Genomic DNA, 226,052 nt, shown 5'->3' with positions numbered 1-226,052 from the left:
GCTGTCGGTCCCGTCCTGCTGCCGTCGTCGATGAAGATGCGGGGCGGAGTATGCAGGCTGGCGATGTGGCCTTCGGATGATAAGGACGGGGCGGATTTCGGACGTGGTGCCCCTTATGCGACGGCGCATAGGGGTGGGGGTGGCCCCTGCCCGCAGGCATCCCACCTGTTGGGGACGATCAAGCAAGCTGGAGCTGTATGGTGCGAGGGGTTTGGATGAGGGTGCCGGTCCATTACTGCTGGGGGCTCGCCGCCCTGGCCTTGCTGCCGTCCGCGGCCTTCGCCGATTCTCCCGCCGCCGCTCCCGCCGGGGCGCCGGCGCTGGAGGTGCCGGTGCGCTGCCGGATCGGGGCGGACTGCTTCGTCCAGAATTACGTCGATGCCGACCCGGGGCCGGGGATGCGGGATTTCGCCTGCGGGCGCCTGACCTATGACGGGCACAAGGGGACCGATTTCCGGCTGCCCGACCTGGAGGCGATGCGGCGCGGGGTGGCGGTGGTGGCTGCCGCTCCCGGAACGGTGGCGCGCGTGCGCGACGGGATGGACGACGTCAGCATCCGCCAGAGCGGCGGCGCGCCCGCCGGGCGCGAGGCCGGCAATGCGGTGGTGGTCGACCATGGCAATGGCTGGGAGACCCAGTACAGCCACCTGAAACGCGGCAGCATCGAGGTCAAGCCGGGCGACCGGGTGGAGGCCGGCACGCCGCTGGCCCAGGTCGGGCTGTCCGGCAACACCGAATTCCCCCATGTCGATTTCGGCATCCGCCACGACGGCCGCACCCTCGACCCCTATACCGGCAAGGAGGTCGGGACCGGGGAGGCGCCGGCCTGCACCGCCGATCAAGGCGCCGCCCCGGTGCCGTCGGGCACGTTGTGGAGCGCCGAGGCGCGCCGGACGCTCGCCTACCGGCCGAGCGCCGTTCTCGGCGCCGGTCTGGCGCCCGAGGCGCCGAAGGCGGAGGTGGCCCGGAACGGCGGTTATGGCGGAAAGCCTGTGTCGGCGGACACGCCGGTGCTGGGGGTGTGGACGGAGTTGATGGGCGGGCGCCAGGGCGACCGGGTGACGCTGGAGGTGACCGGCCCCGACGGCCGCCGTCTGTTCCGCAACGAGGGCGCGGTGCCGCGTCCGCTGGCCGTGCTGTTCTTCGGCGCGGAGGTGAAGAAGCCCGCCGGGGGCCCCTGGGCGTCCGGCCCCTACCGGGTGACGGTGACGCTGCGCCATGGCGATGAAACGGTGGTGAGGGAGGAGCGGAGGATCGACCTGCGCTGACGGGGTTGAGTCGGAGCGTGTCGAAACAACGCGAAGGACAGGGCAAGTGACAACTGCGGCGGCAGGGTCACTTGTCACGAAATGAACACCGGATTTCCGTACGAAAGAGTATCTCCGAAAGGATAGGACTACCTCCTTATTAAGTGTTTCCGTCGTGAGATTGCCCGGTATCGGCAAGGCAATCCGGCAATGACAGACACTCAGCAGGCGTTCTACGTCGCGACCAACGGCAACGATTCCTGGTCGGGGCGTTTGGCGGCCCCCAACGCCGACGGCACCGACGGTCCCTTCGCCACGCTGGAACGCGCGCAGAGCGCGATGCGGGCGACCGGCATCCGCGACACCTATGTGCGCGGCGGCAGCTATGCCATGGCGCGCACGGTGACGCTGACCGCGGCCGACAACGGCGTGCGGATCATGGCCTTTCCGGGCGAGACGCCGGTGTTCAGTGGTGGCGAACGGGTCGGCGGCTTCACCGCCATCGGCGGCGGGCTCTATGCCGCGGCGACCTCTGCGACCGGCCTCGACCTTTCCATCGGCGGGGTGCGGCAGAAGGTGGCGCAGACCGGCGACTGGACGGCCGGCGACGCCAAGTCCGGCTGGTCGGTGCTGGAGGCGGCGGCCGGCGGCGCCAGCAAGACCAGCCTGCGCATCGGTGCCGGCGACGGGGCGATGGCGGCGGTGCTGGCCGCCGGGGTGCAGCCCGGCACGATGGTCCAGACCTTCGACACCGAGCGGCTGTCCGACAACATCGTCGGCGTCGCCTCCATCGATGCCGGCAGCCGGACCGTCAACTTCACGCAAGCGGCGAAATACGCCCTGCGCAGCGGCGGCACCTACCGCCTGCTGAACGACGACGCCTTCATCCGCGATGCCGGCGAATTCGCCTGGAGCGCCGAGACAGGCCGGCTGGTGGTGAAGCCGCAGGATCCCGGTGCCCTGCTGAGCCAGGGTGCCGTGGTGGCGCGGCTGGGCACGCTCGTGGCGCTGAACGGGGCGAGCGGCGTCACCCTCCAGGGGTTGACCTTCGCCGACACCAGTTGGGACGGCTCGGCCCTGACGCTGACCAATGCGTCGGGCAACAGCATTGCCGGCAATCGCTTCGTCAATGTCGGCACCGCGATGACGCTGACCGGATCGTCGGCCAACGCCATCGAAGCCAACCGGATGGAGCATCTGGGGGCCGGCGGCATCAAGGTCACCTACGGCAGCAACGGCAACCGCATCAGCGCCAACAGCATGGACGGCATCGGCGAGGTGCTGAAGGACGTCGCCGGCATCCAGCTCTACGGCACCAGCGGCACGCTGATCTCCGGCAACGACATCCGCAACAGCGCGCGCTACGGCATCTCGATCAAGAACTGGGACGGCGCCACCGTCAACACCGACACGGTGGTGGAGTACAACTGCCTCTACAACACGATGACCGAGACCGCCGACGGCGGCGCCATCGAGATGCTGGGCCGGTCCAACGTCGACACCCGCACGATCATCCGCGGCAACGACATCCGCAACGTCGGCGGGCTGGCGACCGACGGGTCGGGCTGGCTCGACCGCCAGAAGAGCTTCGGCATCTATCTGGACGACATGGCCAACGGCGTCACCGTCCAGGACAACTTCATCCAGAACACCGGCTGGGCCAGCGTCTTCATCCATGGCGGCGATTCCAACACCGTCACCAACAACTTCGCCACCCTGTCCAACCCGCGCGAACGCTTCATCCGGCTGGAATGGGTGCCGAGCGCCGGCACCATCGGGCTGCTCAGCAACAACCGGGTAACCGGCAACGTCATCTCCTCCTCCACCGGAGCCGATTATTGGGAGTTCTGGACCCCCGGCTCCTACAGCGTCAGCGGCAACCTGCTGCAGGGCATCCGCGGGCTGAACGGCGGCGACACGGTGTCGTCCGGCCTGTTCGCCAACCCGGCGGCCGGCGATTTCCGGCTGGGCAGCGGTGCCGCGACGGCCCTCGGCATCCATGACCTGGATTGGGGGCGGATGGGCTTCGCGCCGCTGACGGTGCCGGGGATTCCCAGCCCCGGTGCCGGCGGGGGTGCCGGGAGCGGGACCGCTCCGGCGACCGGCACGGGCGGCGCCCCCGCCGCCGCGGCCGGGCTGGCCTTCTCGCCGCTGGCCTACATCGCCTCCTACGCCGACCTGTCGGCCGCCTTCGGCGCCAACGCCGCCGCCGGTGCGGCGCATTACGCCGCCAGCGGCCGGGCGGAAGGCCGGACGGTGAGCTTCGACCCGCTGGCCTACATCGCCTCCTACGGCGACCTGTCGGCGGTCTTCGGCACCAACGGCGATGCCGCGGCGGCCCATTACATCGGCAGCGGCCGGGCCGAGGGCCGGGCGGTGAGTTTTGACCCGCTGGCCTACATCGCCTCCTATGGCGACCTGTCGGCCGCGCTCGGCACCGACCGGACGGCGGCGGCGATGCATTACATCGCCAGCGGCCGGGCGGAGGGGCGGACGGTCAGCTTCAACCCGCTCTCCTATCTGGCGGCCAACCCCGATCTCGCCGCCGCCTTCGGCACCGACACCGTCCGGGCCGATCTGCATTACCTGGGCAGCGGCAGGACCGAGGGGCGGAGCACCGGCTTCAACGCCTCGGCCTATCTGGCGGCCAACGCCGACGTGGCGGCGGCCACCGGCGGCGACCTGACGGCGGCGATGCGGCACTACATCCTGAACGGCCGGCTGGAAGGCCGGGCGCTGAGCCCCGCTGCTACCCCGGCCCCGGCCCGTGCCGCTGCGGCATTGATGCCGGACAGCGCCATGCTCGCCGCCGCCGGTGTGGGGTGAGCATGAACGACATCATGGAGGCGGGGCGCCTCTCGACCGGGAGGCGCATTACCTGAGATTGCAGAAATTAATAAACTTTTAGCTCGCAACGACGTTATCCTTCCTCCGATACATCCTGTCGGGGGGATAGCATGGTTGCGAAGGCTGTACAGGAAGGCGCCATGTCGCCGCTCTCGTTGCTGACGAAGCTGAAGTCGGCACCGCCTTCCGCGCCTCCTCCTGCCCCATCCTCCTCTCCCGCATCCCCCAAGATCGTGTCGCCGACCGCGCCCCAGGCCAAGACTGCGACCGATACGGTGTCGCTGTCGGCACAGGCGGTCTCGAAGATGACCGGGGCGGCCGACGCTCCGGGAGGTCCGTCCGCACAGCCGGTCCAGCTGAAGATCCCAGGCGATCTCAGTTTCGCGGATTTCAAGGCGATGAGTGCGCGCATGGAGAAGGTCATGGAGTATCATCTGGCGAGAGGAAACTTCATCCGACAGAGCATGGAGTCGCTGCGCAGCCAGTTCGGCTTCGAGGGGGAAGGCGAAGCCGCCGGCAACGTCTCGCTGGGTGGCGAGATCGGCAAGGTCGTCGAGCGGCAGGCGGTGTCGAGGGGCATCGCCATGCCTGAGAAATCCCAGGAGGTGAAGGACTGGGAAGCCGAGCGCCAGTCGGGAGCGTCGGTCCCGCCGGACGGCTGGGACAAGTCGTCCCTGATCACGCTGTTCCTGCCGGGATCCCAGGGGAGCGACGACAAGCAGGTGGAAATCTGGCTGGACAACCGGGCCTTCGACAAACTGGGCAAGATGTCGGCCGACGAGGTCAAGGCCGGTCTGGTCGACATGCTGAACGGTCCCGATGCCGCGGCGTCGCAGGCGGCGGTGGACGATGGAGCGTTCGGTGCCGCGATGCGGGCGGACAGCGAGCACCATCCGGAATTCCAGCAATCCAAGGCTCGGCTCGGCTTCTTCGATCCCGAGCAGGGGACGAGCGCCCAGCCCTGGCTGATGATCCAGTCGAGAACCGAGCCGGGCTATGTCCAGGAGAATGCCGGCAAGCTGGTCGATACGGTCATGTCGATCCTCAAGGAAGGGGCGGCCGCACGCACGGCCGGCTGACGCCCTCCCCCACCTGCCCCTCTCCCGCCTGATCGGGTGACAAGCCGGGCGTGAGCCGTTACAACGGCCCGTTCGGCGCCGCTGTCCCGCGGCACCCGGATTTCCACGCGGGGATGATGGCCCAGGCTCTTCTCGACACCCCCTTCGCCCAATCGGCGAAGCCCGGTTCCGGCCCTGCCTCTGGCCCTGGGCAGCCCAGCCCAGGCCTGCCCAGTCCGGGGAAGCCGGCCGGACGGCGGTGGCCGGTGCTGGTCAAGCTGGCGGTGACGGTCGCGGTGCTGGGGGCGCTCGCCGCCGGGGCCGATTGGACCGGCATCGCCGCGCGCCTGTCGGCCGCCGATCCCCTGCTGTTCGCCGCCGGCTTCGCCGTGAAGGCGATGACCCTGCCCTTCGCCTCGCAGCGGTGGCGGGCGGTCGGCCGCGCCGCCGGATTCTCGCTGACCCGCTGGACCGCCTTCCGCCTGCAGATGGCCAGCGGATTCCTCGGCCAGATCCTGCCCGGATCGGTCGGGGCCGACCTGCTGCGCGGCTGGTTCACCTGGCGGCTCGGCCATCCCGCCGGTCCGGTGATGCTGGCCCTGCTGGTCGACCGGCTGATGGCTCTGCTGGGGGTGGTGCTGATCGGGCTGCTCGGGCTGCCGCATCTGGCCGCTGTGGCGCCGCCCGCCGTCGCCGCCACCGTGCTGGCCGGGGCGCTGGTGCTGGCCGTCGCCATGGGGCTGCTGCTGCTGGCCGGGCGCATCCCACGCGACCGGCTGCCGGTTCCCAAGCGGCTGCGCGACGGGGCGCTGGGGCGGACGGTGTGGACCGCCGTGGCGCAGCTACGCGCCATGGGCGGCAACCCGGCCGCCTGGGCGGCGCTGGGCCACAGCATCGGCGTCCACCTCGCCACCATCGGCGCCACCATCCTGTTCGCCCGTTCCGTCGGCCTGCCGGTCGGCTGGCTCGACGGGCTGGCCATCGTGCCGGCCGCCATCGTCGCCGCGGCATTGCCCGTTTCGCTCGGTGGCTGGGGCGTGCGCGAGGGCGCGATGGTCGCCGGTTTCGCGCTGCTCGGCTTCAATGCCGACGCGGCCCTCCTGGTCTCGCTGCTGATCGGACTGTCGATTGCCGTCCTGTCGCTGCCCGGCGGCGTCTTCTGGCTGCTGCTGCGCAACGAGACCGCCGTCCAGACAGCTGCCCAGCCAGACCATCAGACGCCCCTTCAGACCGCTCCCGGCGGGGCTGACGCCTTTCCCACGGATTTTTCGCGATGACCGACCAGCCGACCTCGACGCTTTCCCAGCCCGTCACCGTGACGGCCGTCATGCCGGACACTGCTGCCGGGACGCGCGGCCTCTCCCCGCGCCAGCAGCGCATCCGCTCGCTGTTCGACGCCATGGCCCCTCTGCGCGACCGCTGGGCCGAGCGCAACCGCGCCTTCCATGACGCCGACCGCGCCTATCTGCGCTTCCTGATCCCGGAAGGGGCGACGGTGCTGGAGATCGGCTGCGGCGTCGGCGACACGCTGGCGGCGCTGAAGCCGGCGCGCGGCGTCGGCATCGATCTCAGCCCGGCGACCATCGCCGAGGCCAAGGTCCGCCATCCGCAGCTGGAGCTGATCGCCGCCGACGCCGAGGATCCGGCGACCATCGACAGCATCGAGGGGCCGTTCAGCCACATTCTGCTGTCGGGCACCATCGGCTTCCTGGACGACATCGAGGAGACGCTGCGCCTGCTGCGCCGGGTCGCGACGCCGAAGACCCGCATCATCGTCAGCTACCATTCGCGCGTCTGGGAGCCGATCCTGTGGGCGGCGGAGAAGCTCGGGATGCGCATGCCGCAGGGCAAGCAGAACTGGCTGTCGACCAGCGACATCGTCAACCTGCTGGATCTGGCCGGCTGGGAGCCGGTGCGCCGCGAATGGCGCCAGCTGATCCCGAAGCGGCTGCTCGGGCTGGGCACGCTGGTCAACCGCTACATCGCACCCCTGCCCGGCATCCGCCGGCTGTGCGTGCGCAACTATGTCGTCGCCCGGCCGCAGCCCACCGTCGAGGCGGTGACGGTCGACGGCAAGCCGGCCTCGGTCACCGTGCTGATCCCCTGCCGCAACGAGCGCGGCAACATCGAGAACGCCATCCGCCGGCTGCCCCGCTTCGCTCCTGACGTCGAGGTGATCTATGTCGAGGGCAATAGCCAGGACAACACCTACGAGGAATGCCTGCGCGTCCGCGACGCCTATCCCGACTGGGACATCAAGGTCATGAAGCAGCCCGGCAAGGGCAAGGGCGACGCGGTGCGCGCCGGATTCAATGTGGCGCGCGGCGACATCCTGATCATCCTCGACGCCGACCTGACGGTGCCGCCGGAGACGATGGGGAAATTCTACCAGGCCATGGTGTCGGGGCGCGGCGAATTCGTGAACGGCACGCGGCTCGTCTACCCGATGGCGCCGGAGGCGATGCGCTTCCTGAACTTCCTGGCCAACCGGGCCTTCGCGCGCATCTTCTCCTTCCTGCTGAACCAGCGCTTCACCGACACGCTGTGCGGCACCAAGGTGCTGTGGCGCAAGGATTACGAGACCATCGTCGACAACCGTCACTACTTCGGCGATTTCGATCCGTTCGGCGATTTCGACCTGATCTTCGGTGCCGCCAAGCAGAACCTGAAGATCGTCGAGGTGCCGGTGCGCTACGCCGACCGCAGCTATGGCGAAACCCAGATCTCCCGCTTCACCCACGGCTGGCTGCTCGCCCGCATGGTGGTGTTCGCCTGGAAGAAGCTGAAGGCCTTCTGAGCCCTCACACCGGTTCGGCGGCGGCGAGCGGCAGGAAGGCCTGATAGCCGTCGCGCTGTTCGGTCAGGTTCAGCAGCAGGTCGGTCAGGCTGTCGCGGGCGAAGGTGTCGGTGGTCGAAGCCAGCCGGCGGCGGACGACGGCGATGAACTCCTCCAGCACGTCCAGGTGCAGGGTGGCGGAAGCGAGAACGTCCTGAGCGATCGGGGCGGTCATGATGGCGGTCTTTCGCGGAAGGAAGAGGGTGGCGGCAGGAGCGGCCGGATCAGGCGGCGAGCGCGGTGATGGCGGGTTCGGCGGCGGCCAGGACGGAGCGGTAGGTCTCGCGCTGCTCGGTCAGGCCGGCGAGCAGGTCGGCCAGGCTGTCGCGGGTGAATTCGCTGCTGCTGCCGTCCAGCTTCGACTGGGTGATCGCGATGAACTCATCGACCACATCCAGGTGCAGGGAAGCAGAAGCGAAGATGCTGGCGGCGCATTCGATCTTGGACATGGTGGCGATCCCTGTATTCGAGGTGGAGGCTCTTGCCCGTTCTGATGAGCTTATTGAGCCATTCCGCCAGTTAACGAGGTGTTAAGATCGCCGATTGGTCCTAGGTCGATTGGTGATTACCTCTTCCAAGAAAAACGCCGCTGCACGATTTGGCGGTAGTGTTACTTCTTTCGATGCGGGCATGAAAAAAACGCGGCCGGTCGCCCGGCCGCGTTCTTCCCTGTCCGTCCAGCCCCCGGAGGGACCCTGTCGGGCCGTGTTCCTCAGACCGCCTGGGGCAGCCCGTGGATGTAGCCGACGCCGCCGCTGCGGCGGTTGCGATAGGCGTCGTCGATCAGGGCGGCGACGCTGTCCTTGACCTTGTCGTGCAGGCCCTTCTCCCAGTCGCCGGGGTGCTGGAAGTTGCTCATGATGTAGGAGAAGCCGTTGACGTCGTCGACCGCCTGCAGGCCGGTCGACTCGGCGCCCGCCGGGCAGGACAGCAGGCGCGACAGCTGTTTGGTGTCGACGTTGTAGGCCCACAGGAAGTTGTTGACGTGGGCGCCGCTGTCCTCGCCGATCAGCAGCGTGCGCAGCTTTTCGGAGAATTTGAGGTTGTCCGGGTTGGCGATGCGGTCGGCGTCGGCGGTGTTGCCGATGGCGTCCGGGGTGGCGAGGTCACGGCCGACCAGGGCCGGGACGGCGCTGAAATGCACCGGCACCCACTCGCTGTCGATGGCCGTACCGGCCAGATCGGTCTGGCCGCCCTTCATCGGCAGCTGATAGACGGCGCCGGCATTGATGGTGTCGACCTTGATGCCGCTCTTGCCGTCGCTCATCGACTTGTACATGTAGGACACCGCCATGTAGGCGGTCTTGTCCTTGGCGTTGACGGTGACGCCCTCCAGCTTGGTCAGCGCCAGCGTGGCGCCGACGGTGGGGGCGTAGCGGTGGGTCTCCAGGAAGGCGGCGGCCTTCTCCATGCCCGGCTTGAACTTGACCCACTGGGTCTTGCCGCTGAAGGGGATGAGGGTGAAGGACGGGTCCTTCGGATCCTCCTTCTTCACCTCGACGATGTCGGCGGCCTTCAGGCTGTCGGCCAGCTTTTCGATCTCGGCGCTGGTGGCGTGGCCCAGCTTGACCCACTTCAGGCCGAAGGCGCCGCCCTTGTCGAGATCCTTGCCGGCCTCCTGCTCCATCTTCGCGGCATAGAGGGTGCCGGCGGAGAGGTCCTTGGCCTTGTCGGCGATGAACATGAACAGGCCGCCGTTGGTGGCGTCGTCACCCATCAGCACGGTGCGCTCGTCCGGCATCACCTGCACCAGCTCGTGCGAGATGCGGCCCAGGCAATAGTGCTTCCTGATGCTGCCGGTGCCGTCGGCGTTCACCGTCACTTCCGGCAGGTGGCCGTAGTGGTACGGGTTGGCCTTGGTCTCGTCGCCGAACAGGTTCTTGCTGTAGGCGCGGAACTGGTCGTCGAGCGCCGCCGCGTCCGGCTCGTACTCCTCGCTCGACAGGTGGGTGTTCCAGGGCGACAGGCTGGCGCCGCAGGTGATCCACAGGCCGTGCACGCCGCTGGTGTCGACATTGTGGTACTGCACCAGCTTCAGCGCGCCGGTCTCCTTGTTCTGGTCCAGCGTCAGGACGGCGATCGGCGACGGCAGCTTGCCGTACATCGAGGCGTCCTTGGAATCGCGGGTGGTGTATTCGAACTGGACGACGGCGAACAGCGTGTTGCCGGTGACGCCGGCCACCTTGGCGCCGGGGATCGGGGCCAGCAGGTTGCAGCCGTCCGGGCAGTCGGAGAAGAACTGCGCCGGGGTCGCCAGCGAGGCGTCCACGATCGGCTTGCCGTTGATGTCGACATAGCCGCCGGCCAGGATCGTGCCGCCCTTGCCGTCCGGAACCATGTCGCCGGTGATGAACAGCGGCTGGTAGCCGAGCGCGAAGCTCTGCTTGGAGCCGTCGGCCCAGGTCACGACCATGCTGGATTCGACCGTGGTCTTCGCCTGCGCCGCGGCGGCGGTGGGGGCGGCCATGCCGACGAACTCGACGGCGACCGGCGCGCCCTTGGCGGATGCTGCCTCGGCGCCCGAGGCGAACAGCAGCTCGCCGGCGCCGATGCCGGCGACCGGCAGCAGCGGCAGCCCGGCGAGGGCGCGGAGCACCGAACGGCGCGACGTTTCAGGCAGATGGACGGACAGATCGGTCATGGCGGATGTCTCCCGAACCCTCATCAGGGCAAGCGGCTGGCGTGGGCCGCGCCGCCGGGCCATGGGAGCCCGTTCGGCGCAGCCTTGTTCTTGGCGAGCGTCGGGAAGCTACCGCGGGGATGTTACAGTTTGACGGTCAGCGGGCGCTGAGCATGCAGGTGCGGTCCGACGGCATCGGCAGCGCCACCGGCTTGCCGTCCGCCCCGGTGCCGCGCACCACGCGGCCGCCGGCTTTTCCGTCAGAGGCGGGCTGTTCCGCGATCTCCGGGTCGGTCACCTGGCCGGCGACCGTCCATTGCCGGGTCTGCGGGTCCTGGCAGCGCAGCTCGTAGCGGCCCTTCATCGGCTCGGCGGCGGCGGGCGAGGCGGTCGGGAGGGCGGCGGCCAGGAACAGGGCGGCCATCAGGGGCATCGGGGCGGGACGGATCATCCGGCTTTTCCTCGGCTGGTTGTGTCCGGTGGGCAGGGACGGGACACCGCCCGGGCGATGTCGGCCTGCCAGATCATGCTGACCAGGGCGATCTGGGTCAGCAGATGCATCTCGCCGCGGCCGATGGCTTCCTGCAACTCCGTCCGCGTCAGGAACAGGATCTCGGTGTCTTCCAGATCGTCGGAAATTGGATCGGCGACCCGGCGGCAGCCGGTGGCGTGGAACATGTGCGACCAGGCCCCGCCCTGGTTGGCGTTGACGATGTAGGCGCCGAGGTCGGTCCAGCTTTCCGCCTCCATCCCCGTCTCCTCCATCAGTTCGCGTCTGGCGGCGGCCAGCGGGTCCTCGCCGGGCGACAGATGCCCGCCGGGAAACACCAGCCCGACCTTGCGCGGGCCGTGGCGGTACTGGCGGTAGGTGACGATCCGCCCGTCCGCCGTCTCGGCGAAGATGCAGGCGAAGGACGGCTGGTCGAACTGGTAGTAATCGTCGATCTGCCGCCCATCCGGCAACTCCACCGTCTCGACCCGCACCTTCAGGAACGGATCGGCGTCCAGCAGCTCGCGGCTGCCCAGCACGGTCCAGGGTCGGTGCAGGCGGTAGGGGCGATGTCCGGGCATAGGCTGGGCTGTTCTCTGGCGGGTGCGTGCCGCTATCGCCTATCAGTCCCCGCCCACCGGCGTCCAGCCCCCCTCATGGGGAAGGACCGGGATGGAGCTTCAGGGAGCCACGGAAACTCCCGCCTCCTCCAGCACCTGCGGGCCGTCGGGCCGGAACCATCGGCCTTCGCCTTTCCGCTCTGCTGCCGAGGCACGGCGTCGCGGGTTATAAGCCTTGCGGTCTTGTGAGGACTGAAGAAGGCAGGGGAACCCGATGGCCATGGCCGGTGTCGAACATCGCGTGCTGTACCGCGACCCGCGTTTCTATGCGTCCTTCCCGTCGCTGACCCCGACCGTGACAAGCCAGCAGGGGGCAGGACAGCAGGGGGCGGTCCTGCTGGCTTTCCGGCGGGCCCGCGACCATCGCTGGCTGCGCGGGGCGGAATACCGGGCTGGAGAGACCGGGTTCAACCATGTCGACCATCTCGATTCGCGGTCGCAGACCGTCCTGCTGCGGCTCGGCCCCGATGCGGAGCCGCTGGGAGAGGAAACGGCCCTGCCCCCCGACCCGCAGGCGGCCGACCAGGACGCCAGCCTGCTCACCCTTCGCGACGGCCGCATCCTGCTGACCGGCTTCCGCTGGTATCCGGTGCCGTCGTCCCAGGGGGACGCGCTGCGCGCACTGGGGATCGGGCTGACCGGCAACCCGCAAAAAACCGGCGACCTCTACATCTTCTGGGGCGGCTACAGCCGGCACAGCGACGATGGCGGGCGGAGCTGGACCGCTCACCGCGACCTGCCGCCCCTGCCCGGCCATTCCGACATCGTGCCGGGCCGGCGGCCCTTCCATGGCGGGGCGGTGCGCGGCCGGGCGGTGGAGGCGCCGGACGGCACGATCCTGCAGACCGGCTACACCCACCACCCCTCCACCGGCACCTATGCCAGCCATCTCTTCGCCTCCACCGACCGGGGGGAAAGCTGGGGGCACCGGGCGGTCATCGCCATCGATGCCGAGGCCAGGGCCGGCTTCTGCGAGACGGCGCTGCATCTGGACGCCGATGGGGTGCTGCACGCCTTTCACCGCACCACCGGGCTGGACGATCATCTGGCGACCTCGCGCTCCACCGACATGGGCCACAGCTGGGAGCCGTGGCGGCGCCATGCGGTGGTCGGCCATCCCTATGACGCCTGCCCGCTGCCGGATGGCCGGCTGCTGCTCGTCGGCGGCTACCGCCATGCGCCCTACGGCGTGCGCGCCCGCCTCTACGACCCGCGCCGCCAACAGCCGGACGAGGGGACGGAGCTGGTGCTGCGCGACGACGGGCCGGCGCCGGACCTTGGCTATCCCTGGGCGGCGGTGCTGCCGGACGGCCGCGCCATGGTCGCCTATTACATCTGCGACGCCACCGGCCTGCGCGGGATCGAGGCGACGCTGTTCCGGCCGTGAGGCCGGCGCGGTCTCCCGCCCCTCGCCCGCTTTTTGTCGCTGTCCGGGTGCTTGAGAGTCTGCCACCATCGGGCGGGGGGCTTGGTCGTCGGAGGTTCATCCACCATGGGCGGCACCATGACGATTCCCCCTGCCGTTGTTTTCGGCCGGCTTGCCTTCGGTCCGCGAGCTGCGGAGCCTGACGCCGACAGTGGCCGGCCCGACTGGCTGGCCCGCTGGCTCGACCGGCAGCTGTCTCCCGATCTTTCCTCCGATGGCCATGACGACCCCGAGGTCGAGCGCCATCTCGTCGCGACGAAGCTGCGCATCCGTTATCCCGCCGGGGACGGCTGGGAGGCGGTGGACGAGGACCGGCCGCTGACCTGCCTGGGCCAGCCGATCGAGGCGCTGTGGCCGCTGGCCGCCAACCGTCCGGCGGTCGCCGGGCCGGAGCGGCAGAGGCCGCGGCTGGAGACCGCAGCCGCCACCCTGATCCGTGCCGTCTACAGCCGCTGGCAGCTGCGCGAGGTGCTGGTCGATTTCTGGCACAATCATTTCAACGTCAACGCGGCGGGCGAACCGGCGGTGGCCGCTGCCCTCCCCGTTTATGACCGTGACGTCATCCGCCGCCATGCGCTGGGCAATTTCCGCGCCTTCCTGGAGGCGGTGGCGACCAGCAGCGCCATGCAGGTCTATCTGAACAACCGCTCGTCCCGCGCCGGCGCCGCCAACGAGAATTACGCCCGCGAGCTGTTCGAACTGCATGGACTGGGGCGCGACGCCTATCTGAACGCGCTGTACAACCGCTGGCGCGATGTGCCGGGGGCGCTGCGCGGTGCGCCCGACGGCTACATCGACCAGGATGTCTACGAGGCCGCCCGCGCCTTCACCGGCTGGACGCTGGAGGACGGCGCCGGGCTGGGCGGCGACGCCAGGCTGCCGGTGACCGGCCGCTTCACTTATGTCGAGGGCTGGCACGACGGCTATCAGAAGCGGGTTCTGGGGCGGGAGTTCGACCCCTTCCAGTCGCCGATGGCCGACGGCCATCGCGTGCTCGACCTCATCGCCGACCATCCGGCGACCGCCCGCAACCTCTGCACCGCGCTGTGCCGCCGGCTGGTCGCCGACGATCCGCCGGCCGGGCTGGTCGCCCTGGCGGCGCGGGTGTGGACGGAGAGCCGGAGCAGGCCGGACCAGATCGCCCGTGTCGTCCGCGCCATCGCCCTTTCCCCCGAATTCGCCCGCATCCGCGATGCCAAGGTGAAGCGCCCGCTGGAGCTGGTGGCGTCCTTCGCCCGCGGCGCTGGCATCGACCTCGTCCCCACCAACGCCCTGCTGGGCGAGCTGGACGGCAGCGGCCAGCGGCTGTTCGGCTGGCCTGCCCCGGTCGGCCATCCCGACCGGATGGAGGCATGGCTGGGAGCCGCCGCCATGCGCCGGCGCTGGGGGCTGCTGCTCGGGCTGGCGGAGAACCGTTGGGAGACCGGAGCCATCGACCTCGCCACCCGCTTCCCGGCTCCGCTGCCGGCGGCGGCGGCGGTGGACCGCTGGCAGGGGATGCTGCATGGCGGCGAGCCGGAGCCGGCCACCACCGCCGCCATCCTGACCGGCATGGGGCTGGCGGCCGACGCGATGCTGACGCCCGGCACGAAGGCCAGTGATGACCGGTTGCGGCGGGTCGCCGCCTTCGTGGCGATGGCGCCGCGCTTCAACCAGCGTTGAGGGAGGCTTGAGCCATGACGATTTCACGCCGCGGTGTGATGCAGGGCGGACTGGCGGCCGGCCTCGGGCTGGCCGGGGGCGGTCTGACCGGGCTGCCCGGCGTCCGCAGCCTCGCCTTTGCCGCCGATTCTTCCGCTGAGGCGCCGGCCGGCACGCTGGTGGTGGTGTTCCTGCGCGGCGGGGCGGACATGCTGGCGCTGGTGGCGCCGGCCGACGACCCCGACTATCGCGCCGCGCGGACGCCGGAGTTGCGGGTGATGGCGGAGGGGGCGAAGGCCGGCATCCGGCTGGAGCAGACGCTGGCCCCTTCCCTCGACTTCCGCCTGCATCCGGACGCCGCTCCGCTGGCGGAGCTTTATGCCGCCCGCCGGCTCGCCATCGTCCATGCGGTGGGGCTGACCGACGGCACCCGCAGCCATTTCGTCGCCCAGGACCTGATGGAGCGCGGCATCGCCCGCGAGGAGGATCTCGCCCGCACCGGCAGCGGCTGGGTCGCCCGCTGGCTTGGCGAGGGCGGGCATGGCGAGGGGGAGGGCGGCCGGGTTCCGGCCATCGGCACCGCCGCTGCTCCGGCCGCCGCCCTGGCAGGGCTGGGCGGCGCGCTCGCCGTGCCCGACCTGCGCGGCGGGCTGGCCCCTCCCGGCGGGCCGCAGGCGGCGGCGGTGCTGGCGGCGCTCTACCGGCAGGGCGACGGCGCCTATGAGCGGGCGGCGCGGGCGGCGCTCGACGGGCTGTCGGCGGTCGACGGCCGGCTGCCGCGCGGGACCGACGGCAAGGTCGCCGCCTACGACGCGGAGGGCGGGGCCGTCTATGAGGAGACCGAGGCCGGGCGGGCGTTGCAGACGGTCGCCCGCATGTTGAAGATGGACATCGGCCTGCGGGCGGCCTGCGTCGATGTCGGCGGCTGGGACACCCACGAGAACCAGCAGGGGCGTTTCGCCACCGCCGTCGGCCAGCTGTCGCGCGCCCTCGCCGCCTTCCATGCCGACACCCTGCGCTATGAGCGCGACCTGACGGTGGTGGTGATGAGCGAGTTCGGCCGGCGCCTGCGCGGCAACCGCAGCCAGGGCACCGACCACGGCCATGGCGGCGCCATGCTGGTGCTGGGCGGCCGGGTGGCGGGCGGGCGCATGCTGGGCCGCTGGCCGGGTTTGGCCAGCCACCAGCTTGACCGCGGCGTCGATCTGGCGGTCACCACCGACTACCGGACGGTGCTGTCGGAACTGATCGGCCCGCCGGCGGCACGCGGCTTTCCGGGCTTCCAGGGCGCGCCGCTGGGGGTGCTGCGGGGGTGAGGAACAGGGCGGCGGGGCGGCAAGGGTTCCGGAGCGGCTCTCTCCCTTCTACTGCCACTCCCGCCCGTCCATGTCCTGATAGACCCCGAACCGGCCGCGCACCGCCAGCCAGTCCTCTGCCAGCATTTCGAAAATGTGCAGGTCGATCTCCTGCCTGTCCTTCACCACTTGGCGCTTCAGCACGCCGACCGGGCGGTAGCCGATCAGCGGCTGGCCTTTCAGCAGGCGGGGGCTGTTGGTGCCCAGGATGTGGTTCACCACCTTGCGCAGCCCCATGGCGAAGAAGACGTGGTTCAGCATGTAGGCGAAGTTCAGCGGGGCCGCCCCCATCCGCCCTGCTCGCTCGCCCATCAGCACGCCGATGGTGGCGATCCGCCATTCGGGCTCGGTCACGGTGATGGAGACGTGGCCGGCCGGCACGCCGTCGACGCAGAGGATGCGGTGGACATAGTCGTCGCGCTCTTTGCTGCGCCGCAGCCATGCCTTCTGGCGCTCCACGTCATAGGGGACGACGCTCAGCATCTGGCCGGCGATGTCGGGCCGCGTGCGCCAGTCGAGCATAAGTTCGGCGTGGTCCTCCGTCGGCTCGATGAAGGTGAGCGTTCCGCTCATGCAGCCTCTCCCAGCTGGCGCAGCATCGCCTGATGGAAGTCGAGGATGCGGCGTTCGCGCCGGCCATAGATGCCGGTGATGTGGGGAAGATCGGCGATGCCCGGCCGGCCCTGCTGCACCGCCTCGCAGACCGGGCAGTCCTCGGCGATCACGGTGCTGGCGGACTGGATCAGGTAGGTGGCGGTGGAGCGGTGCAAGGCCTGTTCGCGCGTTGTCTCCAGCCGGGTGGTGGGAAGGAACAGCTGCCACCGCAGGACCGTGGCGTCGGGAGCCACGGGATCGATCCGGTGCGGGATCACCGTGGCGCCGTAGAAGGTCGCCAGATAGAAATTCGGGAAGATGAAGATGTGGCGGTAGACGGGTTCCTCGGCGAAGCGGCGCAGGCGCAGCTTGGCGTCCAGCTTCGCCCACCAGCCGGCGGTGCCGTCGGCCAGCAGCCAGCGGGAATCGCTGTTGGCGCCGTGGCGTTCGGTGACGAGTCCGGTCTGCCAGTCGGAGTGGACGGCGGGATGGATCGTGTCGGGATGCACGGTGGAACCGTGGAAATCGTCCATCGTGTTCTCGACCAGCGCTTTCCAGTTGGCCCGGAACGCGATGCCGACCGGGGCCTGCGGGTTCAGGCAGTTGGCCGACATCGTCGCCAGCCGCTCGCCATAGGGCGCCAGATGCTCGGCCAGGGTGGGACCGCCCTCCTCACCGTCCCTTGGCGCCACGCGGGCGAAGACCAGGGCGCCGCAGCGGTCGATTTGCAAGGGCCGCACCCGGTCCCCGTCGCGGCAACTCCCCTCCATCGACTCGCCGCGGCGGTGCAGCTCGAAGCGCAGGCCGGCCATCTCGGCGGTCAGGAGGTTCGTATCGTCGAACACGCCCATGTAGAGCCAGCAGCGGCTGAAGACCCGCTCACGCTCCTGCGTGAAGGCTTCCTCCGTCCAGAAATGGCTGTGGGGGAGGAAGGCGCCGTCTTCGGGGACGATGCTGTGGACGGGATGCGCGCTCATGCCGGCTGCTCCGCATCGGCGGTTATGGGGGCGGTGGCGGGATAAAGGGTGACGGTGCGGGAGAAGCGGCTGTCTGCTCCGGCTGGCGCGGCGCTGTGCAGCACCAGAGCGCCGTCCGGCGCCTGATGGATGCGCAGGTTGGCGGCGTCGATGCGCTCCCAATCGTCCTCCGGCTCCAGCGCCGCGCCGCGCCGGGGGAAGGCGTCGGACAGGGCCGCCAGCCGGGCGAACAGGGCCGCTCCCAGCTCTTCCTCCAGCGACGGGCCGTCCGCCGCCATCCGGACGAAGACCAGCCGGCCGCAGCGGGCCAGAGCGGCCGGGTGCAGGGCCAGCCGCCGGCGTCCCTCGGCCTCCAGCTGGAAGTCGGTCGGGTTGAAGGGCAGCCCCACCGGCACGCCGTCGGCGTCGAAGCTCCAGCCGTGATAGGGGCAGCGCAGCGGGCCGCAGCCCGCCGGCTCGCTATGGATCACGGCGAAGCGGTGGGTGCAGACGTTGCGGAAGGCGACCACCCGTCCCTTGATGTTCTGCGCCACCAGCGGCACCGCTCCCACCCGCGTGGTGACGAAGGCGTTCAGGGTGGCGAGGTCGTCCGCCATGCAGAGATGGAACCAGCGGTTTTCAGGCCGGCGGCTTTCGGGAGCGTCGTTCTGCATCGCGGGGCCTCAGGCGGTGCGGCCGCCGTCCACCGTGACGATGGACCCGGTCATCCAGCGGCTGGTGTCGGCGAGCAGGTAGGCGATCATGTGGGCGATGTCGTCGGGATGGCCAAAGCCGAGAGGCTGCAGCGTGCGCAGATGCTCGTACTGTTCGGCGGTCAGCTTCTGCTTGCCGCGCTCGATCAGCTCGGTCTCGACGATGGAGGGAACGACGCAGTTGACGCGGATGCCGTCGCTCAGCAGTTCCACCGCCATCCCCCTGGTGGCGGCGATGATGCCGCCCTTGCTGGCGGCATAGACGACGTTGCCGGGCGAGGCCGCCGTGGCGGCAGTGGAGGAGATCAGCGCCATCGCTGCCCGCTCTGCATGGCAACCCTTCTGCCGCAGCCCGCGGGCGAGCGCCAACGCGCTGCCCAGATTGGCCCGCATCACCTCGTCGAAGAAGGCGGCGGAGAAGATGCGGATCGGCCGCAAGGTCTGGATACCGGCGCAGTGCGCGATGCCGTCGAAGGGCGCATCGTCGGCGCACAGCCCCTTCACCCAGCCCGGCACGGCTTCGAGGTCCGACAGGTCGAAGGGGGCGATGGCGTGATCCTCCCCCTCCAGCCGGTCCGCCGTTTCGGCCAGCCGCTCCTCGTCGCGGCCGTTCAGCACCAGCCTTGCCCCCAGCCTCGCCAGCACCACCGCCGTCGCCCGGCCGATCCCGGCCGACGCCCCGGTCACGAGGATGCGGCGGCCGGTCAGGTCCATGGGGTTGTAGGCGGCTGTCATGGCGGGGAAATCCAGGTCGGTGGCGTATCGGGATGCGGACCATAGCACGACGGCCGCCCGACATCAGCGCGTCCGGGGCTGCGGCCTTTTGGTGCGGGCCGCCCACGCTCGTCTCCAAATCGGCGGCAGTGGTGACGGCGGAGCCATGCGGCGCAATCAATCTTTCGGAAACCAATCCGGCGTCACTGTGCGCTATGGTGCCGGACACCGACTGAGACAAGCGCCCTGCCGGGCTGCGAAGACGCGAAGGACAGGACAGCCATGAAAGCCATCATCGACGGCATCCGGATCGCCGGCCTGCGCGCGGTGGTGCCCTCCCAGCGCCATTCCTTTGTCGAGGAGCCGGGCATGTTCACGGTGGAGGAGGCGAAAAAACTGGCCGCCACCATCGGTGTCCAGGAGCGCCGCGTGCTGCCGCCGCCCTATTGCGCGTCGGATCTCTGCCTGGCCGCGGCCGAAGGGCTGATGGAGCAGCTGGGCTGGGATCCGGCGACGGTGGAGGTGCTGGTCTTCGTCTCGCAGGAAGCCGACTACGTACTGCCGGCGACCGCCTGCATCATGCAGCACCGGCTCGGCCTGCCGACCAGCGCGGCGGCCTTCGACGTGCCGCTGGGCTGCTCCGGCTATGTCTACGGCCTGTGGATCGCAGCGAAGCTGCTGGGCGGATCGACGGCGCGCCGTGCGCTGGTGTTGTGCGGCGACAACGCCACCCGTTACCTGCACCCTGAGGACCGCGCCACCCTGCCCCTGTTCGGCGATGCCGGATCGGCCACCGCGCTGGAGGTGGACCTGGCAGCGTCTCCCATCCCGGTGGTGATCGGCACCGACGGCGCCGGCGCGCCGCACATCTTCGTCAAGGCCGGCGGCAAACGCCATAGCCTGATCCCACCGATCGGCACCGCCGGGCGGATCGCCGACGAGGAATCCGCCGCCCAGCTGGAGCGCGACTCCCGCCTGACGCTGAACGGGGCGGAGGTGTTCTCCTTCACGCTGCGCGCCGTGCCGCCGCTGCTGCGCGAGGCGATGGAGCATGCGGGCACCGACGTGGATGGCATCGACCGCTTCGTCCTGCACCAGGCCAACGCCTTCATGCTGGAGCATCTGCGCAAGCGCATGAAGGTGCCGGCGGAGAAGTTCATCATCGACATGCAGGGCTTCGGCAACACCAGTTCCGCCTCCATCCCGCTGGCGATCTGCCACACCATGGGCGCGCCGCTGGCGGCCGGGCCGGTGAAGACACTGATGGCCGGCTTCGGGGTGGGCTGGTCCTGGGGGGCGATGGTGGCGGATCTGGGGCCGATGCCGGAGCCGCAGGTGGTGGATTTGCCGGAGGGCTATCCGGTGCTGGCGGTGTGATGCCGGGCTCGGGGAGATTCGACTTTCCGAACCCGGCATAATAGCTGCGCAGCTCTGGGATCGTTCCGGGAGCGGAGCCTTTATGCTTCTCCATCCATCTTGACCACACAGCGTCCGGCAATGCTGCCGTCACGTATGCCGGCTATGGCGTCGTTGATTTGAGGCAAATCGACTTCGTGGGTGATCAACTGGTCGAGCGGATTCGTCGTTGCGCCAAATAGCTTGAGATAGCGGGGGATGTCCTCGTTCGGCACGGCGTCGCCGCCATGGGAGCCGACCAGGGTCTTGCCGAAGTGGATTGGCAGCGTGAACAGCGTGGATGACTGCCCTGCCTTTGGCACGCCGACCAGCACCACCCGTCCTTGCGGCTTCGTGATGGCATACCCAAGCTCGATGATCCTGGGCAGGCCCGTGTTGTCGACGAATACGTCGGGACCCGCTGTGCCAAGGATCCGCTTGATTTCGGTCTCGGGGTCCGTCTTGGCAGCGTTGATCAAATGTGTCGCGCCCATTTTCTGGGCGAGCGCCAGCTTCTCGTCGTAGAGATCGACGGCGATGATCGGCCATGCCGAAGTCAGACTGGCTGCCTGGACGATGTTCAGGCCTATGCCGCCTGCGCCATAGACCACGAGCGATTCGCCTATTTTGAGCTTGGCATTGTTGACTACGACGCCGAAGCCGGTGGTGATGGCGCAGCCGAACAGGCAGGCAATCCGCATGTTGATGTCCGGAGCAATCCGGGTCACCCGGTTTTCCGCGACGATCGCGTATTGGTTGAATGTGGTGACCCAGCCGGCATTCAGCTGTTTGTTGCGCCATGTATAGCGGGGGGGCACGGACTCGATACCCATCCCTTTACGCCAGTGCAGCACCACCTTGTCGCCGGCGGCGACATGGCGAACGCCCGGACCAATTGCGACCACCGTGCCGGAGCCCTCATGCCCCAACAGATGCGGCAGGAATTTGTCTTCGCCTTTGGCGCCATCGATCTCACCAAGCTGCGATCCGCAGATGCCGCTGTAAGCGATGCGCACGAGCACCTGGCCTGCTTCGAGGGATTGTGGCAGTTCAACCGTGTCGATGACCAGCGGCTTCTTCAATTCCACAAGAATGGCCGCTTGCATGGTGCTAGGAATTGTCATGGTTGATTTACTCAAAATAGATGAAGGAGTGATCTCCGGTATACCCTGTCATTTTGAACCACCAATCCCATTCCTGTGGTGTGCAAAATGCTTCACAGGTTACTTGCCAGTAAAGAAGATTGGCTTTCTCTTGTTCGTTTCTGTATGACTCAACGCAGATGTATTTTTCTTTTCCAACGCGCTCCACTTCACGCAATGCTTTATCCAGATCGTAACTGTGAAGATTGTGCAGCGTCGTCAGGGAAATGACCAAGTCGAACGACTTGTCCGCAAACGGCAGTGCAGTAGCGTTGCCGTGCTGCAGCCGGTCCTTGACTTCTTCTTTGGCATTCGCGAGAGCATAGTCGGATACGTCGATCCCGTAGACTTCAATCCCGGGAACGACTTTGGTGAAGTCATATAGCAGATATCCTTTGCCGCAACCGACATCGAGTACCTTGCTCCCCGGCTTCAAGCCGTAATGTTCGGCCATCGCACGTGCGACTTTTTCCCAACGACCTTCCATGTAGCGATAGCCGCCATAGCAGATGCGGCGATCACCGTCCCAATAGTCATAATCCCATTTTTTAGCCAGCTCAGCCGCCTTCGGCTTGGGAAACTCAGCGTCATTGACCCGTGCCAAGTAATCCCGCTTGGTGCTCTTATGCACCGCCGACATGAAGTCAATGTAGCTCATGTGATACCTTTCTTAATGCCTCATGCAATGACGCCGCAATGGCGATTTGTTTCTTCTTGATTTTTGCTTCGTCTAGGGCCGGGTTAGCGAACTTTCGTCGTTCAAGCGTGAGCGGAACGAAGACGCCAAGCGCGATGCAGCACCATTTGGCAAGATAGATGGGACGCATCAGCGCCGCTCTCTGGTCAAGCAGGGCGGCGGCAGGGAATAGGGCGACGCAGCGCCGCAGGAATTCGGCGAAGCCGTCCGAAGGGACCGGAACAGCCGGCTGGGCGAAAAAATCGCCAAGCATGCGTGTGGGATCGTCCCATCCCGCATATTCGAAGTCGTGGAAGACGATGCCTCCCCCCCGACGCTGCAAGGCGTTGTGGAAGCCGAAATCCGATGGCGAAACGCATCGGTGATCCGTCTTCAGCGCGTCGTCGACCGACAGACCCCGGTCTTCCGCCAATCGAAGGATACGGTCGACGAGGGAGCGCCAATCGTCGACCAGCCGACGGATGAGGGCGGCGGCATCGCCAAGCCCCTCTGGATTGACGGTGAAGAGAACTGACAGTCGGCGGTCGACAAGTTGAATGTGTTCCACCAGGGAGAAGACCGCTTCCGATGCCATCGGCAGACCATCGGCGCGCCGGCGGGCATCCGGAGTGTTGAGCGCTGCAAAGAAGTCGATGGCGGCATCGACGTCTTTAGCCGTCACCTCTCCGGGACAAAAAGGCGCTCCGTCAATGAACTCATAGGCGGCAAGCTGTTCAGCGTCATGACGGGCGATGGGCCGCGGCACTGAACCGGGTGCTGCCGCGTCTGCATAGATGGTGAAACGGAACTCGGTATCGAGCCGATTGCGCGGATCGGACGGATGCGTGAAATAGCGTTTGACCAGGATGACGCGCGATTGCGTTTCCACCCGGAATGCCCGGTTGTTGCCGCTTGCAGGAAGCGGCTCGACCGATGCCACGGTACCAAGGTCCGTAGAGGCGACCAGCGCCGTGATCGCCTCGGCGATTGGACTGGTGACGGCTTCAGGCATCGAGAGCGCCAAGCAGGTCGCTCCATCCTGCGATCTTCGTCAGACCCGGATAGGTGTCGATGTAGTGGCTTTCGGGATCGAACAGCAGCTTGCGAACAGTGGCGGGCATTGCAGGATCAAGCAGGATCTCAGGCAGGTCGTCGACGAAGACGTCGCAACCGATTGCATCGATGCGGGCAATCTTGGCCGGCTTGGTGGTTTCGAAGAAGATGCGGTCCGTCGGCAGGGCAGGCAGGCCATTGCGCATGATGTGAGTGGCAATCCAACGGCGGGCACTGGCATGCAGGTCGTAGGGCGGCCCGGCGAAGGGATGGATCGTCTTGTGGCTGACGATGCTCACAACATGGCCGGCAGAAAGCGCAGCACCGACGAAATCAAGGAAGCCGGGAAAGGCCGTCGCATCTTCCATGCGGGGGCCATAGATCGTTCCCTGAAGCTCGATCCAGGTCTGCTCCAGCCCTTTTGCGCGCAAATGGTCCCTGACCGCCACCTTGTTCCGGGCGACCGGACCGGTCAGCAGTCCTTGCTCCTCCGCCACACGATGGACCAGGCTATCGTAGGAGACGATTGTGTTGTCGAAATCGAGACCGATATGCACGGTATTGCTATCCTAGTTTCTCAAGGATTGTTGCCGCGATCTTATCTGCGCTCAGCATGTACAATGAGCGGGCATAGTCCTGATCGCCGATAACATGAAGAAATTCATCGCGGGTGCCACAGAGCAGCACTGGCGGTACATTCCGTATTCCAGCACGCCACTCGGAAACCGCGCCGCCGAGACCGCCGATGCGGCCATGCTCTTCAATCGTCACCAGCAGCCGGAATCCAGACGCCGTCTGCTCCAGATAGTCGGTGTCGAGCGGTTTGACCGTTGGAAAGCTGGTGACCGCGACCGACAGTCCCTGCTCTTTCAAGATTGCCGACACAGCCAGGGCAACCGGCATGATTGTGCCGGAAACCAGAAGCGCGACATCGTGCCCCTCCTGGACTTCGATCGCCCTGCCAATGACGAGATCGACCTTGCCCGGGTGAATGTCGGGTTCGCCCTTCTTGCCGATCCGGATATAGGATGGGCCGTTGTGCGCCAAGGCCGCCCTCATGCAGCCGACCATTTCCCAAATATCGCAGGGGGCGAAGACGGTCATGTTCGGCAGCGTGCGCAGGATGGCAAGATCTTCAAGAGAATGATGGGTAGGACCGAGCTCGGCATAGGAGAGGCCCGCTCCGGTGCCGACAATGATGACAGGTGCCTCGTGATAGCAGAGGTCGACGCGGATCTGTTCGAAGCAACGGGTGGTGGTGAAAGGGGCGATGGTATAGACAATCGGGCGCAGCCCGGACATTGCCATCCCGGCTGCCACCCCGATCATATTGGCTTCGGCGATGCCGCAGTTGAGGAAATGCCGGCTGCCGACTTTCTTGACGCCTTCGAACAAGTTGTTGCCGATGTCTCCGGACAATAAAACGACCCGCTCATCGGCGCTTGCAAGACGGGTGACTTCCTTGGCAAAAGCGTTTCTCATGCTTCGATCCTAAGCTCTGCGCGCGCCCGACGCACTTCCTCTTCGCTGGGAATCCGGTAGTGCCAGTTGTTGTCGTCCTGCATAAAGGATACGCCGCTTCCCTTGACGGTATGGGCGACGATCGCCGTCGGCCGGTCGGTGGTCCCCACGAAACAGTTCAGTGCGTTCCTGATCGCGGCATGATCATGGCCATCGACTTCCATGGCGTTCCAGCCGAAGGCTGCCCATTTGTCAACGAGGGGGTCTATTGCCATGATCGTCTGGCTGCGACCAGTCGCCTGCCATTTGTTGAAATCGACAATGACGCAGAGGTTGGAAGTTCGCTGGGCCGCTGCCAGCAATGCCGCTTCCCAGACCGATCCTTCATTGCATTCGCCATCGCCGACCAGGACCACCACCCTGTACGGGAGTGTCTGGATCCGTGCGGCGAGCGCCATGCCGAGTCCGATAGGCAGGCCGTGGCCGAGTGAGCCGGTCGCTGCTTCAATTCCCGGCAGACAGGCTGGTGAGGGCGGATGCTCAGCGAAGATGCTGCCGTTCTGGCCATAGTCCGAGAGCTGCGAGTCGTCGTAGAAGCCGCGCATGGCCAGCACTTGGAACAAGGCCGGGGCTGCGTGCCCCTTGCTCAGTATGAAGCGGTCCCGACCAGAGGCCGCCGGCTGCGACGGGTCAAGACGCAGGAAATCGAAGTAGAGTACACTCAGCAAGTCGGTACAGGACAGGCATGACCCAAGATGCGGCGTGCCTGTCCTGTGTGAGGTTTCGATGATCCGGTAGCGCAGCTGGCGGGCTCGGATGTTGAGAGTGTTCAAATCGATCATCGCGAACCTAGCTCGGAACCGGTGAAGAATGAAATCACGGAGCGTGCAACGTGGTCGACTTCCGCGTCGGTGAGTTCCGGGTAGATCGGCAAGCTTATCATATGCCGGGCATTGGCTTCGGTGTTTGGGAAGGAGCCCTCCGTGTAGCCCAGATCCCGCGCAGCCTCCTGCAGATGGAGGGGTATCGGATAATGGATGCGGGTGTCGACGCCGTTGGCGGCAAGATGTGCCATCAGCGCATCCCGCCGATCGGTGCGGATGATGAAGTTATGATAAACACACTCTTCTTGAGGCTGATCTTCCGGCACAGTTGCCAGTCCTCTCAGGCGATCCCGGTAAATTCCGGCAATCTCACGGCAGCGTGCATTCCAGATATCGAGATGAGCGAGCTTGATCTCGGCAAAAGCAGCCTGCATCGGATCGAGCCGCGAATTGTAGCCCCAGAATGCGCAACGCTCGCGATTCTCGAGGCCATGATTGCGCAGCTTGATGATCTTCTCGGCCAATGCATCGTCATCGGTCGTTATAAGGCCACCGTCACCATAGACGCCGAGATTCTTGAGCGGGTGCAGGCTGAAGCCGGCAGCAATGCCGAGCCCGCCGACCCGCCGACCCTGATATCGCGCGCCGATCGCCTGCGCGGCATCTTCGACGACGAACAGGCCGTGGCGGCGGGCGATCTCGTTGATCGGTTCCATGGCGGCGGGCCTGCCGGTGAGATGCACAGGCAGGATCGCCCGGGTCCGTGGGGTCAGCGCCTCCTCGATGAGGGCGGGGTCAATGTTCATGTCCTCGGCGACATCAACAAACACCACCTTCGCATCGGTCGCAGCGATCATCGATGCCGAGGCGATGAAGGAGTTGGGCGCGGTGATCACTTCATCGCCCGGTCCGATCCCCAGTGCCTTGAGAATAAGGAAGAGGGCGCTGGAGCCATCCGCCACACCCACGGCATGCCTGACTCCGCAGAAGGCGGCGACCGCCCGCTCGAACGATGCCAACCGGTCACCGAGAATGTATATCCCGCTGCGGCCAACCTCGCGGAAGGCATCGGTCAGGTCGGATTCTAGTGCCCGAAACTGGCGGGCAAGATCGACGAACGGTACGGAGATTTGGTCAGGCATAGAAGCCTCTGATCAGGTCGATCACCCGGTCCTGCTGGGCCGATGTGATGAATTCATGCACTGGCAGCGACAAGGTCGAAGCGGCAATCCGCTCCGCCATGGGGAAATCGCCGCAGCTATAGCCGAAATCAGCCGCCGCTGGTTGCAAATGCATCGGCGTGGGGTAATGGACCTTTGCATCGATGCCGTGGGCGACCAGATGGCTCTGGAGTTCGTCACGCCGTTCGCAGAGAACCATATAGAGGTGGTAGACCTGCTCGATGTCGGGCTCGCGATGCGGCACCGTCACACCGTCGATCCCCCGTAGATGCGCATCGAAATAGGCTGCATTGGCGATCCGAGAACGGGTGATGTGCTCGATCTTGCCAAGCATGTGGCGTGCGACAACGGCTTGCACCGTATCGAGCCGTGAATTGTAGGCGAAGATCCGGCATTCGTCACGTCCGGCCAGCCCGTGGTTGCGCAGCAATCGCAGCCGATCCGCGTGTTCCGCGACATTGGTCGTGATGATCCCGCCGTCACCCCAGACATTGAGATTCTTCAGTGGGTGAAAGCTGTAGCAGGCGATGGCGCCGAGGCCGCCGACCTTGTGCCCTTTGTAGGTGGCCCTGATGGCGTGGCAGGCATCGGCGATGACCGGGATGCCGTGCCGATCGGCGATGGCCTGAATGCGTGCCATGTCGCAGGGTTTGCCCGACCAGTGCACGGGCATGATGGCCTTGGTCCTCGGTGTGATGCGGGCCTCGATCTGATCGGGATCGATATTGTAGTCGGCCCCGACGTCGGCGAAGATGGGCCGTGCGCCGGCGGTGACGATGGCGCCGACGGTGGCATAGAAGGTGAACGGTGTGGTGATGACCTCGTCACCCTTGTCGACGCCGATCGCTTTGAGGCTGAGGAAAAGAGCGTCGGTGCCGCTGCCGACGCCGATCGCATGAGCGGCCCCGCACAGTTCGGCGAACTCCTGTTCGAGCTTGTCGACTTCGGCGCCCAGCGTGAAGTCGCCGCGCACGACGACCTCCCGGATCTTGTCGAGGATCACATCATGGTCGGCGAATTGATGCGGCAGATAGTTATGGTTGACTTCGAGCGCTCCGGTCTGCCGGTATTGTTCGGGAAGGAAGTTCTGAATCGTCGTTGTCGCCATGTTGGTCCTCTTACGCCTTATGCAGGTAATCTTGCGGCAAGCGCTCGATTTCCGCCAGATTGTCGCGGACCCAGTCGATGGTGGCGTCGACGCCGCGTTCAAAGGCCACGCTGTCCTGCCACCCCAGTTCGGCCCGCGCTCGCGTAGAATCCATCAGATAGGCCTGATCCTTGGCCGGGCGGTCAGGCGCGACCTCGGCCACCGACTCGAAGGCGATGCCTATACGCTGGCAGATGATTTCCACCACCTCGCGGATGGTGAAGAAACGTTCCGGAGAGAAGTGGTAAATCTCTCCGATCCGGCCGTGGTCGATCGTGCGGACAATCGCATCGGCGACATCGTCGCAGTGAATGAAAGCGCGAACTGACACCCCGCCGCCATGCAGCTTCAGTTTACGGCCGGTGAGGGCACAGATGATTGTGCGAGGCACGATGCGGTAGAGCTGCTGGCCCGGACCGTAAAAATTCGCAAAGCGCGTCACGATGGCCGGAAAGCCATAGTGCTGCTGGAAAGCCCGAAGGCTGAGGTCGGTAGAGGTGTGGGACACCGCGTAAGGTGTGCTCGGGGCATAAGCCCAGGTTTCCTTCAGCAATCCATCGGTGCTGCCGTAGACCTCAGGGGTCGAGATCCGGATGTAACTTTCCAGCCAGGGGCACCGGCGCAGGAAATCATGAAGCTTGACCTTGGCAACTATATTGGTCGTGTACCACTGTTCAGGCTGCTGCCAGCTTTCGGCGACCATGCCCTGACCGGCGAAATCGACGACGACGTGAGGCTGGAATTCGCCTATCCGTTCGATGATTTCCGGCAGGTGATTGTTGATGTCGGCTTGCATGAAGCTGTAGCGGGAAGCGTTGTCGTCCCGGCGATAAGGCAGGAAGATCGGCGATCCTTCCGCCGAGCGGTTGATGCCGAGCAGCTGATGGCCGTCGCGCAGGGCGCGCGCCACGAATGCCGCTCCCGCGAACGAATTCGAACCCAGCACTACATATCGCCTACCCACCATCCCCACCCTTCTTACATTCCGTCTGTGACGCTGTCCCGCTTCGAGCACAGCCACTGCATAAGCATGTGGCCGATAATCAGCTGGGTATCCTCGGCGATCTGCATGTCGTCAATGGCGAAATGAATCGGAACATCGGCCAGCTGCTTCGCTTTGCCGCCCGAGTAAGCCACGACTGCATAGCTTTTGACTTCGATGCGGCGGGCCTCTTCAAGGAGCCGCAGGATATTCGGAGAGTTGCCGCTTCCTGACAGGGCCAGCACGATGTCGCCCGGACGGGCGAGCGTGGCCAACTGGTAGGCGAACACATTTTCGTAGCCTTCATCGTTGGCCAGGCAGGTGAGCACGGCCGGGTTCGCCGTCAGCGCGTGAACACGGATGCCGGACCCCTTGCGCTTGGACAAGGGATAGAGCAAGTCGTTGGCGATATGGTTGGCGTTGCCGGCGCTGCCCCCATTTCCCGCAAGGAAGACTTGCGCACCCGATCTCCAGCACTGGAGAAGATCGCCGGCAAGTTGTTCCACGGGTGTCCAATCGAAGTTTTCAAGTACGATCGACAGCCGTCGTGAATAATCCCTGAAGTGCTCCAGCGACGGTACGGCAGCCGAGGTAAAATTCATTTCGCAGCTCCCGACTGCATCCACTTGAGATTATACCACTGATCACTATCCGTGAGCTGGCCCCGGCGATACAGGTCGATCATTTCCTGGATGGCGTCCTCAACCGATTTCCGTGGGCGGAAGCCCGTTGCAAGCAGCCGGTCGGAGTTGATCCGGTATGAGCGAGGATCATTGGAGGGCGAAACGACGACTTCGGCCGGTACATGGCGCGTCACCATTTCGGCGATCTCCATGATCGCCAGATTCTCGAAGCCGGCGTTGAAAATTCCGGTGTGCTGCGGCGTCTCGAGAAGGAACAGATAAAGGTCGGTGATATCGTCGATATGGATGTTGGGGCGGGTCTGCTGGCCGCCGAACACAGTGATGCGGCCGTTGCGCAGCGCCTGCATCGTCAGCATGTTAACCGAAACGTCCAGCCGCATGCGCGGTGAGTAACCACAAACCGTTGCCGGGCGGACGATCTGCACGGTCATGTCGTCGCTGTACGACAACAGAATGCGTTCTGCGCACATCTTGGTCTTATTGTATTCGGAAATCGGCAGCAGAGGGAGATCCTCCGTCACATGCTCCTCTTCCTTGACGCCATAGACGCTGCCCGACGACGCGTAAATGAAACGCTTGATGCCTTGCCGCTTGGCGCGATCCGCCAACTGCATGGTGGCAAGGCAACTGATCTCCCAGGTCAGTTTGGGATCGAGATCGCCGCAGGGGTCGTTGGCAATGCTCGACAGGTGAATGATGGCATCGATGCCGGTCAGATCGATGCCATCGGTATCGCGCACGTCGCCCTGGACAACCTCAAGCTGCGGATGCGGCTCCAGGAAATTACCGAACCATTGGATATCGAATGCCACAACCGAGTAACCGCGGCGCAGCAGCTTGGGAACCAGAACGCTTCCCTTGTAGCCACAAGCTCCGGTAACGAGGACTTTCATTGCTGAGATCTCCAGGCTTTACATCGGTTGCAGACGTTGACCGATCACAACAACACCGTCAACTTGCCGCTCTTGGAATGAAGGGGCCAGTTCCTGGCAAAGGCCAGGGAGGAGAGTGACCATGCGGCCGGCAGGGCAGCGGTTGATGCGGACCGTCATGACCTTTCCGCTCTCCCTTGCCTTGTTCAGGGTAAACCCATGTCAACGGCTTGACGACGCGTGATCGCCTTGTATGGCGGCGCTTCCTTCGAGCGGGAGAACGCTATCATCGAGATGGTGAATAATTAATTGATTCCACGGAGAGATAAATGCTCCGCTTCCGCTATTCCCCGACGTTTGGAATGCCAAGCGTATGATGAAGCATCTGCAGATATGCAAAGGCGTCTTTGCTCCCGGGGGGGGGCGCCCAGTCGGCAAAGCGGGTTGCCGTATGAGGTCCCGGAACATGTTCGATATAAACCACGGGATCAGAGACATAGAGGCACATGTGCCAGACCGGGCGCTCGAATCGCGCCATGAACGGCACCGAAGGTCGGTTGCCGGCCAACCATTGGTGGTCGCGCACGGTGCCGTCGTCGTCGAATCGTACAAGGACGAGAGCGCCCTCCAGCAGGGTGTATGACTTGGCCCCGGACTCGTTGCGATGGGGCGGGAGATACTGCCCAAGGCCCATCGCAATCAGCATCTCGTGCCGTGATGCCGCCGGATCGCCATGCAGCAATATCCTGGCCCGACGACGCGGCGCGGCAGCGGCCCGGCCTTTCAGACTCTCCAAATCTGCCGGGGTGACCGTGGACAAGTCTTCGGTTGCCGCGAGTACTTCTTCCGTCAAAGACTTGAACGTCGTCATCATTCCGCTGCCATGATCCTGCCGATGGTATGCTTCCCCACGCGGGAAGGCCGGATGTCCATCATACGGGCCTTCACCCGCCATGTGTGAAAATCCGCAGGCTTGCCAAGGTGTTCGCGTTTGCCGAGGCGAGATGGGCATGCAGCCGCCGGACCCCGGAGGACAGCGCAGCCGGGTCGGCCGCCTGCAGCCGCCGGGCGACATCCCCTGCATCCAACGGTCCAGCCGGCAGAACAAGTCCGGCACCGAAACGCTCTACCAGTTCAGCCATAGCATCCAGCTGGTCGTCGATCACGATGGGCAGGCTCGCTGCCGCATAGGCCGTGAAGCGTTTGTTGAGCACCAGCACGTCGTTCCCGGCCCCAGCCTCTCCTGGCTGCCGCCGCGGGATGTCGCCGCGATGAAGCCAGCCGAAATCATAGTGCGAGGCCTGGAGGATCTCCGAGAAAGGCCGCGCCCGGAAATAGCCCAACCGCCCTCCTGCAAGAGCCATCAAATCCGCGTAGCACGCGTCATGGGCCGGCTGCGTGTGATAGGCGTTGAAGATGTCGACGGCAATGCCGTCCCGCAGTGCCAGAGCGGCCAGCAGCGGCAGGAAGCGGTAATCGGTCTCCCATGCCGCTCGCAGATAATTCTGTGGAATGCCGCCTGCGTAAAGGATGCGGAGCGGTGCCCGGCCCGGTGCGGAAGGAGGATCGGAATCGGCGAACTCGGGACCGGAAAAAAACGGATGCGCCCTGCCGTGGACAGCAGTCAGCAAAGTGTCCCAGTGCGGTCCCTGGCAATTGGTGACGGTCATGTCGGCATGGCGCAGAGCCCAGGTTTCCGCAAGGCGGCAGCGATCGAGGTGGCGCGGCGATATCGGAACAAGCTCCCTCAGCGTATCGCCATACACCAGCGTCATGTCGTTGGGTTCGAAAACGAACCGCCAGGTCCGGTCTGGCGGACACAACGGCAGTACCCAGTCGTTAAAGTGCGGCATGGTCGCCAGGACCACGGTCTGTGGTTGCAGACGATGGATCAGTCGCAGAACGCGGGTGACGCTGAGGGCCGCATCATGACTGCGATACCACGGGCTCGGCGTCTCGGCCGGATGGGACGACGTGTAGACGACGAGGGCCTCGTCGGTTGGGAAGACATGCCGCAGCGTCGCCTCCGGGATCAGGCTGACCTGGGAGGTGTCCCGGATGATCAGTGTACGGATGCTCTGCAAGTCCGGCAGGTCGACAGGATCGGACGGCGCCAGGGCATCGAAGGCGGCAGCCGTATAGGTGGGAACCAACCGGTCCTCAGTGATGCCGGAACCGATCATGTCGTCGAGGATGTCCTGTTCCCAGACACGGTTGGCGACAATGATCCGGCCGCCGGCGGCTTTGTCCGCCGGCACCACCGGCAATCCGCAATAGCCGTCGTATAGATGGGCTTTGCGGTCGACGAACCCGAGAATTCCGATATCGGTCCGGACTTCCAGGGCACGCACGAGATCGATTCCCTGCAAGCCGGCGCCAGCGATCCAGTAACGGCCGGAGGGAAGCGTGTCGCGGTGGTAGCGGAACGCCACCGCAGCATCACGCGGGTGCCGCCAGATTCCCGTCACCAAATCCCTTGCAGCGGCGATCTCCACGCTGTTTTCGGTGCGGCGGTGAAAAGCGGCGAAGCGTTCAAGAAGACGGTCGTTTTCCATACCGATCCCATTCATGCGGCATCCCTCTGCCGGTGCCGGCGGGAAGGGATCCGATATCCGGTCAAACAACCGGGAGGCCTTGGGCATGCCTGAAACGGGTGGCAGCCGACGGCCTTCCCGGCCCCTCTGCCGTGCATCAGGGCTGGCGAAAGCGGCATCAGCGTCCGGGAAAGAAGAGCGGCCGGGTTCGTTCCGCAAATCCTCGGGCAGGTCGTGCTCCTCCGAAATAGCAGGACGATGCGGCCGCGTCGTCCCACAACCGGACGGCCGGCGAGTCCTCGGCCCTGCCGTGCCCTGCCAGGATATCGAGCCGTTCCTCCAATGCCGAGCGTATGTCCTCGGCATCGTTGTCCCGCGGGATCAGCCCTTCAGCGGCCAGCAGGTTGCCGCTGAAGGTCAGGCCGCGGACCGGTTCCGCCAGGATTTCTTCCAGCGACAGATAGCGCCCTTCACGATCCGACCAGTAGGGACGCCAGGTGAAGGTGACGTTGGAAGGCCACAATTGGGCATAGTTGGAAACGCAGTTGACCAGCACCGACGGGGTGTTGAAGCTGATGGCGACATTGGCCAACCCCGAGGTGGTGCCGAGATAGCATCGGGCGGCGGCGCAGAGGAAGACGTCCATCCAGTCCGATTTCAGCGGGCTGCGGGCATAGTCGATGACCCGCGCCTGCTCGGGAAGCGGCGGCATCGAATGGTCGCCCAAGCGGATCACCCACCCTCCCCGCGCGGTGACCATGTCGATGGCCGGCTGATAGGCGGCGAGGTCGGCGTTGCGGTGGTCCTGGCTCGACCCCACGCCCTCGGCATGGAAGCCGGAGTTGCGGATGTGCATGGCGACGAACCACGCATCGGGTTCCATTCCCGCCGAAACGAGGGCGGCACGGCCGCGGGCGGCGAGGTCGGGGGACAGGCGCAGCAGCGGCGCACGGCCTTCCCGGCTCCAGGCGTCATAGGCGCGGGCGCCGACGTCGGTGAAGGCCTCCACCTGCCCGCCGTCTCCGATCCAGCCGTTGAAGTTCTCCCCGGCATAGCGCTGCAGCGGGATGAGCCGCTCGATCAGCACCGGGTCCTCCACGACGGTGAGGAACGGCCGCCAGCAATCGAGATAGGCCCGGTTCGCCACCAGGTTCGCCGGAGCCAGCAGAATGCCGGGAGCGGATGGGCGCCAGCCGAGTGCCCCGATCTTGAGCCAGGTGTCGAGCATCGCCAGATGGCCGATCTGGGTCACCCATTCCTGCGGCAGGATCCGGACCTTGCCGGTCGGCAGGCCAAGCGCCTCCACCAGATCGTCGCTGAGGCGGAAATCCTGCCCCAAACGCCGGTTCGCCATGATGGCTCCGCCATACAGACGGTTCGCCGCCGCGGTATCGCCGACATGGAGGCGCTTTTCGCCGCTCCTGTTGAAGCCGTCGGCCAGCAGGACGTCGTCCGGCAGGTCCGCCTCCAGCCCCGTTCTGGCATAGAGCGTGTGGTCGTAGCGCGCGGCGTAGTTCTGGTGGGCCATGACGAAGGACGGCATCCGGCGGGTTGCCTCCCGGTAGGCGGCGACGGCACCGGAGACATCGCCCTGCTGCAACCTCAGATCTCCCAGATTTCCGGCGAAGTCCGCCAGATGCGCGACCATTGCGGTCGCGGTCGCCAGGCCGGCCTCGGCAGCCGCCGCATCGCCGGAGGCGTTGGCGCAGATCGCCCGGAGATAATGGACAGGCCCGATCGCATATCCCTGCGCGGCGAGGGAGTCGAGGATGGTCACCGCTTCGGTATAGCGCTCGGAGTTGACCAGGCAGCTGGCGCTCAGCAGTCGCAGCGCCGGATGGTCCGGAGAGCGTTCCAGGGCGGTGCGGGCAAAGCGCTCGGCCAGCGTTCGCTGGCTCGCCGCCGTTGCCGACGACGTCACCAGCTGGGCGGCCTCGGCGACGATGTCCACGGGATCCACGATGGCGGCGTTGCCGGCCATCCTCAGCGCGGTCGCGCACCCCTCGACCAGATGGTCGAAATCGAGAGGGTCCTTGCAGGGCGGAAGCGGTTCCGTCAAGGCCCGTTGCAGATCCGCGGCCTCCCCGATCCCCTCGGCGCCGATGGCGTCGCCGGCCTGGCGGCCGGCTTCGAACGCTGCCATGGCGCGGTCGGGCCAGCCGAGGTCGAGCAGGGTCCAGCCGAGATCGACGGCGGCGCCGCCCAGATCGGGAGCGGCAGCCAAGGCCTGTTCGAAGAGGACCGCGGCCTCGCGCGGACGATCCTGGGAGCGGAAGCGTTTGCCGCGCGCCCACAGGGCCATCGCCCGCTCGGCGGCCGTCGCCGGGGGCACCGCCGGCGCCATGTCGACGCTGCCATGGTCGAACGCGAGTTCGACGCCGTAAAGCGCATCCTGGTCGTCCGGCTCGATGTCCAGCAGATGAAGGAAGGCATCGATGCTGCTGCCGGTGGCGCCGCTCCGGTTCAGCGCATGGGCAAGGCAGCGCAGCGCCGGCCGGTGATCCGGGACGATGCGCAAGGCGCGCCGGGCCATGGATGCGGCCTCGCGGTCGTCGCCGCATTCCCGGAGCGCATCGCCGAGTTCGGCGAACAGGTCGGCATCGCCGGGGCCGGCCCCGAGAATTTCGCTGAGGATGGCCGCCGCCCGCCGTGAATCCCCGTGCAGGCGGGCGATCCGTGCCCGGCAGATCGCCGTTTCGATGGCCGCCGCCCCGTCGGGTGCGCTCCGGTGCGCTTCGCCGGCCTGATGCATGGCCTCGTCGATGCTGCCGACCCGCGCCAGCAGCCGGGCCCGCACCAGCCTCTCGTCCGGCGTCGGCGGAGCCGGGCCGTCGGACAGCAGGGCGGCCAGCCGGGCATCCGCCATTCGAGCCGTCGCGATGTCTTCGGTCTCCAGGGCCACCGCCGTCAGCATGTGCCAGGCCGGGCGTGCCGACGGGAAACGCCGCACCAGATCCTCGGCCATCCGCCGTGCGCCGGCATGGTCGCCGCTGTCGAGCCGGATCCGGCAGGCCCGGGCCGGCGCGCCGGCATGCCCGGCACTGTGCAGGGTGAGGCTCTCCGCCAGCGACAGGGCGATGGAGTGGCGGTCCCGGCGCCGAAAGCCGCGAATGCGCCGGACGATCTCGCCATTGGTGCCGAGCGCGCGACGCAGGATGACCCCGGCCCGTTCCGGCTGCTCCGCGGCAACCATGAAGGCCAGGGCCGTCATGGCTGTCTGCGGGCGGGCGGCCAGTGCGTCGCGAATGGCCCGATCGGCCTGATCGGCACGACCCGAAAACCAAAGGCCGAGGGCCTTGGTGGCCATCCGGTAGGCGGCGTGACGATGACGTTCAGGAGGGCGGAACGCCGTGAAGGAAGCTGATGTCATGCCGTCACCGTCGTCGCAATGCAATCTGTGCAGGGATTTACCGTGAAGCAGGCGCGAATGGTATCGTCAAGTTACTGATGCGGCTTGAAGTCCATCCTGACAGCCCGTGTCGGCGGCTGGACGGGGGCGGGAGCTTGCCTGGCAGGTCCGCCCACCGACGCGGCGACTTTCTCAGCCGCCTTGGGAAAGTTTAACGAATAAGCTGCGCAGCAAAATAGGTTTGATGAACTAGGCCGTTCACAAGCGCCGCCGCCCCATTGCTTTGGTATGCACAAAGATCCACGTAATCTGTCTGGCCATCGAGATAAGCAATATCTGAAACATTGGATGCTTGCAACGCGGCAGCCGAAGAAGTCGAATGGACAAGAGAGATAAGGATACCATTCTTACGGATTCCAGTACCATATCGCGTTCCTGGGCTCGGAATCTCGATGGCTACATTGCCTGTAATCATATAATATCCGGCTATGTTAGGCCGATAGCGATTGTTGGCAGCATCGAAGCCGCCGTCCGTATCAAAGCTTGCGGACGACAGTTGGACTTTCGTCCAGACGGAACTGGGAACGCTCTGGTTCACGCCGTTGAGGTTGGCGCGAAACACGACCGGAGCGGGAGGTCCCGCCAGATCGGACAATGCACGCTCGTCGACGATGACATCGTTGGTGATGGCGGTCATCCCGCTGGTCAGCATCACCCGCGCGATCGGCAGTGTTCCCACTGGAATCGCTGGCGGCGTGAGGCTGTTGACTGTGCCAGCCGCCACGGAGGCCGCACCGGTCGTCCGGTTCACCACGACGCGGTCGATGCGGAAACCGGATGCGGGCGTAGCAAATGGTCCCACAAGTTGAGTGGCGACCTCTGTGAGCGTGGTGCCGAGCAGAAGATGGCCCTGATCGAGCACCAAGGAAAGGTCCGGTGCATTTTGCGCGTGCGGTGCGAAAGCGGCCACGCTGCGCTGGGCCACAGTCCAATTGGTTGCGCTTTGCGGCAGAGCTGTCGGATTAAACGATTGAACAGTCATCGAGAAATCCTTAATGGAAACATTCAATTCCGATCATAGCAAATTTAGTTGTTTATGAAATGGATAATTGCAACTTTATCTGTTCGTTCATACCTGTTTCAACTGCTTCCGGACTGCTCCATCCCCAAAAGCATGGACAAACCCACTGGTAATGGCACGTACCGTGTCCTCCGAAACACGGTGCGTGGTGCCATCCTCGGTACCGAAGGAGCCGCTTCGGTAGACACCAGCCCAGCGAACAGCCTCAAACGCTGGCTAATGATCTGGTCAGTTTGCAAGGCTTGCGCTTGGATACCTCGATAGACCACTTGTGAACTTGGCATAAAGACAGCGATATTATTCAATTATCAAGAGAGAGAATTTTCTATGGCTGAAAAGGCCTCTTGAGCAGTTCGTCGATCATGCAAGAAAAATGCTGCGCAATTCATGCCATAGCTAAAAAATTCACTGGACTCGAAAATCTCCTGATTCTCAAGAAATTCTCGGAATGCGCGGCGCTCTCCATAATAAGGATTGGCTTTGTTGCAGTTCCAGTCATCGAACATCAGGACACAGCCATCCTGTAGAATGTTGTTTTTGAACAGGCTGTCCAGAACCTCTTTCGTAGACTGGTAAAGATCACAGTCGATGTGCACCACCGCGGCCTTGATCTCGGGAGGGGATTGCAGGGTTTGAGCGTAGAATCCACGATGCATGTGAATCCTTTCAGGGCGGATCACCGTCGATAGGCGACGATAAATGTGCTGGTCGATCGACTCTCCCAACTCTGCGACGAAATCATCACTGAAGCGCATGCGCTTGCGCCAGATGTTGCGGCCGGCGATCTCAAAGCTGTCACGGTCTACAGACGAGGTGTATTCCGGAAGGCCATCGAACGAATCAAAGAGATGGATATCAGAGAGCATTCCCAAGTCGCGCATCGTCTCAGAGAAGAGACGCGATGTCCATCCGCCAAGAACACCAAATTCGAGAATTTCCCCCACCACTCCAGAAAGCATCACATATTCAAGCACCCGGAGTATGGCTTCGGAATATACAGCGCGCGCGCGACCCGGATTATAGAAGGTCATGCATTGCGTTGTCAGATCGCGCGCTCCTTCGGCTCGGATCAATGCCTGCAAACGCTGTCGCCCTTCACCGTCCTCTGTGTCGAGTTCCACTGCCCGTACCAGCCAATCCCGTGTCGCGGTGACATCGCCGGCTTCATGGGCTTGTGCAGCGGCAGCCTTGTATTGCGTTGCAAGAGCCAAGCAACGCTGGCGAGCTGGATCGAATCGATAGATCAGACGCGTAGCATGACCGTAATGGCGCAGTGCCAGTTCGTTGTCACCGGCGGCTTCTGCCTCCATTCCGCGCTCATACCAATACTCGGCCCTGAGTTCTTCCGGGTTGCTCGTATTTTCTTTGATCGATGGAGGCATATTCTTTTCTTTCTGGACCGATGTTTATTTTGATCTATGGGAAATCTTTAGTGTCTGGCCGCTCACATCCCTTCCAATTTCTCCCGAACGGCGTCGTCCCCAAAAGCATGAACGAACCCACTGGTAATGGCGCGCACCGTGTCCTCCGAAACATGGTGCGTGGTGCCATCCTCGGCACCGAAGGAGCCACTTCGGTAGACACCAGCCCAGCGAACAGCCTCGAACGCCGGCCAATAGTGAATTGGCTTACGATCTCTCCGTTTGATGACCTGATCGACAGCGACGCGCAAAGTACTCTTTGAAATGCAATCGGCAACGATTGCAGATGAGTATTCAAATGATGCTTTCATCGGTACTGGAGAAACACTAAATACGATATTGATCGTATTTTTCATGTCCCATATTATATCACATATTCTCTCGATATTTTTTATATTTTCCTCAACGGTCGTTGTTCTGAAATCCGCGTGATTCAGCATATGGAATGTATTCGCCTCTGGTTCTGACAATGTAAATCGACCATCTTCTTTACTGAAGAAGCAAGGCGCTACACCAAGTGTAAAGATAACAATGTCCGTATTGGCAATCATATGGCGGATATCGGCTGGATTTTTCTTGTATCTATTTTCAAGGTTTGAAAATACATCCGGGGAAAAAACATCAGATATGTCGTCGATCGCCCATTCCAACAGAGCCCGATTGGCATAGGTGGAATTGATCCGCTCTCCACCTCCAAGGTTCTGGGCTTCGATGCCCAACTTGCCGAGGCGAATGGCAATATTGGCGGCGAAGCAGGAACCGAGTGTTGTCACCCGGCTGTCCATTCGCAACACCCTCGGAAAATCGGAGTCCAGATAGAGGTGTTTCCGGATGACTGTATCGAGGTCCTGAAACTGTGAGATTTTTATCGGGTAACGCAGCAGACGGCGCGCGTTCCCGGACTTCAGGGTCGCCTTTACATCCTCATAGACCCTTTCGTAAATGCCTTCCAACGGGCTCGTGCGTTGCGCAGTTTCAAATTCCTGCGCGGCATTTTCCAGCTTGTCAGTATAGACATACCCTTCACCCAACCGGGTATGCAGCGCCCCTAGCCGGGTCGGATGAATGCGTCGGCCATGATCGGCGGCGTTCTCCTTTGCCGCCCGCTGGAAGAAGGGCAGGGCCTCTATGTTGCGTCCCTGGTAGCACATGGTCTCGCCGAGCCAATACCATGCGTTGGGGTCATCCGGATTGCGTTCGGTCGCCGCCCTCGCCAATCGTTCGGCCTGGACAATGATCGAGAATTGCGGGCCGGCTGACCACAGGACCCTCATCGCACATTCCGTCAGCACGGCGGCGAAGCGCTGGGCGAGCAGCGGGGCGATGCGATGGAACTCGGTGGGGAAATGCGCATGGGCGGCCAGCAGCCTGTCGGTCGCCATCCCGAACCGCTCCAGGGCCATATCGACCCATCCCATTCCGAACAGCCCGCGCGGGTTGTCGGGCCGTTCTTCGAGATACCGGCCGAGAAGGTCCGCGGCCGCATCGAAGCGCTCGCGGTCCTCCCGGGTTTGGCGCGAATATGTCTTGTCGATGATCCACAAGGCCCGATCGACGTCATCCGACACCCTGAGCGTCGAATGGGCCGGCTCGACAACCACATCCGATATGGCGACGCTGGCGGCCAGGGGTTCCAGACCGTTCGGTCCGGGATAATCGATGATCGCGGCCCGGGCCGTCCGGAACACCAGTTCGAGACCCGCGCCGGAGCGGCGCGCGACATCCGCCGGGATAAGCCAGACGGCGGTGATGTGGGGCCTCCGGTCGTCGGCGGACCGCTCGGCAAAGCGGGAAAACCCGATGCGGCGGCAGGTTTCCCCGGCTACGGTCAGTTCGATGCTGTCCGCCGTCTCATCGTCGATCCATCCGACCAGGGTCGCCCGGACCTGCAGTTCGCTGTCGGTCCGGACCGCCAGCTCGAGCGATGCCTGGCAGGACGGGCCGATCCAGGAATAGGCCGGACCGCCGTCCTCGACCCGCGGCTGCCATCCTTCGCCGACGATCGCCTGGTTGAAGGCCAGCCAAAGCCGCTCGGGCAGCTTGCGGCCCTTCTGCTCCGGCGCTGCCGGTCTCGTGTCCCCCTCCTCTGCCGCGTCCTCCCGCGCCAGGGTCCGCGCCATGGCCACCATGCGCCGCAGCTCGTTTCGCACGGTACGTTCGAAAGCCACGCGGGCCCGGTCGTACAATTCCATGTCGTAGGCGTTGCGGTCCTCCAGCACCGTCCGCACCGAACGGGGCAGTTCCGGCCGCTTTTCGACGGGCACCGAAACGTTCAGGCGCCGCTCGCTCGGCCACGGCAGCCAGCCGAACCTGGAGCACAGGATCTGCAGCGCGTTGTCGTACTGCTCATAGACCCCGATCAGGTCGAAGGCTTCCAACCTTTCCACCGCCTTGGTGAAGAGCGCGTCGTCGGCGGGGACGGGATGGCGCCAGTCGCCGCCGAAATGGCGGGTCTGGTAGTTCTCGACGATCCGGACGATCTGCTCGTGATCGCAGTGGATCCACTCTTCCAGGGAGAGGGTCCTTGCCTTCTCCATGACCACGTCGTTGGTCGAATCGATGGTGCTGGTCCAGGACCGGCAGAACCAATAGGCGGAGAGAACCCGGGAGACGGGCTCGCGCAGCATCGAGAACAGGAAGCGCTTCGCAGGCAGCTTCTCTACTTGCCAGCCGGTCCAGTGACCGTTGATCAGATCATAATTGACCAATTCCTCGTCCGGGATTTCATCCATTTCCCATGGAGAAACATTCAATACGCGCTTTCGGTCGAAACGGTTGAACAACTCGCGACTGATCGCATGACCGCCGACCTTGCCGAGGTGCATGAAGCAGAGCGGAAACGGCGACAAAGTCATTCGGATACTCCTCATCCAACCATAGTCTCGAAAGCGCGCCGAACAAGTCCGGGACCGGACGGATGCTACTGTGGGATTAAGGCATTTTGCATAATCCCCGATGCCATCCGCGCTATGCTCTAAAGGGAGACGCTACCACTGTTGGCGGTGGGCTTCAATCGGAGCAGGTTCTCGAGGTCTGCCCCCGGCGCGTGACTGCGGGCGATGGCGCGGCGCTGGAACTGTTAATATTCGCGTTAGCATCTATGAGAAAACAGTAGATATTATCCATATCATAGCCGAATAATTTAGTAATTTCGTTCTCAATTCATCGAATTTTATTGAAGAACAACAACATAATGGATAATCACGCGGCACGGTTTTGTGAATTTTATTCCATAATTAGCCTCATGCGCCGGCCGATGCTGCCGCTCCATGTTGTGCATGCCCGTTGGCATGTTCCCATTCTGGTTACCTGTGGCTATAGTCAGGATTGAACATCTCTTTGCGTGAAAGTGGCTCATGCGGGCTGAAACGGACATGCTGGCGATCGGAATGATCGGCGCCGGCTTCATGGCGCAAGTTGCCCACCTGCCGGCCTTCGCCCGGGTTGCGTCCTGCCGGGTCACGGCCCTGGCCGACGACCGCTGCGATCTGCTCGAGACGGTCGGCAACCGGTTCGGAATTGTCGAACGGCACGAGGATTTCCATGCCCTTCTGGCATCACGATCCGTGGATGCGGTCATGGTGACGATGCCGCGGCGCTGTCAATCGGTCATCGTGCGCGAGGTCATCGCCCATCGGATCCCGGTTCTCAGCGAGAAGCCGCTGGCCCTGACCGCCGCCGTCGCCGAGGATCTTGCGGCAGCGGCCCGTGCGAACGGCACGCTTGCGGCCGCGCTCTACCAACGCCGTTTCGATGCCGGCGTGCGTCTGTTCGCCGAACGGTTCCATTCGTTGCTGGAGAGCGGCGAACTCGGGACGCTGATGCATCTGCGAATGAACAATTTCTGCGCAGCCTATTCCGTGCCCATTCCCGAGCATGTCCGCTCGTCCGGGCCGCGCGCCCACCGCTATCCCGAGGATCCGGATCTTCCCGCCGGCTTACCGGCCGAACTCAGGCGGGACTACGAGTACACCGCCAACGTCGCCATCCATGACATCAACCTGCTGCACATGCTGTTCGGCGGGCGCGGCTTGACGCCGCTGTCATTCCATGTCCGCCGTGGCGGGTGCCAGACCATGGTGGTCGGGGTGCCGGGGGCGGATGCCTGTCTTTCCGTCGGCCCGGCCGATATCGGGACCTGGGATCAGCGACTCGATGCCTATTTCAAGACTGGATGCTTGAGCCTAGTTCAGGATTCCACTCTGGCGCCGCAACCGCGCACCCTCGTCATCGAGCGCAGCGCAAAGGGGGAAGAGTGTTTTCGCCCGCCCGTGGCCCAGCGGATCTCCCCCTTCCATGGCCAGGCATCCGCTTTCGTGGATGCGGTGCGCGGCGTGCCCGTCGCGATTGCAACGGTTGAGGATGCGGTCCGTGACCTGAGCTTGATCGAGGGGCTGTGGCGTATGGCCGCTGTCACGGGGTGACTGAGGCTTCCGCATCGGACTGTCTCGTTTTTAAGCTTTGTGCAATAAATTGATTGTCTCCTGCTTTGGGCCTTACGAGAGAGACCAGGGCTGTCATACTGTAAACAACCGGCTTTCAACCTTTTACTCACCAGAGGATAGTAGGTGGAGACATTGCTTATGGACGTAACGGTCGAAGAGATTGTTGCGCAAGCCGGCAACACAACTCGGGTCGTATTTGTGTCCGGAAACTTCAATGTTCTCCATGCGGGACACCTGCGACTGTTGCGCTTTGCTGCCGAGGCAGGCGACTGCATCGTGGTCGGCGTGACCCCCGACGGAACCCCCGGGGTCAGCGTGCCCGCCGAGATGCGGATCGAAGCACTGCGTTCCATCGCACTGAATCTTTATCCTGTCCTGCTCCGTGAACCTGTGACCGACTTCATTCGCCGATTGCGGCCGGCGGTGGTCGTCAAGGGAAAGGAACATGAAGGCCGCCTGAATCCAGAGCAGGCTGTTGTCGACGAATATGGCGGCAGGCTGCTGTTTTCCTCGGGTGAGGCGACGTTCTCGTCGGTCTCGCTTTTGCGGCGCAACAGCGACGACCATCCGGGCCTCATCCTCAAGCCGGTCGATTATCGACAGCGCCACGGCTTCAGCCTGTCCGGGCTGGGGGAGATCGTCCGCCGGTTCGCGGGGCTGCGGGTGTTGGTCGTCGGTGACCTGATCGTCGATGAGTATATCGCCTGCGATCCGCTCGGGATGTCTCAGGAGGATCCGACCATTGTGGTGACGCCGGTGGACACCCAGTCGTTCATCGGCGGGGCCGGCATCGTGGCAGCGCATGCCGGCGGACTGGGAGCGGATGTTTCATTCGTAACCGTCGTCGGTGGCGACCCGACCGCCGACTTCGCATTGGCGGAATTGTCGGCGGCGGGAGTGACTGCGGTGTTCTTTACCGACAGTACCCGGCCGACGACACGCAAGCAGCGGTTCCGGGCTGCCGGGAAAACGTTGCTCAGGGTCAACCACCTGCGCCAACATGCCGTCGATCATGATATCGCGGATGCCATCAAGCGCGCTGTGCTGGACCGTCTCGATGGTGTTGACCTGCTGCTTTTCGCCGACTTCAACTATGGCTGCCTGCCCCAGCCCGTGGTCGACGCCATAACCGCCGCCGCCGTCGCCCGTGGCATCGTCATCGCTGCCGACAGCCAGGCATCCTCCCAACTGTCCGATATTTCCCGCTTCAAGAACACGAACCTCGTGACGCCGACCGAACGGGAGGCCCGCCTGGCATTGCGGGACTTCGAGTCAGGTCTGCCGATCATCAGCGAACGGCTGCAGCAGCAAGCAAATGCTCAGAATGTCCTGATCACATTGGGGGGCGAAGGGGTTCTGGTCTGGGCCCGGAAGAACGGCGAAGCCGGCACGGAGCGGCTGCCGGCATTCAATACCAACCCGCGCGATGTCGCGGGGGCCGGAGACAGCCTGTTCACATGCACGGCCCTTGCCCTGTGTGCCGGAGCGGACATCTGGACCAGCAGCTATCTCGGCTCCATCGCAGCGGCCTTGCAGGTTGGACGCATCGGCAATACACCTCTGACTTCGGCCGAACTGCTGGCCGAATTTGGCACGACCGGCGCCTGATGATGATCCAAGCCTGACGGAGGCACAGCCATGGATATGCGCGCACTCCTGCTGGCAGCCGGATTCGGGACCCGTCTCAGGCCGCTGACCGACACGGTGCCGAAGTGCCTTGTTCCAATCGGAGACCGGTCGTTGCTCGATCTCTGGCTCGATCTGCTGTTTACCTCCGGCATCGAGCGGGTTCTGGTCAACACGCATCACCATGCGGAGACGGTTTGCCGGCATCTCGCTGCGTCGTGCTGGTCGAACCGTATCGACTGGGTCCATGAGCCGGCGCTGCTCGGCACCGGCGGCACCGTGCTGGCCAACCGGAACTTTTTCAGCGACCGTCCCTTCCTGGTCGCCCACGCCGACAACCTGACGGATTTCGACGTGGCGAACCTGATTGCTCGCCATGCCGCGCGCCCATCCGGCGTCGAGATCACGATGTTGGCTTTCCATACCGACAGGCCCCAGCATTCCGGCATCCTGGAACTTGCGCCCGATGACCGGGTGATTGGCTTTCATGAAAAGGTGGCCGACCCGCCAGGCACTCTCGCCAACGGTGCTGTCTATGTTTTCGAACCTGCGGTGGTCGACGCCATTGCGGCGATGGGAAAACCGACTGTCGATCTCTCCACGGAGATCATACCGTCCTTTCTCGGTCGCATTCTGGCCGTCCGGCACCATGGATACCATCGTGACATCGGAACTCCCGAAAGCCTGCAGCGGGCGAGGGACGATGTCGCGGCGGGTGCGGTCATTCCATCCACGAACGTCACGGCTGACCGGCGGCGTTCTTCCTCCCTGCTTGCGACGGACGCCTTGCCTTGATGACACATCGCTCGCTGACCAAGACCCGGGAGACTTGCCGTCTGTGCGGTTCCGGCAGGCTCGATCTGGCCATTCCCCTGAAGCCGCTTCCCATCGTTTCGCCCAACGTCGGCGACGCCGGCGGGGTCGATCTGACCGCTCCGGCCGATGTGTACCGGTGTGCCGATTGCAGCTTCCTGCAGCTCAACACCATGGTCGATCCGGAATTCCAGTATCGCAATTTCCGATACGTCACCGGGATTTCGGTCGGGCTACGTGAGCACTTCGCGGCGTTGCTGGACCAACTGGCGGATGCCGGTGAATTGGCGCCGCATCATCTGGTGTTCGACATCGGCAGCAATGACGGCACCGTCCTGGCATTGGCAAGGGCCCATGGGGCACGCATTCTCGGCATCGATCCAGCCGAGCAGACCGCCCGTGCCGCCAGTGCCGCCGGTATTCCGACCGTTGCCGATTTCTTCACCGCCTCGGTTGCCGACCGGTTGTCGGCAGAACACGGGCGGGCCCACCTGATCATCTGCAACAACACGCTCGCGAACATCGACGGCCTGGACGACGTCTTTGCCGGGATCGGGGCGATGCTCGATCCTGGCGGCTTGGTCGTGATCGAGACGCAGTACGCGGCGGATATGATCGCGAAGACGCTGCTCGATGTGATCTATCACGAGCACATCTCCTATTTTGCCGTGGTGCCGATGTTGAATTTCGTCGCACGGCACGGATTGGAGGTTTTCGATGCGGAAAGGATCGCGCCGAAGGGCGGCTCGATCCGGTTCCTGCTCCAGGTCCGGGGCGGTCCGCGGCCGATATCGCCACGGGTTGCCGAACTGCTCGCTGAAGAGAATGCTGCCGGCGGCATCGGCGATCCCGCCGTCCTGACGGCGTTCAACGCACGTATTGCGCAGCTCGGGCATACGGTGCGGGAGCGGCTGGCCCAATCCCGTGCCAAGACTGGTCGTGGTCTGGTCTACGGCAGCTCCGTCGGCTGTGCCGCCCTGATCCACTACTTCGAACTCGCGCCGCTGATCGATGCAGTGTTCGACGATACGCCGCTGCAGGACACCATGCGCTCTCCCGTCGGTCCTCTGCCGGTGCTCCCAGGCTCCCGTCTCCTTGATGAGGCGGCGACGGACATCGCGGTTCTGGCTTGGCGCTACGCCGACCTGATCGCTGCAGGTCAAGCCGCCTATCGCGCCAAGGGGGGCAGGTTCTACCGGGTCCTTCCCGATCCGACCTTTGTCGTGCCCTGACCGGCATGGACCGGAATCTGACCAATCGGGTCCATCCCAGTCGTAAGGAAATGGCGAAATGCAGCAGTTGACCCCGGAGCAGATCGAAGCATGGCGTTCCGCCATCCGGCAGGAGACTTTCGCCAATTACCATTACGAGATGGGGGTTGCTCTCGAACGAAACGGCTATTCGACAGAGGCCGCAGCCAGTTACCGGCGGGCGATCGAATGCATGCCTCGCAATGCCCTGGCCCATGCCCGGCTGATCGAGGTTTTGGAACAGGCTGGCTTGGCACAGCAGGCGGCTGCCGTCCGGGATGAGGCTGCGCGTCGCTGCCCCGATTATGCTGAACGCTGGATGGAGGAGCAGGCCGTCACCCGGGCCCAGCAGGCTCTCAGGGCTGAAGACCTGGACGAAGCTGCGATGATCATGCGCGGCTTGTCGGATCTGTCGGCTCGTGGTGCCCTGTTCCTTGCGGAGCTTTCGAGGGCTTTTCGTCATAAGGGACGGTCTGAAGAGGCGGCATTTTGCGTTGATGCCGCACTGAATGCGGCCCCTGCCCTGCTGGAAGCTCAACGGGAACAAGCCTTTCTGGCTTGGCCCAAGCAGCAGATAGAGCTTGTCGAAAAGCTTTTGCAGCCGGTTCTGGCAGCCATGCCCAACGATCAGGAGGTGGCGACGCATTTGGCGTTCTGCCATCTGGTCCGCCTCGACTTTGAAGCCGCCCTTGCTCTAACCACACCGTTTTGCAGGAATCAGACGTCCGACATCTTCCTTGCGATAGCACATGGCAGCGCATTGCAGATCACAGGACGGTATGAGGAGGCCCTTTCCTTCTTTTTCTCCATTCCTCAAGTACAGGATGTCGGGCACGGAGATCGCTGGGGTGTTTTGTGCCGGATCGGATTGGTGCTGCAGGCTTCCGGACGGGATCAGGAGGCTGTTGCCTGCTACGAGGAAGCTTTGGCAACCGCCGGAACGCCAGCGGCAACTTGTGTCGCGCGCAACCATTTAGGACTGGGATTGCTGGGGGTCGGGAATTTGAGCGAGGCGCTGCAGCAGCATGAGGCTGTGGTGGCGGCAGGTGTGGAGCAGAATGCCTGGATGCTCAGTAACCACGCCTTGTCCCTGCTGGCTGTGGGGCGTGAGGAAGAGGCCGATGGGCTTTTGCTGCGGTCACTGTCTTGTCCGGATGCGCCGCAAATCCCATTCCGGAACCATTTGAGACCCCGGTTCCACGATTTACTCGAACAACGCTATGCGCGTCTGAAACGATGACGTGGTGCCTTCATGATGCCGGGTTCCTGGGAACCCGGTCATTGATGGCGGTGTCCAAGAGACATGTTGCGAAATACCCGCTCGGAAAAGCGGGCTGCAATATGAAGAAACCAGGGTGATTTGATGAGGGGACGGATGCCGAGTTCGCTGCGGCGATCTTCGGCATCCCCCTGCAGAATTGTTCATCCATTTCTGGTCATGACTGCCCGGAAGCCGGGAACAGCGATCACCCCACGATCTTCCACGACCCGTCGGGCTGGCGGCAGGCGGTGCCGAAGGCCTGTTCGGTGCGGCCGCCGACGACGATGGTCTGCTGGAACTCGCGGCAGTAGGAGCCGGAGCCGTCATAGCCGTCGCGGACCGGCACGACGGTGCCCTGGTTGCCGGACTGCGGGTTGTTCCAGCTGATCCGCTGGCCGATGGGCGCGCTGTAGGCCTGATAGGCGGCGCGGTCGGCATATTGCTGGTCGGCGCGGTCGAGCGAGGCGCCGATCTCGCGGCCGGCGAAGGCGCCCAGCAGCGTGCCGATGCCGACCGCCACCAGCTTGCCCGAACCGCCGCCGAACCGCGAACCGATCAGGCCGCCGGCGACGGCGCCGCCGACGGTGCCGACCCCCTCCTTGCTGCCCATCGAGCCGGTCTGGCAGCCGGCCAGCGTGGTGGACAGCGCAAGCACGGCGACGGCAGCGATACGGGTGGGGCGGATGTGGGCACGCATCGGAGTGGGCTTTCTTTTTTCCAAAGGGCGCTGTCTCCGTTTATAGCGCAAGCGCTGCCGTTTGTGCAGCCGGTCCATCCCGTTTTTCCCGTCACATTTCCGTGCGGACCGCTCCTGCCGGACCATCAACGGGTGTCTTGCCATCCACCCGCTCCTGCGGCTATCTAGACGGAATGTTTTCACCACCATGAAGAGTGATCGTATGGCGGCCTATCAGGGAAGCCTGCCATTGATGGGCGGCCTGTCGATGCGTCATCCCCGGCCGTCGGACGATGATTTCCTGCTGGGGCTGTTCATGAATGCCCGCCCCTGGCTGGCCCAGGCCCACCAGGACCGCGACTTCATCCGCACGCTCTACGAACAGCAGTACAGCGCCAGGCGGACCGGCCAGGAAACACGCTACCCGCAGCATCTGGATTTCGTCGTGGAGAAGGCCGGACAGCCGGTCGGCCGGATCGTCATGGATCTGGGGCGCTGGGACTGGCGCGTGGCGGAGGTCGAGATCCACAAGCTGGCCCGCGGCAAGGGCATCGGCACCAACCTGCTGCGCAGCCTGCAAGGCTCGGCTATGCAGGTTCGCCTGCCCATGACCCTGTCGGTGAACGAGACGGAAACGCGGGTCCATTGGTTCTATCACCGGCTGGGCTTCGACCTGCTGGTGCATTCCCCGCCAATCATCGAGCTGATCTGGCTGCCGCCGGGCCATCCGGGCATCCAGCATCTGCCGCCGCAGATCCTTCCGCTCGCCTTGCAAGGGGGTGGGGTGGCCTGACGGGTTCCCCTGCCCCGTCCCCGGCCCGGCAGAACCGGCGGTGTCCCCGTCAGTTCAGGACGATTTCGAAACAGGGCCGCTCCGGATTGAGCGGGATCGTCCGGACGATGAAGAAGGGGCCGGACGTGCCGTCGGTCGGATGATCGAGCAGGAAATTGCCGTTCCACAGGTCGCTCTGCCCGAACGCTTCGAAGGTCAGCGAGAAGGACGTGCGCTTCGCCCAGCGGGGCGTGAAATCCGGCCGTTCCTTGACCAGGGTGAGTTCGACCTCGGCGAGCGTGGAGCGGTCCTCCGCTGACAGGAAGCGGAATGTCTGGCCGACATGCGGGGTGAACTGCGAAGCGGTCAGCGTGCTGAAATCGACGGTCATGACAGGGGTTCCGGTAACGGGGCGGTGGTTCGGGGGCCGGGAGACGGCCCGGCCCCGCTGCAAGCGGGACCGGGCCGTCCAGCTTGCGTCAATCGCGGGTCGGGTAAATGCCGAAGGTGAAGATGAACATGGTCACCGCCAGGTAGGGCTGCAGATTGTTGATCGCCACCGGGCTCGCTTGGCCGCCGCCCGGCGAGACAGACACGATGCCGCCGCCGCCCGCAACCGAGACGGTGCCGGTGGCCGAACCCTGCAGATAGCTGCCGGTGCCGGGAGCGGTGGTGCTGTAGGGGCCGGCAAGCGAGGCGCCGGAGCTCGCATCGTCGAACGCAAGGCCATTCAGATAGTTCGGGCCGCTCACCGGGGCGGTGGCGCTGCCGTTGCCGGTGCCGACCGGGATCTGCACGCTGGCGTTGATGGTGGATGCGCCGCCGCTGCTGCCGCTCGGCGTGAAGCTTGCGGCGTGGGTGTGCAACGGCAGGTTGACCAAGCCGAGCGTGGTGGCCGCGGCGCCGCCGGAGCTGGCCGGGTTCAGCGTCTGGTTCAGATAGGGGCTGGCGCCCGAACCGACCATGACGCGGCCACGAAGGTCGGGCAGCTTGAAGTTCGGATTGCCGGTTCCGCCATAGAGGGTGCTGATGAGCGAAAACAACGCCTGATTCTGCTGCACGGGCATTTCCTGCCCCCAGCATTGGGCGGTGCCCTGAGGAGCGAAGACGCCGGCAAACGGGAAGATCAGGGCGACATAGGCATCCATGACGGAACCTCCGGATTCGTTGAAATCGATTGTGACGGACGGCAGCGCCATCGCCGCTGGGGCGAGACACCATACGCGGTGGTAGTAATGTCAGAATATTCCCGCAAATCGCCATCTAAGTCCCAAACATACTATTATAATATGTTTTTTTCCCGATCTGACGAAGCGCTGATGGCTGAGTCGAAGCCCAGACATACTGGAGTATGGGATTTCCAGAGACGATCTGTCTGATTGTGAGGTGTCATATGACGAAAATGAAACATTAAAGAGGAAATTCATCGAAAAAACAAAAATCAAAGCGGGATTTTACAATGCACACCCCCGAATCGGCTCGAAAAAGAGGCGGATCCCGCATCTCTCGGTTACCCGAATGTTTCACTCCATCGCAACCAAGTGGTACCTTCCTTAAAGCTCCACACTTCTTGGTAACCACTTTTGGCCTAGGATCGGGGCGCTATGGCGATCGTCGGCGGAGAGGAAACATGACGCGGTCTCGGGATGCGAAGGGCTTCGGCGGAAACCAACTGCCCGGCAAGACGCGCAAACCATCCTCCTTCGCCATGGCCCTGGAGCCGCGCTTCATGTTCGACGCGGCCGGCGCCGCGACGGCCGCGGAAACCAACCAGCACAGCGAGGCCGCACCGATACCGGACACTTCGGCGGATCACGCGGCCGCCGCGGCATCGGCATCGGCGGATGCCGTTCCTCAAGCCGTCTTCGCGCAACCGGACGGCGGCCGTGCCGCCGCGCAAGCCGCCGCGGCCGTGCCGGCCGTCCACTCCGTCGTGTTCGTAGATACCGCCGTTGCCGACTATGCGACATTGATCAAAGACATCGCGCCCGATGCCAAGGTCATCCTGCTCGATCCCAACCGGGAAGCATTCCAGCAAATGGCGGAAGCCGTGGCAGGAATGTCCGATCTGGATTCGATCCAGATCGTCAGCCATGGCGGCGAAGGCCATCTTTACATGGCAGGCCGCGCTTATTGGACCGAAGGCCTGGAGAGTCGTGCGACCGAATTGCATGCGATCGGAAGCGCCCTGAAGTCCGGTGGCGACATCCTGTTTTACGCCTGCGATGTCGGCGCCGGCGAGCGCGGCCAGTCCTTCATAAACACGATTCACACGCTGACCGGAGCGGATGTCGCGGCATCGACCGACGACACCGGCCAGCGGGAGGGAGAAAACTGGGTTCTTGAGGCTCAGGTTGGAAATATTGAAGCGTCATTGCCGTTTTCTTCGGAATCCCTGCATGAGTTTTCCGGGCGGCTTGCCACCCAGGTGGTGAAAAGCGCAACCGACAGCACGACAGACTCTCTGCGCAATGTCCTCAGCGCGGCCACGGCCGGAGATATCGTTTTGTTTGACCCGACCCTGAAGGGTCAAACACTTCTAATGAATAGCGCAACGGCTCTTTCAGTCACCAAGTCGATCACCATCAACGGCGATATCAACGGCGATGGGATTTACGACATAACCTTGAGCGGTGACAAGGATGCCTCCGGCGCGAACACTCTTGCCAGCACGTCGGATTCATTAGGATTTACCTTCAACGCGGCATCTTCCACTTTTGTCATCAAGAATCTTCGCTTCGACAGCTTCTATACAAGCGCTCCACAATTCGGGACTGTCGCGGTTTCGGCCGGCAGCCTGGAGATCGACCAATGTGTTTTCACCTATAATCGTGGAACGGTGATTGGCCAAGCCAGCTCTTCCGGCAACTCCCTGACCGTTCGAGACACCATCTTAACCAACAATGGCGGATCGAGCACCGTAGACAAACAAGTTCTCTCTCCGATCCGTATCGTCCAAGCCGCGTCTTCTTCAACGCTCGTTGAAAATGTTGTCATAGCGAATAATTCATATTCCTTGAATTTTGCGACCGGCGGAGTTTTTGGCGGAATTACAGTAAACAACAATGCGGTTGCCTTCAGTCTTACCGTCAGAAACACAACAATCGCCAATAATACATTCATAAATACGGCTTCCGGCTATACTGCTGGCGGCGGTGGTATTGGAATTGCTACCGCTGGAACGGGAAGCACCCTGAATGTCTACAACACCATCATTGCCGATAACACGATCACCAACAACTCCGTCTCCAGCAGCTCCCCGAACAGCATTATAGATGCATCGGGCAACAGCGTTACGATAACGGAGAAAAGCAATTACAAAGGAACCACCAATGGGACGACCGTTGCGTTCGTGAATGCGGCGACCAACGACTTCAGGCCGAAGGAGAATGCGACATCGCTCATAAATGCGGGCGACAGTTCCAGCGCCAGCTATTATTCCGCGTCCGGTGACCTCCGCGGCCTGGAGCGCATCCGTGGCGGAGCTCTGGATATCGGAGCTTATGAGGTCCAGTGGGGAACCGGCAACGAGGCCGTGCTGGATCTCGACAGCAACAGTGCGGGCAACAACGCGACGACAAGCACCACGTCGCCCAGCGGCGGGGTTCTGGTCATCCCCTCGCTTGCGATCACCGAACCGGGCGACAGCGACAACCGCCTGCTTTCCGCATCCGTGATACTTTCCAGCGCGCTTGACGGAAGCAGCGAAAGCATTTCCTTGACGGCTGCCGAAATCAGCGCAGCGGCCAGTCTTGGAATTGCGGTGACATACACAAACAGCAACCAGACCATTCTTCTGACCGGCGCGTCCAGCGTGGCGAATTACACGACCGTACTCGGGCAGATCAAATACTACAACTCCGCGGGATCCTATACGGTGGGAACCCGGACCGTTACGGTCGTTGCAAACGACGGTGAACTGAACAGCACCGGGCGGACCAGCAGCATCACGCTCAATGCCTACGTCCCCGTACCGTCCATCACCTCGGCCACCTACAACGCCAGCACCAACCAGCTGGTGGTGACGGGCAGCAACATCACCAACGGCGACAGCATCGACGTCACCAAGCTCACCCTGACCGGCGAAGGCAGCAACAGCTACACGCTGACCGGCAATTCCACCGTCACCTCCGCCCCGGCCTCCAACGTCTTCACCATCACGCTGGGAGCGACCGACCAGGCATTCGTCGAAGGGCTGCTGAACAAGGATGGGACCAGCTCCCAGGGGGCGACCACCTACAATCTGGAGGCGGCGGCCAACTGGGACAGCACGCAATCGGCGCCGGCCGACACGACGGGCAACGGCGTCACCGTCTCCAGCAGCCAGAAGCCAACCATCACGGCGGTCACCTACGATCAGACCAGCGGCGTGCTGACCGTGACCGGCACCAACCTGGTGCATCAGTCGGGGTCGGTGAACGACATCGACCTGACGAAGCTGACCATCACCGGCCAGGGCAGCGGCACCGCCTCGCTGACCGGGGCGGTGGAGATCACCAGCGCCACCAGCTTCACCGTGACGCTGAGCGGATCGACCAAGACCAGTGTGGATGCCCTGCTGAACAAGAGCGGCACCAGCTCGACCGGCGGCACCACCTACAAGTTCACCGCGGCCGACGACTGGAACGGCCCGATCTTCGGCGACATCTCGGATTCGACCGGCACCGGCATCACCGTCACCGCCAACAGCAACCCGGTGATCGGCAACCTGAACGGCGACAGCGTCCTCTGGGCCGGCGAAGGCCAGACGGTGCTGCTGGATGCCGGCACCGCCGTCACCGCATCCGACACGGAGAACGGTGCAAGCAGCTGGACCGGCAGCGTCCTGACGATCCACCGCTCGGTCTCGGGCACGGCGACGCCGCTGACGTCGGATCTGTTCTCGTTCAACAGCAACGCCGCCTTCTCGGAAAGCGGCGGCACGCTGCTGGACACGGCGAACGCCAACGCCGCCTTCGCCACCGTCACCAACACGAACGGCACGCTGACCGTCACCTTCAACGGCAACGCCACCGCGACGCTGATCCAGACGGTGATGCACAACATCCTGTACCGGAACGACACGCCGACCGGCGACACCGTGATCCGCTACAGCCTGACCGACGGCAACGGCGGCAGCACCACCGCCGACGTGACGGTGGCCAGCGACACCATCTATGTCACCAACACTGCCGATACCGGGAGCATCGATGTCTCGGACGGCGTCAGCCTGCGCGAGGCGGTGGCGATTGCCCTGGCCGACACCACCGGAACCCAGACCATCAAATTCGCCGGCGGGCTGGCCAACGGCACCGTCACGCTGGGCTCGGACCTGGCGGTGACGGAGAACCTGACCTTCGACGCCGACGCCGCCAGCGGCCTGACCATCGCCGGCAGCACCATCACCGTGTCGACCGGAACGGTGCTGACCCTCAGCAACGGCAGCAGCGACACGCTGACCGTCACCAGCAAGATTTCCGGCAGCGGCGCGGTGACCAAGAGCGGCGCCGGCACGGCGACGCTGAGCGGCGGCAACGACTACAGCGGCGCCACCACCGTCGGCGCCGGCACCCTGACGGTCAATGACGGCATCGGCGACAGCAGCGCGGTGACGGTGGCGAGCGGCGCCACGCTGAACCTGTCCGGCAGCGAGACCATCGGGTCGCTGACCGGCAGCGGCGCCGTCACGCTGGGCGGCAACACGCTGACCACCGGCGGCGACAACAGCAGCACCAGCTTCGACGGCATCGTCAGCGGCACCGGCGGCCTGTCCAAGGCCGGCAGCGGCACCCTGACCCTGACCGGGGCCAACAGCTACACCGGCACCACCACCGTCGGCGCCGGCACGCTGGAGCTGAACAGCAGCGCCGGCACCGCGCTCGCCGACGGCAGCGCCGTGACGGTGGCGAGCGGCGCCACGCTGAAGCTGTCGGCGGCGACCGAGACCATCGGCACGCTGACCGGGGTCAGCGGCGCCACGCTGGCGCTGGGCGGCAATGCCCTGACGGTCAAGCAGTCGGCCAACGGGACCTTCAGCGGCGCCATCACCGGCACCTCGTCGGGCAGCCTGATTCTGAACGCCGATGCCGACAGCAGGAGCCTGACGCTGGACGGCACCGCCAACAGCACCGGCTTCGCCGGCGGCATCACCGTCACCAGGGGCTGGCTGGTCGCGACCTCCGACAGCAATCTCGGCGCCGGCACCCTGACGCTGAACGGCGGCACCCTGCGGCTGAGCGGCGCCGTCGGCACCATCGACAACGCCATCGCCATCGGCAGCAGCGGCGGCAGCATCAACGTCGCGCCCAGCGGCAGCGTCACCCTGTCCGGCGCCATCGGCGGATCGGGCACCCTGACCAAGACCGCCTCCGGCAATCTGACCCTGTCCGGCAACAACAGCAGCTTCAGCGGCGCCTTCGCCATCAATTCCGGCACGGTCACCGTCAGCAACGCCAACGCGCTGGGCAGCACCGCCGGCGGCACCACGGTGGCGGACGGCGCAGCACTCTCCCTGTCGGGCGGCATAACCATCGCCGAGAACCTGACCCTGTCGGGCAGCGGCGTGTCGTCGGGCGGCGCGCTGGTCAGCGCCAGCGGCACCAACACCGTCAGCGGCACCGTCACGCTGAACGCCGACACCACCGTCACCACCACCAGCGACCTCACCCTGTCTGGCGTGATCGACGGCAGCAACGCCCTGACCAAGGCGGGTACCGGCACGCTGACCCTGTCGGGCGACAACACCTACACCGGCGCCACCACCGTGTCGGCCGGCACGCTGGTCGCCGGGCACAACAACGCGCTCGGCACCAGCGCCGGCGGCACCAGCGTCTCCAGCGGCGCCACCCTGGCCGTCGCCGGCGGCATCACGCTGGCGGAGAACCTCACCGTCTCCGGCACCGGCGTGTCGTCGGGCGGCGCCCTGCAGGTCACCAGCGGCAGCGCCACGGTCAACGGCACCGTCGCCATGGGCGCCAACACCACCATCGGCGTGTCGGGTACCGGCCTGACCCTGTCGGGCGTGGTCAGCGGCACCGGCTTCAACCTGACCAAGACCGGCGGTGGAATGTTGACCCTGTCGGGCGACAATACCTATACGGGCGCCACCACCGTCAGCGCCGGCGTCCTGTACATCACCCACGCCAACGCGTTGGGCACCGCCGCCGCCGGCACCACCGTCGCCAGCGGCGCCACCCTGCGCATCGACAACGGTCTGACCATCGCCGAAAACCTGACGATCAGCGGCATCGGCGTGTCGTCCGGGATCGGTGCGGTAAAGGTCGACGGCGGAACGGCCACCATCACCGGCACCGTCACCCTGGGGGCGGACGCCAGCATCGGCTCCTACAACAGCGGCGATACGCTGACAATCAGCGGCACGGTGTCCGGCGCCTACAACCTGACCAAGGTCGGCGCCGGCACGGTGGTGCTGAGCGGAACCAACGGCTACACCGGCACCACCACCGTCAGCAACGGCACCCTGTCGATCGCAGGGGCCGGCAACATCAGCAGCGCCGGCATCACGCTGGACGGCGGCACGCTGGCCACCACCGGCAGCGCCGTCACGCTGGCCAACGCCATTGCTCTGGGCAGCGGCCACGGCACTGTCAGCGTCGGCACCGGCAACGCGCTCACCTTGTCGGGCGTCATCAGCGGAGCCAACAACCTGACCAAGGTCGGCGCCGGCACGCTGACCCTGTCCGGCACCGGCACCTACACCGGCACCACCACGGTCGGCGCCGGCACGCTGGTCGTCACCGGCACCCTGAACGGCGCTTCTGCCGGCGCGGTCACAGTGGGCAATGGCGGCACATTGGCAGGCACGGGCACCGTCAATGGCAGCCTGACCGTGCAGTCGGGGGGCACGCTGTCGCCGGGCATCGCCGGCACCAACAACGGCGTCGGCACCCTGACTGTCAACGGCGGCCTGACCATCCAGTCCGGCGGTACCCTGGCGGTCGATCTGGCCAGCACCAGCAGCTACGATCAGGTGAACGTCACCGGGGCGGTGAACGTCGGCAGCGCCACCCTGACCGCTGGCGGCAGCTACACGCCGGTGAAGACGGTCAGCGGCGACAGCTTCGTCATCATCTCCAACGACGGCAGCGACGCCGTCACCGGCAGCTTCAACGGGCTGTCGTCGGGGGCGTCGATCACGCTGAACAGCGGGACGATCACGATCAGCTATGCCGCCGGCAGCAACAGCAACGACGTCGTGCTGACCGGGCCGTCCGACCAGGTGCCGGTGCTGGGCGGCACCTTCACCACCGCCGGCACGGTCGACGACAACGCCACCACCACGCCCTTCGCCAGCGTGACGGTGACGGATGCCGACGACAGCACCGGCACCTTCACCGTCACCATCACCTACACCGCGGCCAACGGCACGCTGTCGAGCGCCGGCGGCGGGCTGACCGGCACGGCCGGCAACTACACCCTGACCGCCACCACGCCGGGCGGGCTGCAGACCCTGCTGCAGGCGCTGGTCTTCACCCCCACCAACAACCAAGTGGTGCCCGGCAGCACGGTGCAGACCACCTTCAGCCTGACCGCCAGCGACGGCATCGGCAGCAGCAGCGCCAACACCAGCACGGTGGTCACCGCCAGTTCGATCAACGACGCGCCGGGCAATCTCGCCCTGTCGAACAGCTCGATCAGCATCTTCGAGGGCACCAACGGCGTGGTCGGCACCCTGTCGGCCACCGATGCCGACACCGGCCAGACCCTCACCTACACGCTGGTCAGCGGCAGCGGCGACACCAACAACGCGCTGTTCAACATCTCCGGCACCTCGCTGCGGGCGAACGACGCCGCCACCCTGACCGGCGGGCAGAGCTATTCGATCCGCGTCCAGGTCAGCGACGGCACCGCCACCTACGAGAAGACCTTCAGCATCGGCGTGACCAACGACCTCGTGGTCGACGTCACCGCCGTCGACGGCAGCGCGCCGGCCGGCACCTATGCGGCCGACAAGGCCGACGGCGGCGGCCTGGATTTGCGGGAAGCGATCGCGCTTGCCAACAACATTTCGGGCAACGTCACCATCCGCTTCGCCAGCACGCTGAGCGGCACCATCACGCTGCCCAGTACGCTGGTGGTGCGCAGCGGCGTGACGCTGGCGATGGACAGCGACACCGACAGCCGGTCGATCACCATCACCGGCAACGGCTTCACGCTGGGCAGCAGCTTCGACGTCAGCGTCGGCGAAGGCGACACGCTGACGATCAACTCGACCCTGGCCGACAACGGCACCGACACCGCGGCCCTGACCAAGAGCGGCACCGGCACGCTGGCCCTGGGCGGCACCAACAACACCGCCAGCAGCAACACCGGCATCAACACCATCACCGTCAGCGCCGGCACCCTGTCGGTGGCGGGCGACGCCAACCTGGGCACCGATGCGGTGACGATGGCCGGCGGCACTCTGGCCGTCACCGGCGCCACCACCATCGACAACGCCATCGCCCTGTCGTCCGACAGCAGCATCACCAACGCCAACGCCGTTACCCTGTCCGGCGCCATCACCGGGACCGGTGGCCTGACCAAGCTCGACAGCGGCAAGCTGACCTTGAGCAATGCCGGCAACAGCTGGTCCGGCGGCATCACGCTGCGCGGCGAGGTGGAGCTGGGCGCCACCGGCACCATCGGCAGCGGCACCATCACGCTGAACGGCGGCACGCTGACCACCACGGCGTCCAGCCAGACGCTGACCAACGCCATCGCCATCGGCAGCAACGACGGCACGGTGAAGACCGCCAACGCCCTGACCCTGTCCGGCATCGTCAGCGGCAGCGGCGCCCTGACCAAGACCGGCACCGGCACGGTGACCCTGTCGGGGAGCAACACCTACACCGGCGCCACCACCGTTAGCGCCGGCACCCTGAGGGCGTCGGGCGGCAGCGCCATCGGCGACAGCAACGCCGTCACAGTGTCCAGCGGCGCCACCCTGTCGCTCGGCGCTGCCGAGACTATCGGCTCGCTGGCAGGATCTGGCAATGTGACGCTGGGGGTCTATACACTCACCACCGGCGGCGCCAACAGCAGCACGACCTTCTCCGGCGTGCTGTCCGGCACCGGCGGCCTGACCAAGACCGGCAGCGGCACGCTGACCCTGTCGGGCGCCAACAGCTACACCGGTTCGACCACCGTTTCCGCCGGCACGCTGGCGGCGAGCGGCAGCGGCACCGTCGGCAACGACAGCGCGGTGACGGTGGCCTCCGGCGCGACCCTGAGTTCGGCGGTGGCCAGCCTGTCGCTGGGGTCGCTGGCGGGTGACGGCAGCGTCTTGATCGGCGCCAACACGCTGGAGGCCGGCAGCAACAACGCCAGCACCAGCTTCTCCGGCACCCTCAGCGGTTCCGGCGACTTCTACAAGCGGGGCACCGGCACCCTTACCCTGTCGGGCACCAACAGCAGCAGCCTCACCGGCACCATGACGGTGCGGGACGGCGGCACGCTGAGCGTGGCCGGCGACGCCAACCTGGGTGCCGGCACGGTGACGCTGAACGGCGGCACGCTGACGGTGACCGGGGCGGGCACCATCGACAACGCCTTCGACACCGGGGTCAACGGCGCCACCATCGACACCGCCGTCGCCGTGACGCTGTCGGGCGCCATCGGTGGCAGCGACGGCCTGACCAAGACCGGCAGCGGCACCCTGACCCTGTCGGGCACCAACACCTACACCGGGCAGACCACGGTTTCCGCCGGCACGATCAGCATCGCCGCCGACGGCAATCTGGGAACCGGCGCGGTCAACCTGGCGGCCGGAAGCAAGCTGCAGGTCACGGGCGCGACCACCATCGACAACGCGGTCGCCCTGACCGGCGACGCCACGGTCCAGACCGACGCGGCCGTCACGATCAGCGGCAACGTCACCGGCAACACCCGCACGCTGACCAAGTCGGGCAGCGGCACGCTGACGCTGTCCGGGACCAACAACACCTCCGGCTCCGGGGTCAGCGGGATCACGGTGACCGCGGGAACCCTGGCGGTGGGGGCGTCCGCCAGCCTGGGCCAGACGACGCTGACGCTGGACGGCGGCACGCTGGCCTCGACGGCGGTCCTCAGCAGCGGAATCGCCGTCGCGCTCGGCGGCGGCGGCGGCACCGTCGACGTCTCGGCCGGTTCGGTCACGCTGAGCGGCACCGTCTCCGGCAGCGGCGGGCTGAGCATCGCCAGCACCAACGCCGGCAATGTCCTGGGGCTTTCGGGGACCAACACCTACACGGGCGGCACGACGCTGGGCAGCGGCATCCTGCAGTTCGGCAGCGACACCGCGGTGGGAACCGGGACGCTGACGATCAACGGCGGCAAGGTGCGCGGGTCGGGGTCCACCGCGCGGACGCTCGCCAACAACCTCGTGCTGGGCGGCACGATGACGATGTCCGGTTCGGCGGCGCTGACCTTCACCGGCACCGTGGATCTGGGCGGCACGACCCGGACGGTCAACAACACCATCACCGAGGCCCTGACCTTGGACGGCGCGGTGTCGAACGGCTCGCTGACGGTGGCGAGCACCAGCACCGGCGCGCTGGTGCTGGGCGGGACCAACAGCATGACCGGCATCACGGTGTCGTCCGGCACGCTGTCGGTCGCCAACGCCGCCAGCCTGGGATCCGGCACGACGACCCTGTCGGGCGGCACCCTGTCGATCACCGGCGCCACCACCATCACCAACGCCATCGCGGTGTCGTCGGGGTCGACGATCAGCAACTCGGCCGCCGCGACGCTGTCGGGCGTGCTGTCGGGGTCGGGGGCGCTGACCAAGTCGGGCAGCGGCACCCTGACCCTGTCCGGGACCAACACCCACACGGGCGCCGTCACGGTGTCGGCGGGCACGCTGGCGGCGACGGGCGGCAGCGCCATCGGCGACAGCAGCGCCGTCACAGTGTCCAGCGGCGCCACCCTGTCGCTCGGCGCTGCCGAGACTATCGGCTCGCTGGCAGGATCTGGCAATGTGACGCTGGGGGTCTATACACTCACCACCGGCGGCGCCAGCAGCAACACGACTTTCTCCGGCGTGCTGTCCGGCACCGGTGGCCTGACCAAGACCGGCAGCGGCACGCTGACCCTGTCGGGCACGAACACCTACAGCGGTGCCACCACCCTGTCGGCCGGCGGTCTGACGGTGTCGGGCGGTTCGGCGATCGGCGACACCAGCGCGGTGTCCGTCGCCGCCGGCACCACCCTGACCCTGTCGAGCGACGAGACCATCGGCTCGCTGAGCGGAGCCGGCACGGTGGCGATCGGCGCCAACACCCTGACCACCGGGGTGAACAACAGCTCGACCACCTTCTCCGGCACCCTGACCGGCAGCGGCGCCTTCAGTCTCGACGGTAGCGGCACGATGACGCTGTCGGGCTCCAACAGCGGCGGCTTCAGCGGAGAGATGAGGGTGCGCGGCGGCGGCACGCTGAGCGTGGCCGGCGACGCCAACCTGGGTGCCGGCACGGTGACGCTGAACGGCGGCACGCTGACGGTGACCGGGGCGGGCACCATCGACAACGTCTTCGACACCGGGGTCAACGGCGCCACCATCGACACCGCCGTCGCCGTGACGCTGTCGGGCGCCATCGGCGGCAGCGACGACCTGACCAAGACGGGCAGCGGCACGCTGACCCTGTCGGGCACCAGCACCTACACCGGGCAGACCACCGTGTCGGTGGGCACCCTGCTGGTGACCGGGGCGCTCGGCGGCACCAGCGCCGTCTCGGTGGCGTCGGGGGCGACGCTGGGAGGCACCGGCTCGATCTTCGCCGCCAGCTCGTCCAACACGCTGACGGTCGCGTCCGGCGCCACCCTGGCGCCCGGCATCGCCGGGACCAACAACGGCATCGGCAGCCTGACCGTCAACGGCAACCTGTCGCTGAGCGGCACCCTGGCGGTCGAGATCGCCGGCACCACCGCCGGCACCGACTACGACCAGGTGATCGTCAGCGGCGGCGTCACGCTGTCCAGCGGCTCCAGCGCCGTCACTGTCGTCCGGGTCAACGGTTTCTCCGCCGTCAACGCCGCCACCTACAAGGTGATCGACCAGACCGGCGTCGGGGCGGTGTCCAGCACCCTGTCGGGGTTGGCGCAGGGCGCCACGCTGAACAGCAACAACGACCTCTACACGGTCGATTACGCTGGCGGCACCGGCAACGACCTCGTCCTGACCTCGCTGGTCAACCCGACCGTCTCGTCGGTCAGCGCCAGCACCGCCGACGGCAGCTACAAGGCCGGAGACACCATCACGATCACCGTCACCTTCAACCGGGCGGTGACGGTGACCGGCACGCCGACGCTGGCGCTGGGCAACAACAGCCGGATCGCGACCTACGCCGGCGGGTCGGGCACCACCACGCTGAGCTTCACCTACACCGTGCAGGCCGGCGATACCTCCGCCGACCTCGACTACGCCTCCACCACGGCACTGGCGCTGAGCGGCGGCACCATCATCGACAGCTCCACCAGCCTCGCCGCGATCCTGACGCTGGCGACGCCGGGGGCGGCCAACTCGCTGGGGGCCAACAAGGCAATCGTCATCGACACCACGGCGCCCGGCGCGCCGAGCGCGGCCGACATGACCGCCGGTACCGACACCGGCACCTCCAACACCGACGACATCACCGGCAACGCCACCCCGACCTTCACCGGCACGGCGGAGCCGAACAGCACGGTCCGGCTGTACGACACCGACGGCACCACGCTGATCGGCACCGGCACGGCGGACGGCAGCGGCAACTGGTCGATCACGGTCTCCACCCTGACATCGGGCAGCCACACCATCACCGCCAAGGCGACCGACGCCGCCGGCAACACCTCGACCGCCTCGACCGGCCTGCCGATCGTCATCGACACCACGGCGCCGGTCGCGCCGGGGACGCCGGTCCTGGCGACGGCCAGCGACACCGGCACGTCGAGCAGCGACGGCATCACCCGGACCGCCACCCCGACCGTCACCGGCACGGCGGAGGCGGGATCCACGGTGACGCTGTACGACACCGACGGCACCACCGTGCTGGGCACGACGACCGCCGACGGCTCGGGCAACTGGACCATCACCAGCTCCACCCTGGCGGCGGGCACGCACAGCCTCAGCGTCAAGGCGACCGACACCGCCGGCAACACCTCCCCCGCTTCGTCGGGCCTGTCGGTGACGGTCGACACCACGGCACCGACGGTGTCGTCGGTGACCGCCTCGACCGCCAACGGCACCTACAAGGCCGGCGACACCGTGTCGATCCAGGTCGTCTTCTCCGAAGCGGTGACGGTGACCGGCACGCCGACCCTGGCGCTGAGCACCGGCCGGACCGCGACCTACGCCAGCGGGTCGGGCGGCACGACGCTGACCTTCACCTACGTCGTGCAGGCCGGCGATACCGCGTCGGACCTCGACTACGCCTCCACCGCTGCGCTGTCGGGCACCATCGCCGACATCGCCGGCAACAGCGCGACGCTGACCCTGCCGGCGACCGGCAGCGGGTCGTCGCTGGCCGGGACCAGGGACATCGCCATCGACACCACGGCCCCGACGGTCACCGCGGTCTCGGCGGTGAACGGCACCTACCGGGCCGGCGAGACCATCGACGTCACCGTCACCTTCTCCGAAGCGGTCGCCGTCACCGGCACGCCCAGCGTCGGCATCACGCTGGACGACGGCACGGTGGTGCAGGCGACCTACCTGTCGGGCTCGGGCGGCACGGCGCTGACCTTCCGCTACACCGTCGGCAGCAATCTGGTCGATGCCGACGGCATCGGCATCGGCGGCTCGATCAGCGGCGGCGGCATCGCCGATCTGGTCGGCAACAGCGCCATCCGCACGCTGAGCGGCATCGCCAGCATGGCGGGCGTGCGCATCGACAGCCTCCCGCCCAGCGTCACCAACGTCACCTCCAGCACCGGCAACGGCACCTACACCACCGGCCAGACCATCTCGATCCAGGTGAGCTTCAGCGAGGCGGTGGCGGTCAACGGCACGCCGACCCTGGCGCTGAACACCGGCCGCACCGCCACCTACAGCAGCGGGGCCGGAACCAGCACGCTGACCTTCACCTACACGGTGCAGGCCGGCGACACCGCCGCCGACCTGGACGCCATCGGCACCTCGGCCCTGGCGGGATCGATCACCGACATCGCCGGCAACGCCGGCAACCTGACCCTGACGATGCCGGGCGACGTGCGGTCGCTGGGGCTGAACAAGGACATCGCCATCGACACCACACCGCCGGCGATCCGCAGCATCGTCGTGCCCGCCGACGGCATGTACGGCGTCGGCAAGACGCTGAGCTTCTACATCCAGGCCAGCGAGGTGGTGATCGTCAACGGCACCCCGACGATCACGCTGGACATCGGCGGCCAGACCCGCCAGGCGGTCTACACCCCCGCGGGCAGCAGCGGGACGGTCCTGCGCTTCGACTATGTGGTGCAGGCGGGCGACAGCGACGGCGACGGCATCGCCGTCACCGGGTTGAACCTCAACGGCGGCGGCATCGCCGACAAGGCCGGGCTCCCGCTGCCCACGGTGCTGACCGGCCTGCCGGGCCTGCAGAACGTCCTGGTCGACACCGTGGCGCCGGACACCCCCCCGGCCCCGGTGCTGGCGGCCGGGCAGGACACCGGCACCTCCGCCACCGACGGGGTGACCAACCTCAACCGCCCGACCCTGGGCGGCACGGCGGAAGCCGGCTCCACCGTCACCGTCCTGGTCGACGGCGTGGCGGTTGGCACCACCATCGCCGGCTCCGACGGCAGCTGGAGCTTCACGCCGACCACCCCGCTGGCCGACGGCACCCATGCCGTCACCAGCCGGGCGACCGACCGCGCCGGCAACAGCAGCGGCACCTCTGCGGCGCTGGCGCTGACCATCGACAGCACGGCGCCGGTGCTGTCGACCCCGGCGATCTCCGGTGTCGACAATTCGGCCAACGTCATCGCCACCGGCCGTCCGACCCTGACCGGCAGCGCCGATCCGAACAGCACGGTCACGGTCATCGTCGACGGCATCGCCGTCGGCACGGCCACGACTGGCAGCGACGGCCGCTGGAGCTTCGCCGTCACCACCCCGCTGGCCGACGGCAGCCACAGCGTGGTCACCACCGCCACCGACCGGGCCGGCAACATCGGCCGCTCGGGCACGCTGAGCCTGACGGTCGACACCCAGGCCCCGACGGTGTCCGGCGGCTCTGCCCCGACGCTGACCGCCGGCGGCACGGCGACGCTGGGATCCGCGGTGTCGCTGTCGGACGCCAGCTCACTGAACCGGGTGACGGTCACCCTGACCGATGCCCGCAGCGGCGACGAGCTGGTGATCGGCGCCCTGCCGGCCGGCATCACCGCGACCCGCGACGGCGCCGGCATCGTGCTGACCGGCGTGGCGTCGGCCGCCGACTATCAGGCGGCGGTGCGGGCGATCGGGCTGCGGTCGAGCGCCAGCGACCCGAGCTTCGCCGGCACGGCGACCAGCCGGTCGATCAGCATCCAGGCCCGCGACCTCGTCGGCAACAGCTCCACCGCAACCACGGTGACGGTTGCGGTGGCCCGCGTCACGACAACGACGACCACCACCACGACCACGACAGCCACCGTCAACACGACCAACAGCCCGGCGATCACCACGCCGGTCACCGGCAGCGGCAACGGTCCGTCACAGTCCGGCGGCTCGGCGCTCGGTTCCTCGTCGAACGGCCCGACCTCCAACAGCTCGTCCTCGGGCAGTGTGTTGGGCGGCAATGTGCTGGGCGGCGGATCGGGTCCGAGCCTGCCGGGCGGCGGCAGCGGCAGCAGCGCCGGCATGCCCGGCAGTTCGTCCAGCACGGATGCCGGACGGTCGGTGACACTGGGCAGTGTCGGCGGCAGCTCGGCCAGCACGGATGCCGGTCGCTCGGTGACGCTGGGCAGCGTCGGCGGCAGCTCGGCCAGCACCGATGCCGGCCGCTCGGTGACGCTCACCAGCATCGGCGGCAGTTCCTCCGGTTCCAGCAGCGGACTGGGGGGAAGCAGCCTCGGTGGCGGTTTGGGCGGCGGGCTGGGCGGTGCCCTCGGCGGCGGTCTTGGTGGCGGTCTGGGCAGCGGCAGCCTGGGCGGCACGGGCCTCGGCGGCAGCGTCGGCACGCCTGGAGGGACCGGCACGGCTACCGGAAGCAACACGGGAACTGCCACCGGCACCAACGGCCAGGGCACGCCCGGCCAGACCGGCACCCAGGGCACCGGCCAGAACAACGGTCAGGGCCAGCTTCAGGGCCAAGGTCAGGGCCAGGACCGGGGCACCGGGCAGGGCCGCGGCCCGACGGCCGGACAGCCGGGGAACCAGGGTCAGGGTCAGGGCCGAGCCCAACAGGGTCAGCAAGGCCAGAATCAGCAAGGTCAGGGTCAGCAAAGCCAGGGCCAGGGCCAGGGACAAGGCCAGGGCGAGCAGCAGGGCCAGCCGCAGAACCAGGGCGCTCCCCAGGATGGCGGCGGCACCCCGGCGGACGGCAGCGGCCGGCCAGCCGAGCGCGGAGCGGACACCCGCGCCGAGATCATGCCGGCCTCCCCCGGTTTCGCCCGCCAGGTCGCCCATGCCCATGGCGGTCCGGCCGGCGCCGCCGACCTGCTGGCCGCGCTTGCCAGCCACGTCCTGCCCGACAGCTGGGCCGCCTGACGGCGGCCCGGCTCATCGCCCTCATTCAAGGTTCCACCCGTCCTCCGTCTCCTTCCCGTGCCGCTTTTTCCTCGTCCAATCCTTTTCCGCCGAACGGAATTGCTCCCACCATGAAGACTTCGACCGCTCACCTCCGCCGCCGCTTGCTTTCTTCGGTGGTTCCCGTCGCCGTCCTGACGGCATCCCTGCTGGCCGCGGGCTGCGCGGTCAAACCCGAGCCGCTGACGGCCGACGAGAATCTGGCGCGCGTCCGCACGGATCTGGGCGTCGTGCTGACCCCGCAGGAGCCGCTGACCAAGGCGGTCTCGATGGACGAGGCGATGGCGCGGGCCATCAAGTACAACCTCGACGAACGCGTGAAGCTGATGGAGGTGGCGGTCGCCACCGACCAGCTTGACCTGTCGCGCTACGACATGCTGCCGCGCGTGGTGGCGGCGGCCGGCTATGTCGGGCGCAACAACGACGCCGGGTCGGAGAGCCTGAACCTCGCCACCGGCCGGCGGACGGGCGAGAGCACCACCGCCACCGACAGGCACCGCCGCACCGGCGACCTCGCCTTCACCTGGAACGTGCTGGACTTCGGCGTCAGCTATCTGCGGGCGCGGCAGAACGCCAATCTGGTGCTGATCGCCGACGAGCGCCGCCGCCGCGTCGTCCAGGGCATCATGCAGGACGTGCGCACCGCCTATTGGCGCGCCGTCGCCGCCGAGCGGCTGCTGACGCGTCTGGCGCCGCTGGAGAAGCGGGTCGAAGGAGCGCGCCGCGACGCCCGCACGCTGGAGGCGCTGCGCGTCCAGGCGCCGCTGCAGGCGCTGAATTACACCCGCACCCTGGTCGAGACGCTGCGCCAGCTGCAGTCGCTGCGCCGCGAGCTGGTGGCGTCGAAGTCGCAGCTGGGCGCGCTGATGGGACTGCCGCCGGGTGAGCCGTTCGAGATCGAGATGCCGGCGGCCAGCGTCATGCAGTCGCCGCCCAAGCTGGATGTCGGCGCCGAAGCGCTGGAGACCTACGCCCTGCTGAACCGGCCGGAGCTGCTGGAGGAGAGTTACAACCAGCGCATCTCCGCCGACGAGACCTGGCGGTCACTGCTGAAGCTTCTGCCGGGCATCGACGTCAACGCCGCCCTGCGCTACGACAGCAACAGCTTCCTGCTGAACCAGCGCTGGGCCGATTATGGCGCGCGGATCAGCTGGAACCTGATCAATCTGGTGTCGGCCCCCGCCACCAAATCCTATGCCGAGGCGCAGGAGGAGCTGATCGCCTTCCGCCGTCAGGCGCTGAGCATGGCGGTGCTGAGCCAGGTGCATGTGGCTGTGCTGCAGTACCGCGAGCTGAAGCAGGAGTTCGCCCTGACCGCTGAGCAGGCCGACCTCGACACCCGCATCCGCTCGCAATACATCAACGTCGGCGAGGCCGGGCAGGTCGGCGAGCTTGGCGTGATCCAATCGGAGGTGACGGCACTGCTGTCCGACCTGCGCCGCGATCTGGTGCTGGCCGACCTGCACAACGCCTATGCCCGCGTGATGGTGTCGGCCGGCGTCGACCCGCTGCCCGAGACGATGGCCGCCAATGACCTGCCCACCCTGACCCAGGCGGTGAGCCGGGGCCTGTCCTCCTGGCAGGAGCGCGCCAACGGCGTGATCCGCGTCAAGGACCTGATGGCCGCGCCCAAGACCGCTGCCAAGGATGCCCCCAAGCCGGAGCCGGTCAAGCAGGACGCGGTGAAGCAGGAGCCGGTCAACAAGCCGGTTCCGGTCGCGGCCGCCCCGGTTGCCGTTCCCACCCCGGCCCCCGCCCCGGCCCCCGCCCCGGCCTCCGTTGCAGCCGAACCGGCTCCGGCCGCCACGCCCTTCGTGCTGGCATCCTCCGCATCGCCGGTGCCTGCATCCTCTCCCGCTCCTGCCCCGGCACCGGCTCCCGCTCCGGTTCAGGCCGCCGCTCCGGCTCCCGCTCCGACGGCACAACCGGCCGCCGCTCCCGCCACCCCGGTTGCGACGGCATCCTTCTCTCCCGTTATCCAGGCTGATCTCGGGGCTTACGCAAGCCACAGGCTTGCCGAGCAGGAATGGGGTATCATCGCCAAACGCCTGGGAACGGAGAGCAACGGGGTTGGCGCCCTGTATGCCGCCACCCGGCGCAGCCAGGACGGCAAGACCATCGTCCAGCTGCGCGCAGGCGGCTTTGCCGACCGCACCGCGGCCGAACGGTTCTGCCATCGTGTGAAGGATAGTCAGCGGGAATGCACTGTTCGTACCCTTTCGGCCCAAGAGCAGCAGTCCGACAGCCAGACCGCCGATCGGCTCGCGTCGCTGTGATTTGTTCCGGTGCCCGGCCCGGCATTGCCGCCGGCGCCGCTCTCCTGATCGCGCTGCTGGGTGGGGGCCTCGCCCCCACCCCGGCGGTGGCCCAGGACGCTTCGCAGGGGCAGGTGCGCGCCCTGATCGAGGCCCGGCGGCACGCCGTCCTCTCCTCCGAGATCCCCGGCCGCATCGCCCGCATGAGCGTCGATGCCGGCCAGAGCTTCAAGGCCGGCGAGCTGCTGGTCGGTTTCGACTGCTCCAGCTATCAGGCGGAGCTGGACGGCGCCCGCGCCCAGCTGAACGCGGCCGAGGTGACGGCGCGGGTCAACCGGCGCCTCAACAGCCTGCGCTCCATCGGCGAGGCGGAGGTGCAGCTGGCCGAGGCCAAGGCCCAGGTCGCCCGCGCCGACGTCCGCAAGGCGGAGGTGCAGGCCCGGCGCTGCGACGTCAAGGCGCCCTTCGACGGCCGGGTGGTCGAACGCCGCATCCAGGAGCATGAGTCGGTCGCCGCCGGCGCGCCGCTGCTGGAGATCCTGTCCGACCGCGACCTGAAGGTGGAGCTGATCGTCCCCTCCTCCTGGCTGGTCTGGCTGAAACCGGGACAGCGCTTCGACCTGCGCGTCGACGAGACCGGCGCCACCCTGCCTGGCGAGGTGGTTCTGCCCGGCGCCAAGGTCGATCCGGCCAGCCAGTCGGTGAAGGTCACAGCTAAGCTGACCGGCGAGGGCGTTCCGTCCGGCATGATCGCCGGCATGAGCGGCACCGCCATCTTCCCCGAACCGGCGGTGTCTTCGCTGCCAACCGGAAGTCAGGGGGCTGGAAACCAGGGAAGCGCCTCCAAGGCCGGAACCGCGAAGCCATGAGCGCCGCCATGGCCCAGACTTCACCTCAGACCCCGCCCCAGCAGCCCGCCCTGCCCCAGGGGGCGCCGCAAGGGGCGGTGCAGGGAAGTGCGCAACCCGTCAACAGCCTGCTGATGCTGCTGGAATTGCAGCGGCAGGCCTGGCGGCAGGCAACGGCGCCGGAGCTGCGCTATCACATCGTCAACCAGACCCGCCGGCTGATCGCCTATCGTCAGGCGGCCTTCCTGGCGGTGGGCGAGCGCGGACGGGCGACGCTGGAGGCGGTGTCCAACATCGCGGTGCTGGAACCGAACGCCCCCTTCGCCCAATGGCTGGAGGAGGCGGTGCGCGCCGTCGCCACCAGGGATGACGCCAACAGCGTCCATGTCGTCGACCCCGCCACCCTGCCCGCCTCCGTGCGCAGCGCCTGGGGTGAATGGGGACCGGCGCAGGTGCTGTGGTGCCCGCTGCGCAAGCCGGAAACCCCGCGGGAGGCGCCCCGGGGCGCCTCCGAGGGAGCAGCGCCCGGCGCCGCGGCGGAAAGCCGGACCAAGGCCGCGCTGCCGCTGGCCGGCCTGTGGCTCGGCCGCGACGAGCCCTGGACCGACGGCGAAATCCTGCTGCTGAGCCATCTGGCCGAAGGCTACGGCCATGCCTGGTGGGCGCTGTCGGGCAAGCGGGCGAAACGGCACGGGCTGCGCCGGGCCCTGCTGCCGCTGCTGGTGCTGCTGGCCGTCGGCGGCGCGCTCGCCATCCCGGTGCCGATGTCGACCCTGGCCCCGGCCGAGATCCAGACCAGCAACCCGGTGATCGTCGCCGCTCCGCTGGACGGCGTGATCGACCGCTTCCATGTGCAGCCGAACCAGCCGGTCGCGGCCGGCCAGCCCCTGTTCAGCTTCGAGTCCACCGTCCTGCGCAGCCGCTTCGAGGTGGCGCGCAAGGGACTGACCCAGGCGGAGGCCGAGCTGCTGACCGCCTCGCAGGCCGCCTTCGCCGACCCGCAGACTAAGGCGCGAGTCGCCCAGCTCCGCGCCCAGGTGGAGTTGCGCCGCGCCGAGATGGCGCTTGCCCGCGACCTGCTGGACCGGGTGACGGTGAAGGCCGAGCGTGCCGGCATCGCCGTCTTCACCGACGTCAACGACTGGCTGGGCAAACCGGTTTCGGTGGGCGAGCGCGTGCTGACCCTGGCCGACCCGCAGGCGCCGGAGATCGACATCATGGTGCCGGTCGGCGACGCCCTGGTGCTGGAGCCGGGTTCCCCGGTGGAGCTGTTCCTCAACGTCGATCCGCTCCACCCGCTGCGGGCGCGGCTGACCCATGCCAGCTACGAAGCCGGCCTGTCGGCCGCCGGCGTGCTGTCCTACCGGGTCAAGGCGGCGCTGGACGCGGGAGAGGCCCCGCCCCGCATCGGCCTGCGCGGCACCGCCAAGATCCTGGGCGACCGCGTGCCGCTGGCGCTTTACCTGTTCCGCCGCCCGCTGGCCCTGCTGCGCCAGTCGCTGGGCATCTGAGGCGCTGCTCCAGAAGCAGCCCCGAAGGCAACCCCGAGGACTTCCGTGTCCATCGCCCTCACTCCGACCGGCACTCCGACCGGCACTCCGACCGGCACTCCCGCCGCTTCCCCCACCGTCGACACCGCCCCGGCCGATCCGCTGGCGTCGCTGCGGCTGCCGGGGTTGCGCGACGATCTGGCCCTGCTGCCGGCGCCGGCGGGACAGGACGGGGCGCCGGGCTGGACCGTCCACGACCCGGTGCGCAACCGCTATTTCCGCATCGGGCCGGAAGGCTTCGCGCTGATCGCCCACTGGCACCATGCCAACCCGCGGGCCATCGCCGCGGCGGTGGCGGAGCAGAGCCTGTTCGAGCCGACGGTCGAGGACGTCATCGGATTCTACCAATTCCTGGCGGCCAACAACCTGACCGTCGCTGCCGACACCGCCTTTCTGGCGCGTCAGGCGGCGGCGCGGCACACCGGCTGGTTCTGGTGGCTGATCCACAATTACCTGTTCTTCCGCATCCCGCTGGTGCGGCCGGACCGCTTCCTGTCGGCGACGGTGGGGCTGGTGGCGCCGCTCTACAGCCGGGCCTGGATGGCCGTGGTGCTGCTGACCGCGCTCCTGGCCGGGCTGCTGGTGGCGCGGCAGTGGGATGCCTTCCTGCACACCTTCCAGCATTTCTTCTCGCCCGAAGGGCTGGCGCTCTACGGCGTCACCCTGCTGGGCACCAAGATCTGCCACGAGCTTGGCCATGCCTACACCGCCAAGCGCTTCGGCTGCAGGGTGCCGACCATGGGGGTGGCCTTCCTGGTGATGTGGCCGGTGCTCTACACCGACACCACCGACGCCTGGAGGCTGGTGTCGCGCCGGCAGCGGTTGGCGGTGGGGGCCGCCGGCATGGCCACCGAGCTGACGATCGCCGTCTTCGCCACGCTGGCCTGGAGCTTCCTGCCGGACGGGCCGCTGCGCAGCGCCGCCTATTTCCTGGCGACGGTCAGCTGGGTCACCACGCTGGCGATCAATCTCAGCCCCTTCATGCGCTTCGACGGCTATTACCTGCTGTCCGACGCGCTGGATGTGCCCAACCTGCAGGAGCGCGCCTTCGCCATGGCGCGCTGGAAGCTGCGGGAATGGCTGTTCGGCCTCGGCATGGCTCCGCCGGAGGAGATGCCGGCGGGACGGCGGCGCATCCTGCTGGCCTATTCCTACGTCACCTGGGTTTATCGGCTGGTGCTGTTCCTCGGCATCGCTCTGCTGGTCTACCACGTCGCCATCAAGGTTCTGGGGATCCTGTTGTTCGCCATCGAGATCGGCTGGTTCGTCGCGCGCCCCTTCCTGACCGAGGCCAAGGCCTGGTGGTCTCTGCGCGACCGTTTCCATGTGAACCTGCGCACCGGGCTGACGCTGGCCGGGCTGGCGGCGGCGGCCGGGCTGACCCTGCTGCCGGTGACCGCCACCGTGTCGGTGCCGGTGGTCTGGCGGGCGTCGGGATTCGCCACCGTCTACGCCCCCTTCCCCGCCCGGCTGGAGGAGACGCTGGTCGCCCGCGGCCAGAGCGTGGTGGAGGGCGAACCGCTGTTCCGCCTGACCGCCCCCGACCTGGAGGGCAAGCTGCGGCAGGCCGAGCTGCGCATCGACTGGATGCAGGAGCAGATCGCCCGCATGACCGCCAGCCGCGAGCAGCTCGACCGCGTGCGGGCGATGGAGGAGGATCTGGCCGCCGCCCTGGCCGAGCGGCAAGGCATTCTCGACAGCCGCGACCGGCTGGTGGTGCGCTCCCCCCTGTCGGGCGTCGTGCGCGACATGGAGGATGCGCTGATCCCCGGCCGCTGGATCGGCCCGAAGCTGCCGCTGGCGACGGTGGTGGCGCCGGGCAGCGGCGAGCTGGTCGGCTATGTCGGCGAAGGCGATTTCGACCGGCTGAGCCCGGGAGCGGAGGCGCAGTTCCACCCCGACGATCCGCTGGCCCCCCGGCGCGCGGCGACGGTGCGCGCGGTCGATCCGGTCGCCGTGTCGGTTCTGGACGTGCCGGCACTCGCCTCGGTCAATGGCGGGCCGGTGGCGGTCGAGGGACAGGCGGGCCCCCAGCCGGGCCAGCAGCCCCATGGCGGCTCCACCCGCAGCGCGCTCGCCCCGGTGGAGGCGGTCTACCGCATCACCCTGGACGTTGAGCCGGTAAAGGCCGGGCCGGCGAATGGCGGGCCGGGCGCAGCCGTCGCACAGGACGGGCCGGAGCGCGTCACCCGCGGCATCGTCCGCGTGGCGGGCGAGGCCCGCAGCATCGCCGAACGCTTCTGGCGCATGGCCGCGTCGGTGCTGATCCGCGAGACGGGATTCTGACCGGGCCAAAGGAGATTCGCCGTCTCGGGGCTGCCCGGATCACCCCAGCCCCGCCGCCAGCATCCCGTCGTCCGACGCGGCGAAGCCGGCCGCGGCCGGGCGGACATAGCCGATCGGGTTGGGGCGCGTCTCGTTGCGGCCATACTGGATGAAGTGGACCAGCGCCTGCTGCTGGTCGCTGCCGAAGGCGCGCTGGAGGTCGGGGTTGGCCATCAGATAGGCAAGCGCGTTGAACCGGGTCGGGCGCCCGGCCGCCTGGCCGATGGACTGGTAATGGGCGGTGGCGGCGGCGGTGTCGGTGCCGAAGGTTGCTGCCAGATCCGGGTTGGCGGCCAGATAGCTCAGCGCGTCGAAGCCGGCGGCGTCGCGCCGCGGTGTGTTGCCGTAGAGCACGACATAGAGCTTCACCTGCTGTTCGCTGCCCGAAAAGACGCTCAACAGGTCCGGATTGGCCAGCAGATAGTCATGGGCGTTGAAGCTGGTGCTGCGGTTCTCCAGCCGGCCATAGCGGATGTAATGCTCCTCCGCCCGCACCGGATCGTTGCCGATTGCGGCGGCGATGTCGCGGTTGGCCGCCAGATAGGAAAGCGCGTCGAAACTTGTGCTGCGCCCCTCCCGCCGACCGCTGGACAGGTAATGGCCCGCCGCCCGCGCGGTGTCGGTGCCGAACGCGGCGGCGAGGTCGGGATTGGCCGCCAGATAGGCCAGGCTGTCGAAGGTGATGCCGCGCCCCTCGGCCCGGCCGGAGGTCACGTAATGGCGGGCCGCCGCCGCCGGGTCCAGCCCGAAGGCCGTCGCCAGATCCGGGTTCGACACCAGATAGCCGTAGCCGTCGAACCGGGTGCTGCGCTCCTCCCGCTGGCCGCTGGACAGGTAATGGCGGGTGGCCGCCGTCGCGTCGGTGCCGAAGGCGGCGGCGAGGTCGGGATTGGCCGCCAGATAGGCCAGCGGGTCGAAGCTGCCGGCCGACCGCCCTTCGCGGCGGCCCAGGGTCAGATAATGCCGGCTCGCCGCAGCGAGGTCGTAGCCGAAGGCTGCCACCAGATCGGGATTGGCGGCGAGGTAGGAGAGCGGATCGAAGGACCGGGTCGCCCGCCCCTCCGCCCGGCCGGCGGACAGGTAATGCGCACGCGCCGCCGCGGTGTCGGTGCCGAAGACGGCGGCAAGGTCGGGGTTGGAGGCGAGATAAACCAGCGGGTCGAAGCCGGCCATCGTCTCGGCCAGCGTGGTCACCCGCAGGGTCACGGTCTGGCCGCTGACGGCCCCCTGGCTGTCGGTGACGGTGTAGGCGAAGGTCCCCGGCGATGCCGGGGTGCCGGTTGGCGCCTGATAGGTCAGGCCGGCCAGATCGGCCGTGCCCAGCGTCATACCGCCGGTGACGGCGGTGCCGTTGGCGAGCCGGAGCGTGCCGGCGGACGGCAGGCGGACCAGCGTCACCGTCATGCTGTCGCCTTCGTCCGGGTCGCTCGGCCGGTCGATGCCGAGCGCGATGGCCGGCCCGGCCTCCAGGGCGGTCAGGGTCTTGTCGCCCTGGACGGCCGGCGGCCGGTTGGCCGGGCGCGAGGCGATGGTGAAGCCGATCCAGCGGCTCCACGCCACGCCGTTGTAGGCGCGCACCGACAGCTCGTCGACGCCGGTCAGGGTGGAGGCGGCGAAGGTGACGCCGGAGAAGGCCGCCGCGGTCAGCGGCACCACCGTGCCGGTCGCCTGGGCCACCCCGCCGACCATGATGGAGCCGGCACCGTTGGTGTTGTCGACCAGCTCATACTGGGTGACGAGGCCGCCGGCCGGATCGGTCGCCGTGATCAGGCTGGCGATGCCGACGGAGGAGCCGATGGAAACCCGGCCGGCCCTGGCGGTGACCGCCGGAGGCAGCAGGCTGATGCGGGTGTCGGCGAACAGGGCGAATTCGACGTCGGTCAGCGTGTCGGTGCCCTCGCCGCCGCCGGAAATGGTGGCCCCGTCGGAGGTGACGGTGATGGTGTAGGAGGAGCGGCTGCCGTTGTAGACCGCGGTGTCGGTTCCGCCGCCGCCCTGCAGCGTGTCGTCGCCGGTCCCGCCGGTCAGCGTGTCGTCGCCGGCCCCGCCAACCAGCAGGTTGTTGGCGCTGTTGCCGATCAGGATGTCGTTGCCGCTGCCGCCGATGGCGTTCTCGATGGTGACGCCGGTGGCGATCGACACATTGCCCACCGCCAGCCCGCCCGAGCCGTTGGGGCCGATGGAGCTGAAGGCGCCGGGGGTCAGGTCGATGCTGACCGCCGAGGCCTGGCCGCTGGCATCGATGGTGTCGGTGCCGCCGGCATCCCAGATGGACTGGCTGACCGCGGCCGTGTTGCTGCCGAAGGCATAGCGGTCGTCGCCGATGCGGGTGTTGGCGTTGGCGCCGTAGAGATACTGGGCCGCCGCAATGTCGTACAGCGCGGGCCCCGTCGCCAGCCCGTTCAGTCCCAGGCTGGGGTGCCTGTTGTAGGACATGATGGTGTAGCGGTAATTGTCCTCGCTCGAGGACAGGTAGGGCGGCTCGCCCCCGCCGCCGGTGGCGTTGTAGTTGCCGGGATGCTTCAGTCCGATGGCATGCCCGATCTCGTGCAGGATGGTCAGGTAGCCGTAGGTTCCCGGCGTCGGGCTGGTGTTGGTGGCGCTGCTGTTGGACAGGTAGACGTCGCCGCCGCCGTCATAGAGCGAGCCGGTCGGATAATAGGCATAGGCGGCGCTGGAGCTTTGCCGGTTGGTGCCGAGGCGGATCGACCCGCCCTGCCCGCTGTTGGCGCTGTCGGAGGTCTCGACGAAGAAGATGTTGGCGACGGCGCTCCAGGCGGCGAAGGCCTGGCGCACCGCGTCGCGCTGCGTGGCGGACATCGGCGCGAAGCCTGTCCCGTCCGAGACGGTGGCGTAGGACGGCAGCTGCTCCATGAAGCTGTAGGTGACGGTTGCCCCGCTGCCGACGCCGCCGCTGCCCCAGCGCGGCGTCCCCGACGCCAGCAGGGCCGAGACGGTGGATGAGGCGGCAGCCTGCGGGAGCATGCCCTGCGACGCTCCCTGCAAATCCGGCGCTGCGGCGATGGCGGGAGCGCTCCAACCGGCAGCGCTGCACAACAGGCAGGAGCAGGCGGGCATCGTGCCGCCTGGGGCGTCGGGCAGGTCGGAGAGGGTGAGTGTCATGACCGGGAGGAAAACCGCACCGCGGACTGCGGCACGGCCACTCTACAGCCTTTCATTCTCCTATCGAAAGGGGCGGTTATCCCGGACCTTTTTTCTCACCGCCGGGCCTCGGGAGTGAGCCGACAGATCATTCCCGACTCTTCGCCTTGATCTGAATTTTGGAAACCGGGAAAGCGCGTCTGTGGACATAGATGGCCTGATCGGGCCTTAGAATGCCTTGCAACTCGCCGTAGATGCCTATGTCCTCGGAGTCTATGCCGTAACGGCTGGCCAGGACGGAATAGATGCTCTGGTCATGGCGATGGTTCTTGTGATCGCCAAAAATCGCACTCTTGATGCAGGCGTAAAGAAACCCCTCATCCACGTAACGCTGGAACCGGCCATTGGATTTGTAACCCTGGATTCCTGCGGATATCTGAGTGGCATCCTTTTCCTTCTCGGATGCCCCCATGATCTTCAAGCAGAGATCATGGGTCCAGGTCTTGTTTTGCCCCCAACCGCCGACGACGAAAATGTGATTATTTTCGATCTTCTCGTAGATGTCCTTGATGTCCCTTAGCAACATCGCCCCGGAATCCAGATAAAAGATGTTATGCCCGTAAGATGCCGCATCCTTGATGACGAAGGTCTTCCAGGCATACTGCTTGGGGGTGAGGAATCCGGGGTATATGTCGGACACCCAGGCCGGGAATTCCACGACCTGGACCTTATGGCACTTTTCCAGGAAAGCGACCTCTTCGCCCGAAAGACCGAGATTATAGACAAGAATCTTGTCAACGGTCGAATCGCTCACTCCATGGACAGTACTGATCAACAGAAGACACGATGAGTAATATTCGGAGTTGCAGCAAGTGACTAGAACATTCGTCATCTTCACTCCATCCGAAAACAAATAGATCTCTTGGCAATAATCGCACCGATATTATCAGAAATATTCCTTATCAACAACCTTATAGATCGCTTTTCATTCCGATCAGCTCATCGAACACCGCTTCGATGCGGTCGACGGACCGGGCGACGGTGAAGTCGCGGGCGCGGTCGCGGCCGGACAGGGCCATGCGCTGCCAGGCCGCGCGATCCTTGACCAGGCTGCGCAGGCGGCCGGCAAGCGCCTCATGGTCCTCGGCGGGAAACAGCAGGCCGTCCACGCCGTCGCGCAGCACCTCGCCGCTGCCGCCGGTGCCGCTGCCGACCACGGTCAGGCCGGCGGCCATCGCCTCCACCTGCGAGATGCCGAAGGGCTCCTGGAAGACGCTTGGGAAGACCAGGACGTTGCAGCGGGCGAACAGGCCGGACAGGCCGCGGCGGTCGAGGAAGCCGGTGAAGCGCACCTTGCCGGTCATGCCGTGGCGCTCCACGAAGTCGCGGCAGCGGGCGGCGAGGTCGGCGTCCGGCGCCTCCCCGGCGAAGGTGCAGTCGAAGTCGATGCCCTCGCGATGCAGGATCGCAAGCGCGTTGATCAGCGTCTGCGGTCCCTTGTAGTTGACGAACAGGCTGGCGAAGGCGATGCACAGCCGGTCGATCGAGGGCATCGCCGCGCGGTGGAAGTAATCGACGCGGGCGCCGGGGTGGATCACCGTGGCGGACAGGCCGTAGCCGCCGGCGGCCAGCCGCTCCGCCACCCAGCCGCTGGCGGGCCCGGCGCGGTAGAGGGGGGAGCGGGGTGCCGCCTCCGGCGCGTAGCCGGGATGCTGGTTGCCCAGGCAATGCAGCACCGGAACCCCCATCTCCCGGGTCAGCGGGTCGAGAAACTCGGTCGCCAGCATGTCGAGGTTGCCGACCAGACAGGCGTCGGCGCCGAAGTCGCGGGCGGTCTCCAGCACGCGGCGGATGTTGGCGCGGATCAGGGCCGAACAGTGGGCCGGGTCGTCGTGGATGAAGGCCCGTCCGGACTTCCAAGTGCCGTAGAGGGTCAGCGACCGGTCGACCTGCGCCTCGATGTCCTCGGTGCCGGCGATGCCCGGCCGGGCAAGCTCGGGGATATCGGCGGTCAGCACCTTCACCGCATGGCCGCGGCGGATCAGCTCGGCCGAGAATTCCCAAAGCTTGCGGCCATAGCCGCCGAACTCCTGCGGCGGGAACAGGTTGGTGACCACCAGGATGCGGCGCGGACGCCCGGTGGAGGGGGCCGTCGCCTGCCGGAACAGCGCGCCATAGCGCTCCAGCCCCGGATGGCCGCCGGCCGCGGCGGCAAGCGCGCCGGCGTCCAGGTCGGGGGCGGGGTCGGCCGTCCCGGCAAGGCCGGCGGCGCGCCGGGCCTCGGCCAGATAGATCGACGCCTCCACCGGGCGTCCGCCCGCCACGCACAGGCGGGCCAGCCCGGCGAGCGCATCCGTCTGCCCGCGGTCCAGCCCGACGGCTTTCAGCAGGAAGCGCTCGGCCAGATCGTTGTCGCGGAAGCGGGCGGCCAGTTGGGCGACGCCGACCATCTGGTCGGGGGTCTGCAACATCGGCTCCAGCGCCGCGAGGCGCGCGCGCCTCACCTCCGGCACCAGTTCCGCCGCCAGATCCGGATCGGACAGCGAGCGTCCGGCATAGCGCAGCACGTCGGCGCACTGGAACAGGATGCCGCCCGCTCCGCCGGAACCGGCGTCGGCCGGCGCGAAGCCCCAGCCGGCCAGATAGGCGGAGGCCTCGGCATGGTCCCGCGCCGAGGCGGTGGGACAGAGGATGGAGGCGCCGGGCAGCCGGACCATCCGGCGGTCGGTCTCGGTCCTGTCGGTTTGGGCCCTGTCGGTCTGGCGGCCTGGCCAGGGCAGCAGCGCCACCGCCTCATCCCGCACGCGGGCGGCGGAGGGGGGCAGCGGCAGGGCAACCGGGCGGGCCGGATCGGGATTGGCCGCGTCGGCCGGCGCGGCGAAGGCCACCCGCGGCAGGTCGCGGACCATGAGGCGCAGGTCGGCGGCGAAGCCGTCCCCTTCGGCGGCATGGACGGTCAGCCGCGACGCGGTCAGCTGCAACCGCTGCAACGCCTCGTAGGCGGCGAGGCGGCAGCGGAAGCCGGCGCCCCGGACCGGCAGGGCGGACAGCCCGCGCCGCTCCCCGCGGACCTCCAGCGCCGGATCGACGCGGTCGTCGAACACTGCGGCGTGGAACTGGGCGCGCTTGACCTGCGGGCTGTGGAATTCCAACAGATGCGCCTGCCCGGCCCGGCGGATCGCCATCGCCTGATCCGGATGGTCGAGGTAATGGCGCACCAGCTCCACCAGCTCGTCCGGCGAGCGGTATGTCGCGAGATGGCGGCCGGGAGCGAAGCAGCGCTCCAGCCCGGCATCGTCCGACAGGGCGTCGGTGATGAGGAAGCCGCCGGCGCCCAGCGCCTCGAAGACGCGCAGGTTGAGGTCGCCGTTCAGCGAGACGTTCAGCGTGATCTGCGAACCGGCATAGATGTCGGCTGCCATCTCCGGCGCCGCCTGCATGCCCACCAGCGGCAGCCCGGCCTCCACCAGCCGGTCCAGCACATGACGCCGCCAGGGATGGAAGGCGCCGATCTGGCCGACGAAGGTGAGCGGACGGTCGGGGACCGCGGGAATGTCGCGCCGGCGCAGCGCATAGTCCACCGCCGGGATCCAATAGACGCGGTCGAACCCCGCCTCCAGGAAGGCATGGGCATGCTGGCGGGTGTGGTCGAGCACCACCGCGTCGAAATTCTCCATCGCGCCATAGGCCAGCAGCGTGCGCAGCGGGCTGGTGAAATGGTGGCTGTCGCCGACCAGCAGCACCTTGGTCCCCGGCAGCCGGTCCAGCCCGCGGGGAAGGTTGCGCCGGGTGGCGTCGGCCTTCACCACGATCAGCTCCGGACGCTGGTGCGCCGGCAGGCAGGCGACGATGGCCGGCAGATCGAACTCGCCGGGCGGGGTGTTCAGCGAGGCGAAGCCGTCGCCCGTCTCCACCGTCGGGCAGTCGGGCCCGCAGAACACCTCGCGCTCCGAGAACAGCGGCCGGCGGTAATAGTCGGGCGGAGCCAGGCAGCAGAACAGCGTGACCGGGTTCGGCAGGCGGGGAGCGGCGAGGCTGGTCACAGCGCGTCCAGCTCCCGCAGAAGGGCGATCAGCCGGCGGGTCGCGGCCTGCCAGCTGAAATGCTCCAGCAGATGGGCCTGCGCCGACCGGCGGGTGCCGGCGGGGTCGTCGATGACCGCGCGCAGCAGCCGGGCGGCTTCGCCCTCGTCGGGGCTCCACCAGCTCTGGCTGGCATAGGCGCCGATGCCGGGGGTGACGGCGCTGGGGATCATGTGCGCCACCTGCGCGTCGAGATAGGCGTGGTAGGCGCTGTGGTCGGGGGCCAGCAGGGTCAGCCCCATCGCTCCGGCCTGGGCCATCGGCAGATCCCAGCCCTCGCCGTGCGACATGCTCCAGTAATGGGTGGAGGCGGCGTGGAGCGACGTCATCTCCGTATCCGACAGCTTGCCTTCCACCAGGAACACCGGCGCCGCCTGGTCCGGCGTCCGGCCGGTCTGCGCCGACACCTTGGCCAGAAGAGCGCGAATGCCGCCGGAGACCCCGGCGGCCTTGCCGGGCTTCAGCAGCAGGGCGGCCGGATCCTCCTTCCGCGTCGTGCGCAGCCAGACCCGCAGGATCCCGTCCAGATTCTTGCGGTCGTTGAAATCGGAGACATTGAGGATGCGCACCGGATAGTCGGCCAGCCGGCGGCCCAGATTGTCGGCGATGACGGCGGGGGAGACGTCCCCTGGGGCGGCGTTCGTCTCCACCCCGGCGGGGCAGATGTGGATGCGGTCCTGCGGATGGCCGGCGCGCAGCCAAGCCGTCCGCGAGGATTCGGTGGCGACGACGACATGGTCGTGGCGCCGGCTGTGGCCCGCCCACAGCGGCGGGATGTCGACCGCCTCGAACATGCTGAAATTGATGGTCTTCAGCCCCGGAACACTCTCCACCGCCGGCGGGGTGGTGACGGTGACGACCGCCTTGGCCCGCACCGGCCGGTCGAGCGAGAGCAGAAGCGGGTCGATCTGGCTGTCCGGCAGATTGTCGGCGCCGCCATAATTCAGATCGACCAGCCGGACCCGGATCCCGGCCGCCACCAGTTCCTGGACGAAGCGGCGGACGACGTAGGCATAGCCGCTGCTGTCGCGGAAGACCCCGCGCACCACCAGCCCGGGCGGCAGGGACGGGTCGGCGGCATCGTCACGGATCGTGCGGGCGGTGACGCAGCGCTGGAGGGCATGGCGCAGCCGCTCGGCGGCATGGTCCCCGGTCTCCAGCGCGGCGGCACGGCGCAGCAGCCGTTCGGCCTCATCGATCCGCCCGCGGGCAAGCGCATCCCGTCCCAGGTGCGACAGCGTCATAACGCAGTCCGGCTCCACCTCCAGCTTGCGGCGGAAATGCGCCATGGCCGCGTCCAGCCGGCCCATCTGCACCAGGGAGTTGGCCTGGTTGAACAGGGCGCCGGAATGGACCGGCACCAGCCGCAGGGCGCGGGCCACCAGCATCGCCCCGTGCAGGGGGGCGGTGTGACGGTCCAGCAGTCCAAGCAGATGGAGCGCATCCGCCTGGGCCGGATCGACCGCCAGGATGCTGCGGTAGAGCGTGATCGCCCGGTCGGTTTCACCGGCCTGGTGCAGGCCGACGGCCCTGGTCAGGAGGTCATGGAGCGTGGTCATGGCACGGGCGCTGTTCTGGAACCGGGGCAGGGAAGATCGGGCATCCGGATCGATGGAGCCGGAAAGCGCAGGAAGATCGGTGAAATTCCTGAGCCTTGCAACAAGGCAGCTTGACCCTCCGGCCGGCGCAGGTGCAATTCAACGCGACTCCGCCCCATCCTTTCTGGGTACCCTTTCATGGTTGCCGCCAGCGAAACCGCCGTTTCCATCGAAATCGAAACCCTGCCGGGGCAGCGGAAGACTGTCCCCGATGCCGTCAAGCAGGCGCTCGACTATTGCAATTCGGGCTGGCTCGACATCAGCATGGACATCTGCGGCCGCATCCTGGCCGCCGATCCCGGCAACGCCCATGCCCTGCTGGTCCAGGGCATAGCCGCCCACAAGAACCGGGAGCCGGCCCGCGCGGTGGCAATCCTGGTGGAGGCGTTGCGCCGCAATCAGGGGTCGGTCGACATCCTCCATCACCTGGGGCTTGCGCTGTTGCAGTGCGGGCATCTCGACCGGGCGGAAGTGGCGTTCGACTGTGTCCTCCAGGGAGCCTCCGACCATGCCGAGGCGATGGCCGGGCTGGCCGACGTGCGCCGGGCCAGGGGCGATGCCGATGGCGCCTACGAGCTGCTGAAGCGCTCGGTCGCGTTGAAGGGCAATTATTCGCCCTCATACATCGCCTATTCGCTGATGCGCTTCGACCGCTCGCTGCCGCCGGGGGAGGAGGGGGGATGGAACCGGCGGCGGGAGGTGCGGCGCGACCGCCCCCGGCTGACCATGGCCTCGCTCGGCTCCTACGGGCGCTTCGCCCAGACGGTGAACGAGTATGTCGCCGTCCGCCTCTATGCCGAGAAATACGGGATGGAGTTCCTGACCCCCGACTGGGTCGGGCATGCCTTCTTCTCCCTCGACGATCCGCGGCTGGACCCGTCGGTGCTGCCGGAATTCCAGGGCTGGCTGCAACAGCGCAAGGACTTCGCCCGCGGTTTCGACGACCGGGTGGCCGACCCCTTCCGCGACCGCGACCTGTTCCTGGGCGGCTCGCCGGTCAACCCGATGCTGACGGAGCGGCGGGCCGACATCCTGTCCTGGCTGACCCCGCGCCCCTGCTGGGACCGCTTCCTGGAGCCGCCGGTGGAGGCGCTGCGCCGCCGCGGACGGACGCTGGTCGCCGTGCACATCCGCCAGACCGACTGGTGGAACCGGGACTACACGCCGCTGTCGCTCTATCTGGACTGGCTGGACGGGCTGTGGCCGACGCTGGAGGATCCGGTGCTGTTCGTCGCCACCGACGAGCCGAGCGTCGTGCCCGAGTTCGCCCGCTTCGACCCGGTGACCCCGGCCGACTTCCCCGTCCGCTGGGAGGGGCTGGAGTATCTGCAGGATTTCCACGTGATGACGCGGGCCGACATCCTGGCGATCAGCACGGGAGCCTTCGCCGCCACCGCCGCCGCCCTGAACCCCTCCCCCCGCCTGCTGGTCCATCCCGAGGAAGGCAACCGCGGGCTGGTGCCGTTCAAGGTGTGGCTGTAGGAGGCCGCAAGGGGGGCGGCGCGCTGCCCCCGCTCCTCCCCCATCCCCTCTTCAGTCCGCCGCTTCCGGCGGCTTGGCCGTCTCGGTTGCGGAGCCGCGCGCCGGGTTCCGCATCGGGTTCCTGGGGTCGAACAGGCCAAGACGCTGGAGGGTCTGGGCGAAGCCTTCGGTCAGCATGGTGATGCGGTCGCTGATCTCGGCGATCTCACGGGCGGAGATGACCGGGGCATCGGCCGAGATGCGGCCGTGGGCGCGGTAGTTCAGGCGGATGGCGACGTCGTCCGTCTCGCCCTGGATCCAGGAACCGTGCAGGATCTTGTTGCGCTCGCGCCCAAGCTCCAGCGCCTCGTCGCAACGGGACACCAGGGCCTTGGCTTCGTCGGCGGGCAGGCGCAGGCCGGCGATGGCCTTCAGCGAGTCGAAACGGGCCTTGACCTGCATGTTGGAGGCGATGGGAAGGAATTCGGTGTGATCGGCGCCGAGCAGCCGGGAGATGCACAGCGACACCATGTCCTCGAGCTGGGCCCAGGACACGGCGATCATGCCGATTGCGCAATACATCTTCACGCTGAGGGGGCCCAGCCGGACCGTCCGCGTCGTCATTGGCCACCCTTGCCATTTTCGTCCCGCCGCCGGGACACAGGACCGAAAATAAGCGTTCCGGACGGTATGGGAAAGCCGTCATTGCGCGGCTTGCAGTTGACAGCCCCCCGCGTTCCATAGGATGCACTGCCCGCTGCACAGGGCGCGGGCATGGACCATGCCCCGGTTCCGTGCCGATACCGTCCCACCGCCCCCCTCGCTGCCGAAGCGCACCATCGGTCACGCAAAGGTATCCAACCCATGGACTCACAGGACATCTCCGCCCCCTCGCTGCACGGCTGCCTCACCGCCGCCATCGACGTCCTGCGGCGCACCATGGACAGCCTGGACCCGGCGAGGGTCGAGGCGGCGGTCGCGGCGGTCACGGCGGCGCTCGGCGCCAACAAGGCGCTGCTGGTCTGCGGCAACGGCGGCTCGGCATCCGACGCGCAGCACATCACCGGCGAACTGGTCGGCCGCTTCCTGAAGGAGCGGCGCGGGCTGAAGGCGATCTGCCTCAGCTCCAACGCGGCCGTCCTGACCGCCTGGAGCAACGATTATTCCTACGACAGCGTCTTCGCCCGCCAGACCGAAGCCTATGGCGAGCCGGGCGGCGTCCTGCTGGGCATCTCCACCAGCGGCAATTCGCGCAACGTCATCGCCGCCTTCGAGGTGGCGAAGCGCCTGGGCATGACCACCATCGCCATGACCGGCGAAGGCGGCGGCAAGATGGCGGCCCTGAGCGACATCCTGCTGGACGTGCCGTCGCGCTCCACCCCGCTGATCCAGCAGGTCCATATCTGCCTCTACCATTACCTGTGCGAGCAGGTCGAAGCCCGTCTGGCCTGATCCCCTCCATGACCTCGTCCACCCTGGACACGCTGAAACGCCAAGCACTGGACGCTTTGGGCGCAGGGCGGCTGGAGGAGGCGGCGGATCTCTACCGCCGCCTGCTGGCGCAGGACGGCGGCGCCGCCGACCTGTGGAACAATCTGGGCGTCATCCTGTCCGAGCTGAAGCGCCCCGCCGAGGCGGCGGCGGCCTTGCGCACCGCCCTGATCCTGCGGCCGGACTACGACAAGCCCTGGGTCGGGCTGGGGAGCGAGGCCTATGGCGCCGACCGGCTGGGCGAGGCGGTGCGCTGCTGGACCCGGGCGATCCGGCTGGATCCGCAACAGGGTGCCGGGCTGTGGTTCAACCTGGGCGTGACCCGGCAGATGCGCGGCGAGGCGGCGGAGGCCGCCCTGGCCTTCGACAGGGCCGAGGCGCTGATGCCGGACGACCCGCGCGTCGCCAGCCAGCGGCTTCTGTGCCTCAACTATCTCGACCTGCCGGGCGAGCGCCTGCTGGCCGAACACCGGCGCTTCGACGAGCGGTTCGGCAAAAGATTGAGCGGGCGGCCGGAGGGCGGAGCTGGCAGCCAGCCCGCGGTCCCTCACGCCAACCGCCCCGATCCGGAGAAGCGGCTGCGCATCGGCTATTTGTCGGTCGAGTTCCGCGAGCATCTCGGCGCCTATTTCCTGACGCCCCTGTTCGAGACGGCCAGCCGCAGCCGGTTCGAGATCGTCTGCTATTCGATCCTGCCGGTCGCCCATGGCGATTCCCACACCGCCCGCTTCAAGGCACAGGCCGACGGCTGGCGCGATGTGGGCCATCTGGACGACGAGGCGTTGGCCGCGCAGATCCGTGCCGACGGCATCGACATCCTGGTCGACCTTGCCGGCCATTCCGGGCTGAACCGGCTGCCGATGCTGGCGTTGCGCCCGGCGCCGGTGCAGGTGACGTGGTTGGGCTATCCCAACAGCACCGGCATGACGTCGGTCGACTACCGCATCGTCGATCCGGTCAGCGATCCGGTCGGCCCGACCGACACCCATGCGGCGGAAACGCTGGTCCGGCTGCCGGCGCCCTTCCTGTGCTTCCGCCCCCCGGCCTCCGCCCCGCCCGTGGTGCCGCTGCCGGCCGGTGCGACCGGGGCGGTCACCTTCGGGTCCTTCAACAAGCTGTCCAAGATCACGGACGCCACCATCGCGCTGTGGGCCGACGTGCTTCGCCGGGCGCCGGACGCGCGCCTGCTGCTGAAGGACCGGCCGCTGTCCGATCCCGGCACCGCCGCCGCGATGAAGGCGCGCTTCGCCGCCGCCGGAATCGACCCGGACCGGCTCGACCTCGTCGGCTTCATCAAGGACGCGGCCGGGCATCTGGCCGCCTACAACCGCATCGACATCGCGCTGGATCCGCATCCCTACAACGGCACCATCACCACCTGCGACACGCTGTGGATGGGGGCGCCGCTGGTGACGCTGGCCGGCTCGCGCCACGCCGCCCGTGTCGGCGCCAGCCTGATGACCGCCATCGGCCTGCCCGAACTGGTCGCCGCCACCCCCGACCGCTATGCCGCCATCGCCGCCGATCTGGCCGGCGACCTGACCCGGCTGATGCGGCTGCGCATGGGCATGCGCGAGCGGGTGAGGGCATCGGCGCTGTGCGACGAGACGCGCTTCATGCGCAACCTGGAAACCGCCTACCGGCTGATATGGCGGCGCTGGTGCGACGATGCCGCAACCGGGCGCCCGGCTTGACAAGCCCGCCCCCCGGCTTCTACCGATAGCCCCGTCTCCCGATCCACCACACCGGACCGCCGCGATGAGCGAAGCGCCGCCCTCTTCCCCCGCCCCCGACACCGCGTCCGCGGTGCACAGCGGGTCGGCCGACCGCTTCGGTTACGAATGGGGCCGCTATGCCGAGCTGAAGGGCATCTACGAGGAGCAGTTCCGCCGCTGGACGCCCTTCATGGCGCCGGAGGACTGGCGCGGCCTGACCTTCGTCGACGTCGGCTGCGGCATGGGGCGCAACAGCCATTGGCCGATGAGCTATGGCGCCGCCGGCGGCCTGGCCATCGACATCGACGAGCGCAGCCTCGCCTCGGCGCGGTCCACGCTGGCGCCGCATCCGGCGATGGAGGTGCGCCGCCAGAGCGCCTATGAGCTGAACGAGGTGGAGCGCTTCGACCTCGCCTTCTCGATCGGCGTCATCCACCATCTGGCCCATCCCGAAACCGCGCTCGCCAACATGGTGCGCGCGGTGAAGCCGGGCGGCCGGGTGATGATCTGGGTCTATGGCCGCGAGAACAACGGCTGGATCGTCCGGTTCGCCGACCCGCTGCGCAAGGCGCTGTTCAGCCGCCTGCCGATCGGGCTGGTGCATGCGCTGTCCCTGCCGCCGACCGCCCTGCTGTGGCTGGCCTTGCGGCTGGGGCTGGACCGGCTGGAATATTTCCGCCTGATCCGGCGCTTCGACTTCGCCCATCTGCGCTCCATCGTCTTCGACCAGATGCTGCCGAAGATCGCCAACTACTGGCGCCGCGACGAGGTCGAGGCGCTGATGACGGGCGCCGGGCTGGAGGATGTCCGGCTTTCCTGGGTGAACGAAATCTCCTGGACGGCCATCGGCCGGAAGCCGCAGGGGTAAGGCGGGACAAAACCGGGAAGGGAACCGGCGGCGCCAGCCCTTTATTGCCGCCGGCAACGCTGTTGGGGTAAGACACCGCAGGTCTGTGCAGCGGGACCGAAGCGTTGGGGTCCGAAGCGTTGGGGGTTGCCATTACCGAGTTCTCACCGGCCTTCATCGAGGCCTTCAACGGTGCCGCCGCCCTGTTCCGGGACGGCCGTTTCGACGAGGCCGCCGCGACCTTCAGCCGACTGGCCGACGAGCATCCCGACATCGCCAACCTGCACGGCAATCTCGGCCTGTCGCTGCGGGCCGCCGGCCGGCCGGACGAGGCGATGGAGCCGCTGCGCCAGGCACTGCGCCTGCGCCCCGCCTATCCGGACGTTCTGAATGCGCTGGGCAGCATCCTGCTCGACCGGCGCAACCTCGATCATGCGCTCATCGCCTTCCGCGAGCTGGCGCGGCTGCGGCCGGACTATCCGGGCGCGCTGCTGACGCTCGGCAACCTGTTCATGTTCACCGGCGACGGGGAACGGGCGCGCGCCGTCTACCGGCTGTCGCTCGCCGTCGAGCCGGACGTCGCGGTCAATTACAACAATCTGGGCGCGGTCAGCCTCAGCCTGGGGTCTCCGCACGACGCGGCGCTGAGCTACCGGCGCTCGCTCGCCATCGCCGTCGACAAGCCGGAATACCGCAAGAATCTCGGCACCTGCCTGCTGATGGCCGGCGACTACGTCAACGGCACCGTCGCCTATGAGGGCCGGCTGGAACAGCCGGTCTGGCGCAAGCGCAACATGCCGGGCACGCTCTGGCAGGGCCAGCCGCTGGAGGGCCGGACCCTGCTGGTGCATTACGAGCAGGGGCTGGGCGATTCCTTCCAGTACATCCGCTATGCCGGCGTGCTGAAGCGCATGGGCGCGCGGGTGCTCTACGAATGCCAGCCGGCGCTGAAGCGGGTGCTGTCGACCGCCCCGGACCTGGACGGGCTGTTCGCCTTCGGCGAACCGTTGCCGCCCTATGATTATTACATCTCGCTGATGAGCCTGATGCACCGGCTGGGCACCACGCCGGACAATGTTCCGGGCGGCGTGCCCTATCTGCGGGCGGAACCGCCGCTGGCGGCCCGCTGGGCGGAGCGGCTGGACGGGCTGGAGGGCGGCAGCCGCCCGGCCTTGCGCGTCGGCATCAACTGGCACGGCAACGAGACTGGCAAGTCGATCCCGCTGGAGTGTTTCGAGGCGATGGCGCGGCTGCCGGGCGTCCGGCTCTACAGCCTGCAGAAGGTGTCGGGCCTGGACCATCTGGCGCGGCTGCGCGACCGCGTGGCGGTGACGGAGCTGGGGGCGGATTTCGACGCCGGTCCGGATGCCTTCCTCGACACCGCCGCGGTGATGGCCAACCTGGATTTGATCGTCTCCTGCGACACCTCGGTCTGCCATCTTGCCGGCGCCATGGGGCGGCCGACCTGGGTGGTGCTGAAATGGTTCGCCGACTGGCGGTGGATGCGCGACCGGCTCGACAGCCCCTGGTATCCGACCATGCGCCTGTTCCGTCAGGCGAGATCCAACGACTGGGCCGAGGTGATGGGCAGGGTAACGGCGGACGTGGCGGCGGAAGCCGCCGCGCGGGTCGCCGGAGGGGCCGGGCGATGACGCTGAACGAAGCGCTGCAGGCGGCGCTGACGCATTTCCGCGCAGGCCGGATGGCGGAGGCCGAGGAAGTGTGCCGCGCCATTCTGCAGGCCGCCCCCGGAACGGGCGAGGTCGCCCAGCTTCTCGGTGTGACGGTGATGATGCAGAACCGTGCGCAGGAGGCGGAGACGATCCTGCGCCAGGCGATCGCCATGCGCCCGGACCTGCCCGACAGCCACGGCAATCTCGGCACCGTGCTCCAAGCGCTGGGCCGCATGGCCGAGGCGTTGGCGGCCCACGACCGCTGCGTCCAGCTCTCGCCCTCCACGCCGGAAGCCTATGTGAATCGCGGCTCGGCCCGGCTGTCGCTGGGCGACCGCAACGGGGCGTCGATCGATTTCGCCCGTGCGCTCCGGCTCAATCCCATCAGCACGCTCGCCGCCGCCAATCTGGGCGTGGCCCTGCGCGAGAGCCATCGCGTGGCGGAGGCCGACCGGGCGCTGCGCCGGGCGCTGGTCGTGGAGCCCGGCCATGCCGAAGCGATGCTGGGCTATGCCCATACCCTGCGCGAACTGGGCAGGCTGTCCGAAGCGAAGGCCGCCTATACCCGTGCGGTGGCGCTGTCCCCGGCCAAGACCGAAGCGCTGTGCTACCATCTGTACCTGATGCAGACGCTGTGCGACTGGGACGATTATGACCGGCTCTGCGGCCGGGTGAGGGAGATCATCGATCAGGACGGGGGCGTCGTCATCCCGCTGGCCGCCCTCTCGATCGAGACCACGCCGGCCCAGCAGGACCGCTCCGCCCGCCTGTTCTTCGACCGGGTGGTCAAGCGCCCCTCCATCGCCCCCTTGCAGCCGCGCCTCCCGTCGCCAGACGGCCGGCTTCGCATCGCCTATGTCTCGGCCGACTTCCACGAGCATGCCACCGCCTTCCTGGCGGCCGAACTGTTCGAACTGCACGACCGCGAGCGGTTCGAGGTGCTGGCCTATTCCTACGGCCCGGACGACGGCAGCGCGATGCGCCAGCGGCTGGTGAAGGCCTTCGACCGCTTCCGCGATATCCGCAGCGTACCGCTCGACGCCGTCGCCCGCTGCATGGCCGACGACGGCGTCGACATCATGATCGACCTGAAGGGCTACACGAAGCAGACCCGGCTCGACCTGCTGTCGCGCCGGCTGGCGCCGGTCGAGGTCAGCTACCTAGGCTATCCCGGGACCATCGGCTGCCCGCACATGGACTATGTGATCGGCGACCGCTTCGTCACCCCGCCGGAGCACCAACCCTTCTATGCCGAGCGGCTGGTGCTGCTGCCGGACGCCTACCAGATCAACGACCGCCGCCGGCCGCTGCCCGACAGCGTTCCGTCGCGCAGCCAGTGCGGCCTGCCGGAGACGGGCGTCGTCTTCGCCGCCTTCAACACCGCCTACAAGATCGGCCCGGCCATGTTCGCCCTGTGGATGCGCATCCTGAAGCGTGTCCCCGGATCGGTGCTCTGGCTGTTCGAGGCCAACCCGCTGGCCGCCGGCAACCTGAAGACCGCGGCGCAGGCCCAAGGGGTCGATCCGGCCCGCCTGGTCTTTGCCCCGCCCCGTCCGCTGGCCGACCACATCGCCCGCTACCGCCTCGCCGATCTGGCGCTCGATACCCTGCCCTACACCGGCCACACCACCACCAGCGACGCGCTGTGGGCGGGCTGTCCGGTGGTCACCTGCCTGGGCGGAACCTTCGCCTCGCGGGTGGCGGCCAGCCTGCTGAATGCCGCGGGGCTGCCCGACACGGTGACGCAGTCGCTGGCCGAATACGAGGATCTGGCGGTGGCGCTTGCCGGCGATCCCGCCCGCCGGGCCGGCTTCCGCAAGCGGCTGGAGGATGGGCGGATGACGGCGCCGCTGTTCGACAGCCACCGCTTCACCCGCAACCTGGAAAGCGCCTATCGGGTCATGTGGTCGCTGCACAGCGCCGGCCGCCCGCCCCAGGGCTTCATCCTTCCCAAGGGCTGAAGGGGGTGGAACGGGAGGGGGCGGCGCTCACCCCTCCTTCGTTCCTTCCAGGACGCCACGCACGCGCTCCAGCAGGTTGCCGCCGGTGAAGAGGTGGCCCGGAAGGCCGGCGGCCCGCGCCGCCGCCATGTCGGTGTCACGGTCGCCGATGACGAAGCTGGCGGTAGGGTCCACCGGCCAATGGGCCATCAGATCGCGCAGCATGCCCGCTTCCGGCTTGCGCCAGTCCGAAACACGGCGATAGCGCTCCACCACCCCCTCCGGGTGGTAGGGGCAATAGCGGACATCGTCGAGATGGGCGCCGTTGCGGCGCAGTTCCTCCCGCATCCAGCCATGGAGGGCGTGGATCGCCTCCTCCTCGTAGCGGCCGTGGGCGACGCCCGCCTGGTTGGTGATGAGAAAGACGTAATAGCCGCGGTCGTTCAGCAGCTTGACGGCGTCGACCGCCCCGTCGACCCACTCGAAACGGTCCCGGTGATGGACATAGCCGTGGTCGAGGTTCAACACCCCGTCGCGGTCGAGGAAGGCGGCCGGCCGGCGGTGCCATCCGGCCGCCAGGCTGTCGGCCCGCGCCAGATCCTGCGGAATGCCGATGTCGATGAAGGTGCCGTCATAGCAGCGTCCGGCCAGTTCGCCGCGTTCGGCCAGCCCGGGCAGCACGTCGCGTTCCAGCGAACAGGGACCGGCGGGAATATGGTCGAGGATGCGGCGGTCCATCCAGTAGATGCCGCCATTGATGAGGCCCTGCCCTCCCTGCTCCGGCCGTTCGGCGAAGGCCTGGATCCGCTCGCCCTCCAGACGGACGGCGCCGTAGCGCGCCGCATCCTCAACCCGGCGCAGCGCCACCCGTGCCAGCGTCCCGCCGCCGAGCGGTGCCGTCAGATCCAGATAATTGATGTCGAAGTAGGAGTCGCCGTTCAGCAGCAGGAAACGGTCGTCCAGCGCATCCGCCGCCTGGACCAGGGCGCCGCCGGTGCCGGCGGGGCTGTCTTCGATCAGGCAGGACAAGGCGACGCCGAAGCGGCTGGAGCGCCCATCGGCCGTCGCCGCCTCCGCGCAATAGTCGCGCAGCACGTCGCCGCGATAGCCGCCCAGCAGCAGCACCCGGTCGAAGCCGAAACGGGCAAGATTACCGATCAGATGGTCGAGGAAGGGTTTCCCCGCCACCTCCAGCAATGGCTTCGGCGTCAGGCGCGTGCGCTCTCCCAGCCGGGTGCCGAGCCCGCCGACCAGAATGACGCATTGGCGGGGAAGCGGGACCGGTTCGGGGAGGGGCATCTGCTCGGGCATGGAAATGGACATGGCCATGAAGATGGGACACTCGCGAAATGCGGGGATCGCGCATCCTCCGGCGGAAAGTGCGCTGAGCGTTGAAAAGGACCTATCATGGCTCCTCTCACCCGTTCAACGCTTCGATAGTGTTCCTGCGGACAGAGTAGAATCGGCAATAGTCCCGCGCGGCCTTCCTCTCCGAGCATCAGATATTCCAAATTTCACACGCATGGATGGAGGTGTGCGGCGAAACTGATCCTTGCGTTGCCAGGCTGGTCCGGACTACCTATGCCGCGGTTCGCCGCGCCGCGTTCCCCCATCCCCGCGGAACAGTCCGCTTTCCCGCGCTGCCGTCGGCGGCGCCCGTCCGCCTGTTGGCAGAGGTCATTGCATGTCCCAGCCCCTGAACATTCTCGTCACCGGCGGTGCCGGCTATCTTGGATCGATCATGGTGCCGGCGCTGCTCGATGCCGGCCATTCGGTCACGGTGCTCGACAACTTCCTGTTCCGCCAGGCCTCGCTGAACCATGTCTGCGCCAACCCGAAGTTCGATCTGGTGCGCGGCGACGCCCGCGACGAGGCGACCCTGCGGGCGCTGACGAAAAGCGCCGATCTCGTCATCCCGCTGGCCGCGCTGGTCGGCGCCCCCATGTGCGATGCCGACAAGATCGGAGCCGAGACCATCAACCGGGAGGCGGTCGTCACCCTGACCAGGATTCTGTCCAAGGATCAGCGCATCGTCATGCCGGTGACCAACTCCGGCTACGGCATTGGCGAGCAGGGGAAGTTCTGCACCGAGGACAGCCCGCTCAACCCGATCTCGCTCTACGGCCGCACCAAAGTCGATGCCGAGAAGGCGGTGCTGGACCACGGCAATTCCATCAGTTTCCGTCTCGCCACGGTGTTCGGCATGGCGCCGCGCATGCGGGTCGACCTGCTGGTGAACGACTTCGTCTATCGCGCCGTCAACGACCGTGCCGTGGTGCTTTTCGAGCCGCACTTCAAGCGCAACTACATCCATGTGCGCGACGTCACCCGTGCCTTCCTGCACGGGCTGGCGAATTTCGACGCGATGCAGGGCCGCCCCTACAATGTGGGTCTGTCCGACGCCAACCTGTCGAAGTGGGAACTGTGCGAGCGGATCCAGAAGCATCTGCCGAAGTTCGTGTATCTGGAAGCGCCCATCGGCGAAGACCCCGACAAGCGCGACTACATCGTTTCCAACGAGCGGATCGAGGCGACCGGATTCAAGCCGGCCTTCTCGCTGGATGACGGTATCCAGGAACTGATCAAGGGCTACCGGATGATCCGGAATGCCGTCTACGGCAACGTCCTGTAACCGGGCATTGCGCCGGCACTGGAAACCCCGGGGCAATGCCCGAGGCAATCACTGAGCGGAAGGACGCTGTGTTCGGGCAACACGGCGGCCTTCCTCGGTTGCGAGGACGAAGACCTCCTCGGCGCAGTAGGACAATCTGACCCAATTGCGCTCCTGAAGAAGTTTTGCACCGGGTTCCCCGACCTGATCGATGGTCGCCTCGCCGTCCTTTTCGAACACCAGGAAACGCAAGAGTTCAATCGGCGAACGCCCTATGGACGCGTGGTCGACAAGCGACGGAAAAGGATGGGAATCTATATATCTTTGGTTGAGTTTCATGATCGGCGCCATCCCGCACATTCTTATTCAATGAATCTCATGTTGTATTAGGCGCGGATTTTTCACAGTTGGGATTCGCACTAATACATTTTCTATACGCCCACCTATGCGGATGGAGCGGATGCGTCTTCGGAGACGGCGATCTGTAGTGCCGCCTTCCTGGGGCGTCCGATAGAATTTATGGAAATCGATGGCGCAACCAACGAACCCGCGCATTGATAAAAACGCGCCCGAACCATATAGTTCGATAACATTCCCATTCTGGCTTCGGCGCATAAATCGATGATTATTGCGACATTTTCCGGTTTTCTCGAATTCATAACGACGGAAAAGATTTACGGCTGGCTCTATAATCAGAGCGAACCGTCGGCATTGAATTTCGTCGATGTTTACGTCGATGGTCAACTCATCGGCGTCTACCCGTGCAACGGCTATCACGAATCCTTGTCCCATCTGCCGAACCGCAATGGCCATGTGATGTTCAGCCTGCCGACGCCGGCAGCGGTCCTGTCGGAATGGGGGGCGGTGGTGGACGTCCGCATCCACGGCACCGACACCTCCCTGTCCGGTTCGCCGATCCGGACGAACTGGCGGCGCGCCGTCATCGACACGGCCCTGTCGGCGGCGTCCGGTCCCAAGGCGCGGCTTTGCCGTACCGCGATCACCGACACGCTGAACGGGACGCGGCGGCTGGCCGAACGATCTGCTCCAGCCGCCGCATTGCGCCCCTCACCCTGGCTGAATGGCGGGCGCAGCGGCGCACCGGAATATTTCGCCCACCAGCTCCACCGGCTTAACGCCGCAGGCTCCTTCCACCTGGACGACGACGACGATCTCGCCGCCTTCATCGCCACGCACGGCGACCGGTTCGGAATCGGCGACCAGGCCCTGGTGCCGGTCGGCGCGGAGCAGGCGCGCCGGCTGGCCGAAGGTCATCCGGACTCCGACGGCCTGTTCTCATCCCGCCTGTTCCGCGCCTATGCGGCGATCCGGCGCAAGGACGAAGGGGCGGAGGATTGGAGCGCCCGGCCGGCGGCCTGGAAGACCTACGACTTCATCCAATGGGCGCTTGGTCAGGTCCGGCTGCCGGCGTCTGTCCTGGCACCGGAGCAGATCGCCCTGCTGAATGCTCCCAGCGGCGTCGCCGCCGCCGCTCTGCCCCTGACCAGATTCTATGCCGAATCCTATCGGCGGGACGCATCCCTGGCGGGCAACTGCTCGCTCTCCAATCAACAGGATCTGTTCGTTGTCCTGCTGGCCGTGACGCTGTGGCTGATCCGCTGGAACCAGGATGAGATCTTCGTGCCGGAGGATGTGCGCCGCCTGTTGCGCACCCCGGTGGAGCATGAGGGGCAATGCCTGGAAGGGCTCGGCTATTTCTGCCAGCGTCTGGGCATTGCGGATGGGGGTGCGATCACCTTCGGGTCCCTGAAGGCGCTCCAGACGGCCCGGCCTGCTTTCCATCGACCGCCGCCGGGCACCGTCCGGTCCCCCCAGCCGGCGGCAGGCGTCAACATCTTCGGTTATCTCAACGGGCTGACCGCCATAGGCCAGAATGCCTGGACCAGCCGGTCCGCCATCGCCGCGGCCGGTTACGAGGTCCGGACGCCGGCGCTCACCCGGTCTTCCCTTTCGGATTTCCGGCAGCTGGACAGCCGGCCGCCCCTGCCGATCAACCTGCTTCATTTCGGCCTGATCGGCGCACCGACCGACATGCTCAACCAGGGCTTCGACCTGTTCCACGGCGCCTACAACATCGGCCTGCTGGTCTGGGAAAGCAGCGCCCTGCCGCTCTCCGCCCGGCTGACGCTCGAACTGCTCGACGAGATCTGGACACCCTCCTCCTACTGCGCCGCCATTTTCCGACGTCATTTCGCCGGACCGGTGGAGGTGGTTCCCCATGCGGTGGATCCGGCCTTCACCCCGCCCGCCGCTCCCGAGCCTGGCACCCCTCGACCGGACCGGCCTTTCCGCTTCTATTTCTGCTTCGACGAGCTGAGCTGGTGCACGCGCAAGAATCCGGCCGGCACGGTTGAAGCGTTCCTTCACGCCTTCCCCGCCGGGACTGAGCCGGTCGAGCTGGTGGTCAAGCTCCGCCATGCCGGCGGTAGCGGGGTTGCAACGTCACACACCGTCCCATCGGCCAGCAACCGGCGCGAGATCGGCCGATTCCACCGGCTGGCGGCGCAGGATTCGCGCATCCGGCTGCTCGACGGCAATTACGAGACGGTGGAGATGGCGGCATTGATGCAGGACTGCGACTGCTATGTCTCGCTGCATCGGGCCGAAGGCTTCGGCTACACCATGGCTGAAGCCATGATGTGCGGAAAGCCGGTGATCGCCTCCCGCTATTCCGGCAACCTCGATTACATGGACGAGGGATGCGCCTTCCTGGTCGGGGGGACCGAGCGCTACATGGCCCACGACGAGTATATCGACGTGCCGCCCGGCTCGCGCTGGTTCGAGCCGGACCTGGACGATGCTGCCGCCGCGATGCGCCGGGTTTTCCAGGACGGCAAGGAGCGGACGAACCGGGCGACCGCCGCCGCCTTGCGGGCGAAACGCGACCTGTCGCCGGAAGCGGTCAGCCGGCTTTACGGCGAACGGGTCAAGGTGGCGTTGCAGCGGCTTTCCAGCCGCTGAACCGACCCGGTATCGAGCGTCTTCAGGCAGCGGCCCCCAATGCAGACAGCAGGTCGGTGACGACGCGCAGGCTGCCGACGGCCACGCCGCACCGACGCGAGCCGTCCCGCGCATGCGGAGCGGTGGCCGGAAGGGTCACGGTCAGATCGGCCGATCCGAACCGCAGCGCCCGCTCGAGCGGGCGTCCCCGGCCCTGACGGTCGAGGGCATAGACGAGTTCGCGGTCCGCCTCCCCCTGCTCCATGGCAGGAGAGGGCGCAGGAGCCGCGACCGGGCGGAGCGCATAGCCGTCGAGATGCAGCTCCGGCACGACGTCACGGTCGATGGCGCTGTCCGTAACGGTGAGCGCGACACGCATCCGCGGATCGGTGAAGACCGGCAGGCGCAGCCAGGAGCTGCGTTCCGGCCCGGTCCAACGCCAGACGCCCTGGCCGCGTTCCCGCTCCGGCCCATGCCAGTTGTCGCCGATCACGGCCGCCGCCCCGTCTTGACCGGGAACAAGCGAAATCTCGGTCACCAAGGCGATGTTGGTGACGATGAGGGTACCGTGGATGGCCAGAGACAGTCTGGTGAGCCGGGCGCCGGGAAAGTCGGTCTCGACCGGAAGCGCCACCCGGATGGTGCCGGCCACCTCGTCGATCCGGATGCAGGAGGCGGGAAGCTCCCGGCCGTCGACCTGGACGGTCAGACAGCCCGGCGCAGGGCGGGGCAGGCGCGGCGCGGACAGGCAGGTGACGACGATGCTGTGCGGCGCCGTGCGCCACAGCCGCTGCGCGGCCGCAAACACGGTGCCGGCATAGAAGGCGTAATGGCGGTGGCCGAGATCGTCATAGACGATGGCCACGGAAGGACCGGACAGCGCCATCATCTCGCTGACCGGACGGCCGATGTCGATCAGGTCGGTGAAGAGGTCGATCAGGGGCAAGCCCCTTCCGGCGAAGCGGCGCAAGGCCGGTATCCGGTCCACGTTCTTCACGGATGCCAGCAGGGTCCGGACATGCCGTGGCCAGTCCTGCCCATAGGCGGCTCCCAGCACCCCGAACCTGTCGTAATCGAGCGGCCGGCCCCCTGCCCAGTCGGACAGCAGGCCGCCGAGTGCCTGGATCCCCGGTCCCCATTCGACCGGAACCTCGGGCAAGCTGGCCGGCGGCTGGGGAGACGGAACGACCGGGGGTCGCCCGCACAGCCTGCCGATGACCGCGGCCAGCCGCTCGTCGTAGAGCGCCAGGCTGTGGGCGCTCTCATAGGTCCGGCGCCACAGGTCGCGGCAACGCCTGCGCCGTTCGGAGCTTTCCAGCAGAGCCAGGACCGCCGACGCGAAATCCAGCGGGGTGTCGCAGACGAAATCGGGATCCATCCCATCCTGCAAGGCACCGCGCAGAGCGAAGGAGGTGGAGACGATCGGCTTCCCGGCGGCGACCGCCTCGATCATCTTGATGGCACCGCCGGCCCCTTCATGGATCGGCAGGATGACCAGCTTCGCCGCGGCATAAAGCGGCGCCACATCGTCGAGCATTCCGGTGAAGACGATGTTGGGATGGTCGGGCCAGTTGCGCGCCCAGGCGATGCTGCCCGCCACGAACAGCGTGACCCCGGCCCGCGACAGATGGGGGAAATAGACCGTTTCCAGGAACCAGATCAGCCCGCGGCAGTTCGGCTCGTGGCCCGAACTGACGAACAGAAGGTCGATGCCCGGCAGCGCCTTGGCCTTGTCGATGACGGTGTCCGCCATGCTGACGGCGGCGTCTGCACTGCTGCCGGTGGCAGCCTCTGCCATGCTGCCGGTGGCAGCGTCCGCCGTGCTGCCGGCGGCGGCCCGGTTCTTTTCCGGAGCCGTCGCGACAATTCCGCAGGAGGCGACCAGGGCACCCAGGTCGGGAGCGTCCAGGATCCGCTCGTATCCGGCGCCGTCCGTGAAAAGCGGCATCGGGAGATGCGAGATGCGATCCCCCATCTCCCCCTTCAGCCGGATCACCTCCAGCTCGCTGAGGCTGACCACATGGCCGCAGCGCCTGAGCATCGCCTTTTCCAGGTCGAATTCCCGCGAATCGAAGTCGCGGTTGCCGTACAGAGCCTTCTGGAAGGACTGGATGTCGTGCATCTCGCACAGAAGCGGGACGCCGTCCCATCCCAACGCCTCCACCACCGGCAGGAAGCGCACATAGTTCAGGACGACCAGGTCGAACCTGGTTTCGCGGGCGGTCTTCAGCAGGTCCGGGGGAAAGGACAGGCCTTGCGCGAACAGCAGGTCGCGTTCCAGCGAATAATGTCCGGCGGCGGCCATCCGGGCCAGCCGGCCGGCGGTGTGCCCATCGAGGTTGGCGGAGAGATGAAACAGGCAGAAGACCTCCGCCACCGGAAGGCTGGACAGACACGCTTCCAGCGCGGCACGCCATCGCTCCATCGCCTCGCCGGTCTCGAAGGTCCGGGTCGAGACGAACACCCCGGTAATCCGGTAGCCCGAACGGGCCAGATGGTCGATCTGGTTGACGGCGACCCGGCTGGCCCCATTGCGCAGCAGCATGGCGTCGCCGTCCATGACCAGGGCCACGCGCAAGGCAGGTTCGGCCGCAAGCACCGGAACCGGGTTTGCGGGAACGGTTGCCAGCAGGGCGCGGACATAGCCACGGGGGTCGGTGCGCTCGCGCCAGTGGGAGCGAAGCCGTCCCGCCGCTGCCGCATAGTCGGGATGGCGGTCGATCATCCCCTGCACGGCTTCGAACAGCCCGTCGGGGTGGCGGTAGACGGCGGCATGCTCCGCGGAGACCTGACCGGCCATCCAGGATCCCTCCGGCACGATCACCGGCTTGCCGGCGACCAGCGCCTCGACCAGAATCCCCGAACTGCGTTCGGCGTAGCTGTCGGGATCGTAGGGAATCAGGACCGCATCGCAGGCCTGCAGCCGGCGGTAATAGTCGGCAGTCGGCAAAGGGGCCGCGGTCAGTTCGACCTGCGGGGCCGTGAATTGCAGAAGCTGGTTGCGCGCCTGAAGCATGCCCGGTTCGCCGCCCGGTGCGTTGAAGTGCGACTGGACGAGGAAGCGTGCCTTGCCGGGGCGGATTGCGGTCCGCCAGAGCCGTGACAGCAGCGACGGCAGCAGATGATAGCCCTTCTCCAGCCGCGCATCGCCGAAATAGCCGATCGCCAGGGGGCCGACCGGCCGGGAAGCCGCCGGCGCGACGGCTTCGGCGGCTTCGGCGTCGCGCCGTTCCACGGGATCCCCGTCCAGCAGGTCGGTGCGGAACGGGATGGGCATCACGGTGAAGGGATGACCGAACAGGCCGGTGAAGGAGCGGGCCAGCGGCTCGGTGTCGCTGAGGAAGCCCAGCTTGTGGCGGAGGGGCGGATCGTCCTGCAGCCTGGCGAACGCACGCACCAGCGAGGACCGCCACGGCTCGTACAGCCAGGACAGGGGAAAGCGGAACAGGAGACGGATGTGCGGCAGGGCAGCGACGGCATCCGCCGGCAGGCCGAGCAGCCAATGCAGGATGTCGTCCGCCTCCTCCCATCCCAGGGTGTGCAGCAGGACGATGTCCCCCCCGGCCGCACCGCAATGGTCCAGCAGGGCTGACAGCTCGTCCGCGATCCTGGTGACGGCGGTTCCCTGCCGGTGGGCCTGGGCGGCCTCCCCCCAGCTCATGGCGAACCAGGGCAGCACATCCAGGCCGATGGAGCCGGCACCCTGGAACAGGGACGGATCGACAGACCGGTTCGCGGCGATCAGGACCGAGAGGCCGAGCTCCTGCGCCGCCCGCGCGACCGACGTGCTGTATTCGTAATAATGGCCGCCGAGCCCGATGAGGGACTGGTCGCAGAGAACAAGGCGATTCATCAGGGCCGCCGCAGAGGGGACAAACAGTTCAGGAATAAAGGAGAATTGCTCCCTGCGTGTCCAGCCCGATATCGATGACCTTGGCCGGGGAAACAGCCTCCGTGACCTGCGCCCGCCGTTCCGGCGGCACCACTATCAGCAGGAAGCCGCCGCCGCCGGCACCGCAGAGCTTGCCGCCGAGCGCACCGTTCGCCATGGCGCGGTCATACAGCTCGTCGATGTGCGGCAGGGTGATCTTGCTCGACAGCGAGCGCTTGATCCGCCAGCCCTCGTCCATCATCCGGCCGAACTCGGCGACCATGGCCTGGGGGTCCTCCATCTCCATGACGGCGACCGACTGGTCGACGAGGTCGAGGAGGGCATCCATCTGCCGGTCCACCTTGCCGGCCTTGGTGTTGCCGATCTGCTCGTCGAGCGTCGCCGACGCATGGCGGGTGACGCCGGAGTAGATCAGCATCAGCGAGTCGACGAAATGCTGCTGCACCGCGCCGGTCATCGACACAGGGGTGATGCGGATGTTCCTGCTGTCGAAGTCGAAGCGGTTGATCCCGCCGAAAGCGGCATGGAGCTGGTCCTGCACGCCGACGCGCTCGTTCAGCAGATCGCGCTCCACGAAGATGGCCCGCTTGGCCAGATCCATCTTGGTAACGCGCTCGTTGCGCAGCCGGGCCAGCAGGTTCAGCAGGGCCACGGTGAAGGCGGAAGAACTGCCGAGCCCGGTGCTGGCGGGAATGTCGGACATGATGTTGATGTCGAGCATGTCGTCGATGCGGTAATGCCGCAGGCATTCTCGCACGACGCTGTGCTCGATCTCGCCGACCTCCATCACCTTTTCCAGCCGGGAATAGCTGACACGGTAACGGTAGTTCTGAATGCCGGAGATTCGCAGCGCACTGATGTAGATATACTTGTCGATCGCCATGCCGACCACGGCACCGCGCTGTCCCTCCTTGCGGAAATGCTCCGGATAGTCCGTCCCGCCGCCGAAGAAGCTGATCCGGAACGGGGTGCGCGACATGATCATCATGGCTGTTACCTTGACAAGGATGCCTGGGCGGGCAGTCCCGGCCGGATGGTTCCGGTCAGGCTGCCGCGGACCTGTGCTCCGCAACGAAGCGCCGGACATCGTCCATGCTGGAAGGAAGGGACGTGCCGCTCAGGCGTCGCAACTTCTCCAGCGAGAGTTCGTAACGCACGACGGCCGCATCCTCGCGGAAGACCGAGCCCGCCCCCATCTCGCCCCCGATATCGCCCCCGATCTCGCGATGCAGATCGCCCAGATGGACCAGCCCCTCGGCTCCGAGATTGACCACCTCGTTGCGCACGCCCCGCTCGACAAGGCGCCAGACCAGATCGGCGGCATGATCGGTGTGGATGAACTGCAGGCGGCTTTCCGGGGAAAGCCACACCGGATCCCCGTTCAGCATGTCGTAGACGGCGTTCTTCTTCAGTCCGGGGCCGACGAAGCCGCCCATCCGCAAGACCAGCCAGGGACGCCGGCTGGCCATCACCAGCTGTTCGGCCAGATGTTTGTGCAGGCCGTACCGGCTGACCCGGGCGAGGTCGATCGCCTGATCCTCGCCCGTCGTCTCCGGCGAGGACGGATCGGGATAGACGTCACCGCTCGACAGGAACACGTAGCTGCCGGCGTCGAAAGCCACCAGGCTTTCCATCACCGACCGCACGGAGGCATCGAAGTCGAACAGCGGATCCCGGTCGGCCAGGAACTTCTTGCTGTTGCCGTTGGCATTGATCAGCACGTCGCACCGGGTGCCGCGCAGCCTTTCGATGTCGTCCCGCCCGACCAGGACGCAGTCCATGCCGCGGGCGGCGAACAGGCGGCGATAGGCGGAGCCGACGAAGCCGTTGCCGCCGATCAGATAGATCAGGGGACGGGGGGTCATAGCCGCAGCCCGTCGCCGCGGTCGGCGTAGTGGGTCGCGAACCAGTCGATGGTGCGGCGCAGCCCGTCGGCGAGCGGGGTCGGACAGGAAAGGCCGAGCGAGGACAGCCGCGCGGTGTCGAAGATCTTGACCATCTGGCCGTCCGGCTTGCCGGTGTCCCATTCGATCCGGCCGGCATAGCCGGTGAATTCGGCCACCGTCTCCGCCAGTTCGCGGATGGAGGTCTCGGTGCCGGACGAGATGTTGACCGGTCCGACCTCGTCGAAGCTTTCCAGGAAGAAGGGGATCAGCGCGGCCACGTCGCCGGCATAGACGAAGTCGCGGGTCGGCTTTCCGGATCCCCACTGGGTGATGCAGTCCACCCCCTGCAGCCGCGCCTCGTGGAAGCGGCGGATGGTCGCCGGGATGACGTGGCTGTCGAGCGGGTGGAAATTGTCGTATTCGCCATACAGGTTGCCGGGGATGATGACGGATGCGTTCAGCCCATGCTGCTGCCGGTAGGCGCGCGCGGCGACGACGCCCATCATCTTGGCGGTGGAATAGGGGGCGCTTTCCGGCTGGGGATAGCCGTTCCAGAGCTGGTCCTCGCCGATCGGGCTGGCCGCCCGGGCCGGATAGGAGCAGCCGCCCATGGGATAGAGCAGCTTGCCGACCTTGAAATGCGCCGCCGCTTCGAACATCAATGCGGTCAGCAAGGTATTGCGCAGGTAGAAATCGGCGGGATAGGTGCGGTTGGCGCCGATTCCGCCTGAATAGGCCGCCAGATGCACAACGGCAGTGGGGCGGATATCCTGGAACATCTTGTGGATCTGGCCACGGTCCATCAGATCGTAGTGCCGGGAATTGACCGCGAAGACGTGTTCGGCCCCGTACCGGTCATTGAGAACCCGAACAGTGTGACGGCCCAGAAAGCCGGTTGCACCGGTGACAAGAATACGATCAAGATCAACCATAATGACCCAAGCCGCTTCGGTGTTCATTTCTTAAGGAATGCTCCACGAAGCTGCGCTCAACGCCACGGAACACCCTCATGGGAGTTCGTTCTGTATAGCAACGGCAACTCCTCAACGTAAAGAGAAGTTTGTCCGGCTCACATGCGTCCGTGCCGATTGCCACAAGCATGCGACAAATCTATCAGTTGATTTTTTTCGATTTTCCCGAGCCCTTCCCGGTCGCCTTCCTGCTCAGGAAGAGACAAAAATGAGGTATTGGAGACCGGATATTCTTGCTTACCCACGCAACCTTTCGTAGGATATCGTCCAATCAATTAGCAAAAATTTTCAGGGCAAATTCCGATGAATGAGAAAGAAGTAAAAAAAGAGATATTCATTATCGGACATGCCCGGTCCGGAACGACGATACTGTGCGATATCCTCAATTCTGACAGGAATGTCTTTCTTCTGAAGGAAGGAGAGATATACTGGCGTACGGAACTTCCGCATTTTCCGGATTTCTTCAATCGGAAGGGCGCTTCCCAGAACCGCACATGGCTCAAGGGGCATTATCTCCCCCCCTGCATACCGCCCAGCCTGCGCGGCGATCAGGTGCTGACCGAACTGGCGAAATTCTATCCGCGCGTCGGCGATAAAATCGCCTTGGGACCGAGGCGGCCGGAGCAGCTTGGCCTGTGGGAACATTTCGCCAAGAATTATTTCCATGCGGATTACGTCTTCACCATCCGGCACCCGCTGCAAGCCATCGTGTCCATGCACCGGATGTTTCCGGCCAACGCCTATGGGGATCTGATCGACACGTGGCTGGAAGCCGTCTCGCTGATGATCCGTTTCATGAGCTTTCTGCCGAATGTCTACGTCATCCCGATGGAGCGCTATTCCGACCGCGTGCTGGAACGGCTGAACGGGTTTCTGGGGACCGAGGCGGTGGTCGCCGGCGCTTCGCTGCGGGCCGCCGCTTCGAACGGTCTGGATGCCCTTCCCGGTCTTTCAAAGGAAGATGAGGATCGGATCGAGCGATGCGGGCAAATCTACAGGGATCTTTACGATTCCTGGGACGAGAACAGCCTGAAATTCTACTATCATCGCAATTTTTACGATTACTTCGAATATTATACCCGAGAGATATCGGCGGTCATGTCTCCGGTCCAGTCACAGTCGGTGAATGCCTATCCTCCGGTACGGACATTCATCAACGACCCACGCCGCGCCGTGCTGGCAGCTTATGCCGAGTGCCCCTTGCCTTTGCCGGAATGGCAGGAAATTGCCGAGGATTATGTCAAAGCGTTCCCGGAAGACGGCTATGGCCATTACATCCTGGCGCTCATGCTGATGAAGCAAGCGGATCATCAGGAGAATGCCCTTCGTCATTTCGACGAAGCTCTCCGCATTGGGTATGATCCCTTCTGGATTAAGTACAACCGGGCGCACCTTTACAAGCAGATTAACAAATGTGCAGAAGCAATTATTGATCTTCAGGACGCAATTGCACTTAGAGGGTCGCATGAGGGAGCACAAAATATGCTAAACAGCCTGTTATCTGAAAATACAATTTGATTTATTTCATAAAATAAAATTGCTATTTGGAAAATTCAGCTCATTGGAGTTGGATATTTGATTAGTCAAGAAGACGTCGGTACGCATTTATCTACAATCAACTTGACAAAAAATAAGATATGGAGAAGATATATTTTAGAGATCCTTATAGAGCGATGGCGGTTATCTTGGATATCGAACAGAGAATAAACGGAATAAAAGGCCAAGTTGATATTATAAGCATACAAATAAATGGCAACTGCACGCCTTGGTACCGTGGAAATACGGGAGAGCCGGCAGTAAACACTGTTGTTCGGGACCTTTGCAAACCAGGGGATACAGTTTTCGATGTGGGTGGTCATATCGGATCAATGACTGTCGCAATGTCGCGGTCTGTCGGTCCTCGAGGCCAAGTCTTTACATTTGAAGCAAGCCCCAGGAACATTCCACAGCTTCAACGCAACATCGTTGCGAATAGCTGTTTCAATTCTCATCTTATTCACTGCGCCGTTTATTCAAATTCTGAAGATATAATTCAGATAAGATACAGCAATGCATCTGCTGCCGATGGCATATATTTATCATCATATAGTGAAAGTATTGATGTCAGCACACTTTCACTTGATGATTTTGTTGATGATACCGGACAAACGCCTTCGTTCGTAAAAATGGACATTGAAGGCGCAGAATATGAAGCCCTGTTAGGATTTAAGAAAACGATAGAACGCGCTCATCCATCGATTGTTCTTGAACAATTTCCAAGCCAAATTCGCTGTCTGACTTTCATGAATGAATTTGGTTATAGAGCTGTTGATGTGGATACTCTAGAGGAGATTACAGAGGAGATCTTTAATTCGGAAAAAAGAACCAGAAATATTCTTTATGTTCACAGGGAATCTCCACCAACCCCTTATCATTATGAGTTCTTTTTCCATAAATATTTTGAAGGATCGATAAACATAGACCCAGCCTCTTCCGAAATTTTATATCATTCTGAACAAATAAAAATTTGTGATGGGCGCCATAGAATATATATGAACTATCCTTTTTCATGGATTTCATCTAATGACACTGTGAAAATTGGCGTTCAAGCATATGGAAAAGACTTTACATTCTATCATGGCCCAAAATCTGCGCTTTATCAGAACCATCGATATTTGATCGTCAATCTTCCCAAAGCAGCCGATTTGGTGATCTGGATAGAGTGTTTGGCCAAGGCAGTGGATACCGAGACTGTCGGCATCACGATTGATCACGTCGTTTCCGAGATCCCATTCCGGAACCGCCGATCGATCGGCGACGGGCTCCTGCCGATTTGACGGATTTGGGAAAATAATCCTTCTTGCTTTGCGGCATTTCTGATAAGCCTCTCCGGATCACGCCCCAAACTGTGCCCGCGCTCATCTCAATGAGCGCGGGCACAGTTGTTTTTGGCTTCTCCAATCGGAGGCACCCTGAAATGCATGCGTTGATCACCGCCGAGGACGCCATGGGACGCCGGACCGATGTGCTTGCCACATCGACCATGGTGTTCAACATTTTCCTGACTGCCGGCACTGCCAAACTGATCCCGGTTCCGTCCGGAGCACGCCATGTCCTGTTTTCCGCCACCGGGAATTTCTGGGTCCGCTTCGGCGGAGCCGTCGCTTTGCCCGTTTCCGACATTCTCGACGGCAGCGGACCGGAATTGAACCCCGCCGCCCGGACGGTCGACGCCATAGCTGCCCTGGGCATGGTGGCCCCGGCCGACTGCGCGGTATCGCTGGCTTTCTACGGGTGATGGCGATGAGCAATTCCTACACCACAACGGCACCGGCCGTTCCTGCGGTCGATCCTGTTTTCACCGGCACCGTTGCCCTGGGACCGGGCAAGGTCACGGCACCGGCACTCGCCGCCGCCGCCGACCGCGACACCGGACTGTTCTTTCCTGCGGGCGATACGCTGGCTGTCGCGACCGCCGGTGCCGAACGGCTGCGCGTCGAACCGACCGGCATGGTTCGGCTGGGCGGCAGCACGGGGGCCGAGAGCCTGCGGGTCGTTCCCCTGGCCGGCGCCACTGTCTGTCTTGTGGCGACCGGGGGCCTGACGGGGAATTCCCCCTCTCTGGGCAGCAGCAGCGGCAATCTTGGCCTTGCGCCTGCTGCCGGGCTGGTGATGAACACCAACACCGGCAGCAATGGCTGCGGTTTCGCCGGCCAAGCATCCGGTATCCATCTCTTCAGCCTGACGCGCGACGCGGGCAACGGCGCAAGGCTGGCAAGCTATGACGGGGTTCGCGTCGTCACCGGTGCGATGAGCGGGGCGACGAGCGGCACGGAGCAGCTTCGCATCGTCAACACACCCAATGCGGTCAACAGCGTGCAGGTTACGGGAGCATCCACCGGAAATGCCCCTGCCTTCGCGGTGCAGGGGACCGATGCGGACATCGGGTTGAAGCTGCTGCCCAAAGGCGGCGGCCATCTCTGGTTCGGCACCTACAGCGCCGGCGCTCCGGCCGCCACCGGTTCCATCGCCATCCGCGATTCCGGCGGCACGATCCGTCAGCTTCTGTGCGCCTAGATCGGGCCGCTTCCCATTTCGCTTCCATATCTTCAGGAGAGTTGGCCATGGCTCTTGAACGCGCCGTTTCCACGCCCTACGGCATCGACGCCACCTATCACCGCATCATCGGCCTTCAGCTTCACTTCGCCGAACGCTGCGCCGACGTGACCCTCGCCTCCTATCTTACGACGGCAGCCCGCCAGACCGATCATCAGCCGCTGGGCGTCATCCAGACCCGGATCGATTTCTCCGAAATGGCTCTGCCCGATGGCTCCGAACCGGGCCGGAGCGAGATCTACCAGGCCCTGAAGGGCCGGGCCGAATGGCAGGGGGCAACCGACTGCTGACGGGTTGTGCGGGGCGGGACAGGCTCATCGCCCGCTTCCGCCCCGCACCCGACCTCATGCCGGCAGGCAGACTGCCGTCTCCCGCTGCAGAGCGGATGCCGCCGGCAGATGCGGGATCATCTTGTCGAACTGCGCACTCCAGTTGAGTTCGCAGCGCACCGCTTCGTAGCAGTTCCGGACAAGCTCCTGATACCGCTCGGTACGCGCGATGGAGATCGCGTAATGGATGGCCGCCTCCAGATGGCGGTTCTCCCAGCCTTCCATCAGGATGCCGCAGTCGTAGCGCCGGATGATGTCGGCGCATTGGGGATTCGGCGTGCAGATCGGCGGCACGCCGGCGGAAATGGATTCGAACAGCTTGTTCGGCGACGCAAAGAACGAATTGAAGTCCAGAGGGCGCCAAAGAACGAAGCGATAGTCGTAATCCTGGACGATCCCATGAAGCCGGGACAGGGGAAGCAGGCCGAGATAGGTCACATTGCCGGATTCACTTCCCTTGCGGACAATCGATCTGGTCGCATCGTCGTCCTGAGGCCCGGCCATATCGATCCGGATGTTGTCCATCTTCAGGCCGGACAGGACATCGCAGAACGTATTCCTGTTGATCGTACCGGCATGAAGGAAGCGGACAGGCCCATCCGCAGCCAGTGCCTGACGGGGCGGGAAGCCCTGGTCGGACGCAACGTTCAAAAGCTCCACCAGGGGCTTCGACGTCCATTCCGGAGTGCGGAGATCGTAAGCCGCCCGGCGCTGTTCCGGAACGGCCACGATATCGACCATGTCCTGAACCATGTCGTTGAAGTCGCCGTACAGGCTGCCGCCATGGATCTGATGCTCGAGGCTTTCGAGCATGTAATAGATCAGCAGGGCCGGCTTATGGCCGGACAGCAGCAGTCCGGGCATGACCGCCCCGTTGGTGACGATGAGGACATCCGGGCGGAAAGACCGCAGGAAGCGCTCGATGAACCGCGCATATTCGATATGGAACACCGGGTCGTGCGGCGGGGTGCGCGTTACGAAGCGCCGCAGGGAAATCAGGTCGTGGGCGAACAGCGCGCGGCGCCCCTTCATGTCCGGCTCGACGACCACAGCTTCGGTCGCGGCGTAATGGCGGGCCAGCGAAGCCGTCAGCAGTTCGATCTGGGGAACGGCGTAACCGAGCGTGATGTCCGACAAGCAGGCGATCTTCAAGGTTCAATCCCTTTCCAGGAAGGCCATGGAACGGTGGTTACCAATCTTGGGCGGAAATCCGCTCGTCCGACCAGCGGGGAGCGGCCGAGGATTGCGCCAGCAGGGTCGAAACCAATGTCGACGGTGCGTTGCGCTCCCGCCACCCGGGAGCAAAACCGGCAACCGAGCGATTGAGAGAGGCGTAGCTGCCGTGCAGAATGGCAATCGCGTCGGCCAGGGATCGGGCGATCTCCTCGTCGGAATTTTCCTCGATGTATTTGATGCCGAGCGCCGTCTCCGCGATGGGCACAGGCGACTTCAGCCAGCGGAGCGTTGGGCGCACAAGCTGGTAGTCGGTCGTGGTGAAGGCATTCAGGAAACCGATCCACAGCCGCGTCGCCTGCGGGATCAGCGGAATGACGACGGACATCCGCTCATCTCCAGCATGACCGACGATGTGATCCCGCCGCCAGAGCTCCGTGGACCGGACTTCCCCCTCCTCCCACTCATCGCGCAGAAGAGCGACCACCACCCGGGTGTGGCTGTCGTGGAATGGCGAGTCATGGCCGAAGGACAGCCAGACATGGGTGCAGCCCGTCGGCACCGAGGATTGGATGTAGGTCGTCTGGTGACGGGAGATCCGAACAGAGCGCGAAGACACCGCCCGGTCAGCGGGCTGGTCCCCGTCATTGGACAGGGTCCGCCACGGGAAGGCCTGCAGGCAGTTCTGTTCGCTGACGATGCTGTCCGGCTCGATGCTGCCGGCATGAAAGGCGTAGGATGCCTGATCGACGATTTCGGACATCCAGGTTCCGGCCGGAACGATCACGGGTTTGCCCGCCGCCAGAGCTTCGGTGAAGATGCCCGAGCTGCGGGCCGTGTAGTTCAGTCGCGTGTAGGGAATTAGCACAAAGTCCGAGCGGTCCAGAAGCTGGTTGTACTCGGGCACGGACAAAGGCCGCGGAAGCGTACGGACGGCGCTTCGGCTCATGGAGCGCAGATGCTCCAGCGCCTGCAGGATTTTCAGCTCCGGCCGCGCCTGAGGGACATAGGACTGCAATTGGAAGCGCAGCAGGCCCGGGGCGACATGGTCGCGGTCGAGCCGGTCGATGGCTGCCGGGATCAGGTGGAAGCCCTTTTCCAGCCTGGCATCCCCGAGATAGCCGCCGACAAGGCAGGAATGGTCCTGCGCACCGGACTTCTGGCCGGCCAGAAGTCCGGTTGGGGGAGTGCCGTGGTCCCAGTGAAGAGTGAACAGGTCGATCGCCTCCTTCAATTTCTGGGCGATGCTGTTCAAGGTCTCGGCGAAATCCCTGCCCTGCCGGTAAGGGATATAGCCGACCGTCCGCGGCAACGGGCAGCGGCTCCGCACCCAACGGACCTGGAAGCGTTCCAGACGATAGAGGCTCATCGACGGCGTGTAGTTGCGCAGAGCCAGCCACACGACACGGCTGTTCGCCGGCACCTTGATCAGGACCGAATGCTCTCCCTGTCCGCGGGAACCGTTCCTGGAAGCCGCTTGCGGGTCACCGGCATGGGCGTGCGGGAAAATCTCGATGACGCGCCGCTCTGTCTGGTCGACGAAAGGCGGTTGGCCGGCATCTCCGCCGCCGATGAACTCGACCGTCAGTTCGGTTGTTGCGCCGGTATCCTTCCACTTGGAGGACAGGGTCACCGGGAATTTCAGCCAGAGGTGTGTGGCGCCTTCCGAAACGGCAATGCGGGTATAGGTCATGCCATTGTGGGTCAGCGCCACGCCTTCCGGCGTGCAGCTTCCGTCCTCTTCACGGTCGACGCCACTCTCATAATACCGGCGCCACCGCAACGCATTCGGATCGCCGGAGCTTTCCGCCAGCACGGCTCCATGGCTGGCGACCAGGGCCGCATGCGTCTGGCTCGCCTGACGGCAAAGCTGCAGGCATTCGGGAGCATCGGCCGGCAGCACGAGCAGCTTGCCGGCCGCCGCCAGATCGGCCAGCGGAAGTTGCGACGATCCATCGCGCAGAAGAATGAGAATGTCGGCTTGGCGCGTTGCCACGTCTGCCCAACGCGCATCGTCCACCGCCACACGGGTGAGAACCGCCGGATGCCAGCGGGCCAGGAGCGGGTTGGGAAGAGAACCGGCATCCTCCTGCACGAGGAAATTGGCGATGCCGGACGCGGTATGGTCGCGCCCCAGCAGCGGCATGATCCCCGCCAGAGCGGCGGAGCCATGGTTCCCGAGAATCGCCACGCGGCGCTGTGAGCGGTCATCCAGTTCCGGCAAGGCGACGGCTTTCCCGACACCGGCCTCGACGCTGACCGGCACCGGAAGCGTGACGAAGGAGAAAGCATCCAGGCGATTGTACTGGTAGGTGAGTTCGTCAGTATCGGTATAGAAGTTGATGCGGGTTTGTGCGCTGACGTCCTTCATGGCATGGAGCGCATGACGCATGGCATGCACCCCCCATTCGCCCGCATCGAACTGATCGCTGTAGCCGCGATAGATGTCCCGGCGGAAGACCAGATGATAGGTCGGAGCCTGAAGGGCATCGCTTTGCAGGATGGCCCAGCGCAGGCCGGCCAGTTCATGAGGCGCCATGCTGGGCAGGAAGATGTGGTCGTCGGCCGTCGGCTTCAGCGCCGCCACAGTGCGGATCAGGGCGGTGGCGAAGGACTGCGCGGCTGCCGTGCGCTGAGCCAGACGATTCCAGCGCTCCGCGTCGGCGGGAGCGCCGGCAGCGGTCTGACCCGCAAGTCCTCTGCCCTTTCCATCCTCCCGCACCAGGGAAGCGGCATCACGAATGCAGGCCCGAAGCAAACGGTAATGAAGGAAGCGGTCCACCTGGGGGTTGTGACCGCGGGTCATCGCCTCCCATTCACGGTCCGCCAGCAGCGACATGGCGGCAGAACGGATGTCAGCCATCCTACGCAAGCGGCGCAGCATTCTCGGCGAAACCGGGAAGTCGGCGCTGTAGTGGGAGAAAGTTTCAATGTCCTTCGACGCTTGCCAGAGCAAACCGAGCCGGGAGTAGCGCGCCCGCAGCAGGGATGCCACATCGGCATCGTCCTTCCATTCCTTCAAGGACGCCTTGACGGTGCTGTTGCCCCAAATGTCATACTCAAATACTCGATGAATCTTGTAAAATTCTTCATTGTCTGCGCTGTACATTTTGTTGGTAAACAGATGCGTCTGGAATGACCGATCCCGGGCACTTGCCAGGACCTGCTCTGCATACACAAGATAGTGCCCACCCTTGCCGACGATGGAAGGGTCGCAAACAATGAATTTGTTCTTCATGATCATGCTTTCGAAGAGCAGGAATCAAACATTGCAATCAGCTGGACCGCTCATCACGAGATTGAACAGCGCATCGGCAATCCTGCCGGCAGCGCGACCGTCTCCATAAGGCGAGCCCCCCTTTGCCATGCTTCGATAATGCCGAGGATCGCGCAGCAAAGCCTGCGCTTCTCCAACGATCCGTTCGGGGTCGGAACCGACCAGACGCGCCACTCCGGCGGCAATGGCCTCAGGCCGCTCCGTCGTATCGCGCAGCACCAGGATCGGCTTGCCGAGCGCCGGCGCCTCCTCCTGCACCCCTCCCGAATCGGACAGGATGATGTCTGCGGCCTTCATAGCAGACACGAAGCCCAGATAGTCGAGAGGAGAGATCAGCGTGATCCGCTCATGCCGACCGAGAATCCGATGAACGGCTTCCTTGACGTTGGGGTTGGGATGGACAGGCAGAACAACCTCGACATCCGAATTCTCCGAAGCCAGGCGCAGAATGGCCGAAAGGATCCGCTGCAAAGGTTCGCCGAAATTCTCGCGTCGGTGCAGCGTTACCAGAACAAGGCGTCGCCCGGAGACGGCTGCATATGGAAAAACAGGAGCGCCATCGGCAATGGACAGGAGGGCATCGATAACGGTGTTGCCGGTAACGAGGATCCGCTCAGCCGGAATTCTCTCCTTCAGCAGATTTTGCCGTGCAGCCTCCGTCGGCGCGAAATGCAACGCGGCGGTTTGGCCAGCCGTAACGCGATTGAATTCCTCGGGGAAAGGATTGCTCATATCGAACGTACGCAAACCGGCTTCCACATGGCAGAAGGGAACGCGTCGGTAAAAGCAGGCGAGCGCGGTCGCCAGAACGGTGGTCGTATCGCCTTGGGCAAGAACGGCGCTTGGGGCTTCGGTCGCCAGAATTCGATCCAACCCTGCCAGAGCCCTGATCGTGAGATCGGCGAGCGATTGGTTCGGCGCCATCAAATTCAAATCTATGTCCGGCTCGATGCCGAAGACGCCCAGAGACTGATCCAGCATGTCGCGGTGCTGCGCCGTGGCGATAACACGAACTGCACACCAGTCCACCAATTTTAAGGTCGATATGACAGGCGCCATCTTGATGGCTTCAGGACGGGTTCCGACGATGCAGAGAATATTTTTTGACACAAGGCTACCCCAAGCTTCTACTCAAACGCCCAGCCCGAGCTTCGGCGTCTTGCCTTCCAATCCGTTTAGCCTCTCATGCTTTCCCAGAAATCATTGAACAATCCGTTATGATTTTTCCGAACATTCGGGCAACCATTGGAACGCTCTATATCTATAGTCATTGGATGAATGTAACATACAGATGTCAACATAGCTTTTCCATTGCATCGACAGCATCATATAATTTTTGTTGGCATTGATATAGATCACTAATTTTTTCAATGAAATAATATGGAGAAGGAAGAAATGTCGCGAAATATTTGACCTGCTATTACTCTATCTGCAATTATATTTATATGACACCATCAAATATCTACACACAATTTTATAATATCACTTTTATGTTGATAAAATTTTGATACAACTTTTCATTTATGAATTTTCATATTCAGGTTTGGTTTCTTCCAATTTCCAATAAGAGTTTCGACAAAATTTTTAATCATCATGAACCATACCGATAGCTTTGAAGAAAGGCCTGCAGCTGACGGCTTTCTTTATCGCGAAAAACGAGATTATTCATCGAATTACGACAAGAAACTGACATGCTGGCAATCGCGACCACGCGGTTAGAGACGAACTCGAGTGATTTGCGCGACCATATGATGCGTGTCGGAAATCCGGATGCCGCCGGCATTCACAGCCCGCGCTTTGGCACCGAAATAACCGGGTGCCAGCACCGTCGCAGCGGTTCGATGCAGATCGACGCGCAAGGAGCAAACGCGGGCGATGGGAGCCAATAAAACCGGAAAAGGGCCGCCCGATCAGGCGGATGGCCTCTCCGGCGCCAGATCGTCCGCCGGCGGTCTCGGGAGGCCTGGGGATGTCCGGTGGACCATCCCCAGGCCTCCCGGCCGGACTATGCGGACGCCATCAGCTTCGGATTCTTCTTCCACTCTTCCATGATGACCTGGGCCTTGTGCCGATCCTCGCTGCCGAGGCTGGCGCCGAGTTCATGGGCCTTGGCCTCCAGCCCGTCACGGTCGGGACCGGGTTGGGTGGCGGCGGCGGCCATGATGTACCAGACATAGGCCTGGATCGGGTTGTGAGCCTTGCTGTCGCGGTTGGCGTAAAGGGCGCCCAGATTGGTCATGGCGCCGGCATGGCCCTGCGCCGCGGCCTTGCGCAGCCAGTCCACGCCCTCGACCAGATCGGGGCGGCCGGCCCAGCCATGGGCCAGCATCAGACCCAGATTGACCTGGGCGCCGACATTGCCCTGTGCGGCGGCCTTGCGGTACCAGACCGCCGCCTCGCTATAGTCGGGGGCGCCGGCCAGACCGTTGGAATGGATCAGGCCGAGATTGAACTGGGCGTTGACGTTGCCCTGCTCCGCCGACCGGCGGCACCATTTTAGGGTTTCCGCATAGTTCTGGGGCACGCCGTGGCCGCGGGCGTACAGCAGGCCCAGATTGACCTGGGCCACCGGATGCCCCTGTTCGGCCGCCAGCCGGTACAGCTCCGCCGCCTTGGCCGGATCGGCCTGCACGCCGGTGCCGTGCTCATGCATGATGGCGAGCGCAAGCTGCGAATTCACGTAGCCCTGGTCAGCAGCGCGTTGATACCAGAAAAGCGCCTGCTCGATGTCGCGCTCCACCCCCTGGCCGTTGGCATAGAGCGAGGCAAGCGCGTGCTGGGCGATGGCATAGCCCTGCTCGGCCGACCGGCGGTACCAGTCGGCGGCGGCGGCGACGTCCTGGGCGACACCCTGACCGTAGGCGTGGAACAGGCCGATGTGGTGCTGCGCCTCGGCATGGCCGCCCTCGGCAGCCTGGCGGTACCAGTGCAGGGCCTGGGCGATGTCCGGACCGATCCCCAGACCATTGGGATAGAGCAGGGCCAGATTCGCCTCGGCCGTCGGCGGGCTGGCCTTCGACACGGTCTTGTACCAGCGCACCGGCAGGGCATTGTCCTGGGCAGCGCCTTCGCCGTTGGCATAGCACAGGCCGAGCGAGAACTGCGCCTCGACATGGCCCTGCTCGGCCGCCTTGCGGAACCAGTGGGCGGCGTCGCCGAAGTCGCGCACCACCCCCTGGCCGCGGGCATAGAGCTGGCCCATGCGGTACTGCGCCTCGGCATGGCCGTGTTCAGCCAGCGGCATCCAGTCGGTGACGGCGGCGGCATAGTCTTCCGCCTCGAAAGCGGCGAGGCCACGCTGGAAATCGGGCTTGCGGGTACCGGTGGATTTGCTTCGCTTCAACAGCTTGCCGAACAAGGTCAGGGCTCCCGCAGGCTTTCGTCGACCCCGCGCAGAATCGGGCGGAGGAAATAGGTGATGATACGGCGCTCGCCGACCTTGATGTCGGCAATCAGCGGCATGCCGGGGATCAGGCGGAAGTTGGAGGGGACATTGTCCAGCGTGGTCGTCAGCAGCTTGATGCGCGCACGGTAGAAGAGCATCCCGGCGGCATTGTCCTTGTTGGAGAAGGAGTCCTCGCTGATCGTCACCACCTCGCCGTCGAGCGAGCCGTGCTGCATGTAGGGATAGGCGTCGAGCTTGACGCGCACCTTGTCGCCGACCTGGACGAAGGCAAGGTCGCGGGCGTCGATGTTGGCCTCGACCTCCAGGGGTGCTCCGACCGGGACCAGGGTGAAGAGCGGCTCGGCCTCCTTGGCGATCGAACCGGGGGCGGCCTTGGGCGAAACCTCCAGAACGATGGCGTCGACCGGGGCGTCGAGCTGGACCAGCGACTGGCGCTTGCGCGCCTTGGTCAGCTGCTCGCGCAGGGCCTCGCGCTCGTTGCGCTGGGAGGTCAGCTCCTCGATGATCTTGCCGTTCCACTGCTGGACGAAAACGTCGCGGTCGGCGAGCAGAGCCTGCAGATCGTGGCGGTTGCCCTGCAACTCGTTCTGGTTCAGGACCAGATTGCGCTCGATGTCGATGCGGTCGCTGGTGGCCTGCAGCAGGTTCAGCTTGCTGCCGACCTGGGTGGCCAGCAGCGTGGAACGCATGGTTTCGATCTCGCGCACCACCTTCAGCCGCTCGTTCAGATGGACGCGGTCCATCTCGTACTTGGAGACGTTGGACTGAAGCCGGGCGAGCTTCTCCTCGTAGCTCTGCATCTGCGACTGGTACTGGGCCTGACGCTCGCGCCACAGCGACTGCTGCAGCGTGCCGTAGCCGTAACGGTCGCTGCCGCCCACGAAGGTCTTGCCGTTATGCTCCGCTTCCAGCCGGTCGATCAGTGCGTCGGCGTTGGCGAGGCGGGATTCCAGCTGGAGGACGTCGGCCTGGGTGAAGGTCGGATCCAGCGTCGCCAGCACGTCGCCCTTGCGCACGACATCGCCGGGACGGACGAGGATCTGCTTGATCGCCGCCATCTCCAGCGGCTGGACCATCACGTTGGGCTCGGTCGAGATGATCTTGCCCTGGGAGGCGACGATCTTGTCCAGGTAGGACAGCGACGCCCAGGCGATCAGCCCGATGACGAACAGCGCCAGCAGATGCAGCGTGACGCGCGCCAGGAACGGATCGGGGGCGTTCTGGATCGCCTCCGTGTCCTTCTGGAAGGCACCGATCGCCGCCTTGCCGCGTGCCTTGGCACGCTTGTCGAGCGGAGTGGCCGGCGTGCGCGGAGCCACGTCGTTGGCGGGAACGCGCACCGTCTCGATTTTCGCAAACTTTTGTGCGGTCGGCTTTTGTGCGGACACGGGCGCGCGCTCCTAGATGTGCCGGTTCTGCTGGTGCCAGAGATGCTGGTAGATGTCGCAGCGCTTCAGCAGTTCATCGTGCTTGCCGCTGTCGACCACCTTGCCGCGGTCCATCACCAGGATGGTGTCGGACGGCACCAGGGACGACAGCCGGTGCGAGATGATGATCATGGTCCGGCCACGGGCGATGTTCATCAGGTTGGCCTGGACGATCGCCTCGCTCTCGGCGTCGAGCGCGGAGGTGGCTTCGTCCATGATCAGGATCTTCGGGTTGGTCAGGAGCGCACGGGCGATGGCCAGACGCTGGCGCTGACCGCCGGAGAGGTTGGACGAGCCTTCCTCCAGCATGGTGTCGAGGCCCTTGGGCAGCCGCTCGACGAACTCGTCGGCGCCGGCCAGTTGGATGACCTTCAGGATCTCTTCGGTCGTCGCCCCCGGCTTGGCGGCGGAGACGTTCTCGCGGATGGTGCCGGTGAACAGGAAATTGTCCTGCAGCACCACGCCGATCGAGGCGCGCAGATGGTCGAGGTCGTATTCGCGCAGGTCCCGGCCGTCGATGCGGATCAGCCCTTCCTGCGCCCGGTGCAGCCCCTGCAGAAGCCTGGTCACCGTGGTCTTGCCCGAGCCGGAGCGGCCCATCACCCCGAGGATGGTGCCCTCGGACGCGGTGAAGGACACGCCGTCGAGCGCCGGCGGCGACGAGGGGGAGTAACGGAAGCGGACCTCCTGGAAATCGACCGTGCCGCGCAGCGGCGTGCGCAGGCCGCGGCCGGTGCGGCCCTCTTCCGGGGCGTGGTTCATGATCGTGCCCAGCATCTGGACCGAGATCGACACCTCCTGGAACTGCTGCACCAGCTGCGCCATCTGCAGCAGCGGCTGGGTGACGCGGCCGGCCAGGATGTAGAAGGCGATCAGGGCACCCATCATCAGGTCGCCGTTCAGCGCCAGATAGGTGCCCAGGCCCAGCAGGCAGGCCATCATCAGCTGGTTCAACGGCTGGGCGACGGTCTGGCCGATGATCATGATGCGGCCGACGTCGAAACGCTGTTCGGCGGCGCGGGCGACGCGGTGGTCCCATTCCAGCTTCTGACGGCCATCGAGCGCCAGCGACTTCACCGTGCGCATGCCGTGGATGTTCTCGATCAGGAAGGACTGCTGGCGCACCTCGGCCTGATACAGCTCCTTCAGCCGGCCTTTGATCAGCGGGATCATGATGCCGATGTTGATCGCCATCAGCACGGAGAAGGCCAGGACCAGGACGGTCAGCGGCACGCTGTACATGAACATGATCGGCAGGAAGATCACCAGCGAGACCGTGTCCAGCAGCGTCATGAAGAGCTGACCGGTGAGGAAATTGCGGATGCGCTCGGCCTGCTGGGCGTTCTTGACGATCTCGCCCGACGAGACCCGCTCGAAATAATGCATCGGCAGGCCGACGAGCTTGTTGAAGACCTGCACGTTCATCTTCGCGTCGATCTTCTTCGTCGCGTAGAGCATCAGGTACTGGCGCAGGTAGGAGAAGGCCGCCTCGAACAGGATGACGCCGACCATGCCGATCATCAGCACGCCGAGCGTGCCCATGCTGCGGTGGACCAGCACGCGGTCGATCACCAGCTGGAAGAAGATCGGCACGGCGAGCGCGAACAGGCTCATCAGGATCGCCGCGATGCCGATGTCGCGGAAAATGCGCTTGTGGCGCAGGATCTCCACCAGGAACCACTTCAGGCCGAAGGGCTGTTCGGTGTCGGTCAGGCCGTAGTCGCGCTTCAGCAGCACGATCTCGCCGGCCCAGGCCTGGCTCAGGCGGATGCGGTCGACCGGGAGGATGAGTTCCTGGCCGGCCAGCGGATCCTGCAGGATGGCGACGTCGGTGTCGCCCTGCTTGCCGAAGCCGAGCACGACCATCGAGTTGCCGTTGCGCAGGCGCAGGATGGCCGGGAAGGCATCGTGGAGCTTTCCGAGATCCTCCCAATCCAGCGTCGTCGCTTCGGCCTTCAGGCCGATGGACTTGGCGACGCGCAGCAGGCGGGCGGTGTCCAGCTCCTCGTTTCCGATGACATTGCTGTGCTGAAGCCGCTCGGCGGAAACGTCCAGGCCACGCTGGCGCGCGACGGCAGCCAGGGAGTGCAGCCCGGTGTGGGCGCAAGGGACTTCGGCAGCGAGTGTCATGGGAACCGCCATAAAGGATAAGGAGTGCGTCGCGAAAGCAAGGTCTTCATACCGCCTGATCACCCGGTTTCGATCGACCGTACGCTCCTTGGGCTCCGGGGCGCGATGAAGCGCGTGCGTCCGCCACCTGCGGACGATGCATACCCACGCGATTCCGCTGGAATAGCAGAATTGGGCCAACAGCGGCAAGCCATCTGTCCCCAATGGCATCCCTCATCCATCATATGTCCCCGGTTCGTGTGTTCGTTGCGGCACAGCGGACCGTAGGGGCGAGATGCCGCTTGCGGACAGTGTGCGGTCGTTGCTATCGACCGATGGCACGGTTCTTTGCCGGCAAAGACTTAACGCCAAGCGGTCAGCCCGATGAAAAAGCCTTCACGAAAGCAGGCCAAGGCGAAACGCCCGGCCATCCCGGCCCCCTCCCCGCGGGCCGCAGCCCCAGGGACACCCACCGGGACGGCTCCGGCGGCGGAGGCCGGCTTCGCGCGGGCGCTGACCCTGCACCGGGAGGGCCGGGTTGCCGAGGCGGAGGCCGGATACCGCAGCGTGCTGGCCGCCGATCCGGGCCATCCCAACGCCAACAACAACCTTGCCATCATCCTGCGCGCCCGCGGCGACTGGGACGAGGCGCTGGGCTGCTACCGCCGGGCGCTTGCCCGCAACGCGGCCGACCCCTTCGTCCACAGCAACCACGGTTGCCTGCTGCTGGACATGGGCCGGGCCGCGGAGGCCGAGGAGGCGCTGCGCACCGCCGTCCGGCTGAAGCCCGACTATGCCGAGGCCCATTTCAACCTGGCCAACATCCTGCGCAACCGCGGCGACCGCGAGAGCGCCCGCGCCGCCTACGGCGAGGCGCTGCGCCTGAAGCCGGACATGGCGGCGGCGCTGTGCAATCTGGGCGACCTGCACAAGGGGGGCGTCGAACTCGCACGGGCGGTGGAATGCTTCGTGGCCGCCCTGAAGGCGGACCCGAAATCGGCCGAGGCCTGGAACAACCTGGGCGAGACGCTGAAGGAGATGGGCCGCATCGAGGAGGCGATCGGCGTCTTCCAGAAGGGGCTGGAGGCCAACCCCACCCATACTCTGATGCACTCCAACCTGCTGCTGGCCCTGCACTACACCCCGGCCGTCCCGCCCGAGACCGTTTTCAAAGCCCATGCGGGATGGGCGCAGCGCCATGCCGATCCGCTGCTGCCCGCCGGCAAGCGCCACGCCAACCCGCGCGATCCCGAACGCCGCCTGCGCGTCGGCTATGTCTCGCCGGACTTCTGCGCCCATTCCGTCGCCTTCTTCGCCGAACCGCTGATCCGCGAGCATGACCGCAACCGTTTCGAGGTGTTCTGCTACCACGCGGCCGCGCGCTCGGACGTGGTCACCGAACGGCTGAAGGGGATGGCGGACGGCTGGCGGTCGCTGGTCGGGGTGGACGACGCGCGCGCGATGGCGCTGATCGAACAGGACGGCATCGACATCCTGGTCGACCTGACTGGCCACACCGCCAACAACCGGCTGACCCTGTTCGCCCGCAAGCCGGCGCCGGTCCAGGTCAGCTGGCTGGGATATCCCGACACCACGGGCATGCGGGCGGTCGACTGGCGTCTCAGCGACGCCATCGCCGAACCGCCGGGCGAGGCCGACCGGCTGAGCGCCGAGCGCATCGTCCGCCTGCCGCACGGCTTCCACAGCTACCGCCCGCCGGTGGACGTCGCCCCGCCGGCCGAGCCGCCGTCGCGCGCCAACGGCCATGTCACCTTCGGGTCCTTCAACAACACCTCCAAGGTGACGGGGGAGGTGGTGCGGGTCTGGTCGGAGATCCTGAAGCGGGTGCCGAACTCCCGCCTGATCGTCAAAAGCGCCCAGATGGGCGACGAGGAGACGCGCCGGCGCTACCTGAACACCTTCGTCCAGCACGGGATCGACGCCGGCCGCATCGAGCTGCTCGCCCGCATCGACGCCGCCAACGGGCACCTGCGCGCTTACGACCGCATCGACATCGGGCTCGACCCCTTCCCCTACAACGGCACCACCACCACCTGCGAGGCCTTGTGGATGGGCGTGCCGGTGGTGACGGTGGCCGGCGCCAGCCATGTCGCCCGCGTCGGCGCCAGCCTGCTGACCCATTGCGGCCTGACCGAGCTGATCGCCGCCGACGAAGCCGGCTACATCGCCACCGCGGTCGCCCTTGCCGGCGATGCGGACCGCTTGGACGAACTGCGCCGGACCATGCGCGACCGGCTGAACGCCGCCCCGCTGACCGACTACAAGGGCTTCGCCCATCAGGTCGAGGCGGCCTACCGCGCCATGTGGCGCGACTGGCTGACCCGCAGCGCCGCCTGAGGGAGCGCCGTCCAGGAGCGTCGAGAGGAGACGGCGCGGCTCGCCGGTACCGTCTCCCGCTCCCAGCAGGCTTTACCGCCCGGAGGTCACAGCCCCCGCAGGCCTCCCTGGCCGGCCGTCTCCAGGAACCAGCGGTAGGTGGTGGCGAAGCCGTCGCGCAGGGAGGTAGGCGCGGTCCAGCCCATCCCGGTCATCCGGCTGACCTCCATCAGCTTGCGCGGGCTGCCGTCCGGCTTGGAGGTGTCGTAACGGAACTCGCCCTCATAGCCGACGACGTCGCGGATCAGCTCGGCCAGTTCCCGGATCGACACCTCGATCCCGGTGCCGACATTGACGTGCGGCTCACCCGAATAGTGCCGGGCCAGGAAGACCAGCCCATCGGCCAGATCGTCGGCGAACAGGAACTCGCGCTTGGGCGCACCCGTCCCCCACAGCTCGACGAAGGGCAGCCCCTCCACCTTGGCGCGGTGGATCTTGGCCAGCAGGGCGGCGGCGACATGCCCCCCCTGCAGGTCGAAATTGTCGTTCAGGCCGAAGAGATTGGTCGGCATCGCCGAGATGAAGTCGCAGCCATACTGGCGCCGGTAGGCCTGGCACATCTTGATGCCGGCGATCTTGGCGATGGCATACCACTCGTTGGTCGGCTCCAGCGGGCCGGTCAGCAGGGAGTCCTCGCGCATCGGCTGCTCGGCCAGCCGGGGATAGATGCAGGAGGATCCGAGGAAGACCAGCTTCTTCACAGCCGTCCGGTAGGCGCCGTGGATGATGTTGGTCTCGATCGCCAGATTGTCGTAGAGGAACTCGGCCGGCCGGGTGGAGTTGGCGAGGATGCCGCCGACGGTTGCGGCGGCGACGAAGACCACATCCGGCTTCGCTTCGGCCATCCAGTCCTCGACCTCGGCCTGACGGCGCAGATCGACGCGGTCGCGGCCGACGGTGAGCAGGTCGCACCGCTCGCGCTCCAGCCGGCGGACGATGGCCGCCCCCGCCATGCCGCGATGCCCGGCCACCCAGACCCGTTTCCCTTCCAGGGAGAAAAGCGATTCCGTCCCCACCCTTGCGCCCCATGCCGCTATGAAAAGCCACCGCTGTCGTAGCATCGGGCCGGCAGGGAATCCAGCCCGCTCCACTCGACTTGACAAGCGCCGGTCCGGCGCGGGATCGTCCGCCCGCTCTTCGGGCCGGCGCCCGGCAGCAGCCGACAGCAACCGCCGACATGGCCGGGCGATGCGGGCCACCGGTGCGGGCGGCCGGATTTGCGCAGAACTGGGGTTTCCATCATGATTCCGAATTTGGCCTTTACCTGGCAGCTCACGGAGGTCCATGGCTGGGGGCTGGTGGGTGTCCACACCGCCCTCTACCTCGCCGATCAGGGCCGGCCTCCGCTGTTGCTGGAAAAGCCGCTGATGGGCACCCTGCGTCCGGAGAACCGCGCCAAGCTGCAGCCGCTGGAGGCACCCTACCAGCAGATCGCCGCCATGGCCGACAACGCCAAGGGCCACATGCTGCTGCTGAAGGAATTCGACGTCCTGCACGCGCTGGGCAACGGCTTCACCGCCGGCGGCCCGTCGACGCGCTTCCGCGGCCGGCGCAACATCGGCGTCATCGCCTATGAGCAGACCCGCTTCACGCCCGAGGTGATGGCCCGCGCCCGCCACTACGACCGCATCGTCGTTCACTCGACCTACAACAGGCAGCTTCTGGAGATTTGGGGTTTCGACAATGTCGGCCTCGCCTTCCAGGGCATCGACCCGACGGAGATGGTCGAGGCGGAGCCGAGCGGCCGCTTCGGCGACCGCTTCGTCGTCTTCTCCGGCGGCAAGCTGGAGTTCCGCAAGGGCCAGGACATCGTCCTGGCCGCCTTCCGCGCCTTCCGTCAGCGCCATCCCGACGCGCTGCTGGTCACCGCCTGGCAGAACGCCTGGCCGGAGGTCGGCATGACCATGGCGGAATCGCCGCTGGCGCCGAAACCGCCACGGACTCTCGCCAACAACATGGTCGACGTGAAGACGTGGGCGATGGAGAACGGCGCCGACGAGGAGGGCTTCGTCGATCTGGGCTTCCTCGGCCGTCATCAGATCGCCGGGATCCTGGCCGACTGCCACGCCGCCGTCTTCCCCAACCGCTGCGAGGGGGCGACCAACCTCGTCGCCATGGAGGCGATGGCCTGCGGCGTGCCGGTGGTGCTGTCCAACAACACCGGCCACCGCGACCTGCTGAAGAGCCCGACCCAGGGCGACGACCTGTGCCTGACGCTGGACCGCCAGGTGCCGGTCGCCGACCGCGACGGCAGCCGCTTCGGCTGGGGCGAGTCCTCGGTCGACGAGCTGGTGGAGGCGCTGGAGCGGCTCTATGCCGACCGTGCCGCCGCCAAGGCCCGCGCCGCCCGCGCCAAGACCTTCATCCGCACCGAGCGCAGCTGGCGCGCCTTCGCCGAAGCGTTCGTCGACGCCACCCAGTAAGCCCGCCGCCGAAAGGCATTTGCCGGATGCCCACCACCCTTGCCCTGCTCTGCCCCCAGGAGGATGCCCGCCATCTCGGCGCGGTGCTCGCCGTCGCCAACCGGGATCTGGTCGTGGTGACGGCGACCGACGCGGCACAGCTGGAGCGGGCGGTGGCGGGCGCCGAAAGGGTCGACCGCATCGTCGCCTTCCGCACCAACAGCATCGTGCCGGCGGATCTGCTGCTGCGGGTCCCGGGTCCCTCCTACAACTTCCACCCCGGGCCGCCCGGCTATCCCGGCCGGCATCCCTTCGCCTTCGCGCTGTATGACGGAGCGGCGCAGTATGGCGTCACCGCCCACGAGATGACGGAGCGGGTGGACGCCGGTGCGATTGTCGGCGCCCTGTCCTTCGCGCTGCCGGACCGGCCGGATGCGGACTGGCTGATCGACCGGACATACACCGCACTGGTCCACCTGTTCGTGATGCTGGCCCCGCAGCTGGCCCGGACCGGCGAGCCGCTGCCCCGCACCAACCTGATCTGGGATCAGAGCCGCCGCTGCACGCGCAAGGCGCTGGACGCGCTGCGCGACCTGCCGCCCGACATCGGGGGCGAGGAGATGGAGCGCCGCATCCGGGCCCTGCGCAGCGTCCGGCACGGGGGCATCCGCCCCCACCTGACCCTGCACGGCCGCCGCTTCGTGCTGGACGAGGATTAGACGGGGATTAGAAGAGGACGGGGATCAGCGCCCCACCCCGTCCAGGGCGTCGAGCAGCCGCGAGGCGGCGGCGTCCCAGGTGAAGCTGTCCATGAGATGGCGGGCGGCGTCGCGGCGTTCGCCCACGGGATCGCGGATGACGCGGGCCAGGATGTCGGCCGCGGCGTCCTCGTCCGGATGCCACCAGTCCAGCCCGTGGAAGGGCGGATAATAGGCGTTGCTGTAGGGCATCAGCGCCGGGCCGGTGGTGCAGGGGATCAGGTGGGCGACATCGTCGTTCAGATAGGCGGTGTAGGCGCTGTGCCTGGGTGCGATCAGGCCGGCGCCGAGGCAGCCGGCACGGGTGATCGGCAGGTCCCAGCCCTCGCCATGCGACAGGCTGAGATAATGGGTGGCCATGGCGTAGAGGCTGGCGATGCCCTGCTCGTCGTAGCGGTCGGTCAGCAGGGCGATGGGGGCGGCCTCCTCCACCCGGCGGCCGGTGGCGCGCATGCCCTGCTCGACCAGCCGGCGCACCTCTCCGGCCAGGGAAGCCCCGCCCTTGCCAACCTTCAGGATCAGGATCGCGTCGTCGTCGGCACGGGTGGCCCGCAGCCAGACCCGCAGAAGCCCGTCCAGGTTCTTGCGCGCGACGAAATCCGAGATGTTGAGGGCGCGCACCCGGTAATCCATCACCGGCCGGCCGCGCGGCCCCATGATGGACGGCGGCATCGCCCCGGCATCCGCCGGATTGGGGGCTATGCCGGGCGGGCAGACATGGATGCGGTCTTCCGGATGGCCGGCGGCGATCCAGGCCAGGCGGGAGGAGTCGGTCGGCACGATCACCCTGTCGTGCTCCCGGCTGCAGACGGCCCAGCTGTCGGGGATCCGCGGCCCTTCGAACATGGTGTAGTTGACGGTCGGCACGCCGGGGATCGGTTCGACCAGCGGCGGGGTCAGCACGCTGAGCGCCAGCCGGGACCGCAACGGCTCGGCCAGCCGGCGCGATGCCGCCTGCAGGATCGGGTCGGCGAAGGACGGGCGCCAGCTCTCCTCGCCCTTCAGCCCGGCAAGCCGCAGAGTCTGACCCCGCTCCATCAGGCTGCGCACGAAATGCTGGGCGAAGTCGCCGTAGCCCGACAGGACCGAGAAGGGCGCGCGGACCAGCAGCCCGTCGGGAAGCTGCGGCCGGCCGGCCTCGTCAGCGATCCGGCGGTAGAGCCGGGCGCGGGCGATGGCGTCGGCATCGGCCCCCGGCATCGGACCGCCATCGCACAGCGTCTGTTCCGCCAGATCGGGATGGCCGAGCGACAGCAGGCATGCCGACAGATGGTTGCGGGCGTCGGTGTGGGCGGGGCGCTGCGCCAGCACGCCGGTCAGGATGGCGCAGGCTTCGGCATGCTCACCGTTCGACATCAGCGATACCGACAGCAGCACCCGGCGGTCGGGGTCGTCGGGGGCGAGCCGGGCGGAGCGGCGAAGATGGCGCGACGCCCCGGCATAATCACCCAGCCCATGCAGCAGGTTGCCCAGCCGGTCCTGCACTTCCAGCCGCTCGGGCATCAGCGCCGCGACCATGCGGAACTGGGCGACGGCCTCCATCCGGGCGCCTTTCGCCTGCTGGATCACCGCCAGATTGATGCGCGCCTGGAAGAAGAGGGGATCGAGCGTCACCAGGCGCGACAGGCGCCCCTCGGCCTCGTCCAGGCGCCCCATCCCGTACAGGATGACGCCGGCGAGGTTGAGCGCCGCGCAGTCGTTGGCGTTCTCATGCAGGGCCTGCTCGACCAGGGCCAGGGCATCGTCGTGGCGACCGGCCCGGTACAGCTCTGTGGCATGCGCGATGTCTTGACCCATGAAGCGGCTATCCACTGACCTGACGGGACGAAGGGCGGAAGGAGGACGGGCGATGCGGGCTTGGCGGAAATCGCGGCTCTCCAGACTGCGGCCATAGCACGGCATGTTTTTTCCGGTCAACCGACGGCGACCCGCTTCCCCGGTCAGCTTGCGGAATTGCAATCCCCACCCCCCACCGGCCATAAAGGCGTCCTGCCCTTCACGAGCCAGTCCATGACCCAGCCGCAGATCTTTCTCATCCCGGCCGTCCAGGCCCACCAGACCGACCGGCTGGACGAGGCGCGGCGGCTGTACCGCAAGGCGCTCATGATCGACCCGGCCCAATCCGACGGGCTGCAACTGCTGGGTCTGGTGGAGAAGCGGTTCAACCGGGCCGGCGCCGCGGTGGCGCTGATGCGGCGGTCGCTGCGGCTGGTCCCGGACTTCACCACGGTGCGGCAGAACCTGTGCCGCACCTTGCAGGGGATCGGCGACCACAACGGCGCCCTGGCCCTGCTTCGGCAGCTGGTGGCCGAGCTTCCCGGCGATGCCGAGACCCTGTACCAGTTGGGCAGCACGCTGCTGCGGCAGGAACGGCGGCGGGAGGCGGCCGGGCCGCTGCGCCGGGCCGCCCGACTGCGCCCGGACCATCTGGAGACCCGCATCGCCCTCAGCGAGGTGCTGCTGCTCGAACCCACCTCGCAGGGCGCGGAGTTCGAGGAGTCCCTGCGCAACGCCAAGGCCGCGGTCGCGCTGGCTCCCGGGAACACGGTCGCCCACCTGCAGATCGCCCTGGTGCTGGAGGAGATGGCCCGCGCGGCCGAATCGCTGGCGGCCTGCCGCCGGGCGTTGCGCGTGGAGCCGGGCATGACCGACGCCCGCCACATCGCCGGCATCAACCGGCTGCGGCTCGGCGACTTCGTCGGCGGCATGGCCGATTTCGAAGCGCGCAAGAACAATGTCTGGTTCCAGGCCGACGGCAGCCCGACCCCGGTCTGGGACGGCCGGCCGCTGCCCGACGATAGGGTGGTCCTGGCGGCCGAGGGCGGCTGGGGCGACATGATCCATTTCGTCCGCTACGTGACGCAGGTCGCCCGCATCTGCGGCGAGGTGGTGGTGGTCTGCCCGCCGCGCCTGCAACGCCTGCTGTCGACCGTGCCCAACCCCGGAAACATCCGCTTCAACCCGGAGCACATGCCTCCGCTCCGGGCGCGGGCGATGTTCCTCAGCCTGCCCCATCTGCTGGGATCGACGGCCGACACCGTGCCGAACCGCCCCTATCTGTCGGCCGATCCCGAGCGGGTACGGCTGTGGACGGACCGGCTGGCCGGGTTGGGCGGCCTGCGCGTCGGGCTGTGCTGGAGCAACGGCGACGCCACCCGCGCCGCCGACCCCAAGCGCTCGGTTCCCTTCGAGTTCGTACGCCCGCTGGCCGCCATCCCCGGCGTCAGCCTTGTGGATCTGCACAAGCAGGACAACGCCGCCAAGCGCCTGACGGATGCCGACGAGGGGCTGCTCCACCGGCTGGGTCCGGATTTCGACGCCGGGCCGGACGCCTTCCTCGACACCGCGGCTGTGATGAAGGCGCTGGATCTGGTGATCGCCATCGACAGCTCCGTCCTGCATGTCGCCGGCGCTCTGGGCGTCCCGACCTGGCTGCCGGCCCCCTACCGGATGGACTGGCGCTGGATGAACGATGCGGAGAGGAGCATCTGGTACCCATCCTTGCGGATTTACCGCCAGGACCGCCAATGGGACTGGTCCGGCCCGATGGCCCGCATCGCCCGCGACCTCGCCCGCGCCGCCGGGGCGAAGGCGGCCGGGCTGTCTCCCGACCTGCTGCCGCAAGCCGGCTGACAGTGCGGGTGGAACATTTGGAACGCCGTGAAACAGAAATCCACGCCTGTTCCATTGTTCCACAGGTGCAGCCGGCTGACGGGTCTTTCTATCACGCGGCAGGGGCGGAGATAAGCGCGGCCTGAAAAATCCACCGCGGCAGGACGGGACGCCGGCGCGCGGTCCCGCTTAGAGTGTGATCGGTTCAAGCGGAATCGCTTGAAGCGTGAATCACACGAAAAACCAAAAGACTAGAGTCCGTCCGGTGCTTCAATAAGCATCAGACGGACTCTAGCGCTTGCGCGCCGCGAAGATGATCGGGGTTTCCCAATGCAGGCGCCGGGCGAGCCAGATCGCCGGCTCCAGCAGGCCGGAGCGGTGGACGAAGGTGACGATGCGCTTGGCGACCGACAGCGCCGCCCAGTCGCCGAATCCCAGCGTGCGCAGCCGCTGCTCGAAGACTCCCCAGCCCCAGTCCAGCACCTCCAGCCCGCCGGGATGGCGGCCGAGCCAGCGGTCGAACCAGGGGCGGTCGATCAGGTTGAGGGTGTCGACATAGGACGGGTCGCGCCCGAACAGCCGGACATACAGCTTCGCCAGCCCGGCCGGCATCCGCGGCAGCCACAGGATGCCGTAATGCCCCTCCCACCAGGAGCCGTAGTTGGGCACGACGATCAGCAGCAGCCCCCCCGGCTTTAGCACGCGCAGCGCCTCGTCCAGCACCGCCGCCGGGTCGCCGACATGCTCCAGCACGTTGGAGGAATAGACGATGTCGAAGCTGGCGTCCAGAAAGGGGATCGCCTCGCCGGTGGCGTCGCGCACCGCGTCCGCCGGCAGGCCGTAATGGTCGATCAGCCGGCGGCAGACGTCGAGGGTGGAGCTGTATTCGCCCATGCTGGGCTCGATGCCGTGGATGTCGAGCCCATGGGCGGTGCGCCCGCGCACCACGGTCATGCCGCAGCCGGACCCGACCTCCAGGATGCGGGCCTTTCCGGCGTCGATGCCGGCGGCCGCGGCCGTCCGCCGCAGCTCCGCCACCTGTTCGTCGGCGCGCGCCTCCGACAGCATGTCGCGCACGACGTCCGCCACCGGCACGCGGGTGACGCCGCCGATGAAGCCGCTGTCGATGTAGCCGCGGGACAGCAGCCGGCCCAGCTCCGTCCAGTCGGGCGTCTCCCGACCGGGTTGAGCCGTCCGGCCCTCCTGCCCCGCCGCCGTCTCAGCCATTCTTCGTCGCCCGGATCACGAAGATCGTGGCGCTCTTCATCCGGCCCAGCCGGTCCTGGATGCACTCTGCCTTGAAGCCGTTGCGCTCGAACAGCGCCACGATCTCCTCGATCGAATAGAAGGTCTTGTAGGGCGGATAATACCAGTCCTCGACCTGGGCCTGGATCGACACGTTGTCGGCGCGGCGGTTGATCTCCTGCCCCTTGAGGACGCAGGCGGCCTTGGTCAGGCCGGTGAAGAAGCCGCCGACCAGCTTGCGCCGGGCCGGCGTGTCCATGTAGGCGCGGCAGAAATGGCGCACGCCCTCATGCACCGGCGACAGCCAGGTCTTCAGGTAGAGGCCGAGATAGACGGTGCCGCCCGGCTTGGTGACGGCCATCAGGTTGCGCATCACCTTCATCGGGTCGGGGGCCATCATCGCGACACCCCAGCACCAGACCAGATCGAACGGACCGAGGTTCGTGTCCAGTTCCTGGAGATCCTGGTGGTGGAACTCGATGTTGTCGCGGCCGAAGCGCTGGGCCTGCTGGCGCGCGGTGGCGAGGCTGTCCGACGACACGTCGACCGACACCACCTGTTCCGACATCTCCGACAGGATGACCGAGCAGATGCCGTGGCCGCAGCCGGCATCGAGCGCCCGGCCGATCTGCCGCTCGGTCAGAGTCTCCAGCATGTACTTCTTGGTCTCGTCGTAGATCGGCACGAAACGGGGCCAGAAGTCGTCGTAGAATTCCTTGGTCGCGAGATCCATGGGGCTGCCCTCCCGCCCGCTGAGGGCGTCGCTTTGGTCGTGATGACGGTGGTCTTAAGGGGTGCCGGACGGCGCCGCGGGCGAAGCCGTCCAGGGGGAATAGGCCTTGATGCGCCGAGCCGACGCATCCGGTTCGACGAACAGCCGGGCATTGCGGTTCAGCAGGGCGGCCAGCTGGCTGTAGCCGCTGTGGGCGCTGACGCCCAGCACATCGGCATTCATCAGCACATGGAAATCCTGCAGGAACTCCAGCCCCGTCCACGGCTTCACCGATCCGTCTCCGGCCGGATCGTCCCTGGCCAGATCGTCAAGCGAGACCGGCGCGAACTCCGCGAAGTCGGCGATGGTCGCGGGATCGTCGGTGGCGATGTAGAGCACCGGCCGGTCCAGCGTCGGCCACAGCGCCTTCAGCCAGTCGACGTACCAGGAGGTCTCGGTGATGGTGTAGCGGAACCAGACGAAGTCGCCGCGGCGGATGTGCAGCGCCACGACCGTGTTGCCGCGGGCCTTCAGCGCCTGCATCACCGGATCGACATGGCCCAGCCATTCCGGCCGCGGCCGCAGCCAGGACTGCACCCGCTCGCGCCACTCCTCGCGATGCTCGAACAGGAACAGCGGCGAGAGGATTTCGACGTCCGGACGCGGGTCGTCGCGCCGCCCGGTCACCAGATCGTTCAGGATGCGCCGGGCGAAATGCATCGGCTTCAACCCGCCGGTCGGCCTGGGGTCGTCGAGGTCGAAGTAATAGCCGCCGACCCAGTCCGGCGTCTCCAGCCGGTAGCCGAATTTCTCGGCATAGAGCCGCAGCAGCACATATTCCAGGACGTTGTGGGCGAAGCGCCCGTGGGTGGCCAGCGTCGAGGAGCAGATGCGCGGCTGCGACGGGTCGGGGTTGGCCGGCCGCTCCAGTCGCCTGCCCTGCCGGGCCAGGACCTGTTGCAGCCCGGCGATCGACTTCACCGTGAAGAAACGGCTGCCATGGCCGTGCACGCCGGCCAGCACCTCCACCGCCCGGTCGACCTCGCCGGCCGCCAGCCAGCTTTCGGCGATGGCGGTCAGGCATTCGATGCGGAAGGCGTTGGGGTCGGCAAGGTGGGGATAGCGGTAGTCGGCGAAGAAGCGCCGCGATTCCTCGTAACGCCCCTGGCGCGCCAGCAGGGCCGACAGCATGTCGATGGCGCCGGCCACGTCGCTGCCCGGGCTGGTCAGCGCCAGCCGCAGCACCTGCTCCGCCTCGCCCTCGCGGCCGAGGCCGGTCAGCACGTCGGCCAGCCGGGTCAGCGCCAGAGCGACGCCGGCGCGCGCGGCGCGGGCATAGCTGTCGACCGCCGCATCGGCCAGTCCGGCGGCATGCTCGGCGTTGCCCCGATTGTAGAGGGCACCGCCCTGCTCCGGTTCGATGGCAAGCGAACGGCGAAAGCAGACCAGCGCCTCGTCCAGCCGGCCGAGTTCGACCAGCAGATTGCCCAGATTCATGTGGGCGGCGGCGAAGTCCGGCCGCAGGACGAGTGCGGTCCGCTGGCTGCCCTGCGCCAGGGCCAGGGCATCGGCATCGACGGCCCCGCCCTGGCGCAGCGCGATGCCCAGATCATGGTAGGTCTCGGCCCGCTGGGGAGAGAGACGCAGCACGCGGCGGAAGGAGACGGCCGAAGCCGACCAGTCGCGCGGGCCGCCACGGCTGCACAGCAGGCTGGCGAGACCATGATGCGCCGCCTCCAGCGCCGGATCGATCGCCAGGGCGCGCCGTTGTGCCGCAGCCGCCTCGTCCACCCGGCCGAGATCGGACAGGATGCCGGCGAGATTGCAGCAGGCGTCGGCCATGTCGGGGGCGATGTCGAGCGCCGCGCGGATCAGCTCGATCGCCTTGTCGCGCCGACCCAGGCGGCGTTCGCTCAACCCCAGCAGATGCAGGGCGGCGGCATTGCGCGGATCGGCCTCCAGGATGCGCAGATACAGCGTGCGCGCCTCGTCCAGGCGGCCGGTGCGATAGAGCCCGACGGCAATCTGCAATGCTTCGGCAACGGTGGTCATGACGATCCGTACTGTGCGGCATCCACGCAAAAGGGCGGCTGGCCGGTTCGGCGCGCACCCTATCGTCACCGGATAGGCGCATCAACTCAGTTGATGGCGATGCGCCGGATATCCCGGCCCCGTCCTCCCGTCTTTCCCCGTGTCCTTCACAGGACACGAACTCAAGAACCTTGCCTTGCCAGGATCCTTTGAGGATATTGCCCGATCATCAACGCCGTACAGATCAAGGGTCGGTCCTTTGCGCAAAGTTGCCCTCATCACCGGCGCCACCGGCCAGGATGGCGCGTATCTTGCCGAGCTTCTGCTGGGGAAGGGCTATATCGTCCACGGCGTCAAACGCCGGTCGTCGTCCTTCAACACGGGCCGGGTGGAGCATCTCTACCGCGATCCGCATGAAGAGGACGTGCGCTTCTTCATGCATTACGGCGACCTGACGGACAGCACCAACCTGATCCGTCTGGTCCAGCAGATCCAACCGACCGAGATCTACAATCTGGCCGCCCAGAGCCACGTCCATGTGAGCTTCGAGACGCCGGAATACACCGCCAACGCCGACGGCATCGGCACGCTGCGCCTGCTGGAGGCGATCCGCATCCTGGGCCTGGAAAAGACCGCGCGCTTCTACCAGGCCTCGACCTCGGAGCTGTACGGCAAGGTGCAGGAGACGCCGCAGCGCGAGACCACGCCCTTCTACCCGCGCAGCCCCTATGCCGCCGCCAAGCTGTACGCCTACTGGATCACGGTGAACTACCGCGAAGCCTATGGCATGCATGCCAGCAACGGCATCCTGTTCAACCATGAAGGCCCGACCCGCGGCGAGACCTTCGTCACCCGCAAGATCACCCGCGCGGTCGCCGCCATCGAGCATGGCCGGCAGGACTGCCTGTATCTCGGCAACCTGGACGCCAAGCGCGACTGGGGCCATGCGCGCGACTATGTCGAGGGCATGTGGCGCATCCTGCAGCAGGACCAGGCCGACGATTACGTGCTGGCCACCGGTGAGACCCACAGCGTGCGCGAGTTCGTCGAGCTGGCCTTCGGCCATATCGGCCGCGGCATCGAATGGCGCGGCGAGGGCGTCGACGAGGAAGGCATCTGCCAGAAGACCGGCAAGGTGGTGGTCCGCATCGACCCGCGCTATTTCCGCCCGACCGAGGTCGACCTGCTGCTGGGCGATCCCAGCAAGGCGCGCGAGAAGCTGGGCTGGACCCACACCACAGCCTTCCGCGATCTGGTCCGGGAAATGGTCGAGTCCGACATTCGTCTGGCCGCCAGCGGGGACGATCACCATTGATCTGCCACCATTGATCTGCCGCCATTGACCCGCGACCGATGAGGCGCCGTTCATGACCATCGGAGCGACGGCCCGAAGCGAACCGAAGACCGCGCTGATCTTCGGCGTTTCGGGTCAGGACGGCGCCTATCTTGCCCAGCTGCTGCTGAACAAGGGCTACACGGTCCATGGCACCTCGCGCGACCGGGAGATGTCGAGCTTCGCCAACCTGCGGCGGCTTGGCATCTTCGGCCGGGTCGTGCTGCATTCGGCCGTGCTGACCGACTTCCGCAGCGTGGTCGAGGTGATCGCCCGGATCCGTCCGGCCGAGATCTACAACCTCGCCAGCCAGGCTTCGGTCGGACTGTCCTTCGAACAGCCGGTCGAGACGCTGAACAGCACCATCAACAGCACCATCAACATCCTGGAAGCGATCCGCTTCCTCCGTCTGGACGCGCGCTTCTACAACGCGTCGTCCAGCGAATGCTTCGGCAACACCGGCGAGCCGGCCGACGAATCGACCCCCTTCCACCCCCGCAGCCCCTACGGCGTGGGCAAGGCGGCCGCCTATTGGGCGGTCGCCAATTATCGCGAAGCCTATGGGCTGTTCGCCTGCTCCGGCATCCTGTTCAATCATGAATCGCCCTTGCGGCCGGTGCGCTACGTCACCCAGAAGATCGTCCGCGGCGCCGCCGACATCGCCGAGGGCAAGGCCGACAGCCTGGAGCTGGGAACGCTGTCGATCGCCCGCGATTGGGGCTGGGCGCCGGAATATGTCGACGCTATGGCCCGCATGCTGTCCCTGGACGAGCCGCAGGATTTCGTGATCGCCACCGGCGAGGCGAACCGGCTGGAGGATTTCGTCGCCCAGGCCTTCTCCTGTTTCGGTCTGGACTGGCGCCGTCATGTCCAGGGCAATCCGGACCTGCTCCGCCCGTCCGACATCGCCTTCAGCGTCGGCAACCCCGCCAAGGCGGAGCGGCGGCTGGGCTGGCGCGCCGAACGCCGGATGGCCGAGGTGGTCGCCGGGCTGGTCGACGCCGAGATGGCGCGGCGCGCCGCCGACTGATCCCCATCCCCGTCCTGTCCCCCCTCTGTCCGGAGAGCGCAGTTCATGTCGGCCAAAAGCAGGCTGGTCATCAATGTCGAGGTCGACGACCGAACCGTCCTGTTTCCCGACGGCAAGTTCCTGTCCCACATCGCCCTGAGCGAAGAGGACATGACAGGCGACGGCGCCGTCCGGCTGGAAGGCGTCTTCCTGTTCAACGAAAGCCGGCTGGGGCCGGAGGTCGCCACCCTGCCGGTGGAGGATGCGCGTGAACTGGCGCGGTCGATCCTCGATGCGGTGTTCCAGGGGCGAACCCAGCATGTCCTGTCGGAGACCGCCAAGGTCGCCGTCGTGTTCAACCCGAACGGCTTCGTCCTGCGCTTCGGCGAGGGCGATGCCCTGCGCGAGCTGTTCATCGGCTCGCCCGCCATCGTCCGTCTGGCTCAGGGCATCCTGCGCATGGCGGACCGGCTGTCGGCCCTGCCCCCCCACTGACGGTTTTCTCCAGCCGCAGCCCATCCGGCGTTACGCCCCCGCCGCGCGCACTGGAGCGGAACGGGTCGTACATCTGCCCGGCGTAGCTTTCCAATCGAGAACGGATGACGGTCGGGCAGATGCTCGATCAGGTCATGGGATCAGGTCATGGGCGCGTTGACATCTTCACCGCATTCCACAAAATAGCCGCCAGCCTCATCTGCTGGCGATCCGTCCAAAAACGGTTCTGTCAGACTCTAGGCCATTGGCTTTTCGTGTGATTCGCGCTTCAAGCGATTCCGCTTGAACCGATCGCACTCCAGCCGACGAGAAGGCAACCCGGCCGGCATCGTTCCGTCCGCTGATTCCGACGCTCAGCCATCAACTTGCCACTGCTCTTATACCAGGGTCAGAAAGTTTTGACTTTTGACCCTGGTATCGGCCGCGACGGCGGCCGCGCGGGCACATGCCCGCGAAGCCAAGGCCCGCGGACGCGGGCCGCCCGGCGTCTGAGGGGCTGGAAAGTGCCGACCGCAGGCCGGAACTTTCCAGCACTGGTATTGCACCTTATCGCATTCTTTCAGGAAGCCGCCCGCAAAGGCCGCTCCTGGAATGCCCTGGATGGCTCGGAGACGAAAGGCGTCAGGCCGCCCGCCGCAGACGGAACTGAAAGCGGAACTGCACGAAAAGAAGAAGGGGCGCCCTTTCGGGCGCCCCTCCTTTTACCGCGATGCTGAAGCCTCGCTGCCGGATCAACCGAGGTTGATGTCGGAGAGCGAGAGCACCGTGCTGTTGTAGACGCCGAGCAGACGAACCTCGGACGAAGCCACCTGGCCGTCGCCGTTGGTGTCGACCACCTGGTACAGGCCGGAGCTGGTGCCGTTGTTGGCCAGAACCAGCGTGCTCGCACCGGCCGACGAGTTCGTCAGCGTCCCCAGGGCCGAGCGGAAGCTGGCCAGGTTCGCATCCGTCAGGCTGCCGCTGACCGCGGAGGACAGGCTGACCAGTTCGTTGGTCATGCTCACCCCGTTGGTCGCCGCGGTCGCCGTGGTCAGCGAAGCGTCGCCGTTCCGGTCCGCCGTCGTCCGAGCCACATCCGTCAGCTGCACCTTGTCGGTGCCCGACTGGAAGTTCGACACCGAGATGAAGCCGGTGTTCGCACCCAGCGCCGCGATGTCGCTGAAGGACGAGTACACCACCGTATCCGTGCCGCTGCCCGACGCCAGGCTGATGCTGTCGCCAGTACCACCCTGGAAGCGGATCGACCCGCTGGTCACCGTGATCGCATCGGTGCCCAGACCGCCGATCAGCGTCTCCACGTTCTGCACCGACATGGTCACGCCGGTGTTGCCGGTGGTGATCACGTCGTTGCCCGTGCCGCCGATCAGCGTCTCGATGCCACGCAGCAGGACGGTCGAGCCGCCGTCGCCGAGGCTGACCACATCCGTGGCCGCACCGCCGACGATGATCTCGATGCCGCTCTCCGCCCGCATGGTGACGCCGGTGTCGCCCAGGATCACCAGGTCGCTGCCGGCACCGCCGATCATCGTGTCGATGCCGCGGGTGATGACGGTGTTACCCGACGCACCCAGGGTCACGACGTCCGAACCGGTGCCGCCGACCAGGAACTCGACGCCCGAAGCCAGCATCGTCACGCCGGCCGAGCCGGTGAAGACGATGTCGGTGTTGGCGCCGCCGGTCAGCGTGTCGATGCCAGAGACCGTGACCGTGTTCGGCGTGTCGCCGAGCGTGATCACGTCGTTGCCCGAGGAGCCGATCAGCGTCTCGACCGCGCGGGTCAGCAGCGTGCTGCCCGAGGTGGCGAGGCTGACGACATCCGTACCGGCGCCGCCGATCAGCAGTTCGATGCCCGAACCCAGCGCCATGGTGACGCCGGTGTCGCCCAGGAACACCCAGTCGGTGCCCGCACCGCCCGACAGCGTATCGATGCCGCGGGTGATGACGGTGTTGCCCGAGGAGCCCAGGGTGACGATGTCGGTGCCCGCACCGCCGACCAGGAACTCGACGCCCGAGACCGTCATCGTCACGCCGGTCGAGCCGGTGAAGACGACGTCGGTGCCAGCACCGCCGGTCAGGGTGTCGATGCCGGTGACGGTGATCGTGTTCGGCGTGTCGCCGAGCGTGATCACGTCGGTGCCGGTCGAACCGATCAGCGTCTCGATCCCGCGGGTCAGCAAGGTGGCGCCCGAAGTGCTGATGGTCAGCACGTCGGTGGCCGTGCCGCCGACCAGGATCTCGATGCCGGTGCCGAGCGTCATCGTGTTGCCGGTGTCACCCAGGAACACGAGGTCGGTGCCCGCACCGCCGATCAGCGTCTCGATGCCGCGGATGGTGGTGGTGTTGCCGGCCGAACCCAGGGTCAGGACGTCGGTGCCGGAGTTGCCGATCACGTAGTCCGCACCCGAGACGGTCAGGGTCGCACCCGCCGAACCGGTGAAGATGACTTCCAGGCCCGTGCCGCCGATCAGCGTCTCGATGCCCAGAGCCAGCAGCGTGCCGCCGGCCGTGCCGATGGTGACGACGTCGGTGCCCGTGCCGCCGATCAGCGTCTCGATGCCCGACACCACCATGGTGTTGCCGGCCGTGCCGAGGGTGACGATGTCGGAAGCCAGACCGCCGGTCAGCGTCTCGATCCCGCTGACGAGCAGCGAGTTCGCGGTGTTGCCCAGCGTGACGACGTCGGTGCCGACGTCGCCGGTCAGCGTCTCGATGCCGCGCAGCAGCACCGTGTTGCCGGCCGTGCCGAGCGTGATCACGTCGGTACCGGTGCCGCCGATCAGGATGTCGATCGCCGAAACCAGGGCCGTCGTGCCGCCCGAACCCAGGAAGACCAGTTCCGAACCCGAACCGCCGGTGATCGTCTCCAGCGCATTGGCCAGCAGGGTCGAGCCCGTCGTGCCGATGGTGATGACGTCGGTGCCCGCGCCGCCGGTGACCGTCTCCAGAGCCGAAACCAGCAGGGTGTTGCCGGTCGTGCCCAGGGTGATGGCATCGGTGCCCGAACCGCCGACCAGGGTCTCCAGCGCCGAGACCAGCATGGTGGTGCCGGTGTCGCCGATGGTGATGACGTCGGTGCCAGCAGCGCCGGTCAGGGTCTCCAGGCCGCGCAGGATGACCGTGTTACCGGCCGTGCCCAGCGTGACCACGTCGGTGGTGGTGCCGCCGATCAGGATCTCCAGCCCGGAGGCCAGGACCGTGTTGCCCGACGAACCCAGGAACACGAGGTCGGAACCCGTGCCGCCGGTGATCGTCTCCAGGGCGTTGGCGAGCAGGGTGTTGCCGGCCGTGCCCAGGGTGACGACGTCGGTGCCGACACCGCCGGTGACCGTCTCCAGAGCCGAAACCAGCAGGGTGGTGCCGGTCGTGCCCAGGGTGACGACGTCGACCGAAGCGCCACCCACCAGGGTGTCGATCAGCGAGATCGCCAGGGTGTTGCCCGTCGAACCCAGGGTGACGACATCGGTGCCCGTGCCGCCCGTCAGGGTCTCCAGCGCCGAAACCAGCATGGTGGTGCCGGTCGTGCCGAGGCTGACCACGTCGGAGCCCGTGCCGCCAACCAGCGTGTCGATCAGCGAGATCGCCAGCGTGTTGCCGGTGTTGCCCAGCGTGATGACGTCCGTGCCGGCAGCGCCGGTCAGCGTCTCGATGCCGCGCAGCAGAACCGTGTTGCCGGCCGTGCCCAGCGTGACGACGTCGGTGCCAGCACCGCCGACCAGAACGTCGATGCCCGAGACCGCAACCGTGTTGCCGGCCGTGCCGAGGAAGACCAGTTCGGAGCCCGTGCCGCCGACCAGCGTCTCCAGGCCCGAAGCCAGCAGCGTGGCGCCGGCCGAACCGATGGTGACGACGTCGGTGCCAGCACCGCCCGTCAGGGTTTCCACAGCCGAGACCAGCAGGGTGTTGCCCACCGTGCTCAGCGTGATGGCGTCGGTGCCCGCACCGCCGGCCAGGGTTTCAAGGCCCGAGACCAGCATGGTGGTGCCGGTGTCGCCGATGGTGACGACGTCGGTGCCAGCAGCGCCGGCCAGGGTCTCCAGACCGCGGACGGTGACGGTGTTGCCCGCCGTGCCCAGGGTGATGGCGTCGGTGCCCGCACCGCCGATCAGGAACTCAAGCGCCGAGGCCAGGACGGTGTTGCCCGCCGAACCCAGGAACACGAGGTCGGAGCCCGTGCCGCCGGTGATCGTCTCCAGCGCCGAAGCGGTGAGCGTGTTGCCCGCCGTGCCCAGCGTGATGACGTCGGTGCCCGTGCCGCCGGTGACCGTCTCGAGAGCCGAAACCAGCAGGGTGTTGCCGGCCGTGCCGAGGGCGATGACGTCGGTGGCAACGCCGCCGGTGATCGTCTCGAGCAGGTTGACCCGCAGGGTGTTGCCGGCCGAACCCAGCGTGACGACGTCGGTGCCGCCCTGGCCCGTGAGGGTTTCCAGAGCCGAAACGAACAGCGTGCCGCCGTTGGTGCCGATGGTGACGACGTCGGTGCCCGTGCCGCCGATGACCGTCTCGAACAGCGAGACCGACGCGGTGTTGCCCGTGTCGCCCAGCGTCAGCACGTCGGTGCCGGCGCCGCCGATCAGCGTCTCGATGCCGCGGAGCAGCAGCGTGTTGCCGGCCGAACCGAAGGTGACGACGTCGGTGCCCGTGCCGCCGATCAGGATGTCGATGCCCGACACCGAGAGCGTGTTGCCGGCCGTGCCGAGGAAGACCAGCTCGGTGCCCGTGCCGCCGACCAGCGTCTCCAGGCCCGAAGCCAGCAGCGTGGCGCCGGCCGAACCGATGGTGACGACGTCGGTGCCCGTGCCGCCCGTCAGGGTTTCCACAGCCGAGACCAGCAGGGTGTTGCCCACCGTGCTCAGCGTGATGGCGTCGGTGCCCGCACCGCCGGCCAGGGTTTCAAGGCCCGAGACCAGCATGGTGGTGCCGGTGTCGCCGATGGTGACGACGTCGGTGCCAGCAGCGCCGGCCAGGGTCTCCAGACCGCGGACGGTGACGGTGTTGCCCGCCGTGCCCAGGGTGATGGCGTCGGTGCCCGCACCGCCGATCAGGAACTCAAGGGCCGAGGCCAGGACGGTGTTGCCCGCCGAACCCAGGAACACCAGATCGGAGCCCGTGCCGCCGGTGATCGTCTCCAGACCCGAAGCCAGCAGCGTGCCGCCGACGGAGCCCAGGGTGACGACGTCGGTGCCCGTGCCGCCCGTCAGGGTCTCGAGCAGCGACACCAGAACGGTGTTGCCGACCGTGCCCAGGGTGACGACGTCGGTGCCGACCTGACCGGTCAGCGTCTCGATGCCGGACACCAGCATGGTGTTGCCGAGGACCGAGCCGATGGTGACGACGTCGGTGCCAGCACCGCCCGTCAGGGTCTCGACCGCGGAGACGAACAGCGTGTTGCCGGCGGTGCCCAGCGCGATGACGTCGGTGGCGGTGCCGCCGATGACCGTCTCGAGCAGCGAGACCAGCGCGGTGTTGCCGGTGTCGCCCAGCGTGACGACGTCGGTGCCGGCGGCGCCGGTCAGCGTCTCGATGCCGCGGAGCAGAACCGTGTTGCCGGCCGTGCCGAAGGTGACGACGTCGGTGCCCGTGCCGCCGATCAGGATGTCGATGCCCGACACCGCGACCGTGCTGCCGGCCGTGCCGAGGAAGACCAGCTCGGAGCCGGTGCCGCCGACGATCGTCTCGAGCAGGTTGGCGAGCAGGGTTGCGCCGGCCGAACCGATCGTGATGACGTCCGTCCCGGCAGCAGAACCCGTCAGGGTCTCCAGGCCCGAAACCAGCATCGTGCTGCCGTTGGCGCCGGCGCCGACCGTGATGACGTCGGTGCCCGAACCGCCCGTCAGGGTCTCCAGGAAGCCGATCAGCATGGTGGTGCCGGTGTCACCGATGGTGACGACGTCGGTACCGCCCTGGCCACCCAGGGTCTCCAGGCCGCGGACGAGGATGGTGCTGCCGCCGGTGCCCAGCTGGACCACGTCGGAAGCGGTGCCGCCGACCAGGATTTCCAGGTTGTTGGCCTGCAGGGTGCTGGAGCTGGTGCCGAGGAAGACCAGATCCGAACCGGTGCCACCGAAGATGGTGTCGAGCAGGTTGGTGGACAGCGTGTTGCCGGCCGAACCCAGGGTGACGATGTCCGTCCCGGCAGCAGAACCCGTCAGGGTTTCCAGGGCCGAGACCAGCAGCGTGTTGCCGGCCGTGCCGAGGGCGACAACGTCGGAGCCTGCGCCGCCGGTGATCGTCTCGAGCAGCGAGACGGACAGCGTGTTGCCGGCCGAGCCCAGGGTGACGACGTCGGTTCCGGCAGCGCCGGTCAGCGTCTCAAGGGCCGAGACCGCCAGGGTGTTGCCGGCCGTGCCCAGGGTGATGACGTCGGTGGCAGCGCCGCCGGTCAGCGTCTCAAGGGCCGAGACGGACAGCGTGTTGCCGGTGTCACCCAGGGTGACGACGTCGGTGCCGGCAGCGCCGGTCAGCGTCTCCAGGCCGCGCAGCAGGATCGTGTTGCCAGCGGTGCCCAGCGTGACGACGTCGGTGCCCGTGCCGCCGACCAGGATTTCGACGAGCGAAACGGTGGTCGTGTTGCCGGCCGTGCCCAGGAAGACCAGATCGGAAGCGGCGCTGCCGGTCAGCGTCTCGAGCAGGGAGGCGGTGACGGTGTTGCCACCCGAGCCCAGGGTGACGACGTCGGTGCCGGCGCCGCCGGTCAGCGTCTCGACAACGTTGACCAGCAGGGTGCTGCCGGCCGAGCCGATGGTGACCGCGTCGGTGGCGGTGCCGCCCGTCAGCGTCTCGACGCCGCTGACGACCAGCGTGTTGCCGGTGTTGCCGAGCGTGATGATGTCGGTGCCGACATCGCCGGTCAGCGTCTCGATGCCGCGCAGCAGAACCGTGTTGCCAGCGGTGCCCAGCGTGACGACGTCGGTGCCGGTGCCGCCGATCAGCGTCTCGACGAGCGAAACGGTGGTCGTGTTGCCGGCCGTGCCGAGGAACACCAGGTCGGAAGCGGTGCTGCCGGTCAGCGTCTCGAGCAGGGAAGCGGTGACGGTGTTGCCACCCGAGCCCAGCGTGACGACGTCGGTGCCGGCGCCGCCGGTCAGCGTCTCGACGGCGTTGAGCAGCAGGGTGCTGCCGGCCGAGCCGATGGTGACGAGGTCGGTGCCCGAGCCGGCGGTCAGCGTCTCGATCCCAGCCACCAGGACGGTGTTGCCGGCCGAGCCGATGGTGACGACGTCGGTGCCGGCCAGGCCGACGATGGTCTCGACCCCGGTGATCAGCAGGGTGTTGCCGGCGGTGCCGAGGCCGATGACGTCGCTGGCGGTCGAACCGACAACCGTCTCAAGGGCCGAAACCAGCAGAGTGCCGCCGGCCGTGCCCAGGGTGACGATGTCGGTGCCGGCAGCGCCGGTCAGCGTCTCGAGGGCCGACACCAGGATGGTGCTGCCGCCGGAAACCAGGGTGACGACGTCGGTGCCAGCACCGCCGGTCAGCGTCTCGACGGCCGAAACCAGCAGGGTGCTGCCGGCCGAGCCCAGCGTGACGACGTCGGTGCCAGCGGCGGCGCCGGTCAGCGTCTCGAGGAGCGAAGCCAGGATGGTGTTGCCGGTCGTGGCCAGCGTGACGACGTCGGTGCCGGCGCCGCCGGTCAGGGTCTCGACAGCCGAAACCAGCAGGGTGTTGCCCGCGCCGCCCAGCGTGACGACGTCGGTGCCGGCAGCGCCGGTCAGCGTCTCAAGGGCCGACACCAGGATGGTGCTGCCGCCGGAAACCAGCGTGATGACATCGGTGCCGTTGCCGCCGGTCAGCGTCTCGACAGCCGAAAGCAGCAGGGTGTTGCCATTGTTGCCCAGCGTGACGACGTCGGTGCCGGCAGCGCCGGTCAGCGTCTCAAGGGCCGAGACCGCGATGGTGTTGCCCGCGGTGCCCAGCGTGACGATGTCGGTGCCGGTGCTGCCGAACAGCGTCTCGGCAGCCGAGACCAGCAGGGTGTTGCCCGCGGTGCCCAGGGTGACGACGTCGGTGCCGGCGCCGCCGGTCAGGGTCTCCAGGGCCGAAACCAGCAGGCTGTTGCCCGCGTCGCCCAGCGTGACGACGTCGGTGCCAACGTTGCCGGTGACCGTCTCAAGCAGGGACACCAGAATCGTCGAACCGGAGGTGCCGAGCGAGATCACATCGGTGCCGGCGCCGCCGGTGATGGTCTCGAGCAGGGACACCAGCATCGTCGAGCCGCTGGTGCCAACCGACACCACGTCCGTCGAGGTGCTGCCCACCAGGGTTTCCAGCAGCGAAACCTGCAGGGTGGAACCGGAGGTGAGAGTGATGAATTCGGTACCGGTGGTGCCGATCAGAGTTTCAAGCGCCGAGATCGACAGCGTGTTGCCGGCGGTCTGAAGCGTGATGACGTCCGTACCAGTGCTGCCGATGATCGTAGAATACGTACCTAGCGATAGGGTTGAACCCGTCGTTACGTTAAAGGTTCCAGCCATACTAATCCCCTTCAGGTTTGGTTCGCCGGCGGATGAACCATCTTTAAGGCGCGCGTCACGCTCGGCTGAAGGCAGGCAGAGTCAGTCCTAGCGCGAGCTAACACACCGTGCCCTTGTTATCCGAAGGAATGGACCCAAAGCAACGCGTTTCTACCGAAGTGGGTAGGGCCAAACGCCCGGCTGGGCGAAAGGCCCTATGAGTGATCGTAACCCCCCTATACCACCCCCCAGACAAGTGCCTGGAAAATCTGATAAAATACCCGGTATGGCCAATCCGCAACAGACGGGGTTGAAGTTGGGGTTACCCACAGATCCGACGAATCCGCCCCCATCGGGCCGGGACGGAGGGATCCTGTCCACTCGACTTGTCTCTCCTCCGGCGAGCATTTGCACAGCTTTTCCCGCAGCCGTCACTTCAACTGCCAAGGCCTGGCTTAAGCCCGTCTAGTCGTTGCCGTTACAATTTCATAATGCAGGTAATATTGCCGTTGCCGCGGCGATACGGATGCATGTGCGGCCAGGATCGCACTTGGAGAATTCGGGAACACCCGCTATTCCGTTCCGGCGGCCGGAACGGCAGGCCGCGGGGCCGATGTCTTGTGCCGACACCTCATGCCGTACCGCAGGGCCGATAAGGACGACCGACCAAGCATGGCGACCATTCAGGAGGCACTCGCCGCGGCGGTGCGGCACCATCAAAGCGGCCAGATCGCCGCCGCCGCCCGGATTTACCGCCGCATCATCGAGACCACGCCCGACCAGGCCGATGCCTTGCATCTGATGGGATTGGTCGCCCGGCGTGCCGGGCAGAAGGGAACGGCATTCCATCTGATGGCCCGCGCCCTGCGGATCGATCCGTCGATGGCGGAAATCCGGCTGAACCTGGGCAACCTGTTGCGCGACCACGGGAATGCGGCCGGAGCGGCGGCGACCTACCGCACAGCCATCGCCCTGCGGCCGGATTTCACCGCCGCCTATGAGAATTTGGGCGGGCTGTGCCGCGGGCTGCCCAGCCTGGGCGATGCCCGCAACGCCTATCGCCGGGCGATCCGCCTTTCCCCCGCCGGGGCGGAGGGCCATGCGGGACTGGCCAATGTCCTGCAGGAACGCGACGCCCTGCCCGATGCCGTCGCCGCCTATGTCCGCGCCATCGCCCTCGACCCGGCCAACATGGCCGTCTGCAACAACATGGGCATCGCGCTGCGCGCGCTGGACAAGTCGGGCAACGCGGCGGAGGCGGCAGCGGCATGGCACCGCCGCGCCGTGACGCTCGACCCCGGCTTCGCCGCCGGCCACAGCAGCCTCGGCCTTGCCTTGCAGGAACAGGGACGGCTGGAGGAGGCGGCGGACGCGCATGCCCGCGCCATCGCCGTCGATCCCGGCTTCGTCGGCGGCTATGCCAACCATGGCAATGCCCGCCTGAACCAGAACCGGCTGGACGAGGCGGTCACCGGCTTCCGCCGCGCCGTCGTCATCGACCCGGCCAGCCCGGATGCCCGCCGCAACCTGGGCATGGCCCTGCTGGTCGACGGCCGGCTGGAGGAGGGCTGGCGCGAGTATGAATGGCGGTTGCGCTGCAAGGATGCGCCCACCCTCGCCGACATGCCCAAGCCGCGCTGGAACGGCGAGCCGCTGGACGGCCGCCGCATTCTGCTGCATGGCGAACAGGGTCTGGGCGACGCGCTCCAATTCTGCCGGTATGTTCCCCTGGTGGCAGCGCGTGGCGGCCGGGTGATCCTGGGGCTGCCGGCGCCGCTGCAGCGGGTGATGGCCGGGCTGCCCGGCGTGGAGCGCTTCGTCAGCGGCCAGCTCCCGACCGACGCCTTCGATCTGCATCTGCCGATGCTGAGCCTGGGCGAGGTGTTCGGCACCCAGCTCGATACCATCCCGCACCGCGTTCCCTACCTGTCGGCGGAACCCGACCTGATTGCGCACTGGGGCGGGCGGCTGACGGAAGCAGCCGGCCTGAAGGTCGGCATCGTCTGGGCCGGATCGCCCACCCACGGCAACGACCGCAACCGATCCGTCGGCCTCGCCCCCTTCGCCCGGCTGGCCGCCATCCCCGGCGTCAGCCTCGTCTCCATCCAGAAGGGACCGACCGAGGGGCAGGCCGCAAACCCGCCCGGCGGCTTCCCGCTGCTCAACCTCTCGCCCGACATCAGGGACTTCGCCGACACCGCCGCCATCATGGCCGGCCTCGACCTCGTCGTCTGCGTCGACACCTCCGTCGCCCATCTCGCCGGTGCCCTCGGCGTCCCCGTCTGGGTCCTCGTCCCCTTCGCCCCGGACTGGCGCTGGATGCTCGACCGCGAGGACAGCCCCTGGTATCCGACCATGCGACTCTTCCGGCAGGACAAGCCGGGATCGTGGGACGACGCCCTCAACCGGCTCGAACGCGTCCTGCGCAGCCATGCCGCCCGCTTCACCGAAACCCTGACAGGACCTTCCGACATGCCGATTCTGGCGCCCGTCTCCTGGGGCGAACTTCTGGACAAGATCACCATCCTCGACATCAAGGCGGAGCGCATCGCCGACGCCGACAAGCTGGCCAACGTCCGGCGCGAGCGCGAGGCGCTGGTCGCCGTGGCGGCGCAGGCCGACACCGCGCGGCCGGAGGTCGTGGCGCTGATCGACGGGCTGCGCGCGGTCAACACCACCCTGTGGGAGGTGGAGGACGAAATCCGGGACTGCGAGCGTGCGAAGGATTTCGGTCCGCGCTTCGTCGAACTCGCCCGGCAGGTCTACCACACCAACGACCGCCGGGCGGCGCTGAAGCGCGACCTGAACCGCCTGCTCGGCTCCGAACTGGTCGAGGAAAAATCCTACCAGGCCTACTGAGGCCCGACCGCCCGAAATCCGGCGCCCACCTGCCCCTTCCAAGCCCTCTCCCCAGTCCGAAGGTCCTGCTCCATGACCACCGACACCGCAACCGGGACCGCCAGTCTTCCGACCGGCCAGAGCACGACCGGCCAGAGCGGTCCGGACCATCAGGCCCTGGGTCATCGTCTGGCACGGGTTCTTGAGCTGTGCCGGTCCGGGCGGCCGGAAGAGGCGGAGGAGCCGTACCGCGCGCTGTGCGGCACACCGCCGCAGGATGCAGCCGATCTGCTGTCGCTGGCCGAAGCCGCCCGCATCCTGGGCCGCCCGGCCGAGACCGTGGCCTGGGCCGAGGCGGCGGTCCGCCGGCAGCCGGACAGGGCCGATGGCTGGAGCGTGCTGGCCCTGGCCTTCATCGCCGCCGGCCGCACCGACGACGGCTATGCGGCGGCGGCCGAGGCGCTGCGGCGAACAGGAGAGAGTGGGCAGGGGACGAATGGGCCTGGAGCCGATGGGGCGGGAGGGCACGCGGCGAAAGAGGCCGCGGCGATCCAGGCCCACCGCGCGCAGGCGCTCGCCCGGCTGCGCCGCGGCCAGCTGGCCGAAGCGGCGGCGGCCTGCGATGCCGCGCTGCGGATTGCCGACGGCACCACCCGGCCCAGCCAAATCCAGCCCACCCAGACATTGCGGCAGGCGCAGGCGGAAACGCTGGGCACCCTGGCGCTGGTCCGCATGCTGGAGGGCCGGACCGAGGAGGCCGAGGCGCTGTTCCGCCGGGCACTTTCCCACCGGCCGCTCCTGCCGGAAATCCTGGGCAACCACGCCTCGCTGCTGGCCCGGCTGGGCCGCGACGCCGAGGCGCTGGAACAAGCCGAACAGGCCGTGGCGCTCCGCCCGCGGCTGACCGGAACGCTGCACCTGATCGGCACCCTGCACCATCGCGCCGGCCAGCCGGAATTCGCCATCGCCGCCTTCCACCGGGTGCTGGCGGTCGATCCCGGCCATCTCGACACCCGGCTGCGGCTGGCCGACAGCCTGCGCGTCGCCGGCCATTGGGAGGAGGCTGCCGGCGTCTGCCGCGACGGGCTGGCCCGCATCGCGAACCCGGACGATCCCGCCCGGACGCCGCTGCTGGCCAATCTGGGCGCCGCCCTGCAAACCGGCCGGGACGCCGCGGGCGCTCTGGAGGCCTACCGCGAGGCGCTGCGCCTGTCTCCCGACCTGCCGGAGATCGACAACAACCTCGCCCGCCTGCATCAGGAGACCGGCAACCCCGACGCCGCCATCGAGGAGCTGCGCCGCGCCACGGCCGGCCGGCCGGCCAACCAGCCGCTTCCCCTGCCGCTGCGCCGCGCCCTGCTGTCGCTGCTGATCGCCGCCGGCCGCACCGCCGAGGCGGAAGCCGAAGCCTTCGGCATCGCCCGCACGGCGCCGGAGGATGCGGAGCTGTGTTTCGGCATCGCAGCCCTGTTCTTGCAAGGCGGCTGGCGCGACCAGGCCCTGCCCTATGTGCGCAAGGCGATCCGTCTCGCCCCCGACCTGCCGCGCAACTGGATCGCGTTCGCCGAAGCGCTGCGCGACGCCACGCCCCCCGCCATGCTGCCTGGGGCCGATGGGGGAATGGATGAGGGACTGCGCGCCGATCTGCTGGCCGCTCTCGGCCGGCCGGAGGTGGAGGCCGCCGGACTGTCGCGCGCCATCGCCGGCGTGCTGATGGCGTCCCCCGCCCTGCGCCATCTCGCGGCCCTGCCGGAGGACGCCGGCCCCGCCCAGGACGATGCCAGCCGGGCGCTGCTGGCCGACGGCTCGCTCGCCGGGCTGGCGGAGGATGCGCTGCTGCTGGCCCATCTGCGCGCCGCCCCGGTCTGCGATCCCACGCTGGAACGGGCGCTGACCCGGCTGCGCCAGGTGCTGATGCTGGCGCTGACCGGCCCCGGCCTGCCCGACCGCCCGGCGTGGCGCACCCTGTGCGCCGCCATCGCCGAGCAGTGCTTCCTCAACGAATATGTCTTCGCCGAAACCGATGGCGAGTTCCAGGTGCTGGCGGCGCTGGTCCGCGCGGCCGAGGCCGCGCTGGACCGCAACGAACAGCCGCCGGCGGTGCTGGTCGCCCTGCTCGGCGCCTACCGGCCGCTCTACCGCTGGGACCGAGCGGCCGCCCTGCAGACCCTGTCCTGGCCCGAGGAGATCGCCCGGCTGCTCGACCGGCAGGTCGCCGAACCGCTGGCCGAGGCGGCGATCCAGGCGGAGCTGCCGGCGCTGACGCCGATCAGCAACCCGGTGTCGGTCGGCGTGCGCGCCCAGTACGAGGAAAATCCCTATCCGCGCTGGATGAACACCGGCCTGCTGCCGGAAGCGGTGCCGCTGCCCCGCTTCCTGCACGCGCTGTTCCCGCATGCCGCCCTGCCCACCTCCCCCGCCTGGGACACGCCGGGCTGGGACGCGCCGGAGGTGCTGGTCGCCGGCTGCGGCACCGGACGCGAGGCGATGTGGGCGGCCTCCACCCTGAAGAACGCCCGGGTGCTGGCGGTCGACCTCAGCCGCCGCAGCCTCGCCTACGCCACGCGGCAGAGCCGGCGTCTGGGGCTGGACAATGTCGAGTTCGCCCAGGCCGACCTGCTGGAGCTGGGGGCGCTGGGCCGCCGCTTCGACGTGATCCACAGCGTCGGGGTCCTGCACCATATGGAAGACCCGATGGCGGGCCTGAGGGTGCTGCGCGGGATGATGCGTCCGCACGGCGTGATGGAGATCGGCTTCTACAGCGCCGCCGCCCGCCGCCCCATCCTGGCCGCGCGCCACTTCATCGCCGAGCGCGGCCATCCGCCGACGCTGGACGGCATCCGCCATGTCCGCCGCGACATTCTCGCCCTGCCGGAGGGCCATCCGGCGCGCGCCGTCGCCCATTCCCCGGATTTCTACGGCACCAGCGCCTGCCGCGACCTGCTGATGCATGTGCACGAACTGCACGTCACCCTGCCCTGGCTGGCCGACGCGCTTGCCGCACTGAAGCTGGAGTTCCTGGGTTTCCGGCTGGCCGATCCGGCGGTGGCCGCCCTCTACCGCAAGCGCTTCCCCGAGGATCCGGCGATGACCTCGCTGGCCCGCTGGGACCGGCTGGAGGCGGAGCATCCGATGATCTTCGGCGGGCTGTACCAGGCCTGGGTGCGGGTGCGGGAATGAGGACACATTCTCTCACCCCCATGCCCCCACTCAGGGATTACACTGCACGCGCCCTCGCAGCCTTTTAAGCAGGAAAATCAGCTTTGCGTCTCATCAGCATGTCAGTTTGGGGTTCTTCGCGGATGTACTGGGAAGGGGCCCTGATCAACAGCCGGATCTACAAGGAGATCTATCCGGGCTGGACCCTTCGCATCTACACCGATGAACAGAACGATTTTACGCGCGAGTTGGTCGCAAACGGCGCGCAGGTTTGCCTGATGAGGAACCCGGGCGGCATCTTCGGCATGTTCTGGCGCTTTATCCCCGCATCCGACGAGGGGCTCGACGCCCTGATCGTTCGCGATGCCGACAGCCGGCTGAACGTTCGGGAGGCTGCCGCGGTCGAGGCTTGGCTGGCATCCGGAAAGGGAGCCCACGTAATGCGTGACCATCCGCACCATCTGAATTGGCAGATGCTGGGAGGCATGTGGGGCGTTCGCGGTGGTGTGATTCCAGATATGAAGGAAAAAATCCTGGCATGGAACCGCTGGGAAAACAAACTCGACGATATGTACTTCCTCGCGGAATTGTCTGGCCTGATATCCAGCATAACTGTCTTCAACATGTCAGGGGAACGTCACCGTTTGGCGGAGAACCATTCCCGCCGCATGGTCCCTGTTCATGCGACTACATTGGACAGGTTTACTACGAAAGCAATGTTAAAGACATTTCCCGTCAATAATAAATAAGAAAATAGGAGAATTTTTATGTACTGGATGAACGACCTTCACGTATTTACCACACAATCAGCAAAAAAAGTTTTCGAGAAATTGGGAATTGATGGTCATGACTACTGCATGAGTGATCATTGGAAATTTTTCTATGACACCGATCCCTCCATGGGATTGCCGGCAATCAATCGGCATGAACTCGCGCAACCCTACAACCATGACAATTTTGAGGTTATGGCCAACAATTTTAGTAAATACTTTTCTTCTGTCCAAAATCAGGACGTTGATTTTTTCTATTGCAGCTTCACGTCAAAGATTGCGCATGTCTTTCGGCATTGCGAGAAGAAAATCCATTGTCAGCTTTCCTTCCGTTTTGAAGACAATCACCCTGTTCCACCAACGGAGATTGAGCGCCTCAGAAGCCTTTTGGTCTCGATGGTGGAGTTTGGCCAACTCCATATTTCAGCCAACAACCGTTACGATGAAATGTATTTTTATCATTTCACCGGCATAACTCCGACCTATGCGCCGGCCACCGGCACTTATATGACCGAGAGCTATGCTCCGCAATCGGACCGAATTCTGATCGGTCCCGGTCGCCATTACCCGACCGGAACTGCAATCATGAACAAGCTTGCGGAATATCTTCAGCAGAGCTGTGCTCTACCGGTCCAGACAATCAGCCAAGCCTATCCCAAGGGATTTTCATGGAAAGCACTGTCGCAGCATAAAGCAATCATCGTCATTCCCTATACCGTCAGCAGCGGCGCCTTTTTTGAATATCTTTCGATGGGAATACCAATGTTCTTTCCATCGCCACGCCTGCTAGCAGAGTGGCACACGAAGCATTTCCTGTTGGTCGAGCGTAAATATGCCCTGGAGCGCATGGACCGTTCCACCGTCAAACCTGTGGTGAACTGCTATCCCGATCCGAACAACGATCTGGATTTCGAGTCGGTTCTTTTTTGGCTAAAGTTCTGCGACTGGTACCAGTGGGATGGTGTCACGACCTTCGATTCCATTGAGGAATTGGCCCATCTCCTGCGGACTTTCGATCCTCAAGAAAAAAGCACCCGCCTTCTCGCACAAAGCCAACGCGATCTTCAGAACGCCGTCCGTTCTTGGAAAGCGTTGGTTGGAAAAGGAGCATAAAGATGCTGTTCGGTGTCATCACCACCATTTTTCCTGACGCGCCCGCCATCGGGGTGGTCAGACAGCACGTCGATGACCTGGTCCTTGTAGGGGATCGAAAGACACCTCCCGCTGCATCGTCGGACATCCGTCTTCTGAGTATAGACGACCAATTCGCAGAGTTTCCCGAATTTGCCGGCTTGATGCCTTTCAACCATTACGCTCGGAAAAACATCGGCTATCTCCATGCCATCGCTCGCGGCGCCACCATTCTGTTCGATACGGACGACGACAATGCTCCGACCGCCCAATGGAAGGTTCCGCAGCCTGAGATCGTAGGCGCGATTTCTGGCAAAGAATTTGCCAACATCTACCGTCTCTATTCCGATGACACGATCTGGCCGCGTGGACTGCCGCTGGACCACCTCCAGGATGCGCAAAATTTCACTGTAGAGGAGCGTCGCGGCAGCGATGCAGCCGTCGCGGTATGGCAGGGTCTGGCCGATCTCGCACCGGATGTGGACGCTGTTTGGCGGATGATCTACGACAAAGAATTTATTTTTGAAAAGACCCCGTCTCCCGACCATGTGGTCTTGGATGAAGGCACCTTCTGCCCGTTCAATTCTCAGAACACTCTGTGGATGGATCCGTCCAGTTTTCCGTTCCTTTATCTGCCCTGGACCGTCACGTTCCGCTTCACAGACATTTTGCGAGGATATGTAGCCTCTTTCGGCATCTGGCGACAGGGCAAACGGATCGGCTTCGGACCGGCCACTGTTGAACAAGCGCGCAACCCGCACTCGAATTTCAAAGATTTCCTCAGCGAAGTCCCCATGTATTCGCTCGGTCGAACCGTTTACGATGTGCTGGCCAAGAGCAATCTGAACGGCGGGGATAGCGACTTGCTGGTCATGTACGAGGATCTGGCGAGGGCGGGTATTGTCGAAAAAGAGGAACTCGTCTCTGTGGAGCGCTGGATCAATGAGATCAAGCGCCTGTGCTCCACAGGCCAAGCCGTTCCTTGAGCATAAGAGTACAGATCAGAACCGGTTCGAGCCGAAGCATGTCAATGGCTTCGGTTCCCCGGTAACAGGGGCAGGGCAGCAAGTTTTTCCGATCGTCCATTGCTGTCCTCCGACATCACATGATATCCGGACCATCGGGATATCCGGACTTCGCACATTGGACGGCCATAGAGCAGGCATCATGCAAAACCTCAAAGAAAACAAGGTCTCCATCTGCATTCCCACCCGCAATCGGCCTCATCTTCTGAGGAATATGCTGGATACTATCTTTTCACAAACATACGATAATTATGAAATAATTATTACGGACAATTCCGATAACGATGAAAGCAGGTATTTGGTTGAGAGTTGCGCAGACTCCCGCATTTCTTATCATAAGAATGAAAAAAACCTGGGGATGGATGGTAATGCCAGACGCGCATTCAGCTTTGTATCGGGAGAATTTTTCACATTTACCGCCGATGACGATTTGTGGGAGCCAGACAATCTTCGTCGAAAGGTCAACTTTCTGCGCCGGGTTCCCCAAGTCGATACATGCTTTTCAAATGCCAAACACATTCTGATGGATGGATCGCCCCATCCCCATCCGTTCCAAACAACCTATCGGGACGGGGTGGAGGCAATCGCCGATCCTTACTATCTCAATCCGATTTCTCTTCATTTTCCACCGGACACCCCCTTGTTCGTCAACACCTTGACTGGCGTTTACAGGACTGTCGAATATCTCCCTCTCTTGATAGAGTTTTGGGAGTGCGGATCAGAAGAATACGCTCAATGGTATCTGGGGCTTTCGGGTCGTCAGTTTGGATTCCTATTCGATCCCCTTATCATCATTCGGGATGGAGACCACAATTGGGAAATTCAAACGGAAGGAAACACACTTACTAATTATAGGAAATCTCCGGAGACACGGGCAGCTCAGCTCAACAAGATTTACACGACGCTTCATGAAAAGCACGGCCCAGAATTGAAAATGGTCGATAAAAAAACGGAACTGGTCATTTTTACTTTTCTTGTTGAGCAAATTGGCCAAGAAGCCGTTAAGTATATCAAAAACTTTCCACTCATAAACGTTCAAGATTTCAATAATTATATAATAGAGCGTAATAAAATTCTGAAAAACGGAAAAACTTTTCCTTAAATCTTTATATTTTAGATCTTGTCAGGCGCTTATTAAGCGCCTGACAAGATCTAATCAATTAACACTCGATAATATCCGCACTTATATCGAATTAATATTAGATAGTAATTCTAAGATTAAATCAATATATTATTCTGCAGAAAAATATATTTTTCTTAGACCGCGGGAGGTTTTAATCAGGAATATTAGGATAAATTACATTTATGTGCAATATTTCCCAATTATATTCTCAATATGGAATGCTGAACTCTTCTCAATAAAGAAAGCATTCTTGAATTTTTTCATCTCCGAACATCCATGGGTGGATCGGCCGCTTCATACGGCATGCAAGACACCGAAGGCGCGGTCCGCTTCACCCCTGCCCGGCGATCCAGGCCAGCATGTCGGAAACGCCGCGCCGCGCGTCGATTTTCGGCTCCCAGCCCAGCAGGCGGCGGGCCTTGGCGATGTCGGCGACGAAGATGCGCTGGTCACTGATGCGCGGCGGCAGACGCTCGAACGGCATCTCCACCCCGTGCAGTTCCTCCAGAAGACGGAACAGCTCCAGCAGCGACAGGCTGTTGGCCATGCCGCCGCCGATGTTGAACACCTGCCCCGCCACCGCGTCGGCCCGCTCCACCGCGCTGAAATAGAGGGTCTTCATGTCCTCGGCATGCAGCACGTCGCGCACCTGCTTGCCGGTGCCGCTGATGGTGAAGGGGGCCTTCAGTTGGCCGCGCCCGGCCTGGACCGCCAGACCGCAGAACCAGCCGACCCAGCCCTGGTCGGCGGTGGCGAACTGCCGGCCGCCATACATGGAGGAGTGGCGGAACACCACGGTGCGCAGCCCGAAGACCCGGTGGTGGTCCAGCATCATCTGGTCGGCCGAGCCCTTCGAAGTGCCGTAGGGCGAATGGAAGTCGAGCGGCGCGGTCTCGTCGAAGCCGTCGGGGAAGGCTGGGGCGACGTAGCGGGTCTCGGTCTCCTCGTAGGGCGTCCATTCCAGGTCGCCGTAGACCTTGTTGGTGGAGCTGTAGAGCACCAGGGCTTCGGGCGCTGAGCGGCGCACAGCGTCCAGCAGGTTGAAGCTGCCCAGCGCGTTGACCTCGAAATCGAGCCGCGGGTCGGCCAGCGAGGTGGTCATCGCCACCTGTCCGGCCAGATGGAAGACCACGTCGGGACGCATATCCGCCACCGCGCGCTGCACGTCGTTGGGATTGCGGATGTCGCCGTGGCGGAACTCGAACCCGCCCTGGCCACGCAGCCAGTCGAGGTTCAGCGTGCTGCCCCGACGGGACAGATTGTCGAAGACACAGAGATCCTCGCCTCGCTCCAGAACGGCGGCGGCGAGGTTGCTGCCCAGGAAGCCGCAGCCTCCGGTGATCAGGTAGCGCACAGGAGAACTCCGAAATTTTCAGGCAGGGTTTCGGGCGGGTCGAGAAAGGCCAGAACCCGCCGCATCCCCTCGTCCAGCGGGGTCGAGGCCTGCCAGCCGAGCCTTGCGGCGGCTTTCGCGGCATCGGCGACGATGCTCATCGCCTCGTCCGGGCGGTAGGGCAAGGCGCCCCAGACCAGGGCGTCGCCGCCATGGCCGACGGCCGCCGCCGCGGCCTCGCCCAGGGCGCGGATGGTGATCGGCGCGCCGGAACCGAGATTGACGATCTCGCCAGCCGGGAAGTCCGCCATCTCCGCCAGACGCAGGCAGGCCTCGGCCACGTCGCCGACATAGACGTAGTCGCGCAGCTGGCCGCCGGCGGTCAGTTCGGTCCGCCGGCCGTCGCGGCAGGCGCGCAGGATCATCGGCACGAACTTCGTGTCGTTCTCCAGCGGACCATACATGCCGAAGGGCCGGACCACGGCGAGCGCCAGCCCGCGCGACGCGGCGGTGCCGAGCGCCGCCAGGGTCGCCGCCGCCTTGGTGATGCCGTAGAGGCTGCGCGGGGCCGGCAGCGCGTCCTCGCCGATCGGACGGTCGGAGGGGCCGTATTCGTAGCAGCTGCCGACATGGATGACGCGGCCGGCTTTCGCCTGGGCCGCCGCGCGCACCAGATGCAGCGTGCCTTCCAGATTGGTGCGGGCCGACGCCGCCACGTCCTGGAACCGGTAATCGACACCGTAGGCGGCGCAATGGACGATCAGGTCGGGACGCGCGTCGGCCACCGCCGCCGCGATCTCCTCCCCCGGCGCCGTCAGGTCGAGCCGAACCGGCTCCGCCGCCACGCCGAGACGGGCGAGGCGCCAGTCGCCGCCGTTCTTGCGGCCGGCGGCCAGCACCGTCCAGCCGGCGCGGGCGAAACGGTCGGCGACATGCGCGCCGAGGAAGCCGCCGGAGCCGGTGACGAGGACGCGCATTGGGGCGCGCATTGGGACGCGCATCGCCCGGCCGCCTCAGCCGGCCGTCCGCGCCCGGACGAAGCTGCGGATGACGTCCAGCATATAGTCGATGTGGGCGGCGGTCAGGCCGGGATAGACGCCGATCCACAGGGTGCGGGCAGTGACGATGTCGCTGTTCGTCAGCTCGCCGACGACGCGGTGCGGGCGGCCCTTCATGTAGGGCTGGCGCAGCAGGTTGCCGCCGAACAGCTGGCGCGTGCCGATGCGGGCGCGGGTCAGCTCGCGGGTCAGCTCGTCGCGGCTGAAGGGGGCGCCGGTCGCCACCGTGATGGGGAAGCCAAACCAGGACGGGTCGCTGTTCGGCGTCGCCTCCGGCAGGATCAGCATGTCGGCCAGTTCGGCCATCCCGGCCTTCAGGCGGGCGAAGTTCGCCTTGCGCGCCTCGATGAATCCCTCCAGGCGGTCCATCTGGCCCAGACCGACGGCGGCCTGCATGTCGGTGATCTTCAGATTGTAGCCGAGATGGGAGTAAATGTACTTGTGGTCGTAGCCGTGCGGCAGATCGCCGAGCTGCCAGTTGAAGCGCTGCTTGCAGGTGTTGTCCTGGCCCGGCTGGCACCAGCAGTCGCGGCCCCAGTCCCGGAAGGATTCCAGCGAGCGCTTCAGCTTGGCGTTGCTGGTGAAGACCGCCCCGCCCTCGCCCATCGTGATGTGATGGGCCGGGTAGAAGCTGAGGGTGCCGACGTCGCCGAAGCTGCCGACCAGCCTGCCGTCATAGCGCGCGCCCAGCGCGTCGCAGCAATCCTCCACCACCCACAGCCCGTGCTTTTCGGCGACGCGGGTGACGGCGGCGAGGTCGAAGGGGTTGCCCAGCGTGTGGGCCAGCATGATGCCGCGGGTGCGCGGCCCCACCGCGTCCTCCAGCAGCCGCATGTCCATGTTGTAGGTCGGGATGTCGACGTCGAGGAAGACCGGGACCATCCCGTTCTGCAGGATCGGGTTCACCGTGGTCGGGAAGCCGGTGGCGCAGGTGATGATCTCGTCGCCAGGATTTAGCGCGCGGTCGCCCAGCAGCGGCGAGGTCAGCGCGGTCAGCGCCAGCAGGTTGGCGGACGAGCCGGAATTGACCGTCAGGACGTTGCGGGCTCCGAGGAACTCGCCCAGCCGCTTTTCGAAGGCGTCGTTGAAACGGCCGGTGGTCAGCCAGAAATCGAGGGCGGAGTCCACCAGCAGAGCCATCTCCTCGCCGCCATAGACCTTGCCGCTGACGGGGACCGGCGAGCGCTCGGCGTCGAAGGGCCGATCGGCATGGGCGACCTCCGCATATTCGGCCACCAGATCGAGGATCCGGCGGCGCAGGTCTTCCCGGCGATCCGCGGAACCGGCCGGAGAGGAGACGGCCGGCGAGGAGGAAGAGGAGGTCATGACGGTCTCACGGAAGGAACGGTGATGCGGAAGGACGCCGGCCGTCTCAGGCAACCGGACGGGCCTCGTTATACGCAAGAAGCTGGGCCGACATAAGGGCGGGGATGTCCCCGCCGCGGCCATAGGCGCGATACCACTCGACGGTGCGGGCCAGCGTCTCCGCCAGATCCCAGCGCGGCGCCCAGCCCAGCCGCTGCCGCGCCTTGGCGCAGTCGAGCGCCAGGAATCGGTTCTCGTGCGGGCCGGCGGGGCCGCTGTTGTCGATCCAAGCGGCGCCGTCGCCCCACAGCGCGGCCAGCCGGTCGGCCACCCAGTGGACCGGGCGGGCACTGCCCTCGGCCGGACCGAAGTTCCAGCCCTCGGCATGGGTCGCCGGCTCGGCCCAGGCGGCTTCGGCCAGCATCAGATAGCCGTGCAGCGGGTCCAGCACATGCTGCCAGGGCCGGGTGGAATGACGGTTGCGCACCACCGCCGGACGGCCGTCCAGGAAGGCGCGGATCAGGTCGGGAACCAGCCGGTCCTCCGCCCAGTCGCCGCCGCCCACCACGTTGCCGGCGCGGCCCGACACCAGGGCGACCGGGCTTTCCCCCGGCGGGAAGAAGGACTGGCGGAAGGCGGCGGTCACCAGCTCCGCACAGCCCTTGCTGTTGCTGTAAGGGTCGCGGCCGCCCATCGGTTCGGTCTCGCGGTAGCCCCAGACCCACTCGCGGTTCTCGTAGCATTTGTCGCTGGTGACGTTGACCACCACGCGCACGCTGTCGATCCGGCGCACCGCGTCGAGCAGATGCACCGTGCCCATGACGTTGGTGGCGTAGGTCTCCACCGGGTCGCGGTAGGAGCGCAGCACCAGCGGCTGGGCCGCCATGTGGATGAGGATGTCGGGGCGGGCGGCGGACAGCGCCGCCTCCAGCCGCTCGCGGTCGCGGATGTCGGCGATCTCGCTGCGGTGCAGACGCTCGCGCAGGCCCGACGCCTCGAACAGGCTGGGGCTGGTCGGCGGCTCCAGCGCGTAGCCGGTGACGCGGGCTCCCATGGCGGAGAGCCAGAAGCCGAGCCAGCTTCCCTTGAAGCCGGTGTGGCCGGTCAGGAAAACCGACTTGCCGGACCAGAAGGATGCATTCACGGACATGTTCGCGCTCATCGGGACGGTCACCAGCTCTTACCAGCTCTTCCAGGGCGGGTTGCCGGCGATCCACAGATCCTCCAGCAGGCGCTTGTCGCGGATGGTGTCCATGCACTGCCAGAAGCCGTCATGCTTCCAGGCATGCAGCTGGCCGTCCTCGACCAGACCGCGCAGCGGTTCCTGCTCCCACATGGTGTCGTCGCCGTCGATGTAGCGGCCGACCGTCGGCGACAGCACGAAGAAGCCGCCGTTGATGCGGGCACCGTCGCCCGGCAGCTTTTCCTGGAAGGCGGAGATGCGGTCGCCCTCCAGCTCCACCACGCCATAGCGGCCGGGCGGATGCACCACGGTCATGGTGGCGGCGCGGCCATGCGCCTTGTGGAAGGCGACCGAGGCGGAAATGTCCACGTTCCCGACCCCGTCGCCGTAGGTGAGGCAGAAGGCCTCCTCCCCCTCCAGATAGGGCAGCACCCGCTTGATGCGGCCCCCGGTCAGGGTGGATTCGCCGGTCTCGACCAGGGTGATGCGCCAGGGTTCGGCAAGGCGGCGGTGGACCTCGACCGTGTTGGTCCGCAAGTCGATGGTCACGTCCGAATTGTGAAGAGAATAGCTGGAAAAATATTCCTTGATGGCATAGCCCTTGTAACCCAGGCAGATGACGAAGTCGTTGATGCCGTGAGAGGAATAAATCTTCATGATGTGCCAGAGGATCGGCTTGCCTCCGATCTCCACCATCGGCTTCGGCCGCAGGTCCGTTTCCTCGGAAAGCCGCGTTCCAAGACCGCCGGCAAGTATTACAGCTTTCATTTTCCGCAGCTCTTCCAATTCAGGAGTGGACCATGGCAGACTATTAATCAACCCATGAAGAAACGATCAAGCACCGACGCCCAGGCGCGTCCATGGACGTCAAAGGTCACGGCGGAGAGTTGCCTCACAGACACCAGTCATGCTCGTCGGTGATCTCGGGATCGGGGATGTGGATGTCGCTGCCCGGCGGCAGGGCGACGAGGTTGACGGCGCCCACCCCATCGAAGACGTCCACGGGGTTTCCGGCAAAATTGCCGGGGTGGAACAGGCGCGCCGTGTGCCACCAGACCCGGTAGCCCATCGACCGGATCAGCCCGATCAGGGCGGGCGAGCGGTCGCGCCGGTCATTCTCCACATACAGCACCGGCCGGTGGCGCGCGATCAGCCCGGATGCGCCGCGCAGCACCGCCTCCTCCATGCCCTCCACGTCGGCCTTCAGCAGGCGGCAGGACGGCAGGGTGAAACTGTCCAGCGTCACCACCTGAACCGGCTCGCCATACTCCCAGCCGCCCAGACCGAGGGCGCCGAAATTGTTGGAGCAGGTCGGGTCGAGGGTCGGCACCCGGACGGTGCCGGGCTCGCTCCCCACCGCCAGGCGCCGGGCCCGCACATTGGTCACGCCGTTCAAGGCCAGATTGGCCGAGAGCATGTTGAACAGCATCTCCTGCGGCTCGAACGCGACGACCGTGCCGGACGGCCCGACCATGCGGGCCAGCGGCAGGGTCTGGGCGCCGATGTTGGACCCGACTTCGACCGCCACGTCGCCGGGACGCAGGACCGAACGGAACAGGGCCACCTCATATTCGGCATATTCGCCGTAGAGGTCGAGCGAGCGGCCGACATAGCGGTCGTTGCGGTTGTAAACCATCAGCCCGTGCCGGCACGGCCGCATGCGGTTGAAGCCACCTTCCAAATCCACAGGTCCGCCGATCATCCGCGTCTTTCCCCGTCAAGCCCGGTGTGAGCCGCGCCTTCCATGGCCGCGGTCCATGGCACCTGCTGTAATCCAAAGCCGAAACCGGAAGCCACGACTTTCCGTGCCATGCCCCGGCACCGGCATCCCGGGTCCGGCATTTCACCATGGCACAGGGGCGGGCGAGGCGCTAAACCTAGCCTTCGTCGCCACCTTCGGCAGTCCCTTCGGGAGAGCAGCCCCATGTGCGGTTTCGCCGGCTTCGCCGGACCCGGCGGCGAGCGCGACCTCGCCGTCATGACCAGCATCATCCGTCACCGCGGTCCCGACGACGACGGCGTCTATGCCGACAAGACCGGGGTCGATCGCAGCGGCGCCCTGGCCGTGCATCTGGGATTCCGCCGTCTCGCCATCATCGACATCGAGGGCGGCCACCAGCCGATGGCGACGGCGGAAGGCGATCTGGTCATCGTCTACAACGGCGAGATCTACAACGCGCCGGAGCTGCGCCGCGCGCTGGAGCAGGCCGGCCACCGGTTCGTCACCGACCATTCCGACACCGAGGTGCTGCTGCACGGCTACCGGGAATGGGGCCTGGACATGCTGGAGCGGCTGAACGGCATGTTCGCCTTCTGCCTCTACGACCGCCGTGGCGGCCGGCTGGTGATGGGGCGCGACCGCTTCGGCAAGAAACCGCTGTTCTACGCCGAGACGCCGGATGGGCTGGTCTTCGCGTCGGAGGCCACCGCCGTCCTGTCCCACCCGTCGGTGCCGGACACGCTCGACCGCACCGCCCTGGTCAAATATTTCGCCTACGGCTTCATCCCGGCGCCGCTGACCGCCCATGCCGCCGTGCGCAAGCTGCCGGGCGGCTGCAGCATGGTCTACGATCTGGCCAGCCGCCGGCTGTCGGTCAGCCGCTACTGGGAATACCGGATGGTGGTGGACGACCAGCCGCCGGGCGGTCCCGACCAGTGGGCCGAGCAGCTGCGCGAGCTGCTGGACCGCGCGGTGGAACGCCGCATGCTGAGCGACGTGCCGGTCGGCTTCTTCCTGTCCGGCGGCATCGACAGCGCCGCCATCGTCGCGCTCGCGGCCCGGCACCGCGACCCCGCTACCATGAAGACCTTCACCATCGGCTTCGACGAGCCGAGCTTCGACGAGAGCGGCTATGCGGCCGACGCCGCGCGCCATTACGGCACCGACCATGCCTGCCGCACTCTGAACCTCGACACCGCGGCGGGGATGCTGCCGGAGCTGCTGGGCCGGCTCGACGACCCGATCGCCGATCCCTCCATCCTGCCGACACACCTGCTGTCGCGCTTCGCCCGCGAACGGGTGACGGTGGCGCTGACCGGCGACGGCGGCGACGAGCTGTTCGCGGGGTACGACACCTTCGACGCGCTCAAGACGGCGCGGCTCTACCACCATGCCGTCCCCCGCCCGCTGCACCGGCTGGCGGAGGCGGTGGCCCACCGGCTGCCGCGGTCGGACCGCAACATGAGCTTCGACTTCAAGCTGCGCCGGGCGCTGCGCGGGCTGGGCCACCGGCCGGGGCACTGGATGCCGGCCTGGCTGGGCCCGGCGTCGGTGGAGGAGGTCTCGCGGCTGTTCGGCACCGACCTGACCGCCGACGAGCTGTATGACGAGGCCGACGCCCTGTGGCGCTCGGGCGCCAGCCGGCACGACGTCGACCGCTCCATCGAGTTCTACGGCCGCTTCTATCTGGGCGAGAATCTGCTGATCAAGGCCGACCGCGCCAGTATGTTCTGCTCGCTGGAAACCCGTTCGCCCTTCCTCGACCGCGACCTCGTCGCCTTCGTCAGCCGCCTGCCGGCCGGTGTGAAGCTCCAGCCGAATGGGCTTCGCGGCGGCACCCGCAAATGGATCCTGAAGAAAGCGATGGCCCCGCTGCTGCCGCCGGCGATCCTGTCGCGGCCCAAGAAGGGCTTCGGCATCCCCTTGAGCCGCTGGCTGCGCCACCTGCCCCAGCCGCCGCTGGAGACCGCGGCGCGCATCGGGGTGGACGGCAAGTGGCTGGCGGCGCGCTGGGACGAGCACCGCAGCGGGCAGGCCGACCACCGCGGCCTGCTGTGGGCCTGGACCGCGCTCGCCACCGCGCTGGACCGCCCGACCCGGACCCCGGCACCGACCCCGATGGAAAACGCCGCATGAGCTTAGACAGTCTGGATCGTCCGCTCTCCCGGACGCGCGGGGGAGCGGACATGCACGATGCTGCCCGCTCCGATGCTCCCGCCGGCCGCGGTTCGTCGTTCGCCCGCATCCTGGTCGGGCTGCTGCTGGGGCTGGGGGCGCTGATCGTCGCCTATCAGTTCGGCATGAACATGCATGCCAGCACCGGCCTGCCCTATTGGGACGACTGGGGCTATTTCTTCGGCACCGCCCAGGGCGTGCAGCAGCCGCTGACCGTCCAGTCGATCTTCGCCAAGGACAGCGACCATGTCGCGCCCTTCTTCAAGCTGCTGACCCACGGGCTGTGGCAGGCCGTCGGCGTCGATTTCCTCGCCTTCCGGCTGGTCGGCTGGCTGGCCTTCGCCGCCATGCTGGCCGCTTACGCCCTGGTGCTGCTGCGGGACTGCGTGCGCTCGGCCTGGGATGGGGTGCCGGTGGCGGCGGCCGGGCTGTTCCTGACCGGCACGCTGAACAACGAGTATTTCTATTACCAGCACATGGGGCTGGCCCAGCCGATCTTCTTCACCTGCCTGTTCCTGTTCCTGCACACGCTGGCCCGCGGGCGGCTGGTGCTGGCGACGCTGTTCCTGCTGGCCTTCGGCTCGACCGGGGTGTTCGGCGCCAGCTATGCCCTGGGTGCGGCGGGAGCCGGAGCGGTGCTGGCCCTGCGCCGGGACGGGGAACGGGATGGCCGGACGCTGGTGGCGGTCGGCGGCGGGCTGCTGCTGACCGCGGCGATGCTGTGGATGACCTTCCACGGCTCCTACGCCAATCACACCGGCCAGCCGCTGGTGCTGCCCTGGCACAGCGGCTTCTGGGCCTTCCAGCTGGGCGCCTTCGCCACCGCCGCCGGCCTGCCGGTGGAAGCGGTGGGGGCACCGCTGTCGCTGGCGGCGGGAGCGGCGGCCCTGGCGCTCTGCCTGATCCCGGCGGCGGGCCTGCTGATCGGCCGCGCCGGGCGGGAGAACCGCAACGCCGCCCTCGCCATCGCCGGGCTGATCGCCGGGGCGGTGATCGTCACCATGACCACCGCGCTGGGCCGGGCCGGGCTGTGCGGCGAGGGCATCGCCAACGCCATGCGCTGCGGCACCATTCCGCGCTACGCCTATCCGGTGCTGCTGGCCTTCCCCGCCGCGGTCGCCGGCTGGACATTGCTGGCCGGCCGCCGCACGGGGGTGGGAGCCGCTGCCGGCTTGGTGCTGGCCGCAGCACTCGCCGTCGGCCATGGCGCCGGGACGGACGCCTTCTGGCGGCACTGGAGCGTTACCGGCCTCAACCGCATGGTGGCGGAGCGTGACGCGGCGGCGGAGCGCTGCGTCGCGACATATCTGCACGCCATCCGCAAGCCGGCCGGATCGGACTCTGCCGGGATGGATTGGAGCCAGCCTCTGGTCTGCCCCTCCACCTCGCCGCGCAACATCGCGCCCTTCCTCCAGGCCGCCTACGATCTGAAGGCCGACTTCGTGCGGACGATCCTGGCCGACGCCGCGAGCCGGCCGGAGCGGGGGATGCTGGCGACGCTGCTGCAAGCGGGCAGGCTGGATGAAACGTCGGCACGGCTGCTGCTGGAAACGGCGCCGCGCGATGCCGGTTTGCTCGGCTCGCTCGACCGCTTCACGCAGCTTCCCTCCGGCTCGCTGGCGGCACTCGGCTGGGCTGTCGATGCGGCGGTGCCGGCGCCTGCCGCCTTCGTCCTGCTGGGGGTGGGCGACCGCATCGTCGCGACCGCCCCGACCGGCGGTGCGCGGCCCGACGTCGCGGCGGTCCTTAAGGACGGCCGGATGACCGACAGCGGCTTCGCCCTGCCCGTTCCGCCGGACTTGGCCGGTCAGCGGGTGCGGCTGTTCGTGCTGGGCCACGACGGCGGGCTGAAGGAACTGACGCCGCCCGGCGGGGTGGCGGCGACGCCCTGACGATGCCCCGATGCCAAAAGGCCCCGCACCGGGAACGGTACGGGGCCTTTTCTTTATTGGGCCGATCAGTCGCGGAGGCTGCGGTCCGGCGGCGGCGGCTCGTCGAAGTTCAGCATGGTCTTGATCGAATAGTGGCTCTTGCCCTGGCTCTCGAAATAGATGCGGACCAGCAGCTCGGCCAGCAGCCCCATCAGGATGCACATCACGCCGGTGACCAGCCCCATCGTCACCAAGAGCGGCAGCGGCGTCAGGATGAAGGAGATGCCGTCGACCAGCTTCAGGTAGATGGCATAGATGCCGGCCAGCACCGACAGCCCCATGAACATCAGGCCGGCAAAGCCGAAGATGTAGATCGGCTTGGTCTCGTACTGGGTCAGGAACTTCACGACCACGAGGTCGAGCACGACCTTCAGAACCCGCTCCAGCCCGTATTTCGACTGGCCGTGGCGGCGCGGATGGTGGCGCACCGGCATCTCGGTCAGCTTGGCGCCCTGCCAGCGGGCGTAGATCGGCACGAAGCGGTGCATCTCGCCATAGAGCCGGTAGCCCTGGAGCATCTGGCGCCGGTAGGCCTTCAGCGTGCAGCCATAGTCGTTCAGCTTCACGCCGGAGATGGTGGAGATCAGCTTGTTGGCCATCCGGCTCGGCAGCGTGCGCAGCAGGAAACCGTCCTGCCGGTCGGCGCGCCAGCCCGACACCACGTCGTATCCCTCGTCCAACTTGGCCAGCAGGCCGGCGATGTCCTGCGGATCGTTCTGGAGGTCGCCGTCCATCGGCACGATGACGTCGCCGCGGGCATGGTCGATGCCGGCCATCATCGCCGCGGTTTGGCCGACGTTGCGGCGGAAATTGATGACGCGGATGCGGCTGTCGGACGCCACCCGCTGCAACTCCGCCTCCGTCCCGTCGGTGGAGCCGTCATTGACGAAGATGACCTCGAAGCTGCGCCCCAGCCCGTCGAGCGCCGGGATCAGCCGGCCGCACAGAGGGGCGATGTTGTCCTCCTCGTTATAGACCGGGATCAGGACCGAGACGGAAACCGTGCCGGTGTCCGTGGTGGCGGATCCAGGGGCAAGCAGGAGGGTCATCGAACGGGTCCGGAGGCTGCTGGTCATCTGTGGGGGCGATGCCGGGCCATGGTATGGCCGCTGGGTCCGGCAAGCGCAACGGCTAATTGGGCGCAGGAACGGGGATGGCCGCTCGATCGGGCGCGATGCCGTGCGGCGATTCCACGCCCGCCGCCGGGAGGAGTGGGATGCCCGCCCGATGGGCTTTCCGTCTCACCTCACGAACTCGACCGGCGCGTCCGCCAGCCCCCAGACAGGGTTTCCGGTGCCGCAGATGTGGACGTAGCCAAGAGCGGTGAGAAGCTCCTCGATCAACCCGACCACTGCGATATCCTGTTCGAAGATCAGCCAATTCGGACGCTTGCGCCAATCCACGCCCAGGAGGACGCTGAGGTCCGCCCCCTGCATGTCGATGACGAGCAGCAGGTTGTCGATCCCGCCCAACGCAAGGGACCGCAGCGGCATGACATTGACGACGGTTTCGTGGATGGCGGCAAGATAACGGCCGATGTCCGACCGATGGACCTCGCTTTGGGATTGGCTTTCCCGGATCCGGAGTTCGATGCTTTCGCGGAAGAAGCTGCCCTGTCCGTACGCCCGATTGTTCGGCGGCCCGTCGCCATTCATCTCATCGGCGATGTCCGGGAGGATGTGATAGAATTTCCGCCTGCCCTCGTTCGTGCCCGCCGCTATCCTCACCATCAGCGTGTTCGGCCGGACGGCGTGAAGCCTGGACAGAGTCTCGAAACAATAGTCCCGCGGCTCGATCAGCACGGCGGAAACGGCGTTGTGCCGTTCGTCCGACAGATGGCGGTGAAGCGGGCCATCCATCATGCCGCCGGTGCCGATCTGGACCACGCCGCGGGAGCCGGTCATCCTGTCGAAGAAGAGGTCGAGGAAACCCCGCTCGTCCTTCGGCATCGGCAATTGCCGCCTGTCCGCAGGGTGCCGGCCAGTCGCCCAGGATTCATAGGACACGAAGGCGTATCCCGTTCCTTTGGCATCCGTATGCACCTGCTCGACCGGGCAAATCCGGCTGCCGACGCGCTCCCAAGCCGCATGGTTGACATACAGGCGTTCGGACCGGGTGTTGGCGAGGAAGGTCCCCAATGTTTCGTATTCGCTGAAGCCGGAAACTTCGGACAGGTCGGTCGCGGACAGAATGGCGTCGTACCAGCGCTTCCCGTGCCTGTTCTCGATGAACGCGACGAACTCGTCGAGCCACTCCCGGAAGATGGGAAAGCACTGGGCGATGAAGCTGAAATCCACGCGCTTTTCCAGCCCGGTCAGAGCCCGGATGGTCTGGAAATAGGGGAGGTGGTTTTCGCTCCCCTTGAAATAGACGAGATTGCCGTCCTGGATGAAGTTCAGATCGACCAACGGGATCGTGTCGGCGTCCCAAATAAGCAGCACATCGTCCGGAGCGGAGGGCAGGTGCAGGAGGCTGCTGATTTTCACGATTTGCTGATAATACCAGCCGGCCCGGGACCGGCATCCCTCCGGCATCCGCCTGGCGACATAGTCCAGATCGATGTCGGGAGCCGCGGCAGCCTCGGAAATCACCTCGAAACGGGGGTTGCCCACCGCCTTGAAGATCGGAACATAGTTTTCAGGGGTGACGACAACGTAGCGTTCGGCCTTGATGCGCCGAGGAATGGCATACGATGCGTGAATCCAGACATGAATGTCCTTGAGCGTCACAACGCAGACGACATTTTTTACAATCTTCGCCATTTCCCCAGCCACATGAGAAGTTTTGCGAAATATTTTATCTGCTGGTCACTGAAATTCATGAATAACTATACAGAATACATCGAACGCATCGCAAATCCTTCGGGCGGGAGAGAGGTGACGTTTGACTATTCTACAAAAGCAGTAGCGCAAGGCCTTTGAAAAAACCATCGCGCAAAGCCTGCGCTCAAAAATCCCTTTCTCCCGCAACGCCCGGCAGCATCGGTCAGGCGGTTCGATCGGAAGTCCGAAGCACCAGGGGAAAGCGGAGGCGTTCGGGTCAGGACGATGCCCGCTGCTCGCGCAGGACGGTCAGGTCGATGACGGCGCCCAGCATCGCCACCATCACCTGGAAGGCGAGGATGCCGAAGCCCAGCGCCAACGACTGGGCATGCGGGACGCCGACCAGATCGAGCAGGCCGACCAGCGACGCCTCGCGCAGGCCGATGCCGGCGACGGTGACCGGCATCAGCACGATCACCGACATCAGCCCGATCACCGCACTCCACACCGAAAAGGGCTGGTCGATGCCGACCGCCAGACCGAGGGCCTGGCTGCCGGCGACCGCCGCCAGCTGCACCGCGATGCCGCCGGCGACCGACAGAAGGGCCCGCCCCGGCCGGCGCGTCTGGCCGCGCCATGCCTCCAGGAAGCTGCGCAGCGGCCCGAGCAGCCAGGCCTCGCGCTTCGGCCCGGCCCGCCAGCCGAGCAGAGCCAGCAGGAGGGCGCGGGCCGGCGCCCAGGCCAGCAGCCCCGTCGCCGCGACCAGCCCGGCGAACACCAGCCCGACCGCGGCCAGCAGCCCATCGCCGAAGCGCGCCGACTGCATCGCCAGACCGCTACCGGTCAGCAGCAGCAGCCCGGCGATCCCTGTCACCTTGTCGAAGGCAACCGCCGAGACGATGTGGCCGCCGCCCGCTTCCCCCCGATTTTCGTCGCGGCTGAGCCGGTAGGCCTTCACCGCCTCCCCCGCCAGCTGGCCCGGCAGGACCAGCGCATAGAGCTGCGCCACCAGCGTGTAGGCGAGCAGCCGCCCCGCCCGCAGCTCCGGCAGCAGCACCCGCAGCTTCAGCGCATTCAGCACATGCATCAGGAAGAACAGCAGGCCCGCCAGCCCCATCAGCCCCGGCGAGGCCAGTGCCAGCACCCGCCCGACCTCGGCCACGTCGACCCGCCACAGCAGCAGGGCGACCAGCAGCGCGCTGACCAGGGCTTTCAGGCGGGGACCCATTTAAGGATGCCTTTTCATGAAGTCATGAAGTGACGCGATGAGGTTGTTCCCTCTCCCGGGGCAGGAGAGGGGGGAATCCTCACGATCCCGGCCGGCGGGCCAGCACGTAGATGTAGTCGCCATGCGACCAGGAGTTCAGGCGGAAGATGTGGTACAGCGCCTCGGCGAGGAAACGGCGGCCGGGGCCGTAATCGCCCTCGGTGCCTTGGCCGCTGGCGGCCCCCAGCACGTTGCGGTAGAGCGGCGAGAAGAAGGGGAAGCCCCACTCCACCACCCGCTCGACCTCCAGCCCGACCGACTTGATCTTGGCCTGCAGCTCGCCGCGGGCATAGTTGCGGTGATGGCCGACCGTGCGTTCGAAATCGCGCATCCGGCCCTGCAGGGTCGAGACCAGCAGGTAGCGGCCGGTCATGGCGGCGAGGTTGCGGAGTGCCGCGACATCGTCCTCGATATGCTCGACAACGTCGGTGCAGACCACCAGGTCGAAGCGGCGGTCGAGATGGCCGGCGGCGACGTCGAGCAGGCCGAACTCGGCATTGGGCGCCCGGCGGCGGGCGACGTCGATGGCCTTGGCGGCGAAGTCGAGGCCGGTGTAGCTGGCCTGCGGCTTCAGTGGCATCAGCGTGGCGAGCAGCGAGCCCTGGCCGCAGCCGACATCAGCCAAGCTGTCGTAGTTCAGCGGGCGCACCATCTCGGTGACGATGCGGCGCAGATGCCGGCCGGTCGGGCCGTATTTGCGCATGTCGTTCCAGCGGCGCTCCCAGCTGTCGTCGTAATCGACGCCCCCCGGGTGATCGGCCGCGGCGGCAGCGAGAGGAGTGTTGGCGGACTTGAATGCGTCGTCGCTCATGCGGGCCTCCGGCGCAGGATGAATTCGTTGCAGCCCGTCGGCACGCGCGGTGGACGGACCTCCAGCATGTCGAAGCCGAGCGCGTCCATCCGCGCCCGCACCTCGTCGGCACTGGCATATTCGTAGGGGTAGCCGCCGAGCCAGTCGGTCACGTCCACCCAGAACTCCATGCCGCGCTCCTTGCGCAGCGGGTTGGAGCCGGTGATCGCCCAGGTCGCCAGGAACATCAGCGATCCCAGCGTCCAGTCCCAGACTTTCCGAAGAAAGCCCGGCGACAGGTTGTAGACGATCTTGATCAGGGTCCAGATCGGCGAGGTCCAGTGGCGGTTGTAGAGCGCCAGCACGAAGGTGCCGCCCGGCGCCACCAGCGGGGCCACCGTCTCGATGGCCGGCCACATGGATCCGGTGTGGTGCAGCGAGCCCCAGGCATAGACCACGTCGAAACGGCCGAGCGAGCCGGCGAAGCCGCTGTCCAGCGCCGAGCCGCGGCGGAACTCGATGCGGTCGGCCAGTTCGGGCGCGAAACGGCCCAGGTTGCGGCGGGCGACCTCGACCCCGGTGGGGTTGACGTCGAAGCCCAGCGCGCGGGAAACGCCCAGCTTGCCGGCGGCGATGGTGAACAGGCCGGAGCCGGAGCCGACGTCGCAGAAGCTCGCGCCCTTCAGCCGGTCGGTCCCGACCAGCCCCTTCAGGCTGTCGATGGCCGCCACCAGCCGCGGCTCGTCCAGCACGGTGCGCGAGTAATGGTCCCAGTTCTCGCCGAAATCGAAGGCCAGGGCGGATGTCCCGGCCGGGGTGCCGCCCCCGCCCTCCGCCGTCTTCACCGGTTCCGCCACGCTGTCCGATCCCCTGCTGTCCGATCCGCTCTGCCGCGCCGCCATACGCTCCCGAAAGCCGCCGGATGTCAACAGCACGTCAAGCAGCGTGTATCCTTGGAAGGGCGGAGACCGGCGGGCAAGATGAACACGGATTTCACGGATTTCGACACGGATTTCACGGATATGGCATTGCGAAGCAGCCGCTCCGGAAAAGGCAGGCGCATCGCCAAGATCAAAAAAATCCGTGAAATCCGTGTTTTAATCCGTGAAATCCGTGGAGATGTTGCCAAACACTCCCGTACTTCGCAGAAGCGGCCGAACGCCTCACTCCGCCTCTCAATCCACTTGGGCCGACCGGCCCCGCTCCGCCGCTTTGCTCCCGGCGAGCGACAGGTCGCGGTAGGCGGCGGCGACGGCGCGCCAGGAGAAATGATCGACCACCCGGCGACGCCCTCCCTCGCCCAGCCGGCGGCGCAAGGCCGGGTCACCGGCCAGACGGGCGAGTGCTGCGGCGAGTGCCGGGGTGTCGTCGGCATCCAGCATCAGGCCGGTCTCCTCCTCCACCACCAGATCGCGGTTGCCGGCGATGCGGGTCGCCACCACGGGCAGGCCGGCGGCCATCGCCTCCAGAACCACGTTGGGCATGCCCTCGTCGCGCGAGGGGAAGACGAAGGCGTCGGCGGCGCGGTAGGCGGCGGGCAGCTCGTCGCGGCCGAGCCAGCCGCGGAACGCGATGCGCTCCGACAGTCCGAGCCGGGCGGCCTGCGCCTCCAGCTCCGGCCGGGCGGGGCCGTCGCCGACGATGGTCAGGGCGACGCGGTTGCGCGTTTCAGGGGGAAGGCCGGCGAGCGCATCGAACAGCACGTCCAGCCCCTTCTGCCGCACCACGCGGCCGACGAACAGCAGCGACAGGCGGTCGTCGTCGCCCCGCGCGCCGGTGGGCGAGAAGCGGACGGCGTCGACGCCGTTGGGGATGATGGCGACGGGCTGGTCCGGAGCGAAGCGGCGGGCGAGGTCGGCCAGCCCCTCGCTGTTGGCGACGACGGCGGAGGAGCGGCGCCACAGCCAGCCGATCACCGGGCCGGCCAGCCGGTGGTAGAGCGAGATGCCGTCATACTGGAAGCCCGGCACGTCGCCGCCGCGCAGGCTGACCACATAGGGCACGCCCGACAGCGCCTTCACCATCCAGGCCGCAGGACCGCAGGGCAGGCCGAAATAGGCGATGGTGGCGTCCGGGCGCCAGCGGGCGGCGATCCAGGGCGCCATCGCCAGGGAGCTGGCGAGGAAGGCCAGCATCTCCACCACCGAACTGCGGTCGCGGCGGCGGCGCAGGGTGGGGATGCGGCGGATCTCGACACCGTCGGCCCGGCGTTCCACCCGCGGCAGATCGCCGAAGGCGGAGGTCAGCACCAGCACCTCCTCGCCCAAGGCTGCCAGTTCGCGCGCGGTGTTGTCGGTGGCATTCGCCGCCCCGCCGCCCAGCGGCGGAAACTCGTAATTGATCAGCAGAAGCCGCGCCATGCCGCCCGCCACACTCCCCGTTCGACGAGCGCCATTGATGGGCGGTGACGGGCGGCGATGCAAGCGGTCAACCCGCTTCACCGTCTCCCAGACCTTTCCCGGCCCTCTCTCGGCTGTCTTCCGGCCGGCTCCCGTCCTTTGCAGCACAGGCCATCTCTGCTACTGATCCGGCCGGTTCCCGATGCTTCTCCGGAACCGGTTCCTCAACCGGGGCGATGCGGTCTTCCATGAACATCCAGCAAGCCTTCACCACGGCGCTCGGGTTCCAGCAGAATGGCCGGGCCGAAGAGGCCACCCGGCTGTATGGCGAGATCGTTGCCGCCGATCCCCAGTTCGCCCCGGCCATCAACAATCTGGGGCTGCTGCATGCCGACGCCGGCCGCGACGGCGAAGCAGCGGCGCTGTTCCGCCGCGCCCTGAGCCTGACGCCGAACTCGTTGAACGGCTGGACCAACCTGGGGGGGCTGATGGTCCGGCTCGGCCGGCCGGAGGAGGGGGTGCGGGCCTACCACGCCGCACTCCGGCTGAAACCCGACCAGCCGGCTCTCCTCAACGAACTGGGCATCCAGCTGGAGCGGCTGAAGCGGACGGACGAGGCCCGCGAAATCTTCGCCCGCGCGGCGGCCCTGGCGCCCGGCGATGCGGAGATCGCCAACAACCACGGCGCCCTGTTGCGCATGGACAACCAGCTGGAGGAGGCGGCGACACGCTTCCGCCGCGCCATCGTGCTGAACCCGCAGCATGCCGGGGCCTACAGCAACCTGGGATCGACGGTGAAGGACAGGGGGCGGTTCTGGGAAGCGCTGCCGGCCTTCCGGCGTGCGACCCGGCTGGATCCGAATTTTGCCGGCGCCCATTGGAACGAGTCCCTGGTCAGGCTGCTGCTGGGCGACTTCGCCCGGGGCTGGCGGGGATATGAATGGCGCTGGAAGCACGGCCGCCTGCCCTCGCCGCAGCGCAGCTTTATCCAGCCGCGCTGGGACGGCTCGCCACTGCGCGGACGGCGGCTACTGGTCTATTGGGAGCAGGGGTTCGGCGACGTGCTGCAATTCGTCCGCTATCTGCCGCTGCTGGCCCAGTCAATCAAAGGGACAAGCAAGGGGGCAACCGGAGGGGTGGCCGGCGGCGACGGACAGCCGATCTATCTTGAATGCCAGGGGGCGCTGCTGCCGGTGCTGCGCGGCCTGCCCGGCACCATTGCCGTGGAGACCGGCAAGCCGCTGCCCGACTTCGACGTTCAGATCCCGGTGCTGAGCCTGCCGGCGCTGTTCGGCACCCGGCTGGAAAGCGTGCCGTCCCGCGTTCCCTACCTGTCGGCGGAACCCGACCTGGTGGCGCGCTGGGGCGGGCGGCTGACGGAAGCGGCAAAGGACGGGGGCGGGCTGAAGGTCGGCATCGTCTGGGCCGGATCGCCCACCCACGGCAACGACCGCAACCGATCCGTCGGCCTCGCCCCCTTCGCCCGGCTGGCCGCCATCCCCGGCGTCAGCCTCGTCTCCATCCAGAAGGGACCGACCGAGGGGCAGGCCGCAAACCCGCCCGGCGGCTTCCCGCTGCTCAACCTCTCGCCCGACATCAGGGACTTCGCCGACACCGCCGCCATCATGACCGGCCTCGACCTCGTCGTCTGCGTCGACACCTCCGTCGCCCATCTCGCCGGTGCCCTCGGCGTCCCCGTCTGGGTCCTCCTCCCCTTCGCCCCGGACTGGCGCTGGATGCTCGACCGCGAGGACAGCCCCTGGTATCCGACCATGCAACTCTTCCGGCAGGACAAGCCGGGATCGTGGGACGACGCACTCAACCGGCTCGAACGCGCCCTGCGCGAACGCGCGTCCGGATAAGGAAGGGTCAAAGGGCGGCGTAAGGGCCGTCGCGGTGGACCATCACCAGATCGACCTGCCACATCCGCTCGTCCCCGGACCGGTAGAGCGGATCGACGATGTCCCAGACCTGAAACCCATTGGCCGCCATGACATCGACGATGGGAAGCAGGCGGGCATCGCCACCGGCAACCGTCGCCTCGATCGCGAAGACGGCATCCGGCCGCATCAGGGTGGCGGCGCCGGCCAGCACCTCCAGCTCGAGCCCGTCGACGTCGATCTTCACCAGCATCGGCCCGGCATGGCCGCACCTGGCGCACAGACTGTCGAGCGAGACGGCGGGCACCGTGCGCCGGTCGGGCAGACTGCCCGGCGCCGCCCCAGCCACGGCCTCCGCCACGATGGAGGAATAGAGCCGGTCCTCGGACACGGCCAGCGGCACCGTGCCGTCCCGGCGGGCGACGGCGGCGATGTGGTACTCGGCACTGCGCAGCTGTCCGCACAGAGCCTGCAGCGCCGGTTCGTTCTCCGCCACCGGCTCGATCAGCACATGATGGGCGTCGGGAAAGACCTCGTAGAGCGGCGGAGTCCCGGTCTGGGCGCCGACATCGATCACGGTGGCGGGCTGGAAGCCCCGGCCGCGCAGAAGCGACAGCGCCTTGTGCTTGCTTTGGCGGACCATCGTCCGCTGGGAACGGATCAGCCCCAGCAGCGTCGCCGCCATCGGATTGCCCGGGCTGGCGCGCAGGATGGCGCGGTAGAACTCCTCCGCCCGTTCCAGGTCGCCGGAGAGATGGACGTCAAAGGCGATCTTCAGGCCGTCGGCGATGCTCACGGCGACTTCGGCTCCCCTGCCGGCGACCGCGGGCAATCCGTTTTCCGCGATCATGACGGAAGGATTCGCGCACGGCGGCGCATGGATGGCTGATTATAAAAGTGCCGCGCCAGACGGACTGGCGCGGCACAGTTTTGGCTGGAACCCTTTCCCGGGTCCGTAGCAACAGTTGATGATATCTACCCATTAGTTCAAGCGCGTTCTTGCGAAAGGGTCAGGTTTCCGCGTCGCCGGCCCTGTATTTCCCGCAAGGCGGGGTCCATGCGGTTTTTACGGGGACCGCCCCCGCCTGAAAGCCGCGATCCGCGGAACCGCCGGGCGCGACTCGGAACAACGGGTGGAGGGCAGCGGGCGGTGGGCTTGCCAGGGGTGGGGATGCCATGGGATGAAGCGGCGGCCTCCCTCTGCCCACCGGTCCGCGCCATGCCCCTTTCCACCCCCGACGCCACCCTTCAGGCCGCACTCGACGCCGAACGGACGGGAGATCGCGAAAACGCCGGGGCGCTCTGCCGCCGGCTGCTTGGGCAGGGCTCCAGCGGCCGGCACGCCCTGGCCGCGCATGACATGCTCGCCCGGCTGCTGGTGGGGCAGGACATGGCGGCGGCGGCCGATCATGCGCTTTCCGCCTGGAGGATGACGCCCGCCGATCCGACCCGCCGCTCCAACCTGTGGCAACTGCTGACCCATCTGGGCGAGGCCGGCGACGTCGCCCGGTTCCAGGGCCGCCGGGACTGCGTCGGACTGGTGGCGCTGGGCAATGCGCTGCGCCGCGACGGGCAGGCGCTGCGCGCCGAGCGGACCTATCGCCGGGCGCTGGAGCTGTTTCCGGAGATGCCCGTCACGCTGAGCCGGCTGGCCTGCCTGTGCGCCGAGCAGCACCGGCTGGAGGAGGCCGACGCCCTGTTCCTCCAGGCGGCGGAGCGCCATGGCGGACGCGATGCCGTCACCCGCACCGCCCCCGCCTTCCTGGCATCCCTGCGCGAGGGACCGGCGCCCGCCGGCATCCGCGCCACGCTCGCCGAAGGGGCGGGAAGCGCCGACCGGCCGCTGGTGGTCTACGCGTCCTGCGACGCGGTCTATGCACGCAAGTTCCTGCCGACCCTGGTGCGCTCCATCGTCGAGGACAGCGGCCTGGACTGCGCCATCGCCCTGCACCTGATCAATCCCGATGCCGAAGCCGAGGCGACAGTGGCGTCCCTGGCCGCCACCCATGGCGCCGGCCGCTTCATCGTCCTGCGCGAGACCATCGACCTGACGCCGCTGGGCGACAACGCCAAGACCTATTACGCCTGCAGCCGCTTCCTGGTGCTGCCCGATCTGCTGGCCCACTGGCGGCGGCCGGTGCTGATGCTGGACGTCGACCTGCTGGCCATCCGCGACCTGAACCCGCTGCTGGCGACTTCCGCCCACTCGGACCTGGGCGTGATGAGCCATGCGCTGAAGCGGCTGGACATCTGGAGCCTGCTCTACGCCGACGTGCTGCACATCCGGCCGAGCATGGAGGCGTGGCGCTTCCTCGACCTGACCCGGCGCTACATCCGTCACTTCCTCGACCGCGGCCTGCCGGTCTGGTTCCTCGACCAGGCGGCACTTGCCGCCGTCCATCTGGCGGGCTTCGCCGGGCAGGCGGCACCGCGCCTGACAATCTATCCGGTCGACATCCACAGCAGCACGGTGATGGTCGATGGCGAAGGCCGCTATTGGACCGACGACAGCGCCTATTTCTATTCGGTCCGCGCCACCGGCGGCGGCCAGCATGCGGTGCACCGGCTGAAACGCCGGGCCGGCACCACCGCCGACGTGACACAGGGGTGAGGCCGCCCGCCACCACGCCCACCGATAGGACATGGCAGCAGGTGCACAGAACATAAAGTCATGATTTTATGAATCATGATTTCATGCTTCTTCTTCATGACGTGAAACCACTTCCATCTTTCCTGTTCTTGCGTGTAAATCCGCGAAGCTCCCGCTCGGGTCAGCCCGCTCTCCATCCCCTGCTACCGGGAACCACCGCATGGCTCGGATCATCAGTTTCGCCTCCACCAAGGGCGGCGTCGGCAAGACCAGTCTGGTCATGGCGCTCACCTCCGAACTGCGCCGGCGCGAGGCGAGCGTGCTTCTGCTCGACTGCGACCCCAACCGGCATCTGGCCGAATGGGCGCGGCGGCGCAACGATGCCGGCGTGCGGGTGCTGGACGAGATCACGGAATCGAACGTTCGCCAGACGGTGCAGGAGAATGCGCCGAGCTTCGACTACACGCTGATCGACTTGGCCGGATTCGGCAACCTGACCATGCTCTACGCCTTCTCGGTCAGCGACGGGGTGCTGATCCCGACCCAGCAATCCTTCATGGACGTGAAGGAGACTGTGCGCACCTTCAAGGTGGTGGCGGACTCCGTGGGCGTGCTGAAGCACACGCCGGCCTCCAGCGTGGTGATCGTCCGCACCCAGGCTGCCATCGAATCCCGCGTCGACCGCCATGCCCGCGGCCTGCTGGATGAACATGGCGTTCCGGCCTTCCGCACCGAACTGATCGAGCGCTCGCTTTTGAAGGAGATGACCTACACCGGCCACGGGCCGGGCGAGGTCAATCCCGACAGCAACGCCGACCTGAACGTCCGCGCCCTGACCGACGAATTCGTCGCCTTTCTGGAAAGCTCTCCGGCCAACCCGCTGATCCCGCGGGGGTGAAGGCGGGCCACAGCCCCGGGCAGGATGCCGCGGAACTTGGGACATGAAGAGAGCTAATGGTATTTACTTATGATTTCATGAAATGAAATCGATACCTCATGCCATTGCTCCTGGGCAGTTCCGGGCTCGGCCAACTGGGCCTGGTTGACTGGGATCGGCGGAAAAAGCCGATGGGCTGATGGAACGATCCACCAGCGATCAGCACATGGGGGACAGCGGCGTCACAATCGCCAGTCGATGGCTGGAACAGCCTTCGGCTTGATCGAGGGAGCCGGGCAGGGGTGGCAGATAGGCTCCGCAAAATCATATCATGATTTATGATCATGACTCCGTGAGAGACCATAAGGACGATGGAGCATCCGTCGCCTATAATTTAATGACATCATGACATCATAACATCCTGCTCTCGCCGAAATGGCGCGGCTTCCATTCCGCCCATTGGCCGGGGGCCATGCGGAACACTCTGATGCCAAGCCCGGGCCGAAAAGCCCTCCCTCTCAGGCGGAAGCACAGGCTTCATAGAAATTTGGACGGGACGCGCTTTTCCGACAGGCTGCCGACAAATGCCGTGGAGCCCCTCCTTCCGGGACCGCGGCGATCCTGCCAGTCAACCGGGATGCCCAAAAGCCGAAAGCAGAAGCAACCACACGCAGTATTTCATGCCCTGCTTTCATGGCAGCTCTTCATGATATCTTTTCATACAAGAGGCATTGGTCCGGTGGGACATGCCCATCAGTCGCGACATCGCTCATGGCAGTGCTCTGCGTGGATAGGGTGAACAATGCCCCGGTTTCCGCCGTCCCATGCGGTGGATTGCTTGCTTCGCTGCCGCTCACCACCAGCCTCATTTCCACATATGTTTTCATGTCTCGATTTCATGATTTTTTATATGGCGGCGCGTCCCCTCCACCCCCTGTGTTTCCTGCGCCACGCCGGCCGGCTTTCGGCCATGGCACAGCCCAAAGCCTTCATATGTCGCGAAGACAGGACACCAAGTCATGATATTGCTTCATGGCTTATTCAGCCGGCCATCCCCCCAAAGCCGGTGCCGCCCTGACCGGAGTGTCCATGTCGACCGACAGCCCTGCCAAGCCGTCCGTGAAGCCCATCCCGAAGCCGGCCCGCCCTCCACTGGGCGGGATCGGGATCGGTGGGCTGGGCACGGACGACATTGACCCGATCCGTCAGTATGGATTGAGCAAAGGGTTCCTGCCGACCGAGACGGAGCCGCCCGCCCCGCCGCAGGCCGCCGCCCACCAGACGGTCGTTTCCCATCGCGCTCCACAGCCCCAGCCCGTTCCGGCACCGGCACCAGCGATCATCCGTCCGGCCCCGACCCGGCCGTGGCAGGCGATGCTGCCGGACTATCTGGTGGAGGAACTGCGGCAGGCCGCCGCACGCGAAGGCACCGCCCAGAAGGTGATCGTCCTGAAAGCCTTGCGGCAGGCCGGTTTCCGGATCGACGACATCGACCTCCAGGATTTGCGGCGGCGCTGAGCCTCCCGCACCCCAGGACGCACGCAAGGGCGGCCAAAGGGACGGCCAAAGGGACGGTTTGACTCTCCATGAGGAGCCGTCTATCCCCTAGCCGCGCTCTGCTTCCGCTCCAAACCGACTGCAGACCATCAGCGACGACGAGAGATGAAGGCAAACATTACCCAGGCCGCCACGGCGCCATCCCCTTCGGCAGGCTTGCCCCTTCAGACCTCGGCCCGTCCCGCGGCGGCGCCGGTCACCGCCCCGGCACCTGCCCAACCAACCCATGGCCTCAGCATCGACATGCTGGAGCGGATGCTGGAGCAGCAGCCGAAAGACCCCAACGTGTGGAGCGCGCTGGGTGCCCTGCTGCGGCAGGCCGGCAAGCCGGAGGCGGCAATCGCCTGCCAGCGGCGCGCACTGGAGATCGATCAGCGCCATGTCGGCGCCTGGACCAATCTGGGCAACGTGCTGGGCGATGTGGAGCGCTATGACGAGGCCATCGCCGCCCAGGAGCATGCGGTGGTTCTGTCGGGCGGCAACGCCAACCTGCTGTCGAACCTGGTGGTGGCGCTGCGCCACGGCTGCCGCTTCGATCGCGCCCTGGATATCCTGGACGTCGCCCTGCGCGCCCGGCCCAACGATCCGGGACTGCTGTGGGACCGCGCCCTGACCCTGCTGCAGGTCGGCCGCTATGCCGAGGGCTTCGGCGACTACGACTCCCGCCTGTCGCTGCCCAGCTATCAGAACCGCATCGCGCAAGGGCCGATGTGGGACGGCGGGCCGCTCGGCGGCAAGACCATCCTGCTGACCACCGAACAGGGGTTCGGCGATGTCCTGCTGACCGCGCGCTATGCGCCGATGGTGAAGGCACGCGGCGGCAGGGTCCTGCTGGAATGCCATCCCGAGCTGCAACGCCTGCTGTCCGGGGTGGAGGGCATCGACGGTTTCGTGCGCGCCGGCACGGCCTATCCCGCCTACGACGTCCATTGCCCGCTGATGAGCCTGCCGCACCGGCTGGGCACGACCATCGACACGGTGCCGCCGCCCACCCGCCTGGCCGTTCCGGCCGAAGCGCGCGAGAAGGCCGCCCGGCTGGTTCCCGGCCCGGACGGCACGATCAAGGTCGGCATCATCTGGTCCGGCCGCGTCACCTTCAAGGACAACGCGCGGCGCGCCACCACGCTCAACCGCTTCCTGCGCTTCCTCGACGTGCCGAAGGTGCGGCTCTACAGCATCCAGAAGGGGCCGCCGGAGGCGGAGCTGGAAACGCTCGGCACCTCCACCCTGATCACGCCGCTGGGGCCGCATTTCAACGATTTCGCCGACACCGCGGCGGTGCTGGAACGGCTCGATCTGGTGATCATGACCGACAGCTCGGTGGCGCATCTGGCCGGCTCGCTGGGCCGCCCGGTGTGGAACCTGCTGCAGTTCATGCCCTACTGGGTCTATGGCGACGGCAAGGGCGACTGGGCCGAAACCACCCCCTGGTATCCGTCGATGCGCCTGTTCCGCCAGACCACGCCGGGAGACTGGGACAGCGTGTTCGCCGCCGCCGAACAGGCCCTGCGCCAGCTGGTGGCGCTCAGGACCTGAGGCCGGACGCGGGCGTCGTCCGATGGAGGGTCGTTCCCCCTATCCCTCGCCCGACGCCCCTGCGGACCGCCCATAGCGGGCCAGCAACGGGTCTTGCCGTTTCAGGATGCGCTCCAGGTTCGCAAGCGCATCCTCGACACCTTCGGCCGGCTCCACCCACCGGTCCAGTTCGGCGGGAGCAGTGGGCGCGGTCCTGGGAACGGGTCCGCCGGCGATGCCCGTTGCGGACCGCGGCGCCACCTCCCCCAGCATGGCCGCCGAATCCTCCGCCACGAAGACACGATGGGTTCGCCGCCGTGTGATCTCCACGGCGATCTCCAGCCGCTGCAACTCCTCCAGCAGGTCGGTGGCGGCACTGGTGGCACAGCGCAGCCGGGCGGCCAGCCGGGCCGGGCCAATCACCCCTTCCGCCGCCACCGCATCGACGGCCCGGCGGATCCGGGCGTCGCTGCGCCGGTCGCCGACGCGCCGGCGCCAGCCGCGCCAGCGATGCAGCAGAGCGACGAGACTATCCTCCCCCTCCTCCGCCTGCCGGGCGATGCCATCGAGGAAAGCGACCAGCCAGTTCCCACCCGGCTCGGCGCGACGGATCGCCGCGACCCCGTTCAGGCAGGGCAGCGGCAGCGGCGTCATCCCCTGAGCGGTGAGGAAGCGGGAAACAGCCAGACAGGCCCCGCTGCGGTCGCCACCGGCCTCCAGATGGGCAAAGAAGCCAAGCCCGCACGCGATCAGCGCCGCCGATCCAGCCCTGGCATGGGCCTCCTCCATCCGGGCGAGCGCCCCGTCCATGCCGGTCGGAGCGAATGCGGACGGGCCGGGATCGGACAGCATCTGCCGCATCAGATCGAGGGCCAGCATGGTGGCTCCCCAGTCGCGCAGCGCACGCGTGGGCACCTGGGCCAGCAGAGTGCGCAGGCGGTTGGGATCGACGCGACGCCCCTGACTGTCGGCAATCTCGGCAACGGCCTCGACCCGCGACCGATGCAGCCAAGCCGCCAGAACCGGACTGCCGGTGGTTGCCTGGGCCAGCCGCCCGACAGCCTTGGCAGCCTGCTCCAATGGGCCGAGAAGGAGGAGGGGTTCGGGGAGGCGTAAACTCATCGCGTATATATATCAGCAATTTATGGATTTTTGATATCGAAACGACTGCAACCTGTCCAATAGACGCGATGCCGAAAATGGGGTTTTCCACGGCTTCTCACCGGCGATCTCCTGGCCTTTTGTCGCGCACCGGATGCCGGAACCAGGAACCGGGATACCGGCGCTGCGAGCCGGGGCAGCTTCCCACCCCACACTCTGCCTCCATATTCATCCGGGTGGATGTAACCGACTTATATTCTGTACAAAGAGCTCAACAGGCAGGTCTCCGCCCGGATTGCTCAGGACACCCCGATGGCCCTCGTCGCTTACGCCCGTGTCTCCACTGAAGACCAATCCACCGATTCCCAACTGCTCGCCCTGCGGCAGGCCGGCTGCACGACCATCTTCGAGGAGCAGGCGTCGGGTGGCGACCGTGACCGGCCGGTGCTGGCCAAGGCGCTCGCCAGCCTGAAGAAAGGCGACACGCTGGTGGTGGCGCGCATCGACCGGCTGGCACGCTCGCTGTTCCATCTGCTGGAGGTGATCGACGGGCTGGAGCAGCGCGGCGTCGCCTTCAAGTCGCTCAGCGACCCGATCGACACCACCAGCCCGCAGGGACGCTTTGCTTTGCAGGTCCTCGGGGCCGCGGCCGAGCTGGAACGGGCGCTGATCCGCGAGCGCTCGGTCGCCGGGCTCAGGGCCGCGGTGGCCAGGGGGAAGGAGCCCGGCAATCCCGGCCTGCGCCGACGGGACCCTGCCGCGCTGGAAAAGGCACGGCAGGGCCGCGAGACCGCTCGCGACGAACTGGTCGTCGCGCATGCCCAGGAGTTCCTGCCAACCGTCGAGGCACTACGCCCGACCGCGGCATGGGATCAGGTCGTGCGGGCATTGAAAGCGCAGGGGCGGACCCGGCCGTGGGATCGCAAGCCATGGACGCCCAACAGCCTGATCCGCGCCGTTCGCCGGCTGGCCGCAGCGGGGCTGGTTCGTCAGACCATTCTCGATGCGGCGCCCAAGCGGGTCGACAGCACCGACCTCGTGCTGATGGTGGCGGGGCTGGCGCGGACCGAACCCGGCATCACGCTCGATGGCATCGCGCGCCGGCTGCAAAGCATGGGGCAGCGCACGCCGCGCGGTGGCCTGCGCTGGAGCCGGTCGTCGGTGAAGAACCTGTTGGAGCGCGCCAACAATCAGGGGCTGGTGCGAGGATCGCAGAGCGCGTAGCGGGCGGTCTGTCTTCTGCGCCCCGGATCGGCGCCCCGGATCGATGGCAGGACCGGTGACGAGGGAAGGGCACGGGGATCACGCAGGATCGTCGAGGGCCTGCGGCATCGGATCGGCCGCGGCGATCCTGGTCAGGAAGAGGTTGCGGCGGAACAGCAGGGCCTCGGCCTCCCGGCGCTTCACCAAGCCTGGAAGCTGGGTTTTCCTGCCATTGACGGTGGCGTAGACCCAGCGGCCGAACTCGCCGGCGGCCCCCTCATGGTCACCCATGTTGAGCCGCTTCAGCAGGGTCGAGGATTGGAAGTTTCCCCGCCCCAGATTGAAGACGAAGCTGGCGAGCGCGCCGCGCTGCCCGCCATTCAGCGGCACCGTCACCAGCCCGTCGACCACGGCCGCCGCGGCGGCGAGGTCGCGGGACAGCAGCGTTTCGGCCCTTTCGACGGTGATGCTCTGCCCGAGCGTCACACCGTCGGTGTGGCCATAGCCGATGGTCGGGATGCCGGCCGGGCAGAGATAGGCTTTGAGCGACAGGCCTTCGAAATGCTTCACAAGGTCGATGGCGGCCTTGCAGATCGGATCGGGCATGGATCGGGACTCCCGGGCGATAGGTGGGCCGGTGGGTGAGGAGACAGGGGGGAGAGCGGATCCGGCGGAGCGCTGCCGGGACCGTCGGGGCGGCCGCGCTCCGCCGGATCGGGGGCAGGGTCCCGGGGATGGCCCCGGGACCGCCCGCGTCAGGCGACGTAGTCGTAGACGACTTTGACCGGGTAGGGCTTCAGGTTGGTGATGCGGTGGATTTCAGCCCCGGCCGCACCGTTGCGCTTGATCGTGTAATCGATCCTGGCGGCCCCGAGTTCGTACTCGTCGCGGGCCAGAGTCACCGCATCGACGCTGGGCGAGAAGTTCGGGTTGGCCGTCTTCAGCGAGAAGGCGAAGTCGATGGTGCTGTAACTCTCCACATTCAGGTTCGTGAGAGCAGTCTGCAGGGTCAGATAATCGTTGCCGTTGGTGTCGATGCTGGCCCCGCTGTTGAGGGGCACGACAACCCAGGCAGACCCATCCCATTTCCGCCACGTCGCCCGGCCGTCGAAACTGACCAGCCACTTGATGCCGGTACCGGGCGGGGTGGTCTGCATGATCGTCGCTGCGTGAATGGTGCTCCAGTCCGACACGTCGATGCGAGAGGCGTTGGTGGTCGCCACGTAGAAGGGGCCGGTGACGTAGCTCGCGCCGTAGGGGAGGGTCGGCGGGGTGAAGCCGGCGGTCCAGCGGGCGGTTCCGACCGAGATGCGCAGTTCGTCGGTGTAGCCGCTCCAAGGGAGCGTACCATCCGTCTTGTTGAACAGGCGCATGATGGCGGACGAAGACCCGAGATTGCCGCTAATGCCAGTCCACTGCCCGGCAACCGCGCCGTTGAAGTAGGTGGTCAACGTCGAGCCGGAGCGCACGACGGCGACGTGGTTCCAGACATTCAGCGTACGGTTCTGGCTGGTCATCCAGAACGTGGCGCCCGCAATGGTGGCGCCATTGGTGAGTTCGAACAAAATCTGACCGGACCCGCCGGAGCGCACCCGGAATGGACCGTCGATCAGTGTGTTGTCACCCGCGTTCGGAGCGTTGGTCCAGAAGTCGATGGTAAAGTCGCCGGGGAGCAGCCAATCATTGCTGGCCCACAGCGAGTAGTAATTGTTGCCGATGGTCTGGTTGGTTGTCATAGACGCGCCGCCAAACTTGGAGTTGGCTGTGCTAATGGAAATATTCGCCCCAGTCTGAACCGATCCTATCCACCCGCCATCCTTCACCGTGCGCGGATTGCCGTTTGCGGCGACCAGCGCTCCGTTGCCGGACAGTTCCTTGACCCACTTCTGATCGACCGCGCCGTTGAACTCCCACATCAGCGTGGTCATGTCGTCGGCGACCAACGTTGCCGGGGTGAAGTTGGCGGTGTAGCGTGGCTGGCCGTTGGTGATGCGGATGGCGTCGATAGCGCCGGACAGGTACTGATAACCCCAGGCAGACCCGCTCCAGCCTGTGCCAAGATACAGGGCATAGACACCGCTGATCGTGCCGATATTCACTTCGGGGTTGCTTGAAGAAGAGATCACACCGTTCAGGCACACGGCCCAACCACGGGCGTCACGAACAGCGGCGACATGGTTCCAGCCAACACTGGCAGCCCCCGCCGATGCGACAAGCACATCGTTCACGTAAAGCTGCGTACTGCTGCCAGTTCGACACATAAGAGAGCCGACACCGCCGCCGTTGGCGTTATTGCCCAGACTGAAGACGATCCCCTGACCGGCGACGGAGGTCAGGTACACCCAGCCTTCGATGCAGAGCTTGGTGCTGGCCCCGAAATAGATCGGGTGACCGGCGCTCGGGGTGGCGAACTGCATGGAGGCGTACTGGTTAAACCCGTTCAGACCCAACGACGTGGCATGCCCGCCTCGGGTGTAGTCTGCGCGCAGCGACATGCCATTGTTGTTGGCAAAGGTTAGGCTCGGCGTCGTCGTATCCCCGAACGCATTGGTGCCGTAGCTCGACCCGCTGCTGTCCAGAGTTACTTTGTCGCCGTTGGCCCCTTCGAAGTGGCACAGAATGATCGTCCGGTTGTCGGCCGTAGCATATGCGGTGGTCGGCGGGGTGAAGCTGGAAGTCCAGACTGCCTCGCCGCGCTTCGCCCGGAACTCGTCGATGTAGCCACCCCACGGGTTGGACCCGGTGTAGTCAGCCCCGAACGCCCAACCCGCGGCGTTGTTGACCGGCCAGATGGAGTTGGACCCAACCGAGATCGTCGCCCCGAGAACACCGTCGATGAAGCAGTAAACGCTTGACCCGTTGCGGGTCATGGCGACGTGGTGCCAACTATTCGCCGAGAAGGAGCCGAACGAGACACCGTTGGCGAGATCGAAGGAACTGGTGCCGGACGCCAGATAGACCTTCATCACGCCACTGTCATATTGAATTTTCGGCGCGTAGGTTCCAGAGTTTCCGACAAACAGGCATTGAACTCCCGACGCCGAAGTCATGTAGGCCCACACTTCCCAGGTGAAGTTGTCCACTCCCATGCTGAGAAGATCGGCGTGACCTTTCATCTTGTCGAAGATAACAAAGCCACCGGACAGCAGTGCGGAGGTTGTCCCGAACTTGGCTTGGGCAGTGGATAGCGAGCCGGTCAACTGGACCTCGCGTCCGCTATTCGCCCGGTCCTTCAGTACCTGTCCGCCATGGCCGTCGTCAAAACTGAACAGATAGACGGTGTCATTGTCGGTGACGAAGGCGGTGGTCGGCACCGTGAAGTTGGCGCTGTAGCGGGCGATCTTGGAGACGCGGATTTGATCCATCCACCCCGAGAAGTATTCCCGGTTGGCGACATGGCAGCCGATCCTGATCGACTGTGCGGTGTAGTTCCGAGTGTCAGCGATAGCGGACACCGACACCCCGTTGACATACATGGTACGAGTGCCGTTGTAGCGAACCACGGCGATGTGGTTCCAGGCATTCGCCGTTACGAGGGATGCTGTAGAGCCAACCGTCGTCGTGTCAAAGCAGTAGATGCTGATAGTCCCGTCGCCGCGTAGCGAGATTTGAGGGCCGTAATCGTACCCGCTTCCGTCCTGAGTTCGAGCGTCGAGGAACACGCCCGCCAAAACAGTCGGCCTGATCCAGCATTCATATGTAAAGTTTTGCGAGGCGCCGAAGGCATTCTTGGAGCTTTGCGGCACCGCCCAATAGCTTGCTCCGTCAAACCAGCCGCAATGGGTGCCGAACGGCGTGATGCTGCGCTCGTCGATGATTTCGGTCGAGCCATTGACGCCATCGGCGTGGATCAGCAGCTTGGTGGCAGCGTCGGCACCGCCGCCGCCGGTGCTGTAAAGCTGGAACTGGCCGCCGACCTGATCGGTGCCGGTGGCGGCATTCTCCTGGATGTAGTTGGCCTCGGTGTTGTAATCGACGTTGAAGGCCTGACCGACGAACTGCGTGTAGACGGCCGGGATCGTGGTAGCGACCACGTTGATCGTCCCCGCAGCCGGGAGAACGGTCACCGCTGATTTGGTGACCGCGCCGTTTGCAGACGTCTGCAAAGGCGCACCGTTGACGGTCGGGGCAACCTTGAAGTCGAAGGCCGTCGCCGTCGCTTCGGCGACGATGCTGTTGTCCGCCTTAACGGAAACCTTACCGCCCGCCCCGTTATCGGTGACAGTGACGGAACTGTCGCCTTGGCTGATGCCGCTGGTAGACAGTCCGGCAACCGCCGCCGAGATCGCGCTATTGGTCTGGTCTATGGTATAGGAGGTAGCGATTGTCTGAACCGCGTTTCCATTGACGGTCGGAGGGACGGTAAAATTGATAATGCTCGTCGCACGGCTGATCGAGAAGGGCGTGTCGATATAGGCTCCGGCATCGTCGAAACGGTTGATGAAAAAGTCGGTTCCAGCATTGGCGCCGCTTTCGGCAACACCGTTCGCGCCAATGTCCCACCGGTTGAGCGTGCTCGCCCCAACAGTAGCCTGTAGCCTGATATTCTTAACGGCGCCAGGGTTGGTCCGGATACGGATGCCGCCCTCAGCCGCCCCGGTGCTGACGAAGAGGTTGCCGGTAAGAGCGCTGGCGGTGCCGCCGGTCCGTAGAACATAGCGGGTATCGGCCGCGTCGCGGTCCGGGATATCGGTGCCGGCCGAGACACCCACAGCGCGTTTGGACACCGTAGTTGCAGACGTTTGCAAAAGGAGGCCGTTGCCATTGTCGAGCGCGCTGATGGCATCGATCAAGGCGGGGCGGCCGGTCAACCCGCTCCAAGGGGCGCTGTTGGCGAGCGCTGCCGTTCCGACCGAATATTCCTCCCAGCCCGCGCTGTTGCCGATGTTCGCCTCATCCTTGAGATAGAACATCTTGCCAGTGTCGGTCTCCTTGACCGTGTCGCCGATCTGGACGGTCGTCGTGGCCAGTGCATAGCGGGCTGTCTGAGTGGCAACAGGGACAAGCCGCTCAAGAGCCGCAGCGGGCATGCTGGCGAGCGGGACGGTACCGACGATCTTGGTAGCGTCGATGGCCGTCACCGGAATGGTAATGTTGGCCGAGCCATCGAAAGACGTGGCCGTTCCGGTCGCCCCGCCCGATAGGGCGATGGTATGGGCGGTGGTCAGCTTGGCAGCGCTGGCAACGCTGGCCACCGTGATGGCGCTGTCGGTCTGGGTCTTGGTGTAGGTGGTCGTCTTGTCCGCTTTGAGGCCGAGCGCCGTATCGGTTTCCGCTTTGCTGTAGGCGCTTGCAGATGTGTGCAAAACACTGCCGTTGTAGGTGGCCGTCCTGCCCGCCGCCGGGGTGATCGCAACCGACCCGTCCGTCGCGACCAACACCGATCCGCCCGCCTGTTGGATGGTGTCCGGCGACAGGGTGTCGATGCGGGTCTCGATCTCTTCGAGCGCCCCCTGCACCGTGGTCGCCGTCATGCCCGGGATCGCCGCCACCGGCGCGGTCGCGGCATCGAAGCCGAAGGAGACCGCGTGGTTGCCCGGGCTGAAGGTGAGCTTGCCGCCCGGAGCCTGCACGAGGTTCAGCAGGGAGCCGGGGTTGTCCGCTGCGAAGCGTTGCGAGGCACCGTCGCCGACGATGCCGAAATTGGAGCCGCCGACGATGGTCGCGGCGGTCTGGGCATGGCCCTTGGCCTGCTCCGACCAATGGAAGGCGGAATAGACGCCCGGGCTGGGCTGATAGCCGACAGCACCCTGGGCGAAGGCCTGGGACAGATCGCGGGCGCCCTGCGCCTCCGTGCGGGCGGCCACGGCCAGATCGCGGGCGGCGGTGGCATCGGACTTGGCCGAGATCGCGTCCGCCGCCGCCGTTGCCGCCGTCTGCGCGCTGTTGACGGCATTGGTCTGCGACTGGCCAGCCTGGGAGGCGGCGACCTGCGCCGCCGTCATGGAGGAGACTGCGCTGTCGCGGGCCGCCTCCGCTGCGGTCCTGGCCGTGGCGCTGCCGGTCCCGGCGGCCTCCGCCTGCTGCGCGGCGGAGCGGGCGATGTCGGCGGAGATGGCAGCAGCGGAAGCCTTGGCGGTCGCGGTCTGGGCGCCGGTCGCGGCATTGCCGGCGGCGGCCTGCGCAGCGGTCGCCGCAGTGTCGAGACCGGCGGCGCTCGCGGCGGCGGCGGCGGCACTGCCGGCAGCCTCCGTCGCCTTGCCAATAGCGACGGTCGCCTGGGAGGCCGCGTCCAGGGCGTAGGACAGCGCCGATTTCAGGTTGCCGGAGACCGGGGCATCGGTCTTCACCGCCCAGTCCTGCGCCTGCGTCCGCGCCGTCACCGCCGCGTCGCGCGCCTGTTGGGCGGCATCCCGCGCAGCGGTCGCGGTGTCGCGCGCCACCTCGGCCGCCGTTCTGGCGGACAGGGCACCGGTCGCCGCCGTGCCGGCTTCGGTCCGCGCCTCCAGCACGATGTCGCGTGCCGCCTCCACGGCGGCAAGCGCCGCGGTGGCGGACGCCTCCAGCCCGGCGGTGGTGGCGGCGCTGCCGGCGGCCTCATCGGCATGGTGGACGGCGATGGCCGCCTGGGCGGTCGCGGTCGCGGCGGCGGCAGTGCTTTCGCCGGCCTGCACGGCGACGGTCGCGGCGGCTTGCGCCACGGCCTGCCGGTCGGTGGCGACAGCCGTCATCGCCGCCGTGGCATCGGCGGCGGCCTGTCGTGCCGTCGCCACGTCGTCCTCGATGGCGGCAATGATCTGCGCGGCATGCTCCACCACCCCGTCATCGAGAAGCTGGAGCAGGCGGGCCGGGCTTTCGACCAGACGGGTGACACCCTTGCTGTCGGTCAGCGGATATTTGCCGTCGGCATTCGGGCCGCCGTTCGGGGAACCGCCCAGCCAGTCGTCATACTGGTCCTCGCGCACCGCCCATTTCGCGACCATCGCCGCGATCTCCGCGGCCAGTTCTGCGTTGGACAGGGTCGCCGACGCGGCGATGACGGCATAGGCGGACGCCGCCGCCGTCTCGCCCTCCCAAGGGCGGTCGAGGGTCAGCATGCGGTCGTTGGCGACCTCGCGGATCTCGTAGAGCGTCCTGCCGTCGGTGGTGAAGGCGGAGCCCGGACGCACGACGCCCATCCACATGGTGCCGGCGCCGGCGACGGCGGCCGATCCGGGGGTCAGGGCGACGGTGCCTTGGCGATACCAGCCGGCCATGTCAGTTCTCCTCGCTGGGGGTCGTGTCGGAATAGGGGTAGAGCGCGCGGATCGCCGAGAAGTCGGCGCGCATGCGCTCCCATTTGGCGGGGTTGCCGTTCAGCATGTCCTGCTGGGCTTCCAGTTGCCGGGCCGCCGGCCATGCGGCGAGATAGGCCTGCTGGCGCAGCTTCGCGATCTCGTCGCGGGTGCGGACTGGCGTCACCTTCATGGCGTGATCTCCAGAACGAAATGGGCGTCATGATGAGGCCAGGCGCTGACGCGCAAGTCGTAGGTGCCGGGCAGATCGTCGTAATCGAAGCTGCCATCCTCGACCGTGTAGGTGCCGACCGCACCGGAGGCCCGACAGGTGACGGTCACGGTTGCCGGGATGGGCAGAGCGTCCAGACTTTCGATCTCGGGACGCGGGCGCACCGTGGGTTCGGAGCCTGAAAGATCGACGTAGTCGTCGAAGACCGAAGCCTTTGCCTGCAACCGCTCGCAGCCCAGAAGATGCATGTGCGGCACCTCCAGCGGCCCGATGCAGGCGGTCTGTCGGATTTCACCGGTTTCCGGCTTATAGAAAACGTAGGAAGAGCTTGGGTTTCCATTTTGCCCTGAAGCCGCGCCGGAACCGCTCTGAGCTACCGGCGGAGCTTCTCTTTGGGTTTTTTTAAGTGATTGAATCATTTTCTCAACTCGACTGCTGAAATTGCGCAGTAGAAATTGCGTGGATTTCGCCCATAGGCGTCAGACGTTGCTGTTCTCCAGGTGTAGTAACCTGGCCCTGGATGCTCTATCCAAGCATAGGCAACGGAAACCCAGGATGGAGACCAGATCTCTGAGCTGCTCTCGCCGCCACCGTAGCCAGTAACAATGTCGATCTGCCAACCACGCACTGCGGTGATCAGCACACGTTTACCGATTGTCTGAAGACCGACGGTCGCGTCCCACGCTCCCTGCGCCGCATTCATATTGGACGTGGCGAAGTCTTCGATCTTCTGGCCCCGGATCGTCAGATCCTGAATGTGCGCGCTGGAAATCGTTGCATCCCTGATCTTCGCGCTGTCGATCGAGGCGTCCTGGATGAAGGCGGCGGACATGGAGATGCGGGGCACCCCATCCACCCGACCGATGACGAAGGGATGGTCGATGCTGCCCCCGGGGCCGGTAATGCCGATCAGGAAACGGTCGGCCCGCACATAGAACTCGGATCGCACCCCGCTCTCATCGGCCGGGTCCGAGGAAAGGCCGAACCCGCTGACGGCGCCATTGTTGTCGATCTTGACCGTCCACTGCCCCGATAGGCCGTCGGTTACTTTCGAGACCTGCTCGATGGACGAGGTGTGATTGCTGACCGTGCCACTGAGGATGTTTACCTTGCTGACAGCGGATTTAGCCTCGGTAACCGCCAGGTTGACGCTTTCCTGAAAAGACCCGGAAGCATCCTTTATCGCCACGAACGCGCTGTCGATCCGGCTGGCGAGGGCACCGACAGCGTCGACACGGGCAGTCTGCTCGCTGGTCAGCCCCGCCTTCACGCCGTCGACCGATGCACCGATCACATCGAGGCGCGTGGTCAGCGCGCCGGTCGCGGTCGCGTTGGCGGTGATGCGGCTGTCATAGCCGGCCAAGCTCTTGTCGAAGCCGGCGACGACGCTATCGATGCGCTCGGCGTTGGTCCGGGTGTCGTTCGCCGTCGCGGTCAGCTTCGCCTGCACGCCGGCCAGATTGCCGTCCCAGGCCGCGACCACCGTGTCGATGCGCGTCGCCGTCGCCTCGTCCGCCGTCACCAGCGCGGTCAGCTCCTCCTTGACGGTGGCGATCTGCCCGTCGAACTGGGCGGCGACGGTGGTGACCCGGCTTGCCAGCGACTGCGTGTCGTCCTGGACCTGCCTGACGTCCGCCTTCACCTCCGCGACGTCGGCCTCGCGCCTGCCGATCTCGCTGCGGATGCGGCCGTAACTGTCGTTGACGCGCACCAGACCCGACGTGACCGTCTCGGCGATCTTCTCGATCCCGGTGATGCGCTCGGCCATGAAGGGAGCGAGCTTCGATTCCGAGACCAGCTTGTCGGCGAGGTCGTCGTGGGAGATCTGCTCGGTGGTGGCGCCGGTGCCGATGTTCGAATTGACGTCGCCGACATTGCCGCCGAGATCGACGGCGCGCACCCAGTAATAGCGCGTGACCAGCCCGCCCAACCCGGCGCGCACGAAGGCGTTGCCCTTGACCGTGCTGATGACGGCGGCAGCCGGCAGGTCGTTCGCCGCCCCCTCCAGCACCTCGATGTGGGAAAGGTCGGTGTCGGGCGGATTGACCCAGGACAGGGCGATCTGGCGCAACCCGCCTTTGGCGACCAGCCCGGCCGGCTGGCCGGGCGGCGTTCCCTTGCCACGCACCGTGGCCCGGATTTCCGCCGGCGCAGAGCGGCGGTTGTCGTAGGCCAATGCGGTGATGCGGAGCGTGTAGACGCCCTCCGCCGCCGGCTCGATGTCGAAGCTGCCGGCGCGGGTGACCTTCCATTCCTGCCACTGGCCGCCCGGCGTCATCACGTCGGCGCGGTAGCCGGCGATGCGCGCATCGTCGCTGGGCGTCCAGCTGACGGTCAGCCGGGCCTGCGGCAGGCCGTTGACCCAATAGGCGCTCTCCACCGCCGCGAGGTTGGCGGGGGACGGGATGGCGTTGGCAGCGCTCTGGGTCGCCACCGGCTCGATCTGCACGCCCTCCTCGACCCGGGCATATTTGCCGGGCTCGTGCAGCAGGGCGGTGACCTCGTAGACGCCGGGGGACTTCTCGGTGACGGCGCGGACCCGGAACAGGCGCGGGGCGAGGTTGGTGGCGGTCAGGATCCACACCGCATGCGGCTGCGGCACCGCGCCGCCGAGCGGAGCCGCGTCGATGACGAGCTGGCCGGTGGTGTGGTCCTCCAGCACCGGGCGGCGGACCGGGCAGTCGACCAGCCGTCCGTCCGGCAGGGTGAGCGCCAGCACGTGGCTTTGGTTGGCTTCCAGCGTCACCGTGTCGTCGAGGGTGACGACCTGCCGTTCCGGGTCGTAGGCGACCAGCCGCCCGCCGGTGCGCACCAGCGCCCAGTTCGGGTCTGCCAGCTTGACCACGTCGCCCGGCATGACGTCGAGATGGTCGAAGGAACAGCGGTAGGTGACGGTCTCGGTCTCGTGCTGCTCGCTGTCGAGCATCCACAGGCCGAGGCGGCGGGCTTGGCTGCGCCGGGTGCAGCCATAGGCCGTCGCCTCGATCGGCCGCCAGCCGTAGCGCTGGATCATCCCGGCATTCTCGACGACCTCGACCGTCGGGCGGTAGCCGTCATCGGGGTCGTTGAAGGTGATCAGCGCCGCGGTGTGGCGGGCCTTCAGCGCCGTGCCGGAATAGGTGAAGCTGCCGCCGATGACGTTGGCCGGGGTGACCAGCTTGATCGGATCGGCCGGCATGTCGGCGCGGGCCAGCACGCCGCCGGCCGACCAGAAGATCAGGCCGCGGAAGGTCGAGGCGATGGACTGGAGGACGCGGTAGGCCTCGGTCCGGCCGGAGATCACCCCGTTGAAGGTGAAGCGCGGCTCCATGATGTCGCGGCCGCTGGTGTCCAGCCGGCCCGACTTGACCGGCTGGTCGCAATAGACGCCGATGGTGTAGAGCGACCAGCGGTCGACCGCCGCCTCGGAGATCGACTGTCCCAGGCCGTAGCGCCTGTTGGTCAGCAGGTCGTAGAGCACCCAGGCCGGGTTGTCGCTCCAGGCGGTCTTGAGGCTGCCGTCCCACTGGCCGGTATAGGTCCGCGTCTCCGGGTCGTAGTTGGACGGAACTTGGATCTTCAGGCCCTTGACGTCATAGGCCCGCTCGGGGATCGAGTTGCCGAACTGCTCGGCCTTGACCGTCAGCGCAACCAGCGCCGAATTGTCGTAGCCGAACTTGGACTCGACGATCTCGGCATAGTGCGACCAGGAAAAGCTGTTCTGGATCGCGGCGCGGGGCGGGTCGTCGGTAACGCGGGTGACGCGGATGTCGTATGGGCTCCTGCCCAGTTCGCGCAGTCCGACCTTGTAGGACCGCTCATAGGCGCTGGTCGTCTTGCCGGTCACCGTATCGTTGACCAGAACCTTCCAGCCGCCGTCGGCCGCCCGACCCTCGATGGTCAGCTGCACCGCCGATCCGCGCAGGTTGCCGTTGGAGGTGTCCTGCTCGGTCAGCGCGTTCCAGCGCAGCACGATGCGGGCGGCATCGACCTCGTCGCCATGGATGGTGCGGACGACCGGGGCCGCTTTCTTCACTTCGCTCCCGACGCCGACGGTGGTCTCGCTGGCGGTGAAACCGCTGATCGGCTCCTGCGAGGGAATGCCCCGGCGCTCTTCCCAGGTCACGCCCTTGAAGTTCTCCGTACCGTCGGAGGCGATCAGCGGCGTGCCGTCGAAGTAGATGCTCTTCCCCGCATTGACCAGCCCGACGATCTCGCCCTCGCTCAGCAGATCGATCACCCGGGCGGTCGCGGCGGATTGCAGGCTGTTGGGGTCTTCGGTGGCACCGGAACCGCCGCGGCCGGACTTGCCACCGCCCTTGGCCCCCTGGATGCCGCCTGCCGGACTTCCATCCGAAGCTGCTGTGGCGGCGGATGCCGCCGGCTGGGGCTGGACGGTTCCGATCTGCTCCGTATCCATGCCGGAGGAGATGACGGTCGAACCCACCCAGCAGCGGCCATAGACCAGGGGAACCGACCCGCCCTGTTCGCTGACATTGGCCGGACCGGAGAACAGATAGCTCTGCGTGTTGTCCGGCAGGTTGGCCTTGGGCGTCGGCGACAGCATCTGGCTGATACCGGACAGCATCATCGCCGCGCCAAACAGGGCGATCGAACCGTGGGAGATTCCCGCGACAGCCGGAGCGGACATTGCCGCCGAGAAGCTTGCTGCGGCCCATGGCTGCGCCGCGGCAATCGCCACGACCATGACCAGCGCGCCCATGATCGCCTTGCCGGCGCCGCCGTTCTTGGCACCGGCCGGAACCGGGATGATGTGCAGGTCGGCGTTGCCCAACCCGAGCGTCAGGGTGTCGAGGGTCAGGTCGATGCCGCCGCGCGAGCGCGGGCCGCGGACCAGCCGGTAGGAGCCTTCGCGGAAGACCTTGTCGAAATCGGGATGGTTGGCGGCGAGCGCCCGGATCGCCTCGGCGGCGTCGCGGACCTGATAGTCGGCAAGGCGCCCGAATTGGCGGCCGAGCGCGCCGTGCAGATCGATCCTAGCCATGAGCGCAATCCTTGTGACGCAGGATGTGGACGATCTGCCGGTGCCAGGGGCCGAACGGTTCACGGCGCGACAGGCGGCGCGGCAGGTGGTGCAGCAGCAGGCCGCCGTCGAGGACGACGCCGGCATGGTTGGGCACCGGCGACAGCACGGTCATCAGCGCGACGTCGCCGGCCGCCGCCTCGCCGGAACGGACCACCGAGAAGCCGGCATCGGCGAAATGGTCGAGATAGAGGTTCTTGCCGGCGTGCCACCACTCGTCGTCGCGCGGGAAATCCGGCAGCCGGATGCCCCGTTCCAGCTGGAACCAGTCGCGCACCAGGGCGTAGCAGTCGGTCACGCCGTGGCGGAACTCACGGCCGATCAGATCGGGCACCGGCACGCCGTCGCCCCAGAGGATCGGATCGGAGCAGCGCTCCCCATCGGTGGCCAGGATCGCCCAGGGGACCGCGCTGTCGATCTGGCCGCGCATGTCGGCGGCCGACGGGTGGAGCGGCCCGTCGGGATGGCTGTGGATGATGGCGTCGATGGCGCCGGCATGGGCGAGGTAGTCGGCATCGTCGATGCGGAAATGGGCCGCCGGGTCGGCGGCGCGGTTGGACAGGGGCCGGTAGGTGCCGGCCACCACCAGCCCGCAGCTCTCGCGCGGATAGTCGGCCAGGGCGTGGCGCTTCATCGCGAGGATGGCGTCAGCGGTGAACATGCGCTGCTTGCTCCTCTGGCTGTGAGGGGAGGGGCACCCGGATCAGACCCGGATCCGGGAGACGCCGGGAAAGCCGCCGAAGGGCAGGAGATCGGTCGTGTTGGGGTAGCGCAGCCGGCAGTCGGCCAGCCGCTTGCCGCAGGCATCCCTGGCCGGAACGGTGGGCTTGCCGGTCGCGGTGAAGCAGAGACCGCCGGAATAGGGACAATCGGCACCGTCGAACGACCATCCCGATCCGGTCCAATGGCGGTAGCGGCGGGTGCAGCCGTCGCGCAGCACCTGCCGGCCGGGGAGCATAGCGCCCTCCTGGTCGATGGCCGCCGACAGCTCGAACTCGACATGGGTGGCGGTGTGGGCGCTCTTGCGCTCGATCCGGTAGAGGTCGGGCGGGAAGAAGGCGAGCGGGTCGGCGTCCGCCCGGCCGTCGAGATAGCGGTCGAAGGTGCGCAGCCGCCTGACCTTGGCGCCGAGCAGGTCGGAGAACTGGTAGATCAGCGCCGAGATCTGGCGGTTGATGTTGGCGATGCGCAGGCGCGGCGTCGGCAGGGCCCCGGTCGCCGTCCATTCGAACCCTTCGGTCTCCATCTCGACCGGGACATAGGCGATGCCGCCGAACAGGACCGGCTCGCCGCCGCTGCCCGAGGGGGTGAAGTGATGGATCGTGCCGCCGGGATACATGGTCAGGTCCAGCGTGAACAGCGTCACATAGGCACCGGGATCGGGCGACTGGGCGGCGGCGGCAAGCGCCGGCCGTTCATCCCATTTGGGGATGTTGGTCTGGCTCATGGGGATTCCTTGGATGGGCGCCGCCCCCGCCGTCGAAGGGAGCGAAGCGGCCGCGCGGGGTCAGAGGTCGAAGACCTCGACGAAGGTCGCGGAGATGCTGGAGAACAGGTAATGGGTGCGGGTGCGCTTCCATTTGCTGCAGATCGAGCGCCGGCGGTCGGGTTCGCCGGGCGGCTTCCACAGGAAGCTTTCCGCACCCCGCCGGGCCCGCAGGAACTCCTCGATCTCCCGCGCCTGGTCGGTGTCGAGATACTCCCAGCTCAGCGAATACTGGTCGCGGATGTTGTGGATGCCGTCGGGCGCCCGCTGGGTGTAGCTGTCGCCGAAACCGGCGGTCAGCACCTTCACCTCCGGCTCGATGGTGCTGCCGGTCATCGGCGGACAGGGCGGCAGGAAGACCGGCACGCCGTTCTGGCTCGTGGCGTTCTGGCTCGTGGTTTCGCCGGCCATCGCTCAGCCTCCGTAGCTCATGTTGTTCAGCATCCCGCCGGGCCGCATCTGCTGGCGCAGCTCGTTGCCCATCATCGCGCGCAGCTGCTCCTTGACCGACGCGCCGATCCGCTCGGCGAGCGCCTTGTCCTGCTCGCGGTCGCCGGTGGAGCCACCGGCGACATTCACTGTCACCGACTGGGTCACCGCAGGGCCGCCATCCTGCACCGCCTGGATCAGGCGGTCGGCGTTCGTCATTTGTTCCGGCGTGAAGACGGCCTCGCCCTTGCGGGCGATGATCGGGACCTCGCCCGCCACCAGACCGCCGGTGTGGAAGCGGGGAGCGCCGGCGAACAGCCCGGCGGGCACCATCCGCCCCGTCCGGCCGGCTTCACCGACGATGCCGCCGGTGTGGAAGAGCGCCGAAAAGAAGCTGGCGATGCCCGACAGGATGCCACCCAGCGGCCCTTCGGGTTTGAGCAGTGAGGAGAAGAGGCCGGAGATGCTGGACATCAGGCCGCCGAGCAGCCCCTCCGGTTTGAAAAGCGAGGATACCTTCGACCAGATGGTGCCGAGCAGGCTGTCGGAGGTGAAGAGCGAGTTGATGAAACTGGAAAATCCGGTGCCGGTGCCGGCCGTGCCGGCCGATCCGCTGCCAGCTGCCCCATTTCCATTCGCCGACGTGTCGGAGGACGCTTTGGCGTCGTCCTTCTTGTCCGTTTGAGCGGATGCCGACGGATCGCCGGCCTTCGCGGCGGCCTTACCGTTTTCGGGGATGCTGGTCTTGAAGCCCAGCACGTTGAGCAGCCCGGCGCCGGTCTGCTCCGCAATCGCCTTCACGAAGAAATCCCGCAGCTGGTTCCGCATGGTGGTGAACAGCTTCTGAAAGGCGGGACCGATTTGCTGCTTGCCGGTCACAACGCTCAGCACGCCGTCGCTCCAACCGCCAAGCAGGCTTTGCAAGCCGCCGCCGAAGCTGGCCTTCACACGTTCGCCAAGCGGACGCAAGGCAGAGCCCATCACCTCATTGTATTTCTTGGCAGCCTCGTCGGTCTTCTGCGCGGGTGCGTCCGACGGAGCGCCTTGCGCGGCCTTCGCATCGGTTTGCTCTTGGGCAAACTGTCCGGCAGCACTGTAAGGCGCCGCAAAACGGTTGGCCACCGCCTGCGGTGTGGTCAGATCACTACTTGCCTTGTGAAACTCGTCGATCTGCTGATGCAGTTTGTCCAGCCAGGAGTTGGTCCGTACGGCCAGTTCGGTGACAGTGCCGTCCAACCGAACAATGGAAGCGGTGCAAGATTTATCGAACGTGATTGTCATCATCGGGCCGGCGGCGTTTTCAGCCATGGTTTTCCCTTTCTGTTAGCCGAAGCGGGCGCGCAGTCTGGTTCTCGCCTTTTCGGTCAGGCCCGGCTCCCCGGCCGGCCGGCCGCCGTCGGGCAGGTCCGCGAAGGCGAACGGCGTGCCGACCCGCTGGCGCAGCCGGTCGTGCAGTTCGCGGGCGCCGACGCCGGCCGCCGTCAGATGCACCGGCAGCCAGTCGGCCATCTCCTCCGCGCGCAGCCGGTCGATCTCGTTGAACAGGGTCCAGAACATCCGCACCGGCAGCGCCAGCAGGCGCAACGGGTCGATGCCGTAGAAGCGGCTGACGCGGGCGAAGCAGTAGGCGAAATCGAGCCGCGTCAGCGGGCCCGACGGCTCCCCGCTTGCCCGCCCGCGGCTCCCCCGGCTGGCGTTCCCCCGGCTGCCGGTCCCCCGATTGGCCGTCTCCCACCGGATCGATCCCGCGGATGAAGGCCAGCAGGACCAGGAGCTGCCCCAGATCGAGGCCGAGGATCTCCTCGCGCGGGGTGTCTTCGAGATGGCCGGCGATCACATCGACCAGGATCGGGATCTGCGCCCGGTCGCTGCCGGCCTCCTCGAGCTTCCGCTCGATATCCCCGGCTTGCAGGAACTGTTCGACGGTCATGTTCTTCAGGATGCGTTCGCGCCCGCCGATGACGACGCTGCGGGAAACGCGGAACTCATCGAGGTTCAGGATGGTGGGCTGGGGCATGGAGGGTCCCGGTCGCTGGTGGTGGGCAAGGCCCGCGAGGGCGGCCACGGGGACGGAAAGCCCCCGCGGCCGTGGACCATCGCGGTCAGGCGGCCACGGGGGCGCCGAAGGCGGCGATGCGGTTGCCGGCGGTGCCGTCCGGATAGCAGCTGAAGGTGACCTCGTAGACGCGCTCGCCGCCGTTCTCGTACTTGAAGGTGAAGTTGGGCAGCGGCGCGGCCTTGAAGGCGACGAAATCGTCCTTGGTGGTGGAGGCGGGCAGGGCGGTGGGGTGCAGCTTCAGCGGGGCGGCGATGGCCAGCAGGTCGATGTTGACGCCGGAGCGGATCTCGACCCCGACCTCGGCACCGGCCGCGCCGACGCCGACCGCCTGCGGCATCACCGCCAGCAGCTTGGTCAGGTTGGTTTCCAGCATCGGCACCTTGACCGACACCTCGGTGCCGGTGATGACGTCCTTGATCGGGGTCTCGCCCATCTGGTCGGCCTTGACCTGATAGTTCGTGGTCTTGACGGTCACTTCGACGCCACCCTTGGTCGAGCCGAGATCGATGCCGTCGAAGGTGACGTCGCAGATGCCGAGGGCGATGTCTTCGGTAGTGATGGCCATGGGTATAGTCTCCTAATCAGGCGACACGCCAGTCGGCGCGATAGTTGACGATGAAGGTGAAGGTGCTTGCCGTCTCGTCGTGGGGCATCAGCGGCTCGTGCTGGGGCAGGCACGCGATGACGAAACAGCCCCCGGCCGGAGCCGCCCGCAGGGTCAGGGCGTCGGCAATCGCCAGGGCGCGGGCCTCCCCGGCGAGATAGTCGGGATCGTGGGTGCGGACCTGGAAGGAAAGCCGGCGAAGGCCTTGCGCATAGTCGCGGCGGGTTCCGCCCCGCGGCAGGAAGACCGATCCCGCGGCGGTGTCCTGCGGCGCCCGGCCCAGGAACAGGGACCCTCCTTCGGTTCCCAGCCCTTCGGCTTCGACGTGTTTGAGCAATGCGTGCAGCAGCATGGCGTCGGGACTCCGATAAGACGGTCAGAGGGAAAGGCGAATGGCGGGAGGGCATTCGTCCCAGCGGACCTTCATCCGTTAAAAGGATATAATTCCTTTAAACGGATGATTATCTTACCATGCGAGCAGGCGCTATATCTTTTTGGAAAAGCATTCGGAAACAAGGGGTTGACCCGGAATCCGGGGCATGGCCGAGGCCACAGATGGTCTTGTCTCTCGAACGGTCAGCGAAGCCCGGTTCACGGGTATGCCAGGGCTGGGCAGACCGATCCCGATCCTGCCGCTCAGGTTTGTTCGATGCGGTTCCTGCCGGCGGCCTTCGCCTTGTACAGCGCGGCATCGACGCGCTGGAGCAGACTGTCGATATCCTCGCCGGACCTGGCCTGGCCGACGCCGATGCTGATGGTGACCGCTCCGCCGCACGCCATCCGCTGCGCGCTCACCCTCTGCCGCAGGGCTTCGAGAACGCCCAGGGCGGAGGGCAGGTCGGTCTCGGTCAGCAGCAGGGCGAATTCCTCGCCCCCCCAGCGCGCCAACGCGTCCGAGCGGCGCAGCCGGTCCGACAGGGTGGCGGCGACCACGCGCAGGGCATCGTCGCCCGCCTGATGCCCATGGGTGTCGTTGAAGCGCTTGAAATGGTCGATGTCCATCAACGCCAGGATATAGGGGCGCCCGTACCGCTCGAGCCTGGCCGCGGCCTCGCCCACCGCCTGCTGGAACCGCCGGCGGTTCCACACCCCGGTCAGCGGATCGTGCATCGCCGCCTGTTGCAGCTCCGCCTCCAGGCCCTTGCGGTCGGTGATGTCCAGCAGCACGCCGTTGAACAGCACGGTGCCGTCGCTCCGACGGCGCGGCTGGGCGCGGCCCAGCACCCAGCGTCCGCCGGCGATCTCCATCTCGCCTTCCCAGACCCGGCCGGCCCGGCCGGCCTGCCGCAGGCCGCGCCGGACCCGCACCCACCCCTTCAGCGCCATCACAGGCGCCAGAGTCGGCGCGGCGGTCAGGTCGGCATCCGGCCGCACGCCGAACAGGGACGCCGCGGCGGTGCTGAAATAGGTCGCGCGCAAGCTTCCGCCGGGATGGAGTTCGGCCTGGAACACCGCACCCGGAAGGGCATTGGCGAGATCGCTCGCCTGGGCTTCCCGCTCGCGCTCCTCCGTCAGGTCGAAGAAGCTGACGACCACGCCGACGATCCCGTCATTGTTGCGGATCGGGCTGGCGGTCAGGCGTACGGGAAAGGACGTGCCGTCGCCACGGTACAGCACCGTCTCGATCTCGCGCACCGGTTCTCCGGCCTCCGCAACCCGGAACACCGGATGGGATTCCCGCCTTCATCGGCGCCACCTTCATCGGGACCGCTGCTGAAGGAGTCACGAAACAGGAAGCGTCCGATATGGCTGCGGATCAGTTCGCTTTCATGGCGGAAGCCGAAGGCGCGGGTGGCGATGGGATTGACGAAGGTGAGGGCACCCGAGCGGTCGATGCCGCACACCCCGACCTGCACGTTCTCCAGCAGCAGGCGGTTGAACTGCTCGGCCTCGATCACGGCGGTGATGTCGTGGATGATGCACAGCAGAAGCTTGCGCCCGCCGAGATGGATGGGGCCGGCATAGACCTGGACATCGCGCACCGACCCGTCGGCCAGCCGATGATGGAAACGCTGCGGGTAATGGCCGCCCTCCCAGGACGCGATCTCGCGCATCGCCGGCAGGATCGCCCTCCCAAGCAGGTTGATGTCCCAGACATGGAGGCTGCGCAGCCGGTCCCGGCTGTGGCCGTAAAAGACGGCGGCCCGCGGGTTGGCATCGACGATGGCGCCGTCGCGTCCGGGATCGATCAGCAGGATGGGGGTGGCGTTGGTGGAGAACAGCGCATCCAGCACGCCGGCTCCATCCAGGCCGCACACGCTGCCATCGCCCGGCCACAAGGGGAAAGCGCCCGGCCTGGGATCGGCGGACGCCCCGCCGTCCATGTCGCGCTCACCCTGCTCCGCCATTGCGAACTCCCCTCATCGATCGCCCGGGATCGGTCGAACGGCCAGAGAACATGCTGCATATCCTGGCAATCAATTCTATAGGGAATCAAGCTTAAACAAAGCGTTGCCACAGAGTGGGGGAAAGGGCCGGCTTGCATTCCAGCGAGGAGACGTGTCCCGTCCTTTCAAGGGCTCCACGGGACAAAGATTCGGCAGGGCGCCGGCCCCTGCGGGCGATATCCTGATCCGGTTGTTCCACCCGCCCTGTTCTTCTGCCACACACCCTTGCCCGAACGCGCGAACTCCCTCCCGCGGAAGTGGATTTATCCTCGTCTGCGCACCGGCATCCGCCGGCCTTCGGCAACCCTGACAGCAGTGGGAGGTTGGCATGAGTATGATTAGGCGCAGCTCCGCTGAGTTTCTCGGAACATTCTGGCTGGTCTTCGGCGGCTGCGGCAGTGCCGTCCTCGCCGCCGCCTTTCCGCAGGTCGGGATCGGATTGCTCGGCGTGTCGCTCGCCTTCGGCCTCACCGTCCTGACCATGGCCTATTCCATCGGCCACATCTCCGGCTGTCATCTGAACCCGGCAGTCACGGTCGGGCTGTGGGCCGGCGGGCGGTTCCCGGCCAAGGACATCCTGCCCTATGTGCTGGCCCAGCTGGTCGGCGCCTTCGCGGTGGCCCTGGTCCTCTATGCCATCGCCACCGGAAAGGCCGATTACAGCCTGGCCGTCAACGGCCTCGCCGCCAACGGGTACGACGCCCATTCGCCCGGCCAGTACAGCGTCACCTCGGCCCTGGCGATCGAGCTGGTGCTGACCTTCTTCTTCGTGCTGGTGATCCTGGGGTCCACTGACCGGCGGGCGCCGGCCGGCTTCGCGCCGCTGGCCATCGGCATGGCGCTCGTGCTGATCCACCTGATCAGCATCCCGGTCACCAACACCTCGGTGAACCCGGCGCGCAGCACCGGTCCGGCCCTGGTGGTCGGCGGGTGGGCGCTTCAGCAGCTCTGGCTGTTCTGGCTTGCCCCGCTGGCCGGCGGCCTTGCGGGCGGGCTGGCCTACCGCGCCCTTGCCGAGGAGATGCCGGCAAAACCCGCCATCACCGGGCAGCCGGAAAGCTCCACCTGAAGCGGGCGCAAGACGCCCTTATCGCCAACGGGACCGGTTCGCAGAAGATCCGGTCCCGGAATGGCCCGCTTCCCGTGGCACGCCCCCTATACCACGCCGATGTCGCAACGCTCCGCCGCCGTCCACTGTTATTCAGGCAGGACCAACGGCGCAGAAGGCGTATTCATGCGGCAGTTCGACCCCGACTCCAACCCGATGACGGAGGCCGATTACGGCATCGTGCTGGGCCTGTTCATCGGCATCTATCTCGGCCTCCTGGTGGTATCGGCGCTGCCTTGACCGTCAAGGCCCCGACAATCACGGCTGCGACAATCACGGCCCTTCCGGCAGCATCAGGCAGCGGTTCACCAGATTCATCAGCTCGCTCTGGCGGGTGGTTCCGGTCTTGGCGAAGACACTGCGCAGCTGGCTGCGCACCGTGCTGATCGCCACGCCGCGGCGCTCGCCGATCTCGGCCGGGGTCAGGTCGGCCAGCAGGTCGACGACGAGGCCGGCCTCCACCGCCGTCAGGCCGAACAGGGCGCCCAGCCGCTTTCCCAACCCCGGCGTCACCGCGGCCGGGTCGACGATGTAGACCACGGCCCGGATGCGCGCACCGCCGCCCCCGCCCCCACCATCCGCATCGTCGAACGGTCCCGCAGCCTCGGGCGACAGCGGCAGAACGCTCAGCAGGTAGGGCGCCCGGCCGGAGGGACGCGACACCCGGAGATCGGCCGCCTCCCCCCGGCGCGCCGACGCCCCCTTTCCGCCGGCCGACACCGCCGCCTCCAGCAGATGGGCAAGCCGCCGCGCCTCGCCGCCCTGTTCGGCCTGCAACCGCCCCTGCACAAGCCGCAGGCCGTCCCGCGCATCGATCATCGCCTGCCCGGCCCGGTTCAGGCCGGCGACCCGCCCGGCGGCGTCGAGCAGGGCGACCCCCATCGGCAGCCGGTCGATGACGCGGTCGCTCCAGCGGGCCTCCTCCCGGCCGTCCTGGCCTGCCAGCAACCGGACGCGCAGCCGCATCGCCCGCTGGAGATGTGGGGCGCAGTCCTGAAGAAGCCGGAGCGTCTCGTCGGGAAAGGGGGAGGCGTCGGGGGGCCGATGGAGGCTCAGCACCGGCTGCACCGACGCAAGCTCGCCGCCGTCGGACAAAGTGAGTGCGCACAGCCGGCCCATGCCGTGATCCCGCAGCAGCTCGTTGAAGAAGGCGGAGCGCCGCAGAACCGCATCCGGCACCAGCTCCTCGCCGCGGCGGACGACGCAGCGGTTCAGCAGGCCACGCGCCGCCGCGGCGTTCGCCCAGACGTCGCGGTGGCGGAAATGCGTGGTGTAGTCGGCCAGCTGCCTGTCCGTGATGTTGTGGCGGGCCCACAGCGCGGCGGTCAGGCTGTCATGACGGGGAGCGGCGGTGAACAGGAAGCCATGCGTCGCATCGGTCAGGGCGCAGAGCCGCTCCAGGACGCCTCCCCAGCGCTCCGGGAAGGTCACGGCGTCGTAGATGTCCTCGATCAGCTGGTCAGCGGCATCCACGATAGGGAAATCCTCTGTTTCCGATCAATTTCCCGTAGACAACGTCGCGCGCTCAAGCGCCATCGGTTGCATATGACCATCGTCCGAACAGCTCGTCCGTCATGTGGAGGATGCGATCCCCGGAATTTTCCTTAAAAGTCACAGGAAGAATCCCTGCCGCAGACAGGAGTCTTCGAACCGGAGCACGCCCCCATGACCGCGTCCATGATCGATGACGGCCGAATGGATCATGCCGGCCCATCGCCGCAGCATTGGACGACCGGAGGCAGGGTGCGCTGGGCCCTGGTCGCCGACCGCAATCCGTTGCTGCGCGAGGGGCTGCGGCTTTACCTGGAGACGCTGGGCTGGGAGGTGGTGGCGGGCGGGACGATGGAGGAAGGGCTGGCTCTGCTGGCGCGGTCTTCTGCCGCCTTGTCCGGTGCCATCGGTCCCGACCTGATCGTGTTGGGGGAGACCGGACCGGAGCGCCGGGAAGCCGGAGGGCAGCATCCATCCATCTTCGACCAGCTGGCCGCGATGCACAGTCCCGTCCGCCCTGTCCTGCTGTCCATCGCCGCGGCCAATCACGACCTGATGGTCCGGGCGCGGAACCGCGGCTTCGAAGCCATCCACATCGACATGCCGCCGCTCAATTTGGAGGAATTGCTGCTCGGCTGCGTCCGTCGCATCGAGCGGGGATAAGGCAATGGCATGGTTTCACCATATATTTTCATGAAGACATGTCATTTTATTTTCAAAGCATCTGATTTGGGAAAGCGGCATCCGGGTTGACACCAGGACTGCCAAGCGGCTTCTCAAGCCGACCGATCCTTAAGAGTCCCGATGCCGCCATCATGCCCGACACATCCTCCCAAACCCGGAATGCCGGCCGCCACAGGGCCGCCTTCTTCGACCGCGACGGCGTGCTGAACGAAGACATCGGCTTCGCCCACCGTCCCGACCAGATCACCTGGATGCCGGGGGCCAGGGAGGCGGTGAAGCGGCTGAACGACGCCGGCTTCCTGGTCTTCGTCGTCACCAACCAGGGTGGGGTCGCCCGCGGCCTGTACAGCGAGGAGCATGTGCGCACCCTGCATCGCTGGATGCAGCAGGAACTGAACGCCGTCGGCGCCCATGTCGACGCCTTCTATCATTGCCCGCACCACCCCGATCATGGCGAGCCGCCCTATCGCACCGACTGCGCCTGCCGCAAGCCGGAGCCGGGGATGCTGTTGCAGGCGATGGCAGAATGGCCGGTGGAGCCGAAGAGCAGCTTCCTGATCGGCGACCGAGACACCGACGTGCAGGCGGCGCAGCGGGCGGGCATCGAGGGGACGCTCTACCGCGGCGGTGACCTCGACGCCGTCGTCGCCGGAATCCTGGTAAGGATGGCGTGAGAGCGTAACGGCTAGACCAGCCAGCCTTCGAACGACGGCGCCAGCCACCGCCACAGCAGGACGCCCGCCGCCAGCCAGAGGGCGACCATGACCGCAGCGGCGGCGACGCTGACCGGCCAGGCGGACCGGCGCGCCGCGGCGGCCCGGTGTTCGGCCAGAAGCTCCGGCGGGATCAGGCGGACGACCAGCAGGATGCCGAGCGGCACGATCAGCAGGTCGTCCAGATAACCCAGCACCGGGATGAAGTCGGGGATCAGGTTGATCGGGCTCAGCGCATAGGCGGCGACCGCCATCGCCAGGACCCGGACGCCCCAGGGGGTGCGCGGGTCGCGCGCCGCCAGATAGACCGCCAGCACGTCGCGCTTGATCGCACGCGCCCATCTCTTTGCCGCCGAGAGCATGACCTGCCCGGCCTATCCCGCTCGCTGGACGGCGGAGGACAGGGAGGGCGAGCCGGCGAGATGGTATCCCAGCCCCGACAGCCCGTGCAGACCGACGTAAAGCCCGACCGCCAGGATCAAAGCGCCGGAGACATAGGGGGCTTGGCGGGCGATGCGGCCGAAGGCGCCGGACCAGCGGCGCTCGGCATGGCGCATCCCCACCGCCGCGATCACGCCGGCCGACATCAGGGTCAGCGCCAGCCCGATGCTGAAGCACAGCACCAGCACGCCACCCAGGGCGACCTCCTTCAATTGCAGGCACAGCAGCAGGACGGTGATGGCGGCGGGGCAGGGGATCAGGCCGCCGGTCAGGCCGAACAGGACGATCTGGCCGGTGGTGACCGGCCGCCCGTCGAAGCGGCGGCGGATTTCCTCGGCATGCGCCCGCGCGTGCGCATCCTCCGGCTCGTCGTCATGATGGTGGCGGTGATCATGGTGATGGCGATGGCCATGCTCATGGCCGTCATGATGGTGATGGGAATGCTGCTCCCGCCATGTCCGCGCCATCATCCACAGCGCCACCACGACGATCAGCACCGCCGAGGCGACCTGGAAATAAGGCTCGGTCGTCGCGGCGTCCCACCCCTGGCCCAGCCGCAGCCCGGCGAGCGCCACCACCCACACCACCAGCGTGTGCGAAACCGTCGCCGCCAGCCCCAGCAAGACCGCCTGCAACACCGTGCCGCGGATGGCGACGATGAAGGCGGCCATCATGGTCTTCGAATGGCCGGGCTCCAGCCCATGCAGGGCGCCCAGCAGGATGGCGCTGGGAACGAACAGCCAGGCCTGCCCGGCTCCCTGCTGCAACAGGGCAGCGAAATCCGGCATTCCAGCCCCCTCAGAGGTATTTGGTGATCGCCTTGAACTCGGCGACGGAACGGCGGGATTCCTCCGGTCCGGCATCGACCGCGGCGTCCAGGCAATGGTCGAGATGGTCGTGGATCAGCAGCTTCTTGGCCTCGCGCACGGCGCTTTCCACAGCGTGGAGCTGCTGCGCGATGTCCAGACAGGGGCGTTCGGCCTCGATCATCTCGATGATGCCGCGCAGGTGACCGTCGGCGCGCTTCAGACGCTTGACGATGTCGGGATGGGAATGGTGCGTGCTCATGCCCTGATCCTATCCCCCTGGAGGGGATAGAGTCAAAGACAAGCTCTTCCCCGGCCGGGGTGACGCTTGGGTCGCCACCCCGGTCCGGCAGGGAAATCAGTGGCGGGCGAAGACCTGCGGGCCGCCGGCGGCGCCGAACAGCATGACCTGATAAGGCTGGCCGCTGGCCATATCCATGCCGGGGGCGTCCTGCGGCATGCCGGGGACCGCCAGCCCGCGGGCCTGCGGCCGTTCGGCCAGCAGCCGCGTCACATCCTCGGCCGGCACATGACCTTCCAGCACATAGCCGCCGACTCGCGCCGTGTGGCAGGAGGCGAAATCGTCCGGCACGCCGGCCATCCGCTTCATCGGCGTCACGTCGTCGACGGTGTGGACGGTGACGTCGAAGCCGGCCGCGCGCATGTGCCGCACCCAGCCTTCGCAGCATTCGCAGCTCGCCGCCTTCCAGACCTCCACCGCCGCGTTGCCGGTTGGGACGGCGGCGCGGACCATGCCCGGCAGCCCCACGGACCCGAGGCCGAGCGCCAGGACGGCGAGCGCCGCCCCCCGCATCATCGTCCGTCGTGTCATGTTCATAGAACTTCTCCTAACAGAATCAATGCCTTGACCGGAACGCTCACGGGCGGACGGACAGAAGGCGCAGGGCGTTGGCGGTGACCAGCACGGTGGCGCCGGTGTCCGCCAGGATCGCGGGCCACAGCCCGGTGACACCAAGCACGGTGGTAAGCAGGAAGACCGCCTTCAAGCCCAGAGCCAGTGCGATGTTTTGACGTATGTTGGCCATGGTGCGGCGCGACAGCGCCACCAGCGCCGCCACATCGCCGACCCGGCCGTGCAGGATGGCGGCGTCGGCCGTCTCCAGCGCCACGTCGGTGCCGCCGCCCATCGCGATGCCGACATCGGCGGCGGCGAGCGCCGGGGCGTCGTTGATGCCGTCGCCGACCTTCGCCACCCGCTGCCCCTGGGCCTGGAGATCGCGGACGATGCGCAGCTTGTCGTCCGGCACCAGTTCGGCATGCGCCGCCATCCCCAGCATCCCGGCGACCGCCCCGGCGGTGCGGGCATTGTCGCCGGTCACCATCAGTGAGCGGATGCCGGCGCGCTCCAGCGCCGCGATCCCGCTGCGGACATCGGGGCGCGGCTCGTCGCGCATGGCGATCAGTCCGGTGGGGATGCCGTCGACCATCAGCACCGAGACCGTCTTCCCCGCCTCGGCGAAGGCGGCGGCCTGGTCCGCCTGTGCCGCGCTCAGCGACGATGCCGCGGCCTGGGGCGACAGCAGGGCCACCAGGCGGCCGTCCACTTTTCCGGTCAGCCCGGCACCGGGAAGGGCGGTGACTTCGCCGGCCGCCGGCGGGACGATGCCGCGTTCGGCCGCCGCGGCCAAAATGGCGCGGGCCAGCGGATGGCTCGATCCGGCCTCCAGTGCCGCGGCATCGGCCAGCAACTCCGCCTCGCTGCCCAGCAGAGGGATCAGGTCGGTGACGCGGGGCTTGCCTTCCGTCAGGGTGCCGGTCTTGTCGAAGGCGACGGTGGTGATGCCGCCCAACGCCTCCAGCACGGCGCCGCCCTTCAGCAGAAGCCCGCGCCGCGCGCCGTTCGACAGGCCGGCGGCGATGGCCGCCGGGGTGGAGATCACCAGTGCGCAGGGGCAGCCGATCAGCAGCACCGCCAGGGCGCGGTAGATCCACTCCGTCCAGTCGCCGCCGGAAAGCAGCGGCGGCACCACGGCGACCAGCGCTGCCACCCCGACGATGCCCGGCGTGTAGAATCGGGCGAAGCGGTCGATCAGCCGCTCGGTCGGGGCCTTGCTCGCCTGCGCCTCCTCCACCAGCCGGACGATCCGGGCGATGGTGTTGTCGCGCGCCGCGGCGGTGACGCGGACGCGCAGCGCGCCGTCGGCGTTGATGGTGCCGGCGAAGACCTCGTCGCCTTCGGCCTTCGGTTTCGGCACGCTTTCGCCGGTGACGGGGGACTCGTCAACCGCGCTGCGGCCGGACAGCACGACGCCGTCGGCCGCCACCCGGTCGCCCGGCCGCACCAGGATGATCGAGCCGACGGCCAACCCGGCGGCGGGAATGGGGTGCGGGGCGCCGCCGTCCTGTTCCAGCAACGCCGTGTCGGGGACCAGCGCAGTTAGCCCGCGGATGCCGGCCCGCGCCCGGCCGGCCGCCACCCCCTCCAGCAGTTCGCCGACCAGGAAGAGGACCAGGACCGTCGCCGCCTCCTCCACCGCGCCGATCAAAAGCGCGCCGATGGCGGCGACCGTCATCAGCATCTCGATGGAGAAGGGGGTTCCGGCCCGTGCCGCCGCCAGGGCGCGGCGGGCGACCGGAACCAGCCCGACCAGCAGCGCCAGCGGAAAGGCCCAAGGCTCCGCCGCCGGCACCAGCAGTCCCAGCGCCGTCGCGGCGGCCAGGGCCGCACCGGCCGCCAGGGTCAGCCGAGCCTTGCGGCCCCGCCACCAGGGGGCTTCGGACGCATCGTCGTGGCCGTGGGAATGGCTGTGGGAGTGCCCGTGGGAATGGTCATGAGAGTGGGCGTGAGAATGCGGCTGGGCCTCGGCCCCGCCGCAGCCCCCGCCGCAGCTTGCCGATCCGGCCTCTGCCACCGCATCGGCGGGGATGGCGCCGTAACCAAGCGCCGTCAGCGGACGCACCACCGCATCGACGCCCAGCATGCTCTCGTGCGAGACGGTCACCGTCCCGGCGGGCACCGACACTCGCACCTCATGGATCCCCGGCACCCGGCGCAGCGCCGTTTCGATCTTGGCGGCGCAGGAGCCACAATCCATGCCGGAAACCCGGTAGCGGCTGGTGTGCAGGGCGGTGCCGGCCTGCGCACCAGCCAAGGGATCGGCCAAGAGATCGGGAATGGAGTCGGAAATTGGTCCGTGCATGGAAGAAGCTCCTCGATCATGGCCGTTGCCGGCAGCTCTTCCAAAGCCTAGATCCTCCAGTGACTGGAGGATCAAGAGGGAAATGCCGACCATGTCCAGCCTGCCCGCCACCACGCCATCCCCCCTGACCATCGGGGCGCTCGCCAAGCAGACCGGCGTGAAGATCCCGACCATCCGCTATTACGAGAGCATCGGCCTGCTGCCGGAGGCGCCGCGCACCGGCAGCAACCGGCGCACGTACGACGGCGGGTCGGTCCGCCGCCTGCGCTTCATCCGCCATGCCCGCGAGCTGGGGTTCGAAGTGGAGGCGATCCGCCAGTTGCTGGCCATGGCCGACGATCCGGGCCAGCCCTGCCGGGAAGCCGACCTGCTGGCCCGCACCCATCTGGCCGAGATCGAGTCCCGGATCGCCCGGCTGGAAGCCCTGCGCGACGAGGTGCGGCGGATGGTGGAGGGCTGCGCCCAGGATCAGGTGCGCAGCTGCCACGTGATCGAGGTGCTGGCCGACCACGCCCACTGCCTGCACGACCGGCACTGAAGCCCTGGCTGCGCTGAAAATCCTGGCCGGGACGAACCGCCGCGGCGGGCGGACACGCCCTATGACCTGGAAGCGGTTGCCCAGCGGGCCACGGGGGTTATAGTCAAGCTCATGCAGTGTCGAAACCTTCCGTAACTCCGGCGGGCGCCATAGGGTGGCCTGCAGGAGGATCGGATCGCCATGGCGACGATAAAGGGAGCAGGCTCGGACATGAGTGGGGGAGCGGCGGCAAAGGCGGACCGGAAGCGGGCCTCATGCTGCGGCTTCTGAAGGAAAACCGCCCGCTCCAGCGCATCGGGGCGCTCGGCATCGGCCTGCTGGCGGTGCTATGCGGCGGCACCGCGATGGTCCTGGACCGGCTGCATGGCGAGACGGTGACCGAGGCGATGCTGGGCCTGCGCACGCTCAACGCCTCGCTGGCCGAGCAGACGGCGCGCACCATCGAAGGGATCGACCTGACCGTCAGCGGGATCGCCGAGCAAATCCCGCTTGAGAACCGGCGCAGTCCCGAAGCCTTCAGCCGGCTGCGGACGGACCGGCAGGTCTACGAAATCCTGAAGGCCAAGGCATCCAGCCTGCCACAGATGGAGGCGTTGAGCCTGATCGCCGCCGACGGCACCCTGGTCAATTTCACCCGCCAGTTCCCGGCCCCGGTGCTCGACCTGTCCCAGCGCGACTATTATCTGGCGCTCAAGGATGCCGATCCGAGACGCGCCTATCTCAGCCGGCCGACGCAGAGCCTTATCACCCGGGAATGGACGCTCTACATCGCGCGGCGCGTGAACGACCCGGACGGTGGGCTGGCCGGGCTGGTCGTCGGGGTCATCCGCCTGTCCTATTTCGAGCAGTTCTACCGCAGCCTCCATGTGACGCCGGGCAGCGGCTTCAGCCTGTGGTGGCGCGACGGCATGCTGCTGGCGCGCTTCCCGCCGACGCCGGACAGGATCGGGATCGTCGCCACCGACCCGATCATCGACAGTCAGCTCTCCCAGTCCGGCACCGCCGCGACCACCCTGAAAAGTTCGATCGACGGCGAGGACCGCATCCTGTCGGTCCAGCAGCTGCGCAACTACCCGTTGGTCGTCGCGGTCAGCCGCACACGGGGGGAGATTCTGGCGCGCTGGGAGAGTCAGGCGGTCGTCATTGCCGCCGCCGGGCTGGTCAGCGCGGTGGCGCTCGCCCTGATGCTGTGGGCGATGGCCCGCCAGTTCCTGGCCTACGAGACCGCCAACCGCGCGCTCGGCGAGCGGCGGCAGGCGGTGGAAGCCCGCGACGAGGCGGAGGAGCATGTCCGCCAATTGCAGAAGATGGAGGCGTTGGGCCAGCTGACCGGCGGCGTCGCCCACGACTTCAACAATCTGCTTCAGGCGGTGCGCTCCAGCCTGCACATGCTGGAGGCCGGCGGCGAGCTGCGCGGGGCAGAGAGCCGCCAGGCCCTGGAGGTCGCGAGCCAGGCGGTCGACCGCGGCGCCACCCTGACCCAGCATCTGCTGGCCTTCGCCCGTCGCCAGCGGCTGGCCCCGGCACCGGTCGATCTCGGCGCCCAGGTGGCGGGGATGGCGACGCTGCTGGAACGCACGCTGGGCGGCGCCATCCGCATCCGCATCGACCGCGACCCCGATGTGCCGCCGGCGCTGGTCGATCCCCACCAGTTCGACATCGCCCTGCTGAACCTCGCCATCAACGCCCGCGACGCCATGCCGGACGGTGGCACCCTGACCGTCACCGTCAGCAGCCTGCCGGTGGGAACGGTGGGGGAGGGCATTTCCCCCGCCCTGGCGCCCGGCGGCTATGTCGCCGTGACCGTGCGCGACAGCGGGGCCGGCATGCCGGCGCATGTGCTGGCGCGGGCCTGCGACCCCTTCTTCACCACCAAGCCGGTCGGACAGGGCAGCGGGCTGGGGCTGAGCATGGTGCATGGCCTGACCGCCCAGTCAGGCGGCGGCATCCGGCTGGAAAGCCATCCCGGCCTGGGCACCGCGGTGACGCTGTACCTGCCCAACGCTCCGGCAAAAAGCCTGCCGGGAAGCAGGGCGGACGCGCCCGTCGGCCCGGCGGCCTCCACCGGAACCGACCCGTTGCCCGTACCGTCCGACGCCCTGCGCATCCTGCTGGTCGAGGACGACGCTCTGGTCCGCATGGCGAATGCCGCGGTGCTGGACGAGGCCGGCCTCATGGTGTCGGAGGCCGCCAGCGGCGAGGAGGCCCTGGCTTTGCTGGAGGCGGACGAGGGCATCGGCGTGCTGGTCACCGACTTCGCCATGCCCGGCATGACCGGCGCCGACCTGACCCGCCTCGTCCGCCGTCACCGCCCCGGACTGCCGGTCCTGATCGTCACCGGCTATGCCGAGAAGGCGGTGCTGCAGGATCTGGGGCGCGAGCCCGGCATCCGCATCCTGTCCAAACCCATCCCGCCATCGACCCTGATCGGGCACATCATGACGGCGCTGCGGGACCCCCGCGCCGCCATGGGTGCTGACATCGGCTGCTGAGGCCGCAGGCGGTGCCTCACCGGTCCTGAAGCGCGAAGCAGCCCTTCCCGGCCGTCTTCAGGGCGGTGCAGGCCGCATCGGCCTTCGTCGCGGCAAAGCCGGTCAGCCGGGCCTTGTAGAGGCCACCGGAACGCACGACCGCAGGGCTGGTGCCGGCGGCAAGGGTGCCCAGGCGCTTGGCGGTGGCGCGGGCGCTGTTCTGTGCGGCGGCATGGCTGGCGAAGGCGCCGACCTGGATGGACCAGGGACCGCCCGTGGAGGGACCGCCGGTGGATTTCGCAGCGGACGGCTTCACCGCGGGGGCGCCCACGCTCACCGCCGTGCTGCGCTGGGCGATCGAAGCGCTGTTCTTGGTGATCAGCAGATCCGGCTGCACGGGCGCCGGCCTGGCCGGGCTGGTCGGACGCTTGAAGCCGGCATCCAGCAGGTCGGCCACCCGGTCGTCGCGGGAGTTGGCGCTGTGCCCGCCCATCACCACCGCGATCAGGCGGCGGCCGTCCCGCACCGCCGAGGCGGCGAGGTTGAAGCCGGAGGCGGCGATGTAGCCGGTCTTGATGCCGTCCATGCCGGGATAGCGCGCCATCAGGCGGTTGTGGCCATAGACCGTGTCGCCCTGCCAGTCGAAGCTGCGGCGCTGGAAATAGGCGTAATGCCGGGCGTGGCCGCGGATCAACGCGCGGGAGAGGATCGCCATGTCGCGCGCTGTCGTCCGCTGCAGCCGGTCGGGCAGGCCCGACGCATTGCGGAAAACCGTGCGGCGCATGCCGAGCGCGTGGGCACGAGCGGTCATCTTCGCGGCGAAGGCCGTCTCGCTGCCGCCCAGCGCCTCACCCAGCACCACCGCGACGTCGTTGGCCGAGCGGGTGACCAGCGCCAGGATCGCCTGCTCCACCGTGATGGTGCTGCCGGGGGCCAGCCACAGCCGCGACGGCGGCATCGACGCGGCATGCTGCGACACCACAAGGCTCTGGTCCAGCCGCAGCGAGCCGCGCTCCAGCGCCTCGAAGGTCAGCATCAGCGTCATCATCTTCGTCAGCGATGCCGGATAGGTCAGGGTGTCGGCATTGCGCCCCTGGATGACCGTGCCGCTGCCGGCGTCCATCAGGATCTCCGCGGCGACCGGCCCAGAGGTCTTTTTCGCCGAGCGCTTGGCCAAGGCAGGCAGGGGCGTCAGCAGGACCGCGACCAGAACCGTGAGAACGGTCAGGGAGAGCAGCAGCGTCGAGACGCGGGCGAGCGGGTGCATCGTCTCAGGTCTCCCTAGATGCCGGGGGAAAGGCGGGACAGGATGGGACAGGGCAACGGGCGTCATCCGCCGGCCGGGCCGTCGGACATGGCGTCGGAAGGGCTGTCGGACAGGAGCTTCCGCACCATGGCGCGGAAGGCGTCGACCGCCACCGGCTTGGCCAGCATGCGCATGTTGTGGCCAAGCCCATCCTCGCCGTCGCCGTGCCTGTCGTCCAGGGCTTGAAAGGCATAGCCGGTCAGGAACAGGACCTTCAGATCGGGATAGTGCGCCTGCGCCGCCTCCGCCAGCTGACGGCCGTTCAGGCCGGGCAGCCCGACATCGGTCACCAGCAGGTCGACCGGCGGATTTGCCCCGGCCACGCCTTTGGTTCCCGCTTGGGCATTTGTCAGTTGGGCAAGCGCCGAGGTGCCGTCGGCGGCTTCCAGCGTGGTGTAGCCGTCGCTCTCCAGCACCTCCACCAGCAGCATGCGGACCAGTTCCTCGTCCTCCACCACCAACACGGTGCCCCGCCCGGTCCGGCCGGGCGGCAGCGCGGGCACGGCGGCGGGCTCCGCCTGCCCGGTGCAAGCGGCGGCGGCATGATCGCGCGGCAGGTGGAGATGCACCGCGGTGCCCTGGCCGACCGTGCTGTCGATGCGGACGAACCCCCCGGACTGGAGGGCGAAGCCATAGAGCTGGCTCAGCCCCAGGCCGGTGCCCTGTCCGATCGGCTTGGTGGTGAAGAAAGGTTCGAAGACGCGGGCCAGCACGTCGGGCGGCATGCCGGTCCCGCTGTCGCGCACGGTCAGCACCGCATAGTCGCCGGCCTCCACCCCGGGATCGTTGACGAGGTCGGCCGGTGCGAAAGCGGCGTTGGCGGTTTCGACCGTCACGCACCCGCCGTCCGGCATGGCGTCGCGGGCGTTGATCACCAAGTTCAGCAAGGCGCTTTCGATCTGGTTCACGTCGGCATGGACCGGCCACAGCGTCTCCCCCAGCCGCCGCTCCAGCCGGATCTGCTCGCCCACCGAACGGCCGAGCAGGTCCCACAACCCGGCCACCAGCGCGTTCAAATCGACACGCTCCGGCCTCAGCGGCTGGCGCCGGGCGAAGGCCAGCAGGCGACGGGTCAGGGTGGCGGCCCGGTCCACCGCGGCGCGGGCGGTGGCGGTGAAGGGGGCGATGTCGCTGCGCCCGGCCGACAGCCGCTGGTCGATCAGATCCAGGCTGCTGCTGATCGCCTGCAACAGGTTGTTGAAGTCGTGGGCCACGCCGCCGGTCAGCTGGCCGACCGCCTCCATCTTCTGCGCCTGGGCCAGGGCCTCGCGCGCCTCATCCAGCGCCTGCTGGGCCTTGCGGCGCTCGGTGATGTCGCGGGTGACCTTGGCGAAGCCGCGCAAGGTCCCGGTCTCGTCACGGATGGGGTCGATGACGACGCTGGCCCAGAAGCGGGTGCCGTCCTTGCGCAGACGCCAGCCCTCCGCCTCGAACCTGCCCTCCGACAGGGCGGTGGCGAGCGCGCGCTGCGGCACGCCGGCGGCGCGGTCCTCCGGCGTGTAGAAGCTGGAGAAATGCCGGCCGATGATCTCGTCGGCGGCATAGCCCTTCATCCGGGCCGCCCCCGCATTCCAGCTGCGGACGACGCCGGTGGGATCGAGCATGAAGATCGCATAGTCGACCACGCTCTGGACCAGCAGGCGGAACTGCCGTTCGCCGGAGATAGGTTCCCAGGCGGGCGCGACACGTTCGTCCTTCATAACAACGACTTTCCGGAACACAGGGGGGAGTGAGAAACGGGAACTCCGATGATCCCCGTTCGACGCCGACGGGGTCAATAACCCAATGCGAATAGTCAGGTATTATTACGGCGCATCACGCGGGATGTTCCGGGATTGATCCGGCGCGATTTGAGGGCGGGAAAATTTGATAATAGGGAAATTCGCGGGGGAATTCACGGTCGGGACGGAAAACGACCGTCGCGAGAAAGGGGCGGGCACGAGAAAGGGGCGGGGCGGCGGACCGCCCCGCGAAATCCCTTTGGTCCAGGCTCAGCGCGGGGCCAGCACCATTACCATCATGCGGCCTTCGACCCGGGGCATCTGCTCGACCTTGGCGATGTCCTGGAGCTGGTCACGCACGCGGACGAGCACGTTCAGACCGAGATCCTGGTGCGCCATCTCACGACCGCGGAAGCGCATGGTCATCTTGACCTTGTCGCCTTCCTCGATGAAGCGGATGGCGGAACGCATCTTCACGTCATAATCGTGATCGTCGATGTTCGGCCGAAGTTTGATTTCCTTCAGCTCGATGATCTTCTGCTTCTTCCGCGCCTCGTTGGCCTTCTTCTGCTCCTCGAAACGGAACTTGCCGTAATCGAGGATCTTGCAGACAGGCGGATCCGCCTGGGGCGCCACTTCGACGAGGTCGAGGTCGGCATCCGCGGCGGCTTCCAGCGCTTGGCGGAGCGGCACCACGCCGACCATCTCGCCGTCGGCGCCGACGAGGCGGACCATACGGGCGGTGATTTCACGGTTGAGGCGCGGGCCTTCGCGGACGGGGTCCGCGTCGTAGAGCTTGGCTATGGTGATCTCCTGTGGTTGTGGATAGGTAGAAAGGGACGAGCCCGGGCCGATAGGATCAGCCCAGGATGTCGAGCACAATCTGCCGCAGTTCGCCCCGGGTCAAGCCGGACGGCTCAGGACTGGAGCGAAAATCGGGCTTTTTGCTCTCAACTGCGGCGAATTGGCCAGCGGTGAGGCGGGTGGAGGCCCGCTGGACCGGCGCAAAGGCGGGCGGAGCGGCAAAATGGCCGGCGGTGTGCGAAAGGGCGGAAACGATCGGGGTCGTCATGAAAATCCTCCAGGCCGGATGGGCGGACCGATGGATTTCGGTGCCGGCCGGCTCTTGTTTGTGTGGCGTCGTGAACGGGAGCCGCCGCGGCGCAACACCGCTGCGGTAGGCTCCGATACAGCAAAACAGGCCCCGGTATGGGCATGTTCCAAACGGCCGGCGCCCCCACGAAGGCTCTCTCCCGCGGGAACGGGAAAGGTGGGGGCGGCACAGCCCGAGCGGTTCTGCCCAGACGGTCTTCGGCCAGTCTCCAGATGGGGAGCGGGGTGGGATTTTCAAGCCGCTCCGCACCAACTCCCCGTCTTACCGCCGGACCCGCAGGGAACGTGGGAAGCCCTTGATGGTTTCGTCTCCACCGGACCTGACGATCGGGACGGGCGGCCGAAGGAGAATGGCGATGCGGTGGCAGGGCGGACGGGAAAGCGAGAATGTCGAGGACCGCCGCGGACAGGGAGGCCTGGGCGGCGGGGGCGGGCTCGGGGGCGGGGGCTTCCGCATCGGCCCGGGCGGGCTGGGCGTCGGCGGCGTCATCGTGGTGCTGCTGGTCTCGATGGTGCTGGGGGTCGATCCCACGGTGCTGCTGGGCGGCGGCGAGCAGGGAGACCGGACCACGGCAGACCGCACCCAGATCGGCGAAGCCGCTCCGCGCAGCCAGGCCGACGACGAGCTGAAGCGCTTCGTCTCCGTCGTGCTGGCCGACACCGAGGACACCTGGCAGGGCCTGTTCCAGCAGATGGGGCGCCAGTACCAGGACCCGACGCTGGTGCTGTTCACCGGCACGGTGTCGTCGGGCTGCGGCCGGGCCCAAGCGGCGATGGGGCCTTTCTACTGCCCGATGGACCGCAAGCTCTACATCGACCTCGGCTTCTACCGCGAGCTGCGCGACCGCTTCCAGGCGCCGGGCGACTTCGCCCAGGCCTATGTCATCGCCCATGAGGTCGGCCACCATGTGCAGAACCTGCTGGGCATCTCCGACAAGGTGCAGGCGGCCCAGCAGCGGGCGGGCGGTCAGGCCGAGGCCAACGCCCTGTCGGTGCGGCTGGAGTTGCAAGCCGACTGCTTCGCCGGCATCTGGGGCAACCACGCCAACCGCGACCGCAAGATGCTGGAGCCCGGCGACGTCGAGGAGGCGCTGACCGCCGCCAGTGCCATCGGCGACGACCGCCTGCAACGTCAGGCGCGCGGCACCGTCAGCCCCGACAGCTTCACCCATGGCAGCTCCGCCCAGCGCGTCCGCTGGTTCCGCACCGGCATGGAAAGCGGCCGGCTGGAAGCCTGCGACACCTTCGGCACGGACCGGCTGTGAGAGGATGAAGGGCCGGGAAGAGGCTTAACCTCCCGGCCCGCGCATGAGCCGCAGATAGTCGAGCACGCGGGCGGTGCGCCAGTCGGGGTCGGCCCAGCAGGCGGCCTCCCGGGCGCGACGGCAGGCGGCGACCGCCTCCAGCCGGGGCTGGCCGGTCAGCGGGCGCAGGTCGGCGGGGATGGCGGCAAGACAGGTGGCGGCAAGGTCGGCGGGCGGGGCGGGGCCGGTCTCCAGCCAGTGTTCGGCCTGCTCGAACCGGTCGCGGCACATCAGCGCGATCATGTAGTCGCAGGCCGATTGCAGGCCGGGCGCCAGCCGGCCGGGACTGACCGACAGCACCGGCAGCAGCGGGGCCAGCGTCGGCGCCAGATGGTTGGCGTAGAGCGTCGCCCCCCAATACCGCTCCGCCGTCTGCCGGAAATGGTCGAGGTCGCGCACCGGCACCAGACCGGATTCCGCGACGGGCAGGATCTCCACCTTCGGCTTGGTGACCACCACCGTGTCGTTCGACACGTCGACATAGAGCGCCCCGATCTGAAGCGCGTTCTGGAAATACTGCCCGCGCAGGACGCCCCAGACGCTGTGCAGCACGCCGCCCCCCTCGACGAAGGCGCGCAGCGCGCGCTCCACCGGGCCGGCCGGCTGGGCCAGACGCTGCGACAGGCGGGCGAAGAGGTCGCGGGTGATCTCCTCGCAGCGGCCATAGGGATAGGGCTTGCCGCCGGCCGGCGGCAGGCCGGCGAGCGCCCGGTCGCTCTCCTCGCGCAGATCCATGAAATAGCCGAAGAGGGCCGCCGGGTCGCCGCCCAGATGGCGGACGGTCAGCGCCGACTGGCGGTCGTCCACCGGGGCGATCTGTTGCGGAAGAAGAGGCGGGTGCCGGGCTGTCATGGCGGGTTGGATCTGGGCGAGGGGGCAGGGTCCGGGGAAGTTGGCACCCTTCGCGGTCCCGGCGCCAGGGTTTCCGATCCCAGGCCCCCATGGACGGGTGTTGCCGGCGGAAGGGGGGGTTGCGCAAAGCCATCCCGCCCGTCACACATTCGGCGACCGCAGGCAGGACACCTGTCCGGGCGGTCCAGTCCTTTCGAACGGAACGGCACGATGAGCACAGCGGACACCCAGCCCGACATCCAGGCACCCGACATCCAGTCCCTGGAAAGCGCCTATCGCGGCCGCAGCGCGCGGGTGGCGGTGGTCGGGCTCGGCTATGTCGGGCTGCCGCTGGCCCTGGCGCTGGCCGGGGCCGGCTTCACGGTCACCGGCTTCGACATCGACCCGGCCAAGGCGGCGGCGCTGAACGGCGGACGCTCCTATATCCGGCAGATCGCCGATGGGCGCGTCGCAGAGGCGGCGGCGACCGGGCGGTTCCGGGCGACGACCGATGCCGACGCATTCGCCGCCTGCGATGCCGTGATCGTCTGCGTCCCCACCCCGCTGTCGCCGCAGCGCGAGCCGGACCTGAGCTTCGTCGAGGCCTCCACCCGGCTGATCCGCGACCGGCTGCGCCGCGGCCAGCTGGTGGTCCTGGAATCGACCACCTGGCCCGGCACCACCGACGAGGTGATGCGGCCGATCCTGGAGGAGACCGGGCTGGCCAGCGGCCGCGACTTCTTCCTGGCCTATTCGCCCGAGCGCGAGGATCCCGGCAACATCGACTTCACCACCAGCACCATCCCCAAGGTGGTCGGCGGCGACGACGAGGGCGCGCGCCGGCTGGCGGTGGCGCTCTACGAGCAGGTGGTGCCGCAGGTGGTGCCGGTGTCGGGCACGCGGGCGGCGGAGGCGACCAAGCTGACCGAGAACATCTTCCGCTCGGTCAACATCGCCCTGGTGAACGAGCTGAAGATCGTCTTCGAGCCGATGGGCATCGACATCTGGGAGGTGATCGAGGCGGCGAAGACCAAGCCCTTCGGCTTCATGCCCTTCTATCCCGGCCCCGGCCTGGGCGGCCACTGCATCCCGATCGACCCCTTCTACCTGACCTGGAAGGCGCGCGAGTACCAGATCTCCACCCGCTTCATCGAGCTGGCGGGAGAGGTCAACACGATGATGCCGCGCCATGTGGTCGACCGCCTCGCCCTGGCGCTCGACCGGCAGGCCGGGATCGGGCTCAGCCGGTCGCGCATCCTGCTGGTCGGCATGGCCTACAAGAAGAACGTCGACGACAGCCGGGAATCGCCGGGCTTGCGGCTGATGGAGATGCTGCTGGAGCGCGGGGCAGCGGTCGAGTACCACGACCCCTTCATCCCCGTGCTGCCGGTCACCCGCGAGCATGCCGCCCTTGCCGGCCGCCGGTCCGTCGAGTGGACGGCGGAGCGGCTCGCCGGCTTCGACGCGGCGGTGATCGTCACCGACCATGACGGCATCGACTGGCAGGGCCTCGCCGCCCACTGCCCGCTGGTGGTCGATACCCGCAACGCCATGCGCGCCGTCGAGGGCTTCGCCGACCGCATCGTGAAGGCCTGAAGCGCGGGGCGGAGCCGCAGGCAGCTGCAACAGCGTGGAACGTGCCGGGCGACGGCGTTCCATCCAGCGGGTCGGTTGCTGGGTCGGCGGCGAGGCCGGATGGAACGCTGTGGAACAGGCCGGACGGCGGCGTTCCATCGGTCGGGGAAGTCCCCCTGCCATGCCCCCTCCCATGCCTTGGCACAGGCGATCCTGAACAGGGGGAGGGGAAGGCATGGCGTCGGCTCCGCAACGGCGAGACCGACGCCATCATATAGGAATTTTCTCCGAAATGGCGGCGCTCAGTTCAACGGAGCGCCGCCATCAGGGATGGACTCACATCTCCTCTTCGCCGCCGAAATCGCCCCAGCCGCTGTCCTCGACCGTCTGTTCGACATGGTCGGTGGCGGCGGTGGCCGCATCGGTGGCAGCACTGGCAGCCTCGGCCGCCACCGCCTCGCCGCCGGAGAACATGCTGGAGAGCGCGCTGCCGATCAGCATGCCGCCGGCGACGCCGGCCGCCGTCTGCATGGCGCCGGCCATGAAGCCGCCGCCGGCCCGCGGCTGCTGGGCATAGCCGGCGACGCGCGGGTCGCCATAGGCAGGCGTGCCGGATGCTGCCGGCGGACGACCCCAGGGCGAGCCGGCCGGCATGGCGGCCGCAGGGGCGGCTGCGGCCGGGGCAGAGGCCGGATATGAGGGCTGCGGAGCAGGACGGCTGCTGCCGCCGAACAGGCTGCCGAACAGACCGCCGCCGCCGGACTGGGCCGGGGCAGCGGGAGCGGCGGCCGGGCGCTCGCGCAGCTGGCGCTCCAGCTCCTCGTTGCGGCCCTGCGAGGCGGCGAGCGCCTGCTCCATCATCACGATGGCCTGCGCCATCAGGTAGGGGGCGGCCGGCTGGCGGGCGATCCGCTCGCGGATCAGCGCCTCGGCCTCGGGATCGCGCGGGCCGGATTGCGCCTCGGCCTGATGCAGCTTGGCGAACAAGTCGTCGATGATCTGGCGTTCGGTGTGGTCCATGGCGATGCTCGTCTTCATCAAAAGGTTGGGAATGAGGCGGGGGAAGGAGTCAGGGTCTGGGCCCGGCGCCGACGCCCCGCAGGCGCACGAAGCCGACCGCCCGGAGGGCGGCAAGGCCGACCGCCCGGAGCGGCGGCAAAGCCGTACGGCGCGCCGGAGGGTCGGCGCGCGTCGCGGAAAGATCGGGAGCAGGGAAAGCCGGAGGCCGGGGGCGCTGTCTCAGGGGCAAGGGCATCAGTCCCTCCAAGTGCGGTCACGCCCGTCGGCGCAAGAGCAGGTGAAGAGATCCGACATCGCGACCACGTCTAAGTCGCCAGAGGGGCCCGGATCCGGTTGTAGAGCACGTGGCCCCGTTCCGGCCCGCTTTCAAGACACCCCGCTTGCCTTTTCCTTCCGGAAGAACATATTGCGAACATTCTGAAAGGAAGAGGGAAGCCATCGCGGTGGATGACGCGCTGCTCGACAAACTCGAAATCCTGGCGGATGCGGCGAAATACGACGCCTCCTGCGCATCGTCGGGGGCGAAGCGGCGGACGGGCGGGCCGGACGGCATCGGTTCTACCACCGGGGCCGGCATCTGCCACGCCTATACGCCGGACGGGCGCTGCGTCTCGCTGCTCAAGATCCTGCTGACCAACTATTGCCTGTTCGACTGCGCCTACTGCATCAACCGCCGTTCCTCCAACGTGCGGCGCGCGCGGTTCAGCGTCGACGAGGTGGTGCAGCTGACGCTGGGCTTCTACAAGCGCAACTGCATCGAGGGGCTGTTCCTGTCCTCCGGCATCATCCGCTCGCCCGACCATACGATGGAGCAGCTGATGCTGGTGGCGCGCACACTGCGGCGCGACCATGGCTTCGCCGGCTACATCCACCTGAAGACCATCCCGGAGGCCAGCCCCTGGCTGATCGAGCAGGCCGGGCTGTGGGCCGACCGGCTGTCGATCAACCTCGAACTGGCCTCCGACCGCAGCCTGAAGGAGTTCGCGCCGGAGAAGGACGGCAGCTCGATCAAGGCGGTGATGGGGCAGGTCGGCGAACGCATCCTGGAGGCCAAGGAGGAAAAGCGCCGCTTCTCCCCCGCCGGCCAGAGCACCCAGATGATCGTCGGCGCCGACGCCTCCACCGACCTGTCGGTGCTGGAGACCAGCGACACGCTCTATCGCCGCTATGGGCTGCGCCGGGTCTATTATTCCGCCTTCAGCCCGATCCCGGAGGCGAGTTCCGCCCTGCCGGCCAAGCCGCCGCCGCTCCAGCGCGAGAACCGGCTGTACCAGGCCGACTGGCTGCTGCGCTATTACGGCTTCACGGTGGACGAGATCGCCGCCGGGGGCGAGGGCGGGATGCTGGATCTGGGCATCGACCCCAAGCTGGCCTGGGCCCTGAAGAACCGCGAGCGCTTCCCGGTGGACGTCAACAGCGCCGACCGCGAGATGCTGCTGCGCGTGCCGGGGCTGGGGGCGCGGGCAGTCGACAAGATCGTCGAGGCCCGCCGCCACACCACCCTGCGGCTGGAGGATGTGGCGCGGCTGTCGTCAGGGCTGAAGCGGGCGCGCGCCTTCCTGATCGCCGCCGACCACCATCCGGGCGGGCTGACCGACCGCGCCGATCTGCGGCAGAGGCTGGTGGCGCCGCCCAAGCAGCTCAGCCTGTTCTGAGGGGCTCGGTCATGCGGCATGTGGAGCTGAGGGACGGCGCCGACCTGGACGGCTTCCGCCGCGCGCTGCGCGGGCTGGTCGCGCTCGGCGCCGATCCGGACGGGGTGGTATGGAGCGGCGGGGCAATGCCGTCGCTGTTCGGCGATGCGGAGCCCTTGCCGGTGGATGCGCCGCCGATTCCGCTGCCCCGCCCGGTGGGGGCGTTGATCGAAAGCGTGGTCTGTCACCGCGATCCGGAGCGCTACGCCCTGCTGCACCGGCTGGTCTATCGGGTGGTGCAGGGGGAGCGCGACATCCTCGACCACCATGCCGATCCGCTGGTCCACCGGCTGGCGCTGCTGGACAAGGCGGTGCGGCGCGACCTGCACAAGATGCACGCCTTCCTGCGCTTCCATGATGTGCGAGATCCGGATGGGAGCGAGCGCTACGTCGCATGGTTCGAGCCCGACAATTTCATCGTCGAGGCGACCGCCCCCTTTTTCGTCGAGCGCTTCGAGAGCTTGGTCTGGACGATCCTGACGCCGGTGGGATCTCTGCATTGGGACCGGCGCTCGCTGACGGTCGGGCCGGCGGCTTTGAGGCCGGAGGGGCTCGACCGCGACGACCGCTTCGCCGAGGGCTGGCAGCGCTATTACGAGAGCACCTTCAATCCCGCACGGGTGAACCCGACGGCGATGCGGGCGGAGATGCCGCGGAAATACTGGGCCAATTTGCCGGAGGCGGCGGCCATTCCCGGCATGATCCGCGGTGCCCCCGCCCGCGTCCAGGCGATGATCGAGGCGGAGGCCGCAGCCCCCCGCCGCCGCAACCCCGACAAGGCCGTCGCCGCCATGGCCCGGCAGGAGCCGGCGACGCTGGCCGAGCTGAACCGCATCATCCGGGCGGCGGACCCGCTGGTGCCGGGGGCGACGCAGGCGGTGCTGGGCGAAGGGCCGGTGGGGGCCGCCATCGCCATCGTCGGCGAGCAGCCCGGCGACCGGGAGGATCTGGAAGGCCGCCCCTTCGTCGGCCCGGCCGGGCAGCTGCTTACCCGCGCGCTGGAAGAGGCCGGGATCGAGCGCAGTGCCGCCTACCTGACCAACGCGGTGAAGCATTTCAAGTTCGTCGCCCGTGGCAAGCGCCGCCTGCACCAGTCGCCGACGGCCGGCGAGGTGAAGCATTACCGCTGGTGGCTGATGAAGGAGCTGGGTTTCGTCCGCCCGCGCCTGGTGGTG

General features: G+C 66.7%; 158 protein-coding genes and 1 pseudogene (1 of these 159 only partly in view). 65 read left to right on the top strand and 94 right to left on the bottom strand.

Going from position 1 to position 226,052, the window contains the following annotated elements:
- The first annotated feature begins 215 nt into the window (after nt 1-215).
- The 5 genes from ABNQ39_RS36020 (at nt 216) to ABNQ39_RS36000 (ending at nt 7,949) form a co-directional block, all read left to right on the top strand.
- Complete coding sequence (locus ABNQ39_RS36020) at nt 216-1,268, top strand: M23 family metallopeptidase (RefSeq protein ID WP_376967369.1); 1,053 nt, start codon at nt 216-218, stop codon at nt 1,266-1,268.
- 189 nt (nt 1,269-1,457) lie between these two features.
- On the top strand, nt 1,458-4,073 hold the full coding sequence (locus ABNQ39_RS36015) for a right-handed parallel beta-helix repeat-containing protein (protein ID WP_376967367.1): 2,616 nt from the start codon (nt 1,458-1,460) through the stop codon (nt 4,071-4,073).
- A 161-nt stretch (nt 4,074-4,234) separates the two neighbouring features.
- Nucleotides 4,235-5,173 (top strand): hypothetical protein, encoded by a 939-nt coding sequence (locus ABNQ39_RS36010; RefSeq protein ID WP_376967365.1) that lies wholly within the window; start codon nt 4,235-4,237, stop codon nt 5,171-5,173.
- Between the two features lie 245 nt (nt 5,174-5,418).
- Nucleotides 5,419-6,429, top strand: coding sequence for a lysylphosphatidylglycerol synthase transmembrane domain-containing protein (locus tag ABNQ39_RS36005; protein ID WP_376967363.1), 1,011 nt, complete (start codon nt 5,419-5,421; stop codon nt 6,427-6,429).
- Nucleotides 6,426-7,949, top strand: coding sequence for a glycosyltransferase (locus ABNQ39_RS36000; RefSeq protein ID WP_376967361.1), 1,524 nt, complete (start codon nt 6,426-6,428; stop codon nt 7,947-7,949). The genes ABNQ39_RS36005 and ABNQ39_RS36000 overlap by 4 nt, the downstream gene beginning before the upstream one ends.
- Before the next feature lie 4 nt (nt 7,950-7,953).
- Here ABNQ39_RS36000 and ABNQ39_RS35995 read toward each other — a convergent pair whose 3' ends face one another.
- The 5 genes from ABNQ39_RS35995 to ABNQ39_RS35975 all read right to left on the bottom strand — a co-directional run bounded on the left by ABNQ39_RS35995 (nt 7,954) and on the right by ABNQ39_RS35975 (nt 11,679).
- Nucleotides 7,954-8,163 carry a hypothetical protein gene (locus ABNQ39_RS35995; protein ID WP_174472447.1) on the bottom strand — a complete coding sequence of 70 codons (210 nt, stop codon included), beginning with the start codon at nt 8,161-8,163 and terminating at the stop codon, nt 7,954-7,956.
- A 49-nt stretch (nt 8,164-8,212) separates the two neighbouring features.
- Complete coding sequence (locus ABNQ39_RS35990; protein WP_376967359.1) at nt 8,213-8,437, bottom strand: hypothetical protein; 225 nt, start codon at nt 8,435-8,437, stop codon at nt 8,213-8,215.
- A gap of 263 nt (nt 8,438-8,700) precedes the next feature.
- Nucleotides 8,701-10,629: a PhoX family protein gene (locus ABNQ39_RS35985; RefSeq protein WP_376967357.1), complete on the bottom strand. Its 1,929-nt coding sequence runs from the start codon at nt 10,627-10,629 to the stop codon at nt 8,701-8,703.
- Nucleotides 10,630-10,765: 136 nt separating this feature from the next.
- A complete protein-coding gene (locus ABNQ39_RS35980) occupies nt 10,766-11,059 on the bottom strand; it encodes a hypothetical protein (RefSeq protein ID WP_376967355.1) in 294 nt (97 codons plus the stop codon).
- Entirely contained in the window at nt 11,056-11,679 is a 624-nt protein-coding gene (locus ABNQ39_RS35975) for an NUDIX hydrolase (RefSeq protein WP_376967353.1), read from the bottom strand. The genes ABNQ39_RS35980 and ABNQ39_RS35975 overlap by 4 nt, the downstream gene beginning before the upstream one ends.
- 259 nt (nt 11,680-11,938) lie before the next feature.
- Between ABNQ39_RS35975 and ABNQ39_RS35970 the strand changes: the two genes are divergently transcribed.
- The 3 genes from ABNQ39_RS35970 to ABNQ39_RS35960 all read left to right on the top strand — a co-directional run bounded on the left by ABNQ39_RS35970 (nt 11,939) and on the right by ABNQ39_RS35960 (nt 16,101).
- On the top strand, nt 11,939-13,105 hold the full coding sequence (locus ABNQ39_RS35970; RefSeq protein ID WP_376967351.1) for a sialidase family protein: 1,167 nt from the start codon (nt 11,939-11,941) through the stop codon (nt 13,103-13,105).
- 105 nt (nt 13,106-13,210) lie between these two features.
- On the top strand, nt 13,211-14,806 hold the full coding sequence (locus ABNQ39_RS35965; RefSeq protein WP_376967349.1) for a DUF1800 domain-containing protein: 1,596 nt from the start codon (nt 13,211-13,213) through the stop codon (nt 14,804-14,806).
- Between the two features lie 14 nt (nt 14,807-14,820).
- A complete protein-coding gene (locus ABNQ39_RS35960; protein ID WP_376967347.1) occupies nt 14,821-16,101 on the top strand; it encodes a DUF1501 domain-containing protein in 1,281 nt (426 codons plus the stop codon).
- Between the two features lie 48 nt (nt 16,102-16,149).
- On the opposite strand, the gene ABNQ39_RS35955 is transcribed toward ABNQ39_RS35960, so the two are convergent.
- From ABNQ39_RS35955 to ABNQ39_RS35940, 4 genes are read right to left on the bottom strand one after another with little or no spacing between them, the layout of a single operon-like run.
- Complete coding sequence (locus ABNQ39_RS35955) at nt 16,150-16,713, bottom strand: GNAT family N-acetyltransferase (RefSeq protein ID WP_376967345.1); 564 nt, start codon at nt 16,711-16,713, stop codon at nt 16,150-16,152.
- Nucleotides 16,710-17,711 (bottom strand): RHO alpha subunit C-terminal catalytic domain-containing protein, encoded by a 1,002-nt coding sequence (locus ABNQ39_RS35950; RefSeq protein WP_376967343.1) that lies wholly within the window; start codon nt 17,709-17,711, stop codon nt 16,710-16,712. Before ABNQ39_RS35950 ends, ABNQ39_RS35955 begins: the two co-directional genes overlap by 4 nt.
- A complete protein-coding gene (locus tag ABNQ39_RS35945; RefSeq protein ID WP_376967341.1) occupies nt 17,708-18,364 on the bottom strand; it encodes a Rieske 2Fe-2S domain-containing protein in 657 nt (218 codons plus the stop codon). The genes ABNQ39_RS35950 and ABNQ39_RS35945 overlap by 4 nt, the downstream gene beginning before the upstream one ends.
- Before the next feature lie 9 nt (nt 18,365-18,373).
- On the bottom strand, nt 18,374-19,138 hold the full coding sequence (locus tag ABNQ39_RS35940; RefSeq protein ID WP_376967339.1) for an SDR family NAD(P)-dependent oxidoreductase: 765 nt from the start codon (nt 19,136-19,138) through the stop codon (nt 18,374-18,376).
- 261 nt (nt 19,139-19,399) lie between these two features.
- Between ABNQ39_RS35940 and ABNQ39_RS35935 the strand changes: the two genes are divergently transcribed.
- Nucleotides 19,400-20,494 (top strand): 3-oxoacyl-ACP synthase III family protein, encoded by a 1,095-nt coding sequence (locus ABNQ39_RS35935; protein ID WP_376967337.1) that lies wholly within the window; start codon nt 19,400-19,402, stop codon nt 20,492-20,494.
- 80 nt (nt 20,495-20,574) lie between these two features.
- Here the strand turns inward: ABNQ39_RS35935 and ABNQ39_RS35930 are convergent, their stop codons facing one another.
- From ABNQ39_RS35930 to ABNQ39_RS35850, 17 genes are all read right to left on the bottom strand, one after another.
- Nucleotides 20,575-21,636 carry a zinc-binding dehydrogenase gene (locus ABNQ39_RS35930; protein WP_376967335.1) on the bottom strand — a complete coding sequence of 354 codons (1,062 nt, stop codon included), beginning with the start codon at nt 21,634-21,636 and terminating at the stop codon, nt 20,575-20,577.
- Nucleotides 21,637-21,643: 7 nt separating this feature from the next.
- Nucleotides 21,644-22,312 carry a methyltransferase domain-containing protein gene (locus ABNQ39_RS35925; RefSeq protein ID WP_376967333.1) on the bottom strand — a complete coding sequence of 223 codons (669 nt, stop codon included), beginning with the start codon at nt 22,310-22,312 and terminating at the stop codon, nt 21,644-21,646.
- Nucleotides 22,299-23,354 carry a hypothetical protein gene (locus ABNQ39_RS35920; RefSeq protein WP_376967331.1) on the bottom strand — a complete coding sequence of 352 codons (1,056 nt, stop codon included), beginning with the start codon at nt 23,352-23,354 and terminating at the stop codon, nt 22,299-22,301. Before ABNQ39_RS35920 ends, ABNQ39_RS35925 begins: the two co-directional genes overlap by 14 nt.
- Nucleotides 23,335-23,940: a hypothetical protein gene (locus tag ABNQ39_RS35915; RefSeq protein ID WP_376967329.1), complete on the bottom strand. Its 606-nt coding sequence runs from the start codon at nt 23,938-23,940 to the stop codon at nt 23,335-23,337. The genes ABNQ39_RS35920 and ABNQ39_RS35915 overlap by 20 nt, the downstream gene beginning before the upstream one ends.
- 7 nt (nt 23,941-23,947) lie before the next feature.
- Nucleotides 23,948-24,865: a transketolase family protein gene (locus ABNQ39_RS35910; protein ID WP_376967327.1), complete on the bottom strand. Its 918-nt coding sequence runs from the start codon at nt 24,863-24,865 to the stop codon at nt 23,948-23,950.
- Nucleotides 24,862-25,686, bottom strand: a complete 825-nt coding sequence (locus ABNQ39_RS35905) for a transketolase (protein WP_376967325.1) — start codon at nt 25,684-25,686, stop codon at nt 24,862-24,864. Before ABNQ39_RS35905 ends, ABNQ39_RS35910 begins: the two co-directional genes overlap by 4 nt.
- Entirely contained in the window at nt 25,683-26,810 is a 1,128-nt protein-coding gene (locus tag ABNQ39_RS35900) for a DegT/DnrJ/EryC1/StrS family aminotransferase (protein WP_376967323.1), read from the bottom strand. Before ABNQ39_RS35900 ends, ABNQ39_RS35905 begins: the two co-directional genes overlap by 4 nt.
- Nucleotides 26,803-27,957, bottom strand: a complete 1,155-nt coding sequence (locus ABNQ39_RS35895; protein ID WP_376967321.1) for a DegT/DnrJ/EryC1/StrS family aminotransferase — start codon at nt 27,955-27,957, stop codon at nt 26,803-26,805. The genes ABNQ39_RS35900 and ABNQ39_RS35895 overlap by 8 nt, the downstream gene beginning before the upstream one ends.
- A 10-nt stretch (nt 27,958-27,967) precedes the next feature.
- Nucleotides 27,968-28,963 (bottom strand): GDP-mannose 4,6-dehydratase, encoded by a 996-nt coding sequence (locus ABNQ39_RS35890; RefSeq protein ID WP_376967573.1) that lies wholly within the window; start codon nt 28,961-28,963, stop codon nt 27,968-27,970.
- An 11-nt stretch (nt 28,964-28,974) separates the two neighbouring features.
- Nucleotides 28,975-29,580 carry an SIS domain-containing protein gene (locus ABNQ39_RS35885; protein ID WP_376967319.1) on the bottom strand — a complete coding sequence of 202 codons (606 nt, stop codon included), beginning with the start codon at nt 29,578-29,580 and terminating at the stop codon, nt 28,975-28,977.
- On the bottom strand, nt 29,577-30,515 hold the full coding sequence (locus tag ABNQ39_RS35880; RefSeq protein WP_376967317.1) for an NAD-dependent epimerase/dehydratase family protein: 939 nt from the start codon (nt 30,513-30,515) through the stop codon (nt 29,577-29,579). Before ABNQ39_RS35880 ends, ABNQ39_RS35885 begins: the two co-directional genes overlap by 4 nt.
- 322 nt (nt 30,516-30,837) lie before the next feature.
- The gene (locus ABNQ39_RS35875) at nt 30,838-31,368 is read right to left on the bottom strand and encodes a WbuC family cupin fold metalloprotein (RefSeq protein WP_376967315.1); all 531 of its coding nucleotides are present in this window, start codon (nt 31,366-31,368) and stop codon (nt 30,838-30,840) included.
- A gap of 70 nt (nt 31,369-31,438) precedes the next feature.
- The gene (locus tag ABNQ39_RS35870; protein WP_376967313.1) at nt 31,439-33,064 is read right to left on the bottom strand and encodes a hypothetical protein; all 1,626 of its coding nucleotides are present in this window, start codon (nt 33,062-33,064) and stop codon (nt 31,439-31,441) included.
- Nucleotides 33,065-33,206: 142 nt separating this feature from the next.
- Nucleotides 33,207-36,239: a TIGR04372 family glycosyltransferase gene (locus tag ABNQ39_RS35865; protein WP_376967311.1), complete on the bottom strand. Its 3,033-nt coding sequence runs from the start codon at nt 36,237-36,239 to the stop codon at nt 33,207-33,209.
- A gap of 349 nt (nt 36,240-36,588) precedes the next feature.
- A complete protein-coding gene (locus ABNQ39_RS35860) occupies nt 36,589-37,419 on the bottom strand; it encodes a hypothetical protein (RefSeq protein WP_376967309.1) in 831 nt (276 codons plus the stop codon).
- Between the two features lie 347 nt (nt 37,420-37,766).
- Complete coding sequence (locus ABNQ39_RS35855; RefSeq protein WP_376967307.1) at nt 37,767-38,840, bottom strand: TylF/MycF/NovP-related O-methyltransferase; 1,074 nt, start codon at nt 38,838-38,840, stop codon at nt 37,767-37,769.
- Nucleotides 38,841-38,902: 62 nt separating this feature from the next.
- Nucleotides 38,903-41,734, bottom strand: coding sequence for a GSCFA domain-containing protein (locus tag ABNQ39_RS35850; protein ID WP_376967305.1), 2,832 nt, complete (start codon nt 41,732-41,734; stop codon nt 38,903-38,905).
- A 519-nt stretch (nt 41,735-42,253) separates the two neighbouring features.
- On the opposite strand from ABNQ39_RS35850, the gene ABNQ39_RS35845 reads away from it, so the two are divergent.
- The 5 genes from ABNQ39_RS35845 to ABNQ39_RS35825 all read left to right on the top strand — a co-directional run bounded on the left by ABNQ39_RS35845 (nt 42,254) and on the right by ABNQ39_RS35825 (nt 48,253).
- Nucleotides 42,254-43,303: a Gfo/Idh/MocA family protein gene (locus ABNQ39_RS35845; protein ID WP_376967303.1), complete on the top strand. Its 1,050-nt coding sequence runs from the start codon at nt 42,254-42,256 to the stop codon at nt 43,301-43,303.
- A gap of 159 nt (nt 43,304-43,462) precedes the next feature.
- On the top strand, nt 43,463-44,932 hold the full coding sequence (locus ABNQ39_RS35840) for a PfkB family carbohydrate kinase (RefSeq protein WP_376967301.1): 1,470 nt from the start codon (nt 43,463-43,465) through the stop codon (nt 44,930-44,932).
- A 36-nt stretch (nt 44,933-44,968) separates the two neighbouring features.
- Complete coding sequence (locus tag ABNQ39_RS35835; RefSeq protein WP_376967571.1) at nt 44,969-45,745, top strand: nucleotidyltransferase family protein; 777 nt, start codon at nt 44,969-44,971, stop codon at nt 45,743-45,745.
- Nucleotides 45,745-46,995, top strand: coding sequence for a methyltransferase domain-containing protein (locus tag ABNQ39_RS35830; protein ID WP_376967299.1), 1,251 nt, complete (start codon nt 45,745-45,747; stop codon nt 46,993-46,995). The genes ABNQ39_RS35835 and ABNQ39_RS35830 overlap by 1 nt, the downstream gene beginning before the upstream one ends.
- Nucleotides 46,996-47,053: 58 nt before the next feature.
- Entirely contained in the window at nt 47,054-48,253 is a 1,200-nt protein-coding gene (locus ABNQ39_RS35825; protein WP_376967297.1) for a hypothetical protein, read from the top strand.
- A 226-nt stretch (nt 48,254-48,479) separates the two neighbouring features.
- On the opposite strand, the gene ABNQ39_RS35820 is transcribed toward ABNQ39_RS35825, so the two are convergent.
- A complete protein-coding gene (locus ABNQ39_RS35820; protein WP_376967295.1) occupies nt 48,480-48,971 on the bottom strand; it encodes an RT0821/Lpp0805 family surface protein in 492 nt (163 codons plus the stop codon).
- 187 nt (nt 48,972-49,158) lie between these two features.
- Here ABNQ39_RS35820 and ABNQ39_RS35815 point away from each other — a divergent pair, with 187 nt between their 5' ends.
- The gene (locus ABNQ39_RS35815; protein ID WP_376967293.1) at nt 49,159-49,743 is read left to right on the top strand and encodes a GNAT family N-acetyltransferase; all 585 of its coding nucleotides are present in this window, start codon (nt 49,159-49,161) and stop codon (nt 49,741-49,743) included.
- 49 nt (nt 49,744-49,792) lie between these two features.
- Here ABNQ39_RS35815 and ABNQ39_RS35810 read toward each other — a convergent pair whose 3' ends face one another.
- Together ABNQ39_RS35810 and ABNQ39_RS35805 are read right to left on the bottom strand one after the other, a co-directional pair.
- Nucleotides 49,793-50,113: a DUF6916 family protein gene (locus tag ABNQ39_RS35810; RefSeq protein WP_376967291.1), complete on the bottom strand. Its 321-nt coding sequence runs from the start codon at nt 50,111-50,113 to the stop codon at nt 49,793-49,795.
- Nucleotides 50,114-50,201: 88 nt separating this feature from the next.
- A complete protein-coding gene (locus ABNQ39_RS35805; protein WP_376967289.1) occupies nt 50,202-50,870 on the bottom strand; it encodes a phage tail protein in 669 nt (222 codons plus the stop codon).
- 311 nt (nt 50,871-51,181) lie between these two features.
- On the opposite strand from ABNQ39_RS35805, the pseudogene ABNQ39_RS35800 reads away from it, so the two are divergent.
- Nucleotides 51,182-52,078 (top strand): annotated as a pseudogene (locus ABNQ39_RS35800) (DUF4347 domain-containing protein); the annotation flags it as partial.
- Nucleotides 52,079-52,545: 467 nt separating this feature from the next.
- Here the strand turns inward: ABNQ39_RS35800 and ABNQ39_RS35795 are convergent.
- Nucleotides 52,546-52,845, bottom strand: coding sequence for a hypothetical protein (locus tag ABNQ39_RS35795; RefSeq protein ID WP_376967577.1), 300 nt, complete (start codon nt 52,843-52,845; stop codon nt 52,546-52,548).
- Nucleotides 52,846-53,223: 378 nt separating this feature from the next.
- Nucleotides 53,224-53,514, bottom strand: a complete 291-nt coding sequence (locus tag ABNQ39_RS35790) for a hypothetical protein (RefSeq protein WP_376967575.1) — start codon at nt 53,512-53,514, stop codon at nt 53,224-53,226.
- Here ABNQ39_RS35790 and ABNQ39_RS35785 point away from each other — a divergent pair.
- From ABNQ39_RS35785 to ABNQ39_RS35765, 5 genes are all read left to right on the top strand, one after another.
- On the top strand, nt 53,486-67,327 hold the full coding sequence (locus ABNQ39_RS35785) for an autotransporter-associated beta strand repeat-containing protein (protein ID WP_376967569.1): 13,842 nt from the start codon (nt 53,486-53,488) through the stop codon (nt 67,325-67,327). The genes ABNQ39_RS35790 and ABNQ39_RS35785 overlap by 29 nt on opposite strands.
- Nucleotides 67,328-67,437: 110 nt before the next feature.
- The gene (locus ABNQ39_RS35780) at nt 67,438-69,642 is read left to right on the top strand and encodes a TolC family protein (protein WP_376967287.1); all 2,205 of its coding nucleotides are present in this window, start codon (nt 67,438-67,440) and stop codon (nt 69,640-69,642) included.
- A complete protein-coding gene (locus ABNQ39_RS35775) occupies nt 69,639-70,490 on the top strand; it encodes an efflux RND transporter periplasmic adaptor subunit (protein ID WP_376967285.1) in 852 nt (283 codons plus the stop codon). The genes ABNQ39_RS35780 and ABNQ39_RS35775 overlap by 4 nt, the downstream gene beginning before the upstream one ends.
- The gene (locus ABNQ39_RS35770) at nt 70,487-71,980 is read left to right on the top strand and encodes an efflux RND transporter periplasmic adaptor subunit (protein WP_376967283.1); all 1,494 of its coding nucleotides are present in this window, start codon (nt 70,487-70,489) and stop codon (nt 71,978-71,980) included. The genes ABNQ39_RS35775 and ABNQ39_RS35770 overlap by 4 nt, the downstream gene beginning before the upstream one ends.
- A 45-nt stretch (nt 71,981-72,025) precedes the next feature.
- A complete protein-coding gene (locus ABNQ39_RS35765; RefSeq protein WP_376967281.1) occupies nt 72,026-74,305 on the top strand; it encodes an HlyD family efflux transporter periplasmic adaptor subunit in 2,280 nt (759 codons plus the stop codon).
- A 39-nt stretch (nt 74,306-74,344) separates the two neighbouring features.
- Here ABNQ39_RS35765 and ABNQ39_RS35760 read toward each other — a convergent pair whose 3' ends face one another.
- From ABNQ39_RS35760 to ABNQ39_RS35745, 4 genes are all read right to left on the bottom strand, one after another.
- Nucleotides 74,345-77,467, bottom strand: coding sequence for a M10 family metallopeptidase C-terminal domain-containing protein (locus ABNQ39_RS35760; RefSeq protein ID WP_376967279.1), 3,123 nt, complete (start codon nt 77,465-77,467; stop codon nt 74,345-74,347).
- 127 nt (nt 77,468-77,594) lie between these two features.
- A complete protein-coding gene (locus ABNQ39_RS35755) occupies nt 77,595-78,260 on the bottom strand; it encodes a hypothetical protein (protein WP_376967277.1) in 666 nt (221 codons plus the stop codon).
- A 157-nt stretch (nt 78,261-78,417) separates the two neighbouring features.
- Nucleotides 78,418-81,489, bottom strand: a complete 3,072-nt coding sequence (locus tag ABNQ39_RS35750) for a glycosyltransferase family protein (RefSeq protein ID WP_376967275.1) — start codon at nt 81,487-81,489, stop codon at nt 78,418-78,420.
- Nucleotides 81,486-83,087, bottom strand: a complete 1,602-nt coding sequence (locus ABNQ39_RS35745; RefSeq protein ID WP_376967273.1) for a glycosyltransferase — start codon at nt 83,085-83,087, stop codon at nt 81,486-81,488. Before ABNQ39_RS35745 ends, ABNQ39_RS35750 begins: the two co-directional genes overlap by 4 nt.
- A gap of 177 nt (nt 83,088-83,264) precedes the next feature.
- On the opposite strand from ABNQ39_RS35745, the gene ABNQ39_RS35740 reads away from it, so the two are divergent.
- The gene (locus ABNQ39_RS35740) at nt 83,265-84,608 is read left to right on the top strand and encodes a hypothetical protein (RefSeq protein WP_376967271.1); all 1,344 of its coding nucleotides are present in this window, start codon (nt 83,265-83,267) and stop codon (nt 84,606-84,608) included.
- Nucleotides 84,609-84,659: 51 nt separating this feature from the next.
- On the opposite strand, the gene ABNQ39_RS35735 is transcribed toward ABNQ39_RS35740, so the two are convergent.
- On the bottom strand, nt 84,660-85,211 hold the full coding sequence (locus ABNQ39_RS35735; RefSeq protein ID WP_376967269.1) for a hypothetical protein: 552 nt from the start codon (nt 85,209-85,211) through the stop codon (nt 84,660-84,662).
- A gap of 240 nt (nt 85,212-85,451) precedes the next feature.
- Here ABNQ39_RS35735 and ABNQ39_RS35730 point away from each other — a divergent pair, with 240 nt between their 5' ends.
- The 5 genes from ABNQ39_RS35730 to ABNQ39_RS35710 all read left to right on the top strand — a co-directional run bounded on the left by ABNQ39_RS35730 (nt 85,452) and on the right by ABNQ39_RS35710 (nt 92,274).
- Nucleotides 85,452-86,039 (top strand): D-sedoheptulose-7-phosphate isomerase, encoded by a 588-nt coding sequence (locus tag ABNQ39_RS35730; protein ID WP_376967267.1) that lies wholly within the window; start codon nt 85,452-85,454, stop codon nt 86,037-86,039.
- Nucleotides 86,040-86,047: 8 nt separating this feature from the next.
- Nucleotides 86,048-87,772, top strand: coding sequence for an O-linked N-acetylglucosamine transferase family protein (locus tag ABNQ39_RS35725; RefSeq protein ID WP_376967265.1), 1,725 nt, complete (start codon nt 86,048-86,050; stop codon nt 87,770-87,772).
- Between the two features lie 64 nt (nt 87,773-87,836).
- Nucleotides 87,837-88,661, top strand: coding sequence for a class I SAM-dependent methyltransferase (locus ABNQ39_RS35720; protein WP_376967263.1), 825 nt, complete (start codon nt 87,837-87,839; stop codon nt 88,659-88,661).
- 119 nt (nt 88,662-88,780) lie between these two features.
- Nucleotides 88,781-90,292: a tetratricopeptide repeat protein gene (locus ABNQ39_RS35715; protein ID WP_376967261.1), complete on the top strand. Its 1,512-nt coding sequence runs from the start codon at nt 88,781-88,783 to the stop codon at nt 90,290-90,292.
- The gene (locus ABNQ39_RS35710) at nt 90,289-92,274 is read left to right on the top strand and encodes an O-linked N-acetylglucosamine transferase family protein (RefSeq protein ID WP_376967259.1); all 1,986 of its coding nucleotides are present in this window, start codon (nt 90,289-90,291) and stop codon (nt 92,272-92,274) included. The genes ABNQ39_RS35715 and ABNQ39_RS35710 overlap by 4 nt, the downstream gene beginning before the upstream one ends.
- Nucleotides 92,275-92,301: 27 nt before the next feature.
- Here the strand turns inward: ABNQ39_RS35710 and ABNQ39_RS35705 are convergent, their stop codons facing one another.
- The gene (locus ABNQ39_RS35705) at nt 92,302-93,582 is read right to left on the bottom strand and encodes an HAD-IIIA family hydrolase (protein ID WP_376967257.1); all 1,281 of its coding nucleotides are present in this window, start codon (nt 93,580-93,582) and stop codon (nt 92,302-92,304) included.
- 355 nt (nt 93,583-93,937) lie between these two features.
- Between ABNQ39_RS35705 and ABNQ39_RS35700 the strand changes: the two genes are divergently transcribed.
- Entirely contained in the window at nt 93,938-94,885 is a 948-nt protein-coding gene (locus ABNQ39_RS35700; RefSeq protein WP_376967255.1) for an NAD-dependent epimerase/dehydratase family protein, read from the top strand.
- A gap of 48 nt (nt 94,886-94,933) precedes the next feature.
- On the opposite strand, the gene ABNQ39_RS35695 is transcribed toward ABNQ39_RS35700, so the two are convergent.
- Nucleotides 94,934-95,203, bottom strand: coding sequence for a hypothetical protein (locus ABNQ39_RS35695; protein WP_376967253.1), 270 nt, complete (start codon nt 95,201-95,203; stop codon nt 94,934-94,936).
- A 372-nt stretch (nt 95,204-95,575) separates the two neighbouring features.
- Here ABNQ39_RS35695 and ABNQ39_RS35690 point away from each other — a divergent pair, with 372 nt between their 5' ends.
- Nucleotides 95,576-97,846 (top strand): glycosyltransferase family 4 protein, encoded by a 2,271-nt coding sequence (locus ABNQ39_RS35690; RefSeq protein WP_376967251.1) that lies wholly within the window; start codon nt 95,576-95,578, stop codon nt 97,844-97,846.
- Nucleotides 97,847-97,868: 22 nt separating this feature from the next.
- Here the strand turns inward: ABNQ39_RS35690 and ABNQ39_RS35685 are convergent, their stop codons facing one another.
- The 4 genes from ABNQ39_RS35685 to ABNQ39_RS35670 are packed head-to-tail and all read right to left on the bottom strand — an operon-like array spanning nt 97,869 to nt 104,535.
- Nucleotides 97,869-101,678: a glycosyltransferase gene (locus tag ABNQ39_RS35685; protein WP_376967249.1), complete on the bottom strand. Its 3,810-nt coding sequence runs from the start codon at nt 101,676-101,678 to the stop codon at nt 97,869-97,871.
- Nucleotides 101,679-101,706: 28 nt separating this feature from the next.
- On the bottom strand, nt 101,707-102,705 hold the full coding sequence (locus ABNQ39_RS35680) for a GHMP family kinase ATP-binding protein (protein WP_376967247.1): 999 nt from the start codon (nt 102,703-102,705) through the stop codon (nt 101,707-101,709).
- 55 nt (nt 102,706-102,760) lie between these two features.
- Nucleotides 102,761-103,582 carry an NAD-dependent epimerase/dehydratase family protein gene (locus ABNQ39_RS35675; protein WP_376967245.1) on the bottom strand — a complete coding sequence of 274 codons (822 nt, stop codon included), beginning with the start codon at nt 103,580-103,582 and terminating at the stop codon, nt 102,761-102,763.
- The gene (locus ABNQ39_RS35670; protein ID WP_376967243.1) at nt 103,579-104,535 is read right to left on the bottom strand and encodes a GDP-L-fucose synthase family protein; all 957 of its coding nucleotides are present in this window, start codon (nt 104,533-104,535) and stop codon (nt 103,579-103,581) included. The genes ABNQ39_RS35675 and ABNQ39_RS35670 overlap by 4 nt, the downstream gene beginning before the upstream one ends.
- A gap of 342 nt (nt 104,536-104,877) precedes the next feature.
- Between ABNQ39_RS35670 and ABNQ39_RS35665 the strand changes: the two genes are divergently transcribed.
- The 5 genes from ABNQ39_RS35665 to ABNQ39_RS35645 all read left to right on the top strand — a co-directional run bounded on the left by ABNQ39_RS35665 (nt 104,878) and on the right by ABNQ39_RS35645 (nt 108,959).
- Nucleotides 104,878-106,092 carry a sulfotransferase gene (locus ABNQ39_RS35665; RefSeq protein ID WP_376967241.1) on the top strand — a complete coding sequence of 405 codons (1,215 nt, stop codon included), beginning with the start codon at nt 104,878-104,880 and terminating at the stop codon, nt 106,090-106,092.
- Nucleotides 106,093-106,211: 119 nt separating this feature from the next.
- Entirely contained in the window at nt 106,212-107,390 is a 1,179-nt protein-coding gene (locus ABNQ39_RS35660) for an FkbM family methyltransferase (RefSeq protein ID WP_376967239.1), read from the top strand.
- 71 nt (nt 107,391-107,461) lie between these two features.
- On the top strand, nt 107,462-107,851 hold the full coding sequence (locus ABNQ39_RS35655; RefSeq protein ID WP_376967237.1) for an NAD/NADP transhydrogenase alpha subunit-like protein: 390 nt from the start codon (nt 107,462-107,464) through the stop codon (nt 107,849-107,851).
- Between the two features lie 5 nt (nt 107,852-107,856).
- Complete coding sequence (locus ABNQ39_RS35650) at nt 107,857-108,630, top strand: hypothetical protein (RefSeq protein ID WP_376967235.1); 774 nt, start codon at nt 107,857-107,859, stop codon at nt 108,628-108,630.
- Between the two features lie 47 nt (nt 108,631-108,677).
- Entirely contained in the window at nt 108,678-108,959 is a 282-nt protein-coding gene (locus ABNQ39_RS35645; RefSeq protein WP_376967233.1) for a hypothetical protein, read from the top strand.
- Between the two features lie 54 nt (nt 108,960-109,013).
- Here ABNQ39_RS35645 and ABNQ39_RS35640 read toward each other — a convergent pair whose 3' ends face one another.
- From ABNQ39_RS35640 to ABNQ39_RS35615, 6 genes are all read right to left on the bottom strand, one after another.
- Nucleotides 109,014-110,150 carry a hypothetical protein gene (locus ABNQ39_RS35640; RefSeq protein WP_376967231.1) on the bottom strand — a complete coding sequence of 379 codons (1,137 nt, stop codon included), beginning with the start codon at nt 110,148-110,150 and terminating at the stop codon, nt 109,014-109,016.
- 37 nt (nt 110,151-110,187) lie between these two features.
- The gene (locus ABNQ39_RS35635) at nt 110,188-113,409 is read right to left on the bottom strand and encodes a hypothetical protein (protein WP_376967229.1); all 3,222 of its coding nucleotides are present in this window, start codon (nt 113,407-113,409) and stop codon (nt 110,188-110,190) included.
- Between the two features lie 24 nt (nt 113,410-113,433).
- Nucleotides 113,434-114,558, bottom strand: coding sequence for a non-hydrolyzing UDP-N-acetylglucosamine 2-epimerase (gene wecB, locus ABNQ39_RS35630; protein ID WP_376967227.1), 1,125 nt, complete (start codon nt 114,556-114,558; stop codon nt 113,434-113,436).
- Between the two features lie 895 nt (nt 114,559-115,453).
- On the bottom strand, nt 115,454-116,806 hold the full coding sequence (locus ABNQ39_RS35625) for an SEL1-like repeat protein (RefSeq protein ID WP_376967225.1): 1,353 nt from the start codon (nt 116,804-116,806) through the stop codon (nt 115,454-115,456).
- Nucleotides 116,807-116,808: 2 nt separating this feature from the next.
- On the bottom strand, nt 116,809-118,242 hold the full coding sequence (locus ABNQ39_RS35620; RefSeq protein WP_376967223.1) for an HlyD family type I secretion periplasmic adaptor subunit: 1,434 nt from the start codon (nt 118,240-118,242) through the stop codon (nt 116,809-116,811).
- 12 nt (nt 118,243-118,254) lie between these two features.
- Nucleotides 118,255-120,411, bottom strand: coding sequence for a peptidase domain-containing ABC transporter (locus ABNQ39_RS35615; RefSeq protein WP_376967221.1), 2,157 nt, complete (start codon nt 120,409-120,411; stop codon nt 118,255-118,257).
- Between the two features lie 363 nt (nt 120,412-120,774).
- Here ABNQ39_RS35615 and ABNQ39_RS35610 point away from each other — a divergent pair, with 363 nt between their 5' ends.
- Nucleotides 120,775-122,748, top strand: a complete 1,974-nt coding sequence (locus ABNQ39_RS35610; RefSeq protein ID WP_376967219.1) for an O-linked N-acetylglucosamine transferase family protein — start codon at nt 120,775-120,777, stop codon at nt 122,746-122,748.
- An 86-nt stretch (nt 122,749-122,834) separates the two neighbouring features.
- Here ABNQ39_RS35610 and fcl read toward each other — a convergent pair whose 3' ends face one another.
- Nucleotides 122,835-123,848, bottom strand: a complete 1,014-nt coding sequence (fcl, locus tag ABNQ39_RS35605) for a GDP-L-fucose synthase (protein ID WP_376967217.1) — start codon at nt 123,846-123,848, stop codon at nt 122,835-122,837.
- Between the two features lie 180 nt (nt 123,849-124,028).
- Here fcl and ABNQ39_RS35600 point away from each other — a divergent pair, with 180 nt between their 5' ends.
- Complete coding sequence (locus tag ABNQ39_RS35600) at nt 124,029-125,210, top strand: glycosyltransferase family 4 protein (RefSeq protein WP_376967215.1); 1,182 nt, start codon at nt 124,029-124,031, stop codon at nt 125,208-125,210.
- A 26-nt stretch (nt 125,211-125,236) separates the two neighbouring features.
- Nucleotides 125,237-125,908: a formyltransferase family protein gene (locus ABNQ39_RS35595; protein ID WP_376967213.1), complete on the top strand. Its 672-nt coding sequence runs from the start codon at nt 125,237-125,239 to the stop codon at nt 125,906-125,908.
- Between the two features lie 24 nt (nt 125,909-125,932).
- On the opposite strand, the gene ABNQ39_RS35590 is transcribed toward ABNQ39_RS35595, so the two are convergent.
- Complete coding sequence (locus tag ABNQ39_RS35590; RefSeq protein WP_376967211.1) at nt 125,933-127,744, bottom strand: tetratricopeptide repeat protein; 1,812 nt, start codon at nt 127,742-127,744, stop codon at nt 125,933-125,935.
- A 213-nt stretch (nt 127,745-127,957) separates the two neighbouring features.
- On the opposite strand from ABNQ39_RS35590, the gene ABNQ39_RS35585 reads away from it, so the two are divergent.
- Nucleotides 127,958-129,580 carry a hypothetical protein gene (locus ABNQ39_RS35585; RefSeq protein WP_376967209.1) on the top strand — a complete coding sequence of 541 codons (1,623 nt, stop codon included), beginning with the start codon at nt 127,958-127,960 and terminating at the stop codon, nt 129,578-129,580.
- 270 nt (nt 129,581-129,850) lie between these two features.
- Here ABNQ39_RS35585 and ABNQ39_RS35580 read toward each other — a convergent pair whose 3' ends face one another.
- From ABNQ39_RS35580 to ABNQ39_RS35570, 3 genes are read right to left on the bottom strand one after another with little or no spacing between them, the layout of a single operon-like run.
- Nucleotides 129,851-130,786 carry a class I SAM-dependent methyltransferase gene (locus ABNQ39_RS35580; protein WP_376967207.1) on the bottom strand — a complete coding sequence of 312 codons (936 nt, stop codon included), beginning with the start codon at nt 130,784-130,786 and terminating at the stop codon, nt 129,851-129,853.
- Nucleotides 130,779-131,537: a class I SAM-dependent methyltransferase gene (locus ABNQ39_RS35575; RefSeq protein ID WP_376967205.1), complete on the bottom strand. Its 759-nt coding sequence runs from the start codon at nt 131,535-131,537 to the stop codon at nt 130,779-130,781. Before ABNQ39_RS35575 ends, ABNQ39_RS35580 begins: the two co-directional genes overlap by 8 nt.
- 54 nt (nt 131,538-131,591) lie before the next feature.
- Complete coding sequence (locus ABNQ39_RS35570; RefSeq protein ID WP_376967203.1) at nt 131,592-133,568, bottom strand: tetratricopeptide repeat protein; 1,977 nt, start codon at nt 133,566-133,568, stop codon at nt 131,592-131,594.
- Nucleotides 133,569-133,806: 238 nt separating this feature from the next.
- Here ABNQ39_RS35570 and gmd point away from each other — a divergent pair, with 238 nt between their 5' ends.
- Genes gmd through ABNQ39_RS35555 form a run of 3 tightly spaced genes read left to right on the top strand, consistent with a single transcriptional unit; the run spans nt 133,807 to nt 136,384 of the window.
- Nucleotides 133,807-134,862, top strand: coding sequence for a GDP-mannose 4,6-dehydratase (gene gmd / locus ABNQ39_RS35565; RefSeq protein ID WP_376967201.1), 1,056 nt, complete (start codon nt 133,807-133,809; stop codon nt 134,860-134,862).
- Nucleotides 134,863-134,914: 52 nt separating this feature from the next.
- Entirely contained in the window at nt 134,915-135,910 is a 996-nt protein-coding gene (locus tag ABNQ39_RS35560; RefSeq protein ID WP_376967199.1) for a GDP-mannose 4,6-dehydratase, read from the top strand.
- Nucleotides 135,911-135,955: 45 nt separating this feature from the next.
- Nucleotides 135,956-136,384 carry a hypothetical protein gene (locus tag ABNQ39_RS35555; RefSeq protein ID WP_376967197.1) on the top strand — a complete coding sequence of 143 codons (429 nt, stop codon included), beginning with the start codon at nt 135,956-135,958 and terminating at the stop codon, nt 136,382-136,384.
- A gap of 731 nt (nt 136,385-137,115) precedes the next feature.
- On the opposite strand, the gene ABNQ39_RS35550 is transcribed toward ABNQ39_RS35555, so the two are convergent.
- Nucleotides 137,116-144,855: a calcium-binding protein gene (locus ABNQ39_RS35550; RefSeq protein ID WP_376967558.1), complete on the bottom strand. Its 7,740-nt coding sequence runs from the start codon at nt 144,853-144,855 to the stop codon at nt 137,116-137,118.
- Nucleotides 144,856-145,506: 651 nt separating this feature from the next.
- Between ABNQ39_RS35550 and ABNQ39_RS35545 the strand changes: the two genes are divergently transcribed.
- The 6 genes from ABNQ39_RS35545 to ABNQ39_RS35520 all read left to right on the top strand — a co-directional run bounded on the left by ABNQ39_RS35545 (nt 145,507) and on the right by ABNQ39_RS35520 (nt 154,859).
- The gene (locus ABNQ39_RS35545) at nt 145,507-147,693 is read left to right on the top strand and encodes a tetratricopeptide repeat protein (protein WP_376967556.1); all 2,187 of its coding nucleotides are present in this window, start codon (nt 145,507-145,509) and stop codon (nt 147,691-147,693) included.
- A gap of 72 nt (nt 147,694-147,765) precedes the next feature.
- Entirely contained in the window at nt 147,766-150,852 is a 3,087-nt protein-coding gene (locus ABNQ39_RS35540; protein WP_376967554.1) for a methyltransferase domain-containing protein, read from the top strand.
- 83 nt (nt 150,853-150,935) lie between these two features.
- Nucleotides 150,936-151,580, top strand: a complete 645-nt coding sequence (locus ABNQ39_RS35535; RefSeq protein ID WP_376967552.1) for a hypothetical protein — start codon at nt 150,936-150,938, stop codon at nt 151,578-151,580.
- Between the two features lie 18 nt (nt 151,581-151,598).
- Nucleotides 151,599-152,714, top strand: coding sequence for a hypothetical protein (locus tag ABNQ39_RS35530; RefSeq protein ID WP_376967550.1), 1,116 nt, complete (start codon nt 151,599-151,601; stop codon nt 152,712-152,714).
- Nucleotides 152,715-152,716: 2 nt separating this feature from the next.
- Nucleotides 152,717-153,718, top strand: a complete 1,002-nt coding sequence (locus ABNQ39_RS35525) for a hypothetical protein (protein ID WP_376967548.1) — start codon at nt 152,717-152,719, stop codon at nt 153,716-153,718.
- Complete coding sequence (locus tag ABNQ39_RS35520) at nt 153,675-154,859, top strand: glycosyltransferase family 2 protein (protein ID WP_376967546.1); 1,185 nt, start codon at nt 153,675-153,677, stop codon at nt 154,857-154,859. Before ABNQ39_RS35525 ends, ABNQ39_RS35520 begins: the two co-directional genes overlap by 44 nt.
- Nucleotides 154,860-155,211: 352 nt before the next feature.
- Here the strand turns inward: ABNQ39_RS35520 and ABNQ39_RS35515 are convergent, their stop codons facing one another.
- The 6 genes from ABNQ39_RS35515 to ABNQ39_RS35490 form a co-directional block, all read right to left on the bottom strand.
- The gene (locus ABNQ39_RS35515; RefSeq protein ID WP_376967544.1) at nt 155,212-156,234 is read right to left on the bottom strand and encodes a GDP-mannose 4,6-dehydratase; all 1,023 of its coding nucleotides are present in this window, start codon (nt 156,232-156,234) and stop codon (nt 155,212-155,214) included.
- Entirely contained in the window at nt 156,222-157,202 is a 981-nt protein-coding gene (locus ABNQ39_RS35510) for an NAD-dependent epimerase/dehydratase family protein (RefSeq protein ID WP_376967542.1), read from the bottom strand. The genes ABNQ39_RS35515 and ABNQ39_RS35510 overlap by 13 nt, the downstream gene beginning before the upstream one ends.
- 24 nt (nt 157,203-157,226) lie before the next feature.
- Nucleotides 157,227-158,597: a lipopolysaccharide biosynthesis protein RfbH gene (gene rfbH / locus ABNQ39_RS35505; RefSeq protein WP_376967540.1), complete on the bottom strand. Its 1,371-nt coding sequence runs from the start codon at nt 158,595-158,597 to the stop codon at nt 157,227-157,229.
- A 46-nt stretch (nt 158,598-158,643) separates the two neighbouring features.
- Nucleotides 158,644-159,726, bottom strand: coding sequence for a CDP-glucose 4,6-dehydratase (rfbG, locus tag ABNQ39_RS35500; RefSeq protein ID WP_376967538.1), 1,083 nt, complete (start codon nt 159,724-159,726; stop codon nt 158,644-158,646).
- A 30-nt stretch (nt 159,727-159,756) separates the two neighbouring features.
- Nucleotides 159,757-160,527 carry a glucose-1-phosphate cytidylyltransferase gene (rfbF, locus tag ABNQ39_RS35495; protein WP_174474601.1) on the bottom strand — a complete coding sequence of 257 codons (771 nt, stop codon included), beginning with the start codon at nt 160,525-160,527 and terminating at the stop codon, nt 159,757-159,759.
- Between the two features lie 124 nt (nt 160,528-160,651).
- Nucleotides 160,652-161,461 carry an FkbM family methyltransferase gene (locus ABNQ39_RS35490; protein ID WP_376967536.1) on the bottom strand — a complete coding sequence of 270 codons (810 nt, stop codon included), beginning with the start codon at nt 161,459-161,461 and terminating at the stop codon, nt 160,652-160,654.
- Nucleotides 161,462-161,683: 222 nt separating this feature from the next.
- Here ABNQ39_RS35490 and asnB point away from each other — a divergent pair, with 222 nt between their 5' ends.
- The gene (gene asnB / locus ABNQ39_RS35485) at nt 161,684-163,615 is read left to right on the top strand and encodes an asparagine synthase (glutamine-hydrolyzing) (protein WP_376967534.1); all 1,932 of its coding nucleotides are present in this window, start codon (nt 161,684-161,686) and stop codon (nt 163,613-163,615) included.
- Nucleotides 163,616-163,665: 50 nt separating this feature from the next.
- A complete protein-coding gene (locus ABNQ39_RS35480; protein ID WP_376967532.1) occupies nt 163,666-165,546 on the top strand; it encodes a hypothetical protein in 1,881 nt (626 codons plus the stop codon).
- 65 nt (nt 165,547-165,611) lie between these two features.
- On the opposite strand, the gene ABNQ39_RS35475 is transcribed toward ABNQ39_RS35480, so the two are convergent.
- From ABNQ39_RS35475 to ABNQ39_RS35450, 6 genes are all read right to left on the bottom strand, one after another.
- Nucleotides 165,612-166,634 (bottom strand): glycosyltransferase family 2 protein, encoded by a 1,023-nt coding sequence (locus ABNQ39_RS35475; protein ID WP_098734517.1) that lies wholly within the window; start codon nt 166,632-166,634, stop codon nt 165,612-165,614.
- A 192-nt stretch (nt 166,635-166,826) separates the two neighbouring features.
- On the bottom strand, nt 166,827-168,347 hold the full coding sequence (locus ABNQ39_RS35470; protein ID WP_376967529.1) for a DUF6492 family protein: 1,521 nt from the start codon (nt 168,345-168,347) through the stop codon (nt 166,827-166,829).
- 277 nt (nt 168,348-168,624) lie between these two features.
- Complete coding sequence (locus ABNQ39_RS35465; RefSeq protein ID WP_376967527.1) at nt 168,625-169,575, bottom strand: lysylphosphatidylglycerol synthase transmembrane domain-containing protein; 951 nt, start codon at nt 169,573-169,575, stop codon at nt 168,625-168,627.
- Between the two features lie 79 nt (nt 169,576-169,654).
- Nucleotides 169,655-170,425: a class I SAM-dependent methyltransferase gene (locus ABNQ39_RS35460; protein WP_376967525.1), complete on the bottom strand. Its 771-nt coding sequence runs from the start codon at nt 170,423-170,425 to the stop codon at nt 169,655-169,657.
- The gene (locus tag ABNQ39_RS35455; protein ID WP_376967523.1) at nt 170,422-171,339 is read right to left on the bottom strand and encodes a class I SAM-dependent methyltransferase; all 918 of its coding nucleotides are present in this window, start codon (nt 171,337-171,339) and stop codon (nt 170,422-170,424) included. The genes ABNQ39_RS35460 and ABNQ39_RS35455 overlap by 4 nt, the downstream gene beginning before the upstream one ends.
- Nucleotides 171,340-171,579: 240 nt before the next feature.
- Entirely contained in the window at nt 171,580-172,764 is a 1,185-nt protein-coding gene (locus ABNQ39_RS35450) for a glycosyltransferase family 4 protein (RefSeq protein WP_376967521.1), read from the bottom strand.
- 227 nt (nt 172,765-172,991) lie between these two features.
- On the opposite strand from ABNQ39_RS35450, the gene ABNQ39_RS35445 reads away from it, so the two are divergent.
- Entirely contained in the window at nt 172,992-174,605 is a 1,614-nt protein-coding gene (locus ABNQ39_RS35445) for a tetratricopeptide repeat protein (protein ID WP_376967519.1), read from the top strand.
- A gap of 7 nt (nt 174,606-174,612) precedes the next feature.
- Here ABNQ39_RS35445 and ABNQ39_RS35440 read toward each other — a convergent pair whose 3' ends face one another.
- Nucleotides 174,613-175,419 (bottom strand): FkbM family methyltransferase, encoded by an 807-nt coding sequence (locus ABNQ39_RS35440; protein ID WP_376967517.1) that lies wholly within the window; start codon nt 175,417-175,419, stop codon nt 174,613-174,615.
- A 423-nt stretch (nt 175,420-175,842) separates the two neighbouring features.
- Here ABNQ39_RS35440 and ABNQ39_RS35435 point away from each other — a divergent pair, with 423 nt between their 5' ends.
- The 4 genes from ABNQ39_RS35435 (at nt 175,843) to ABNQ39_RS35420 (ending at nt 181,183) form a co-directional block, all read left to right on the top strand.
- Entirely contained in the window at nt 175,843-177,234 is a 1,392-nt protein-coding gene (locus tag ABNQ39_RS35435; protein ID WP_376967515.1) for a tetratricopeptide repeat protein, read from the top strand.
- A 199-nt stretch (nt 177,235-177,433) separates the two neighbouring features.
- On the top strand, nt 177,434-178,111 hold the full coding sequence (locus ABNQ39_RS35430) for a ParA family protein (RefSeq protein WP_109046996.1): 678 nt from the start codon (nt 177,434-177,436) through the stop codon (nt 178,109-178,111).
- A 1,068-nt stretch (nt 178,112-179,179) separates the two neighbouring features.
- Nucleotides 179,180-179,608, top strand: a complete 429-nt coding sequence (locus tag ABNQ39_RS35425) for a hypothetical protein (RefSeq protein WP_376967513.1) — start codon at nt 179,180-179,182, stop codon at nt 179,606-179,608.
- A 144-nt stretch (nt 179,609-179,752) separates the two neighbouring features.
- Nucleotides 179,753-181,183, top strand: coding sequence for a hypothetical protein (locus ABNQ39_RS35420; protein WP_376967511.1), 1,431 nt, complete (start codon nt 179,753-179,755; stop codon nt 181,181-181,183).
- 39 nt (nt 181,184-181,222) lie between these two features.
- Here ABNQ39_RS35420 and ABNQ39_RS35415 read toward each other — a convergent pair whose 3' ends face one another.
- Entirely contained in the window at nt 181,223-182,284 is a 1,062-nt protein-coding gene (locus tag ABNQ39_RS35415; protein WP_376967509.1) for a hypothetical protein, read from the bottom strand.
- A gap of 291 nt (nt 182,285-182,575) precedes the next feature.
- On the opposite strand from ABNQ39_RS35415, the gene ABNQ39_RS35410 reads away from it, so the two are divergent.
- Nucleotides 182,576-183,487, top strand: a complete 912-nt coding sequence (locus ABNQ39_RS35410) for a recombinase family protein (protein ID WP_376967507.1) — start codon at nt 182,576-182,578, stop codon at nt 183,485-183,487.
- A gap of 78 nt (nt 183,488-183,565) precedes the next feature.
- On the opposite strand, the gene ABNQ39_RS35405 is transcribed toward ABNQ39_RS35410, so the two are convergent.
- From ABNQ39_RS35405 to ABNQ39_RS35360, 10 genes are all read right to left on the bottom strand, one after another.
- The gene (locus ABNQ39_RS35405) at nt 183,566-184,072 is read right to left on the bottom strand and encodes a lysozyme (RefSeq protein WP_376967505.1); all 507 of its coding nucleotides are present in this window, start codon (nt 184,070-184,072) and stop codon (nt 183,566-183,568) included.
- Between the two features lie 149 nt (nt 184,073-184,221).
- Nucleotides 184,222-190,662: a LamG-like jellyroll fold domain-containing protein gene (locus ABNQ39_RS35400; protein WP_376967503.1), complete on the bottom strand. Its 6,441-nt coding sequence runs from the start codon at nt 190,660-190,662 to the stop codon at nt 184,222-184,224.
- Between the two features lies 1 nt (nt 190,663).
- Nucleotides 190,664-190,873, bottom strand: a complete 210-nt coding sequence (locus ABNQ39_RS35395) for a hypothetical protein (RefSeq protein WP_376967501.1) — start codon at nt 190,871-190,873, stop codon at nt 190,664-190,666.
- Entirely contained in the window at nt 190,870-191,331 is a 462-nt protein-coding gene (locus ABNQ39_RS35390; RefSeq protein WP_376967499.1) for a carboxypeptidase-like regulatory domain-containing protein, read from the bottom strand. Before ABNQ39_RS35390 ends, ABNQ39_RS35395 begins: the two co-directional genes overlap by 4 nt.
- Nucleotides 191,328-195,896, bottom strand: coding sequence for a TipJ family phage tail tip protein (gene gpJ / locus ABNQ39_RS35385; RefSeq protein WP_376967497.1), 4,569 nt, complete (start codon nt 195,894-195,896; stop codon nt 191,328-191,330). The genes ABNQ39_RS35390 and gpJ overlap by 4 nt, the downstream gene beginning before the upstream one ends.
- On the bottom strand, nt 195,889-196,596 hold the full coding sequence (locus tag ABNQ39_RS35380; RefSeq protein WP_376967495.1) for a C40 family peptidase: 708 nt from the start codon (nt 196,594-196,596) through the stop codon (nt 195,889-195,891). Before ABNQ39_RS35380 ends, gpJ begins: the two co-directional genes overlap by 8 nt.
- A gap of 42 nt (nt 196,597-196,638) precedes the next feature.
- Nucleotides 196,639-197,382, bottom strand: a complete 744-nt coding sequence (locus ABNQ39_RS35375) for a phage minor tail protein L (RefSeq protein WP_376967493.1) — start codon at nt 197,380-197,382, stop codon at nt 196,639-196,641.
- A 60-nt stretch (nt 197,383-197,442) separates the two neighbouring features.
- Nucleotides 197,443-197,832, bottom strand: coding sequence for a phage tail protein (locus tag ABNQ39_RS35370; RefSeq protein WP_376967491.1), 390 nt, complete (start codon nt 197,830-197,832; stop codon nt 197,443-197,445).
- 3 nt (nt 197,833-197,835) lie between these two features.
- Nucleotides 197,836-199,158 (bottom strand): hypothetical protein, encoded by a 1,323-nt coding sequence (locus tag ABNQ39_RS35365; RefSeq protein ID WP_376967489.1) that lies wholly within the window; start codon nt 199,156-199,158, stop codon nt 197,836-197,838.
- 15 nt (nt 199,159-199,173) lie between these two features.
- Nucleotides 199,174-199,434, bottom strand: a complete 261-nt coding sequence (locus tag ABNQ39_RS35360; RefSeq protein WP_376967487.1) for a hypothetical protein — start codon at nt 199,432-199,434, stop codon at nt 199,174-199,176.
- Nucleotides 199,435-199,570: 136 nt separating this feature from the next.
- On the opposite strand from ABNQ39_RS35360, the gene ABNQ39_RS35355 reads away from it, so the two are divergent.
- Complete coding sequence (locus tag ABNQ39_RS35355; RefSeq protein ID WP_376967485.1) at nt 199,571-200,020, top strand: hypothetical protein; 450 nt, start codon at nt 199,571-199,573, stop codon at nt 200,018-200,020.
- On the opposite strand, the gene ABNQ39_RS35350 is transcribed toward ABNQ39_RS35355, so the two are convergent.
- The 4 genes from ABNQ39_RS35350 to ABNQ39_RS35335 form a co-directional block, all read right to left on the bottom strand.
- Complete coding sequence (locus ABNQ39_RS35350) at nt 199,953-200,474, bottom strand: hypothetical protein (protein WP_174474169.1); 522 nt, start codon at nt 200,472-200,474, stop codon at nt 199,953-199,955. The two genes, ABNQ39_RS35355 and ABNQ39_RS35350, sit on opposite strands and share 68 nt — an antisense overlap.
- 16 nt (nt 200,475-200,490) lie before the next feature.
- Entirely contained in the window at nt 200,491-200,865 is a 375-nt protein-coding gene (locus ABNQ39_RS35345; protein ID WP_376967483.1) for a minor capsid protein, read from the bottom strand.
- A 284-nt stretch (nt 200,866-201,149) separates the two neighbouring features.
- Nucleotides 201,150-202,178 (bottom strand): sensor domain-containing diguanylate cyclase, encoded by a 1,029-nt coding sequence (locus ABNQ39_RS35340; protein ID WP_376967481.1) that lies wholly within the window; start codon nt 202,176-202,178, stop codon nt 201,150-201,152.
- The gene (locus ABNQ39_RS35335; protein WP_376967479.1) at nt 202,088-202,861 is read right to left on the bottom strand and encodes a PAS domain-containing protein; all 774 of its coding nucleotides are present in this window, start codon (nt 202,859-202,861) and stop codon (nt 202,088-202,090) included. The genes ABNQ39_RS35340 and ABNQ39_RS35335 overlap by 91 nt, the downstream gene beginning before the upstream one ends.
- Before the next feature lie 373 nt (nt 202,862-203,234).
- Between ABNQ39_RS35335 and aqpZ the strand changes: the two genes are divergently transcribed.
- Nucleotides 203,235-203,969 carry an aquaporin Z gene (gene aqpZ / locus ABNQ39_RS35330; RefSeq protein WP_376967567.1) on the top strand — a complete coding sequence of 245 codons (735 nt, stop codon included), beginning with the start codon at nt 203,235-203,237 and terminating at the stop codon, nt 203,967-203,969.
- A gap of 312 nt (nt 203,970-204,281) precedes the next feature.
- Here the strand turns inward: aqpZ and ABNQ39_RS35325 are convergent, their stop codons facing one another.
- On the bottom strand, nt 204,282-205,481 hold the full coding sequence (locus ABNQ39_RS35325; RefSeq protein WP_376967477.1) for a helix-turn-helix transcriptional regulator: 1,200 nt from the start codon (nt 205,479-205,481) through the stop codon (nt 204,282-204,284).
- Between the two features lie 192 nt (nt 205,482-205,673).
- Between ABNQ39_RS35325 and ABNQ39_RS35320 the strand changes: the two genes are divergently transcribed.
- Together ABNQ39_RS35320 and ABNQ39_RS35315 are read left to right on the top strand one after the other, a co-directional pair.
- Nucleotides 205,674-206,162: a hypothetical protein gene (locus ABNQ39_RS35320; RefSeq protein ID WP_376967475.1), complete on the top strand. Its 489-nt coding sequence runs from the start codon at nt 205,674-205,676 to the stop codon at nt 206,160-206,162.
- 152 nt (nt 206,163-206,314) lie between these two features.
- Complete coding sequence (locus ABNQ39_RS35315) at nt 206,315-206,857, top strand: D-glycero-alpha-D-manno-heptose-1,7-bisphosphate 7-phosphatase (RefSeq protein WP_376967473.1); 543 nt, start codon at nt 206,315-206,317, stop codon at nt 206,855-206,857.
- 11 nt (nt 206,858-206,868) lie between these two features.
- Here the strand turns inward: ABNQ39_RS35315 and ABNQ39_RS35310 are convergent, their stop codons facing one another.
- The 5 genes from ABNQ39_RS35310 to ABNQ39_RS35290 all read right to left on the bottom strand — a co-directional run bounded on the left by ABNQ39_RS35310 (nt 206,869) and on the right by ABNQ39_RS35290 (nt 211,304).
- Complete coding sequence (locus ABNQ39_RS35310) at nt 206,869-207,258, bottom strand: YkvA family protein (protein ID WP_376967471.1); 390 nt, start codon at nt 207,256-207,258, stop codon at nt 206,869-206,871.
- Nucleotides 207,259-207,270: 12 nt separating this feature from the next.
- Nucleotides 207,271-208,125 (bottom strand): nickel/cobalt efflux transporter, encoded by an 855-nt coding sequence (locus tag ABNQ39_RS35305; RefSeq protein ID WP_376967469.1) that lies wholly within the window; start codon nt 208,123-208,125, stop codon nt 207,271-207,273.
- A 10-nt stretch (nt 208,126-208,135) separates the two neighbouring features.
- Nucleotides 208,136-208,405 carry a metal-sensing transcriptional repressor gene (locus ABNQ39_RS35300; protein ID WP_042695816.1) on the bottom strand — a complete coding sequence of 90 codons (270 nt, stop codon included), beginning with the start codon at nt 208,403-208,405 and terminating at the stop codon, nt 208,136-208,138.
- Nucleotides 208,406-208,501: 96 nt separating this feature from the next.
- Nucleotides 208,502-208,981 carry a DUF411 domain-containing protein gene (locus ABNQ39_RS35295; RefSeq protein WP_376967467.1) on the bottom strand — a complete coding sequence of 160 codons (480 nt, stop codon included), beginning with the start codon at nt 208,979-208,981 and terminating at the stop codon, nt 208,502-208,504.
- A 40-nt stretch (nt 208,982-209,021) separates the two neighbouring features.
- Nucleotides 209,022-211,304: a heavy metal translocating P-type ATPase gene (locus tag ABNQ39_RS35290; protein ID WP_376967465.1), complete on the bottom strand. Its 2,283-nt coding sequence runs from the start codon at nt 211,302-211,304 to the stop codon at nt 209,022-209,024.
- A 91-nt stretch (nt 211,305-211,395) separates the two neighbouring features.
- Between ABNQ39_RS35290 and ABNQ39_RS35285 the strand changes: the two genes are divergently transcribed.
- Nucleotides 211,396-211,842 (top strand): MerR family transcriptional regulator, encoded by a 447-nt coding sequence (locus tag ABNQ39_RS35285; RefSeq protein WP_376967463.1) that lies wholly within the window; start codon nt 211,396-211,398, stop codon nt 211,840-211,842.
- Nucleotides 211,843-212,096: 254 nt separating this feature from the next.
- Entirely contained in the window at nt 212,097-214,334 is a 2,238-nt protein-coding gene (locus ABNQ39_RS35280) for a response regulator (protein ID WP_376967461.1), read from the top strand.
- 16 nt (nt 214,335-214,350) lie between these two features.
- Here ABNQ39_RS35280 and ABNQ39_RS35275 read toward each other — a convergent pair whose 3' ends face one another.
- From ABNQ39_RS35275 to ABNQ39_RS35260, 4 genes are all read right to left on the bottom strand, one after another.
- Complete coding sequence (locus tag ABNQ39_RS35275) at nt 214,351-215,580, bottom strand: serine hydrolase (protein ID WP_376967459.1); 1,230 nt, start codon at nt 215,578-215,580, stop codon at nt 214,351-214,353.
- A 62-nt stretch (nt 215,581-215,642) separates the two neighbouring features.
- A complete protein-coding gene (locus ABNQ39_RS35270) occupies nt 215,643-217,319 on the bottom strand; it encodes a PAS domain-containing sensor histidine kinase (protein WP_376967457.1) in 1,677 nt (558 codons plus the stop codon).
- Nucleotides 217,320-217,610: 291 nt separating this feature from the next.
- Complete coding sequence (gene infC / locus ABNQ39_RS35265) at nt 217,611-218,144, bottom strand: translation initiation factor IF-3 (protein WP_081506050.1); 534 nt, start codon at nt 218,142-218,144, stop codon at nt 217,611-217,613.
- 55 nt (nt 218,145-218,199) lie between these two features.
- Nucleotides 218,200-218,412 carry a hypothetical protein gene (locus ABNQ39_RS35260; RefSeq protein WP_376967455.1) on the bottom strand — a complete coding sequence of 71 codons (213 nt, stop codon included), beginning with the start codon at nt 218,410-218,412 and terminating at the stop codon, nt 218,200-218,202.
- A 397-nt stretch (nt 218,413-218,809) separates the two neighbouring features.
- On the opposite strand from ABNQ39_RS35260, the gene ypfJ reads away from it, so the two are divergent.
- Nucleotides 218,810-219,718 carry a KPN_02809 family neutral zinc metallopeptidase gene (gene ypfJ, locus ABNQ39_RS35255; protein WP_376967453.1) on the top strand — a complete coding sequence of 303 codons (909 nt, stop codon included), beginning with the start codon at nt 218,810-218,812 and terminating at the stop codon, nt 219,716-219,718.
- Nucleotides 219,719-219,742: 24 nt separating this feature from the next.
- On the opposite strand, the gene ABNQ39_RS35250 is transcribed toward ypfJ, so the two are convergent.
- The gene (locus ABNQ39_RS35250; protein ID WP_376967451.1) at nt 219,743-220,609 is read right to left on the bottom strand and encodes a hypothetical protein; all 867 of its coding nucleotides are present in this window, start codon (nt 220,607-220,609) and stop codon (nt 219,743-219,745) included.
- A 210-nt stretch (nt 220,610-220,819) separates the two neighbouring features.
- Between ABNQ39_RS35250 and ABNQ39_RS35245 the strand changes: the two genes are divergently transcribed.
- Nucleotides 220,820-222,184 carry a nucleotide sugar dehydrogenase gene (locus ABNQ39_RS35245; RefSeq protein WP_376967449.1) on the top strand — a complete coding sequence of 455 codons (1,365 nt, stop codon included), beginning with the start codon at nt 220,820-220,822 and terminating at the stop codon, nt 222,182-222,184.
- A 315-nt stretch (nt 222,185-222,499) separates the two neighbouring features.
- Here ABNQ39_RS35245 and ABNQ39_RS35240 read toward each other — a convergent pair whose 3' ends face one another.
- The gene (locus ABNQ39_RS35240) at nt 222,500-223,183 is read right to left on the bottom strand and encodes a DUF2076 domain-containing protein (RefSeq protein ID WP_376967447.1); all 684 of its coding nucleotides are present in this window, start codon (nt 223,181-223,183) and stop codon (nt 222,500-222,502) included.
- Nucleotides 223,184-223,626: 443 nt separating this feature from the next.
- On the opposite strand from ABNQ39_RS35240, the gene ABNQ39_RS35235 reads away from it, so the two are divergent.
- The gene (locus tag ABNQ39_RS35235; RefSeq protein ID WP_376967445.1) at nt 223,627-224,838 is read left to right on the top strand and encodes a putative DNA modification/repair radical SAM protein; all 1,212 of its coding nucleotides are present in this window, start codon (nt 223,627-223,629) and stop codon (nt 224,836-224,838) included.
- Nucleotides 224,839-224,849: 11 nt separating this feature from the next.
- A protein-coding gene (locus ABNQ39_RS35230; RefSeq protein WP_376967443.1) for a UdgX family uracil-DNA binding protein crosses the window boundary here: on the top strand, nt 224,850-226,052 show its 5' portion. 216 nt of this gene lie beyond the right edge of the window; only the first 1,203 of its 1,419 coding nucleotides appear in the window; its start codon is at nt 224,850-224,852; the stop codon falls past the right edge of the window.

Source organism: Azospirillum sp. A26 (assembly GCF_042604635.1).
Lineage (GTDB): Bacteria > Pseudomonadota > Alphaproteobacteria > Azospirillales > Azospirillaceae > Azospirillum > Azospirillum palustre.
The sequence above is the reverse complement of the archived record's forward strand: the minus strand, read 5'-3'. Positions and strand labels throughout refer to the sequence as shown.

Bases quoted from the DNA above. Each gene is read 5' to 3' on its own strand.
- ABNQ39_RS35685 (WP_376967249.1), bottom strand. From the start codon at position 101,678: ATGAATCGCCTTGTTCTCTGCGACCAGTCCCTCATCGGGCTCGGCGGC.
- ABNQ39_RS35375 (WP_376967493.1), bottom strand. From the start codon at position 197,382: ATGAGCCAGACCAACATCCCCAAATGGGATGAACGGCCGGCGCTTGCC.
- ABNQ39_RS35875 (WP_376967315.1), bottom strand. From the start codon at position 31,368: ATGATGACGACGTTCAAGTCTTTGACGGAAGAAGTACTCGCGGCAACC.
- ABNQ39_RS35405 (WP_376967505.1), bottom strand. From the start codon at position 184,072: ATGCCCGATCCGATCTGCAAGGCCGCCATCGACCTTGTGAAGCATTTC.
- ABNQ39_RS35415 (WP_376967509.1), bottom strand. From the start codon at position 182,284: ATGAGTTTACGCCTCCCCGAACCCCTCCTCCTTCTCGGCCCATTGGAG.
- ABNQ39_RS35240 (WP_376967447.1), bottom strand. From the start codon at position 223,183: ATGGACCACACCGAACGCCAGATCATCGACGACTTGTTCGCCAAGCTG.
- ABNQ39_RS35830 (WP_376967299.1), top strand. From the start codon at position 45,745: ATGACACATCGCTCGCTGACCAAGACCCGGGAGACTTGCCGTCTGTGC.
- ABNQ39_RS35980 (WP_376967355.1), bottom strand. From the start codon at position 11,059: ATGATCCGTCCCGCCCCGATGCCCCTGATGGCCGCCCTGTTCCTGGCC.
- ABNQ39_RS35580 (WP_376967207.1), bottom strand. From the start codon at position 130,786: ATGGCTGAGACGGCGGCGGGGCAGGAGGGCCGGACGGCTCAACCCGGT.
- ABNQ39_RS35665 (WP_376967241.1), top strand. From the start codon at position 104,878: ATGAATGAGAAAGAAGTAAAAAAAGAGATATTCATTATCGGACATGCC.
- ABNQ39_RS35790 (WP_376967575.1), bottom strand. From the start codon at position 53,514: ATGGTCTGGTTGCTGTTTGTGTATGTCACCGCAATTCCAAGACTGGCC.
- ABNQ39_RS35740 (WP_376967271.1), top strand. From the start codon at position 83,265: ATGGTTGCCGCCAGCGAAACCGCCGTTTCCATCGAAATCGAAACCCTG.
- ypfJ (WP_376967453.1), top strand. From the start codon at position 218,810: ATGCGGTGGCAGGGCGGACGGGAAAGCGAGAATGTCGAGGACCGCCGC.
- ABNQ39_RS35675 (WP_376967245.1), bottom strand. From the start codon at position 103,582: ATGACCCCCCGTCCCCTGATCTATCTGATCGGCGGCAACGGCTTCGTC.
- ABNQ39_RS35560 (WP_376967199.1), top strand. From the start codon at position 134,915: ATGACCATCGGAGCGACGGCCCGAAGCGAACCGAAGACCGCGCTGATC.
- ABNQ39_RS35975 (WP_376967353.1), bottom strand. From the start codon at position 11,679: ATGCCCGGACATCGCCCCTACCGCCTGCACCGACCCTGGACCGTGCTG.
- ABNQ39_RS35885 (WP_376967319.1), bottom strand. From the start codon at position 29,580: ATGAATTTTACCTCGGCTGCCGTACCGTCGCTGGAGCACTTCAGGGAT.
- ABNQ39_RS35860 (WP_376967309.1), bottom strand. From the start codon at position 37,419: ATGACTGTTCAATCGTTTAATCCGACAGCTCTGCCGCAAAGCGCAACC.
- ABNQ39_RS35900 (WP_376967323.1), bottom strand. From the start codon at position 26,810: ATGCCTGACCAAATCTCCGTACCGTTCGTCGATCTTGCCCGCCAGTTT.
- ABNQ39_RS35435 (WP_376967515.1), top strand. From the start codon at position 175,843: ATGCCCCTTTCCACCCCCGACGCCACCCTTCAGGCCGCACTCGACGCC.
- ABNQ39_RS35710 (WP_376967259.1), top strand. From the start codon at position 90,289: ATGACGCTGAACGAAGCGCTGCAGGCGGCGCTGACGCATTTCCGCGCA.
- ABNQ39_RS35550 (WP_376967558.1), bottom strand. From the start codon at position 144,855: ATGGCTGGAACCTTTAACGTAACGACGGGTTCAACCCTATCGCTAGGT.
- asnB (WP_376967534.1), top strand. From the start codon at position 161,684: ATGTGCGGTTTCGCCGGCTTCGCCGGACCCGGCGGCGAGCGCGACCTC.
- ABNQ39_RS35810 (WP_376967291.1), bottom strand. From the start codon at position 50,113: ATGACCGTCGATTTCAGCACGCTGACCGCTTCGCAGTTCACCCCGCAT.
- ABNQ39_RS35780 (WP_376967287.1), top strand. From the start codon at position 67,438: ATGAAGACTTCGACCGCTCACCTCCGCCGCCGCTTGCTTTCTTCGGTG.
- ABNQ39_RS35650 (WP_376967235.1), top strand. From the start codon at position 107,857: ATGAGCAATTCCTACACCACAACGGCACCGGCCGTTCCTGCGGTCGAT.
- ABNQ39_RS35905 (WP_376967325.1), bottom strand. From the start codon at position 25,686: ATGATCGATTTGAACACTCTCAACATCCGAGCCCGCCAGCTGCGCTAC.
- ABNQ39_RS35865 (WP_376967311.1), bottom strand. From the start codon at position 36,239: ATGACGGCCCTGGCCTTCATGGTTGCCGCGGAGCAGCCGGAACGGGCC.
- ABNQ39_RS35795 (WP_376967577.1), bottom strand. From the start codon at position 52,845: ATGAATGTATTATTGGCGATTGTTGTGTTTCTGACGGTAAGACTGAAG.
- ABNQ39_RS36015 (WP_376967367.1), top strand. From the start codon at position 1,458: ATGACAGACACTCAGCAGGCGTTCTACGTCGCGACCAACGGCAACGAT.
- ABNQ39_RS35395 (WP_376967501.1), bottom strand. From the start codon at position 190,873: ATGAAGGTGACGCCAGTCCGCACCCGCGACGAGATCGCGAAGCTGCGC.
- ABNQ39_RS35760 (WP_376967279.1), bottom strand. From the start codon at position 77,467: ATGACACTCACCCTCTCCGACCTGCCCGACGCCCCAGGCGGCACGATG.
- ABNQ39_RS35390 (WP_376967499.1), bottom strand. From the start codon at position 191,331: ATGATTCAATCACTTAAAAAAACCCAAAGAGAAGCTCCGCCGGTAGCT.
- ABNQ39_RS35770 (WP_376967283.1), top strand. From the start codon at position 70,487: ATGAGCGCCGCCATGGCCCAGACTTCACCTCAGACCCCGCCCCAGCAG.
- ABNQ39_RS35985 (WP_376967357.1), bottom strand. From the start codon at position 10,629: ATGACCGATCTGTCCGTCCATCTGCCTGAAACGTCGCGCCGTTCGGTG.
- ABNQ39_RS35930 (WP_376967335.1), bottom strand. From the start codon at position 21,636: ATGACAATTCCTAGCACCATGCAAGCGGCCATTCTTGTGGAATTGAAG.
- ABNQ39_RS35820 (WP_376967295.1), bottom strand. From the start codon at position 48,971: ATGCGTGCCCACATCCGCCCCACCCGTATCGCTGCCGTCGCCGTGCTT.
- ABNQ39_RS35250 (WP_376967451.1), bottom strand. From the start codon at position 220,609: ATGACAGCCCGGCACCCGCCTCTTCTTCCGCAACAGATCGCCCCGGTG.
- ABNQ39_RS35370 (WP_376967491.1), bottom strand. From the start codon at position 197,832: ATGGCCGGCGAAACCACGAGCCAGAACGCCACGAGCCAGAACGGCGTG.
- ABNQ39_RS35425 (WP_376967513.1), top strand. From the start codon at position 179,180: ATGTCGACCGACAGCCCTGCCAAGCCGTCCGTGAAGCCCATCCCGAAG.
- ABNQ39_RS35995 (WP_174472447.1), bottom strand. From the start codon at position 8,163: ATGACCGCCCCGATCGCTCAGGACGTTCTCGCTTCCGCCACCCTGCAC.
- ABNQ39_RS35350 (WP_174474169.1), bottom strand. From the start codon at position 200,474: ATGGCCATCACTACCGAAGACATCGCCCTCGGCATCTGCGACGTCACC.
- ABNQ39_RS35420 (WP_376967511.1), top strand. From the start codon at position 179,753: ATGAAGGCAAACATTACCCAGGCCGCCACGGCGCCATCCCCTTCGGCA.
- ABNQ39_RS35835 (WP_376967571.1), top strand. From the start codon at position 44,969: ATGCGCGCACTCCTGCTGGCAGCCGGATTCGGGACCCGTCTCAGGCCG.
- ABNQ39_RS35365 (WP_376967489.1), bottom strand. From the start codon at position 199,158: ATGGCTGAAAACGCCGCCGGCCCGATGATGACAATCACGTTCGATAAA.
- ABNQ39_RS35275 (WP_376967459.1), bottom strand. From the start codon at position 215,580: ATGCACCCGCTCGCCCGCGTCTCGACGCTGCTGCTCTCCCTGACCGTT.
- rfbH (WP_376967540.1), bottom strand. From the start codon at position 158,597: ATGACCTCCTCTTCCTCCTCGCCGGCCGTCTCCTCTCCGGCCGGTTCC.
- ABNQ39_RS35555 (WP_376967197.1), top strand. From the start codon at position 135,956: ATGTCGGCCAAAAGCAGGCTGGTCATCAATGTCGAGGTCGACGACCGA.
- ABNQ39_RS35730 (WP_376967267.1), top strand. From the start codon at position 85,452: ATGGACTCACAGGACATCTCCGCCCCCTCGCTGCACGGCTGCCTCACC.
- ABNQ39_RS35570 (WP_376967203.1), bottom strand. From the start codon at position 133,568: ATGACCACCGTTGCCGAAGCATTGCAGATTGCCGTCGGGCTCTATCGC.
- ABNQ39_RS35805 (WP_376967289.1), bottom strand. From the start codon at position 50,870: ATGGATGCCTATGTCGCCCTGATCTTCCCGTTTGCCGGCGTCTTCGCT.
- ABNQ39_RS35645 (WP_376967233.1), top strand. From the start codon at position 108,678: ATGGCTCTTGAACGCGCCGTTTCCACGCCCTACGGCATCGACGCCACC.
- ABNQ39_RS35590 (WP_376967211.1), bottom strand. From the start codon at position 127,744: ATGGGTCAAGACATCGCGCATGCCACAGAGCTGTACCGGGCCGGTCGC.
- ABNQ39_RS35285 (WP_376967463.1), top strand. From the start codon at position 211,396: ATGTCCAGCCTGCCCGCCACCACGCCATCCCCCCTGACCATCGGGGCG.
- ABNQ39_RS35315 (WP_376967473.1), top strand. From the start codon at position 206,315: ATGCCCGACACATCCTCCCAAACCCGGAATGCCGGCCGCCACAGGGCC.
- rfbG (WP_376967538.1), bottom strand. From the start codon at position 159,726: ATGTCCGTGAATGCATCCTTCTGGTCCGGCAAGTCGGTTTTCCTGACC.
- ABNQ39_RS35490 (WP_376967536.1), bottom strand. From the start codon at position 161,461: ATGATCGGCGGACCTGTGGATTTGGAAGGTGGCTTCAACCGCATGCGG.
- ABNQ39_RS35935 (WP_376967337.1), top strand. From the start codon at position 19,400: ATGAAAGCCATCATCGACGGCATCCGGATCGCCGGCCTGCGCGCGGTG.
- ABNQ39_RS35660 (WP_376967239.1), top strand. From the start codon at position 106,212: ATGGAGAAGATATATTTTAGAGATCCTTATAGAGCGATGGCGGTTATC.
- ABNQ39_RS35450 (WP_376967521.1), bottom strand. From the start codon at position 172,764: ATGGCGCGGCTTCTGCTGATCAATTACGAGTTTCCGCCGCTGGGCGGC.
- ABNQ39_RS35635 (WP_376967229.1), bottom strand. From the start codon at position 113,409: ATGAAGAACAAATTCATTGTTTGCGACCCTTCCATCGTCGGCAAGGGT.
- ABNQ39_RS35700 (WP_376967255.1), top strand. From the start codon at position 93,938: ATGTCCCAGCCCCTGAACATTCTCGTCACCGGCGGTGCCGGCTATCTT.
- ABNQ39_RS35525 (WP_376967548.1), top strand. From the start codon at position 152,717: ATGCTGTTCGGTGTCATCACCACCATTTTTCCTGACGCGCCCGCCATC.
- ABNQ39_RS35290 (WP_376967465.1), bottom strand. From the start codon at position 211,304: ATGCACGGACCAATTTCCGACTCCATTCCCGATCTCTTGGCCGATCCC.
- ABNQ39_RS35575 (WP_376967205.1), bottom strand. From the start codon at position 131,537: ATGGATCTCGCGACCAAGGAATTCTACGACGACTTCTGGCCCCGTTTC.
- ABNQ39_RS35380 (WP_376967495.1), bottom strand. From the start codon at position 196,596: ATGTTCACCGCTGACGCCATCCTCGCGATGAAGCGCCACGCCCTGGCC.
- ABNQ39_RS35850 (WP_376967305.1), bottom strand. From the start codon at position 41,734: ATGACTTTGTCGCCGTTTCCGCTCTGCTTCATGCACCTCGGCAAGGTC.
- ABNQ39_RS35310 (WP_376967471.1), bottom strand. From the start codon at position 207,258: ATGCTCTCGGCGGCAAAGAGATGGGCGCGTGCGATCAAGCGCGACGTG.
- ABNQ39_RS35990 (WP_376967359.1), bottom strand. From the start codon at position 8,437: ATGTCCAAGATCGAATGCGCCGCCAGCATCTTCGCTTCTGCTTCCCTG.
- ABNQ39_RS35335 (WP_376967479.1), bottom strand. From the start codon at position 202,861: ATGGCGGAGCAGGGTGAGCGCGACATGGACGGCGGGGCGTCCGCCGAT.
- ABNQ39_RS35465 (WP_376967527.1), bottom strand. From the start codon at position 169,575: ATGGGTCCCCGCCTGAAAGCCCTGGTCAGCGCGCTGCTGGTCGCCCTG.
- ABNQ39_RS35530 (WP_376967550.1), top strand. From the start codon at position 151,599: ATGTACTGGATGAACGACCTTCACGTATTTACCACACAATCAGCAAAA.
- ABNQ39_RS35300 (WP_042695816.1), bottom strand. From the start codon at position 208,405: ATGAGCACGCACCATTCCCATCCCGACATCGTCAAGCGTCTGAAGCGC.
- ABNQ39_RS35890 (WP_376967573.1), bottom strand. From the start codon at position 28,963: ATGGTGGGTAGGCGATATGTAGTGCTGGGTTCGAATTCGTTCGCGGGA.
- ABNQ39_RS35680 (WP_376967247.1), bottom strand. From the start codon at position 102,705: ATGATGATCATGTCGCGCACCCCGTTCCGGATCAGCTTCTTCGGCGGC.
- ABNQ39_RS35280 (WP_376967461.1), top strand. From the start codon at position 212,097: ATGCTGCGGCTTCTGAAGGAAAACCGCCCGCTCCAGCGCATCGGGGCG.
- ABNQ39_RS35955 (WP_376967345.1), bottom strand. From the start codon at position 16,713: ATGAGCGGAACGCTCACCTTCATCGAGCCGACGGAGGACCACGCCGAA.
- ABNQ39_RS35725 (WP_376967265.1), top strand. From the start codon at position 86,048: ATGACCTCGTCCACCCTGGACACGCTGAAACGCCAAGCACTGGACGCT.
- ABNQ39_RS35460 (WP_376967525.1), bottom strand. From the start codon at position 170,425: ATGAGCGACGACGCATTCAAGTCCGCCAACACTCCTCTCGCTGCCGCC.
- ABNQ39_RS36010 (WP_376967365.1), top strand. From the start codon at position 4,235: ATGTCGCCGCTCTCGTTGCTGACGAAGCTGAAGTCGGCACCGCCTTCC.
- ABNQ39_RS35950 (WP_376967343.1), bottom strand. From the start codon at position 17,711: ATGAGCGCGCATCCCGTCCACAGCATCGTCCCCGAAGACGGCGCCTTC.
- ABNQ39_RS35855 (WP_376967307.1), bottom strand. From the start codon at position 38,840: ATGCCTCCATCGATCAAAGAAAATACGAGCAACCCGGAAGAACTCAGG.
- ABNQ39_RS35510 (WP_376967542.1), bottom strand. From the start codon at position 157,202: ATGCGCGCCCCAATGCGCGTCCTCGTCACCGGCTCCGGCGGCTTCCTC.
- ABNQ39_RS35925 (WP_376967333.1), bottom strand. From the start codon at position 22,312: ATGAGCTACATTGACTTCATGTCGGCGGTGCATAAGAGCACCAAGCGG.
- ABNQ39_RS36000 (WP_376967361.1), top strand. From the start codon at position 6,426: ATGACCGACCAGCCGACCTCGACGCTTTCCCAGCCCGTCACCGTGACG.
- ABNQ39_RS35585 (WP_376967209.1), top strand. From the start codon at position 127,958: ATGACCCAGCCGCAGATCTTTCTCATCCCGGCCGTCCAGGCCCACCAG.
- ABNQ39_RS35295 (WP_376967467.1), bottom strand. From the start codon at position 208,981: ATGAACATGACACGACGGACGATGATGCGGGGGGCGGCGCTCGCCGTC.
- ABNQ39_RS35595 (WP_376967213.1), top strand. From the start codon at position 125,237: ATGCCCACCACCCTTGCCCTGCTCTGCCCCCAGGAGGATGCCCGCCAT.
- ABNQ39_RS36020 (WP_376967369.1), top strand. From the start codon at position 216: ATGAGGGTGCCGGTCCATTACTGCTGGGGGCTCGCCGCCCTGGCCTTG.
- ABNQ39_RS35520 (WP_376967546.1), top strand. From the start codon at position 153,675: ATGAGATCAAGCGCCTGTGCTCCACAGGCCAAGCCGTTCCTTGAGCAT.
- fcl (WP_376967217.1), bottom strand. From the start codon at position 123,848: ATGCTACGACAGCGGTGGCTTTTCATAGCGGCATGGGGCGCAAGGGTG.
- ABNQ39_RS35720 (WP_376967263.1), top strand. From the start codon at position 87,837: ATGAGCGAAGCGCCGCCCTCTTCCCCCGCCCCCGACACCGCGTCCGCG.
- ABNQ39_RS35895 (WP_376967321.1), bottom strand. From the start codon at position 27,957: ATGGCGACAACGACGATTCAGAACTTCCTTCCCGAACAATACCGGCAG.
- ABNQ39_RS35610 (WP_376967219.1), top strand. From the start codon at position 120,775: ATGAAAAAGCCTTCACGAAAGCAGGCCAAGGCGAAACGCCCGGCCATC.
- ABNQ39_RS35545 (WP_376967556.1), top strand. From the start codon at position 145,507: ATGGCGACCATTCAGGAGGCACTCGCCGCGGCGGTGCGGCACCATCAA.
- ABNQ39_RS35615 (WP_376967221.1), bottom strand. From the start codon at position 120,411: ATGACACTCGCTGCCGAAGTCCCTTGCGCCCACACCGGGCTGCACTCC.
- ABNQ39_RS35840 (WP_376967301.1), top strand. From the start codon at position 43,463: ATGGACGTAACGGTCGAAGAGATTGTTGCGCAAGCCGGCAACACAACT.
- ABNQ39_RS35410 (WP_376967507.1), top strand. From the start codon at position 182,576: ATGGCCCTCGTCGCTTACGCCCGTGTCTCCACTGAAGACCAATCCACC.
- ABNQ39_RS35735 (WP_376967269.1), bottom strand. From the start codon at position 85,211: ATGACGACGCGGACGGTCCGGCTGGGCCCCCTCAGCGTGAAGATGTAT.
- ABNQ39_RS35480 (WP_376967532.1), top strand. From the start codon at position 163,666: ATGCACGATGCTGCCCGCTCCGATGCTCCCGCCGGCCGCGGTTCGTCG.
- ABNQ39_RS35965 (WP_376967349.1), top strand. From the start codon at position 13,211: ATGGGCGGCACCATGACGATTCCCCCTGCCGTTGTTTTCGGCCGGCTT.
- ABNQ39_RS35815 (WP_376967293.1), top strand. From the start codon at position 49,159: ATGAAGAGTGATCGTATGGCGGCCTATCAGGGAAGCCTGCCATTGATG.
- ABNQ39_RS35695 (WP_376967253.1), bottom strand. From the start codon at position 95,203: ATGAAACTCAACCAAAGATATATAGATTCCCATCCTTTTCCGTCGCTT.
- ABNQ39_RS35540 (WP_376967554.1), top strand. From the start codon at position 147,766: ATGACCACCGACACCGCAACCGGGACCGCCAGTCTTCCGACCGGCCAG.
- ABNQ39_RS35470 (WP_376967529.1), bottom strand. From the start codon at position 168,347: ATGGCGAAGATTGTAAAAAATGTCGTCTGCGTTGTGACGCTCAAGGAC.
- ABNQ39_RS35970 (WP_376967351.1), top strand. From the start codon at position 11,939: ATGGCCGGTGTCGAACATCGCGTGCTGTACCGCGACCCGCGTTTCTAT.
- ABNQ39_RS35870 (WP_376967313.1), bottom strand. From the start codon at position 33,064: ATGAATGGGATCGGTATGGAAAACGACCGTCTTCTTGAACGCTTCGCC.
- ABNQ39_RS35670 (WP_376967243.1), bottom strand. From the start codon at position 104,535: ATGGTTGATCTTGATCGTATTCTTGTCACCGGTGCAACCGGCTTTCTG.
- ABNQ39_RS35400 (WP_376967503.1), bottom strand. From the start codon at position 190,662: ATGGCCGGCTGGTATCGCCAAGGCACCGTCGCCCTGACCCCCGGATCG.
- ABNQ39_RS35910 (WP_376967327.1), bottom strand. From the start codon at position 24,865: ATGAGAAACGCTTTTGCCAAGGAAGTCACCCGTCTTGCAAGCGCCGAT.
- aqpZ (WP_376967567.1), top strand. From the start codon at position 203,235: ATGATTAGGCGCAGCTCCGCTGAGTTTCTCGGAACATTCTGGCTGGTC.
- ABNQ39_RS35745 (WP_376967273.1), bottom strand. From the start codon at position 83,087: ATGACCACGCTCCATGACCTCCTGACCAGGGCCGTCGGCCTGCACCAG.
- ABNQ39_RS35260 (WP_376967455.1), bottom strand. From the start codon at position 218,412: ATGACGACCCCGATCGTTTCCGCCCTTTCGCACACCGCCGGCCATTTT.
- ABNQ39_RS35475 (WP_098734517.1), bottom strand. From the start codon at position 166,634: ATGACCCTCCTGCTTGCCCCTGGATCCGCCACCACGGACACCGGCACG.
- ABNQ39_RS35305 (WP_376967469.1), bottom strand. From the start codon at position 208,125: ATGCCGGATTTCGCTGCCCTGTTGCAGCAGGGAGCCGGGCAGGCCTGG.
- ABNQ39_RS35960 (WP_376967347.1), top strand. From the start codon at position 14,821: ATGACGATTTCACGCCGCGGTGTGATGCAGGGCGGACTGGCGGCCGGC.
- ABNQ39_RS35345 (WP_376967483.1), bottom strand. From the start codon at position 200,865: ATGCTGCTGCACGCATTGCTCAAACACGTCGAAGCCGAAGGGCTGGGA.
- ABNQ39_RS35705 (WP_376967257.1), bottom strand. From the start codon at position 93,582: ATGGCCATGTCCATTTCCATGCCCGAGCAGATGCCCCTCCCCGAACCG.
- ABNQ39_RS35430 (WP_109046996.1), top strand. From the start codon at position 177,434: ATGGCTCGGATCATCAGTTTCGCCTCCACCAAGGGCGGCGTCGGCAAG.
- ABNQ39_RS35940 (WP_376967339.1), bottom strand. From the start codon at position 19,138: ATGACAGCCGCCTACAACCCCATGGACCTGACCGGCCGCCGCATCCTC.
- ABNQ39_RS35880 (WP_376967317.1), bottom strand. From the start codon at position 30,515: ATGAAAGTCCTCGTTACCGGAGCTTGTGGCTACAAGGGAAGCGTTCTG.
- ABNQ39_RS35445 (WP_376967519.1), top strand. From the start codon at position 172,992: ATGAACATCCAGCAAGCCTTCACCACGGCGCTCGGGTTCCAGCAGAAT.
- ABNQ39_RS35600 (WP_376967215.1), top strand. From the start codon at position 124,029: ATGATTCCGAATTTGGCCTTTACCTGGCAGCTCACGGAGGTCCATGGC.
- ABNQ39_RS35825 (WP_376967297.1), top strand. From the start codon at position 47,054: ATGCAGCAGTTGACCCCGGAGCAGATCGAAGCATGGCGTTCCGCCATC.
- ABNQ39_RS35320 (WP_376967475.1), top strand. From the start codon at position 205,674: ATGACCGCGTCCATGATCGATGACGGCCGAATGGATCATGCCGGCCCA.
- ABNQ39_RS35945 (WP_376967341.1), bottom strand. From the start codon at position 18,364: ATGCAGAACGACGCTCCCGAAAGCCGCCGGCCTGAAAACCGCTGGTTC.
- ABNQ39_RS35245 (WP_376967449.1), top strand. From the start codon at position 220,820: ATGAGCACAGCGGACACCCAGCCCGACATCCAGGCACCCGACATCCAG.
- rfbF (WP_174474601.1), bottom strand. From the start codon at position 160,527: ATGAAAGCTGTAATACTTGCCGGCGGTCTTGGAACGCGGCTTTCCGAG.
- ABNQ39_RS35845 (WP_376967303.1), top strand. From the start codon at position 42,254: ATGCTGGCGATCGGAATGATCGGCGCCGGCTTCATGGCGCAAGTTGCC.
- gpJ (WP_376967497.1), bottom strand. From the start codon at position 195,896: ATGGCTAGGATCGATCTGCACGGCGCGCTCGGCCGCCAATTCGGGCGC.
- ABNQ39_RS35270 (WP_376967457.1), bottom strand. From the start codon at position 217,319: ATGAAGGACGAACGTGTCGCGCCCGCCTGGGAACCTATCTCCGGCGAA.